Origin of the sequence: Luteimonas endophytica (assembly GCF_029887875.1) — a bacterium.
GTDB lineage: Bacteria > Pseudomonadota > Gammaproteobacteria > Xanthomonadales > Xanthomonadaceae > Luteimonas > Luteimonas endophytica.
The window spans coordinates 170,665-390,596 of record NZ_JARXRM010000045.1 but is presented as its reverse complement, the minus strand read 5'-3'; the positions used below and the strand labels follow the sequence as shown (position 1 = coordinate 390,596).

General features: G+C 71.3%; 177 protein-coding genes, 4 pseudogenes and 1 riboswitch (1 of these 182 running past the window's edge). Of the genes and pseudogenes, 80 read left to right on the top strand and 101 right to left on the bottom strand.

Annotated elements, in window-relative coordinates:
• The 4 genes from QFW77_RS17590 to xerD all read right to left on the bottom strand — a co-directional run.
• Positions 1–2,930 (bottom strand): ESPR-type extended signal peptide-containing protein (locus tag QFW77_RS17590; RefSeq protein WP_280576122.1); only part of this gene is annotated, 2,930 nt, incomplete at its 3' end.
• Between the two features lie 706 nt (positions 2,931–3,636).
• Complete coding sequence (gene purL / locus QFW77_RS17585) at positions 3,637–7,527, bottom strand: phosphoribosylformylglycinamidine synthase (protein ID WP_280576121.1); 3,891 nt, start codon at positions 7,525–7,527, stop codon at positions 3,637–3,639.
• 59 nt (positions 7,528–7,586) lie between these two features.
• Positions 7,587–8,387 (bottom strand): DsbC family protein, encoded by an 801-nt coding sequence (locus QFW77_RS17580; protein ID WP_280576120.1) that lies wholly within the window; start codon positions 8,385–8,387, stop codon positions 7,587–7,589.
• A 75-nt stretch (positions 8,388–8,462) separates the two neighbouring features.
• On the bottom strand, positions 8,463–9,434 hold the full coding sequence (gene xerD, locus QFW77_RS17575; protein WP_280576119.1) for a site-specific tyrosine recombinase XerD: 972 nt from the start codon (positions 9,432–9,434) through the stop codon (positions 8,463–8,465).
• Between the two features lie 52 nt (positions 9,435–9,486).
• Here xerD and QFW77_RS17570 point away from each other — a divergent pair, with 52 nt between their 5' ends.
• The gene (locus tag QFW77_RS17570) at positions 9,487–9,954 is read left to right on the top strand and encodes an RDD family protein (RefSeq protein WP_280576118.1); all 468 of its coding nucleotides are present in this window, start codon (positions 9,487–9,489) and stop codon (positions 9,952–9,954) included.
• Positions 9,955–10,050: 96 nt separating this feature from the next.
• Here QFW77_RS17570 and lptG read toward each other — a convergent pair whose 3' ends face one another.
• Both lptG and lptF read right to left on the bottom strand, forming a co-directional pair.
• On the bottom strand, positions 10,051–11,160 hold the full coding sequence (lptG, locus tag QFW77_RS17565) for an LPS export ABC transporter permease LptG (RefSeq protein WP_280576117.1): 1,110 nt from the start codon (positions 11,158–11,160) through the stop codon (positions 10,051–10,053).
• Positions 11,157–12,242, bottom strand: a complete 1,086-nt coding sequence (gene lptF, locus QFW77_RS17560; protein ID WP_280576116.1) for an LPS export ABC transporter permease LptF — start codon at positions 12,240–12,242, stop codon at positions 11,157–11,159. Before lptF ends, lptG begins: the two co-directional genes overlap by 4 nt.
• A 130-nt stretch (positions 12,243–12,372) precedes the next feature.
• Between lptF and QFW77_RS17555 the strand changes: the two genes are divergently transcribed.
• The 3 genes from QFW77_RS17555 to QFW77_RS17545 all read left to right on the top strand — a co-directional run bounded on the left by QFW77_RS17555 (position 12,373) and on the right by QFW77_RS17545 (position 17,430).
• Positions 12,373–13,860, top strand: coding sequence for a leucyl aminopeptidase (locus tag QFW77_RS17555; protein WP_280576115.1), 1,488 nt, complete (start codon positions 12,373–12,375; stop codon positions 13,858–13,860).
• Between the two features lie 122 nt (positions 13,861–13,982).
• Complete coding sequence (locus tag QFW77_RS17550; RefSeq protein ID WP_280576114.1) at positions 13,983–14,402, top strand: DNA polymerase III subunit chi; 420 nt, start codon at positions 13,983–13,985, stop codon at positions 14,400–14,402.
• 64 nt (positions 14,403–14,466) lie between these two features.
• Positions 14,467–17,430, top strand: a complete 2,964-nt coding sequence (locus QFW77_RS17545) for a valine--tRNA ligase (RefSeq protein WP_280576113.1) — start codon at positions 14,467–14,469, stop codon at positions 17,428–17,430.
• Between the two features lie 39 nt (positions 17,431–17,469).
• Here QFW77_RS17545 and rimI read toward each other — a convergent pair whose 3' ends face one another.
• Genes rimI through pssA form a run of 3 tightly spaced genes read right to left on the bottom strand, consistent with a single transcriptional unit; the run spans position 17,470 to position 19,000 of the window.
• Entirely contained in the window at positions 17,470–17,934 is a 465-nt protein-coding gene (gene rimI / locus QFW77_RS17540; RefSeq protein ID WP_280576137.1) for a ribosomal protein S18-alanine N-acetyltransferase, read from the bottom strand.
• Between the two features lie 17 nt (positions 17,935–17,951).
• On the bottom strand, positions 17,952–18,218 hold the full coding sequence (locus QFW77_RS17535) for a hypothetical protein (RefSeq protein WP_280576112.1): 267 nt from the start codon (positions 18,216–18,218) through the stop codon (positions 17,952–17,954).
• Positions 18,215–19,000: a CDP-diacylglycerol--serine O-phosphatidyltransferase gene (gene pssA / locus QFW77_RS17530; RefSeq protein ID WP_280576111.1), complete on the bottom strand. Its 786-nt coding sequence runs from the start codon at positions 18,998–19,000 to the stop codon at positions 18,215–18,217. Before pssA ends, QFW77_RS17535 begins: the two co-directional genes overlap by 4 nt.
• Before the next feature lie 125 nt (positions 19,001–19,125).
• Here pssA and QFW77_RS17525 point away from each other — a divergent pair, with 125 nt between their 5' ends.
• The 4 genes from QFW77_RS17525 (at position 19,126) to QFW77_RS17510 (ending at position 22,148) form a co-directional block, all read left to right on the top strand.
• The gene (locus QFW77_RS17525; protein WP_280576110.1) at positions 19,126–19,509 is read left to right on the top strand and encodes a DUF4124 domain-containing protein; all 384 of its coding nucleotides are present in this window, start codon (positions 19,126–19,128) and stop codon (positions 19,507–19,509) included.
• A gap of 3 nt (positions 19,510–19,512) precedes the next feature.
• The gene (locus QFW77_RS17520; protein WP_280576109.1) at positions 19,513–19,788 is read left to right on the top strand and encodes a DUF4124 domain-containing protein; all 276 of its coding nucleotides are present in this window, start codon (positions 19,513–19,515) and stop codon (positions 19,786–19,788) included.
• Between the two features lie 150 nt (positions 19,789–19,938).
• Positions 19,939–21,639 carry a proline--tRNA ligase gene (locus QFW77_RS17515; RefSeq protein WP_280576108.1) on the top strand — a complete coding sequence of 567 codons (1,701 nt, stop codon included), beginning with the start codon at positions 19,939–19,941 and terminating at the stop codon, positions 21,637–21,639.
• A gap of 140 nt (positions 21,640–21,779) precedes the next feature.
• Entirely contained in the window at positions 21,780–22,148 is a 369-nt protein-coding gene (locus tag QFW77_RS17510) for an H-NS histone family protein (protein ID WP_280576106.1), read from the top strand.
• A gap of 73 nt (positions 22,149–22,221) precedes the next feature.
• Here the strand turns inward: QFW77_RS17510 and QFW77_RS17505 are convergent, their stop codons facing one another.
• Positions 22,222–23,472: a threonine/serine exporter family protein gene (locus QFW77_RS17505; protein ID WP_280576105.1), complete on the bottom strand. Its 1,251-nt coding sequence runs from the start codon at positions 23,470–23,472 to the stop codon at positions 22,222–22,224.
• 137 nt (positions 23,473–23,609) lie between these two features.
• Here QFW77_RS17505 and QFW77_RS17500 point away from each other — a divergent pair, with 137 nt between their 5' ends.
• The 4 genes from QFW77_RS17500 (at position 23,610) to QFW77_RS17485 (ending at position 27,255) form a co-directional block, all read left to right on the top strand.
• Positions 23,610–24,725, top strand: a complete 1,116-nt coding sequence (locus tag QFW77_RS17500) for an ABC transporter permease (protein WP_280576103.1) — start codon at positions 23,610–23,612, stop codon at positions 24,723–24,725.
• Positions 24,726–24,814: 89 nt separating this feature from the next.
• Complete coding sequence (locus QFW77_RS17495) at positions 24,815–25,633, top strand: ABC transporter ATP-binding protein (RefSeq protein ID WP_280576101.1); 819 nt, start codon at positions 24,815–24,817, stop codon at positions 25,631–25,633.
• Positions 25,634–25,636: 3 nt separating this feature from the next.
• The gene (locus tag QFW77_RS17490; RefSeq protein ID WP_280576099.1) at positions 25,637–26,563 is read left to right on the top strand and encodes an MlaD family protein; all 927 of its coding nucleotides are present in this window, start codon (positions 25,637–25,639) and stop codon (positions 26,561–26,563) included.
• A 44-nt stretch (positions 26,564–26,607) separates the two neighbouring features.
• Positions 26,608–27,255 (top strand): ABC-type transport auxiliary lipoprotein family protein, encoded by a 648-nt coding sequence (locus tag QFW77_RS17485; protein ID WP_425603378.1) that lies wholly within the window; start codon positions 26,608–26,610, stop codon positions 27,253–27,255.
• 12 nt (positions 27,256–27,267) lie between these two features.
• Here QFW77_RS17485 and QFW77_RS17480 read toward each other — a convergent pair whose 3' ends face one another.
• From QFW77_RS17480 to QFW77_RS17445, 9 genes and pseudogenes are all read right to left on the bottom strand, one after another.
• Positions 27,268–28,623, bottom strand: a complete 1,356-nt coding sequence (locus QFW77_RS17480; protein ID WP_280576095.1) for a sensor histidine kinase — start codon at positions 28,621–28,623, stop codon at positions 27,268–27,270.
• A gap of 33 nt (positions 28,624–28,656) precedes the next feature.
• The gene (locus QFW77_RS17475; RefSeq protein WP_280576093.1) at positions 28,657–29,340 is read right to left on the bottom strand and encodes a response regulator transcription factor; all 684 of its coding nucleotides are present in this window, start codon (positions 29,338–29,340) and stop codon (positions 28,657–28,659) included.
• 282 nt (positions 29,341–29,622) lie between these two features.
• A complete protein-coding gene (gene rimK, locus QFW77_RS17470) occupies positions 29,623–30,555 on the bottom strand; it encodes a 30S ribosomal protein S6--L-glutamate ligase (RefSeq protein WP_280576092.1) in 933 nt (310 codons plus the stop codon).
• Between the two features lie 320 nt (positions 30,556–30,875).
• Positions 30,876–32,714 carry a S8 family peptidase gene (locus tag QFW77_RS17465; RefSeq protein ID WP_280576091.1) on the bottom strand — a complete coding sequence of 613 codons (1,839 nt, stop codon included), beginning with the start codon at positions 32,712–32,714 and terminating at the stop codon, positions 30,876–30,878.
• A gap of 124 nt (positions 32,715–32,838) precedes the next feature.
• A complete protein-coding gene (locus QFW77_RS17460) occupies positions 32,839–35,991 on the bottom strand; it encodes a YadA-like family protein (protein WP_280576090.1) in 3,153 nt (1,050 codons plus the stop codon).
• A gap of 63 nt (positions 35,992–36,054) precedes the next feature.
• Positions 36,055–36,234, bottom strand: a pseudogene (locus tag QFW77_RS19180) (hypothetical protein); the annotation flags it as partial.
• Between the two features lie 166 nt (positions 36,235–36,400).
• Positions 36,401–37,750, bottom strand: a pseudogene (locus tag QFW77_RS19045) (hypothetical protein); the annotation flags it as partial.
• A 293-nt stretch (positions 37,751–38,043) separates the two neighbouring features.
• On the bottom strand, positions 38,044–40,383 hold the full coding sequence (locus QFW77_RS17450) for a winged helix-turn-helix domain-containing protein (protein WP_280576089.1): 2,340 nt from the start codon (positions 40,381–40,383) through the stop codon (positions 38,044–38,046).
• Positions 40,384–40,502: 119 nt separating this feature from the next.
• Positions 40,503–41,015, bottom strand: a complete 513-nt coding sequence (locus QFW77_RS17445) for a hypothetical protein (protein ID WP_280576088.1) — start codon at positions 41,013–41,015, stop codon at positions 40,503–40,505.
• Positions 41,016–41,257: 242 nt separating this feature from the next.
• Between QFW77_RS17445 and QFW77_RS17440 the strand changes: the two genes are divergently transcribed.
• A complete protein-coding gene (locus tag QFW77_RS17440; protein WP_280576087.1) occupies positions 41,258–43,312 on the top strand; it encodes a sodium-translocating pyrophosphatase in 2,055 nt (684 codons plus the stop codon).
• A 158-nt stretch (positions 43,313–43,470) separates the two neighbouring features.
• On the opposite strand, the gene QFW77_RS17435 is transcribed toward QFW77_RS17440, so the two are convergent.
• The gene (locus tag QFW77_RS17435) at positions 43,471–44,013 is read right to left on the bottom strand and encodes a hypothetical protein (protein WP_280576086.1); all 543 of its coding nucleotides are present in this window, start codon (positions 44,011–44,013) and stop codon (positions 43,471–43,473) included.
• Between the two features lie 247 nt (positions 44,014–44,260).
• Positions 44,261–45,793 carry a M91 family zinc metallopeptidase gene (locus QFW77_RS17430; protein ID WP_280576085.1) on the bottom strand — a complete coding sequence of 511 codons (1,533 nt, stop codon included), beginning with the start codon at positions 45,791–45,793 and terminating at the stop codon, positions 44,261–44,263.
• A gap of 218 nt (positions 45,794–46,011) precedes the next feature.
• Here QFW77_RS17430 and ppa point away from each other — a divergent pair, with 218 nt between their 5' ends.
• The gene (ppa, locus tag QFW77_RS17425) at positions 46,012–46,542 is read left to right on the top strand and encodes an inorganic diphosphatase (protein WP_280576084.1); all 531 of its coding nucleotides are present in this window, start codon (positions 46,012–46,014) and stop codon (positions 46,540–46,542) included.
• Positions 46,543–46,675: 133 nt separating this feature from the next.
• Positions 46,676–47,785 (top strand): HDOD domain-containing protein, encoded by a 1,110-nt coding sequence (locus tag QFW77_RS17420; protein WP_280576083.1) that lies wholly within the window; start codon positions 46,676–46,678, stop codon positions 47,783–47,785.
• Between the two features lie 138 nt (positions 47,786–47,923).
• Here the strand turns inward: QFW77_RS17420 and QFW77_RS17415 are convergent, their stop codons facing one another.
• From QFW77_RS17415 to QFW77_RS17405, 3 genes are all read right to left on the bottom strand, one after another.
• Positions 47,924–50,785 (bottom strand): TonB-dependent receptor plug domain-containing protein, encoded by a 2,862-nt coding sequence (locus QFW77_RS17415; RefSeq protein WP_280576082.1) that lies wholly within the window; start codon positions 50,783–50,785, stop codon positions 47,924–47,926.
• Between the two features lie 131 nt (positions 50,786–50,916).
• Positions 50,917–51,801: a helix-turn-helix transcriptional regulator gene (locus QFW77_RS17410; protein WP_331487971.1), complete on the bottom strand. Its 885-nt coding sequence runs from the start codon at positions 51,799–51,801 to the stop codon at positions 50,917–50,919.
• A gap of 115 nt (positions 51,802–51,916) precedes the next feature.
• On the bottom strand, positions 51,917–54,250 hold the full coding sequence (locus QFW77_RS17405; RefSeq protein ID WP_280576081.1) for a winged helix-turn-helix domain-containing protein: 2,334 nt from the start codon (positions 54,248–54,250) through the stop codon (positions 51,917–51,919).
• Between the two features lie 169 nt (positions 54,251–54,419).
• Between QFW77_RS17405 and QFW77_RS17400 the strand changes: the two genes are divergently transcribed.
• From QFW77_RS17400 to QFW77_RS17385, 4 genes are all read left to right on the top strand, one after another.
• Entirely contained in the window at positions 54,420–55,169 is a 750-nt protein-coding gene (locus tag QFW77_RS17400) for an RNase A-like domain-containing protein (RefSeq protein WP_280576079.1), read from the top strand.
• 47 nt (positions 55,170–55,216) lie between these two features.
• Positions 55,217–55,504 carry a contact-dependent growth inhibition system immunity protein gene (locus QFW77_RS17395; protein WP_280576078.1) on the top strand — a complete coding sequence of 96 codons (288 nt, stop codon included), beginning with the start codon at positions 55,217–55,219 and terminating at the stop codon, positions 55,502–55,504.
• 105 nt (positions 55,505–55,609) lie between these two features.
• Positions 55,610–56,857, top strand: a complete 1,248-nt coding sequence (locus QFW77_RS17390) for a DNA/RNA non-specific endonuclease (RefSeq protein WP_280576077.1) — start codon at positions 55,610–55,612, stop codon at positions 56,855–56,857.
• Between the two features lie 2 nt (positions 56,858–56,859).
• Positions 56,860–57,195, top strand: coding sequence for an immunity protein YezG family protein (locus QFW77_RS17385; protein ID WP_280576076.1), 336 nt, complete (start codon positions 56,860–56,862; stop codon positions 57,193–57,195).
• A 43-nt stretch (positions 57,196–57,238) separates the two neighbouring features.
• Here the strand turns inward: QFW77_RS17385 and QFW77_RS17380 are convergent, their stop codons facing one another.
• Positions 57,239–57,832 (bottom strand): DUF4136 domain-containing protein, encoded by a 594-nt coding sequence (locus tag QFW77_RS17380; RefSeq protein WP_280576075.1) that lies wholly within the window; start codon positions 57,830–57,832, stop codon positions 57,239–57,241.
• A gap of 104 nt (positions 57,833–57,936) precedes the next feature.
• Positions 57,937–59,814 carry a phosphomethylpyrimidine synthase ThiC gene (thiC, locus tag QFW77_RS17375; RefSeq protein ID WP_280576074.1) on the bottom strand — a complete coding sequence of 626 codons (1,878 nt, stop codon included), beginning with the start codon at positions 59,812–59,814 and terminating at the stop codon, positions 57,937–57,939.
• Between the two features lie 105 nt (positions 59,815–59,919).
• Positions 59,920–60,017: riboswitch (TPP riboswitch) on the bottom strand.
• A 397-nt stretch (positions 60,018–60,414) separates the two neighbouring features.
• On the opposite strand from thiC, the gene thrA reads away from it, so the two are divergent.
• From thrA to QFW77_RS17295, 16 genes are all read left to right on the top strand, one after another.
• On the top strand, positions 60,415–63,003 hold the full coding sequence (gene thrA / locus QFW77_RS17370; protein WP_280576073.1) for a bifunctional aspartate kinase/homoserine dehydrogenase I: 2,589 nt from the start codon (positions 60,415–60,417) through the stop codon (positions 63,001–63,003).
• Between the two features lie 21 nt (positions 63,004–63,024).
• Positions 63,025–64,011: a homoserine kinase gene (locus QFW77_RS17365; protein ID WP_425603377.1), complete on the top strand. Its 987-nt coding sequence runs from the start codon at positions 63,025–63,027 to the stop codon at positions 64,009–64,011.
• Entirely contained in the window at positions 64,008–65,315 is a 1,308-nt protein-coding gene (gene thrC, locus QFW77_RS17360) for a threonine synthase (RefSeq protein ID WP_280576070.1), read from the top strand. Before QFW77_RS17365 ends, thrC begins: the two co-directional genes overlap by 4 nt.
• A 333-nt stretch (positions 65,316–65,648) precedes the next feature.
• The gene (gene ilvD, locus QFW77_RS17355) at positions 65,649–67,487 is read left to right on the top strand and encodes a dihydroxy-acid dehydratase (RefSeq protein ID WP_280576069.1); all 1,839 of its coding nucleotides are present in this window, start codon (positions 65,649–65,651) and stop codon (positions 67,485–67,487) included.
• Between the two features lie 30 nt (positions 67,488–67,517).
• Entirely contained in the window at positions 67,518–68,543 is a 1,026-nt protein-coding gene (gene ilvC, locus QFW77_RS17350; RefSeq protein WP_280576068.1) for a ketol-acid reductoisomerase, read from the top strand.
• Between the two features lie 53 nt (positions 68,544–68,596).
• Positions 68,597–70,390, top strand: a complete 1,794-nt coding sequence (ilvG, locus tag QFW77_RS17345; protein WP_280576136.1) for an acetolactate synthase 2 catalytic subunit — start codon at positions 68,597–68,599, stop codon at positions 70,388–70,390.
• The gene (locus tag QFW77_RS17340; protein ID WP_280576067.1) at positions 70,374–70,610 is read left to right on the top strand and encodes an ACT domain-containing protein; all 237 of its coding nucleotides are present in this window, start codon (positions 70,374–70,376) and stop codon (positions 70,608–70,610) included. Before ilvG ends, QFW77_RS17340 begins: the two co-directional genes overlap by 17 nt.
• A 107-nt stretch (positions 70,611–70,717) precedes the next feature.
• Positions 70,718–71,632, top strand: a complete 915-nt coding sequence (locus QFW77_RS17335; protein ID WP_280576066.1) for an aminotransferase class IV — start codon at positions 70,718–70,720, stop codon at positions 71,630–71,632.
• An 8-nt stretch (positions 71,633–71,640) separates the two neighbouring features.
• A complete protein-coding gene (locus QFW77_RS17330) occupies positions 71,641–72,765 on the top strand; it encodes a threonine dehydratase (protein ID WP_331487970.1) in 1,125 nt (374 codons plus the stop codon).
• Entirely contained in the window at positions 72,762–74,333 is a 1,572-nt protein-coding gene (locus QFW77_RS17325; RefSeq protein ID WP_280576065.1) for a 2-isopropylmalate synthase, read from the top strand. The genes QFW77_RS17330 and QFW77_RS17325 overlap by 4 nt, the downstream gene beginning before the upstream one ends.
• Positions 74,334–74,422: 89 nt before the next feature.
• Positions 74,423–75,850: a 3-isopropylmalate dehydratase large subunit gene (leuC, locus tag QFW77_RS17320; RefSeq protein ID WP_280576064.1), complete on the top strand. Its 1,428-nt coding sequence runs from the start codon at positions 74,423–74,425 to the stop codon at positions 75,848–75,850.
• A gap of 103 nt (positions 75,851–75,953) precedes the next feature.
• Positions 75,954–76,535, top strand: a complete 582-nt coding sequence (gene leuD / locus QFW77_RS17315; RefSeq protein WP_280576063.1) for a 3-isopropylmalate dehydratase small subunit — start codon at positions 75,954–75,956, stop codon at positions 76,533–76,535.
• Positions 76,525–77,613, top strand: coding sequence for a 3-isopropylmalate dehydrogenase (gene leuB / locus QFW77_RS17310; RefSeq protein WP_280576062.1), 1,089 nt, complete (start codon positions 76,525–76,527; stop codon positions 77,611–77,613). Before leuD ends, leuB begins: the two co-directional genes overlap by 11 nt.
• 418 nt (positions 77,614–78,031) lie before the next feature.
• The gene (locus QFW77_RS17305) at positions 78,032–79,939 is read left to right on the top strand and encodes a SpoIIE family protein phosphatase (RefSeq protein WP_280576060.1); all 1,908 of its coding nucleotides are present in this window, start codon (positions 78,032–78,034) and stop codon (positions 79,937–79,939) included.
• A complete protein-coding gene (locus tag QFW77_RS17300) occupies positions 79,924–80,361 on the top strand; it encodes an ATP-binding protein (RefSeq protein WP_280576059.1) in 438 nt (145 codons plus the stop codon). The genes QFW77_RS17305 and QFW77_RS17300 overlap by 16 nt, the downstream gene beginning before the upstream one ends.
• Complete coding sequence (locus tag QFW77_RS17295) at positions 80,358–80,747, top strand: STAS domain-containing protein (RefSeq protein WP_280576058.1); 390 nt, start codon at positions 80,358–80,360, stop codon at positions 80,745–80,747. The genes QFW77_RS17300 and QFW77_RS17295 overlap by 4 nt, the downstream gene beginning before the upstream one ends.
• Positions 80,748–80,900: 153 nt before the next feature.
• Here the strand turns inward: QFW77_RS17295 and QFW77_RS17290 are convergent, their stop codons facing one another.
• From QFW77_RS17290 to QFW77_RS17270, 5 genes are all read right to left on the bottom strand, one after another.
• A complete protein-coding gene (locus QFW77_RS17290) occupies positions 80,901–81,956 on the bottom strand; it encodes a 2-oxoacid:ferredoxin oxidoreductase subunit beta (RefSeq protein ID WP_280576057.1) in 1,056 nt (351 codons plus the stop codon).
• A 70-nt stretch (positions 81,957–82,026) separates the two neighbouring features.
• The gene (locus tag QFW77_RS17285) at positions 82,027–83,865 is read right to left on the bottom strand and encodes a 2-oxoacid:acceptor oxidoreductase subunit alpha (RefSeq protein WP_280576056.1); all 1,839 of its coding nucleotides are present in this window, start codon (positions 83,863–83,865) and stop codon (positions 82,027–82,029) included.
• Positions 83,862–85,685, bottom strand: a complete 1,824-nt coding sequence (locus QFW77_RS17280) for an FAD-dependent oxidoreductase (protein WP_280576055.1) — start codon at positions 85,683–85,685, stop codon at positions 83,862–83,864. The genes QFW77_RS17285 and QFW77_RS17280 overlap by 4 nt, the downstream gene beginning before the upstream one ends.
• A 118-nt stretch (positions 85,686–85,803) precedes the next feature.
• Complete coding sequence (locus QFW77_RS17275; protein WP_280576054.1) at positions 85,804–88,980, bottom strand: efflux RND transporter permease subunit; 3,177 nt, start codon at positions 88,978–88,980, stop codon at positions 85,804–85,806.
• Positions 88,977–90,092 carry an efflux RND transporter periplasmic adaptor subunit gene (locus QFW77_RS17270; protein WP_280576053.1) on the bottom strand — a complete coding sequence of 372 codons (1,116 nt, stop codon included), beginning with the start codon at positions 90,090–90,092 and terminating at the stop codon, positions 88,977–88,979. The genes QFW77_RS17275 and QFW77_RS17270 overlap by 4 nt, the downstream gene beginning before the upstream one ends.
• A gap of 83 nt (positions 90,093–90,175) precedes the next feature.
• Between QFW77_RS17270 and QFW77_RS17265 the strand changes: the two genes are divergently transcribed.
• The 3 genes from QFW77_RS17265 to QFW77_RS17255 all read left to right on the top strand — a co-directional run bounded on the left by QFW77_RS17265 (position 90,176) and on the right by QFW77_RS17255 (position 93,057).
• Positions 90,176–90,844, top strand: coding sequence for a TetR/AcrR family transcriptional regulator (locus QFW77_RS17265; protein ID WP_280576052.1), 669 nt, complete (start codon positions 90,176–90,178; stop codon positions 90,842–90,844).
• Positions 90,845–90,980: 136 nt separating this feature from the next.
• Positions 90,981–91,643 carry a protein-L-isoaspartate O-methyltransferase family protein gene (locus tag QFW77_RS17260; RefSeq protein WP_280576051.1) on the top strand — a complete coding sequence of 221 codons (663 nt, stop codon included), beginning with the start codon at positions 90,981–90,983 and terminating at the stop codon, positions 91,641–91,643.
• 52 nt (positions 91,644–91,695) lie between these two features.
• A complete protein-coding gene (locus QFW77_RS17255; protein WP_280576049.1) occupies positions 91,696–93,057 on the top strand; it encodes a TolC family outer membrane protein in 1,362 nt (453 codons plus the stop codon).
• 12 nt (positions 93,058–93,069) lie between these two features.
• Here the strand turns inward: QFW77_RS17255 and waaA are convergent, their stop codons facing one another.
• Complete coding sequence (gene waaA, locus QFW77_RS17250) at positions 93,070–94,356, bottom strand: lipid IV(A) 3-deoxy-D-manno-octulosonic acid transferase (RefSeq protein WP_280576048.1); 1,287 nt, start codon at positions 94,354–94,356, stop codon at positions 93,070–93,072.
• 63 nt (positions 94,357–94,419) lie between these two features.
• Here waaA and lpxL point away from each other — a divergent pair, with 63 nt between their 5' ends.
• On the top strand, positions 94,420–95,331 hold the full coding sequence (lpxL, locus tag QFW77_RS17245; RefSeq protein ID WP_280576047.1) for an LpxL/LpxP family Kdo(2)-lipid IV(A) lauroyl/palmitoleoyl acyltransferase: 912 nt from the start codon (positions 94,420–94,422) through the stop codon (positions 95,329–95,331).
• A gap of 27 nt (positions 95,332–95,358) precedes the next feature.
• Here lpxL and QFW77_RS17240 read toward each other — a convergent pair whose 3' ends face one another.
• The 9 genes from QFW77_RS17240 to QFW77_RS17200 all read right to left on the bottom strand — a co-directional run bounded on the left by QFW77_RS17240 (position 95,359) and on the right by QFW77_RS17200 (position 104,106).
• The gene (locus QFW77_RS17240) at positions 95,359–96,729 is read right to left on the bottom strand and encodes an O-antigen ligase family protein (protein ID WP_280576046.1); all 1,371 of its coding nucleotides are present in this window, start codon (positions 96,727–96,729) and stop codon (positions 95,359–95,361) included.
• Positions 96,707–97,834 (bottom strand): glycosyltransferase, encoded by a 1,128-nt coding sequence (locus QFW77_RS17235; protein ID WP_280576045.1) that lies wholly within the window; start codon positions 97,832–97,834, stop codon positions 96,707–96,709. Before QFW77_RS17235 ends, QFW77_RS17240 begins: the two co-directional genes overlap by 23 nt.
• Before the next feature lie 49 nt (positions 97,835–97,883).
• Positions 97,884–98,084: a zinc-finger domain-containing protein gene (locus QFW77_RS17230; RefSeq protein ID WP_280576044.1), complete on the bottom strand. Its 201-nt coding sequence runs from the start codon at positions 98,082–98,084 to the stop codon at positions 97,884–97,886.
• A 73-nt stretch (positions 98,085–98,157) separates the two neighbouring features.
• Positions 98,158–98,586, bottom strand: coding sequence for a hypothetical protein (locus tag QFW77_RS17225; RefSeq protein ID WP_280576043.1), 429 nt, complete (start codon positions 98,584–98,586; stop codon positions 98,158–98,160).
• 81 nt (positions 98,587–98,667) lie between these two features.
• Positions 98,668–99,270 carry a response regulator gene (locus QFW77_RS17220; RefSeq protein WP_280576042.1) on the bottom strand — a complete coding sequence of 201 codons (603 nt, stop codon included), beginning with the start codon at positions 99,268–99,270 and terminating at the stop codon, positions 98,668–98,670.
• Between the two features lie 94 nt (positions 99,271–99,364).
• Positions 99,365–100,468: a sensor histidine kinase gene (locus QFW77_RS17215; RefSeq protein WP_280576041.1), complete on the bottom strand. Its 1,104-nt coding sequence runs from the start codon at positions 100,466–100,468 to the stop codon at positions 99,365–99,367.
• Positions 100,469–100,551: 83 nt separating this feature from the next.
• Positions 100,552–102,384 carry a CIA30 family protein gene (locus QFW77_RS17210; RefSeq protein WP_280576040.1) on the bottom strand — a complete coding sequence of 611 codons (1,833 nt, stop codon included), beginning with the start codon at positions 102,382–102,384 and terminating at the stop codon, positions 100,552–100,554.
• A 37-nt stretch (positions 102,385–102,421) separates the two neighbouring features.
• On the bottom strand, positions 102,422–103,198 hold the full coding sequence (locus tag QFW77_RS17205) for an ABC transporter permease (protein WP_280576039.1): 777 nt from the start codon (positions 103,196–103,198) through the stop codon (positions 102,422–102,424).
• The gene (locus QFW77_RS17200; protein ID WP_280576037.1) at positions 103,198–104,106 is read right to left on the bottom strand and encodes an ABC transporter ATP-binding protein; all 909 of its coding nucleotides are present in this window, start codon (positions 104,104–104,106) and stop codon (positions 103,198–103,200) included. The genes QFW77_RS17205 and QFW77_RS17200 overlap by 1 nt, the downstream gene beginning before the upstream one ends.
• Positions 104,107–104,334: 228 nt before the next feature.
• Here QFW77_RS17200 and QFW77_RS17195 point away from each other — a divergent pair, with 228 nt between their 5' ends.
• The 5 genes from QFW77_RS17195 (at position 104,335) to QFW77_RS17175 (ending at position 109,224) form a co-directional block, all read left to right on the top strand.
• Entirely contained in the window at positions 104,335–105,564 is a 1,230-nt protein-coding gene (locus tag QFW77_RS17195; protein ID WP_280576036.1) for an efflux RND transporter periplasmic adaptor subunit, read from the top strand.
• Between the two features lie 115 nt (positions 105,565–105,679).
• Complete coding sequence (locus tag QFW77_RS17190; protein ID WP_280576035.1) at positions 105,680–106,372, top strand: ABC transporter ATP-binding protein; 693 nt, start codon at positions 105,680–105,682, stop codon at positions 106,370–106,372.
• A 15-nt stretch (positions 106,373–106,387) separates the two neighbouring features.
• On the top strand, positions 106,388–107,554 hold the full coding sequence (locus tag QFW77_RS17185; protein ID WP_280576034.1) for an ABC transporter permease: 1,167 nt from the start codon (positions 106,388–106,390) through the stop codon (positions 107,552–107,554).
• A 12-nt stretch (positions 107,555–107,566) separates the two neighbouring features.
• Positions 107,567–108,892 (top strand): ABC transporter permease, encoded by a 1,326-nt coding sequence (locus QFW77_RS17180; protein WP_280576033.1) that lies wholly within the window; start codon positions 107,567–107,569, stop codon positions 108,890–108,892.
• On the top strand, positions 108,889–109,224 hold the full coding sequence (locus QFW77_RS17175) for a hypothetical protein (protein WP_280576032.1): 336 nt from the start codon (positions 108,889–108,891) through the stop codon (positions 109,222–109,224). Before QFW77_RS17180 ends, QFW77_RS17175 begins: the two co-directional genes overlap by 4 nt.
• Positions 109,225–109,257: 33 nt before the next feature.
• Here the strand turns inward: QFW77_RS17175 and rarD are convergent, their stop codons facing one another.
• The 14 genes from rarD to QFW77_RS17105 all read right to left on the bottom strand — a co-directional run bounded on the left by rarD (position 109,258) and on the right by QFW77_RS17105 (position 125,369).
• On the bottom strand, positions 109,258–110,169 hold the full coding sequence (gene rarD, locus QFW77_RS17170) for an EamA family transporter RarD (RefSeq protein ID WP_280576030.1): 912 nt from the start codon (positions 110,167–110,169) through the stop codon (positions 109,258–109,260).
• Complete coding sequence (yedA, locus tag QFW77_RS17165; RefSeq protein WP_280576029.1) at positions 110,166–111,098, bottom strand: drug/metabolite exporter YedA; 933 nt, start codon at positions 111,096–111,098, stop codon at positions 110,166–110,168. The genes rarD and yedA overlap by 4 nt, the downstream gene beginning before the upstream one ends.
• Before the next feature lie 141 nt (positions 111,099–111,239).
• Positions 111,240–113,429, bottom strand: a complete 2,190-nt coding sequence (locus tag QFW77_RS17160) for a carboxy terminal-processing peptidase (protein WP_280576028.1) — start codon at positions 113,427–113,429, stop codon at positions 111,240–111,242.
• Positions 113,430–113,621: 192 nt separating this feature from the next.
• Complete coding sequence (lipA, locus tag QFW77_RS17155) at positions 113,622–114,641, bottom strand: lipoyl synthase (RefSeq protein ID WP_280576027.1); 1,020 nt, start codon at positions 114,639–114,641, stop codon at positions 113,622–113,624.
• Positions 114,638–115,345: a lipoyl(octanoyl) transferase LipB gene (gene lipB, locus QFW77_RS17150; RefSeq protein ID WP_280576026.1), complete on the bottom strand. Its 708-nt coding sequence runs from the start codon at positions 115,343–115,345 to the stop codon at positions 114,638–114,640. Before lipB ends, lipA begins: the two co-directional genes overlap by 4 nt.
• Positions 115,346–115,370: 25 nt before the next feature.
• Positions 115,371–115,649 (bottom strand): DUF493 family protein, encoded by a 279-nt coding sequence (locus QFW77_RS17145; RefSeq protein ID WP_280576025.1) that lies wholly within the window; start codon positions 115,647–115,649, stop codon positions 115,371–115,373.
• Between the two features lie 105 nt (positions 115,650–115,754).
• Entirely contained in the window at positions 115,755–116,978 is a 1,224-nt protein-coding gene (locus QFW77_RS17140) for a D-alanyl-D-alanine carboxypeptidase family protein (protein WP_425603372.1), read from the bottom strand.
• 67 nt (positions 116,979–117,045) lie between these two features.
• Positions 117,046–118,308, bottom strand: a complete 1,263-nt coding sequence (locus QFW77_RS17135; protein ID WP_280576024.1) for a septal ring lytic transglycosylase RlpA family protein — start codon at positions 118,306–118,308, stop codon at positions 117,046–117,048.
• On the bottom strand, positions 118,305–119,465 hold the full coding sequence (gene mltB, locus QFW77_RS17130) for a lytic murein transglycosylase B (protein ID WP_280576023.1): 1,161 nt from the start codon (positions 119,463–119,465) through the stop codon (positions 118,305–118,307). Before mltB ends, QFW77_RS17135 begins: the two co-directional genes overlap by 4 nt.
• A 142-nt stretch (positions 119,466–119,607) precedes the next feature.
• Complete coding sequence (rodA, locus tag QFW77_RS17125; protein ID WP_280576022.1) at positions 119,608–120,729, bottom strand: rod shape-determining protein RodA; 1,122 nt, start codon at positions 120,727–120,729, stop codon at positions 119,608–119,610.
• Positions 120,726–122,708 (bottom strand): penicillin-binding protein 2, encoded by a 1,983-nt coding sequence (mrdA, locus tag QFW77_RS17120; protein WP_280576021.1) that lies wholly within the window; start codon positions 122,706–122,708, stop codon positions 120,726–120,728. The genes rodA and mrdA overlap by 4 nt, the downstream gene beginning before the upstream one ends.
• Position 122,709: 1 nt before the next feature.
• Positions 122,710–123,192, bottom strand: coding sequence for a rod shape-determining protein MreD (gene mreD / locus QFW77_RS17115; protein ID WP_280576020.1), 483 nt, complete (start codon positions 123,190–123,192; stop codon positions 122,710–122,712).
• Entirely contained in the window at positions 123,189–124,175 is a 987-nt protein-coding gene (gene mreC / locus QFW77_RS17110; protein WP_425603371.1) for a rod shape-determining protein MreC, read from the bottom strand. The genes mreD and mreC overlap by 4 nt, the downstream gene beginning before the upstream one ends.
• A 150-nt stretch (positions 124,176–124,325) precedes the next feature.
• On the bottom strand, positions 124,326–125,369 hold the full coding sequence (locus QFW77_RS17105; protein ID WP_180678950.1) for a rod shape-determining protein: 1,044 nt from the start codon (positions 125,367–125,369) through the stop codon (positions 124,326–124,328).
• A gap of 394 nt (positions 125,370–125,763) precedes the next feature.
• Between QFW77_RS17105 and QFW77_RS17100 the strand changes: the two genes are divergently transcribed.
• The gene (locus QFW77_RS17100) at positions 125,764–126,696 is read left to right on the top strand and encodes a carbohydrate kinase family protein (protein WP_280576019.1); all 933 of its coding nucleotides are present in this window, start codon (positions 125,764–125,766) and stop codon (positions 126,694–126,696) included.
• A 541-nt stretch (positions 126,697–127,237) separates the two neighbouring features.
• On the opposite strand, the gene QFW77_RS17095 is transcribed toward QFW77_RS17100, so the two are convergent.
• From QFW77_RS17095 to QFW77_RS17080, 4 genes are all read right to left on the bottom strand, one after another.
• Positions 127,238–127,966: a hypothetical protein gene (locus QFW77_RS17095; RefSeq protein WP_280576018.1), complete on the bottom strand. Its 729-nt coding sequence runs from the start codon at positions 127,964–127,966 to the stop codon at positions 127,238–127,240.
• A complete protein-coding gene (locus tag QFW77_RS17090; RefSeq protein WP_280576017.1) occupies positions 127,963–128,931 on the bottom strand; it encodes an alpha/beta fold hydrolase in 969 nt (322 codons plus the stop codon). Before QFW77_RS17090 ends, QFW77_RS17095 begins: the two co-directional genes overlap by 4 nt.
• A gap of 4 nt (positions 128,932–128,935) precedes the next feature.
• Positions 128,936–130,939: a M1 family metallopeptidase gene (locus tag QFW77_RS17085; RefSeq protein WP_280576016.1), complete on the bottom strand. Its 2,004-nt coding sequence runs from the start codon at positions 130,937–130,939 to the stop codon at positions 128,936–128,938.
• A 180-nt stretch (positions 130,940–131,119) separates the two neighbouring features.
• Entirely contained in the window at positions 131,120–131,722 is a 603-nt protein-coding gene (locus tag QFW77_RS17080; protein ID WP_280576015.1) for a TetR/AcrR family transcriptional regulator, read from the bottom strand.
• A gap of 100 nt (positions 131,723–131,822) precedes the next feature.
• On the opposite strand from QFW77_RS17080, the gene QFW77_RS17075 reads away from it, so the two are divergent.
• Together QFW77_RS17075 and QFW77_RS17070 are read left to right on the top strand one after the other, a co-directional pair.
• Positions 131,823–132,563, top strand: coding sequence for a 3-oxoacyl-ACP reductase family protein (locus QFW77_RS17075; protein WP_280576013.1), 741 nt, complete (start codon positions 131,823–131,825; stop codon positions 132,561–132,563).
• Positions 132,564–132,710: 147 nt separating this feature from the next.
• Positions 132,711–133,052: a DMT family transporter gene (locus QFW77_RS17070; RefSeq protein WP_280576012.1), complete on the top strand. Its 342-nt coding sequence runs from the start codon at positions 132,711–132,713 to the stop codon at positions 133,050–133,052.
• An 11-nt stretch (positions 133,053–133,063) separates the two neighbouring features.
• Here the strand turns inward: QFW77_RS17070 and ubiE are convergent, their stop codons facing one another.
• Positions 133,064–133,822 (bottom strand): bifunctional demethylmenaquinone methyltransferase/2-methoxy-6-polyprenyl-1,4-benzoquinol methylase UbiE, encoded by a 759-nt coding sequence (gene ubiE, locus QFW77_RS17065; RefSeq protein ID WP_280576011.1) that lies wholly within the window; start codon positions 133,820–133,822, stop codon positions 133,064–133,066.
• 186 nt (positions 133,823–134,008) lie between these two features.
• Between ubiE and QFW77_RS17060 the strand changes: the two genes are divergently transcribed.
• On the top strand, positions 134,009–134,464 hold the full coding sequence (locus QFW77_RS17060; protein WP_280576010.1) for a nucleoside deaminase: 456 nt from the start codon (positions 134,009–134,011) through the stop codon (positions 134,462–134,464).
• A 66-nt stretch (positions 134,465–134,530) separates the two neighbouring features.
• On the opposite strand, the gene QFW77_RS17055 is transcribed toward QFW77_RS17060, so the two are convergent.
• The 3 genes from QFW77_RS17055 to QFW77_RS17045 form a co-directional block, all read right to left on the bottom strand.
• Positions 134,531–135,442, bottom strand: a complete 912-nt coding sequence (locus QFW77_RS17055; protein ID WP_280576009.1) for a CPBP family intramembrane glutamic endopeptidase — start codon at positions 135,440–135,442, stop codon at positions 134,531–134,533.
• A 58-nt stretch (positions 135,443–135,500) separates the two neighbouring features.
• Entirely contained in the window at positions 135,501–136,652 is a 1,152-nt protein-coding gene (locus QFW77_RS17050) for a helix-turn-helix domain-containing protein (protein ID WP_280576008.1), read from the bottom strand.
• A gap of 103 nt (positions 136,653–136,755) precedes the next feature.
• Positions 136,756–137,010, bottom strand: a complete 255-nt coding sequence (locus tag QFW77_RS17045) for a hypothetical protein (RefSeq protein ID WP_280576006.1) — start codon at positions 137,008–137,010, stop codon at positions 136,756–136,758.
• A 388-nt stretch (positions 137,011–137,398) separates the two neighbouring features.
• On the opposite strand from QFW77_RS17045, the pseudogene treA reads away from it, so the two are divergent.
• Positions 137,399–138,961: pseudogene (gene treA / locus QFW77_RS17040) on the top strand (alpha,alpha-trehalase TreA); the annotation flags it as partial.
• A gap of 152 nt (positions 138,962–139,113) precedes the next feature.
• On the opposite strand, the gene QFW77_RS17035 reads toward treA, so the two are convergent.
• On the bottom strand, positions 139,114–139,434 hold the full coding sequence (locus QFW77_RS17035; protein ID WP_280576005.1) for a hypothetical protein: 321 nt from the start codon (positions 139,432–139,434) through the stop codon (positions 139,114–139,116).
• 12 nt (positions 139,435–139,446) lie between these two features.
• Entirely contained in the window at positions 139,447–140,433 is a 987-nt protein-coding gene (locus QFW77_RS17030) for a hypothetical protein (protein ID WP_280576004.1), read from the bottom strand.
• Positions 140,434–140,859: 426 nt separating this feature from the next.
• Here QFW77_RS17030 and QFW77_RS17025 point away from each other — a divergent pair, with 426 nt between their 5' ends.
• The 3 genes from QFW77_RS17025 (at position 140,860) to QFW77_RS17015 (ending at position 142,324) form a co-directional block, all read left to right on the top strand.
• Positions 140,860–141,096 carry a helix-turn-helix domain-containing protein gene (locus QFW77_RS17025; RefSeq protein ID WP_280576003.1) on the top strand — a complete coding sequence of 79 codons (237 nt, stop codon included), beginning with the start codon at positions 140,860–140,862 and terminating at the stop codon, positions 141,094–141,096.
• 234 nt (positions 141,097–141,330) lie between these two features.
• Positions 141,331–141,675, top strand: coding sequence for a hypothetical protein (locus QFW77_RS17020; protein WP_280576002.1), 345 nt, complete (start codon positions 141,331–141,333; stop codon positions 141,673–141,675).
• Between the two features lie 145 nt (positions 141,676–141,820).
• Positions 141,821–142,324, top strand: coding sequence for a hypothetical protein (locus QFW77_RS17015; RefSeq protein WP_280576001.1), 504 nt, complete (start codon positions 141,821–141,823; stop codon positions 142,322–142,324).
• An 85-nt stretch (positions 142,325–142,409) separates the two neighbouring features.
• Here the strand turns inward: QFW77_RS17015 and QFW77_RS17010 are convergent, their stop codons facing one another.
• Together QFW77_RS17010 and QFW77_RS17005 are read right to left on the bottom strand one after the other, a co-directional pair.
• On the bottom strand, positions 142,410–143,666 hold the full coding sequence (locus tag QFW77_RS17010) for an MFS transporter (protein WP_280576000.1): 1,257 nt from the start codon (positions 143,664–143,666) through the stop codon (positions 142,410–142,412).
• A gap of 95 nt (positions 143,667–143,761) precedes the next feature.
• A complete protein-coding gene (locus tag QFW77_RS17005) occupies positions 143,762–144,643 on the bottom strand; it encodes an AraC family transcriptional regulator (RefSeq protein ID WP_280575998.1) in 882 nt (293 codons plus the stop codon).
• A 328-nt stretch (positions 144,644–144,971) separates the two neighbouring features.
• On the opposite strand from QFW77_RS17005, the gene QFW77_RS17000 reads away from it, so the two are divergent.
• Both QFW77_RS17000 and QFW77_RS16995 read left to right on the top strand, forming a co-directional pair.
• On the top strand, positions 144,972–146,096 hold the full coding sequence (locus tag QFW77_RS17000; RefSeq protein ID WP_280575997.1) for an efflux RND transporter periplasmic adaptor subunit: 1,125 nt from the start codon (positions 144,972–144,974) through the stop codon (positions 146,094–146,096).
• A gap of 3 nt (positions 146,097–146,099) precedes the next feature.
• Complete coding sequence (locus QFW77_RS16995) at positions 146,100–149,258, top strand: efflux RND transporter permease subunit (protein WP_280575996.1); 3,159 nt, start codon at positions 146,100–146,102, stop codon at positions 149,256–149,258.
• An 89-nt stretch (positions 149,259–149,347) separates the two neighbouring features.
• Here the strand turns inward: QFW77_RS16995 and QFW77_RS16990 are convergent, their stop codons facing one another.
• From QFW77_RS16990 to QFW77_RS16970, 5 genes are all read right to left on the bottom strand, one after another.
• Complete coding sequence (locus tag QFW77_RS16990) at positions 149,348–150,442, bottom strand: DNA glycosylase AlkZ-like family protein (RefSeq protein WP_280575995.1); 1,095 nt, start codon at positions 150,440–150,442, stop codon at positions 149,348–149,350.
• A gap of 615 nt (positions 150,443–151,057) precedes the next feature.
• On the bottom strand, positions 151,058–152,227 hold the full coding sequence (locus tag QFW77_RS16985) for a sensor histidine kinase (protein ID WP_280575994.1): 1,170 nt from the start codon (positions 152,225–152,227) through the stop codon (positions 151,058–151,060).
• Positions 152,228–152,405: 178 nt separating this feature from the next.
• On the bottom strand, positions 152,406–152,804 hold the full coding sequence (locus QFW77_RS16980; protein ID WP_280575993.1) for a VOC family protein: 399 nt from the start codon (positions 152,802–152,804) through the stop codon (positions 152,406–152,408).
• A gap of 33 nt (positions 152,805–152,837) precedes the next feature.
• Positions 152,838–153,275, bottom strand: a complete 438-nt coding sequence (locus tag QFW77_RS16975; protein WP_280575992.1) for a helix-turn-helix transcriptional regulator — start codon at positions 153,273–153,275, stop codon at positions 152,838–152,840.
• Between the two features lie 78 nt (positions 153,276–153,353).
• Complete coding sequence (locus QFW77_RS16970; protein ID WP_280575991.1) at positions 153,354–155,684, bottom strand: glycogen debranching protein; 2,331 nt, start codon at positions 155,682–155,684, stop codon at positions 153,354–153,356.
• 548 nt (positions 155,685–156,232) lie between these two features.
• Here QFW77_RS16970 and QFW77_RS16965 point away from each other — a divergent pair.
• From QFW77_RS16965 to QFW77_RS16955, 3 genes are all read left to right on the top strand, one after another.
• On the top strand, positions 156,233–157,003 hold the full coding sequence (locus QFW77_RS16965) for an SDR family oxidoreductase (RefSeq protein WP_280575990.1): 771 nt from the start codon (positions 156,233–156,235) through the stop codon (positions 157,001–157,003).
• Between the two features lie 54 nt (positions 157,004–157,057).
• Positions 157,058–157,750 (top strand): HAD family hydrolase, encoded by a 693-nt coding sequence (locus tag QFW77_RS16960; protein WP_280575989.1) that lies wholly within the window; start codon positions 157,058–157,060, stop codon positions 157,748–157,750.
• 259 nt (positions 157,751–158,009) lie between these two features.
• Positions 158,010–158,228 (top strand): hypothetical protein, encoded by a 219-nt coding sequence (locus QFW77_RS16955; RefSeq protein ID WP_280575988.1) that lies wholly within the window; start codon positions 158,010–158,012, stop codon positions 158,226–158,228.
• Positions 158,229–158,254: 26 nt separating this feature from the next.
• Here QFW77_RS16955 and QFW77_RS16950 read toward each other — a convergent pair whose 3' ends face one another.
• The 4 genes from QFW77_RS16950 to QFW77_RS16935 all read right to left on the bottom strand — a co-directional run bounded on the left by QFW77_RS16950 (position 158,255) and on the right by QFW77_RS16935 (position 162,612).
• Positions 158,255–158,671 (bottom strand): hypothetical protein, encoded by a 417-nt coding sequence (locus QFW77_RS16950; RefSeq protein WP_280575987.1) that lies wholly within the window; start codon positions 158,669–158,671, stop codon positions 158,255–158,257.
• A 28-nt stretch (positions 158,672–158,699) separates the two neighbouring features.
• Entirely contained in the window at positions 158,700–159,200 is a 501-nt protein-coding gene (locus tag QFW77_RS16945) for a hypothetical protein (protein WP_280575986.1), read from the bottom strand.
• 341 nt (positions 159,201–159,541) lie between these two features.
• The gene (locus QFW77_RS16940; protein WP_280575985.1) at positions 159,542–161,269 is read right to left on the bottom strand and encodes a DUF885 domain-containing protein; all 1,728 of its coding nucleotides are present in this window, start codon (positions 161,267–161,269) and stop codon (positions 159,542–159,544) included.
• A gap of 206 nt (positions 161,270–161,475) precedes the next feature.
• Positions 161,476–162,612: an MBL fold metallo-hydrolase gene (locus QFW77_RS16935; RefSeq protein WP_280575984.1), complete on the bottom strand. Its 1,137-nt coding sequence runs from the start codon at positions 162,610–162,612 to the stop codon at positions 161,476–161,478.
• A gap of 79 nt (positions 162,613–162,691) precedes the next feature.
• On the opposite strand from QFW77_RS16935, the gene QFW77_RS16930 reads away from it, so the two are divergent.
• Entirely contained in the window at positions 162,692–163,306 is a 615-nt protein-coding gene (locus QFW77_RS16930; RefSeq protein ID WP_280575983.1) for a TetR/AcrR family transcriptional regulator, read from the top strand.
• Between the two features lie 15 nt (positions 163,307–163,321).
• Here the strand turns inward: QFW77_RS16930 and QFW77_RS16925 are convergent, their stop codons facing one another.
• Both QFW77_RS16925 and QFW77_RS16920 read right to left on the bottom strand, forming a co-directional pair.
• Positions 163,322–163,915 (bottom strand): hypothetical protein, encoded by a 594-nt coding sequence (locus QFW77_RS16925; RefSeq protein ID WP_280576139.1) that lies wholly within the window; start codon positions 163,913–163,915, stop codon positions 163,322–163,324.
• Between the two features lie 13 nt (positions 163,916–163,928).
• Entirely contained in the window at positions 163,929–164,132 is a 204-nt protein-coding gene (locus QFW77_RS16920; RefSeq protein WP_280576138.1) for a hypothetical protein, read from the bottom strand.
• A gap of 93 nt (positions 164,133–164,225) precedes the next feature.
• Between QFW77_RS16920 and QFW77_RS16915 the strand changes: the two are divergent.
• Positions 164,226–164,417: pseudogene (locus tag QFW77_RS16915) on the top strand (hypothetical protein); the annotation flags it as partial.
• Between the two features lie 144 nt (positions 164,418–164,561).
• Here the strand turns inward: QFW77_RS16915 and QFW77_RS16910 are convergent.
• The 8 genes from QFW77_RS16910 to QFW77_RS16875 form a co-directional block, all read right to left on the bottom strand.
• Complete coding sequence (locus QFW77_RS16910; protein WP_280575982.1) at positions 164,562–165,035, bottom strand: Cdi1I family immunity protein; 474 nt, start codon at positions 165,033–165,035, stop codon at positions 164,562–164,564.
• Positions 165,032–165,943 (bottom strand): RHS repeat-associated core domain-containing protein, encoded by a 912-nt coding sequence (locus QFW77_RS16905; RefSeq protein ID WP_280575981.1) that lies wholly within the window; start codon positions 165,941–165,943, stop codon positions 165,032–165,034. The genes QFW77_RS16910 and QFW77_RS16905 overlap by 4 nt, the downstream gene beginning before the upstream one ends.
• Positions 165,944–165,960: 17 nt before the next feature.
• Positions 165,961–171,786 (bottom strand): RHS repeat protein, encoded by a 5,826-nt coding sequence (locus tag QFW77_RS16900; RefSeq protein ID WP_280575980.1) that lies wholly within the window; start codon positions 171,784–171,786, stop codon positions 165,961–165,963.
• Between the two features lie 602 nt (positions 171,787–172,388).
• Positions 172,389–173,123, bottom strand: coding sequence for an SDR family oxidoreductase (locus QFW77_RS16895; RefSeq protein WP_280575979.1), 735 nt, complete (start codon positions 173,121–173,123; stop codon positions 172,389–172,391).
• 421 nt (positions 173,124–173,544) lie between these two features.
• Positions 173,545–173,976, bottom strand: a complete 432-nt coding sequence (tnpA, locus tag QFW77_RS16890) for an IS200/IS605 family transposase (RefSeq protein ID WP_280575978.1) — start codon at positions 173,974–173,976, stop codon at positions 173,545–173,547.
• Positions 173,977–174,095: 119 nt separating this feature from the next.
• Complete coding sequence (locus QFW77_RS16885) at positions 174,096–174,518, bottom strand: DUF4279 domain-containing protein (RefSeq protein WP_280575977.1); 423 nt, start codon at positions 174,516–174,518, stop codon at positions 174,096–174,098.
• On the bottom strand, positions 174,508–175,389 hold the full coding sequence (locus tag QFW77_RS16880) for an RHS repeat domain-containing protein (protein WP_280575976.1): 882 nt from the start codon (positions 175,387–175,389) through the stop codon (positions 174,508–174,510). The genes QFW77_RS16885 and QFW77_RS16880 overlap by 11 nt, the downstream gene beginning before the upstream one ends.
• Positions 175,386–180,671 (bottom strand): RHS repeat protein, encoded by a 5,286-nt coding sequence (locus tag QFW77_RS16875; protein ID WP_280575975.1) that lies wholly within the window; start codon positions 180,669–180,671, stop codon positions 175,386–175,388. Before QFW77_RS16875 ends, QFW77_RS16880 begins: the two co-directional genes overlap by 4 nt.
• A 358-nt stretch (positions 180,672–181,029) precedes the next feature.
• Here QFW77_RS16875 and QFW77_RS16870 point away from each other — a divergent pair, with 358 nt between their 5' ends.
• Positions 181,030–181,329 carry a GntR family transcriptional regulator gene (locus QFW77_RS16870; RefSeq protein ID WP_280576133.1) on the top strand — a complete coding sequence of 100 codons (300 nt, stop codon included), beginning with the start codon at positions 181,030–181,032 and terminating at the stop codon, positions 181,327–181,329.
• A 656-nt stretch (positions 181,330–181,985) separates the two neighbouring features.
• Here QFW77_RS16870 and QFW77_RS16865 read toward each other — a convergent pair.
• The 3 genes from QFW77_RS16865 to QFW77_RS16855 all read right to left on the bottom strand — a co-directional run bounded on the left by QFW77_RS16865 (position 181,986) and on the right by QFW77_RS16855 (position 187,204).
• Positions 181,986–183,158: a hypothetical protein gene (locus tag QFW77_RS16865; protein ID WP_280575974.1), complete on the bottom strand. Its 1,173-nt coding sequence runs from the start codon at positions 183,156–183,158 to the stop codon at positions 181,986–181,988.
• 490 nt (positions 183,159–183,648) lie between these two features.
• Complete coding sequence (aceE, locus tag QFW77_RS16860) at positions 183,649–186,339, bottom strand: pyruvate dehydrogenase (acetyl-transferring), homodimeric type (protein ID WP_280575973.1); 2,691 nt, start codon at positions 186,337–186,339, stop codon at positions 183,649–183,651.
• A gap of 226 nt (positions 186,340–186,565) precedes the next feature.
• Complete coding sequence (locus QFW77_RS16855; protein WP_280575972.1) at positions 186,566–187,204, bottom strand: NirD/YgiW/YdeI family stress tolerance protein; 639 nt, start codon at positions 187,202–187,204, stop codon at positions 186,566–186,568.
• Positions 187,205–187,604: 400 nt separating this feature from the next.
• Here QFW77_RS16855 and QFW77_RS16850 point away from each other — a divergent pair, with 400 nt between their 5' ends.
• From QFW77_RS16850 to QFW77_RS16840, 3 genes are all read left to right on the top strand, one after another.
• Positions 187,605–189,410: a sensor histidine kinase gene (locus QFW77_RS16850; protein ID WP_280575971.1), complete on the top strand. Its 1,806-nt coding sequence runs from the start codon at positions 187,605–187,607 to the stop codon at positions 189,408–189,410.
• On the top strand, positions 189,407–189,847 hold the full coding sequence (locus tag QFW77_RS16845; RefSeq protein WP_280575970.1) for a response regulator: 441 nt from the start codon (positions 189,407–189,409) through the stop codon (positions 189,845–189,847). Before QFW77_RS16850 ends, QFW77_RS16845 begins: the two co-directional genes overlap by 4 nt.
• 169 nt (positions 189,848–190,016) lie before the next feature.
• Positions 190,017–190,361 (top strand): response regulator, encoded by a 345-nt coding sequence (locus tag QFW77_RS16840; protein ID WP_280575969.1) that lies wholly within the window; start codon positions 190,017–190,019, stop codon positions 190,359–190,361.
• 135 nt (positions 190,362–190,496) lie between these two features.
• Here QFW77_RS16840 and QFW77_RS16835 read toward each other — a convergent pair whose 3' ends face one another.
• Positions 190,497–192,806: an NADP-dependent malic enzyme gene (locus QFW77_RS16835; protein WP_280575968.1), complete on the bottom strand. Its 2,310-nt coding sequence runs from the start codon at positions 192,804–192,806 to the stop codon at positions 190,497–190,499.
• 215 nt (positions 192,807–193,021) lie between these two features.
• Between QFW77_RS16835 and dgcN the strand changes: the two genes are divergently transcribed.
• The 3 genes from dgcN (at position 193,022) to QFW77_RS16820 (ending at position 196,584) form a co-directional block, all read left to right on the top strand.
• Positions 193,022–194,158 (top strand): N-acetyltransferase DgcN, encoded by a 1,137-nt coding sequence (gene dgcN, locus QFW77_RS16830; RefSeq protein WP_280575967.1) that lies wholly within the window; start codon positions 193,022–193,024, stop codon positions 194,156–194,158.
• Positions 194,159–194,161: 3 nt separating this feature from the next.
• Positions 194,162–195,373, top strand: a complete 1,212-nt coding sequence (gene gltS / locus QFW77_RS16825) for a sodium/glutamate symporter (protein ID WP_280575966.1) — start codon at positions 194,162–194,164, stop codon at positions 195,371–195,373.
• A 299-nt stretch (positions 195,374–195,672) separates the two neighbouring features.
• Complete coding sequence (locus QFW77_RS16820; protein ID WP_280575965.1) at positions 195,673–196,584, top strand: LysR family transcriptional regulator; 912 nt, start codon at positions 195,673–195,675, stop codon at positions 196,582–196,584.
• A 73-nt stretch (positions 196,585–196,657) separates the two neighbouring features.
• Here QFW77_RS16820 and rsgA read toward each other — a convergent pair whose 3' ends face one another.
• Complete coding sequence (gene rsgA / locus QFW77_RS16815; RefSeq protein ID WP_280575964.1) at positions 196,658–197,770, bottom strand: ribosome small subunit-dependent GTPase A; 1,113 nt, start codon at positions 197,768–197,770, stop codon at positions 196,658–196,660.
• A gap of 117 nt (positions 197,771–197,887) precedes the next feature.
• Between rsgA and QFW77_RS16810 the strand changes: the two genes are divergently transcribed.
• From QFW77_RS16810 to QFW77_RS16800, 3 genes are all read left to right on the top strand, one after another.
• Positions 197,888–199,141 carry an aminotransferase class I/II-fold pyridoxal phosphate-dependent enzyme gene (locus tag QFW77_RS16810; protein ID WP_280575963.1) on the top strand — a complete coding sequence of 418 codons (1,254 nt, stop codon included), beginning with the start codon at positions 197,888–197,890 and terminating at the stop codon, positions 199,139–199,141.
• Positions 199,142–199,214: 73 nt separating this feature from the next.
• Positions 199,215–199,841 carry an SGNH/GDSL hydrolase family protein gene (locus tag QFW77_RS16805; RefSeq protein ID WP_280576132.1) on the top strand — a complete coding sequence of 209 codons (627 nt, stop codon included), beginning with the start codon at positions 199,215–199,217 and terminating at the stop codon, positions 199,839–199,841.
• A gap of 69 nt (positions 199,842–199,910) precedes the next feature.
• Positions 199,911–200,630: a methyltransferase domain-containing protein gene (locus tag QFW77_RS16800; protein ID WP_425603370.1), complete on the top strand. Its 720-nt coding sequence runs from the start codon at positions 199,911–199,913 to the stop codon at positions 200,628–200,630.
• Positions 200,631–200,636: 6 nt separating this feature from the next.
• Here the strand turns inward: QFW77_RS16800 and QFW77_RS16795 are convergent, their stop codons facing one another.
• Positions 200,637–200,855 carry a cation transporting ATPase C-terminal domain-containing protein gene (locus tag QFW77_RS16795; RefSeq protein ID WP_280575962.1) on the bottom strand — a complete coding sequence of 73 codons (219 nt, stop codon included), beginning with the start codon at positions 200,853–200,855 and terminating at the stop codon, positions 200,637–200,639.
• Positions 200,780–202,087, bottom strand: a complete 1,308-nt coding sequence (locus QFW77_RS16790) for an HAD-IC family P-type ATPase (protein WP_280575961.1) — start codon at positions 202,085–202,087, stop codon at positions 200,780–200,782. Before QFW77_RS16790 ends, QFW77_RS16795 begins: the two co-directional genes overlap by 76 nt.
• Positions 202,088–202,531: 444 nt before the next feature.
• Here QFW77_RS16790 and QFW77_RS16785 point away from each other — a divergent pair, with 444 nt between their 5' ends.
• The 4 genes from QFW77_RS16785 (at position 202,532) to QFW77_RS16770 (ending at position 206,239) form a co-directional block, all read left to right on the top strand.
• A complete protein-coding gene (locus tag QFW77_RS16785; RefSeq protein WP_280575960.1) occupies positions 202,532–203,293 on the top strand; it encodes a hypothetical protein in 762 nt (253 codons plus the stop codon).
• A gap of 128 nt (positions 203,294–203,421) precedes the next feature.
• Positions 203,422–204,861, top strand: a complete 1,440-nt coding sequence (locus QFW77_RS16780; RefSeq protein ID WP_280575959.1) for a bifunctional enoyl-CoA hydratase/phosphate acetyltransferase — start codon at positions 203,422–203,424, stop codon at positions 204,859–204,861.
• Positions 204,858–206,048 (top strand): acetate/propionate family kinase, encoded by a 1,191-nt coding sequence (locus tag QFW77_RS16775; protein WP_280575958.1) that lies wholly within the window; start codon positions 204,858–204,860, stop codon positions 206,046–206,048. Before QFW77_RS16780 ends, QFW77_RS16775 begins: the two co-directional genes overlap by 4 nt.
• Complete coding sequence (locus QFW77_RS16770; protein WP_280575957.1) at positions 206,045–206,239, top strand: hypothetical protein; 195 nt, start codon at positions 206,045–206,047, stop codon at positions 206,237–206,239. Before QFW77_RS16775 ends, QFW77_RS16770 begins: the two co-directional genes overlap by 4 nt.
• A gap of 204 nt (positions 206,240–206,443) precedes the next feature.
• Here the strand turns inward: QFW77_RS16770 and QFW77_RS16765 are convergent, their stop codons facing one another.
• Positions 206,444–207,271, bottom strand: a complete 828-nt coding sequence (locus tag QFW77_RS16765) for a polysaccharide deacetylase family protein (protein ID WP_280575956.1) — start codon at positions 207,269–207,271, stop codon at positions 206,444–206,446.
• A 55-nt stretch (positions 207,272–207,326) separates the two neighbouring features.
• Here QFW77_RS16765 and grxD point away from each other — a divergent pair, with 55 nt between their 5' ends.
• Complete coding sequence (grxD, locus tag QFW77_RS16760; protein WP_280575955.1) at positions 207,327–208,259, top strand: Grx4 family monothiol glutaredoxin; 933 nt, start codon at positions 207,327–207,329, stop codon at positions 208,257–208,259.
• 178 nt (positions 208,260–208,437) lie between these two features.
• Here the strand turns inward: grxD and QFW77_RS16755 are convergent, their stop codons facing one another.
• Positions 208,438–208,974 (bottom strand): DUF924 family protein, encoded by a 537-nt coding sequence (locus QFW77_RS16755; RefSeq protein WP_280575954.1) that lies wholly within the window; start codon positions 208,972–208,974, stop codon positions 208,438–208,440.
• Between the two features lie 119 nt (positions 208,975–209,093).
• Positions 209,094–209,864 (bottom strand): AMP nucleosidase, encoded by a 771-nt coding sequence (locus QFW77_RS16750; protein ID WP_280575953.1) that lies wholly within the window; start codon positions 209,862–209,864, stop codon positions 209,094–209,096.
• 141 nt (positions 209,865–210,005) lie between these two features.
• Here QFW77_RS16750 and QFW77_RS16745 point away from each other — a divergent pair, with 141 nt between their 5' ends.
• From QFW77_RS16745 to QFW77_RS16720, 6 genes are all read left to right on the top strand, one after another.
• Positions 210,006–211,421 (top strand): amidohydrolase, encoded by a 1,416-nt coding sequence (locus tag QFW77_RS16745; RefSeq protein ID WP_280575952.1) that lies wholly within the window; start codon positions 210,006–210,008, stop codon positions 211,419–211,421.
• Entirely contained in the window at positions 211,418–212,734 is a 1,317-nt protein-coding gene (locus tag QFW77_RS16740) for an amidohydrolase family protein (RefSeq protein WP_280575951.1), read from the top strand. The genes QFW77_RS16745 and QFW77_RS16740 overlap by 4 nt, the downstream gene beginning before the upstream one ends.
• A gap of 207 nt (positions 212,735–212,941) precedes the next feature.
• Positions 212,942–214,210, top strand: coding sequence for an NAD(P)/FAD-dependent oxidoreductase (locus tag QFW77_RS16735; protein WP_280575950.1), 1,269 nt, complete (start codon positions 212,942–212,944; stop codon positions 214,208–214,210).
• Between the two features lie 259 nt (positions 214,211–214,469).
• Positions 214,470–215,090 carry a 2-hydroxychromene-2-carboxylate isomerase gene (locus tag QFW77_RS16730; RefSeq protein ID WP_280575949.1) on the top strand — a complete coding sequence of 207 codons (621 nt, stop codon included), beginning with the start codon at positions 214,470–214,472 and terminating at the stop codon, positions 215,088–215,090.
• 190 nt (positions 215,091–215,280) lie between these two features.
• Positions 215,281–215,622, top strand: coding sequence for a hypothetical protein (locus QFW77_RS16725; RefSeq protein ID WP_280575948.1), 342 nt, complete (start codon positions 215,281–215,283; stop codon positions 215,620–215,622).
• The gene (locus QFW77_RS16720) at positions 215,615–216,319 is read left to right on the top strand and encodes a Dph6-related ATP pyrophosphatase (RefSeq protein ID WP_280575947.1); all 705 of its coding nucleotides are present in this window, start codon (positions 215,615–215,617) and stop codon (positions 216,317–216,319) included. Before QFW77_RS16725 ends, QFW77_RS16720 begins: the two co-directional genes overlap by 8 nt.
• A gap of 185 nt (positions 216,320–216,504) precedes the next feature.
• Here the strand turns inward: QFW77_RS16720 and QFW77_RS16715 are convergent, their stop codons facing one another.
• From QFW77_RS16715 to ppc, 5 genes are all read right to left on the bottom strand, one after another.
• Positions 216,505–216,837, bottom strand: a complete 333-nt coding sequence (locus QFW77_RS16715) for a putative quinol monooxygenase (RefSeq protein ID WP_280575946.1) — start codon at positions 216,835–216,837, stop codon at positions 216,505–216,507.
• 29 nt (positions 216,838–216,866) lie between these two features.
• A complete protein-coding gene (gene fghA / locus QFW77_RS16710; protein WP_280575945.1) occupies positions 216,867–217,730 on the bottom strand; it encodes an S-formylglutathione hydrolase in 864 nt (287 codons plus the stop codon).
• Between the two features lie 121 nt (positions 217,731–217,851).
• On the bottom strand, positions 217,852–218,961 hold the full coding sequence (locus QFW77_RS16705; protein WP_280575944.1) for an S-(hydroxymethyl)glutathione dehydrogenase/class III alcohol dehydrogenase: 1,110 nt from the start codon (positions 218,959–218,961) through the stop codon (positions 217,852–217,854).
• A gap of 22 nt (positions 218,962–218,983) precedes the next feature.
• On the bottom strand, positions 218,984–219,259 hold the full coding sequence (frmR, locus tag QFW77_RS16700; protein WP_280575943.1) for a formaldehyde-responsive transcriptional repressor FrmR: 276 nt from the start codon (positions 219,257–219,259) through the stop codon (positions 218,984–218,986).
• 78 nt (positions 219,260–219,337) lie between these two features.
• On the bottom strand, positions 219,338–219,932 hold the final stretch of the coding sequence (gene ppc / locus QFW77_RS16695; protein WP_280575942.1) for a phosphoenolpyruvate carboxylase. The gene runs 2,132 nt beyond the window's last position; only the last 595 of its 2,727 coding nucleotides appear in the window; its start codon lies off the right edge, out of view; its stop codon occupies positions 219,338–219,340.

Below are 219,932 nucleotides of genomic sequence, written 5' to 3'. Positions count from 1 at the left end.
CCGGTCTCCGGGTCCTCGTAGTACAGCCAGCCGCCCACCGCGGTGCTGCTGTCGCCCTCGGCCACCGCGTTGTAGCCCGATGCCGTGGCGTACTGCCCCCAGGCCTGCGCGCCGCTGCCGAACGCCGAAGAACCGGTGCCGGCCGCGTAGCTGGCCGAGCCGTTCGCCGTCGAGTAGTCGCCCTCCGCGTAGGCGTCGGAACCCGAGGCGGTCGCCTCCTCGCCGTCGGCGTAGGCCTCGCCTTCGCCGGTCGCCTGGAAGTACTGCGTGCTGGACGTCACCGCTTCCAGCTGCGCAAGGTTCACCGCATCCGTGTCTTCGGTGCCTGCCGCCACATTGGCGATCTGCCGTTCGGCACCGGCCGCCCCCACCGATACCGTGTTCTCCCGATCGGCCAGCGAGTCCGCACCCAGCGCCACGCTGTTGATCGCCGCGGCGTTGGCGAGGAAGCCGATGGCGGTCGCGTTCTCGGCCTGCGCGTAGCTGCCGCTGCCGAGAGCCGAGGAACCGTCCCCGTAGGCTGCCGCGAGCACACCGAACGAGGTCGCCTGTACGCCGGTCGCTTCGGCGATCGTGCCCACGGCCGTCGTCCCCAGCCCGGTCGCCAGCGCGCCGTTGCCCAGCGCGGTCGAAGCCACACCGCTGGCTTCGGTGGCCTGCAGGATGAAGCCCGGCAGGCCGATGATCAGGTCGCCGTAGTCGGCGATGCCGCCCACCGCCAGGCCGTAGTCGCCACTGGCGTCGCTGCCGTACCCGACCGCCGTGCCATAGGTGCCGCTGACGTTGCTGAAGGCGCCGACGGCGGTCGCATAGTCGGTGGTCACCGAGCTGCTGTAGCCGAGCGCGGTGGTCTGCAGCCCGTCGGCGACCGCCGCCGCGCCGGTAGCGGTGCTGAACGCGCCGTTGGCCTGCGCGCCCGCGCCGAACGCCGAAGCGCCCACTTCCAGCGCCGTGGTGGTCTGGTCCAGCAGCACCTCGCCGGTGGCCGGATCCTCGTAGTACAGCCAGCCGCCCACCGCGGTGCTGCTGTCGCCCTCGGCCACCGCGTTGTAGCCCGATGCCGTGGCGTACTGGCCCCAGGCCTGCGCGCCGCTGCCGAACGCCGAGGCGCCCTGGCCGACGGCGTAGCTGGCCGAGCCGTTCGCAGTCGAGTAGTCGCCCTCGGCGTAGGCGTCGGAACCGGACGCGGTCGAGTCCACCCCGTCGGCGTAGGCCTCGCCCTCGCCGGTGGCCTGGAAGTACTGGGTGCTGGAGGTCACCGCCTCGAGCTGGTCCAGGTTGACCGCGTCGGTGCCCTCGGTGCCCGCCGCCACGTTGGCGATCTGCCGCTCGGCCCCGGCATCGCCCACCGACACGGTGTTGTCGCGGTCGGCTACCGAGCCCTGGCCCAGCGCTACCGCGCCCTCCGCCGTCGCCACCGCATCCGAGCCCAGCACCACCGTGTTGTCGCCGTACGCCTCGGCGAAATTGCCCAGCACCGTGCTGTTGAAGCCGCCGGCATACGCAGCGCCGCCCACCGCGGTCGAGTAGTCGCCCGCCGCCTCGGTCGGCAGCAGCCCGAGGAAGCCGGAACCGCCCACCGCCACGCTGTTGAAGCCGCTCGCCTGGGCGCCCTGACCCACCGCGACGCTGTCGTCGCCGCCGGCCACGCTGTCCGAGCCCACCGCCAGGCTGTTGGAGCCCGAGGCCTCGCTGAAGTTGCCCAGCGCGGTGCTGTTGAAGCCGGAGGCGCTGGCGTCGCCGCCGACCGCCGTGGAGAAACTGCCGCTGGCATCGGCCGCGGCACCGAACGCGGCGGCGCCGTCGCCGCTGGCGCTGCTCTCTGCGCCGACCGCGGTGGCCAGCTCGCCCGACGCGCCGCTGTAGGCGCCCAGCGCCACCGCGCCCAGGCCCTCGGCGGTGGCGTTGAAGCCCACCGCCGTGCCGTACTCGCCGAGGACGAAAGCGCCGCTGCCGAACGCCGACGCGCCCTCAGCGATGGCCTGCGCCGCCGAACCCACCGCGGTGGCGTAGTCGCCCCCGGTGTACGCATCGGAACCGGCGGCGAGCGATTCGTCGCCGTCGACCAGCGCGCTGCCGGCGCCGCTGGCCTGGAAGTAGCTGCTGGTTTCCTCGGCGATGTCCGCGACCGCATCGAGCTGCCCGACGTTCACCGCGTCGGTGTCGTCGATGCCGTCGGCCAGGTTCACCAGGCGGCGCTCGGCCGGTGCCCCGGCCGGCCCGGCGGCTGAGCCGGTGCCGATGGACACGGTGTCGGCCTGGTCCGCGATCGAGCCGTGGCCGAGCGCGACCGCATTGAGCGCTCCGGCCTGCACCATCGCGGCGCGACCGACGGCGGTGGCGCCGTTCGCGCGGGCCTGCGCCTGCATGCCGACCGCCGTGGCCCAGTTGCTGGTCGCCTGCGCGTTGGAGCCGAGCGCGGTGCTCGCGGTCTGCATGGCCTGGGCGCCGCTGCCGAAGGCCGCGGTGTTGGTCGCCTGCGCGCGGGCGTTGCTGCCAGCGGCGGTGCTGCTCAGGCCGGTGGCGCGGGCGCCCGAGCCGAGCGCGCTGGTGCCGCTGTTGGTGGCCTGGCTGCCGAAGCCGAGCGCCACCGAACCGCTGCCGCTGGAAATGGTCTGCGCGCCGATCGCCACCGCATTGGCGCCGGAGGCGTTGGCGCTGCCGTCGATCGCGCAGGCGTCCAGTTCCGGCGGGAACCCCGGGATGACCACGCAGTCCTCGTTGCCGCCGATCTCCACGGTCTGCGCGATCGCCAGCGGCGCGGCCATGCCGAACAGCAGCACGCTCAGCGCCGCGACCAGCGCGGTCCGGCGCAGACCGGTGCCGCCCTCACCACATCGCGTTCCCGCGCTGTCGCCGGTTGCCAGTTCCGAGGCCACGACGAGCTGGCCGAGCGACTTGTTCCAGACCTTGCGGTAGATGCGGTTCATCGAGACGTTCCCTCAGTTCTTGGCGATGGATTGGCAACGAAAAAGGGGCCGCACGACGCGACGAGCGCGGTGCGGCCCCTGTTGGATTCAGGCTTGATCGACCCGGGAAAACCGAGCCCTCGACACGCGCGCGCAGCGCTCGTGCTGAATGGTGGGTAAGGACAACTTGAACGCTCCCCGAACGATCAAAGTGTGATCCGATACTCGCCCCGAGTGACGCGGTACGTCAACCCCAATGCCCCGATTTGCTAGCTGAATGCGCATTTTTGGCAGAGCCGCGCGAGGAATCGTGATGCTCCACACATCGACGCCCCGGCGAGTGACGCAACAGGGCCACAACGGGTGACGTGAAAGGCCGCGAACGGCGGCCAGGACCGCCACCGGAAGCCCGACCGCACACGGGGTTATCCGATGTTTCTCGAAACGCGGGCATGGTTGCCCGTCAACCGGTTGACCTGGCTGACCATGCGCCAGACGGCGCCGCATCGTCGGGGGAGAGGTCACCGTCACGGAACGGTGAGTTGGGGAGCGGCTGCGGCGGACGCGCCGGCGACGCCAGGCGCGGGTGTCGGATGGGCCCAACGTACCCGTCGCGGCACGATCCGGTGCCGGAGCAGGCGATCAGTGCGACGTATGCCGGGGGCCGGGAACGGGAGCGATCACCGCCGGCGATTGCACCGGCGGGCACCCAGGTACCGCGCTCGGTTCAGCCGACCCAGGCGCGGGCGTTGCGGAACAGCCGCAGCCAGGGCGACGCGTCCGGCCAGTCGGCCGGCGCCCAGCTGAAGTTGGCGCGGCGCAGGGTGCGCTCGGGGTGCGGCATCAGGATGGTGGCGCGCCCGTCGTCGCTGCATAGACCGGCCACGGCGCTGGCCGAACCGTTCGGGTCGTCCGGGTAGGCCGTCGCGGCCGCACCATCGCCGCGCACGTAGCGCAGGGCGACCCGCGCCGACGCCGGGTCCGCCGCCGCGCCGAATTCGGCCCGGCCCTCGCCATGGGCGATCGCCACCGGGATCCGCGACCCCGCCATGCCACGGAGGAACAGCGACGGCGACTCCGCCACCTCCACCAGGCCCAGCCGGGATTCGAACTGCTCGCTGCGGTTGCGCAGGAACCGCGGCCAGTGCGCGCTGCCGGGAATGATCGCGCGCAGTTCGGCGAGCATCTGGCAGCCGTTGCACACGCCCAGCGAGAAGCGGTCCCCGCGGGCGAAGAATGCGGCGAACGCCTCGCGCAGTTCGGCGTGCTCGAGGATCGAGGTGGCCCAGCCGCGCCCGGCGCCGAGCACGTCGCCGTAGCTGAAGCCGCCGCAGGCGACCAGGCCGGCGTAGCCGTCGAGACCGTCGCGACCGGCGAGCAGGTCGCTCATGTGCACGTCGACGGCGGCGAAACCGGCACGGTCGAAGGCCATCGCCATCTCCACCTGGCCGTTGACGCCCTGCTCGCGCAGGATCGCCACGCGCGGCCGGGCCCCGGCGTTGATGTAGGGCGCGGCCACGTCTTCGGCGGGATCGAAACCGAGGACGGGCCGCAGACCGGGGGCCTGGAAGCTGGAAGCGGACTCGCGTTCCTGGTCGGCGCAGTCCGGATTGTCGCGCAGCCGCTGCATCGCATGGCTCACCGACCACCAGGCGCCGAACAGCGCTTCCCAGCGCCATTCGGCCAGGACGTCCTCGCCATCGAGCACGCGGATCGCGCCGGCCGAGGTCGGCCGGGCGATGCGCTGGGCGCACTGGATCAGGCCGTGCCGGGAGACCAGATCGGCGAACTCGACGCGGTCCTCCGCGGCGATCTCCACCAGCGCTCCGAGCTCCTCGTTGAACAGGGTCCGGAACACGTCCTCGCTGCGGTCGTCCCCCCAGCCGTCCAGGTCGATGTCGAGACCGGCGTGGGTGCAGAACGCCATCTCGCACAGCGCGGCGAAGGCGCCGCCGTCGGAACGGTCGTGGTAGGCGAGCAGCAATCCGGCCGCCCGCGCATCGCGGACCAGTTCGAAGAACGCGCGCAGCCGCGCCGGATCGTCGAGGTCCGGGCAGGCGCCGCCGAAGGCGCCGTGGCACTGCGCCAGGATCGAGCCGCCCAGCCGCTGCTTGCCGGCGCCCAGACCGATCAGCCACAGCTCGGTATCGCGCCGGCCCGACAGCAACGGGGTCAGCTGGGCGCCGACATCGGCCACCGGGGCGAACGCGCTGACCACCAGCGAGACCGGCGAAACGCTCTGCTGCCCGTCCCAGCGCACCTGCATCGACAGCGAGTCCTTGCCCACCGGGATGCTGAGGTCGAGCTGCGGGCACAGCTCCAGGCCGACCGCGCGGACCGCGTCGAACAGCTTGGCGTCCTCGCCGTCGTGGCCGGCAGCCGCCATCCAGTTGGCCGACAGCTTGATCCGCTGCAGCGCCTCCACCGGCGCGGCGCAGAGATTGGTGATCGCCTCGCCGACGGCCATGCGCGCCGCCGCCGCCGCATCCAGCAGCGCGAGCGGGGTGCGCTCGCCGATCGCCATCGCCTCGCCCGCATTACCTTCGAAGTCGGACAGGGTGATCGCGCAGTCGGCCACCGGCAGCTGCCACGGGCCGACCATCTGGTCGCGCGCGGTCAGCCCGCCGACGCTGCGGTCGCCGATGGTCACCAGGAAGCTCTTCGCCGCCACGGTCGGGTGCGCCAGCACGCGCAACCCGGCCTCGTGCAGGTCCAGGCCGCGGCCGTTGATCGCAGGCCAACGGACCGGAGCCGGGCGGGCGGTATCCCGGCGCATCCTCGGCGCCTTGCCGAACAGGACGTCCATGGGCAGGTCGATGGGCAGATCGGCCCCGCCGCGGAGGGAAGGCTCCGTCGCCGCAGTGTCCAGTCCGTAGCCGGCCACCAGGCGCTGCTCCGCGGTGGCGTGCCCGACCACGGCGAACGGGCAGCGCTCGCGCGCGCACAGCGCGGCGAATTCGTCGGCCCGGTCGGCGGCGACGCCCAGCACGTAGCGCTCCTGCGACTCGTTGCACCACAGCTGCATCGGCGACAGCGACGGGTCGTCGCTGGGCACCCGGGCCAGATCGATCACGCCGCCGACGCCGGAGTCGTGCAGCAATTCTGGAATCGCGTTGGACAGGCCGCCGGCGCCGACGTCGTGGATCGACAGGATCGGGTTGTCGGCGCCCAGCGCCACGCAGCGGTCGACGACCTCCTGGCAGCGGCGCTGCATTTCCGGGTTGTCGCGCTGCACGCTGGCGAAATCGAGCGCCTCGGCGCTGCTGCCGCCGGACAGCGAACTGGCCGCGCCGCCGCCCAGGCCGATCAGCATCGCCGGCCCGCCCAGCACGATCACCGCGTCGCCCGGCGACAACCTGCGCTTGTCGACCAGCGGCCGGTCGATCGCGCCGAGGCCGCCGGCCAGCATCACCGGCTTGTCGTAGGCCCAGGCGAAGCCCGGTTCGTGCGGCAGTTCGAAGCTGCGGAAATAGCCGGCCAGGTTGGGCCGGCCGAACTCGTTGTTGAACGCGGCCGCGCCGATCGGGCCGTCGAGCATGATCTCCAGCGCCGGCGCCAGGCGCGGATTGAGCGCGCGCGACTGCTCCCACGGTTGCGGCAGCGTGGGAATGCGCAGGTGCGAGACCGAGAACCCGCACAGCCCGGCCTTGGGCCGCCCGCCGCGGCCGGTGGCGCCCTCGTCGCGGATCTCGCCGCCGGCGCCGGTGGCGGCGCCGGGGAACGGCGAGATCGCGGTCGGATGGTTGTGGGTCTCGACCTTGATGCAGAACGCGCTGCCGGCGGCCGGCTCCGCCCGGTACTCACCGGTTCGTGGATCGGGGCGGAAGCGCCGTGCCTCGTATGCCTCCACCACCGCGGCGTTGTCGCTGTAGGCCGAGAGCGTGTGCTCCGGCGTCTGCGCGTGGGTGTGGCGGATCATCCGGAACAGCGACTGCGGTTGCGGTTCGCCGTCGACGGTCCAGTCGGCATTGAAGATCTTGTGCCGGCAGTGCTCGGAATTCGCCTGCGCGAACATCATCAGCTCGACGTCCGAAGGCGCGCGTGCCAGCTCGTCGTAGCGGGCGCGCAGGTAGTCGATCTCGTCCGCGGCCAGGGCCAGGCCGAGCCGGGCGTTGGCCGACTCGAGATCGTCCAGGGCGATGCGCTCGAGTTCCCCGCGCACCGGATCGGCGAACAGCGCCGCAGCCTGGCCGTGTGCCGACAGCAGCGACTGGGTCATCGGATCGTGCAGCAGGCGCTCGAGCGCCTGCATGTCGCGCTCCCCGGCGGCCGGCGGCCAACCGGCCAGGTCGTAGCGGATCCCGCGCTCGACCCGGCGCAGGCGCAGCCCGGCGCCGCGCAGCAGCTCGGTGGCCTTGCTGGCCCACGGCGAAATGGTGCCCAGGCGCGGCGCCACCAGCCGCAACGTGTCGCCGGGCCCGGCCGCAGCGGGCGTCGCGTCGGCCTGCAGGATGCGGCGCAGCGCAGCGCCGTCGGGCACGGCCCCGGGTTCGGGTTCGATCCAGTAGACATACCGGGTAGCGGCGACGCGCAGCGCCGGCACCAGCGCCCGCAGACGGGATTCGAGCCGTTCCAGGCGGAACGGCGACAGGGCCGGCTGGCCCTCGAGGACGATCATGTCCGACAGGGGTGTGGGGCGGGGCGCTATTGTAGCGGACGCGTGCCGCCCGGGCGGGCTCAGCCCTGCGGCGCCTCGCCGGCCAGCTGGTCTAGCGTCTCGCGCAGCGCCGCCGGCGGCATGTAGCCGGGCATCTGCACGCCCTGCTCGCTGACGATCATCGGCGTGCCGGTCAGGCCGAGGCGCTGGCCGAGCGCGTAGTGCATGGCCACCGGGTTGGTGCAGTCGCGCTTGGGCACGCGCTTGCCGTTCTTGGCATCGGTCAGCGCCTGGCGCCGGTCGCTGGCGCACCACACCGAGACCATCTCGTCGAAATCCGGGCTGGCCGGGCCCATCCGCGGGAACGCCAGATACTCGATGGCGATCCCCAGGCGGTTGTATTCGTCGATCTCCTGGTGGAGCTTGCGGCAATAGCCGCACTCGGTATCGGTGAACACCGTGACCGTGTAGTCGGGGTCTTCCGGCGCGAACACGATGCGGTCGCTGGCCGGCACCGCCGCCAGAAGCTCGCGGCGCACCTCGGCCAGGCCGTCCTGACTGACGTCGCGGCCCTGCTCGACGTCGAAAAGCGCGCCCTGCAGCAGGTAGCGGCCGTCGTCGCTGACGTAGAGGACCTGGCCCGCGACCACCACCTCGCGGAAGCCCTCGATCGGCGCGGCCGCCACCCGGTCGATCTCGACCCGCGGGTTGAGCTTGCGGATCGCCGCCACCGCGCGGGCCTCGGGCGTACCCGGCTCGGCTTCCACGGCCGCGTCCGGCACCGCCGGGGCCGGCGCCGCGCCGTCGGGACCCGGCGCCGGAGACTGGGCGCAGGCCGAAAGACTGAAGGCGCCGAACAGGACGAACAGGAAGGCTTTCATGCGCTGCGGACCATCGCGGGCGTCGGGGGACGGGAACGGGATTGTCTCATGCCCCGTCCCACCGCCGGCTGAGCGTCAGGCGCGCGGGTGATGCCGGGCGTGCAGCCGCTTGAGCTGCTCGCGCGCCACCAGGGTGTAGATCTGGGTGGTCGACAGCGAGCTGTGACCGAGCAGCATCTGCAGCGCGCGCAAGTCGGCCCCGTGGTTGAGCAGATGGGTGGCGAAGCTGTGGCGCAGGGCGTGCGGGCTGACCCGCGCCGGGTCGATGCCGGCGGCTGCGGCGTGGCGCTTGACCGTGGCCCAGAACTGCTGCCGGGTCGGCGGGGCGCCGCCCGGGGCCAGGAACAGCGGCGCGTCGCCGCCGGCGCCGGCCGCGACCGGCCGTCCGCCGGCCAGCGCCGGCCGCGCCTCGCGCAGATAACGCTCCAGCCAGTGCTGCGCCTCCTCGCCCAGCGGCACCAGCCGTTCGCGGCCGCCCTTGCCGCTGACCCGCAACACGCCCTGGCGCAGGTTCACGCCGTTGGCCGGCAGCCCCACCAGCTCGCTGACCCGCAGCCCGCAGGCGTACATCAGTTCCAGCATGGCGCGGTCGCGCAGGCCCGTGGCGGTCGAGCCGTCGGGCGCCGCCAGCAGGGCACCGACCTGGCTCTCGGTCAGCGCCTTGGGCAGATTGCGTCCCTGGCGCGGCGCTTCCAGCAGCGCGGTGGGGTCGTCGGCGCGATCGCCGCGGCGCAGACGGTGAGCATAGAACGCGCGCAGCGCCGACAGCAGCCGGGCGTTGCTGCGCGCGGTATAGCCCAGTCCGGTACGCCAGCCGAGATAGTCCAGCAGGGCGCCGCGGTCGGCCCCGGCGAGCCCGCCGCCACGGCCCTCGCGCCACCGCGCCAGCCCGGCAAGATCGCGGCGGTAGCTGTCGAGGGTCTGCCGCGCCAGGCCGCGCTCGGCCCAGATCGCGTCCAGGAACGCATCGATCGCGCGCGCATCGGCCTCGGGCAGCGGCGGCAACCGCAGCGCCCGGGTGCGACGGTCGGCCGGCGTGGGAGTCATGCGGCGAGCTTACCGAAAAGAAAAACCCGCGACCGCGCCTTATCCTGTGGCGATGGAATCCCCGCTTCCGCCGGCAAGGCCGCGCGCGCTCGTAGGCTGGCGTCTGCTGGCCCTACTCTACGACCTGTGGCCCGCGGCGGCCCTGTGGTTCGCGCTGTCGTTCCTGTTCAACCTGGGCTACCTGCTGGCCGGGCACGACACGCGCGAGTTCGTGGCGCCGTTCACCGCCCTGGGCTGGCTGCTGTGGGCGGCATGCTGGCTGGTCACCGGTGTGTACGCGACAGTCAGCTGGCGGCGCGGCGGGCAGACCCTGGGCATGCGGCCGTGGCGGCTGCGGGTGCGCGATGCCGCCGGCGGGCAGCCCGGCTGGCGCGCGCTGTGGCGGCGCTATCTGGTCGGCACGCTGTCGCTGCTGGCGGGCGGGCTCGGCTTCTGGTGGGCCTGGCTCGACCGCGACCGGCTGACCTGGCACGACCGCGCCAGCGCCACGCGGGCGATCCGCGAGCCCCGGCTGCGCTGACGCCCCACGCGGCAGCGGCGCGGCCGTCACCGCGCCAATGCGATCCCCCGGGAGCGGCCTGGGCCCTGTTGGCGCGACCGGAGCGCCAAGACGGCCCTAGCCGCTCCTGCGCCGGAACAGCAGGAAGGACACCGTCAGCATCACTGCCGGCGGAACCAGGTAGGCCAGGCGGAAATCGAACTGGTAGACCCCCGCCAGGCGCACGAACTGGTTCTGCAGCAGCCAGAAACCGAGCGCGAACACCACGCCGATGAACAGCCGCCGCCCTAGCCCGCCGCTGCGCAGGCTGCCGAAGGCGAACGGAATCGCGGCCAGACACAGCGCCAGCACGTTGATCGGATAGAACCAGCGGCCCCAGTAGTGTTCCTCGTACTCGCTGGCGTCCAGTCCGTTGCGCCGCCGGTATTCGATGCCGCTGCGCAGATCGGCGGCGCGCTGGTAGCGCGGCCGCCACAGGTTGCCGGCGGTGGCCAGCGCCGCCGAATCGAGCTGCGAGGCCCATCGTTCCTGGTCCACCGAGGTCTCGGTGACCGAGCGCTCTTCGAACCAGACCCGCCGCACGTCGCGCAGCAGCCAGCCACCGCCGTCGTGCTCGGCGGTGGCGGCGCTGGCCACCGAGGCCAGGCGGCCGTCGTCGTCGAACTCGAACAGGCGCACGTCGCTCAATTCCAGCCAATGGCGGTCCTCGTCGCTGCGCTCCTGGCCGGTGCGGGCGTTGAGGAAGGTGTCGCCTTCGCGCGCCCACAGCCCGGAGTATTGCGCCACGATCAGGTCCTTCGACTTCGCCGAGGCCTTCATCCCGTCGGCGCTGCGCTGCGCCCAGGGCGCGAGGGTCTCGCCATTGAGGATCATCACCACCGTCAGCAGCAGCAGCGGCACCGCCACCGAGGCGCTGAGACGCTTGCGCGACAGGCCCAGCGCGCGCAGCGCGGTCAGCTCCGAGGTGGCGGCCAGCTGCCCCAGGCCCATCAGCGTGCCGATCACCGCGGCAGTGGGGAACATCGTGTAGGCCCGGCGCGGCACGCTGTAGAGCACGTAGGTCAGCGCCTGGAAGAATCCGTAGTTGCCCTGGCCGATGTCGTCGATCTCCGAGAACAGCCCGCTGACCACCAGGTCCATGCCGACCAGCACCGCCCAGGTCAGCATCACCGTCACCGTGACCACGCGCGCGGCGTAGAGGTCGTGGAGCCGCGGAAACGGCATCATCGCGCCGGCCTCCGCGGGCGCCCGAGGCGGCCGTCGCCGAAGTACATCCAGGCGCCCAGGGCCAGCAGCGGCAGCACCAGCCACCACAGCCCCAGGGCGATCGGGATGGTCCCCTCTGCCAGCCAGTCCTGGCCCAGCAGCATGAGGTTGACGCCGACGAAATAGCCCAGGAACGCCAGCATGGTGCGGCCGTAGCGTGTCTGCCGGGGCGGGCTGCGCGCCAGCGGCACCGCGAGCAGGCCGAATGCCAGCGCCAGCAGCGGCGGGGCGATGCGGAAATGCAGTTCGGCGCGGGCCTCGCGGCGGTCGTCTCCGAACAGGTCCAGGGTCGGCTGCAGTTCCGGGTCGCCCTCGTCGCGCCTGCCCTCGGCGTCGGGCAGGTGCAGCTCGTTGCTGGCGAAGCGCATGAGGCGGAAATCCAGGCCCTCGCGCTGCGGGCCCTCGACCCTGAAGCCGTCGTCCAGGGTGAGGAAGCGGTCGCCGCTGGCCTCGACCGTCAGCCGGCCGGTCGCGGAGGTGGTCACGTCCATCCGCTCCTCGTCCTGCTGGTACACGAACACCCGGGCCATCTGCGAGCCGTCGTTGGACATCCCGCCGACGTAGACCACGCCGCGTCCGCCGGGCAGTTCGACGAACCGGCCCGCCTCCAGCCCCGCCACCAGCATGCTGCGGCTGCCCTGCTCGATCATCCGCTGGGAGTAGTCGCGGGCCCACGGCCCCAACCACAGCGAACACAGGCCGATGAAGGCGACCATGGGCAGCAGCAGCAGCAGCACCGGCCGCAGCAGGCGCACCGGGCCGACCCCGGTGGCGGTGAGCACCGGCATCTCCGAATCGCGGTACAGCCGCCCGACCCCGAGCAGCAGGCCCAGCAGCAGCCCCAGCGGAAGGATCAGCGGCAGGTAGTTGAGCACCTGCAGGCCGAGCTGCGACAGCATCATCCCTGCCGGGACCCGGCCGCGCGCGATGTCGCCGAGCACGTCGGCGAACACGCCGCCGAGGCTGACCACCATCAGCACCACCAGCACCGCGAAGGTGGCCTGGGCGAATTCGCGGAACAGGTAACTGTCGAGCTTCGGCATCGAGAGACGGGTTGCTTTAGACTTGGGGATTGGTTTTCGGGCGCATCTGCGCCGCGACAGTACGGCCCAGCGGCCGTCACGGTCGCGACAAGACGCCCGATTGTAAGGACCCGCACACGGAATCTGGTTGATGACCCTCGAATTCACCCTGAATCGCGACACCCCCGCCAAGGCCGCTGCCGACTGCATCGTGGTAGGCGTCTACGCCGACAAGCGCCTTGGCGCTGCCGCCGAGGCGCTGGACCGGGCCTGCGGCGGCCGGCTGGCGGCCCTGCTGGGGCAGGGCGACATCGACGGCAAGGCCGGCAGTACCACGATGCTGCACGGCCTGGAGGGCGTGGCGGCGCCCCGGGTGCTGGTGGTGGGCCTGGGCGAGCGCGCCAAGTTCGGCGCCGCGCAGTACCAGCGCGCAGTGGGCGACGCGGTCCGCGCGCTGAAGACCGGGGCGGTGGCCAATGCCGTGCTCACCCTGCCCGGGCTGGAGGTGGAGGGGCGCGACGCCGCCTGGGCGGTGCGCCAGGCGGTGGTGGCCGCCGACCACGCCGCCTACCGCTACATCGCCACGCTCGGCGCCACCAGCAAGAAGCGCGAGCACACCGGGCTGCGCAGTCTGGCGCTGTCCGGCGACGACCCCCAGGCGCTGGCGCAGGGCAAGGCGATCGCCGCCGGCGTCGAGTTCGCGCGCGAACTGGGCAACCTGCCGGCCAACATCTGCAACCCGGCCTACTTGGCCGAGCAGGCGACCACCTTCGCCGCGCGCTTCGACCAGGCCGCGTGCCAGGTGCTGGACGAGGCCGAGATGGAAGCGCTCGGCATGGGGGCGCTGCTGGCGGTGGCCCGCGCCTCCTCCAACCGCCCGCGCCTGATCGTGCTGGAGTGGAACAACGGCGGCGATGCGAAGCCCTACGTGCTGGTCGGCAAGGGCATCACCTTCGACACCGGCGGCGTCAACCTGAAGACCCAGGGCGGCGTGGAGGACATGAAGTTCGACATGTGCGGCGCCGCCACGGTCATGGGCGCGTTCGTCGCCGCCGCGGGCCTGGGCCTGCCGATCAACCTGCGCGTGGTGGTGCCGGCGGTCGAGAACGCGATCGACGGCAACGCCTACCGTCCCTCCGACGTGATCACCAGCATGTCGGGCAAGACCATCGAGGTCGGCAACACCGACGCCGAGGGCCGGCTGATCCTGTGCGACGCGCTGACCTATGCGCAGCGCTTCGAGCCGCAGGCGCTGGTCGACGTGGCCACGCTCACCGGCGCCTGCATGGTGGCGCTGGGCCGCCAGGCCAGCGGCCTGATGAGCAAGCACGACGATCTGGCCGCCGAACTGCTGGGTGCGGGCGAGACCGTGTTCGACCGCGCCTGGCGGCTGCCGCTGTGGGACGAGTACCAGCCGATGCTCGACTCGGCGTTCGCCGACGTCTACAACATCGGCGGGCGCTGGGGCGGCGCGATCACCGCCGGGTGCTTTCTCTCGCGCTTCACCGAGGGCCAGCGCTGGGCCCACATCGACATCGCCGGCAGCGCCAGCGGCGAAGGCAAGATGGGCATGGCCACCGGCCGCCCGGTCGGGCTGCTTTCGCAGTGGCTGCTCGACCGCGCCTCCGGCGCGGCGTGATCGGTGTTCGGCAAATGGTGATTCGATGAACGCAGACGCACCGCGTCGTGCCGGCGCACCACAAGTGAGGCACGAACCCGCCTTCGCGAATCAATAATCACGAATCACCAATCCCCGTCCAGATGCGCGCCGACTTCTACCTGATCGCCAAGCCGCGCTTCCGCGCCGAGCCGCTGCGCCTGGTCTGCGAGCTGGCGCGCAAGGCGCACGACGCCAACCTCCCGACGCTGGTGCTGGCGCGCGACCGCGAACAGGCCGAGGCGCTCGACGATCTGCTCTGGGACATGGGCGAGGATGCCTACGTCGCCCACCAGATCGCCGGCGGCGAAGAGGACGACGACACGCCGGTGCTGATCGCCTCGCCGGAGCTCGACCCGCCGATGCGCCCGCTGGTGATCAACCTGCGCGACGCCGCGGTCGAGGGCGGCTTCGAGCGGGTGCTGGAGGTGGTTCCGGCCGACGAATCCGCGCGCGGCCCGCTGCGCGAGCGCTGGAAGCGCTACAAGGCGCTCGGCCTGGAGCTGAAGAAATACGATATGTAGGAGAGCCGTGATTGGTGACTGCCGATCACGACCTGCCAACCACGAATCACCAATCGCCGCTCCCATGCCCCTAGCCCCCAGCTATGATCCCGCCAGCTTCGAGTCCCGCCTATACGCCGAATGGGAGGTTTCGGGCGCGTTCGCGCCACGCGGCGAAGGGCCCGCCTATGTGATCCTGCTGCCGCCGCCGAACGTCACCGGCACCCTGCACATGGGCCACGCGTTCCAGCACACCCTGCAGGACGCACTGGTGCGCTACCACAGGATGCGCGGCTTCCGCACCCTGTGGCAGATGGGCAGCGACCACGCCGGCATCGCCACCGAGATGGTGGTCACCCGCAACCTGGAACGCGAAGGCAGGGGCGAGACCCGGGATACGCTGGGCCGCGAAGGATTCATCGCCAGGGTCTGGGAATGGAAGCGGCAGTCCGGCGACACCATCGAGCGGCAGATGCGCAGGCTCGGCACCTCGGGGGACTGGAGCCGCAGCGTATTCACCATGGACGCGATGCCGTCGAAGGCCGTGCTCGAGGCCTTCGTGCGCCTGTACGAGCAGGGCCTGATCTACCGCGGCAAGCGCCTGGTCAACTGGGACCCGGTGCTCGACACCGCGATCTCCGACCTGGAGGTCGAGAACCGCGAAGTCCCCGGCCACATGTGGCACTTCAAGTATCCGCTGGCCGGCGGGGAGAGCTACGAATACGTCGAGCGCGATGCCGAAGGCAACGTGACCCTGCGGGAAACCCGCGACTACATCGCCATCGCCACCACCCGCCCGGAGACCATGCTGGGCGACGGCGCAGTGGCGGTGCACCCGGACGACCCGCGCTACGCCCCGATCGTCGGCAATCTGTGCGAGATCCCGGTCGGGCCGAAGGAACACCGGCGCCTGATCCCCATCATCACCGACGAATATCCGGATCCGGCGTTCGGCTCGGGCGCGGTGAAGATCACCGGCGCGCACGACTTCAACGACTACGCCGTGGCAGCGCGCAACGGGATCCCGCTCTACGCGCTGATGGACAGCCACGCGCGCATGCGCGTCGACGGCCTGCCCTACCAGGAGAGCGCGCGGATCGCAGGCCAGATCGCCTGCGGCGAACGCCCCCCCGCCGACGTGGGCGCCCTCAACCTGGTGCCCGACGAGCTGCGCGGGCTGGACCGCTACGAAGCCCGCCAGCGGGTGGTGGCGGCGATCACCGCCGAAGGCCTGGCCGTGACCGGTGCCGACGGCGAGCCGCTGGTCGAGTCGAAGCCGATCATGCAGCCGTTCGGCGACCGCTCCGGCTCGGTGATCGAGCCGTACCTGACCGACCAGTGGTTCGTGAGCATGGACGGAATGGGCCGCCGCGGGATGGAACTCGTCCAGGACGGATCGGTGAAGTTCGTGCCGCCGAACTGGATCAACACCTACCGCCACTGGATGGAGAACATCCAGGACTGGACGATCAGCCGCCAGCTCTGGTGGGGCCACCGCATCCCGGCCTGGTACGACGAGGCCGGCAACATCCACGTCGGCCGCGACGAAGCCGACGCGCGCGCCCGCGCCGGCCTCGGCGAAGACGTGCCCCTGCGCCAGGACAGCGACGTGCTGGAGACCTGGTTCTCCTCGGCGCTGTGGCCGTTCAGCACCCTGGGCTGGCCGGACCAGGCAGCGATGCGCGAGCGCGGCTTCGACGAATTCCTGCCGAGCAGCGTGCTGGTCACCGGCTTCGACATCATCTTCTTCTGGGTGGCGCGGATGATCATGATGACCGACGCGCTCACCGGCACGATCCCGTTCCGCGACGTCTACATCACCGGGCTGGTGCGCGACAAGGACGGCCAGAAGATGTCCAAGTCGAAGGGCAACATCCTCGACCCGCTCGACATCATCGACGGAATCTCCGCCGACGCGCTGGTCGCCAAGCGCACCACCGGGCTGATGCAGCCGCAGATGGCGGCGAAGATCGAGAAGGCCACCCGCAAGGAGTTCCCCGACGGCATCGCCGCCCACGGCGCCGACCCGCTGCGCTTCACCATGGCGGCGCTGGCCGGTCCCGGCCGCGACATCAAGTTCGACCTCGGCCGCGCCGAGGGCTACAAGAACTTCTGCAACAAGCTGTGGAACGCCACCCGCTTCGTGCTGATGAACACCGAAGGCCGGGAATCGGGAGTCGGGAATCGGGAATCGCAGGCTCCCGCACCCGTTACCGATGCGGAGCGCTGGATCCTCTCCCGCCTCGCGAAGACCGCCGCAGAAGCCGAAACCCATTTCGCCGCCTATCGTTTCGACCTGCTCGCCCAGACCCTGTACGAATTCGCCTGGAACGAGTACTGCGACTGGTTCGTAGAGCTGGCCAAGCCGGCGCTGCAGGGCAGCGACGCCGCGGCCGCCGACAGCACCCGCCGCACCCTGCTGGTGGTGCTGGAGGCGCTGCTGCGGCTGCTGCACCCGCTGATGCCGTTCGTCACCGAGGCGCTGTGGCGCCAGGTCGCGCCGCGGCTCGGCATCGAGGCGGCGACGATCTCGCTGCAGCCCTACCCGCGCGCGGCCGACCACGACGTCTCCGGCCACGCGCGCGCCGCGGCCGACGTGGAATGGCTGCGCGAGATGGTCTCGGCGCTGCGCCGCATCCGCAGCGAGCTGGGGGTCGCGCCCGCGCGCCGGGTCGCCCTGCTGCTGCAGGGCGGCAGCGCCGACGATGCGGCCCGGGTCGGCCGGTTCGCCTCGCAACTGTCGTTCCTGTTGCGGCTGGAGCGGATCGACACCGTCGCCGGCGATCCGCCCCCGGCCGCGGCCGGGGTGGTCGGCGCGCTGCGGCTGTTCGTGCCGCTGGAGGGACTGGTCGATCTCGACGCCGAGCGCGCGCGCCTGGACAAGGAGCTGCGGCGCGTCGAGACCGAAATCGGCAAGTGCGAAGGCAAGCTCGGCAGCGCCACGTTCGTGCAGAACGCGCCCGCCGCCGTGGTCGAGCAGGAGCGCCAGCGCCTGGCCGACTGGAACGCCCGCCGCGAGACCCTCGCCGCGCAGCGCGCGCGCCTGTAGCGGCGTTCCCGGCGCAGCGCCGCCGCCGCGGGCGCCGACTCAGCCGCCGGGGAGCAGCTCGATCGCCATCACGATGGCGTCTTCGCGCCCGTGCATGGCGGGGTAGTAGCGCGGGCGCCGGCCGATCTCGTTGAACCCCTCGTCGTGGTAGAGCGCGATCGCATGCGGGTTGGACGGGCGCACCTCCAGGAACACCCGCGCCGCGCCCTCCGCCTGGACGATGCGCAGCAGCGCGCGCAGCAGGCGGCGGCCGTGCCCGCGTCCCTGCCGCTCGGGATCGATGCAGAGGTTGAGCACGTGGGCCTCGTCCGCGGCCACGCTGGCCACGCCGTAGCCGAGGATCCCGTCGCCGGCCCGCAGCACCCAGGCCGGGTACCGGGCCCGCAGGCAGTCGCGGAAGATCCCCGGCGTCCAGGGGAAGGGATAGGCGCGACGCTCGATCGCCATCACCGCGTCCAGGTCGCCCTCGCGCATCGGGCGCAGGCCCGGGGCAACGTCCGCCATGCCAGCGGGCAGCGCGCTCACGGCCGCGTCCGGCGACGCAGCGCGCGCAGGCGGGGCCACAACGCGCGCTTGGCGGCGGGATCGCGCAGGCGCGAAAGCGGCCCCCAGCCGCGACAGAGCGCCGCGGCGTCCGGGTGATCGCGGCGGCTGCCGGCCGCGCGCAGCAACGCATCGAGCAGCGGATCGTCCGGCAGCGCCTCGGCCGGAGCGGCCCGCTGCCACAGCGTGAAGCCGAGCGCTTCCAGCGTTTCGCGCTGCACCTCGTCCCAGACGGGTTCGCTCATGGCACACCCGCGCCCGGGCCCGCGCCGGGGCGGCGGCGCCACAGCCATTGCGCCGGCCCGGACAGCGCATACAGGCTCGCCGCCGCCAGCAGGGTCTTGGGCGGATCGATCCACAGCGCGATCAGCACCGCCAGCGCGATCAACAGGAAGAAGAACGGCACCCGGTCGGAGCGCGGTCCGCTGCCGCCGCCCTTGAAGCTGCTGTAGCGAAGCTGGCTGACCATCAGCAGCGCCGCCACCACGGTCACCGCCAGCGCGGCGTAGCGCAGCTCCCCGCCGTCCCAGCCGAGGTCGTGGCTGGTCCAAACGAAACTCGCCATCAATCCCGCCGCCGCCGGGCTGGCCAAGCCGACGAACCAGCGCTTGTCCACCTTGCTCACCTGGCTGTTGAAACGCGCCAGCCGCAGCGCCGCGCAGGCCGCGTAGAGGAACGCCGCCAGCCAGCCGATGCGGCCGATGGTCACCCCGTCGAGCTTGAGCGACATCAGCGCCCAGTGGTACATCACCAGCGCCGGCGCCATGCCGAAGCTGATCAGGTCGGCCAGCGAGTCGTACTGCACCCCGAACTCGCTCTGGGTATTGGTCAGCCGCGCCACCCGCCCGTCGATGCCGTCGAGCACCGCGGCGACGAAGATGGCGACACAGGCCGCGCCGAACCGGCCCTGGGAAGCGGCGATGATCGCGAAGAAGCCTGCGAACAGGCCGCCGGTGGTGAACAGGTTCGGCAACAGGTAGATGCCGCGGCCGCGGCTCGGTCCCGGCGGGAGGGGGGGCTGGTCCATGCACCGAGTTTACCGGCCCCGGCGCGGCGCGAAAGCCGGACCGCGGTCATGGCCCGGACTGCCGCGACTTGCGCCGCGGCCCCCGGGGTGCTGCAATCGCCGCGATCCCCCTGCAGGAGTTCTCCATGCGCCATCTGATCCTCGGCACGGCCCTGGCCCTGGCCGCCAGCACCGCCTCCGTCGCCGGCGCACAGGAGGTCTACCAGTGGAAGGACGCCAGCGGCGTGACCCACTACTCCGAGGCGCCGCCGCCCAGCGGCAGCTACCAGCAGCGGCGGATCACCAGTTCCGGCGCCAGCGCCGGCACCGACCCCACCGCCGCGGCGGCACCGGCCGCCGAGAACCCGCAGTGCACCACGGCGCGCAGCAACATCGCCCTGCTGCAGGGCGACGGCCCGGTCGCGCAGGAAGACGGCAGCGAGCTGAACGAGGACGAGCGCGCCAACCAGATGGAACTGGCCCAGGCGGCGGTGCGGGCCTACTGCGCCGACGACGCTTCCGCGGACTGATCCATGCGCCCGGTCTGGGCCGTGGGGCTGGGCCTGGCCGCCGGGTGCGCGCTGGCCTGGTGGTTGTCGCGCGACCCACCGGAGGTGGTGGAGGCGCGCCAGGCGCGTGCCGAGGCGGCCGCCGCCGCCAATGCCGAGGAGGCGCGACCGGTGCTGTACCGCTGGCGCGACGAGGCCGGCAACCTGCAGGTCACCGAACGTCCGCCCGACGGGCGCGCCTACGAAAAGGTCGATCTGTCTCCGCGCGAGGGCATCGAAATCGACGGTAGCCGCCGCTAGCCCGCGCCGCTCGCCGGCGATCGGGCCGGTCCGGCCGCACCGGCCGGGTCCGGCGGCGCGCCTCTGGTGGAATGGCCCGCGACCTTTCCGGGCGGCAGCACGGCCGAAACACTGGCAGAATCGCCGATCCTCCGCCCGTGAAACACCCCGATGCGCCTGTCGCAATTCCATCTCCGCACCACCAAGGAAACCCCGGCCGACGCCGAGATCGCCAGCCACCGGCTGATGCTGCGGGCGGGCCTGGTCCGCAAGCTGGCCGCCGGCATCTACACCTGGTCGCCGCTGGGCCTGCGCGTGCTGCGCAAGGTCGAGGCGATCGTGCGCGAGGAGATGGACGCCGCCGGCGCCATCGAGCTGCTGATGCCGTCGGTGCAGCCGCGCGAACTGTGGGAGGAGACCGGGCGCTGGGAGAAGTTCGGAGGCCAGCTGCTCAAGCTGCAGGATCGCAAGGAATCCTGGTACTGCGTCGGGCCGACCCACGAGGAGGTCATGACCGACCTCGCCCGCCACGAGCTGGCCAGCTACAGGCAACTGCCGGTGACCTTCTACCAGATCCAGACCAAGTTCCGCGACGAGATCCGGCCGCGCTTCGGGGTGATGCGCGCGCGCGAGTTCCTGATGAAGGACGCGTACTCGTTCCACCTCGACGACGCCGGCCTCGACGCCGAGTACCGCAACATGCATGCGACCTACAGCCGCATCTTCACCCGCCTGGGCCTGCGGTTCCGCGCGGTGCAGGCCGATTCGGGCGCGATCGGCGGCGACGCATCCCAGGAGTTCCACGTGCTCGCCGATTCCGGAGAGGACGCCATCGCCTTCTCCACCGGCTCGGACTACGCGGCCAACGTCGAGGCCGCGCGCGCCGCGGAGCCCGGGCCGCGCCCGGCCCCCGCCGAGGCGATGCGCAGCGTCGCGACCCCCACGCAGAAGACCTGCGCGGAGGTCGCCGCCCTGCTCGGCGTGCCGCTGGCGCGCACGGTGAAGTCCATCGCCGCGATGAGCGGCGACGGCTTCGTGCTGGCGCTGGTGCGCGGCGACCACGAGGTCAACGAAATCAAGCTCGCCAAGGTGGAAGGCATGGCCGACTACAGGCTTGCGAGCGAGGCCGAGATCGCGACGAATCTCGGCTGCGAGCCGGGTTTCCTGGGCCCGGTCGGCACGCGCGCGCCGGTACGGGTGATCGCCGACCGCGAGGTCGCGGCAATGGCCGACTTCGTCGTCGGCGCCAACCGCCCCGGCGAGCACCTGACGGGGGTCAACTGGAGCCGCGACCTGCCCGAGCCCGACGCCATCGCCGACATCCGCAACGTGGTCGAGGGCGACCGCGCCGAGGACGGCGGAGAGCTGCGCATCGTGCGCGGCATCGAGGTGGGCCACGTGTTCCAGCTCGGCCGCCGCTACGCCGAGGCGATGCGCTGCACGGTGCTGGACGAGAACGGCCGCGAGGCGGTGCCGGCGATGGGCTGCTACGGCATCGGCGTTTCGCGGGTGGTGGCGGCGGCGATCGAGCAGAACCACGACGACGCGGGGATCGTCTGGCCCGAGCCGATGGCGCCATGGCGGGTCGCCGTGTGCGTGATCAACCCGAAACAGAATCCGGCGGTGGTGGAGGCCGCCGAAGCGCTGTACCGGGAACTGCAGGCCGCCGGCGTCGAGACCGTGCTGGACGACCGCGGACTGCGCCCGGGACCGATGTTCGCGGACATGGAGCTGATCGGCATACCGCACCGGGTGGTGGTATCCGAGCGCGGCCTGTCCACCGGCACCTTCGAATATCGCGCGCGCAGCGCCGCGGCCGCGGAGAATCTCGACCGCAGCGCGCTGTTCGCGCTGCTCGGGGCCGGGCGCTGAGCACGGCGGACACCCGATTGCGCCGCGCGGATGCTCGGCGTTCGATTATCTGTCGATTTGTCAACCATTTAGTTTCTCGATTACCATCCGGCGATGGCCAGGGAATGGCTGTATCCCCTTTCCATGATTCGGAGTAATTGATGGCAATCGATCTGCAGGGCCTGTCGGCCAGAGAACTCGACTCGCTGATCAACCAGGCGAAGCAGCGCAAGACCACGCTGAAGAAGCGCAAGCCCGTCGCCACCGTGCGCCGGAAACTCGAGGCCCTGGCGCAGGCCGAGGGCTATACCGTCGCCGAGCTGTTCGGCGGGCGCGGCGCAGCGACCACCGGGGCCCGCGCGCCCGCGAAGAAGGCCGCCAAGGGCCGCAAGCTCGGCAAGGTCGCACCGAAGTACCGCAATCCGGCCAACAAGGCCGAGACCTGGACCGGCCGCGGCAAGCAGCCGCGCTGGCTGGCCGCGCAGGTCAAGAAGGGCAAGAAGGTCGAGGATTTCCTGATCAAGAAATGACCCCGGCGCCACGGCTGGTTGGAGAACGCCGGCGCTGCCGGCGTTTTTCATGCCCGCCCGGACGCAGCCGCGATCAGAGGTTCTTGCGCGCCGGCAGCAGCAGGTTGCCGAACAGCAGGCCGGCGACCAGGGCCAGGATGATGTTGAGCACCGCCAGCATCGCCTGCTGGCCCGCGGCCACATCCTGCTGCTGCATCAGCGTCATCAGGCCGCGCAGGCTGGCGCTGCCGGGCACCAGCATGATGATCCCCGGCACCCGGATCACCGCACCGGGGCGGTTGGCCCAGCGCGCGTAGCCGTTGCCGGCCGCGGTCAATACCAGCCCCGACAGGAACAGACCGATCGACGATCCCCAGACCGCCCCCGCGTAGCGCGAGATCAGGTAGCCGCCGACCGCCGCGAGCATCACCAGCGGGTAGTCCCGGCGGCCGGCGCGGAACAGGATCGCGAACGACAGCGCGGCCATGGCCAGCGCGGCCCACTCCACCCAGTCCGGCTGCGGGCGATAGGCGCGCACCTGCGGATCGATGCCCAGCAGCTGCGCGACGGTCAGCGCGATCATCGTACCCACGGTCAGCTTGAGCACGGTGGTCACCGCACCCGCGAATCGCGTGGTGCCGGACACGAGGTGCTGGCTGGTCAGCTCGTTGACCGCGTTGGTCAACGCCATGCCGGGCAGCATCACGATCAGCGAGGCGATCACCACGGTATTGAGGTTGAGCGCCCCCACGAATCCGGCCACCGCGATCGCCACCAAGCCGGCGATCATGCCCGCGATCGCATCGCCGGCCTCCTTGAGCCGCTGGCCGTCGCGGGTCGCCAGGTCGAGCAGGCCGAGCAGCAGGCCGATCGTCGCGGCGGTGGCGATGTCGAGCCAGGGCAGGCGCCACAGCCCGGCCACCCCGGCGGAGATCATCGCGAACGCAGCCACTTGCACGGTCTTGCCGCGCCAGTCGGGCCGGCGCAGATCCAGTGCGCGCAGCGCCGCGTGGCCCTCGGCCAGGTCGAGGGTGCCGGCCACCACCTGCTCGGCGATGCGGTCGGCCTCGCACAGGCTGTAGAGGTCCACTTCGCCCGGCGCCAGCCGGATCACCCGGGTAGTGTCGCTGTCGCCCGGCGGGCGCTGCGGGTCGCTGAACGACAGCACCATGCCGGTCGGATTCACCCACGGCTCGCAATCCAGATCGAGCTGCTGCGCCACCGCGATCACCGTGGCCTCCAGCCTTTGGGCGGTGGTGCCATACGCGTGCAGGTGCTCGGCCAGCTCGACCACGAAGGCGATGCGGGCCGCGTAGGCGTAGGCACGGGGCGAGAGGCGGGTCATCGCCAAAGGATCGCACGCGAACAGCGGCTCCGACAGCTCGCCGGGGCCTTCACCGTCCGTCTTCGCGATTGCGTACTCTATGCCAGGGCCGGCACCCGCCGCCGGCACCCGCAACGCGCCAGGAATCTCCGCCCCGCATGACCGCGCCGGCCAACCCGCCGAACATCGAGATCGACGCCGAAGACGGCTCGCGGCTGCGCCTGGTCGGGCAGTGGACGCTGGGCTTCGCCGACGAGGTCGGCGCCTGCCTGCGCGCCGCCCCGGAGGACGCGCGCGAGGTCGACGCCGGCTCGGTGGAGCGCATCGACTCGCTGGGCGTGCTGCAGCTGCTGCGCTTCGCGCGCAGGCGCGGGCTTGCGTTCGAGGAGTTCGGCTTCCACGACGACCATCGCACCCTGGTGGAGGCGATCGGCGACGTCGCCGACGATCGTCCCACGCACAAGCGCGAATACGGGTTCGCGGCGGCGCTGGCGCGGCTGGGCTTCGCGGTCCAGGACAACTGGCGCGAGACGATCGCCCTGGTGAGCTTCCTCGGCGAGAACCTGGCCAAGCTGGGGCGGCTGCTCAAGGAGCCGTCGCGCTTCCGGCTGACCTCCACCGTGCACCACATGGAGCAGGTGGGCCTGGACGCGGTGCCGCTGGTGATGCTGCTCTCCTACCTGGTCGGCGCGGTGATCGCGTTCCTCGGCGCCACCATCCTCGCCGACTTCGGCGCGGAGATCTTCGTGGTGGAGCTGGTCAGCGTCGCCTTCCTGCGCGAGTTCGCGGTGCTGCTGACCGCGATCATCCTGGCCGGCCGCACCGCCAGTGCGTTCACCGCGCAGATCGGCGCCATGGTCAGCCGCGAGGAGGTGGACGCGATCCGCACCCTCGGGCTCGATCCGGTGGACCTGCTGGTGCTGCCGCGGATCATCGCGCTGCTGGTGATGCTGCCGCTGCTGACCTTCCTGGCGATGATCGCCGGCCTGGCCGGCGGCCTCTCGGTGGGCGCCTTCAGCCTGGAGATCCCGCCCCAGGCCTACCTGGCGCGGATGCAGGACACCTTCCAGCTCCGGCACATGCTGGTCGGCCTGTCCAAGGCGCCGCTGTTCGCGCTGCTGATCGGCCTGATCGGCTGCCTGGAGGGCCTGCAGGTGCAGGGCACCGCGCAATCGGTGGGCGAGCGCACCACCTCGAGCGTGGTGCAGGCGATCTCGCTGGTGATCGTGATCGACGCGGCGGCGGCGATCTGGTTCATGCACATGGGATGGTGAGCGGATGGGCATCAACGGCCAGGCCTACCGGGACCGGACCGGTCCCGCCCCCCGGTTCCTCACGCGCGCGGCGCTATCCTGCCCCGGCCATGGCTGATTCCGCGACCCCAGAACCCGCCGTCCGCGTCCGCGGCGTGGACAACCGCTTCGGATCCCAGGTCGTGCACGAGGGCCTGGACCTGGAGGCGCGCCGTGGGGAAATCCTCGGCGTGGTCGGCGGCTCGGGCAGCGGCAAGTCGGTGCTGATGCGCACCATCCTGGGCCTGCGCAAGCCCGACGCCGGCGAGATCGAGGTACTGGGGGTGGACGCCCGCAGCGACGATCCGGCCGCCCGGCTGCACATCGAGCGCAACACCGGGGTGCTGTTCCAGGACGGGGCGCTGTTCTCCTCGCTGACCGTCGGCGAGAACGTCGAGGTGCCGCTCAAGGAGCACTATCCGCACCTCGCCGACTCGCTGCGCTACGAACTGGCGCTGCTCAAGATCAAGCTCGCCGGGCTCCCCGCCGATACCCTCGGCAAGCTGCCCTCGCAGCTCTCGGGGGGCATGCGCAAGCGCGCGGGTGTCGCGCGCGCGCTTGCGCTCGACCCGCCGCTGCTGTTCCTTGACGAGCCCACCGCCGGGCTCGACCCGATCGGCGCGGCGGCCTTCGACGAGCTGATCCGCACCCTGCAGCAGGCGCTCGGCCTGACCGTGTTCCTGATCACCCACGATCTGGATACCCTGTACGCGATCTGCGACCGGGTCGCGGTGCTCGCCGACCGCAGGGTGCTGGCGACCGCGCCGCTGGAAGAGATCGAACGGCTCGACCACCCGTGGGTACAGGAGTACTTCCACGGTCCCCGCGCGCGCGCCGCGCGCCGCGCGCGCGACACCGACCCTTCGCGCGGCACTGCCCTGGAAGCCTGAAGCGTGGAAACCAAAGCCAACTACGTGCTGATCGGCGCCTTCACCATCGCGGTGGCGGTATTCGGACTGCTGTTCGCGCTGTGGGCCGCCAAGTACGCTTCCGATCGCAGTTGGGAGGAATACGCGGTGGTGTTCAACGAGCCGGTGACCGGCCTGTCGGAAGGCAGCAGCGTGCAGTACAACGGCATCGCGGTGGGCTCGGTGGAGAGCCTGCAGCTGTCGCCGGACGACCCGCGCCAGGTGGTGGCGCGGCTGCGCATCGATGCCCGCACCCCGGTCAAGGTGGATACCCGCGCGCGGATGTCGATGACCAGCCTGACCGGGCCGCCGATCATCCAGCTCACCGGCGGCAGCCCGGACTCGCCGCGACTGGCGACCCAGAGCGACCGGGAAGTGCCGATCATCCTCACCGAACCTTCGGCCCTGCAGAACATCGCCGACACCGCCAATCGCCTGGTCGAGCGCCTCGACAAGCTGCTCAGCGAAGACAACATCGCCAAGGTCGACCGCACCCTGACCCATATCGAAGCGGTGACCGGCGCGCTCGGCGAGGGCAGCGAGGACATCAGCGGACTGCTGCGCTCGGCGCGCGCCGCCAGCGAACGCCTCGAGCGCACCCTCGACTCGGCCGACAGCGCGATCACGGACTTCGATCGCGGCTTCGTGCAGGAACTGCCGCAGCTGATCGACAAGCTCGACCGCACCCTGACACGGCTGGACTCGGCCGCCGACGGCGCCGACGCGATCCTCAACGAGAACCGCGCCGCCATCAGCAACTTCGCCAACGACGGCCTCGGCCAGCTCGGCCCGACCCTGAGCGAACTGCGCTCCCTGATCCGCGATCTGCGCCGGATCAGCGACCGCCTCGAGAACAATCCGGCGCGCTACCTGCTCGGCCGCGACGCTCCCAAGGAGTTCGAACCAGAATGAAGACCGCCTCCCGCGCCCGCCCCGATCCCCGTAGCGGCATCGCCGTGCTCGCACGCACCGCCCTGGCGGCCGCACTGGCCGTGTCGGTAGCCGGCTGCGGCCTGCTCGGCGGCGCCGGCGACCACGAGCGCGCGACCATCTATGCGCCCGACGTTCGGATCGAGCCCGATCCGTCCTGGCCGCGGGTTGACTGGCAGCTGGCGATCGGCAATGCCGCATCCTCACGGGTCACCGACAGCCCGCGCATCAACGTGCGCCCGGTCCCCTCGGAGCTCGAGGTCTACGCCGGCGCGGCCTGGGCCCAGCCGGCCACCGAACTGCTCGAGGACACCCTGCTGCGCGCGTTCGAGGACTCCGGCCGGATCGAAGCGGTGGCGGGCAACGATAGCGGCATCCGTTCCGACTACAAGCTGGTCCTGGACCTGCGTCGTTTCGAATCGGATTACGCTGGCGCCGCGGTGCCAAGCGCGACCATCGAGGTCGCCGCCAAGCTGCTCTACAACCGCGAGCAGCGGGTCGCAGCCTCGCGCACGTTCCTGCAGGCGGTGCCCGCCGAGGGCACCGACGTCGACGCGGTGGTCGCCGCCTTCGAGCAGGCGCTGGCGGCACTGACCGCCGAGGTGGTCGGCTGGACCCTCGCCAGCGGCAATGCCGACGCCGTCAACGTGGTACCGCCGCCGGCGCCCCGCTGAGCCTCGCCACCGCTACGCCTTCGCGGCGGCCTCCGCCGAGAACGACAGCGTCGCCACCACCCCCTGACGCTCGCCCGGCACCACCCGCACGCTCCAGCCGTACAGCGCGCACAGGCGGCGCACGATCGACAGCCCGATGCCGCCGCCCTGGGAATGCTCGGCGTGGGTGCCGCGGTAGCCGCGCTCGAACAGCCGAGCCGCATCCTCCGCGCTCAGGCCCGGGCCGGAGTCGATCACCTCGACCGCGCCGGGCAGCAGGCGCACGATGACCTCGCCGGCGCTGGTGTACTTGACCGCATTGCCCACCAGGTTGCCCAACGCCACCGAGACCGCCGCCTCCGGTGCGTCCACCACCATTCCGGTCTCGCCCTCCAGCCGCAGCTGCAGCGGCTTGTTGCCGACCTGGGTGCGGTGCGCGTCGAGCAGCTGTTCGGCCACGCGCGCCACGTCGGTGGCGCCGTGGCCGCGTTCGTTGCGCGAGAGCAGCAGCAGCGCGCTGATCAGGTCGGTGCACTGCTGCTCGGCGCGCTGGATCCGCAGCAGCCGGGCCTCGGTCTTCGCATCCAGGTCGGGCTTGGCCAGCAACAGCTCGGAGGCGCCGCGGATCACCGCCAGCGGCGTCCGCAGCTCGTGGCTGACGTCGGCGTTGAACTCGCGGTCGCGCTGGACCACCTCGGTCAGCCGCGCGGCGTAGTCGTCGAGCGCGCCGGCCAGCTGGCCGACCTCGTCGTCGGGAAAATGCGCCGCCAGCGCCTCGGGTTGCGCGCTGTCGCCGGAGTCCTGCAGGCGCCGGGCCAGCTCCGAGACCGGGCTCATCACCCGCGACGCCGCCCACCAGCCGACCAGCAGCGACAGCATCGAGACCAGCAGCACCGAGCCCAGGATGGCGCGCTGGAACTGCGCTTCTCCGCGCGCCGCCTGGGTCATGTCGTAGGCGAGAAAGAACCACTCCTCCGGCGTCTTGCGGACCGCCAGCTTGTAGGAGAAGGGTTCGCCGGTCTCGTCCACGCCGCCGAGGTTGTGGATGCCGTCGGGCAGGTCGTACCAGTCCGGCTGTTCGCTGCGCAAGGTCTCGAAGCGGTGCCTGGGCACCACCCGCGCGAGCATCTGCTGCACCGGAAGGTCCGGGCTACGGGTCGGGTCGGGATTGCTGTAGTAGCGCCGCGCGAACTCGTCGATGTTGCGATTCATCACGTCCTCGACGAGATCGTTCTCGACGCGGTTGCGGGCCTCCTGGGTCAGGAACGCGAACAGCGCGGTGAGACCGAAACCGAGCAGGACGAAGGACAGGATGATGCGGCTGCGCAGGCGCCGCCGGTAACGCCTGGCCCGGCGCACGGAGGCTGCGGGCTTGGGGTCGGTCGACATGTGCGAGGAGGACGGCGCCAACCGGGGCGTGGACTAGCTGCCGCCCTCGGGTGCGGCGATCCGGTAGCCGATGCCGTGGCGGGTCTGGATCAGCTGGGTGTCGAAGGGCTTGTCGACCACCGCCCGCAGGCCGTGGATGTGCACGCGCAACGAATCCGAATCCGGCAGCTCCTCGCCCCAGACGCGGGTTTCCAGCTCCTGGCGGGTGACCACCGCGGGGGCGGCCTCCATCAGCGCCTGCAGGATCTTCAGCGCGGTGGGGTTGAGCTGCAGCAGCTTGCCCTGGCGCCGCACCTCGAGGGTATCGAGGTTGTACTCCAGGTCGGCGGTCTCCAGCACCCGGGTCTGCACGCCGCGGCCGCGCCGCGACAGCGCGTTGAGCCGGACCTCCACCTCCTGCAGCGCGAACGGCTTGATCAGGTAGTCGTCGGCGCCCGAATCGAAACCGGAGAGCTTGTTGTCGAGCGAGTCGCGCGCGGTCAGCATCAGCACCGGGGTCTGCTTGCGCGCCTCGTTGCGCAGCTTGCGGCAGACCTCGAGTCCGTCCATGCCGGGCAGGTTGAGGTCGAGCACGATCGCGTCGAACTCGTGGACCACCGCCAGGTGCAGGCCGGTGACCCCGTCGGCGGCGAAGTCGACGGTATGGCCGCGGTCCTCCAGGTAGTCGCCGAGATTGGCGGCGATGTCCTGGTTGTCTTCGATCACGAGTATGCGCATCGCCAATGGATTCCGTTGTGGGGCGTGGGTGCCGGGGAGCGGTTCGACCGCGAGGCGGGCGCGGGGTTTCCCGACGATGCGGGGATTCTGGCACATGGCGGCGCGAAGCCCGCGTCGGCCGCGCCCCTCTTCGGGCCGATACAAAAGACCCAGGCGATGGCTCGCCTGGGTCAATGAGTACTGCCCCGATTGCCCGTCCTCTGCCGGCCGGCTGGCTGCAAAGGAACAGCGGGCCGGCGGATCGCGGACCAGCAAGCTACGCCCCGGGCGATTAAACCCGGGTTAAGTCGGTTGTTGTTTTTTGGTTAAGGCAGTCTGGGCCTTCGGTCTGCGCGGCATCGCCGCGGCGGCGGTGGCCACGAAATCGACGATCCGGCCCGCCAGATCGGCCCCGGCGACCGCTTCGATCCCCTCCAGGCCGGGGGAGGCGTTGACCTCCAGGACCAGCGGGCCACGGCGCGAACGGATCAGGTCCACCCCCGCCACCCCCAGCTCCAGCGCGCGCGCGGCCCGCACCGCCAGCGCCCGCTCGTCCGCCGACGGCACCGCGGCATGCCCGCTGCCGCCGCGGTGGAGGTTGGAGCGGAAGTCGCCCGGCGACGCTTCGCGTCGCATCGCCGCGACCACGCTGTCGCCCACCACCAGGCAGCGCAGATCGCGGCCTTCCGCCTCGGCGACGAATTCCTGGACCAGGAAGTTGGCGTACAGGCCGCGCAGCGCCTCGATCACGCTGCGCGAGGCCGAAGGCTTCTCGGTCAGCATCACCCCCGCCCCCTGCGCGCCCTCGTTGAGCTTGATCACGTGCGGCGGCGGACCGAGCATCGACAGCAGGTCGGCGGTGTCGTCGGGGTTGTCGCCGAATACCGTCGCCGGCAGGTCGATGCCCTGCGCCGCCAGCAGCTGGTGGCAGCGCAGCTTGTCGCGCGCCCGGGCGATCGCGGCCGAGGTCGCGGGGGTATAGGTGCCCATCAGCTCGAACTGGTGCAGTACCGCGTTGCCGTAGCGGGTGATGGAGGCGCCGATCCGCGGGATCACCGCGTCGTAGCCCGACACCGGCCGTCCCTTGTAGTGCATCGAGAAGCCGTCGGCGGCGATGCGCAGGTAGCAGCGCAGCGGATCGAGCACGCGCACGCTGTGGCCGCGCGCGCGCGCCGCCTCGACCAGTCGCCGGGTCGAGTACAGTCTGGTGTTGCGGGAGAGGATGGCGAGTTTCACTCGGGCGGTTCCGGCAATGCGCGGTACCGCCGGCGCATGCCGGCAGCGGACAGCCCTTATACCGGAGCCGGTGCGCATGTCGCATGACCCCGGGGTTCCGGGCGGTGTCCACCTCCCCTCCCCGCGAAGGGAAACACTCTCCGTCTGCGGCTGCCCATCGCTGAGCGACGGAAGTCGCGACATGCGCGATGCCCTGCCGGCTCCCGTGGGTCCTTCGCGGACAGGCCGGCGAGCTGCCAGGGATGGCTGACCGCAAAAAAGAACCGCCCGCCACCGGCCCCCAAAGGCTGGGGGACTGGTGGCGGACGGCCGGGAAAGCCTCAGTGGCGCACGTCCAGGGTGACCCCGCGGTAGCTCTGCGCCGCCTGCACGCGGATGAACCAGGTGCCGGCGCGCGGCCGCATCACCCGCAGAGTCTCGGCGTTGGTGCCGGGCCGGCGGCTGCGCAGTCGGGCGGTGTCGGCGTCCGGCGGGGCGCCGAAGGACACCAGCAGATCGGCATCGCCGGTGCCGCCGTGGGTGGCCAGGCTCAGCGCGCGAGTGCCGGCCGGCACCTCCAGCGCGAACAGCAGCGCGTCTCCCGCCGTGGCCTCAAGGCCGGCGGCCGGCTGCCGGTCGAACACCGGCATCGGCAACAGCGGGCGCGCGCACGGTTCCGCCGGCACGCATGGCGGATCGAGCACCGCCGACACCGCGGCGCCGGCGTCGACGATGCCCACCCCGATCGGCCACGACGGGGGGATCCGCACCGGGTACGGGAACGGCCGCGCGGTCGCCACCAGCAGGTCCTCCAGCTGCGCCGGCGTCAGCGGCGTCGCGGCCACGCTCTGGACCAGCGCGGCAACGCCGGCCACGTGCGGCGCCGCCATCGAGGTGCCCATCATCCCGGCGTAGCTGGCGCCGCCCTCGACCGGTCCCTCGAGGCTGTCGTGCGACGCCTGCCAGACGAAGCTGAAGACGTCGTAGACGATGTCGCCGCCCGGGGCGGACAGGTCGATTCCGGCGCCGACGTTGCTGTAGTAGGCGATATCTCCCTCGGGGTTGGTGGCACCCACCGCGATCACGTTGGCGCAGCCGGCCGGGGTGACCCCGGCCACGTCCTGGCGCCACGCGGAATTGCCGGCGGCGACCACCACGGCGCTGCCGTTGGCGACTGCCGCGTCGATCGCCAGTTGCATCTCCGAGCCGGGTTCGCAGGGGTGCAGCCCGGCGAGGCTGAGATTGATCACCTCGGCCGGATCCGGGTTGTCCGGCACCCCGGCCACGCTGTCGCCCGAGGCCCAGACGATGGCATCGGCGATGTCGGAGTCGTAGCCGAACCCGCAGCGGCCCAGCACCCGCATCGGCAGCACCTTCGCCCGCGGCGCGGTCCCGGCCAGGCCGATGCCGTTGCCGGTCGCCTGCGCCACGGTTCCGGCGACGTGGGTGCCGTGCCAGGAGCTGTACGACAGCTCGCACAAGGCCGGGTCGTCGTTCCAGGTGCCGAGGTCCCAGCCTCCGGGTACGCGCTCGGCGCCGTCGCGGCGCGAGAGCACCGGATCGGTGATGAAGTCGTAGCCCTCGAGCATGTTGGCGTCCAGATCCGGGTGCCGGGTGATGCCGGTGTCGAGCACCGCCACCGTGATCCCGGCGCCGTCTGCGCGGTGCCAGGCCTCGGTCGCGTGGACGCCGCCGGCGTAGCCGTGCAGGTGCCATTGCAGCTCGGCGAAGTCGGGGTCGTCGGGGGACGGCGCGGCCGCTGCTTCCACCGCGAGGCCGGCATGCGCCAGCAGCCGGTCCACGACGGCCCGCTCGACCGCCGGGTCGGCGCGCAGCTGGGCGAGGAAGCGTCCGGCTTCCACCGGGTCGAGCCCACGCGAGGCACGCAGCACGTGCGCCCCGGTCGCGGTCCTGCGCAACGGCGCGATGCGCAGCCCGCCGGCCTTGCCGGGCAGCGCCAGGCCGCTGCGCGCCAGCGCCGAGTCCACGCCACGCTGCGCCGCACGGGCGTCGCCGGCCTCGGCGCTGCCGTCGCGATAGCGCACCACGAAGCGCGCATGGCGCCGCGCGATCCCCGCCGTGGCCAGGTCGGCGATGCGTGCGGAAGGATCCTGCGCGGTGGGCGCCCCGCCGACCGCGCGCGCATCGGCAGCGGCCATCGCGCTTGCGCCCAGGGCCATGGCCGCGGCCAGAACGGGGATGGAGGGAATGCGACGACAGGACATCTGCGACTCCGAATGCTCGGCCGGCGGCGCTGCGCACCGGCGTGGAAGGTCGCCCCGCGGCACCGCCGCGGGGCCCGATTCACCAGCTGAAGCCCGCGCCGGCGGTCACGCTGTTCTCGCCGTCGGCGAAGGCGCCCCCGATCGAGATGCTGGCGCGGTCGCCGATGGCGCGCTGGTACCCGACCGCCATCGCCTCCTCGCCGCCCTGTGCGCCGAAGCCGACGCCGACCCGGTTGCGCCCGGCCAGGCCGGCGGTGTTCAACGCCATGCCCGCGTAGGCGCCGCTCATCGCACCCATGCGATCGATGCGGCGGTCCTGGTGCCGCAGGCGCTCGTCGAGCTCCCCGCGCAGCGAGGTGAAGCTGTCCTCCCAGGCCGCGAACTGCTGGTCGGTGTAGGACTTCGCGGCGTCCAGGGTGCGGGCATCGCCGGCTTCGACCTGGGCCACGTTGGCGGCATCGTGGTCGTCGACGCCGGCGGCCACATTGGTGACGCGGCGACGGTTGTCGGCGCTGCCCACCGAAACCGTGTTGGCCTGGTCCGCGACCGACCCCTGGCCCAGCGCCACCGAACCCTCGGCGGTCGCGCGCGCGCCCTGCCCGAGCGCCGTGCCGGAGGCGGCCTCGACCACGGCCCCCGACCCCACCGCCACCGCATCCGCGGCGCCGGCGGCGATCGACGCGCCGGCCCCGACCGCTGTGCCGCCTTGCGCCTCGACCACCGCTCCGGCGCCGATCGCGGTGTCGTCGTCGTCCGCGGCCACGCTGCCGGCGCCGACCGCCAGCCCCTTGCCGCTGCCGGCCGGAGCGCCACCACCCGTGCCACCGCCGGCGCCGCCACCGGCCCCACCGTTTCCGCCACCCCGCTCGAGCCGGCCGACGCGGCCGTCCAGCCCGGTCAGCGCCGCGTCGAGCGCGCCGAGCGCATCGCCGACGTTGCCGTAGTAGCTGCCCTGCACGGAGAACACCGAGCCGATCAGCCGGCCGCCGGCGTCGACCACGGTGCCGCCGCCGAACGCGGTGGCCACCGAGTCCATCGCCCGGTAGAGCTGGGCGCCGTTGACCGCTTCGCGGCTCGATGCCCGGACCGCACCGGCGGCCACATTGGCCAGTGTGGTGCCCCGCGCACCCGCCAGGGTGACGCGGCCGCGGCCGGCGTCGTCGTAGACGACGGCGTTCGCGGAGATCTCGCCGATCTCGTCGGCCACCGCGGTCAGCTGGTCCAGGTTGACCGCATCGGTGCCCCGGGTGCCGGCGGCGACATTGACGATCTGCCGTTCGGCGCCGGCGCTGCCGACCGACACCGTGTTCTCGCGATCGGCGATCGCGCCGCGGCCGAGCGCGACGCTGTTGGCGCCCATCGCCCAGGCGTCGACGCCGAGCGCCAGGCTGGACCCGCCGTCGGCCTGGCTGCGGAAACCCAGGGCCACGCTCTCGTCGCCGTAGGCGCGCGCCACCTGGCCGAGGGCGGTCGAACTCTCCCCGTACGCCCCGCTGCCGCTGCCGACCGCGAGCGTACGCACCGCCGCCGCGGTCGATCCCTCGCCGTACGCGGTGGCGAACTCGCCCGCCGCCACCGCCATCACCCCGACCGCGGTGCTGCGGTCCGCGCGGGCGCTGCCGCCCACCGCGACCGCCATCTCGCCGCCGGCATAGGCGCCGGCACCCACCGCCGTGGAGGCGTATTCCAGCGCGCGCGCGCCGGCGCCGATGGCGGTGCTCTCGCGGCCCGAGGCGATGGTGGCGAATTCCTCCATTTCCCAGGTCTCGCCGTTCATCACGTACAGGTGCCCGCCGATCGCGGTCGCCGAGTCCGCGGTCGCCTCGCTGCCGGCGCCGTAGGCGCTGGCGTAGGCGGCCGAGGCGGTGCTGTTGAATCCTCCCGCGGTGGCGTGCCTCTCGAACGCGAACGCGCCGCTGCCGAATGCCGATGCGCCGAGCTCGCCGGCGTAGGCGCCGGAGCCGGCGGCGGTGGCGAACTCGCCGTCGGCGGTGGCCGGCTGGTCGTTGTCGGCGTCGCCGGTGGCCTCGAAATAGCGGCTGTGCGCGGTCGCCCGCTCCAGCTGCGACAGGTTCACCGCGTCGGTGGCCTCGGTGCCGGCGGCGACGTGGGTGATCTGGCGGTCGATCGCCTCGACCTCGACCGGGATCACGCCGTGGTGGATGCGTGCGGGGGTGCCGACCGAGACCGAATTGGGCCGGTCCGCGAACGAATAGCTGCCGAGCGCCACCGCATTGTCGGCGCCGATGGCGACCTGCGCGTGCGGGCCCAGTGCCATCCCGGTGGCGGTCTCCGGAAAGACGATGCTGTTCCAGCCCAACGCCACGGCCTGAAGGCCCCCGACCGCGGCGTTGCCACCGAGGGCCAGGCTGCCGTCGCCCTCGGCAATGGCGCCGACGCCCAGCGCGGTGCTGCGCGGACCGCGCGCCTGCGCCCGGCTGCCCACCGCGGTGGCGAAGACCTCGTAGGCGCGCGCCTGCCCGCCGACCGCGACGCTGTGGTCGCCGCGCGCGGTGCTGGCCTGGCCGATGGCGGTGGCGCTGCTGCCGCTCGCCTCGGACACCACCCCCAGCGCGGTCGCGCCGTAGTCGGTGGCGCGGGCCGCGGTGCCGATCGCGGTGCTTTCCTGCCCCGAGGCCTCGGTGGACCAGATCTCCTCTTCCCAGGTCTCGCCGTTGATCACCACCATCTGTCCGCCCACAGCGACGGCGCTGTCGCCGGTGGCCTGGCTGCCGACGCCGTAGCTGCTGCTCCACTGCCCGGAGGCGAGGCTGTTGAACCCACCGGCGGTGGCGTAGTCGCCGAGCGCGAACGCGCCGCTGCCGAACGCCGAGGCGCCGAGTCCGGCCGCATAGGCGGCCGAACCCGCAGCGGTGGCGTAGTCGCCTTCCACCGCCGCCTCCTGGTCGTTGCCGGGGCCGCCGCTGGCGGCGAGATAGCGGGTGTCCTCGGTCGCGGCCTCGAGCTGGTCGAGGTTCACCGCGTCGTTACCCTCGGTCCCGGCGGCCACATGGGTGATCTGGCGCGTTTCGGGGAAGCCGTCGATGTTCGCACCGGCGCCCACCGACACCGCGTTGGCGCGATCGCCGACCGATCCGGCGCCGAGCGCCACGCTGCCCTCCTCGAGCGCGAAGGCGTAGAAGCCCAGCGCCGTGGCGCCGCGGCCGGCGGCGAACGAGGAGCCGCCGAGCGCGGTGGACCAGGTGGCGTTGGCGAAGGCCGAGCCGCCCACCGCGGTGGCGAAGGCCTCGGTGGCGAACGAGTCCCAGCCCAGTGCCGAGGCGTAGTCGCCGGTGGCCTGCGCGGCCGCGCCGAAGGCGGAGGCGTGATCGCCGGTGGCCGCGGTCGGGACGTGGCCGAGGATCGCGCCGCCCGGCCGGCTGCCGCCGACGGCGGTGCTCTCGACGCCACTGGCGCGCGCCGATTCGCCGAGCGCGACCGCGCTGGCGCCTTCGGCGCTGGCGCGCGATCCCAGCGCGGTCGCCCAGAGCCCCGGCGCCGAACGCGCTGGCGGCGGCGCCGTTGGCGGTGGTCACGCCCTCGAGCACGACCTCCTCGAGTGTTTCCGGATCGGTATAGCGCACGTCCAGCGGCCCGCCCACCGCGGTGGCGCTGGCGCCGCCGGCTTCGGCGCTGCCGCCAATGGCGGTGGCGTGGTCGGCGAAGGCCACGCTGTTGAAGCCGATCGCGGTGCCCTGCACGCCGTAGGCGAAGGCGCCGCTGCCGAACGCCGAGCTGCCGAGTTCGGCGGCGTAGGCGCCGGATCCGCCGGCGGTGGCGAAATCCCCCTGCGCCAGCGCGGGCTGGTCGTTGTCGGCGCCACCGCCGGCCTCGAAGAAGCGGGCGCTCGCGGTGGCCTCGCGCAGCTGGCCGAGGTTCACCGCATCGTGCTCCTGGGTGCCCGCGGCAACGTTGGCGATCTGGCGCTGGAACGCGGGCAGCGCGTTGCCGTGGCCGTCGATGCCCGGCTGCGCCCGCCCGACCGATACGGTGCCGGCACGGTCGGCATGCGATCCCGCGCCGAGGGCCACGGCATCGGCGGCGTCGGCGATCGCGCCAGAGCCCAGCGCGGTGGCGCCTTCGCCCCAGGCCCGCGCAGCGCGCCCCAACGAGGACGCGAACGCGCCGTAGGCGGCGCTGAACTGGCCGATCGCGGTGCTGGACTCGCCCCCGGCCTCGCCGCCCAGGGCCACGCTGCGGTCGGCGAAGGCCGCGGCGCTCGAACCAATGGCGATGCTGCTGTCGGACAGGACCATCGCGCCGGGCCCGATCGCCGTGCTCCAGTTGCCCAGCACGAGCGCCCCGTGGCCGACCGCGACCGACTGTTCGCCGCCGGCCTCGGCCATCGCGCCGATGGCGGTGGCGGCATAGCGGGTGGCGCGCGCCGCGGTGCCGATCGCGGTGCTCTCCTGGCCCGAGGCCACCGTTCCCCAGAGCTGGTCCTCGCCGGTCATGGCATCGTGGACCAGCATCTGGCCGCCGATGGCGGTCCCGCTGCGGCCGCTCGCCTGGCTGCCCGGGCCGTAGGCGGCGGCATACTCGCCGCCGGCGGAACTGCCATAGCCGGTCGCCGTGGCGGAGGTGCCCGAGGCGAACGCGCCCACCCCGACCGCGGTGGTGCCGGTGCCGAAGGCGGAACTGCCGGCGCCGATCGCGGTGGCGTGATCCGCATCGGCCCAGCTCCAGGCACCGTAGGCGCTGCTCTCGCGGCCCCAGGCCTGGGCCCCTGCGCCGACCGCGGTCGCGTCGCCGGCCAGCGCGGCGCTGCCGCTGCCGGCGGCCAGGGCGCCGCCGCCTTCGGCAAGCGCATCGTCGCTGCCGTCGCCGGCACCGTCGGCCTTGAAATAGCGATCCCCCTCGGCGGCGGCCGGCGCGGCCCCGGCGGCTTCGCCGTCCTCGCCGTTGCCGGTTGCCGGCGGCGAATCGGTCGCCAGCGCGGGCGCGGCGGCGATCAGGGCGGCGATGGCGAGCGCCAGTGTGCTGTGCTTCATTCGGATCTCCTCCAGGGGACAGGGCCGGGAGGTGAGGCCGCGCCGGCGCTGCTCCGCCGGCTGGCTCCCCGCCCGGGCGCCGCGGCCCTCGGGGGCGGTCCGCGGCGGTCCCCGATGCTTCGCGGCGAGCCGGCGCGCAGGCCATTCCAACTCCATGACAACCGTCTTACGCCGAGGTTTTCCCTTTGCGTATCAACCAGTTATCGAGCCGGTGGCGACCCGGCGGGGGGATGGCGAAAGCCGTCGCGCGACCGCCTTCGGCCCGGACGGCGACGCCGCGGATGCGGCGCGGCTCAGCCGCGCGCCGCGGGAGGACGCTGCAGCGGGCCGGGGATCGGGCGCTCCCCGGCCAGGCGCCGCGCGTCCTGCAGCGCCTGCTCCCAGGATTCGGCCTGGCCCAGGGCATGGAACAGCCGGAGCTGCAGCAGGGCGAGATCGAAATCGCGGCGCGCCCAGGGCGCGATCCGCCCCACCAGCGCCGTGGCCTCCGCCAGTTCGCCGCGCTCGATCAGCCAGGGAGCATAGGCGAGCACCGCCTGGGCGATGCTGCCGGGAATGCCCTGCTGCTCGGCGCGCGCCACCGCGGCCCGGTAGCCGGCCTCGGCGTCGGCATGGCGCCCATCGGCGCGGGCGACGATCGCCGCCAGCAGGTGACCGGTGACGGGATCCTCGCCGCTGTCGACCAAGTCTTGCCGCAGCGGCTGGTCGGCCTGCAGTGCGGCCTGCTGCCGCAGCCACTGCATCCGCTGCAGCCGCGAGGCCCAGGCGTCCTCCGACCAGCCGCGCAGCGCCTGGTCGACGATCGCCACGGCCCGCGCCGCATCGCCGCTGCGCAGGGCGAGCTCGGCGCGCAGGGCGTCGGCGCGATGCAGATCGCCGGGCAGCACCGGGCCGTCGCCGTGGCGGTCGAGCAGTGCGTGGGCCTGCTCGAAGCGGCCCTCGCGGATCATCACCTCGGCCAGCCCGAGCGCGATGTTGGTCGCCTGGGTCACGTCGGTGACCTGATCGCGCAGCGCCCAGGCCCGCTCGATGCTGGCACGCGCCTGCTCGGGCTGCAGCAGCCGCAGATGCGTCACCGCCAACGCGGCGTGCATCGACACCAGCTCCTGGATGGCGCCGAAGCGGCGGAATTCCGCCGCCGCCTTGCCCAGGTACTCGACCGACTGCGCCGGCCGCCCGCGCTGTTCCTCGAGATGGCCGAGGTTGGCGTCCACCCGCGCCACCGACAGCAGATCGCCGCTGCGCGCCAGCAGGATCCGCGCCCGGCCGAGGTCCTGCAGCGCGCCGGAGAAGTCGCCCAGGGCCGAGCGGGTCACGCCGCGGCCGTTGAGCGCGCCGCCCAGCAGCGGGGCCTGCGCCTCGGGATCGAGCAGCGCGATCGCCGCCGAGTAGGCGCGCTCGCCCTCCGCGTAGCGGTCGAGCCGCACGCAGATGCCGCCGCGCACCAGCAGCGCGCGGGCGCGGAACATCGGGTCGCTGCGCGCCAGCGGGGTGCGCAGCAGCCTGTCGATCTCGGCCAGGCCCTCGGCATGCTTGCCGGCGCGGAAGTCCACCTGCACCAGGCGCAGCCGCAACTGCGGTTCCGAACGCTGCAGCTCGGGCGCCTCCTGCAGGATCCTGCGCGCGGTCTCGAGCTCGTTGCTCAGCATCGCCGCCTGCGCGCGCTGCAGGCGCTCGGCCAGGCTGAGGTCGATGCCGGCACCGCTGTCGCTGCGGCCGAGCGCGGCGAGCAGACGGCCGCTGGCCTGGTCGGCCGCCTGCACCAGGTCGGCATGCTCGCCGATGGCGTGCCGCGCCGTACCCGCCGCGCCCTCGGCGGCCAGCTCCACCCGCCAGCCGCGCGCGCGGTGCCGCGCCGTGCTGCCGATGATCCAGCCGCTGCCCGCCGCGCGCCGCAGCTGCGCCAGCACCGCCTCTCGCTGCTGGCCGTGCAGCAGCGAGAGAACGCTTTCGCTCGACGCCACCGGCAGGCCGTTGCGGCGCAGCCTGTCGCCGATGAAGTCCATCAGTCCGAGCCGCGCCCAGGCCGCCGCCTGCGGCCCCGACACCTCGGTCGGCAGCACGATCACGGCCCCGGCCGGAGCGGCGGCGGCGGCGCTGCGCTCGGACGCGACAGGGCGGTCGCGCTGCAGCAGCGCCCACCACGCGCCCGCGGTGAGCAGCAGCGCCAGCACGGCCAGCGCGGCCAGGATGCGGCGCTGCCCCGGCGGCGCAAGGGCGGGAACCGGCAGTGCCCCGGCCGGTGTCGGATCGGGCGCCGGCGTCGCATCGGGCGCGGCGCCGTCCTCAGCCGCCGGCGCCTCGGCCAGGACCGCGGACGCCTCCACCGGCGCCACCCAGCGGAACCCGTACCGCGGCACGGTGCGGATCAGCCGCTGCTCCTGCCCGTCGTCGCCCACGGCGCGCCGCGCGCGCAGCACGATCTGGCTCAGCTGGGCGTCGGAAACGTTGTCGCGCGCGAAGATCGCCAGCGCCAGTTCGTCGCGCCCCACCGCCCGGTCCTGGTGCTCGATCAGGTACTGCAGGCACTCGAACACCCGCGCCGGCATCGCCACCGCCCCGCCGCGATGGCGCAGTTCGCGCGCGCGGCAATCGAGGACGTAATCATGGAAGCGGTAGGCTGCGCTCGACATCGGTCATGCGGCCGGCGCAGAACGCCCGCCGACGGCGTGGCTAACGGGAGACCGGCCGGCCGGTACCGGGCCGGGCCTGAGCCCCTAGTATGACCGAAGGCGGCAATCCGGCGGCGGCCTCAGTCGCAGGGTTCGCCCTCGACCCGCAGCTGCGCGGCATACAGTTCCGGCTGGGGGGCATCGCCGGACTCGGCCTGCGCGCGCGCCTCGTCCAGGTAGATCCGGGCGCGCCCCTGGGCATCGGTCTGCAGCGTGCCCTCCGCCGGCCGGCGCCAGATCCGCGCCACCGCGATCTGCGAGGGACAGGCCGCGCCGGGAATCCGCACCACGTCGTTGAGCACCCAGCCGTCGGCCGGGTCGGGCCGGACCTTGTCGGCATCCACGAGCCGGGCGCGCGGCCGGCAGCCGGGGCTGGTCTGCATGACCGTGAACCGGTAGGGCGGATCGGCCTGCCCGGTGAACACGCCTTCGATGCGCGCGCAGGCTTCCGGAATCTGGCGCAGCGTGTGCGCTGCGCCGACCGCCTGCGGCGGCGCGGTCTCGCGCTCGATCTCGGGCGCCTGGGCGGCGGCGGACACGGCGGCAGGCGCGGCCGGCAGGAAAACGAGGAGGGCGGCGAGGATGCGGCGCATGGCGGGGCTCCATGGATGCAGCGCAGCAGCCTGACACGCGCCGGCTGAATCGGGCGCCACGGAAGAGAGGATCCTGGAAGGCGCGGAATCGCGTTTGGCCTGCCCGCGGCCGTGTGCCATAGTCGGCGGGCTCACGCAAACGGCTTGCCGTCGCGGCTCCGACACGACCGGTCGATTGCGGGCGCAGGGGGATCCTCACCGCACCACCTGTTCGTCTTGGCATTCACTCTGGGAGGGGTTTCATGCTGGAGCAATACGGTTTGTGGCTGGCGCTCGCGTGCGCGGCCGTCGCGATTCTCTATGGCGCGATCTCCGCGCGCTGGATCAACCGGCAACCTGCCGGCAACGCGCGCATGCAGGAAATCGCCGGCGCGATCCAGGAAGGCGCGCGCGCCTACCTCAACCGCCAGTACATGACGATCTCGATCGCCGGCGCGGTGCTGTTCCTGCTGGTGGGCGTGTTTCTCAGCTGGGCCACCGCGATCGGCTTCCTGCTCGGCGCGGTGCTCTCCGGCGCCGCCGGCTATATCGGCATGAACGTCTCGGTCCGCGCCAACGTACGCACCGCCGAGGCCGCGCGCGGCGGCATCGGCCCGGCGATGGACGTGGCCTTCCGCGGCGGCGCCATCACCGGCATGCTGGTCGTCGGCCTCGGCCTGCTCGGCGTGGCCGGCTACTGGGTCGTGCTCAACGCCATGGGCATGTCCGGCGCCGACGCGCTGCATGCGCTGGTCGGCCTGGCCTTCGGTTCCTCGCTGATTTCGATCTTCGCGCGGCTGGGCGGCGGCATCTTCACCAAGGGCGCCGACGTCGGCGCCGACCTGGTCGGCAAGGTCGAGGCCGGCATCCCCGAGGACGACCCGCGCAACCCGGCGGTGATCGCCGACAACGTCGGCGACAACGTCGGCGACTGCGCCGGGATGGCCGCCGACCTGTTCGAGACCTACGCGGTCACCGTGATCGCCACCATGCTGCTCGGCTACCTGATGGTCACCGAGGTCGGCAGCAACGGTCCGCTGTACCCGCTGGTGCTGGGCGGCGCCTCGATCATCGCCTCGATCATCGGCGCGCTCTTCGTCAAGGTGAAGCCGGGCGGGTCGATCATGGGCGCGCTGTACAAGGGCGTGATCGTCTCGGGCGTGATCGCCGCGATCCTGTACTACCCGATCACCGCCGAGCTGATGGCCGACAACAGCTACGGCGCGATGAACCTCTACGTCTGCGCGCTGATCGGCCTGGTGCTGACCGGCGCCATCGTCTGGATCACCGAGTACTACACCGGCACCCAGTACAAGCCGGTGCAGCACGTCGCCGCGGCGTCCACCACCGGCCACGGCACCAACATCATCGCCGGCCTGGGCATCTCGATGAAGTCCACCGCGCTGCCGGTGATCGCGGTCTGCGTCGCGATCTGGGCCTGCTTCGCGCTGGGCGGCCTGTACGGCATCGCCATCGCCGCCACCGCGATGCTGTCGATGGCCGGAATGATCGTGGCGCTCGACGCCTATGGCCCGATCACCGACAACGCCGGCGGCATCGCCGAAATGGCCGAACTGCCGCCGGAGGTGCGCGACATCACCGACCCGCTGGACGCGGTCGGCAACACCACCAAGGCGGTGACCAAGGGCTATGCGATCGGTTCGGCGGCGCTGGCCGCGCTGGTGCTGTTCGCCGACTACACCCATGCGCTCGACACCGCCGGCACCGCCCGCGCACTGGAAACCGGCATTCCCTATGTCGCGCTGAGCTTCGACCTGTCCAACCACATGGTGATCATCGGCCTGCTGATCGGCGGTCTGATCCCGTACCTGTTCGGAGCGATGGCGATGGAGGCCGTCGGCCGGGCCGCGGGCTCGGTGGTCGAGGAAGTGCGGCGCCAGTTCCGCGAGATCCCGGGGATCATGGAAGGTACCGGCAAGCCGGACTACTCGCGCGCGGTCGACATGCTGACCAAGTCGGCGATCAAGGAAATGATCGTGCCGTCGCTGCTGCCGGTGGCGGTGCCGATCGTGGTCGGCCTGCTGCTGGGTCCGCAGGCGCTGGGCGGCCTGCTGATCGGCACCATCGTGACCGGCCTGTTCGTGGCCATCTCGATGACCACCGGCGGCGGCGCCTGGGACAACGCCAAGAAGTACATCGAGGACGGCAATTTCGGCGGCAAGGGATCGGAGGCGCACAAGGCCGCGGTCACCGGCGACACCGTCGGCGACCCCTACAAGGACACCGCGGGCCCGGCGATCAACCCGTTGATCAAGATCATCAACATCGTCGCGCTGCTGCTGGTGCCGCTGCTGTAAGCCTGAAGCCTCGTCGCATCGCGTAGCGCCCTCTCCCGCCTGGGGAGAGGGCGCTACGGTCGCGGAATGTCCTCGAAGATCGGGGGTCGGGGAGCGGTCCGGGGACGGGCCGGGGGGGCGACCGGGCAGGAGAGCGTGGCGCGAGTCGCGCGGGCGGCTCAACGCTCGGCTTCGAACGTTCCGGCGGCAACGTCGAACCAGGGCGTGCACAACAGCTGCTGGCGCTCGACGTGCGCGAACGACGCCTGCCAGACCTCGACCCCGCCGACGTCCTCCGGCGCGGTGAATTCGGACTCCTCGAAATCCGCAACGCCCAGGCACCAGCGCATGCGCCGTGCCGGTTCGGCGGTGGGTGGGGCGAACGTGAACTCGCCCTCCAGCTCGGCGCCGGCCGGCAGTCGCACCGCCAGCGGCGTCGGCGGCACCGTCGGGCTGGGACTTGGCAGCGGCAGCGCGATGTGGCTCAGGGTGACGTCGGCGCCATCCTCGCGGAACACCGGGTCGCTCACCGCGCCTGGCTGTTGGCGGCCGGTGAGGACGGCGTGGCGGTTGCCGCGATCGAATACCGCCAGCGCCGCATCGCCGGTGTTGTGCAGCCGGTAGCGGACCCGCAGCGCCTGCTGGCGCGGGTCGTACGCGAAATCGGCCTCGAGCCGCGCGCCATCGCCCTCGACGGTGGTGCTGTTGTCGGAACTTGCCATGGGGGCCTCTGCGGAAGGGATCGGATGCACTTGGCGGCCGCCCTGCGCGCAGGCCGCGAGCGGGGCCGCGAGCAGCAGTGCGCAGGCCAGGCGCTGAAGGGTCGGCAGGGATCGCGGTTGCATGCGGCATCTATCCTTGGTGTTGGCCGTCGCCGGAGCTTAAAGGAAGGCGGGCGGCCCGCGCTGAACGCGGGCCGCCCGTGGTTCCCCTGGCTGTGGCGATCGGCCCTCAGCGCTCAGCGCGCGCTCAGAGCGCGTAGCTGGGGCGGTCCGGCAGCCCAAGTTCGCGGCGCAGGCCGTTCTCGGTCAGCTCGATCGGATTGTGGGTGGTGGCCGGGGTGGCGGGGTCGCCGTCGAAGTCGTATGGGGTGGCGGAGGTCTCAAGGCCTACCGCCTGGCGCTCGGCATTGGGCACCCGTCCGGAGTCCGGGCCCTCCCCCTGGTAGGTGCCGGGCTGGAAGGTGCCGTTGACGCCGTTATAGGCGTGCGACATCTCGTGGTAGAGCACCACTACCGGCGCCGGGAAGGCGTCCATGTGGAATGAGGGGTTGTAGCTGATGTCGACGTCGCCACCGGCGCCCGGCCGGCCGTTGACGATGTCGGCGTCACGGCTGAAGGTCTGGGCGTAGCCGTTCTGCTCGTTGGCCAGCTCCTTGATGGTCACGGTGTTGCCCTTGGCCTCGGCGGCGGCATCGAACTCGGCGAGCATCCGCTGCCCGTTCGGCGAGGAGCGGAGGAACTCCATGTCGGCCTCGACGCGCTGGCGGAAGGCGTCGGAGCCGGTCACGGTGATGCCGCGGTTGCCGACGTCGGCGTCGATCACCACGTTGACCACGGTCGGGGTGGCGCCGGTGGCGGCGTTGATCAGGTCGCTGGCCTGGGCGTAGACGGTGTCGTCCGAACGGGCGCCCTGCACCGTGTCGCTGCCCTGGCCGGCGTAGATCGCGTTGTTGCCGGTACCCGAATGGATCACGTCGTCGCCCAGGCCGCCGGAGATGATGTCGTCGCCGGCCCCGGCGTGGATCTCGTCGTTGCCGGCGCCGCCCTCGAGGTAACCGTCCTGGCCGCCGCCGCGCAGCACGTCGTCCCCGTCGCCGCCATAGACCACGTTGATGCCGCTGCCCCCCTGGATCGTGTCGTTGCCGGCGCCGCCGAAGATGTCGTTGCGGCCGCCCAGGCTCTCGACCGTGTCGGCGCCGGTGCCGCCGTCGATGCGATCGTCGCCGTTGCCGCTGACGACCCGGTCGTCGCCGTCGCCGCCCTCGACCACCATGTTGACCGAGACGTTGGCCGCGGCCTCGATGACGTCGTTGCCGCCGCCGGTGCGCAGGGTCAGCTCCTGCTGCTCGGTCAGGCGGACCTCGTAGACCTCGCCGTTGACGTCGATGTCCAGGGTGCCGTCGTCGCGCTGGCTGATCTGCACGTTGTCGTCGCCCTCGCCGGTGGTGAACACCACCTGGTCGCTGCTGACGTAGGTCTGCCCGAACCCGGCCGGGGCGATGGTCTGCTCGCGGGTCACGGTGGCCTGCTCGCCCTGGTGCAGCTCGGCGTTGCGGATGGTCTTGCCATCGGGCGTCTGGCGGTCGGCCAGGCGCGAACCGGCGTCGCTGCCGTTGATGGTGACGGCGCCGTCCGTGGCACTGTCGCGGGAATCGACCGCATCGATCCGATCGCTGGCAAGCGGCGCCTCGGCGAACCGCTCCTCGTTGTGCGCGGCGTTGTCCCAGTAGGTCTGGGCCGGCTGCGACGCGGTGGGGCTGGTGGCGGAATCGAGGCTCATGGACATGGGCGGGACCTGTGCGGTAACAGTACGGTGACGTATAGATACGCAAAGGTACGGACCCCGCCAAGCTAGGGCGTACCCGAGCCCGGGCGCCCCCTACCGGCGGCAGGGCGCCGTCTCCGCCCGTGCTGCGACGCAGCACGAGTGGCGTAGAATGGCGCCATCTCTCACCTGCGGCGCGCCCTGGCGCGCCCACCCGCTGGAGCCGTACCCGCATGGGCCTGGACAATGTCGCCACCGGCAGCAATCCGCCGCACGAGATCAACGTCGTCATCGAGATCCCCAAGGACGCCGAGCCGGTCAAGTACGAGGTCGACAAGGCCAGCGGCGCGATCTTCGTGGATCGGGTGCTGTCCACTCCGATGCGCTATCCGTGCAATTACGGCTACATCCCCGGCACGATGTGCGGCGACGGCGACCCGGCCGACGTGATGGTGATCCTGCCGCTGCCGCTGATCCCCGGCTCGGTGATCCGCTGCCGCCCGGTCGGGGTGCTGCGGATGTCCGACGAGGCGGGCAGCGACGAGAAACTGCTCGCGGTGCCGGTGGAGAAGGTGTTCGCCGGCTACGCCCACGTCGACGACCTGGACAAGGTGTCGGCGCACTGGCTCGAGCGTATCGGGCACTTCTTCGAGCACTACAAGGATCTGGAGAAGGGCAAGTGGGTGAAGCTGGATGGCTGGGGCGACGCGGCCGAGGCCCGGCGCATCCTGAACGAGGCCATCGAGCGCCACCGCCAGGGCTGAGTGCCGCGGCGCCTTTGGACGGCGATCACAGTTCCACCCCCCGCACCGATGACCCGATGCGGCGGATTGGTTACATTTGCCGGAGCGACACGCCCGGCGCGCGCCTGCGCCGCCGGCACCAGGGGATACCAACTTGCATATTCTCTTCGTTGGCGACGACGCCAGCTTCCCGCCCGGGCTGATCGAGCTGGTTTCGGAGATGGACGGCGACTGGCAGGTCGTCACGGTGGCCGACGGCAGCGCCGCCTCCGAGGCGGCCGCCGCCGGCCCGCTTGACGTCGTGGTGGTGGCGCCGACCCTGCCGGACATGCCGGCAGCGACGCTGCTCGGGCAGATCCGCACGCTGCGCCCCGAGACCTCGCGCATCGCCCTGATCGCCTCCGGCCAAACGCCGCCGCCGCGGATCATCTCGCTGGCGCACCGGTTCCTGCCGCTGCCGCTGGGCCCGGAGATGCTGCTCGAAGCCGTCGGTTGCCTGGAGGAGCTGCGCGAACTGCTCCACGATCCCCGCCTGCACGCGATCATCGGCCGGGTCGAGCACCTGCCCTCCCCACCGCACGTGTACCTCGGGCTGATGCACGCTCTCGAGGAGAACGAGGACACCGGCTCGACGGAGATCGCGCAGTTGATCGCCGGCGATCCGGCGATCGCGGCCAAGGTACTGCAGCTGTGCAACTCCGCGTACTTTTCCAGCGGCCGCGCGATCACCGACCTGCGCGCCGCGGTCACCCGGCTGGGCGTATCCACGCTGCGCGACCTGGTGCTGGCCAGCGAGGTGTTCTCGATGGCCCCGGCCGGCGGCGTCGATCGCTCCACCCTGCAGCAGCGCGCCCTGCTCGCCTCGCGCCTGGCCCGCCGCATGCTGCCCGAATCGAGCGCCGAGCTGGGCGCCACCGCGGCGCTGCTGGCGGACATCGGCCTGCTGCTGCCGGGCGTGCGCAACGAACACACCGGCGAAGGCGAGGCCAACGCTCCGGGCCACGCCGAGGCCGGCGCCTACCTGCTGGGCCTGTGGGGCCTGCCGATGCCGATCATCGAGGCGGTGGCGTTCCATCGCCGTCCCGCGCGCTCGAGCGTGCGCAGCTTCTGGGTCACCGGCGCGGTACACGTGGCGATGTCCCTGGCAAGCGGCGATCCGGTCGACGAGGACTATCTGCGCCGGGTCGGCGTGATCGACCGCTTCGGCAGCTGGCGCGACCACGCCGATGCGCTCGCCAGCCAGGCGGCCGAAGCCCCCGCCTGAGCGCGCATCGCGCTCGTCGCGACTTCCGTCGCTCCCGCCGGGGGCGCCACGGATGGACACGCAACGCCCCTCGGCGTGGGCAAGAAAAAAGGGCGGGCCGAATGGCCCGCCCTTTTTGCGTTGCCGCCGATCCGGGGATCAGAAGCGCTGCTGGTACTTCATGTAGACGAAACGGCCCACGTCGAAGCCGCCGTAGTACGCGAACTGGTTGTTCGGCGAGGTGAACATCAGCGGACCGCGATGGTCGGTGACGTTGTTCGCGCCGAGCGACACGGTGGCATCCCAGGGGGCGCTCCAGCGCACCTGGGCATCGTGGAACACGTTGCTGCCCACCGTCCGCAGGGGCAGGCCCTCGGGTACGTCGGGCGCCGCGTAGTCGGGCTGGTCGCAGTAGTTCTCGTCGAACGAGTCGGTCACCACGCAGCTCTCCTTCATGCCCGAGTAGTAGCGGGCGGTCCAGGAGGCCCCGAAATCGCCCATCTGCCAGTCCAGCGTCAGATTCGAACGGGTGCGGAAGTAGCCGGCGAACGAGTTGCTCGGCGCCGGAACCGTGTCCGGGTTGTTGTCCGCGGTCAGTTCGTGCTTGCTGACGTAGGTGGTCTGCCAGTCGATCGCGAAGTTGCCGTACGCGGTCTCGGGCAGGCGGTAGCGAACACCGAGATCGTAGCCTTCGGTCTCCAGCCGGCCCTTGTTGGTCAGGCCGAAGTTCAGCATGGTGATCACGCCGGTTTCGGGGTCTCTCTCGATCCCGGCGCAGCGCGATTCGACGCCCCGCACGTAGCAGTCGGTGAGGATGTCGTCGACCGAATCCTCGGCGATCAGGTTCTCGATCTCGACCGAGTACCAGTCCAGGCTCAGGTCCAGGCCCTCGACCCACTGCGGGCTGTAGACGATGCCCGCGGTCTTCGAAGTGGCCATCTCCGGCGTCAAATTGGGATTGGAGCCGGTCAGGAACTGGTACGGGGTCTGGCACGGGAAGCTGTCGCAAGGGTCCAGGCCCTGGCCCAGCTGCACGTAGTCCGGGGAGACGCCGGCGGCGGTGCAGGCGGCGTTGCCCGCCACGTTGCCGGGGCCGTTGCCGCACGGGTCCACGTAGCGCTCGAACGAGCCGCCGACGCCGCCGTACAGGTTGTCGATCGACGGGGCGCGGAAGCCCTCGGCCCAGGTGCCGCGGACCAGCAGGTCGCCGGTCGGGCGCCAGGTCAGCCCGAACTTGTTGTTGAGCGTGTCGCCGAAGGTGTCGTAGTCCGAATAGCGGGTCGCCAGGCTGAGCGAGAGCTCCTCGGCTCCGGCCACGCCGGACAGCAGCGGCACGTTGAGCTCCAGGTACATTTCGTCGAGCGAGTACTGGCCCGCCGTGGTGGTGGCGGGCAGGCCGGTGCTGAGGGCCGCCTGGTTGAAGGCGTCGGGGACGAAGCGGCCTTCCTCCTTGCGGTGCTCGTAGCCGACGGCGACGCCGAGATCGCCGGCCGGGAGCGTGAACAGCGTGCCGGAGAGGTTGGCGGTGTAGATCGTCGACTCGGTCAGGCCGGTGTCGTGGTACTCGGGGAACAGGAACGCCTGGACATTGGGATCCTCCAGACCGTTGGGCCCGTTCGCGCCATAGGGCTGCAGCGGGTTCCACGGGGTGCATTCGTCGGCGCCGTAGTTGGTGCCCAGCGCGATCGGATCGTCCACGGTGCCGCACTGCGCCACGCCGTCCTCGTTGATGAAGGACGGACCGAGCGCGGCCCTGGCCGCCACGAGCGAGGCGTCGCCACGACCGTTCTTCAGCATCTCGTTGCGGTTCCAGGAGCCGCCGACGTCCCAGTCCCAGAAACGCTCGCCGATCTCGAACGCGCCCTGCAGGCCGGCCGTGACGCGGTAGGTCTTGAGCTCGTTCTCGGTAATGCGCGGCCGCTCCCACAGGCGGCGGCGGAACTCGAGGTCGGTCCCCGGATACGGGTTGAACGCGCTGTCGCCGCTGAGCGGAGTCTCGAAGGAGCCCGACTGGTAGGGGTAGCCGGCCACCTGCTGGGTGGTGGTGCGGCTGTTGTAGAGCGCGTCGCTGACGAAGCGGATGTCGTCGGTCAGGTCGAACTCGCCGGCGACGTAGATCGAGCGGCGCTCGATGCCGGTCCGCGCCATCATCTGTTCGTTGGAGTTGGCGTACTGGTCGGGCGTCAGCGGGGTGTAGCTGTCCGGATCGGTCGGATCGGCGCCCGGCGTGAGGGTCAGCCACTCCTCGCTCACCGGGTCGAAGAAGGAACCATTCTGCGAAACCGGGCTCCACCCCGCGCCGGGGAAGTCGGGACCGCGCGATCCGTCGCGGGCGTACCACATGTCGCGCGCCCACAGCGGCTCTTCCTTGCCGTAGTCGATGCTCAGGCTGACGCCGCCGCGATCGCTGGTGCTGCCGACGGTGAAATCGAAGGTCTGGATGTCGCCGCCGCCGTCGTCGTATTGGCCGAAGTAGGCATTGGCCTCGGCGCCGTCGAAACGGGTGCGGGTGATGATGTTGACCACGCCGGCGATCGCGTCGGAACCGTAGATCGAGGACGCGCCGTCCTTGAGGACGTCGATGCGCTCGATGGCGGAGGACGGGATCTGGCCGAGATCCTGCAGGCCGGTGGTATTTGCGCCCAGGCGCTTGCCGTTGACCAGGATCAGGGTGCGCGAGGCGCCCAGGTTGCGCAGGTCGACGTAGTAGCCGCCGACGTTCTCGCCGGAAGCGAGCACGTCGCCGCGGCTGATCGCCGGGCTGCCGGCGGAAGTCAGGTTCTGCAGGATGTCGGCGACGGTGGTGAAGCCCTGCTTCTCGATTTCCTCGCGCCCGATCATCAGCACCGGCTGGGCGGTTTCGATGCTCGCCTGGCGGATGCGCGAACCGGTGACCTCGATGCGATCCAGCGTGGTCGCGTCGGAGGCCTGTTCCTGGGCCGCAGCGATCGCCGGTGAAAGCGCCGTCACGATGGCGGCAGGCAACAGGCCCCGCCGCATCGCGGGAATGCGAAGTTTCATCAATTCTCTCTCCAGAATGTGCAACGTTAGTGATGCGTTAAGACGCATCGGGCACGTTACGTAGGTGCGGGCACCGCTGCTTTGCGGCGCGGGCCCGAAGGCTTTGCCGAGTCTGCCGGTCCGCGCCTGCATCAGGAGGCGATCCGACCGCCATGGCGCGAGGGCGGCGGCGCGATACGGCCCGCCTGCACTTGCTCCCGATAGCGGGTCGCAGGCATCCCGAAACGCGCCCGGAACGCGCGCGCGAAACTGCAGCAGTTGTCGAAACCGCTCGCGGCGGCGACCTCTCCGATCATCATGCCGGTATCGCGCAGCAACCGGGCGGCGCGTTCCAGCCGCAGCCGGGCGGAAAGCGCCTGGGGGCTCTCGTCGTAGAGGCTCTGGAACGCCTTGGAGAAGTACCAGCTCGAAAAGTTGGTGAGATCGGCGAGCTCGCCGATGCGGACCACGCGGTCGCTGTTGCCTTCCAGATAGAGCCGCGCGCGCTGCATGCGCCCGAACACCTGGCGCTTGCGGCTGCGCGAGCGGCCGGGGCAGCGACGCACGGCGGCCGCGAGCTCGCGTTGCAGGGCCACCATGTGCAGCAGGAGCGGTCGCACCGCCTCCCCGCCTGCATCGCCCGCGGCCCGCCACAGTCGCAGCGCGACGCGCGCATCGCGCCGCGACAGGCGGCCGCGGCCGGCGTACAGGGTGCTGTCGGCCAGCCGCTCCAGGCCCGCGAGCGTGCCCTCGGCGATGTCCAGGCCGATGCACAGCCCCCTCGCATCCATCTGCAGCGACGGTGCGGATTCACGCTCGAATGCCATCCACTCCCCGGTACCGAGCCAGAACCGGCCCTCCCGCGATTCGACCCAGCCGCCGCCGCGCAGCTGGATCCAGATCGACAGGCTGCCCGCGGGCGCCCTCGCGCCGCCCAGGCTGGAGAGCCCGATGCGCCTGGTGGGAGCCGACGAGGCACCCGCCTCGGGGGTGAGCGAAATCAGCTGGCCGCGGTCGGCCCAGAACGTGCTGTGCATGATCGAATCCATCGGTTGACCGGAACTGACCGATGGATTTGCCCGCATCGAGAATGCGAGTCCGGAACTTGCGCCGAAGTTTCGGCGAATTCGTCGCGAAGCCGCGACGACGCCGCTACGAAACTGATTTACCCAATGAATACAGCCAGTTGGCGAACCTGGAGAGGATCGGATCGGGAGCTTCCTGGAGCCTCATGAAGGCGATGTCGCTGCCGTCCTCCACGCCCAGCGACACATAGACCGCACCGGTGCGCGGGTCGGTGCTGAAGCCGTTGGTGCTGGCGAGCCGGTCCGTATCCAGGCAGCTGGCCTTCCGCGAGCCGTCGCCGGCCTGGCGCATCAACCGCGATCGGCAGCCGTAGGTGTGATCGAGGTAGTCGATGCCGCCGTCGCCGGTCACCGCCCAGGTCCGGTAGCGCGCGCGCGTCGGGACGCCGGCCCCGATCTGGCGGATGCTGCGTGGCGCCAGGTCGGGCGCGGCTTCCCACAGCCCGTTGCCCGCCAGGCTGGAGAACAGCACCCGCCCGCGCGCCGGATCGAAGCGCGCCTGCGAGACCCCCTCCACCGCCTGCAGCTCCCGCCACGGCATCGTGCCGCGGTCGAACAGAACCAGCCGCGTGTGCCCGCTGCCGCCCTCGGTGGCGACAAGCAGATGCGCCGGGTCGGCGACATAGAGTGCCTGCAACGGGTGTTCCGCCGGCACCGGCAGCCGAACCGCACGGCCCGTCGCCGGCTCGACCTCGAAGATCGCCGGCGCGCCGGCACGGTCGCGCCCGGCCACCAGCAGGGTCGTGCTGTCGGCGGACCACGCCGCAGGCTGGCGCGTATCCGGCCGCAGCCCCAGGATCGGCCGGAGCGATTCTGGGCGGGACAGCTCCGCATGCCAAAGCTCGAACCTGCCGGACCGGTCCGAGGTGAACACCAGTTGCCGACCGTCGGGCGAGACCATGGGCTGGGTATCGCGGCCGCTGGACTCGAACAGCCGCTCGCGGAACACCGGGCCGTCCGGCAACGCCACCGGGTCGATCCGGTGGATGGCGAAACGCGCCCGCCGATGCACGAACGCCAGCGCCGGAACGCGCGCGGCCACCGCCGGCCCCTGCGCGTCGTCGAGCCCGAGATCGCTGACCGCACCGCTGTCCAGATCGAGCCGGTAGAGCCGCGCCTGGCTGTCCACGCGCTGGGAGAACACGATGGCGCGGCCGTCCGGCAGCCAGTTCCAGCCGCGCAGCTCGGCGCCCAGCGAGGTCAGCCGCTGCGGCTGGCCACCCGCGGCGGGGACCCGCCAGAGGTCGCCGAGTTGCGGGTTGCGGATGAATCCGATCCAGGCGCCGTCGGGCGAATAGCGTGGCGCATAGTCGAAGTCGTCGGGCGCGACCGGGTAGCGGAGCCGGCTCCAGGTGCCGGACGCGAGGTCCAGCAGGCGGATCCCCGGGGCGTCCGACTCGCCGTTGCTGCCGAACACCAGCCCGCCACCGTCCGGGGTCCAGCTGAAGCTCAGCAGATCGATCCCATCGCATCGCGCCGCCTCCCGGGGCGATCCGGAGCCGCTGGCGGCCACCACGAGCACCGCGCAGCGTCCATCGCGCCAGGTGCGCGCGAACGCGACCTCGCGACCATCGGGCGACCAGGTCGGCAAGCCGTCGTAGGCATCGGGGCCGGGGTCGCTCAGCAGCCGCGGCACCGCACTGCTGGTGGTCTGCACCAGCACCACCGTGCCGGGACGGTCCGGCCGGGTGGCGGTGTAGGCCACCATCGAGGCGTCCGGCGACAAGGTCGGTGCCAGCTCGAAGCCCGGCCTCGAAGTGATCAGCCGGTACGGCAGATCCGGGGCGGTGCCGGGCACCGTCGGAAATGGCGCAGCGGCATGGGCCGGCACCCCGTCGGGCAGCAGAACCAGCGTCGCCGCCAGGATCAGCACCAGAGCGGCGCCGATCACGGCGAACATGCCCGCCATTGGCACGCGCGGCCGCCGACGGGCGGCGGCCACCACCACCGGTAGCGGCGGCGTGTCCGGCATCGGCTCCCGGGTCTTGCCGTCCCCGGCAGGGTCCGGCGGAGGCGCGGCGGCTATCGGCGCGCTCTCCCGCAGCCATTCGACATCGGCCACCAGCCGGTAGCCGCTCTTGGCGATGGTCTCGATGTAGCTCCGGCCGGCCTCGCCAGCGTCGGCGGCGAAGGCCTTGCGCAACTGGGTCACCGCCTGGGTGAGCACGTCGTCCGTGGGGAGGGTCCCGGGCCAGACCCTGTCGAGCAGTTCGGCGCGGCTCACCACCCGCCCCGGCTGCTCGGCGAGTACCCGCAGCACCGCCAGGGCCTTCGGCGCCACGCGCCGGGGCCGGCGCGCGCCGGGCATGGTGATCTCGCGGACGGAAAAACACACCAGCCCCTCGCCGACGCGCGCGCGATCCGCGGGCGCGGGCTCGGGTGGATCCGGAAACTCGGACATCGCGTAGCTCGGTGAAGCGCCGGAAACCGTACATGATCCGATACGTGCGCTGAACAACAGGTACCCGGTAGTCGCATCGCGACGCGGCGACCTAGGGACGCCACCAGCTGTTCCGCGCCGGCGCGCATGCCTACCCTGCGGCCTGCCTGCACTCTTGGAGAACCCGCCCTTGGACGCCGCCAGCCCGACCGCGTTCCATGCCCTCCCCGCCGCAGCGCCGCCGCCATGCATCGGCGCGACCCCGTCGCCGCTGCAGCTGGTCGCGGAGGGCGACCTGCAGCGCGAACTCGAAGACATCGTCGCCCGTGGCGGCCTGGGCGATTTCCTCGCGCAGACCGGCGACGCCATCGACCTGGCATCGCAGGCGCCCCTGTTCGCCGAAGAGCTGGATCCGCTGCTGGGGCGGATCCGCGAGGCGCTCGGGCAACTGCCGACCGAAGCGCTGAGCGCGGTGGAACGGGAGGCGCTGGACGCTACGTTGGCGCGGCTCGACGACCACCTGGGCCCGGCCCAATCGCCACTGCCGGGAAGCGAAGTGCCCGGCGGCGGCCTGCAGGCCCACGAGGACGCCGGGGGCCATCTGATCGAACGCCATGTCGGCAAGACCGAGCAGTCGTTGCTAGAGCGCGTGCGCAACGAGAACATCAGCGCCGCCTCCAGCTTCCGCGACCTGCCCGAGGCCGAGCACTTCGTGGCCCAGACCCTGGACGAGCACCAGGATCGCATCGAGGCCTGGCGCGACGGCGCCGGCGGCAACCGCCTGGTGGTCGACGCCCGCTTCGACGCCAGCACCGGGATTTCGGTGGCCCGCGGCGCCAGCGAGGCGGTCGACGTGTTCTCGGTGCGGCTGGTGCTGGAGCGCTCCGACCGGCTGGACATCGGCTATAGGATCGTCACCGGGTATCCTTCCGCTCCCTGAGCGCACGCGCCCGAGCGGCGCCCGCCCCCGATGAGCGCCCGCTGCCGATGAACGATTTCCCCGCCCTCGAGAACTTCTTCGCCGCCTATTTCCACCAGGACTGGGCGCAGGAGCACGCCACCGCCGACGCGGTGGTCGACTACTACCGCGACGGGGAGAGCGACGAGACCGTGGCCCGCACCCGCGACGAACTCGACCGCCTGCTCGCCCGCGATCTCGACGGACTGGCGCTGGCCGCACAGCTGCGCGCACTCGGCTGCGAATACGATCCGACCCGCGAGGGCGGCAACTGGCAGGCGTGGCTGCTCGAGGTACGGCAGCGGCTTGCCGGCTGACGGCATCCCGCCAAGCGCACCGGAAGGGGCCCTAGGGTCGGCCCCGGATTTCCGGCCGCACGGTGCCCGGCCACACTTGCCGGCGTCCCCCGCCGGAATGCCGCCATGGTCGATCCCCTGCGCGTCGATGTCCCCAGCAGCCCCTTGCCGCCGCCGGAGGTGGTCGGCGCCGCCACGGCCTCGCAGATCCGCCAGCAGCTCGACCAGGCCAGTGCCGCGGCGCGCCCGCAGCTGGCGAGCGACCTGCTCGGCGGCCTCGACGACACCGCCCTTGCGGCGATGGCCGGGGGCGAGGATGGCCGCGCCGCGCTGCAGGCTTTGGATGAAGCGCTGGCCGAGGCGCCGCCGGCGCAACGGGGCGTCGAGGCAGACCGCGCCCGCCTGGCCGCGGCCCAGGCCGACGGCACACCGCCCTCCGGGGACCGCGCCGCGCTGCTGCTCGACCTGGGACAGACCGCGCTGGACATCGTCGGCATCTTCGAGCCGACCCCGTTTGCCGACCTGACCAACACCGGGATTTCGATCGGCAGGGGCAACTGGCTCGACGCCGGCCTGTCCGCGCTCGGAGTGATCCCGTACCTGGGCGACCTCGGCAAGCTCGGCAAGCTGCCGCGCCTGGCCGGCACCATCGACAACGCGATCGCGATCGCGCGCAACGATCCAGGCTTCGCCCAGCAGGTGCGACCGCTGCTGCAGCGGATCGACGGTGCCCTGGACAACGTGCCGCTCGACTCCCTGCCCGCCTCTGCACGCGAGACCGTGGAGTCGATGCAGCGCAGGCTGGACGAATTCCTCGGGGGCGCCGGGCGCTTCCCGGAGTTCGTCGACGGCGCGCGCCACGTCGACCCGGTCACCGGCCGGACCGTGATCGACGCGAAGCCCGGCGCCACCGGCGGCTGGAACGCATCCATCAACGCCGACCGTCTCGAGCCCGATGCGCTGTACCGCACCGACACCGGCTATCTCTACCACACCGACGCCGGCGGCCGGGTGGTGCGGGTGGAGGGCAACCTGCAGCTGGGCGACGGCCCCCGGAACACCTATCAACAGCAGGTCTCGGGCCGCGAGGACCGCCTGCCCGACGACCAGGGCGGGCACCTGATCGCGTCGATCTTCGACGGCCCCGGCGAGCAGATGAACCTGGTGCCGCAGAACGGCAACCTCAACATGGGCGCCTGGAAGCGGATGGAAAACGCCTGGGCCGAGGCGCTGAAGGCGGACCTCGATGTGCAGGTTAGAATCGACCCGGTCTACGGCGGCGACAGCCTGCGGCCGACGCGATTCGACGTCAGCTACCAGATCGAGGGTCAGCCGCCCACCACCCGAACCTTCCAGAACCGCCCCGGAGGCTGAGCATGATTCCAGGACAGGACACCGATCTCTACCAGCGCATCGGTGAACTCCTGGCCGCGGTGATGCCGGCCCGGGCGCAGCGGATCAGCGCCCTGGCGACGGTGGGCGACGACTGGTCCGAGGTGTCGTTCGAATTCGCCGGCGAGGACGGCAAGCCGGCCCATTTCGGCTTCGACGAGCACCCCGCGCAGGCCGCCGGCGACATCGGCGAGGCGCTGATCGAACTGCGCAAGCGGATGTCCGCGGACGGCAGCGCCCCCTGGGGTCACTGCCGCTTCGACATGGACCGCGGCGGGAAGTTCGATCTCGACTTCGACTACACGCCGGTCGAGGTCTGAGGCGCGGCACCGGGGACATCCGGCCCGGCGCCCTCCCGCCCGCTCACATCGGCGGGGCGGCGCTCCCGGCGCGGTGCGGATAATGCGCGAAGATCTCGGCGATCGTGGCGTCGATGCGGCCGGCGCGCTCCTCCGGGGAGAGGTTCGATACCCGGCCCACGGCCACGCCTTCCCACACCAGGCGGTTCTCGTCCACATCGACCAGGTCCACGTTCATCGTACCTTCGGTATAGCGGTACACGTGGGTGCGCTCGCCCCAGTACGGGACCGCGAAATACGCCTGCGAGCGGTAGCTGTAGTAGTAGCCGTAGTCGACCGTCGGCACGCTGCTGACGTCGGTGCGACGCTCCATGTAGGCATTGATGTTGACCCACAGGTCCGGATTCTCGGCGTCGTAGACATAGCCGCGCGCCTCCATCTGCCGGCGCACCGCCGCCTTCGCGGCTTCGCTGGTGGCGGTGGCGTAGCCATGCTTCTCGATGGCCAGCGGCGAATAGAAGGCGAAGCTGCGATAGGCGGAAAAATCGGCGCGCGGATCTGCTTCGGTGGTGATGCGCGGGCTGCTGGCGCAGCCGGCGAGCAGCGCCACCGCGAACAGGCCGAGCAACCAGGCGGCGTAACGGCGTGGAGCGTTCATCGGATTCTCCCTGGTGATCGGGCGGACGCTAGGCGTGCGCCCCGGTACGTCGCCTGAATATACGAGGGCCGCCGTCGAGCGGGCGCGACGGCCGGCTGAACGGTTTATTCCGGCTTGTAGACCTCCGCCCCGGCCTCGCGGAATTCCCGCGACTTCTCGGCCATCCCCGCCTCCAGCGCGGCCTCGGCGTCCAGCCCCTGGCCGGCCGCATAGTCGCGCACGTCCTGGGTGATCCTCATCGAGCAGAAGTGCGGGCCGCACATCGAGCAGAAGTGGGCCAGCTTGTGCGCGTCCTTGGGCATGGTCTCGTCGTGGTACTCCCGGGCCCGCTCCGGGTCCAGGCCCAGATTGAACTGGTCCTGCCAGCGGAACTCGAAGCGCGCCTTGGACAGCGCGTTGTCGCGCACCTGCGCGCCGGGATGGCCCTTGGCGAGGTCGGCGGCGTGCGCGGCGATCCGGTAGGCCATGATCCCCTCGCGCACGTCCTCGCGGTTCGGCAGGCCGAGGTGCTCCTTGGGGGTGACGTAGCAGAGCATCGCGGTGCCGTACCAGCCGATCATCGCCGCGCCGATCGCGCTGGTGATGTGGTCGTAGCCGGGCGCGATGTCGGTGGTCAGCGGCCCGAGCGTGTAGAACGGCGCCTCCCCGCACTCGGCCAGCTGCTTGTCCATGTTCTCCTTGATCAGCTGCATCGGCACGTGGCCGGGGCCTTCGATCATGGTCTGGACATCGTGCTTCCAGGCGATCCTGGTCAACTCGCCCAGGGTTTCCAGTTCGCCGAACTGGGCGGCGTCGTTGGCGTCGGCGATGCAGCCCGGGCGCAGCCCGTCGCCGAGCGAGAAGGCCACGTCGTAGGCCTTCATGATCTCGCAGATGTCCTCGAAGTGCTCATAGAGAAAGCTTTCGCGATGGTGCGCCAGGCACCACTTGGCCATGATCGAGCCGCCGCGGGAAACGATGCCGGTGACCCGCTTGGCGGTCAGCGGCACGTAGCGCAGCAGCACCCCGGCGTGGATCGTGAAGTAGTCCACGCCCTGCTCGGCCTGCTCGACGAGGGTGTCGCGGAAGATCTCCCAGGTCAGCTCCTCGGCACGGCCATCGACCTTCTCCAGGGCCTGGTAGATCGGCACGGTGCCGATCGGCACCGGCGAATTGCGCACGATCCACTCGCGGGTCTCGTGGATGTGCTTGCCGGTGGACAGGTCCATCACCGTGTCTCCGCCCCAGCGGATCGCCCAGACCAGCTTCTCGACCTCCTCGGCGATCCCCGAGCTGACCGCGCTGTTGCCGATGTTGGCGTTGATCTTGGTGAGGAAGTTGCGGCCGATGATCATCGGCTCGCTCTCGGGATGATTGACGTTGTTGGGCAGGATCGCGCGGCCGCGGGCGATCTCGTCGCGCACGAACTCGGGGGTGATCGAGGCCTGGATGCTGGCGCCGAAGGACTGTCCGGGATGCTGGCTGCGCAGCATCGCGTCGCGCACCAGTTCCAGGCGCTGGTTCTCGCGGATCGCCACGAACTCCATTTCCGGAGTGACGATGCCGCGCCGGGCGTAGTGCATCTGGGTGACGTTGGCGCCGGCGGCGGCGCGGCGCGGCAGCCGCCGCGCGGGGAAGCGCACCGCATCGAGTTTCGGATCGGTCTCGCGGGCGCGGCCGAAGCTGGAGCTGAGCCCGGCGAGCGCCTCGGTGTCGCCGCGCTCCTCGATCCAGCGCGCGCGCAGCGGCGCCAGGCCGGCGGCCAGGTCGATCGCGGCGTCGGGGTCGGTGTACGGGCCGGAGGGATCGTAGACGGTGACCGGGGCATTGTCCTCGCCGCCGAACAGGGTCGGGGTCCGGGTCAGCACCACCTCGCGCATCGGCACCTGCAGGTCGGGGCGCGAGCCCTGCACGTAGATCCGGCGCGAGCCGGGGATCGGCCGGGTCACCGATTCGGAGAGCTGCCCGGTCTGTTGCAGCAGGCTGGAAGGCAGGGCGTTCATCGGCGTCGTCCTCTGGGGTGGCGGGACGAAGCGGCGGCGCATGGAGGGCGCTCGCGGTGCCGGGCCCGGCCCGACGGCCGTGCGGCCGGGCTGGCCCGGTCCGCAAGCGCATCCTGCGAAGCTTCCCTACGCCGGTGTGAGCCGGATCAGGTTCGAAGGGTCTGTCTCAATCGCCGCTGCCGGCGATACCCCCGCTTCGGCCGGCATTACAACACAGGCCCGCGACCTTGCCCAACGCCGACCACCAGCGCTCGGCGTGGCAGCGGCGGCGCCACCTGCCCGGATCGCGGCCACGCGCCCCCGCCGGCTTTATTTCAAAGCCGCGCCGGCGGCCCAGCCTCGGCCTTGACGCGGTGCACCATCTCGGCTATTGCTGTCGCCATGCCTGCACTGCCCGTCCGTCCCGCGCCTGTCCTGCCGCCCCGCCGCGGCACGGCCGCGCGCGCGACGATTACCAGCACCGGTACCGGTCGCACCGGCACCGGAGTGCGGACGCGCGTGTCCATCGCCTGACCTGAAGACCACGCCGCTCCGCACCCGATCCGGGTGCGGCCTGCCGGCCACGCCCGATCGGCAAGGGGCCCCAACCGGAGCCTGCCGATGTCATCCGCAACCTTTTCGAACGAAGCCGCCAACGCCGCCGCGGCCGCTGCCTGCACGGTCGCGGAAGCGCCGGCCGGGCCATCGCCGGGCGCGCGCCCGGCGGAGCAGGAGGCGCATCGGACGGGCTTTCCCATCCACGTGCACAAGTTCGGCGGCAGCAGCCTGGCCGACGCCGGCCGCTTCCGCCAGGTCCGCGCGCTGCTCGAGGCCGACCACGGCGGCCGGCGCGTGGTGGTGGTCTCGGCGATGCAGGGCACCACCGACGCGCTGCTGGCGCTCGCCGCCAATGCCGTGCACGGCCGCGACTGGGCGCCGGCCTGGGCGGCACTGCGCAGCCGCCACCTGGCGGCCGCCGACGCGCTGTCGACCGGGGCGGTGGTCCACGACGCCCTGCTGGAAGGCTTCGATACGTTGCGCGAGCAGCTGGCCGGGCTCTCCGGCGGCGAGGCCGAGCGGATCGAGGGGCTGGCCGCCGCCATCCAGGGCCATGGCGAGCTGTGGTCCTCGCTGCTGCTGCAGGCCCTGCTCGGCGGCACCGCCGCAGGCTGGGAGCGGCTGGATGCGCGCGAGGTGCTGGTGGTGCATCCCGGCGAGATGGGCGTTGCGGTCGACCGCGAACAGAGCCGCGCCCGGCTGCAGGCCTGGCTCGGGCGCCATCCCGGCCGCGACCTGGTGATCACCGGTTTCATCGCCCGCGACGCCGCCGGCGCGCCCACCACCCTCGGCCGCAACGGCAGTGACTACTCGGCGGCGATCTTCGCCGAGCTGTTCGACGCCGATGCGCTGACCATCTGGACCGACGTCGACGGCGTGCTCTCGGCCGACCCCCGGCTGGTGCCGGACGCGGTCTGCCTGAAGTCGATCTCGTACGCCGAGGCCTGCGAGCTGGCCTACTTCGGCGCCAAGGTGCTGCACCCGCAGACCTTGGCGCCGGTGCAGGCGCGCGGCATCCCGGTGCGGATCCGCAACACCCTGCGCCCGCAGGCGCCCGGCACCCTGATCCACCCGGGGCGCGGGGACGCAGAAGCCAATGGCCATGGTCCGGTCAAGGGGTTGAGCCTGGTCGACGGTCTGGCGGTGCTGGAGCTGGCCGGCAACGGCCTGGTCGGCGTGCCGGGCATCGCCGAGCGGCTGTTCGCCGCGCTGCACCGCTCCGGGGTGTCGGTGACGATGATCTCGCAGGGTTCCTCCGAGCATTCGATCTGCTGCGTGGTGCGGGCCGACCAGGCCGGGCGCGGCGAGGCCGCGATCCGCGCCGAATTCTCCGAGGCCATCGCCGAGGGCCAGGCCCAGGGCGTGCAGGTCACCGGCGACATCTGCGTGCTGGCGGCGGTCGGCGACGGCATGGTCGGCCACCACGGCGTGGCGGCACGGCTGTTCGGCGGCTTGGCGCAGGCGCGGGTGAACATCCGCGCGATCGCCCAGGGCGCCAGTGAGCGCAATCTGTCGGTGGCGGTGGCGCGCGCCGACGCCACCCGCGCGCTGCGCGCGGCGCACGCGGCGTTCTGGCTGTCGCCGCAGACCGTGTCGGTGGGGCTGGTCGGGCCCGGCAACGTCGGCCGCACCCTGCTGCAGCAGCTGGCCGAGGCGGTGCCGGGGCTGCGCGCGCGCGGCATCGACCTGCGCCTGCGCGCGCTCGCCAACAGCCGGCGCATGGTGCTCGACCATGCCGCGATCGCCCCGGCCGAGGCGCTGGACCGCCTCGGCGCCGATGCCGCCACCGCGCTCGACCTCGAGGCGTTCGCCGCGCACGTGCGCGCCGGGCACCTGCCGCACGCGATGATCGTCGACTGCAGCGCCAGCGAGGCGGTGGCGGCGAGGTACCCGGAATGGCTCGCGGCCGGCATCCACGTGGTCACCCCCAACAAGCACGCCGGCAGCGGCGAATGGGACCGCTATGCCGCGATCGTCGCGGCGCAACGCAGCGGCGGCGGGCGGTTCCTGTACGAGGCCACCGTCGGCGCCGGGCTGCCGGTGATCCTGACCCTGCGCAACCTGCTCGACACCGGCGACGTGCTGCACGCCATCGACGGCATGCTCTCCGGCACCCTGGCCTGGCTGTTCAACAGCTACGACGGCAGCCGGCCGTTCTCGGCGCTGGTGCGCGAGGCGCGCGCGCTGGGCTACACCGAACCCGACCCCCGGGACGACCTCTCCGGCCTCGACGTGGCGCGCAAGCTGGTGATCCTGGCGCGCGAGGCCGGCCGCGGACTGTCGCTGGCCGACGTCGAGGTCGAGAGCCTGGTGCCGGCGGAGCTGCAGCAGGTCGGGCTGGAGGAGTTCCTCGGGCGCCTCGAGGAACTGGACGCGCCGATGCGGGCGCGGCTCGAGGCCGCGCACGCGCGGGGCTGCAGGCTCCGCCACCTCGCCCGGCTGGACGACGGCGGCCGCGCCAGCGTCGGGGTGGTGGCGCTGCCGGCCGAGCACGCCTGCTGCCACACCCGCCTGACCGACAACCTGGTGCAGTTCCGCAGCGCGCGCTATGCGGACAACCCGCTGGTGGTGCAGGGCCCCGGGGCCGGCCCGGAGGTCACCGCCGCCGGGGTGTTCGCCGACGTGCTGGCGATCGCCCAGGCGCTGCGCTGAGCGCTGCCACCGATGGCCGCCATCGCGCACACTGGCCTTTCCCATCCACGCCGCCCGGAGCATCGCTTGTCGCCCGATTCCAATTCCGCTTGCGCCTTCGCCCCCGCCAGCGTCGGCAACATCGGGGTCGGCTTCGACCTGCTCGGCCACGCCATCGACGGCCCGCGCGACCTGGCGCGGGTGCGCAGGATCGACGCCGCGCAGGTGCGCGTCGACGCGGTACGCGGCGCGGTCGCGGGCACGGATGCGATCCCCCTGGACCCGCAGCGCAATACCGCCGGCCGCGCCCTGCAGGCGCTGCGGGAATCCTTGGGGCTGCCGTGGGGCTTCGCGCTGGAACTGGAGAAGGGCATCCCGCTCGGCTCCGGGCTGGGCGGCTCGGCGGCCTCCTGCGTGGCGGCGCTGGTGGCGGCCAACGCGCTGCTCGAGCGGCCGCTGCCGCGCGAGGCGCTGTATCCGTTCGCACTGGACGGCGAGGCCGCGGCCAGCGGCAGCCGGCACGGCGACAACGTCGCGCCGATGCTGCTCGGCGGCGTGGCGATGGCGACGCCGGAACGCCTGCTCGCGTTGCCGGTACCGGAATGGCTGCACTGCGTGGTGGTGCATCCGGACCAGGTGCTCGAGACCCGGCGCTCGCGCGCGGCACTGGCCGATCCGTTTCCGCTCGAGGTCGTGGTCGCCCATCACACGCACCTGGCGCTGTTCCTCACCGGCCTTGCGCGCGGCGATGCGGCGCTGATCGCCGCCGGCCTGCGCGACGTGCTGGTGGAGCCACGCCGCGCCCCGCTGATCCCCGGCTTCGCCGCGGTCAAGGCCGCGGCCCTGAAGCACGGCGCACTCGGCTCCAGCATTTCCGGCGGTGGCCCCAGCGTGTTCGCCTGGTTCGCATCGCGCGCCCAGGCCGAGGCAGCGGCAGCGCCGATGCGCGCCGGCTTCGCCGCGGCCGGATTCGAGGCCCGCAGCCACGTTTCACCGGTCGCGGGCCCGCGCGCGGAGCTGCTGCCATGAAGTTCGTCAGCACCCGCGGCGGCGCACCCGCCTGCACGATCGACGCCGCGCTCGCCGCCGGCCTCGCGCCGGACGGTGGTCTCTACGTGCCCGAGCGGATCCCCGTCCTTCGCTTCGACACCCCGGCGGCCAACCTGGCGGGCACCGCGCGCACGCTGCTGGCGCCGTACTTCGCCGGCTCGCCTCTGCAGGCGCGCCTGCCGGAACTGTGCGCGCACGCCTACGACTTCGACGCCCCGCTGCGGCCGCTGGCCGGCCCGGCCGACTTCATGCTGGAGCTGTTCCACGGCCCGACCGCGGCGTTCAAGGATTACGCCGCGCGTTTCCTCGCCGAGGCGCTGGCGGCGCTGCGCGATCCGGCGGCGCGGATCACGACGACGATCCTGGTGGCGACCTCGGGCGACACCGGCGCGGCGGTGGCCGCCGCTTTCGATGGGAGGCCCGGCTTCGAGGTGGTGATCCTGTATCCCGACGGCCGGGTCTCGCCGCGCCAGGCGCACGGACTGGCGTGCTGGAGCGACAACGTGCGGACCTTTCGCGTCCCGGCGCATTTCGACGACTGCCAGCACCTGGCGCGACAGGCGCTGGCGGACAGCGAGTTGCGCGCCGGCCGCGTGCTGACCTCGGCCAACAGCATCAGCCTGGGCCGGCTGTTGCCGCAGGCGGCCTACTACGCGCACGTGGCCGTGCAGCACCGGGCCGCACACGGCGTCGCGCTCAACTTCGTCATTCCTACCGGCAACCTCGGCAACGCCAGCGCCGCGGTGCTGGCGCGGCGCATGGGCGCGCCGGTGGGCGACATCGTGCTGGCCTGCAACGCCAACGACGCCCTGCCGCGCTACTTCGCCGGCGGCGGCTTCGCGCCCCGGCCGGCGGTGGCCACGCTGGCCAACGCCATGGACGTGGGCGCGCCGAGCAACTTCGAGCGGCTGCGCCACTGGCACCGCGACGACGCCGAACTGCGCGACGCGCTGGCCGCGCGCGGCGTCGACGACGCCACCATCGCCGCGACCATCCGCTCCGCACCAGCGCGGCACGGCGTGGTCCCCTGCCCGCACACCGCCACCGCGCTGCACCTGCTCGAGCGCATCCGCGACGCCGGCGATGCGCGCGCGTGGGCGGTCGTTGCCACCGCCCACCCGGCCAAGTTCGAAAGCATCGTCGAACCGCTGGTGGGCCACGCCGTGCCCCCGCCCGCGGCACTGGCCGAGTGCCTGCGGCGCCCGGCACGAGCACGGGTGCTGGCGAACGAATACCCGGCGCTGCGCGAAGCGCTGGCCAGCGCTCATGCCGAAAGGTTCTAAATGAAACTGTTGACAGCCACAAAACCCCCGTGTTTATCTCGATCCCCATGACGCATCGCAACAGCCACCTGCCGGCCGCCAGCGCCGCCCTCCCGGGCCGCACGGTCGCGCTCGCGTCCGCGGTCCTCCTTCTCGTCGTCGTCCTTATTACCTGGCCCACCGGCGCGGGAATCGGGGTTGTGTAGCTAGAAGCAAACCCGAAGGTCTAAAGAACCTGAACCCCGCGCCCGAAACGGCGCGGGGTTTTTCGTTTCGGGCCCCGGAATTCCATCGACCCGCGCAGGACGCGCGGAACACGCGGACGGATCCGCACCACGGCAGGACAACAGGCGAGTGCGAAGCGACGCGATCAAGCAGGGCCCCGAACACGCACCGGCGCGCGCCATGCTGCGCGCCACCGGCATGGACGACGCCGCGATCGCCCGGCCGCTGGTGGCGGTGGTGCACACCTGGTCGAACGTCTCGCCCTGCAACCTCGGCCTGCGCGACCTGGCCGCGTATGCCGCCGAGGGCATCCGCGACGGCGGCGGTACGCCGGTGGAGTTCAACACCATCGCGGTCACCGACGGCATCGCCATGGGCAGCAGCGGCATGCGCGCCTCGCTGGCCTCCCGCGAGGTGATCGCCGACTCGATCGAACTGGCGGTGAGCGGCCACTGCCTGGACGCGATGGTGCTGCTGTGCGGCTGCGACAAGACCATCCCCGCGGCGGCGATGGCGGCGGCGCGCCTGGATATCCCCACCGTGATCCTCTACGGCGGCACGATCATGCAGGGCCGCTGCCACGGCCGCTCGATCACCGTGCAGGACGTCTTCGAGGCGGTCGGCCAGCACGCCGCCGGCCGCCTGGACGACGCCGGCCTGGCCGAGATCGAGAAGGCCGCCTGCCCCGGCGCGGGCGCCTGCGGCGGGCAGTTCACCGCCAACACCATGGCGATGGTGCTGACCTTCCTCGGGCTTTCGCCGCTGGGCCTCAACGACATCCCGGCCGTGCATCCGGGCAAGCCCGGCGCCGCGCGCCGCTGCGGCGAGCTGGTGATGCAGGCGCTGTTTTCCGGCGGCCCGACCCCGCGGCAGATTCTCTCTCCGGTCGCGCTGCGCAACGCCGCGCGGGCGGTGTCGGCCACCGCCGGCTCTACCAATGCGGCGCTGCACCTGCTGGCGATCGCGCACGAGGCCGGGGTGCCGTTCGATCTGGAGGAATTCCACGCCGCGGCCGCGACCCCGGTGATCGCCGACCTCAAGCCCGGCGGGCGCTACACCGCCGGGGAGATGTTCGAGATGGGCGGCACCGCGCTGGTGGCGCGCGAACTGCGCAGCGCCGGGCTGATCGACGACATCGACACCGTCGCCGGTCGCACGCTGTTCGCGGAACTGGATGCGCAGCCGATGCCGGAGGCGCCGCAGGACGTGGTACGCAGCGTCGCCGACCCGGTCAAGCCGCAGGGCGGCTACGCGATCCTCTACGGCAACCTCGCGCCGGAGGGCTGCATCCTCAAGCTGGCCGGGCACGGCCGCACCCGTCACAGCGGCCCGGCCCGGGTGTTCGATTCCGAGGAAGAGTGTTTCGCCGCGGTGCAGCGGCGCGAAATCCGCGTCGGCGACGTGGTGGTGATCCGCTTCGAGGGCCCGGTCGGCGGGCCCGGCATGCGCGAGATGCTGGCGGTGACCGCGGCGCTGGTCGGCCAGGGGCTGGGCGACGACGTGGCGCTGGTCACCGACGGCCGCTTCTCCGGCGCCACCCGCGGCTTCATGGTCGGCCACGTCGCCCCGGAAGCGGCCTGCGAGGGGCCGCTGGCGCGGCTGCGCGAGGGCGACACCGTGACCATCGACGTGGCCTCGCGCACCTTCTCCACCGATGCGGACCTCGACCGGCGCCAGCCGGCGCGGATCGCCCCGCGCGTGACCACCGGCGCGCTGGCCAAGTTCGCGCGGCTGGTCGGCTCCGCTTCGCGCGGCGCGGTCACCGCACCGGGGCCGCTGCAGGCAGGCTCGGGCGCGAGCGCCCCGGGCACGCCGCGGGCGCAAGCCGCCGCTGCCGCCCCCGCGCTTTCCGCCGGTCCCACGGCCGTTGGAGAAAGCGTCGCGACCGCCGCCGCTGCCGGATCGCCCCCCTCCGGCAGCGGCGCGCGGGCACGCCCGCCGATCGGCGCAACCCTCACCGACGACTGACCTTCCCTCCACTGCGCAACGGATCCAGCCATGACCAGCGACACCAGCAAGCCCACCATCGCCATCCTCGGCTACGGCAGCCAGGGCCGCGCCCACGCGCTCAACCTGCGCGACTCAGGCTTCGACGTGCGCGTCGGCCTGCGCCCGGGCGGCCCGACCTCGATCAAGGCGGCCGCCGACGGTTTCGCGGTGCAGACGCCCGCGGAGGCCGCGGCCGGCGCCGACATCGTCGCGGTCCTGACCCCGGACATGGTGCAGCCGCAGCTGTACCGCGAGGTGATCGCCCCGGCGATGCGCGAGGGCGCCTGCCTGCTGTTCGCGCACGGCTTCAACGTGCACTACGGCCAGATCGAGCCGCGCGCCGACCTCGACGTGGTGCTGGTGGCGCCGAAGGGCCCGGGCGCACTGGTCCGGCGCGAGTACGAGATCGGCCGCGGCGTGCCCGCGGTGTATGCCGTGCACCAGGACACCAGCGGCCGCGCCGAGCAGCTCGCGCTGACCTACTGCGCCGGGATCGGCGGCGCGCGCCAGAACGCGATCCGCACCACCTTCAAGGAGGAGACCGAGACCGACCTGTTCGGCGAGCAGGCGGTGCTGTGCGGTGGCGCCACCAAGCTGGTGCAGGCCGGCTGGGAAACCCTGGTCGAGGCCGGCTACCAGCCCGAGGTGGCGTACTACGAGTGCCTGCACGAGCTGAAGCTGATCGTCGACCTGCTGTACGAGGGCGGCATCACCCGCATGCACGAGTTCATCAGCGAGACCGCGCAGTACGGCGATCTCACCCGCGGCCCCTACGTGATCGACGATCACGCCCGCGCGCAGATGAAGAAGATCCTGACCGAGATCCAGGACGGCACCTTCGCGCGGCAGTGGATCGCCGAGTACGCCGCCGGCAACGGCAACTACAAGGCGCTCAAGCAGGCCGATCTCGAGCACCCGATCGAAGAAGTCGGCAAGCGCCTGCGCGGGGCGATGAAGTGGCTGGAACAGCCGGCGCCGCAGCCGGCGGCCGCACCCGCCGCGCCGGCCCCGGCCGCCCGGTCCGAGGCGGCGTGATGAGCGCGCGCGCAGCGGCGGCGCGCGCCGCGGCAGAAGAGGCGGGCGCGGCCATGGCCGCGCCCGCACCGGCTCCGGCGGCCGCGCCCGTCAACGGCGCGCGCTGGCTGGTGCAGGCGCTGGCGGCGGAGGGCGTGGACACCCTGTTCGGCTACCCCGGCGGGGCGATCATGCCGTTCTACGACGCCCTGCACGGCGCCGCGCTGCGCCATGTGCTGGTCCGCCACGAGCAGGGCGCGGCGTTCGCCGCCAACGGCTACGCGCGCGCCAGCGGCCGGGTCGGGGTGTGCGTGGCCACCTCCGGCCCCGGCGCCTCCAACCTGGTCACCGGGATCGCCGACGCGATGCTGGACTCGGTGCCGATGGTGGTCATCACCGGCCAGGTGGCGACGCCGCTGATGGGCACCGACGCCTTCCAGGAGCTGGACGTCTTCGGCATGACCATGCCGATCGTCAAGCACAGCTTCCTGCCGCGCAGCGTCGACGCCCTGCCCGCGATGCTGGCCGAGGCGTTCCGTATCGCCCGCTCCGGGCGCCCGGGGCCGGTCCTGATCGACCTGCCCAAGGACGTGCAGATCGGCGACGCCTCCCACCTGCCCGCGCACGTACCGCTGGCGGCGACTCCGGTGGAGACCGCCGCGGAGGCCTCGCTGCACGCCGCCGCGGCGCTGATCGCGCAGGCCCAGCGCCCGGTGCTGTACGGCGGCGGCGGCATCGCCCTGGCCGGCGCGGTGGAGGCGTTTCGCGAGTTCGTCGACCGGACCCGCATTCCCGCCGTGCTGACCCTGAAGGCGCTGGGCGCGCTGCCCGCGGCCCACCCGTGCAACCTCGGCATGCTGGGCATGCACGGCGGCCGCGCCGCCAACCACGCGGTGCAGGAGAGCGATCTGCTGATCGTGGTCGGCGCCCGCTTCGACGACCGCGCCACCGGCAAGCTGGCCGAGTTCGCCCCCGAGGCGCGGGTGCTGCACCTGGATGCCGACGGCTGCGAGATCGGCAAGCTGCGCGCGGTCGACGTCGCCGTGCACGGCGATGTCGCCGCCGCGCTGGAGCGACTCACCGCGCCCTGCGCCGCGCAGGCGCGAGAGGGGCGCCACGCCGACGCGCGCCGCGCCTGGGGCGACCTGTGCGAACGCCGCAGCCGCCGCTTCGCGGCGCGCTACGACGCCCCCGGCGAGGGCGTGTACGCGCCGAAGCTGCTGCGGCGCCTGTCTGAGCTGGCCCCGGAGGCGATCGTCAGCTGCGACGTCGGCCAGCACCAGATGTGGGTGGCGCAACATTGCCGTTTCGCCCATCCGCGCCGGCACCTGACCAGCGGCGCGCTCGGGGCGATGGGCTTCGGCCTGCCGGCGGCGATCGGCGCACAGCTGCAGGACCCGGCCGCGCAGGTGGTGTGCGTCAGCGGCGACGGCTCCTTCCTGATGAACGTGCAGGAGCTGGCGACCGTGGCGCGCTACCGCCTGCCGGTGAAGATCGTGGTGCTCGACAACCAGGCGCTGGGCATGGTGCGGCAGTGGCAGGAGCTGTTCTTCGAGCGCCGCTACTCGGAGATCGACCTGTCCGACAACCCCGACTTCGCGGTGGTCGCGCGGGCGTTCGGCATCGAGGCGATCTCGCTGTCGCGCGGCGACGGCATCGATGCCGCGCTGCAACGCCTGCTGGCGGTGCCGGGCCCGGCGCTGCTGCACGTGGCCATCGATCCGACCGCCAACGTCTGGCCGTTGGTGCCGCCCAACCACAACAACGCGCAGATGCTCGACGCCGACGAAGTCTCGTCGCTGCCGACCGGCGCAACCGCTCCCGCCCGCACCGCCCCCGAGGACCCCACCCATGCGCTACCGGCTTGATCTGACCCTGCGCAGCGCCGAGGGCGCGCTGGTGCGCGTGCTCGGCGCCGCCGAGCGCCGCGGTTTCCGCCCGCTGTCGGTCGACGGCGAGACCCGCCCGGATGGCGACCGCTGGTACCTGCGCATGACCGTCGAGGGCGAGCGCAGCGACGAGGCCCTGCGCGGGCAGCTGGCGAAGCTGCACGACTGCCTGTCGGTGGAGGTGTCGCCATGCGCCTGAATCCGCGCAGCCCGGCCCCGGCCGCCGCGCGTCCGCCAGCACTCGCTGCTGCGAGCCGATCCTGACCGCCCCATCCCGCACTGCGAACGCCACCACGGAACCCACCGATGTCCGCTACCAGTACCGCCACCGTCACGCCGATCACCGATGCCGGCCACGCTCCTCGACCCCAGCTCTGGTTCGACGGCGCCCTGGCCGACGTCGAGACCCTGCAGGCCGACCTGACCACCCACGCGATGCACTACGGCAGCGGCGTGTTCGAAGGGATCCGCGCCTACGCCACCGCCGAGGGCGCTGCGGTGTTCCGCCTGCCCGAGCACATGGAGCGGATGCGCCGCGGCGCCGAACTGTTGGGCATGGACTTCGACCTCGACGCGGCGATCGAGGCGGTGCTGGCGACGCTGCGCGCCAACCGCCACCGCGACGCCTATATCCGCCCGCTGGCGTGGTTCGGCGCCGGCGGCTTCGGCCTCGATGTGGAGGGCCACCCGCAACACATGATGGTGTCGACCACCGCCACCCGCGTGCACCTGAACGGTGCCCGCGCCACCGTGGGCGTTTCCAGCTGGCGGCGCAACCCGGCCGATTCGCTGCCGCCGCTGAAACTGTGCGGCGCCTACGTCAACTCGATCCTGGCCAAGCGCGAGAGCAAGGCGCGCGGCTTCGACGAAGCCCTGTTCGTCGACCGCGACGGCTACGTGGTCGAGTGCACCGGCGCCAACCTGTTCGTGGTCGACGGCGGGCGGGTGACCGCGGTCGCGCACCGCGACGCCTTGCCCGGCATCACCCGCGACACCCTGATCGCCCTGACCGGCGCCGAGGTTCGCCCGCTGAGCCTGGAGGAACTGCTCGCCGCCGACGAGGTGTTCGCCTGCGGCACCGCCGCCGAGGTGGCACCGATCGCCCGCATCGAGGACCGCGATTACGGCGACAACCCGGTCAGCCGCGAACTGGCAGCGTTGTATGGCAGGGTGATCCGCGGCCAGGAGTCCGCCTCCGCCGCCTGGCTGACGCCGGTCTGAGCGCGACCATGGAGCCCGACGTCGCCCGCACCGGATCCGTCACCGCCGCCGACGTGCTGGCCGCACAGGCGCGGCTGCGCCGCTATCTCGACGTCACCCCGCTGCACCACGCCGAACGCTTCGGCTGCTGGCTGAAGCTGGAGAACCTGCAGCGCACCGGCTCCTACAAGGTGCGCGGCGCGCTCAACGCGCTGCTGGCGGCGCGCGAGCGCGGCGACCACCGCCCGGTGATCGCCGCCTCCGCCGGCAACCACGCCCAGGGCCTGGCCTGGGCCGCGTACCGGCTCGGGGTGCAGGCGATCACGGTGATGCCCAAATGCGCGCCGCAGACCAAGGTGGCGGGCGTGGCGCACTGGGGCGCCACCGTGCGCCTGCACGGCGACGGCTACGATCAGGCGCGCGCCTTCGCCGTCGAGCTGGCCGCGCAGAACGGCTACCGGCTGCTGTCGGCCTTCGACGATCCGGACGTGATCGCCGGCCAGGGGACCGTCGGCCTGGAGATCGCCGCGGCGATGAATCCGGACGTGGTGCTGGTCCCGATCGGCGGCGGCGGGCTGGCGGCCGGCGTCGCCCTGGCGCTGAAATCTGCGTGTCTGTCCGGGGCGCAAGCGTCCCGGCGCGTGCGCATCGTCGGCGCGCAGGTCGAAGGCGTCGACGCGATGGCGCGCGCGCTGCGCGGCGAGCCCACCGGTGCAGAGCCGGCCGCCTCGCTGGCCGATGGCGTGCGGGTCAGGGAGCCCGGCCGGCTCACCCGCATGCTGCTGGCGGAGCTGCTCGACGACGTGGTGATCGTGCGCGAGGCCGAGCTGCGCGAGACCCTGGTGCGGCTGGCGCTGGAGGAACACGTGATCGCCGAGGGCGCCGGCGCGCTGGCGCTCGCGGCCGGCCGCCGCGTCGCCGGCCGGCGCAAGTGCGCGGTGGTCTCCGGCGGCAATCTCGACGCCGCGGTGCTCTCGCGGCTGCTCGCCGAGGTGCGGCCGCGGCCGCCACGGCGACCGCGGCGGCGGCGCCGCGAAGCGGTCGCCGCGCCCGCACCCGGCCTGCCCCGAATCCTCGACGCCGGGCGCCGCCCCGGCGCCGTCCCGCCCCCGCCGCGCACCGTCCACCGCTGCGAAGAGGTACTCCCCGCATGAACGACACCAAGCCCGCGCCCGGCAACGCGGCCACGCCGGCCCAGGTCCGGATCTTCGACACCACCCTGCGCGACGGCGAGCAGTCGCCCGGCTGCAGCATGACCCCGCGGCAGAAGGTGGTGATGGCACGTGCGCTCGCCGGGCTCGGCGTGGACGTGATCGAGACCGGTTTCCCGGCCAGCTCGGAATCCGACCGCGAGGCGGCGCGGCTGATCGCCCGCGAAGTGCGCACCCCGGTGCTGGCGGTGCTCTCGCGCTGCCTGCCGGCCGACATCGAGGCCTCGGCGCGGGCGCTGGACGGCGCGGCCCGGCCGCGGCTGCACGTGTTCATCTCCACCAGCGCGCTGCACCGTGAGCACAAGCTACGAATGTCGAAGGCGCAGGTGCTCGACACCGCCGCTGCCTGCGTGGCCCAGGCCCGCGGCTTCGTCGACGACGTCGAGTTCTCCACCGAGGACGGCACCCGTACCGAGCGCGAGTTCCTGGCGGAGGTGGTCGGGGCGGCGATCGCCGCCGGCGCCACTACCATCAACGTGCCCGACACCCTGGGCTACACCACCCCCGAGGAGATGCGGGCGCTGTTCGCGCATCTGATCGCCACCGTGCCCGGCGCCCGCGAGGTGGTGTTCAGCGCGCACTGCCACGACGACCTGGGCATGGCGGTGGCCAACTCGCTGGCGGCGATCGAGGGCGGCGCGCGCCAGGTGGAATGCACCATCAACGGGATCGGCGAGCGCGCCGGCAACTGCGCCATGGAGGAGCTGGTGATGGCGCTGAAGGTGCGCGGCGCCTGGTACAACGCCGACACCGGCATCGATACCCGCCAGCTGGTGCCCGCCTCCAAGCTGCTGTCGCGGCTGGTGGGGATGCCGGTGCAGCGCAACAAGGCGGTGGTCGGCGCCAACGCCTTCGCCCACGAGTCCGGCATCCACCAGCACGGCATGCTGCGCCACCGCGGCACCTACGAGATCATGAATCCCGAGGATGTCGGCTGGCCCGCTTCGAAGATGGTGCTGGGCCGGCACAGCGGCCGCGCCGCGGTCTCGCACCGGCTGCGCGCGCTCGGCTACACCCTCGGCGAAGGACAGCTGGACCAGGCCTTCGCCGGGTTCAAGGCGCTGTGCGAGCGCCAACGGGTGGTCGAGGACCGCGACCTGGAGGCGCTGATGCACGGCGACATCCGCGGCGACGGCTTCCGGCTGGCGTCGATGACGGTCAGCGATCGCGGCCAGCGCGCCAGCGCCGAGATCGAGCTGTCCGACCCCGACGGCCGCAGCATCGGCAAGCGCGCGCTCGGCGACGGCCCGGTCGACGCGCTGTTCTCCGCCCTGGCGGCGGCGACCGGGGTCGATCTGCAGCTGGAAAGCTACCAGGTGCACAGCGTCGGCATCGGCGCCGACGCGCGCGGCGAGGCCAACCTCAGCGTGCGCTGCGGAGACGACGCCTGGGAGGGCACCGGCACCAGCACCGACGTCATCGAGGCCAGCGCCCTGGCCTGGCTGGACATCGCCAACCGGGTGCTGCGGGCGCGCCAGCTGCAGCCGCAGCGCCAGGCCGCGCACGCGTGAGCGCCCCTCGCCAGACCGCTTCGCCCCCACTTCCCGGCCCCGGACCACGGGGAAACGGGGCGCCCGACCAGACCGGACACCCTTCCGACATGACTGCCACCACCCTGTTCGACAAACTGTGGGACGCGCACGTCGTGGTCCCCGAAACCGACGCCGCGCCCGCGGTGCTGTACGTCGATCTGCACCTGATCCACGAGGTGACCTCGCCGCAGGCGTTCTCGGAGCTGCGCGCGCGCGGGCTGGCGCCGCGTCGCCCCGACCTGACCAAGGCGACGATGGACCACTCCACGCCGACCCTGCCGCGCGGCGCCGACGGCCGTCTGCCCTACTACACCCCGGCCTCCGAGAGCCAGGTCGAGATGCTGGCGCGCAACTGCGCCGCGGCGGGCATCGAACTGTTCGATTTCGGCTCCGACCAGCGCGGCATCGTCCACGTGTTCGCACCGGAGATGGGCTTCACCCAGCCCGGCATGACCATCGTCTGCGGCGACAGCCACACCTCAACCCACGGCGCCTTCGGCGCGTTGGCGTTCGGCATCGGCACCAGCGAGGTCGGCCACGTGCTGGCCACCCAGTGCCTGCTGCAGCGCCGCCCGAAAACGATGGCGGTCAACGTGGAAGGCGAGCTGGCGCCGGGCGTCGGCGCCAAGGACGTGATCCTCCACGTCATCGGCGCGATCGGCGTCAACGGCGGCACCGGCCACGTGATCGAGTACCGCGGCTCGACCATCCGCGCGATGGACATGGAAGAGCGCATGACCCTGTGCAACATGTCGATCGAGGCCGGCGCCCGCGCCGGGATGGTGGCACCGGACGAGACCACGTTCGCCTGGCTCGCAAAGGCCCCCCGGGCCCCCAGGGGCGCGGCGTTCGACGCCGCACGGGCGCGCTGGCGCGAGCTGCGGAGCGACCCCGGCGCGCAGTTCGACGCCGAGGTGACGCTCGACGCGCGCGACATCCGCCCCACCCTGACCTGGGGCACGCATCCGGGCACCGCGATCGCCGTCGATCGGGCGATCCCGGAGGCCGCCGACGCGGCCGCGCAGAAGGGCCTGGACTACATGCAACTCGCCCCGGGGCGGCCGCTGCAGGGCACCCCGGTCGACGTGGTGTTCGTCGGCTCCTGCACCAACGGCCGCCTGCGCGACCTGCGCGAGGTGGCGCAGGTGCTGCGCGGGCGCAGGATCGCCCCGCGCGTGCGCATGCTGGTGGTGCCCGGCTCCGAGCAGGTCAAGCGCGAGGCCGAGGCCGAAGGCATTCCCGAGATCGTGCGTGCGGCCGGCGCGGAGTGGCGCGAGCCGGGCTGCTCGATGTGCATCGCCATGAACGGCGACCTGGTGGCGCCCGGCCAACTCGCGGTGAGCACCAGCAACCGCAACTTCGAGGGCCGGCAGGGGCCCGGCTCGCGCACCCTGCTCGCCTCGCCGCTGACCGCCGCCTGGGCCGCGGTGCACGGCTGCGTGTCCGACCCGCGCGAGCTGTTCGCGGCACCGCAGGCGCGGCGGGAGGTGGCGTGAGCCGCGACCGCGCCGTCCATGCCCGCCGCCTGCGGCGGGCGCCGCCCGGATCGTCTGCTGCCTTCCCCGACACCCGACTCACGACCCCACCAGGATCGCCCCCATGACCGCATCGACCCGCATCGTCTCGCGCAGCGTGGTGCTCGCGCAGACCAACATCGATACCGACCAGATCATCCCCGCGCGGTTCCTGTCCACGACGGAGCGCGAGGGCCTGGGCCAGCATGCCTTCAACGACTGGCGCCGGCGCGCCGACGGCAGCGCCGATCCGGGCTTCCCCTTCAACCGGCCCGACAGCACCGGCCGCAGCATCCTGCTGGCCGGCCGCAACTTCGGCTGCGGCTCCTCGCGCGAACACGCGCCCTGGGCGCTGCGCGACCTCGGCCTGCGCGCCATCGTCAGCAGCCAGATCGCCGACATCTTCCGCAGCAACGCGCTCAAGAACGGGCTGCTGCCGGTGGTGCTGCCGGAGGCGGCGGTACAGGCGCTGATGCAGCGGCCCGACGACGAGCTGGAGATCGACGTCGCCACCCGCGAGCTGCGCACGCCCGGCAACGACGTGTACCGCTTTCCGCTGGACGCGTTTGCGCGGACCTGCCTGCTCGAGGGCGTCGACGAGCTCGGCTACCTGCTCTCGCGCCGCAGCGAGATCGAACTCTACGAGGAACGCTTCCATGCGCGCTGAGATCGTCATCCTGCCCGGCGACGGGATCGGGCCCGAGGTGACCGCGGCCGCGGTCGCGGTGCTGCGGGCCGTCGCCCGTCGCTTCGGCCATGCCCTGAACTTCGCCGAACACGACATCGGTGGCATCGCCATCGACCGCCACGGCGATCCGCTGCCGCCGGCGACGCTCGACGCATGCAACCGCGCCGACGCGGTGCTGCTGGGCGCCGTCGGCGGACCGAAGTGGTCCGACCCGAATGCCAGGGTTCGCCCCGAGCAGGGCTTGCTGGCGTTGCGCAGGGCGCTCGGGTTGTACGCCAACCTGCGCCCGGTGCAGCCGCATCCTGCGACCCTGGGCGCCGCGCCGATCAAGCCGCACCTGCTCTCCGGCGTGGACCTGCTGGTGGTCCGCGAGCTGACCGGCGGCATCTACTTCGGCGACAAGACCCGCACCGCCGATTCCGCCTCCGACCTGTGTAGCTACAGCGTCGCCGAGATCGAACGCGTGGTGCGCCGCGCCTGCCGCCTGGCGCAGGGACGCCGCTGCCACGTCACCTCGGTCGACAAGGCCAACGTGCTGGAGACCTCGCGGCTATGGCGCGACGTGGCCACGCGCATCGCCCGCGACGAGTTCCCCGACATCCTCCTCGAGCACCAACTGGTCGATTCCATGGCAATGCACCTGCTGTCCAGGCCGAGGGCGTACGACGTCGTCGTCACCGAGAACATGTTCGGCGACATCCTCACCGACGAGGCGTCGATGCTGGCCGGCTCGATGGGCCTGCTGCCGTCGGCCTCGCTGGGCGACGGCAAGGCCGGCCTGTACGAGCCGATCCACGGCTCCGCGCCCGACATCGCCGGCCGCGGCATCGCCAACCCCTATGGCGCGATCCTCAGCGCCGCGCTGCTGCTGCGCCATTCGCTGGGGCTCGTGGACGAGGCCGCCTGTGTCGAGCAGGCGGTCGACTCGGCGCTGGAGGCCGGCGTGCTCAGCGCCGACCTGGCCGCGGGCGGCGACGCCGTCGGCACCCACGGCGTCGCCGCCGCCGTCGTCGAACGCATCGAAACGCCCAGTCACGTCGCCGAACTGCGCGACTGAGCCGGCCCGGCTGCGCCGCGCTCAGGCGCGCTCGACGAATGGGGGCTGCTGCGGCGCTCGTCCGCGATCTCGCGCGCGAGCGTTGCACGCCGAAGCCGGTGCTGTCGCTGGACCGCCGCGTGTCGATCAGGCCGCCCTCCATGCGGGTTCCCCCCTCGCACCAGGCGCTCCTGCGGGCGCCCCCCCCCCGGGATCGGGGCCGATGGGGAGGTGCGGCCGCCGGTACCGGCCGCGCCCCGAGAAATGAGACCGGTGCATCCTTCGACCCGACCCGGCGCGACTATGATCGCCCGAAGGGGAAGCTCGGGAGTTACCGGCCATGTCCGGCAGCGGCGAAGCAATCGAACCGGAGGTTTCGCTCGTTACTGTCCATTGGAGCCGTAGCCTGCGCACGCGCATCGCGCTGTGGTCCGGGACGATGACGGTATCGCTGCTGTTGCTGATCGCCATCGTCACGGCCTGGCTGGTGCGCGAGCGCATCATCGAAAGCGCGCAGCTCGACACCCGCGCCAGCGCGTACGAAGCGGCCGAGCGGCTCGAGGGCGGATTGCGCATGACGGCGGTCGCCGCCGGCGCCCTGGCCGAGCTGGTCGCCACCGCCCACATGGACCCGGCGCAGCTGAGCGCCGCCCTGCAGGCGACGATCGGCGCCACCCCCGGGGTCAGTGGCGGCCTGCTCGCGCTGGAGCCCGAGCATCCCGGCGATCCCGGCCACGCGCGCTACTTCGGCGCCGACGGCATGCAGCGCGACTTCGTCGCCGATGGCTACGACTACCGCGCCCAGGCCTGGTACCGGCGCAGCCTGTCGGCGCGCGATGGCTGGTGGTCCGAGCCCTACCTCAACCGCACCGCCGGGCACGTCTGGATGGTCACCTACAACCTGGCGCTGCCCGCGCGCGAGGACGGATCCACGCGCGGCATGGTCAGCCTGGACCTGCCGTTGGAAGAACTGGTGGCGCCGATCGAGTCGCTCGCCTACCTGCCGGGCTGGCAAGCCATCCTGGTGGCCCCGGCCGGCACCATCGCCATGAGTACGGTCCCCGGCGTGGCCCTGCACCAAACCCTGGATGGCTACATCGCGGGCCATGCCCGCCCCGACCTGGAGCCGGCGGCGCGGGCGGTCCGAGCGCGCCAGGAAACCCACTACGTGCACCAGGACATCCTCACCGGCGAAAAGCGCCATACGGTCGTAAAACCGGCTGGCGACAGCGGCTGGACGTTGCTCGTCGGCCAGTCCTACGCGCTGATCGTCGCGCGGCTGAACCGGGCGCTGTCCCTGCTGCTGGCGGCGAGCGTGCTGCTGGCCCTGGTCAGCACGTTGCTGGTGCGCCGGTTCGCCAGGAAGATCAGCCGGCCGGTGGAGCAGCTGGCGGCATCGGCCAGCCGGCTGGGCCTGGGCGAATACGGCACCCCGGTGGAGCACGTCGCGCGGCACGACGAGGTGGGCCAGCTGGCGCGCACCCTTGAAAGCGCCCGCGGCTCCATCCGGCGGCAGCTGGCGGAGATCGAGGAAATGGGCGCAGCCAGGCAGAAGCTGGAAAGCGAGCTGGATATCGCCCGCGACATCCAGCGGGCCATGCTGCCGCTGGGACGGGTGATCGACTGCGGCCGCTCGCATCTGGATGCGCAGGCGGTGCTGGAGCCCGCCAAGGCCGTCGGCGGCGACTTCTACAACTTCATCGAGCGCGGCGACGGCGAGCTATGGTTCGTCATCGGCGACGTCTCCGACAAAGGCGTGCCGGCGGCGCTGTTCATGGCACGCACGGTGACGATACTGGAAGTGGCCGCGCAGACCGCCGCCTCGCCGGCACAGGTGCTGGCGGAAGGCTCGCGGCGGCTGGTGCAGGGCAACGACACCTGCATGTTCGCTACCGTGTTGTGCGGGCGCATCGACGTGCGCACCGGCGCCTGCACGCTGGCGAGCGCGGGGCACGATCCGCCGGTGCTGCTGCGCGCCGGCGGACGCGCCGAACTGCTGGCGCTGGACAACGCCCCTCCGCTGGGCTTCGAGGTCTGCGAGCAATACTCGCTGTGGGAGGGTCGACTTGCTCCCGGCGACTGCCTGCTGGCCTATACCGACGGCGTAACGGAAGCCTTCAACCCCGACAACGAGGCGTACGGCAGCGACCGCCTGCTGGCCCTGGTGCGCCCCGACTACGGCGCGCTGGACCACTGCCGTCGGCTGATCGCCGAGGTGCACGGTTTCGCCAGCGGCGCGCCGCAACACGACGACATCGCGGTACTGGCGATCCGCATGACCGAGGACGCGGCCGGGCACAACGCGGAACGGTCCCCAGCCGGAGCCGAACAATGCTCATCAGACTGATCGTGCCGGGCGAACACGCGCGGGTCGAGGACCTCAACGCCTCGCTGGAGGCGGTACTGGCCCGCCACGGCGTTGAGCAGGGGGTGCGCGACGACGTGCGCCTGATCGTGGAGGAACTGGCCTGCAACGCCATCGAGCACGGCGGTCCCGACGACCCCGACATCGGGCAGCACGAGCTGTCCGTCGACATCGCCATCCGCGACGATCTGCTCGTCCTGCAGTTCCGCGACGACGGTGCGCCGTTCAACCCGACCGATGTCTCCACCCCCGATCTGGATGCCGACATCGAAGCCCGCCCCCTCGGCGGACTCGGCCTGTACCTGATCAGGCAGCTGGCGGAAGAAATCACCTATCGCCGCAACGGCGACCTCAACCTGCTGAAGGTGGTCCTGCGCGTCAATACACCGGAGAAGCAAGCATGAGCCTGGACATCCAGATGCACCCGCCCGCCGACGGCAGCCAGCGCGTGAGCCTCGCCGGGCGCCTGGACACGCAGAGCTACGCCCAGCTGGACGCGCAGCTGGCGCCGCTGCTGCAGGCCCCGCCGAAAGGTTGCGTGCTGGTGCTGGAGCTCGGCGGGCTGAACTACATCAGCAGCGCGGGCATCCGCTCCATCTTCAAGGCCCGGAAGGCGCTGTCGCCGCACGGCGGCAAGGTCCTGGTGGTCGATCCGCAGCCGCAGATCCAGAAGGTCTTCGATCTCGTCAAGGCCGTACCGATGAACGAGATCTTCTCGTCCACCGCGGAGGCGGATGCCTACCTGGAGGCCATGCAGCGCAAGGTGCTGGAAGGCCACGACGAGGACTGACCCCCGCCCCAGGGTGGAGCCGGCGGTCGCTGGACGATACGGGCGCCGCGGCGCGCCGCCACGGCAACCCGCGGCCCTCGCCCGCCGCCCGCCGGTCGTGTTCGCCCGGCGCCTCGCCACCGGGCCGCGCCCGCGGGTGCCGCGCCGATGCGCTTATCGCAGCGATGCGTTGATCCGTTCCAGGGTCGAGGCTCCGGGGGAGAGGACATCGGAACCGAGCGCGTTGAGCGGCACGGCGACGGTACCCAGGTGCGCATGCAGGTCGCGTGCCTCGGGATCGACGTACAGCAGGCCGGTGACGATCTCGCCGCGGGCATGGCGCTGCTGGACCAGGTTCAGCGCCGCGATCCGGTCGCGCGGGTCCCAGGCCTCGTCGAGCTTGTGCAGCCGCAGCACCGCGCCGTCGTGCCCGGTCACGTCGATGCTCTCGCCGGGACCGTAGTCGACCACGATCTCGGCCCGGGGCGGGATCACGTCGAGCCGGTTCACCGCCTGGTTGTGCGCGCGCACGTAGTCGTAGCTGCGGGTGCTGCCGGCGTGGTTGTTGAAGGCGACGCAGGGGCTGACGATGTCGATGAAGGCCGCGCCGCGGTGCGACAGCGCGCCCTTGATCAGCGGCACCAGCTGGCGCTTGTCGCCGGAGAAGCCGCGCGCGACGTAGCTCGCGCCGAGCTGCAGCGCCATCGTCACCATGTCCAGGGCGCTGTCGCTGTTGGCCACGCCGCGCTTGGACACAGAGCCCTGGTCTGCGGTGGCCGAGAACTGCCCCTTGGTCAGGCCGTACACGCCGTTGTTCTCGACGATGTACGCCATGTCCACCCCGCGGCGGATCGCGTGGACGAACTGGCCGATGCCGATCGAGGCCGAGTCGCCGTCCCCGGACACGCCCAGGTAGATCAGCGAACGGTTCGCCAGGTTGGCGCCGGTGAGCACCGAGGGCATGCGCCCGTGCACGGTGTTGAAGCCGTGCGACTGGCCGAGAAAATAGTCCGGGGTCTTGGAGCTGCAACCGATGCCCGACAGCTTGGCGACGCGATGCGGCTGGATGTCGAGTTCCCAGCAGGCCTGGATGATCGCCGCCGAGATCGAATCGTGGCCGCAGCCGGCGCACAGGGTGCTGATCTTGCCCTCGTAGTCGCGGCGGGTGAAGCCGATGGCGTTGCAGGCCAGGGTCGGGTGATGCAGCTTCGGCTTGGCGATGTAGGTCATGTGCCCTCCGTCCTCCACACCAGCGCAACGCTCGCCGCCCTCCCGTAGAAGCGGAGAGCACGATTCGACATCAGGCCACGCTGTGCCGTTGCACGGCCGGCCGCAGCTGGGCGGCGATCGCGTCGGCGATGAAGCGCGCGGTGATCGGGGTGCCGTCGTAGTGCAGGACCGGGACCAGCCGCGCCGGGTCGATGTCGAAGGCATCGATGATCAACAGCCTGAGCTGGGCATCGCGGTTCTGCTCGACGACGAAGACCCGTTCGTGGGCGCCGATGAAGTCGCGCACCGCGTCCGCGAACGGGAACGCGCGTACCCGGAGGGTGTCGAGCCCGATGCCGTCCGCGCCCAGGCGATCGATCGCCTCGGCCATCGCCGGGCTGGTGGAACCGTAGAAGATCGCGCCGTGCCGCGCCGGTACCTCTGCGCATTCCAGAACCGGCTGCGGCACCAGCGCCTTGGCGCTCTCGAACTTCCTCAGCAGCCGCTGCATGTTGTAGACGTAGTCCTCGCCCCGCTCCGAATAACGCGCGGACGGATCCCGCGAGGTGCCTCGGGTGAAGTACGCGCCCTTGTCCGGGTGTGTCCCCGGCCAGGTGCGCCAGGGGATGCCGTCGCCGTCGACGTCGCGGTAGCGGGCGAACTCGCTCCCGGCTTCCAGCTGCTCCGCGGTCATCACCTTGCCGCGGTCGTAGGCGCGGGCGTCGTCCCATTCGAACGGCGCGCACAGGCGCTGGTTCATGCCGATGTCCAGGTCGCTCATCACGAACACCGGCGTCTGCAGGCAGTCGGCCAGGTCCAGCGCGCGCGCGGCGAAGTCGAAGCACTCGTGCGGATCCTCGGGGAACAGCAGCACGTGCCGGGTATCCCCGTGCGAGGCGTAGGCGCAGGCCAGCACGTCCGACTGCTGGGTGCGGGTGGGCATGCCGGTGGAGGGGCCGCCGCGCTGCACGTCGATGATGGTCACCGGGATCTCGGCGAAATAGGCCAGGCCGATGAACTCGGCCATCAGCGAGATGCCCGGGCCGGCGGTGGCGGTGAACGCACGCGCGCCGTTCCAGCCGGCGCCCACCACCATGCCGATCGAGGCGATCTCGTCCTCGGCCTGGATCACCGCGTGGCGCGCGCGTCCTTCGGCGTCGACACGGTACTTGCGGCAGTACCCCTGGAACGCCTCGGCCAGCGACGAGGACGGGGTGATCGGATACCAGGCGCAGACCGTGGCGCCGCCGTAGACGCAGCCCAGCGCGGCGGCGGCGTTGCCCTCGACGAAGACGCGCTCCCCCACCGCGTCGGCCCGGCGAACCCGCAGGCCGAGCGGGTACGGCAGGTGCTCTCGCACCCAGTCGCGGCCCAGGTGCAGGGCCGCGACATTGGCCCCGAGCAGCTTCTCCTTGCCCCGGTACTGCTCGCCGATCAGGGTCTCGATGACCTCCGGATCGATCTCCAGCAGCGCACTGAGCGCGCCGACGTACATGATGTTCTTGAACAGCTGGCGCTGGCGCGGATCCTGGTAGTTGGCATTGCAGATCGCCGTCAGCGGCACCCCGATCACGGTGACATCGTCGCGGATCCGCGCGCGCGGCAGCGGCCGGGTGCTGTCGTGGAGCAGGTAGCCGCCCGGCTCGGTCGCGGCCAGGTCCTCGTCCCAGGTCTGCGGGTTCATCGCCACCATCAGGTCGACCCCACCGCGCCGCCCGAGCCAGCCGCGTTCGCAGACCCGAACCTCGTACCAGGTCGGCAGCCCCTGGATGTTGGACGGAAAGATGTTGCGCGGGCTCACCGGCACGCCCATGCGCAGGATCGCCTTGGCGAACAGCTCGTTGGCCGAGGCGGAACCCGAGCCGTTGACGTTGGCGAACTTGACGACGAAATCGTTGACCGCCTGCAGCGGTGCGTGGGCGGGCGTCATGCCGCCGCCTCGGCCTTCGCGCCGCGCCGGTCGCCGCCGGCATGGACCTCGCGCAGCAGGAACTTCTGCATGTCCCAGGCGCCGGTCGGGCAGCGCTCCGCGCACAGCCCGCAGTGCAGGCAGACGTCCTCGTCCTTGACCATGACCCGCGCGGTCTTCAGCGGCGCAGACACGTACAGGTCCTGTTCGCGGTTCATCGCCGGCGCGGTCAGGCGCGTGCGCAGCTCGTCCTCCTCGCCGTTGGCGGTGAAGGTGATGCAGTCGGTCGGGCAGATGTCGACGCAGGCATCGCATTCGATGCACTTGTCGCGAACGAACACCGTCTGCACGTCGCAGTTGAGGCAGCGCTGGGTCTCCTTCCAGGCGGTGGCGGCATCGAAGCCCAGCTCCACCTCCACGTGCATGCTGTCCAGCTTGCGGGCCGCCTCCGACCACGGCACCGGGTAGCGCTCGTCCGGCGAGACCGCGTTGTCGTAGCTCCATTCGTGGATGCCCATCTTCTGCGACGAGAGCACCACATCGGGGCCCGGGCGCAGCTGCGGATCCTCGCCGCGCAGCAGGCGGTCGACCGAGATCGCCGCGGCATGGCCGTGCGCCACCGCCCAGATGATGTTCTTCGGCCCGAAAGCGGCGTCGCCGCCGAACAGCACGTGCGGCAGCGTCGACTGATGGGTGGCCTCGTCCACCACCGGCATGCCCCATTCGTCGAAATCGATGCCGAGGTCGCGTTCGATCCACGGGAACGCGTTCTCCTGGCCCACCGCGATCAGCACCTCGTCGCAGGGATGGAACTCGTCGGCCTCGCCGGTGGGGACCAGCCGGCGGCGGCCGTCTTCGCCGTATTCCACCCGCACCCTGGCGAAGGTCATGCCGGTCAGCTTGCCGCTGGCATGGACGAAGGACTTCGGCACCCTGCAGTCGAGGATCGGGATGCCCTCGTGCATCGCATCCTCCTTCTCCCAGGGGCTGGCCTTCATCTGCTCGAAACCCGAGCGCACGATCACCTTGACGTCCCCGCCGCCGAGGCGGCGCGCGCTGCGGCAGCAGTCCATCGCGGTGTTGCCGCCGCCCAGCACCAGCACCCGGCGCCCGACCGCGGTGACATGGCCGAAATGCACGCCGGCCAGCCAGTCCAGGCCGACGTGGATCTGCGCATCGGCCTCGCGCCGGCCCGGCAGGTCCAGGTCGCGCCCGCGGGGGGCGCCGCTGCCGACGAAGATCGCGTCGTAGCCCTCGGCCAGCAGGGCCTTCATCGAGTCGATCCGGCGCCCGCCGACGAACTCCACGCCGAGGTCGAGGATGTAGCCGGTCTCCTCGTCGATCACCGATTCGGGCAGGCGGAAGCGCGGCACCTGGGTGCGCATGAAGCCGCCGGCCTTGGGGTCGGCGTCGAACACGGCGACGTGGTAGCCGAGCGGCGCCAGGTCGCGCGCCAGGGTCAGCGAGGCCGGGCCGGCGCCGACGCAGGCCACGCGTCGGCCATTCGGTCGCGCCGCAGGCTCCGGCATCCGCGCGCGTACGTCGCCCTTGAGATCCGCGGCGACGCGCTTGAGCCGGCAGATCGCCACCGGTTCCGGCTTGCCGGCGTTGTTCTCCTCCACCCGGCCGCGGCGGCAGGCCGGCTCGCAGGGCCGGTCGCAGGTGCGGCCGAGGATCCCGGGGAACACGTTGCTGTGCCAGTTGACCATGTACGCATCGGCGTAGCGGCCGGCGGCGATCAGACGGATGTACTCGGGCACCGGGGTATGCGCCGGACAGGCCCACTGGCAGTCCACCACCTTGTGGAAGACGTCCGGGCGGCCGATATCGGTCGGTTGCACGGTCGTGCACCCCCGCGCTGGCAAGGCCGGGAGCGCCGGCCGTCGCTTGCGCGCCCGAGTCTAGCGCCGAAACCGCGGCGCGGCATGCTGCATGGCAACCGGTGCCGCCGCCCGGCGGCTAGCCGGCCCGGCCCGTGGCGCGCTCGTCCGGCCGCACCCGGAACCAGGCCGCGTACAGCGCCGGCAGGAAGATCAGGGTCAGCACCGTGGCCACGGTCAGCCCGCCCATGATCGCCACCGCCATCGGCCCGAAGAACACGCTGCGCGACAGCGGCACCATCGCCAGGATCGCCGCCGCCGCGGTCAGCACGATCGGGCGGAAGCGGCGCACCGTGGCCTCGACGATGGCATTCCAGCGGTCCACCCCCGCGGCCACGTCCTGCTCGATCTGGTCCACCAGGATCACCGAGTTGCGCATGATCATGCCGGCCAGCGCGATCGTGCCGAGCATCGCCACGAAGCCGAACGGGACCCGGAACAGCAGCAGGAACAGGGTCACCCCGATCAGCCCCAGCGGCGCGGTCAGCAGCACCAGGCCGGCGCGCGACAGGCTGCGCAGCTGCAGCATCAGCAGGGTCACCACCACGAACAGGAACAGCGGCATGCCCGCGGCGATCGAGCGCTGGCCGCGGGCCGAATCCTCGACCGTGCCGCCGGTCTCGAGCAGGTAGCCCTGCGGCAGCCCTGCGCGGATGTCCTCCAGAGTCGGCAGGATCCGGCCGACCACGGTGGGCGCGGTGTCGGCGTTGCGGATGTCGGCGCGCACGGTGACGGTGGGCAGGCGGTCGCGGTGCCAGATGATGCCGTCCTCGAATGCGTACTCGAGGGTCGCGATCTGCGAGACCGGCACCGCCTGCCCGGCTTCGGTCGGCACCGCGAGGCTGCCCAGCATGTCCAGGCGTGCTCGCTCGTCGCCGGTGCCGCGCATCAGCATCTCGACCAGTTCGTCGCCCTCCCGGTACACGCTCACCCGCAGCCCCGACAGCGAACCGGACAGGAACTGCGCGAGGTGCTGCGAACTCACCCCGAGGGCGCGGGCGCGGGCCTGGTCGATGTGCAGGCGCACCACCTTGCTCGGCTCGTCCCAGTCGAGGTTGACGTTGGTGGTGGCCGGGTCGGCCCGCACCCGCTCGGCTACCTGCCGGGCGATCGCGCGCACCCGTTCGACGTGCTCGCCCGACACCCGCAGCTGCACCGGATAGCCGACCGGCGGGCCGGTCTCTAGGCGGGTGACGCGCAGCTGCAGCTCGGGGAACTTGGGCGCCACCTCGTCGATCAGCCACTGGCGGATGCGCTCGCGGGCCTCGACGTCGCGGGTCATCACCACGAACTGGGCGAAATTGGCCTGCGGCAGCTGCTGGTCGAGCGGGAGGTAGAAACGCGGCGAACCGGTCCCGATGTAGGCGACGTGGTTCTCGATGCCTTCGCGGTCCTCCAGCAGGCGCTCCAAGCGGTACGCCTGTTGCTCGGTGGCGCGCAGCGAGCTGCCTTCGGCGAGCTCCAGATCGACCATAAGCTCGAGCCGGGTCGAATCCGGGAAGAACTGCTGCGGCACGAAGCGGAACAGCAGCACCGCGCCGACGAACAGCGCGGCGGTCGCGCCGATCACCAGCCAGCGGTGCGCCAGCGCCCAGTGCAGCCAGCCGCGGAAGCGCCGGTAGAACGGCCGCTGGTACGGGTCGTGGGGCCGGTGGTCGAGGGGCCGCGGCGCCAGCGCGAACGCGAACGCGGGCCAGCGCCCGGCCAGGCGCTCGCGCCAGCCGCGCAGCCGCCCCGCCGGTGAGCCCGGGGCCGGCGCTCGCGGGTGGCCCAGGTCCGGCAGCATCCGGTCGCCGAGCCAGGGAATGAACAGCACCGCCGCGATCCACGACACCACCAGGGCGATGGTCACCACCTGGAACAGCGAGCGGGTGTACTCGCCCGTCGAGGAGGCCGCGGTGGCGATCGGCAGGAACCCGGCCGCGGTGATCAGGGTACCGGTGAGCATCGGGAAAGCGGTGTGGTTCCAGGCGTAGCTGGCCGCCCTGAGCCGGCTGTCGCCCTGCTCCATCCTGACCGCCATCATCTCCACCGCGATGATCGCGTCGTCCACCAGCAGGCCGAGCGCCAGCACCAGCGCGCCCAGCGAGATCTTGTGCAGGCCGATGCCGAAGTAGTCCATGGTCGCGAAGGTCATCGCCAGCACCAGCGGGATCGACACCGCCACCACCAGCCCGGTGCGGAAGCCCAGCGAGAAGAAGCTCACCAGCAGCACGATCGCCACCGCCTCGGCCAGCACCTTGACGAACTCGCCCACCGAATCCTCCACCGCGCGCGGCTGGTCGGCGACGCGGCGCAGCTCCATGCCCACCGGCAGGGTCTCCTGCAGGCGTGCGAACTCGCGTTCCAGGCGCTCGCCCAGGCGCAGGATGTCGCCGCCCTCGTGCATCGACACGGCGATGCCGATCGCGTCCTGGCCCATGAAGCGCATCCGCGGCGCGGCGGGATCGGCGAAGCCGCGGCTGACGGTGGCGATGTCGTCCAGGCGGATGGTGCGGCCGCCGGCACGGATCGGGAACGCGCGGATCGCCTCGACCGAGTCGAAGGCGCCGTCCACCCGCAGCCGCACGCGTTCGCCGGGGGTCTCGAAGAACCCCGCGGGCACCACCGCGTTCTGCTCGGCCAGCGCCTGCTGCACCGCCTGCAGCGGAATGCCCAGGGTGGCCAGGCGGGCGTTGTCGACCTCGATCCAGATCTTCTCGTCCTGCAGCCCGACCAGTTCGACCTTGCCGACGTCGTCCAGGCGCTGCAGCTGCAGCTGCAGGCGGTCGGCGTAGTCCTTCATCACCGCGTAGTCGTAGCCTTCGCCGGTCAGCGCATAGATGTTGCCGAAGGTGTCGCCGAATTCGTCGTTGAAGAACGGCCCCACCACGCCCTCGGGCAGGGTCGCGCGGACGTCGCCGACCTTCTTGCGCACCTGGTACCACAGCTCCGGGATCTCGCCAGAACGCATCGAGTCGCGCGCCATGAAGATGATCTGCGACTCGCCGGGGCGCGAATACGAGCGGATGAACTCGTAGTCGCCGGTCTCCATCAGCTTCTTCTCGATCCGCTCGGTGACCTGGCTGGCCACCTCCTCGGCGGAGGCGCCCGGCCACAGCGTGCGCACCACCATCGCCTTGAACGTGAAGGGCGGATCCTCGGACTGGCCCAGCCGCGTATAGGACCAGGCGCCGGCGATCGCCACCACCAGCATCGCGTACAGCACCAGCCCGCGGTTGCCGAGCGCCCACTCCGACAGGTTGAAGCGGCTCATTCGGATTCCGGGTCCGCCGGCGCCAATGGCCGGTTGTCGCGGTCGACCGGCACCACCGCCTGGCCCTCGCGCAGCAGGTGGGCGCCGGCCGCCACCACCAGCGCTCCGGGTGCGAGCCCGGCCAGCACCGGCACCCGTTCGGCACCGAACTCGCCCAGTTCCACTGGCACCCGCCCGGCCGTGCCGGTGCGCCGGTCCACCACCCAGACCGCGGTGCTGCCGTCCTCGCCGCGCTGAACCGCCGTGAGCGGCACGCTGGCGACCGGCGCTTCGCCGTCAGCGGCCAGGTACACCCGTGCGCTCTGGCCGAGCGCCACCGCGCCGGCGGCGGCGTCGCCCAGGGCGACCCGGGCGGCGTAGGTGCGCGCGCTGGGGTCCGCGGCGGGCGAGATCTCGCGAATCCGGCCCGGCCAGCGCCGCTCGGGCGCGCTCCACAGCTCGACCGCGACGTCCTGCCCGACCCGGAAGGCGCCGAGCCGCGATTCCGGCAGCGCGATCAGCACCTCGCGGGCGCCGTCGGCGGCCAGGGTGTACACGGTCTGTCCCGCCGCCAGCACCTGCCCGGCTTCGGCCTGGCGGTCGGTGATCACGCCATCGGCGGGGGCGCGCAGCTCGGTGTAGCCGGCCTGGTTGCGGGCGACCTCCAGCTGCGCGCGGGCGGCGCGGGCCTGCTCCTGGGCGGCGCGCAGCGCGGTGGTCTGGGCGTCGAGGGCCGAGCGGCTGACCAGCTGCTCGGCGGCCAGGCGCCGGTAGCGCTCGTGATCGGCACGGGCGCGCTCGAGTTCGGCCTCGGCCGCCGCCGCCTGCGCGCCGGCCGACTGCGCCTGCAGCCGCTGGTCGCCCGGATCGAGCTCCGCGAGCAGGTCGCCGCGCCGCACCCGGGCCCCGACGTCGACGTGGCGCCGCACCAGCTTGCCGCCGACGCGGAACGAGAGCGCGCTCTCCTCGCGGGCGCGGACCTCCCCCGCGAGCGCCATCGCGGCCGCGCCGGCCCGGGCGCCGGCCGGCTCGACCAGGACCGGCCGCGCGGGTGCCGCGGGCACGGTTTCGCCGCCGCAGCCGGCCAGGAGCAGCGCCGCCCAGAGGATCGCGGCGATGGCCTTCCGATGCATTGCGGATCTCCGTGCCGAGCCGGCAAATTAATGAACCGGCCCGTATAGTATAAATAACAAACTCATTGGTCTAGTATTGACGGATGTCGCGAAAAAGCACGCCCAGGATCGCCGCCAGCCCCGGGCGGCCCAAGGATCTGACCAAGCGCGCGGCGATCCTCGACGCCGCCGAGCGGATGTTCCTGCAGCACGGCTACGAGGGCGTGAGCATGGACCAGATCGCCGCCGAGGCCGGCGTCTCCAAGCTCACCGTGTACAGCCATTTCGGCGACAAGGACGCCCTGTTCGCCGAAGCCGCCAGGGCCTACTGCGAACAGCAGATGCCGGCCTCGGTGTTCGCCCCGGCGCCGGCCACGCCGCTGCGCGAACGCCTGCTGGAGATCGCCCGCGCCTTCTTCGCCATGGTCTTCTCGGCCGAGGCGGTCGCTGGCCACCGCCTGCTCTGCACCCCGCAGATGGTCGAGCGAGGCCTGGCGCGGGCGTTCTGGGAGGGCGGCCCGATGCGGGTGCAAAGCGCATTCGCGGGTCTGCTGCGCCAGCGCGTGGCCGCCGGCGAGCTCGAGATCGCCGACATCCCGCGCGCTTCGGCGCAGTTCTTCACCCTGCTCAAGGGCGACTTGCACGCGCGGCTGGTGTTCCAGTGCTGCGACGACGAGCAGCTGTGCGAAGCCCACCGGGAGGCGCACATCCAGGCGTCCGTGGACATGTTCCTGCGCGCCTACGCGCCTGCCCGGCAGGCGCGCAGGGCCTGACCATGACCGCGGTCGCGATGACTTATGGCACTCAGTGGCCGGGGCGCGGCGCGGCGATCCTGTCCGCCGACGCCGCAGCAGGCCCGGCGCCGGCAATGCCCGCTAAACTTGCGCCTCCCGTGCACGAGACCCGCAGATGACGACCGACTACGCCCAAGCCCGCGACGCCATGGTCGAACAGCAGATCCGTCCCTGGGACGTGCTGGACCCGCGGGTACTGGCGGTGCTGGCGGAGCTGCCGCGCGAGCGCTTCGTGCCCGAGCCCTACCGCGCACTCTCCTATACCGACATCGAGATCCCGCTGGGCCACGGCGAGCGCATGCTCAAGCCTGTGGTGGCCGGCCGCATCCTCCAGTCGCTGCTGCCCGCCGCCGGCGAGGACGTGCTGGAGATCGGCACCGGCAGCGGTTACCTGAGTGCCTGCCTGGGCCGGCTGGCCCGCGACGTGCTCAGCCTCGAGCGCCACGCCGATCTGGCCCAGGCGGCGCGCGACCGTCTGCTGGCCGAAGGCATCGCCAACGTCTCGGTCGAGACCGCGGACGCCTTCGCCTGGGACAGCGAGCGCCGCTTCGACGCGATCTGCGTCAACGGCGCGGTCGACCGCATCCCGTCACGTTTCCTCGGCTGGCTGCGTCCCGGTGGCAGGATGTTCGTCGTCCACGGCCGCGCGCCGGCGATGGAGGCGGTGCTGGTGCGTCCCCAGGGCGGCGAAGTCAACGCGCCGCACATCGAATCGTTGTTCGAGACCGACCTTGGCTATCTTGCCGGCGCCGCGCCGGTCCCCGAATTCCAGCTCTGACCCGGGCACCGCAGGCGTCTCGCCTGCGCGCCTGCAACGCAAAGGACTCCCCATGCTCCGCCGCCCCCTCGCGCTCGCCCTGACCCTCGCCCTGCTGCCGACCGCGGCCTTCGCCGAGGACCTGCTGCAGACCTACGAGCTGGCCCGCCTCGGCGACCCGCAGCTGTCGATCGCCGAGTCCAACCGCGACATCGCCCGCGAGGACCGCGTGCAGGCGCGCGCCGAGCTGCTGCCCCAGATCAGCGGCAGCGCCTCGCTCAGCCGCAACTACGTCGCGGGTACCCGGGGCGACCTGCGCCGCCGCAGCGTCGGGGTCGACGTCAGCCAAACCGTGTTCGACCTCGGACAGATCTCCAATCTTCGCGCACAGTCCAAGCTCGACACCGCGGCCGGCTACGACCTCGACGCAGCGAACGACGAGCTGATCACCCGCACCTCGGCGGCCTACTTCAACGTGCTGGTGGCGATCGAGACCCTCGCCGCCGCAGAGGCCGCCGAGGCGGCGCTGCAGAAGCAGTACGACTTCGCCGACAAGCGCCTGGAGGTGGGCCTGGCGCCGATCACCGACGTGCACGAGGCGCGCGCCCAGTACGATGGCGCCCGCGCCAACGTGATCCTTGCCCGCAACCAGCTCGAGGACGCCTACCAGGCGCTGGCCGAGATCACCGGCCAGCAGGTGCGCGACCTGCGCGGCCTGCCCGAGGACTTCCAGCCGGAGGTTCCGGCCCAGGGCGGGGTCGAGGACTGGGTGGCGATGGCGATCGAGCAGAATCCGTCGTTGCGCGCGGCCGAGTACGCCTATCAGGCGGCCGAGCACAACGTCACCACCGCCAAGTCCGGCCATCTGCCTCGGCTCACGCTGGGTGCCGGCTACGACAATGGCGCCACCTGGGGCAGCCGCGCCATCGATCCGGACGACATCGGCGGCGTGCAGCCGACAAGCGAGGGGCACAGCATCGGCCTCACCCTCACCGTGCCGATCTTCAGCGGCGGGGCCACCCAGTCCGGCGTGCGCGAGGCGATCGCCCGGCGCGACATCTCGCTGGACCAGGTGGAGCAGACGCGGCGCGCGCTCGAGCGCAACACCCGCAACGCCTACCAGACCGTGGTGGCCGGGGTGTCCGAGATCGAGGCCCGGCGCCAGGCGGTGATCGCGGCGCGCAGCGCCTACGACGCCTCGCAGGTCGGCCTGGAGGTCGGCACCCGCACCGTGGTCGACGTGCTGATCAACCAGCAGACCCTGTTCAACGCCGAACAGGAATACGCCCTGGCCCGCTACAACTACCTGCAGAACCGGCTGCTGCTGGCCGAGGCCGCGGGCATCCTCGACATCGACCAGGTGCGCCAGATCAACCTGCTGCTGACCGCCGACGCCGACTCGCGCCTGGGCAACCCGCCGCAGCAACAGGAGTAGGCCGCCGCCCGCTCAGGGCAGGTCGGCGTACACCACCGTCATGGTGCGGTCCACCGCGCCGCGGCCTTCCTCGACCAGGGCGGCGGCGGCGGCGGCCATCCCGGCGCGGCGCTGCGGATCGCCCAGCAGCGCCGCCAGGGCCGCGCCCACCGCGTCCGCGTCCGCGCCGATGCACAGGCCGCCGGCGCGCTCCAGGCGGCGCGCGATCTCGCTGAAGTTGTGCAGGTGCGGCCCGGTCACCATCGCCGTGCCCACCGCCGCCGGCTCGAGCAGGTTGTGCCCGCCGATCTCCTGCAGGCTGCCGCCGACGAACGCGACGTCGGCACAGCCGTAGAAGCTCATCAGCTCGCCCAGGGTGTCGATCACGAACACCGCATCGCCGGTGTCCGGGGCGCGGGTTAGCCGGCGCGTGGCGGTGCGCCAGCCGGCGTCCACGGCCTGCTGCGCCACCGCGCGGAAGCGCTCGGGGTGGCGCGGCGCCCACAGCAGCAGCAGATCCGGCCAGCGCCGGCGCAGGCGCCGGTGGATCCCCAGCACCGCCGCTTCCTCCTGTTCGTGGGTGCTCGCCGCGATCCACACCGGGCGCGGGCCGATCCCTTCGCGGAACGTGCGCGCGAACGCCGGCAGCTGCGGATCCACGGCGATGTCGTACTTGAGATTGCCGGTGACCACGACCTGCCCGCTCGAAGCGCCGAGCCGCTGGAAGCGCCTGCCGTCGTCCGCGGACTGCGCCGCGATCACGCGCACGGTGCGCAGCGCACGGCCGACCAGCGGCCGCAGCAACCGGTAGCCGCGCAGCGAACGCGCCGAAAGGCGCGCATTGACGATGTAGACCGGCACGCCGCGGTCTCGGCAGCAGAACAACAGGTTCGGCCACAGCTCGGTCTCGACGATCAGCCCGAGGCGCGGCCGGTAGTGGTCGAGGAACCGGCGCACCGCACCGGAGAGATCGTAGGGAAGATAGACGTGCTCGACCCGCTCGCCCCACAGTTTGGTCACCCGCGCCGAACCGGTCGGGGTGATCGTGGTCACCAGCAGGCGCAGGTCGGGCCGCTGCTGCAGCAGGGTGTCGATCAGCGGCGCCGCGGCGTTGACCTCGCCCACCGACACCGCGTGCAGCCAGACCGTCGACGGCTGCGGCGCGTCGGCGTAGGAGGCGTAGCGCTCGCTCCAGCGCTGGAAGTACTCGGCCTGGCGGAAGCCGCGCCAGATCAGATGGTAGACCGTCACCGGCACCAGCACGTACAGCACGGCCGAGTACAGGCCGCGCAGCAGGCGTTCGACGAGGGGCTCTGGCATCGGCGAAGGATACCGGGTGCGCCGTGAGCGGCGGCGGTGCCAGGCTGCCCCTACAATTCGCGCATGATCGGCAAGGACACCATGGGCCGCGCGCCGCTCGCTCCGCGCCACTGGCCCGCCTGGATCGGGATCGGCCTGATGGCGGGGCTGGCGCGCCTGCCATGGCCGTGGCAGCGCGGGCTGGGCCGGGGGCTCGGCGCCGCGCTGCGCGTGCTGCTCGCCTCGCGCCGGCGGGTGGCCGAACGCAATCTGGCGCTGTGCTTCCCGGAACTCGACGGCGCCGCGCGCGAGGCGCTGCTGCGCGCGCACTTCGGCGCGCTGGGCATCGGCGTGTTCGAGTTCGCCCGCGCCTGGTGGGGATCGGTGGCGCCGCTGCGCCGGGGACTGGTGGTGGAGGGGCTGCAGCACCTCGCGGCCGCGCGCGCCGGCGGCCGCGGGGTGATCGTGGTCTCCGGCCACTTCACCACCCTGGAGGTCTGCGGCCGGCTGATGTGCGGGCACGCGCCGCTGGCCGGCATGTACCGGCCGCACTCGCAGCCGGCGATGGAATGGGCGGTGCGCCGCGGCCGCGCCCGCTACGCCGCGGCCATGTTCCCCAAGCAGGACGTGCGCGGCACGGTGCGCCACCTCAAGCGCGGCGGACTGCTCTGGTACGCGCCCGACCAGGACCCGAGCCGTGGCGAGGCCGTCTACGTGCCGTTCTTCGGCCAGCCGGCCTACAGCCTCACTTCCACCCACCAGCTGGCGCGGCTGTCGGGCGCGGCGGTGGTGCTGTTCCAGCACGAGCGCCGCGCCGACGGCGGCTACACCCTGCGGCTGCTGCCCGCGCTGGCGGATTTCCCCTCGTCCGATGCCGCGGCCGACACCGCGCGGGTGATGGCCGGGATCGAGTCGATGGCGCGCGCGGCGCCGGCGCAGTACCTGTGGATCCACCGGCGCTTCAAGCGGCGCCCGGACGGGGACTCGGTGTACTGACGGCCGGAAATAGGCAATCGACTTGCCCTACCCCGCAGCGTGATCGCCGGGGTCTTCCGCTGCCGATTCTCCGTTCCCGTTGTCCGATTCCCCAGCATCGCGCGCCAGCAGACTGCCGGCATAGAGCGCGGCGAGCATCAGGGTGAGCCCACCCCAGAAGGTGGAGTAGAACGCCAGGTGGGTGTTGAACGGGAACACCGTGACCGCCAAGGCCAGCATCGCCGGGCGCGCGCGTTCGCGGGCGGCAGTGTCCGCATAGCGCCAGGCGCGCCAGGCCAGGGCGGCGCCGGCCAGCCACAGCAGCAGCCCGAGCACCCCGGTCTCGCTCAGGACCTCCAGCACGATCTGGTGCGCGTGCAGCGCCGGGCCCTCGCCCCACGCCGCGGTCTTGCCGGCGTACGGATCGCAGCCCGGGAAGGCCTCGCGGAAGCCGCGCGCGCCGACCCCGTTGACCGGGCGCTCGCCGACCATGCACAGCGCCGCGCTCCAGATCCGCATGCGGCCCGAGAGGGCCATGTCCACCCCGGATTCGTCGGCGGCGACCATGTGCGCGGTGCGCTCGATCCGCTCGCGCACCTGGGGCGATGCGAGGGTCAGCAGCCCCACGGTGACCACGCCGAACAGGAACACGCCGGCCAGCCGCTTCCAGCCGAGCAGGCGCCAGCCGGAGAACAGCAGCACCAGCGTGAAGGTCAGCCACGAGGCCCGCGCGCCGGCCAGCAGGATCACCAGCCCCAGCGCCACCGCGGCCAGGATCCAGCCGCCGCTGCCGAAGCGGCGTCCGGCGAAGTACAGCGCGAACGGCGACAGGCTCGCCAGCACCAGGCCGATCTTGAGATTGCATGGCCCGAGCACGCCGCTGAGGCGATCGACGACGGCCACGTCCTCGGCCGAGCACATCGGCCGGCCGCTGATCAGCTGCTTGGCCGCATCGATGCCGAAGAACAGCGGGCTGCTGCCGAAGAACGCCTCGGCCAGGCCGTCCAGCGTCCAGACCGCGACGATCACCGCCAGGCCGCCGAAGGTGATGCGCCGGCCGCGCGCGGTCGCCACCGCCGAGGCCACCAGCCACAGGAACGGCAGGTAGCGCAGGTCGACCACCGACTCGCGCAGCGCCCGCCCACCGTCGACCGCGCCGATCGAGGACAACACCTCCGGCAGCCAGTAGGCGCAGAACAGCACGCTGGTCAGCGCCCAGGCCTGCACGCTGAGCAGCGCGGTGCCGTTGGAAAAACGCGCCAGCAACAACCGTACGATCGCCACCAGCGCGCCGAGCACCATCACCGCCTCGGCATATCCGGGCGCCGGCCACAACGCGACGAAGGCGAGCACCCAGTGCGGCGCCCAGCGCCAGCCGGGAGCGGATGCGGAGCGGTCAGCGGCGGTCGAATTCTGCATAGACGGCGAGGGTGGCGGCCTGCATGGCGGCGAGGGTGTAGGGCATCGTAGCGGGAAGGGCCGGGGCCTGCCCGAGCAGCCTGCGCGCGGCCGCGGCCAGCCGGTCCCGGTCGAACGGCGCCACCGCACCGGAAGGCTGCAGCTCCCGCAGCAGTTCGCCCACCCCGCCCTGGTCCCAGCCGAGCACCGGCCGTCCGACCGCCAGCGCCTCGATCACCGTGCGCCCGAACGCCTCGGGCTTGCGCGAGAGCTGCAGCACCAGGTCGCTGGCGGCATAGGCCTCGGCGATGGCGGCGGTCGGCGGGGTCATCGCCACCGCCCCCGCGATGCCGAGCGCCGCGGCGCCGCGCTCGAGCTCGGCCAGGTAGCGCTCCCGGCCCGGCTCGCGCGCGCCCGGCATCCACAGCCGCGCGTCGCGCCCGTCGCCGCGCAGCCGCGCCAGCAGCGCCAGGGCGTCGGCATGGCCCTTCAGCCGGGTGCCGCGCCCGGGCAGCAGCAACAGCGGGCCTTCCCCCGCCAGCTGCGGATGGGAGGCGGCGAGGCCTGCGCGCGCGCGCGGGTCGGGCAGCGCCCGCCGCGGGAAAGCGGCGGGATCGATGCCGCGCGGAATCACCCGCAGCCGCTCCCCGGGGGTGCCTGGATAGTGCCGCAGCAGATGCGCCCGCACCGTCGCCGAGACGCAGATCACCCGTTCGCCCCGCGCCATGATCGCGCTGTAGCGCGAGGGCGAATTGAGTCCGTGCGCGGTGGTGACGAAGCGCGGCCGCGCGCCGGCCGGCATGCCGCGCAGCGCGCGCCAGCCGAGCCAGGCCGGCAGCCGCGAGCGTGCGTGGACGATGTCGGCTTCGAGCTCGGCGAACAGCCGCCGCAACCGGCGGACGTGGCGCAGCGCGAGCGGCGACTTGCGGCCGATGTCGAGGGCCACGTGCTCGGCGCCGGTCGCCTGCAGCGCCGGCAGCAGGCGCCCGCCAGCGGAGACCACCACGGCCCGGTGCCCGGCCCGGACCAGGGCCGCGGCGATTTCCAGGGTGGAGCGTTCCACCCCGCCGGATTCCAGCGCGGGCAGCAGCTGGACCACGGTCATTCGGCGAGCGGCGAGCGGCATCGGCGGGCCGGTACGGCGGCCGGCGGCGGCGGGCGCCGCCGCGCCCCGGTCAGTCGACCAGCACGAAATGGGCGCCGCAATACGGGCAATCGGACTGGCCGCCCTCGGCCTCGATCGGCAGGTACACGCGCGGGTGCGAATTCCACAGCGCCATCGCCGGCAGCGGGCAGCTCAGCGGCAGTTCGGCGCGGCGGACCTCGTAGCGCTGGCGCGCGTTGGCTTGCTCTGAGCTGGGGGCGGCTGCGGACATGATCGGGAAACCGGGCGGGACAGGCCGCCAGTTTACCGCCCCCCGGCCCTGGCCGTGATGTCGAGGCGCGCGGTCAGCGTAGCCAGCCGCGCGCGGCGGCCCGGCGCGCGTACCAGAGCAGGAAGCCGGCGAGGGCCAGGACCAGCAGCGCCATCGGCAGCCCTGCCGCACCGGAGACCTCCCAGGCAGGGGTGAGCGCATAGACGCCCGCCATCTGCACCAGCACCGCCAGCAGCGAGACGGCGAACATGGCCACCGCCCAGCGCCGTCGCAGCAGCAGGGCGATCGAGCCCAGCACCCCGCCGAACACCGCGATCCCATACGGGATATCCAGCCAGGCCGGCATCGCCGCGTAGACCTGCTGCTGTTCCGGCGGCAGGGCCGCAATCCCTTCCGGGCCGAGGTTGGTCTGCAGGAAGAACATGGCCACGCCGATCAGGTTCCAGACCAGCGCGGCCGCGGCGACCATCCACAACGTGGCCGGCGGTTTCGTCGTGTCCATACTCCCTCCCCGGGTGCGGCAGGCGACGCAGCCGAGCCTACTCCGGGTCCACGGCGCCATCCAGTGCCGCGGCGGCGCTGCCTACAGCCACCCCTTCTGCCGCGCCAGCCGGTAGGCCTCGATGCGGTTGGCCACCCCGAGTTTTCCGATCGCCTCGGACAGGTAGTTGCGGACGGTGCCCTGCGACAGCCGCAGCTGGCCGGCGATCTCGCCCGCCGACCGCCCCTCGCCGGCCAGGCGAAGCACCTGGCGCTCACGATCGCTGAGCGGGTCCGCTTCCGACCACGCTTCGAGCGCCAGTTGCGGATCCAGCGCACGACCACCGCGGTGGACCTTGCGCAGCGCCTCGGCCAGCTCCTCGGCCGGGGCGTCCTTGAGCAGGTAGCCCAGGACCCCGGCATCGAGCGCGCGGCGCAGGAAGCCCGGCCGGGCGAACGTGGTCACGATCACCACCTTCACCGGCAGCTCGTGGCGGTGGATGCGCTGCGCGAGTTCCAGCCCGCTCAGTCCCGGCATCTCGATGTCGGTCACCAGCACGTCCGGCTGCAGCCGCTGCAGCTCGCGCCAGGCGTTCTCGCCGTCGGCGCAGGCGCCGACCACCTCGATGTCCTGCTCCAGTCCCAGCAGTGCTGACAGCGCACCCCGCACCAGCGCCTGGTCCTCGGCGAGCAGCACGCGAATCATGGACGTTGCGGGCACGGGCGGCGCATCGGCGCAACATAGCAGAGCGCAGCCGGCACGCGTCGCCGCCCACCCGCGCGGCACGGCCGGCCCTCGTTCAAGCGGTCCCGGGAGCGCGCGCGCCGAGCGGCACGCGCGCCTCGATCCGGGTGCCGCCGCCCGGCGCCGCCTCTATCCGCAGGCGTCCGTGCTCCGCCTCGAGCCGCTCGCGCATCCCCGCCAGGCCGTTGCCCGGGACGATGGCGCCGCCGCGGCCGTCGTCGACGATGTGCAGCACCGCCTCGCCGTCCTCCAGCGCCAGGCGCACCTCGGCGTGGCTGGCGCGCGCGTGACGCTGGATGTTGGTGACCGCTTCGCGCACGGTCAGCGCCAGCGCCGTCTCGACTCCGTGCGGCAGCGTCGCACCGCCGGCGTCGCCGTCGAGGCGGTAGCCGAACGCCACCCCGTCGGTCTCCAGCAGCAGCCGCGCCGACGCCAGCTCCGCGGCGATGCCGGCGGCGCGGATGCCGCTGACCGCGCGCCGCACCTGCGCCAGCGCGTCGCGGGCGCCGCGCGCGACCTGTTCGATCTCGGCGCGCGCCGCATCCGGGTCGCGGGCCACCAGACGGGCGGCGAGATCCGATTTCAGCGCCACCATCGACAGGGTATGGCCCAGCAGGTCGTGCAGGTCGCGGCCGATGCGCTCGCGCTCGGCGGTGGCGGCCAGCCGCCGCACCTCGTCGTGGGACAGCTTGAGCGCGCGGTCCTTGCGCTGCCCGATGCGTTCGACATGGATGATGACGCCGACGATCCCCGTGACCAGCGGCATCCACAGCAGCATCCGCCACGGGTAGCCGAGCCACAGCGCCCAGCCGATCAGGATGGCATTGAGCGCCAGCACCATCCCGAGATACGCCAGCAGCGCGCGCATCCGCTGCGGCTGCAGCAGCACGCAGCCGAACACGAAATAGCTCAGGCTGGCCGGATACCAGGGCAGCAACGCCAGGCTCATGACGACCATCGCCAGCGCGTAGCGGTGCGCGCTGCGCGCCGGCGCCAGCAGGACCCGCGCATAAAGCAGCAGGAACATCGGGTACGACGTCAGGGTCAGCAGCAGCCAGCGCAGGTCGTAGCCGTACGGGGCGAATGCCGGGGTGATGAAGATCCAGGCCGACCAGAGCACGTGGACCGCGTCGATCCACGGCGACTTGCCCAGGCGCATGGCTTCTCCGACCGCCGAATCGGGGGCCGGACGCAGCCATCGCGGGAGCCGGACGTGGTTCATTCCGGCATCATGCCACCGCTTCAACGCAGCTCGACGTCGTCGAGCAGGAACCCGAATTCACCGGCGGGATCCCCGGCGGTGAACGCGATCCCGCGCAGCAGCGAGAGATCGGCGCCGGCGAAATCCTCCAGTCGCAGGCGGACCTCGCTCCACTCCTCGCCGGCACGAAACCCCAGCATCGCCGGCATCCCCTGCATCGAGGGACCCGAGAACAGCATCGCGCGGTAGTGGCGCCCATCGCCGCGGACGCGGAATACCAGCTCGCTCCTTCCAGACAGGTCGACCGCCTGCATCGGCTCGCCGCCAGGCCAGAACATCACCCCGGCCCAGGGAAACGCGAATCCCGGGCGAACCTCGCCGGTGACCGCCAGCGCGCCGCGCGAATCGCCGGCCCCGCCCGCGACGATCCTGTGTTCGGCTACCGAGGCCCCTCCGGCGATCCGGTCCGTGGTCGGCTCCCAGCCGCCGAACGCCGCCGCGATCTCGCCGCCGTCGAAGTCGCTGACCAGCGATGCCGACGGCACGGCAACCCCCTGCGCGCTCGCGGCGCGGGGATCGCGCTGGATCGCGTAACCGTTCTTCCACACCTCCACGATTGCGCGGGTCGCCGTGATTTCCGCCTGCGGATTCCCCTCGACCAGCACCAGGTCGGCACGCATGCCCGGCGCGATCCGGCCGCGGTCGCCCAGTCCGAAGTGGTGCGCCGGCCGCGAGGTGGCCGCCGCCAGCGCTTGGCGCGGCGACAGGCCGGCGCGCACCAGAAGCTCCAGTTCGCCATGCATGCTGATGCCGTGCGCAGTGCCCGGGTTGGGTGCGTCGGTGCCGGCAAGGATCGGCACGCCGGCGGCGTGCAGCCTGCGCACGCTTTCCATGGCACGCTCGATCCGCGCGCCATCGCCGGACGCCCGGGGAATCCCGGCGTCGAGGCTGGCGCGCTGTTCCGCCGTCAGCCCCAGGCTCAATGCCCGATCGGCGGCCAGCCCGGCGCCGATGCCCTCGCCGGCGAACGACGCCAGCACCGACAGTGTCGGCGCCACGAAGGCGCCGCGTGCCCGGGCGCTGGCGACGAAGTCGGGATCGGCGACGGCGTCGATGAACACGTGCACCAGGCCGTCGGCGCCGGCGTCGATGGCGCGGCGGGCGTCCTCCTGCGCGGAAACGTGCACCACCGCCTTCCTGTTCGCCGCGTGCGCGGCGGCGATCACCGCCTCCACCTGATCAGGCGCGAGCGTGTCCAGGCGGCGCTCGCCGCCGTGCGCGCCGAGATCCTCGACGATCAGCTTGATGTAGTCGGCGCCTTCGGCGATGCGTGCGGCGACGAACGCCTCGGCATCGGTCTGCGGACCGAACGTGGGCACCGGAAATCCGTACTGGGTACCGTGCCCTTCCGGAGCGGTGACCGCGTAGCCGGCCGCCCACAGGTCGGCCTGGCCGACGTCGCCCAGCGATTCGCGCTGGGCGCGCAGGCCCGGCAGGCGATCGGCCATGCCGTGCATGTCCAGCATGGTCGTGACGCCGTAGCGCGCGGCGTCGCGCCGCGCTTCGCCCCAGGCGTGCACGTGCGCGTCGATCAGCCCGGGCAGCAGGGTCCGGCCGCCGCCGTCGATCTCGGCCAGGCCATCGGGCACGATCGCGTCGGTCGCCACCTGGCGGATCACCCCGTCGCGTACCACCACGGTGACGACCCCCAGATCGCGCGTGCCGTCGAACACGCGCACGTCCCGGACCGCGAAGCTGTTGCCGCCTGGCTCCAGCGGCGCAGCACTGCCGCCGGCGTGCCCCTGCACGACGGCGAGGACGATGACCGCCACCAGGGCGGCGACGGCGCTGAATTCGATCAGTCGGTTGGTCATGTCGTTTCCCTCATGGCGCCAAGCGCCTCGCGATGGGTCAGCCCGCGACGGCCAGGCGCCGGCGCGCGAGCAGGAAGAACGCGAGCGCGACCAGCGCCAGCACCGCCAGGTGCAGCCACAGGCTGCCGCCGGCATCGCCGCCGACGACCTTCAGCGCCACCTGGCCGAGGTGGTAGGCGGGCCAGGCCGGCGCCATCGTCGCCAGCGCAGCGGGCAGCACCGCCAGCGGCAGCAGCAGGCCGGACAGAAACGCCATCGGCAGGAACAGCAGGTTGATCAGCGCCGGCGCCGCGTTGCCACCGACCAGCGCTCCGAGGTACATCCCCAGGGCGCAGAACGGCAGCACGCCGGCCACGTTCACCGCCAGCAGCAGCAGCCAGTCGCCGGCCGGCAACCCCACCCCCGCGACCAGGGCCGCCAGCGCCATCAGCAGCAGCGAGACCATCGCCGCGAACAGCATCGCCATCGCCATCCTCGCTATCAGCCAGGCGCCGGGCGGCACCGGCAGCGCGCGCTTGAGCTGGAGAAAGCCCTGCTGCCGGTCGATCGCGGTGGTGACCCCGAAGCCGAACAGCCCGGCGCCGATCACGCCGAACGCGCCGTAGTTGGCGAGCAGCTGTGCGCCGGCGGGGCCGCGGCCGCCACCCAGCAGCACCGCGAACAGCAGATAGAACAGCGCCGGGAACAGCAGCGTCGGCAGCACGTACATCGGCTCGCGCAGCAGGCGCAGGAACTCGCAGCGCGCCTCCAGGGCGTAGCTGCGCCAGCGCGGCGCAGCCACGGCCCGGCGCATGGAGCGGGCATGGGCGTTCATCAGGCGGCCTCCGGCAAGGGTTCGCGACCGAGTGCCAGGAAGGCCTCGGCGAGACCGGCGCGGCGCACCTCGAGCCCATCCAGCCGCGGGTCCTCGTCGAGCAGCCGCCGAACCACCGCCTCGGCCGCCGCGGTCACGATCTCGAGGGTGTCGCCCTTGCGCTCCGCGCTGCGCACTTCGGGCCAGCGTGCGACAACGCCCGCATCGAGCGCGGTGACGCAGCGGATCCGCTGCTGCACCACCCGCGCGCGAATCTGCGCCACGCTGCCCTCCGCGGCGACGCGGCCGGCATCGAGCATCACCACGCGGTCGGCCAGGGCCTCGGCTTCCTCGAGATAATGGGTGGTCAGCAGGACCGCGCTGCCCTCCCCTACCAGCTCGCGCACCGCGCGCCAGACCCGTTCGCGCGCCTGGATGTCCAGCCCGGTGGTCGGCTCGTCGAGGAACAGCAGCCGCGGCCGCCCGCAGATCGCCAGCGCGAACTGCACGCGCCGCTGCTGGCCGCCGGAGAGCGTGCCGTACCTGCGCCCGAGCAGTCCGTCCAGGCCGGCCAGGGCGACGCAATCGGCGATGCTGCGCGGTGCCGGATAGTAGCTCCGGGTCAGCTGCAGCAGTTCGCCGACGCGCAGCGTGGCCGGAATGCCCGCCGCCTGCAGCATCACCCCGGCGCCGCGGCGTGCCGCCAGCGCTGCAGGCGGCATCCCGAACAGGCGCGCCGCGCCGGCGTCGGGCTGCAGCAGCCCCAGCAGCAGGCCGACCGCCGTGCTCTTGCCCGCGCCGTTGGCGCCGAGCAGTGCCACCACCTCCCCGGCGCGCAGCGAGAGGTCGGCGCCGTCGAGCGCGCAGGTTCCGCCATAGCGTTTCACGGCCGCGCTCAGCTGCGCCAGCATCGGATCATGGTCCGTCATCGTTGCTTGCCCTCGTGCCCGAATGCGGCCATCCTCGGCTCCGGGGGCTGGCGCCGGCAGTGGCCGGGATCAGCAAAAGCCGGTGACATCCGTCAGGTGACCGCGGCCGGTATTCGGGTCAGCCTGTGCCGGTGCCGCCAGCCGCTTCCGTCGAATCGATGACTTCCGGCCGCTGACCGCGGCATCGCCCGCAGTCACACTCGCACCGCCTCCTCCGTCACGAATGCCATGAACAGCCAAGCCGATCTGCTCAAGGAACTGCGCATCGACCGCAAGCCCGGCCCGCCGCCTTCGCGGCGTGGCCTGTGGATCGCGATCGCCGCGGTCGTGGCGCTGCTGGTGGTGGCCCTGGCCGCGTGGGCGCTGTTCGCCCGCGACCGCGGCGTCGAGGTGCGCACCGCGCCGGTGGTCGCCAGCGGCGGCGGCGCGGGCACCTCGGTGCTCGATGCCAGCGGCTACGTGGTGGCCCGGCGCATGGCCACGGTTTCCGCCAAGATCACCGGACGGGTGCGCGAGGTGCTGATCGAGGAAGGCATGGAGGTCGAGGAGGGGCAGGTGATGGCCACCCTGGACCCGGTCGATGCCGACGCCCAGCGCAGCCTGACCGCGGCCCAGCTCGCCGCGGCGCGCACCCAGGTCGGCAACGTGCAGGCGCAGCTGACCGAGGCCGAAGCCAACGCCCGCCGGCTGGCGGCGCTGGTGGAGCAGCAGCTGGTGTCGCGCTCGCAGTACGAGCAGGCGGTGGCGCAGCGCGATTCGCTGCGCGCGCAGCTGGCGTCGGCGCAACGCAACGTCGAGGTCGCCGGCGACCAGCTGAAGATCGCCGACATCGGGGTCGACAACACCGTGGTGCGCGCGCCGTTCGACGGCGTGGTGGTGGCGAAGGCGGCGCAGCCGGGCGAGATCGTCTCGCCGCTGTCGGCCGGCGGCGGCTTCACCCGCACCGGCATCGGCACCGTGGTGGACATGGATTCGCTGGAGATCGAGGTCGACGTGGGCGAGGCATACATCGGCCGGGTGAAGCCGGGGATGGCGGTCGAAGCGACGCTCAACGCCTACCCGGACTGGAAGATCCCCGCCGAGGTGATCGCCATCGTCCCCACCGCCGACCGCGGCAAGGCGACGGTGAAGGTGCGCGTCGCGCTGAAGGAGAAGGACCCGCGCATCGTGCCGGACATGGGTGCCTCGGTGAGCTTCCTGGAGCAGGCGCGCCCCGAGGGCGAGGCGCAGCGCCGCACCCTGCGGGTTCCGGCCGCGGCGGTGGTGGAGCGCGACGGCGACACGGTCGCGTTCGCGCTGGCCGGCGAGGACCGGGTGGAGCGGCGCGTGCTGCAGGTCGCGGGCGGCGCCGGCGCGCAGCGCGAGGTGCTCTCGGGGCTGGCGCCCGGCGACGAGGTGGTGCTCGACCCGCCCGCCGACCTGGCCGACGGCGACAGGATCCGCATCGCACCGCAGTAGGGCCGGCGGCGCGGCGTTGCGCCACGGCCGTGACATTCCAACCGCCTGCGCGAACCATGCACAGGCAACTGCAGGCCGGGCGACGGCCGCTCCCGCAGACCACGAGGCAATGCCAATGACATCCCTGGTTTCGATCCGCAACCTGACCAAGACCTACCAGCGCGGCCCCGAGAAGATCGAGGTCCTGCACGGCATCGACCTGGAGATCGGGGCCGGCGACTTCGTCGCGTTGATGGGCCCGTCCGGCTCCGGCAAGACCACCCTGCTGAACCTGATCGGGGGACTGGACACGCCCACTGCCGGCGAGATCGAGGTCGCCGGCGAACGCATCGACCGGATGGGCGCCGGGCAGCTGTCCGCCTGGCGTAGCGGCAACGTCGGCTACGTGTTCCAGTTCTACAATCTGATGCCGGCGCTGACCGCGCAGAAGAACGTCGAACTGCCGCTGCTGCTCACCAAGCTGGGCGGTGCGCAGCGCAAGCGCAACGCCGAGATCGCCCTGACCCTGGTCGGCCTGGCCGATCGCACCCGGCACAAGCCGATGGAACTTTCGGGCGGCCAGCAGCAGCGCGTGGCGATCGCCCGCGCGATCGTCTCCGATCCCACCCTGCTGATCTGCGACGAGCCAACCGGCGACCTCGACCGCCAGTCGGCCGAAGAGATCCTCGGCCTGCTGCAGACCCTCAACCGCGAGCACGGCAAGACCATCGTCATGGTCACCCACGACCCAAAGGCCGCCGAACACGCCTCCCGCACCCTGCACCTGGACAAGGGCACCCTGGTCCAGGCCCCGGCCCAGGCCGCCTGACCCGGAGATGCCGGCATGAAATACCTGCACCTGGTCTGGGCGGCGCTGTTCCGGCGCAAGACCCGCACCTTCCTCACCCTGGCCTCGATCGTGGCGGCGTTCCTGCTGTTCGGCATGCTCGACGGCATCCGCACCAGCTTCGCCCAGCTCGGCCAGAACGCCGACGGCGCCCAGCGCTTGCAGACCAGCTCGCGGCTCTCGTTCATCGAGACCCTGCCGCTGTCGCTGGGCCCGCGCATCGCCCAGGTCGAGAACATCGAAGCGGTGACCTACGCCAACTGGTTCGGCGGCGCCTACCAGGATCCCCGCAACCAGATCTTCAGCTTCGCGGTCGCCGAGAACTATCTCGACCTCTACCCCGAGATCGAGGTGAGCGCAGAGGAGCGCCAGGCGTTCGCGAACACCCGCACCGGCATCCTGGTCGGCCAGGACCTGGCCCGGCGCTTCGACTGGAAGGTGGGCGACCGCATCCCGCTGCAGTCGACCATCTTTCCCAACAGCGACGGCAGCCTGAACTGGGAGTTCGACATCGTCGGCATCCTGCGTTCGCGCGACGAGAAGAGCGCCGGGTTCAACGACAGCCTGCTGCTGCTGCGCTGGGACTATTTCGAGGAATCGACCCCCTACGTGGACGGCGACGTCGGCTGGTACGTCAGCCGCGTCGGCGACGTTCGCCAGGCCGACCGCGCCGCCAGGGCGATCGACGCGCTGTCGGCCAACTCGCCCGACGAGACCAAGACCATGACCGAGCAGGCGGCGTTCGCCTCGCAGCTCAAGCAGATGGCGGACATCGGCCTGATCGTGGGCTCGATCATGGGCGCGGTGTTCTTCACCCTGCTGCTGCTGACCGGCAACACCATGGCGCAGGCGGTGCGCGAACGGACCTCGGAACTGGCGGTGCTCAAGACCATCGGTTTTTCCAGCACCAGCGTGCTGGCGATGGTGCTGGCCGAGTCGGTGCTGCTGGTGCTGATCGGCGGCGTGCTCGGCCTGGGTCTGGCCGCCGTGCTGAGCCCGATCGTCACCTCCGCCAGCGGCGGGGTGATCAGCCTGCCGCCGATCGGCCTGCAGAGCTGGCTGCTGGGGCTCGGCCTGATGGTGGCGATCGGGCTGCTGGTGGGCGCGCTGCCGGCCCTGCGCGGGATGCGCCTGAACATCGTCGACGCACTGGCCGGCCGCTGAGAGGACACGCACATGGGCAAGTTCAAATCCTTCCTGTTCGGCTGCGCGATGGCCCTGGTGGTGCTGGCGGGGCTGGCGGTCTGGTCGTTCCTGCCGTGGCCGGGCCTGCTAGCGCTCGGCGCGGCGCTGGCGCTGTGGATGCTGCTGACCCGCAGCGGCCGCCAGGCCGGCTCGGTCACCAACGTCGGCATCAGCACCCTGCCGCAGCGCCTGGCCGCCTCCTCCGTGATCGTGATCGGCATCGCCGGGGTGGTGGCGGTGCTGGTGGCGCTGCTGGCGATGGCCGAGGGCTATCGCGAAACGCTGAGCAGCACCGGCAACGAGGAGACCGCGATGGTGTTGCGCGGCGGCTCCGCCGCCGAGGTGATGTCGGTGCTCGAGCGCGAGGCGGTGCTGGCGGTGATGCAGGCGCCGGAGATCGCGCGCGACGCCGAAGGCCGGCCGCTGGCATCGGCCGAGATCGTGGTCGCCGCGAACCTGCCGATCCGTGGCGGCGCATCCGGTGAGGACGGCAGCGTGCAGCTGCGCGGCGTCGGCCCCGAAGCCTGGAAGGTGCGGCCGGCGATGCGCATCGTCGAGGGCCGCGACTTCGAACCGGGCCGCCGCGAGCTGGTGGTCGGTACCGGCGCGCGCCGGCAGTTCCTGGGCCTCGACCCCGGCAGCGAGGTGCGCCTGGGCAGCGACGTGTGGACCGTGGCCGGGGTGTTCGAGTCCGGCGATGCGATGGACTCGGAAATGTGGGCCGATGCCGAGATCGTGGCGGCGACCTACCGCCGCGGCAGCAGCCGCAATTCGATCACCGCGCAGTTGACCGATCCGGGCGCCTTCAGCGCGTTCAAGGCGACCCTGGCGGCCGATCCGCGCCTGCAGGTGGAGGCCACCACCACCGCCGAGTACTTCGCCAAGCAGTCCGAGGGCATGACCAAGGTGCTGCGCATCATCGGCATCGTGGTCGGCTCGATCATGGGGATCGGCGCGGTGTTCGGCGCGCTCAACACCATGTTCGCCAGCGTCGCCTCGCGTGCGCGCGAGATCGCCACGCTGCGCGCGATCGGTTTCCGCGGCATGCCGGTGGTGGTGGCGGTGATGCTGGAAACCATGCTGCTGGCAGCGGTGGGCGGCGTGATCGGCGGCCTGATCGCCTGGCTGGTGTTCAACGGCTATACCGCCTCGACGCTCGCCGGCGGGGTGGGCCAGCTGACCTTCGAGTTCCGGGTCACCCCGGGGCTGCTGTGGAACGGCCTGAAGTGGGCGCTGGCGATCGGTTTCGTCGGCGGCCTGTTCCCGGCGGTGCGCGCGGCGCGGCTGCCGGTGACCACCGCGCTCCGGGCGGCGTGACCGCCGGCGCGCCCGCCGGCCCCGGCGCCGCCGAGCGCCTGCGGAGCCTGTCGGCGCGCGAGCTCGAGGCTCTCTACGCCGACCTGCACCGGCGCGTGTTCGAGTGCTACGAGGACGGCGAGCTGGCGGCTGACTCGGGCCGGATGGACCGCGCCACCGCGACCGCCCGCGCGCAGGCGCGGGCCGGCCCGCTGATCGAGCAGGCCCGCGCGGTGCACGCGGAGCGGGTGGCGCGCCTGCGCCGCCGCGCCAGGCGCTGGTGGATCGCCACCGTCGCCGTCGCCACCGGCGGAAGCGGTGCGTTGCTGTGGCTGCTGGCGCGCTCCGGCTAGCGCCCGGCGGGGACGGCCGGGGCGTGCCGGCGGTCAGGCGACCGGGGCCAGCGCGCGGCGCCGCGACCGCCGCCAGCCATCGAACGCGAACACCGCGAGCGCAGCCCAGATGAAGGCGAAGCCGATCGCGCGCTCGCGGTCGAACGTCTCCAGGAAAAAGAACACCCCGAGCAGGAACTGCAGGGTCGGGGCGATGTACTGCATCACCCCGACCACCGACAGCGGGACCCGCCGCACCGCGTAGGCGAATCCGATCAGCGGCAGCGCGGTCAGCGCGCCGCCGAACACCAGCAGCGCGACCAGCACCGCACCCCAGCCGTCGAGGAACCCGCCCTGCCCGTGGGTTTCGCCCCACAGCAGCAGCGCCAGGCCCGGCAGCAGCAGGTACAGGCTTTCCACCCCGAGCCCGGGGATCGACTCCACCGCCGCCAGCTTGCGCACCAGCCCATACATCGCGAACGACAGCGCGAGCCCCAGCGCGATCCACGGGAAGTTGCCGTAGTTGAAGGTCAGCCACAGCACCCCCGCCGCGGCCATCGCCACCGAGACCCACTGCGGCGCCGACAGGCGCTCGCGCAGGAACAGCACCCCGATCACCACGTTGAGCAGCGGGTTGATGAAATAGCCCAGGCTGGTCTCGATCACGTGGCCCGCGTTGACCGCCCAGATGTACAGCGCCCAGTTGCAGCCGATCAGCATCGCGCTCAGGGCCAGCATCCACGCCAGCCGCGGCTGCGCGAGGGTCGCGCGCAGCCAGCCGCCGCCACGCTTCCAGGCCAGCCAGGCGACCAACAACAGCGTGCTCCAGAGGATCCGGTGGGCGACGATCTGCAACGACGGCACCGCCTTGAGCAGGTGCCAGTACAGCGGCATCAGCCCCCACAGCACGAACGCGCCGGCCGCGGTCCAGAGCCCGGCGCGCGTTTCGCCCGCCGCGTCCCTCATGCGGCGGGGTCCGGCTCGGGGGCCGCCGGCCTCGGCGGCCGCGTCCGCGCCAGGGTGATCGCCACCACCCCGCACAGGATCACCGCCATCGCGCCGATGTCGTGCGCGGTGAAGCGCTCGCCTGCAAGCCACGCGCCGAGCACCACCGCGATCACCGGATTGACGTACGCATAGCTGCCGGCGAGCGTGGGACGCACGTGGTGCAGCAGCCAGACGTACGCGGTGAAGGCGACGATCGAGCCGAATCCGATCAGGTACAGGACCCACAGTGTCCCGTGCAGCGTCGGCATGGCGGCGAAGCGCTCGCCCAGCAGCGGCCCGAGCAGCAGCATCGCGCCGCCGCCGCAGAGCATCTGCGCCGCCGCGGTCATGAACGGCGAAGGCAGGTCGCGGCCGCGGCTCCACACCGAGCCGAACGCCCAGGCCACCGGCGCCACCAGCAGCGCGACCAGGCCCACCGGCGTCGCGGTCAGCGAGCTGCCGGCATTGAGCCACAGCACCCCAACGAAACCGATCGCAAGACCGGTCCATTCCAGCCTGCCGGGGCGCTGCCCGCGCAGGGTCACGAACAGGCCGATCCACAGCGGCGCCGAGGCGACCGCGATCGCGGCCATGCCCGAGGACACGGTCTGCTCGGCGATGCAGACCAGGCCGTTGCCGCCACCGAGCAGCAGCACTCCCATGATCGTGCAGTTGCGCCACTGCGCGGCGCTGGGCGCGGGCAGCCCGCGCAGCCGCAGCGCCGTGTACATCAGCGTCCCGGCGGCGACGAAGCGCAACCCCGCCATCAGCAGCGGCGGGAAACCGCCCTCCAGGGCGAAACGGATCCCGAGGTAGGTGGAACCCCAGATCACGTAGACCAGGGCGAGCGCACCCGCCACCGCCAGCGCGGTAGCAGGGCGAGACACGAGCGACGGCGCGGCACTCATGGAGAAGCGTCCGATGGGGGCGGGGGGCGGGGTGACGCTCTACGGGCGCGTCATCTTACCCTCGCCGTGCGCCGTGTCATGCCCCGCCGCACGCGACACTGCGTGCCGCCGGCGGCCGCCGATGGGCGGCCGCCGCCGTCTTCAGCGCGCCCAGCTGCCGGGCTGGGTCGACTCCGGCAGCACCTGCGCCGACAGCTGCCGGTTGCCCTCGAGCAGGCGCATGGCATCGGCCAGGATCGCCGCCGACTCCTGCAGCAGCGGATCCGGGCGCTCCTCGGCGGCCTTTTCGCGCGCGGTATCCAGGGCCACGTCGCGCTCGTTGGCCTGCAGCCCGTCGTCGCTGCCGTCCTCGGCCAGCGGGTCGAGCGGCAGGCCCAGCTCGCGTCGCTGCGCCTGGCGCTCGCGGCGCTTGGCGTCCTCGCGCTCGCGCTCGGCGCGGCGCTCGGCCTCGTTGAGCGAAACGTACTTCTTGTCGCGCTCGGCCCGGAACTGCTCCACGTCCTCGACCCACCACTTGAACTCCGGGTCCTCGGCGATGCGCGCCTCGTGGAGCACGTCGAGCTGCGGCAGCAGCGGCTTGAAATCGCCGTAGCGGGTGTGCGGCACCGCGGCGATCCGGGTCCACGGCAGCGCGTTGTCGTGGGTGCTCTCGCCGAACTCGCTGGCGTCGACGGTGACCGGGAAACGGATGTCCGGAACCACGCCGCGGTTCTGGGTGCTGCTGCCGCCGGGCAGGAAGAATTGCGCCACCGTCAGCTTGACCGAGCCGAAGCGCTTCTCCTCGCCGCCGGGCCAGCGGTCGAGGTCGACCAGGTTCTGCACCGTGCCCTTGCCGAAGGTGGTCTCGCCGATCACCAGGCCGCGGCCGTAGTCCTGGATGGCGCCGGCGACGATCTCCGAGGCCGAGGCGGAACCGCGGTTGATCAGCACCGCGAGCGGGCCATCCCAGGCGACGCCGGAAGTGCGGTCGCCCTCGACGCTCACGCGGCCGCCGGATTCGCGCACCTGCACCACCGGGCCGGTATCGATGAACAGCCCAGTCAGTTCCACCGCCTCGTTGAGCGATCCGCCGCCGTTGTTGCGCAGGTCCAGGACCACGCCGTCAATGTCCTGCTCGGCGAATTCGCCGAGGATGCGGGCCACGTCGCGGGTGGCCGAAGCGTAGTCGCCGTCGCGATTGCGGCGGCCCTGGAAATCCTGGTAGAACGCCGGCAGCTTGATCACGCCGACGCGCTTGTCGACGCCTTCGCCGCCGCCGTCGGGCACGGTGATGACCTCGGACTTGGCGGCCTGCTCCTCGAGTCGCACGCGCGCCCGGGTCAGCACGATGCGCACCGGCTCGCTGTCGAGGTTGGCCGATCCGGGCACCACGTCGAGCTGCACCTGGGTACCCTTCGGGCCCTTGATCTTCTCGACCACGTCGTCGATGCGCCAGCCGACCACGTCCTCGATCGGCCCGTTCCGGCCCTGGCCGACACCGACGATGCGGTCGCCCGGCTTGAACTTGCCGCTGATCGCGGCCGGCCCGCCGGCGATCAGCTCGCGGATCACCACCACGTCGTCCTGCTTCTGCAACTGCGCGCCGATGCCCTCCAGCGACAGCGACATGCTCTGGTTAAACAGTTCGGTGCTGCGGGGGTTGAAGTAGTCGGTATGCGGATCGATCGCCGCGGTATAGGCGTTGAGGAAGCTCTGGAACGCATCCTCGCCGTCCAGCTGGGCGACGTTGGTGCCGAGGTTGACGTAGCGACGGTCCAGGGTCTCGCGGATCTCGTCCGGCTCGCGTCCGGCCAGCTTCAGGCGCAGCCAGTCGTTGCGTACCTGCTGGCGCCACAGGGCGTCCAGCTCGGCCTGGTCCGCGGCCCAGGGCGCGTCTTCGCGGTCGTATTCCCAGCGGTCCTCGCCCTCGAAGTCGAAGATGTCGCGCTCCAGCAGCCAGCGCACGTGCTCCACCCGTTCGGCCACCCGCTCCTTGTAGACGGCGAACATCGCATGGGCGGGCTCGAGTTCGCCCTCCCTGATGGCGGCGCCGATCCGCGGGCGATAACGCTCGAAACGCGCCACGTCGGCGGCGGTCAGGAACATCTTGGTGGGGTCCAGGGCCTCGAGGTAGCGGTCGAAGATGTCCGCCGACATCGCCGGGTCGAGTTTGCGCGGCCGGTAGGCGTAACGGCTGTCGGACAGCAGCCCGTGCACCAGCTTCGAGGTGCGCGCCTGGTCGGCGTCGGGGGACGTGGGGATGCCGTCCCCGTCGGCCCGCGCCATCAGCCCCAGGGGCACCGACAGGGCCAGGGCGATCAGGGCGGTGGAAATCAGGCGTGGGGCTTTCATGCGTTGCTGGACCCTCGGGACCGGCCCGTTGGGACCGGCCGGCAATGTGTGGACACGGTATGGACGGCAAACAGTGCCGAAAGTTGCACTCCGGCGCCGGAGACCGCGATTTCCACTCTAACCGGCCGCCGCGGCCCCGACGTGAACGGGACTTGGCCGGGGAAACGGCCGCGGCACGCGCCGACCACCGGCTCAGGCGGCCACACCGGCCTCCATCGCCTGGCGGTCGGCGTGATAGGAGGAGCGCACCAGCGGCCCCGAGGCCACGTGGTCGAAACCCAGTTCCAGGCCGAAGGTCTCCAGCGCCTTGAACTCGTCGGGGGTCCAGTAGCGCAGCACCGGATGGTGGTGCGGGCTGGGCTGCAGGTACTGGCCGATGGTGATCATGTCGACGTCGTGCGCGCGCAGGTCGCGCAGCGTGCCCTGCACCTGGTCCAGGTTCTCGCCCAGCCCCAGCATGATCCCCGACTTGGTGGGCAGTCCAGGGTGCTGTGCCTTGAACTTGCGCAGCAGAGTCAGCGACCACTGGTAGTCGGCGCCCGGGCGCACGTTGCGGTACAGCTCCGGCACCGTCTCGACGTTGTGGTTGAACACATCCGGGGGGTTGGCGGCGAGGATCTCCAGCGCGCGGTCCATGCGCCCCTTGCCGCGAAAATCCGGGGTGAGGATCTCGACCCTGGTGCCCGGCGCGTGCGCGCGGATGGCGGCGATGCAGTCGACGAAGTGCTGCGCCCCGCCGTCGCGCAGGTCGTCGCGGTCCACGCTGGTCACCACCACGTACTTCAGCCCCATGTCGGCCACCGTCTCGGCCAGCCGCCGTGGCTCGTCGGGATCGGGCGGCTTCGGGCGCCCGTGGGCGACGTCGCAGAAGCTGCAGCGGCGGGTGCACACGTCGCCGAGGATCATGAAGGTGGCGGTGCCGTGGCCGAAGCACTCGTGGATATTGGGGCAGCTGGCGTCCTCGCAGACGGTGACCAGGCGGTTGGCGCGCAGCTTGGACTTCAGCGCCGCGACCGCGCCGTTGGAGGGGATCCGCACCCGGATCCACGACGGCTTGCGCAGCACCGGGGCGTCGGCGAACTGCACCGGCGAGCGTGCGATCTTGTCGCCGGCAACCTGGCGCACCCCCGGCTGCAGGGACTCGCGCCCCGGCTGGGCGGTGGCCGGCTGCACCACCTGCAACGGAATGGATCGGTCGGCGGGGGAGGTCATGGCCGTTCGCTGAGCGCGGGTGAGGACCCATTGTAGGACCCCGCGCCGGCACTGTCCCGGGGCGGGCCGGAGGCGCTCCGCAGGTCCAGCCCGAACTGGCGCGCCAGGCGGTCCAGCAACACCGGCTTGACCAGCTCCGGGCCGGACGGGCCGCCCAGGTCGGCCACCGCGGTCACCTGCAGGCCCTCGTAGCCGCAGGGGTTGATGCGGCGGAACGGTTCGAGGTCCATCGCCACGTTGAAGGCGAGCCCGTGGAACGTGCAGCCGCGCCGCACCCGGATGCCGAGCGCGGCGACCTTGGCCCCGGCCACGTACACCCCCGGCGCGCCGCTGCGGCGTTCGGCGGCGATGTTCCATTCGTCCAGAGTGTCGATGACCGCCTGCTCGATGCGATCGACGTACTCGCGCACGCCGAGCTTCAGCCTGCGCAGGTCCAGCAGCGGATAGGCCACGATCTGGCCCGGGCCGTGGTAGGTCACCTGGCCGCCGCGGTCGACGTGCAGCACCGGGATCGTCCCGGGCAGAAGCACGTGCTCCGGTCTGCCGGCCTGGCCGAGGGTGAACACCGGTTCGTGCTCGACCAGCCATAGTTCATCGGTGGTGTCGGCGTCGCGCGCGTCGGTGAAGCGCTGCATCGCCCGCCACACCGGCTCGTACGGCCGGCGGCCGAGGTCGCGGACCAGGGCGGGCGTGCTCACCGGCAACCCCGCGCTCCGCGCGGAGCCGGGCTCACAGGGTCCACTTCACTTCCGGATGTTCGCGCAGCGCCGCGTGCGCGGTCTCGTATTCCTCGCGCGACCCGGCGCGGAAGCTCAGCCGCACCGAGACGTAGCGGCCGCCGCTGGACTCGCGGGTGGCGACGCTCTCGTGCAGCACGGTGATCCCGGCCGCGGCCAGCAGGCTCGGGATCTCCGTCTCGAGCCCGGCGCTGGCCGGCCCCATCGCGGTGATCTCGAACTCGCCGGGGAACTGGAAGCCGTGCTCGGGGTTGTCGGAATGGATGACCATGGAACGATTATGGGCGCGCCGCGGCGCTTTCCCAAGCCGCCGCCGGCACGGCACGGTCGGGCCGAATGCTGGCGCCGCCCCAGGGTGCGCAGCGGCTGGCCGCATTCAGTCCGCGTCGGAATTCCACCACATCAGGAACTCGTGCCAGAGCCGCTTGAAGAAGCCGGCCTCCTCCACCGCGTCCAGCGCCACCAGCGGACGCTCGGCGATCACCTCGCCGTCGAGGGCGACGCGCACGGTGCCGATCTGCTGGCCCTGCTCGATCGGCGCCACCAGCGTGCGCGGCACGTCCATGGTCGGCCTGAGCTGCTGGTACTTGCCGCGCGGCATGCTGACCAGCAACGGTTCGGCCAGGCCCAGGCGCAGCTCGTTGGCCTGGCCCTTCCACAGCTTCTGGGTGGTGATGGCCTGGCCGGCGTCGTAGAGCTTGTGGGTCTCGAAGAAGCGGAACCCCCAGTTCAGCAGCGCCAGCGAATCGGTGGCTCGCTGGGCCTCGCCGGTCGAGCCCATCACCACCGCGATCAGGCGCTGGTCGCCGCGCTTGGCCGAGGAAAGCAGGCAGTATCCGGCCTTGGAATGGTGACCGGTCTTGATCCCGTCGACGCTGTCGTCGCGCCACAGCAGCAGGTTGCGGTTGCGCTGGGTGATCGGGCCCACGGTGAATTGCTTCACCTTGTTGTGGGCGTATTCCTCGGGGAAGTCGCGGATCATGGCGCGGCCTAGCAACGCCAGGTCGCGCGCGGTGGAATAGTGGTTCTCCTCGGACAGGCCGTGCGAATTGACGAAGTTGCTGCCGGTCAGCCCGATGCGCTTGGCGTAGGCGTTCATCAGCGCGGCGAAGGACGCCTCGCTGCCGGCGACGTGCTCGGCCAGGGCGATCGCGGCGTCGTTGCCCGACTGCACCGCCATGCCTTTCTCCATGTCCAGCAGGCTGGCGGTCTGGTTGACCGGAAAGCCGCTGTAGCTGCCGTCGGTCATCGCCCCGCCCTTGCGCCAGGCGTTCTCGCTCATCATCACCTGATCGTCCGGCGAGACCTTGCCGGCGGCGATCTCCGCGGCCACCACGTAGCTGGTCATGACCTTGGTGATGCTGGCCGGCTCGACCCGCTCGTCGACGTTCTCGCCGGCCAGGATCTGCCCGGTCTCGTAGTCCATCAATAGCCAGGCCGTGCCGACCACCGGCGGCGGCGGCGGGGTCGGCAGGGCGTCGCTGAGCGCCTCCGGCGGGTCCTGCGAAGGGGCCGGCGCCTGGGCGAGGGCCAGCCCGAGCATGGAGACGGCCAAGGCGAGGACGGCGGCGAGGACGGGACGGGCGGCGGAACGTTTCATCGACAGCGGAACTCCGTTGGCGCGGCACTCCCTGGCCGCGGCATGTGTTTGGGGACGGGCGAAGAGTCTACTCGCGCACCACGTGCGGCTGGCCGAAGCCGAGCCCGGCGAACCGCGCGCTCAGCTCGGCGACACGGCCTGCATCGACCGGACCGACGCGCACCCGCCACAGCGGCTTGCCGCCGGCGGCGCCATCGACCAGCTGCGCCTCGGCGATGCCGGCGCCCCGCAACATCGACAGCGCGCGCTCGGCATTGGAACGGGCGCCGAAGGCGGCGACCTGCAGGGTGACCCCGCCGGTACCGCGCTGGCCCGGCGCTGGGACCTCGGCCGCAGCGGTGGCGGCGGCCCGGGCCGGATCGACCACCGCGGCCTCGGCGGGCACGGCCGGCGATGGGGTGCCGGGGCGGCCGGTCGCCACCCGCACCCGGCGTTCGACCATCCAGGCATCGAACTCGTCCGCGGTCATGACCCGGCCGTCGCGCATCATGTCGAAGCGCCATTCGCCGGCGGGGGCCGGCTCGACCCCGGCGGCCGGGGCAGGCGCCGGCCGATCGCCGGCGCTGGCGGCCGCGATCGGCAGCGCCTCCACCAGCCGGTCGATCGCCGTGGGCGGCGCGGCCGCCGCCGTGGGCGCGCTGCTGGCCACTGCCTCCTGGCCGCGGCTGACGTTCTCGCCGGGGCTCAGCGCGCGCACCTCCACCTGTGCGGTGCCGGCCCGGTGCATGTCGAGCTTGACCGCGGCCGCCCAGCTCAGGTCCACCACCCGGCCTTCGTGGAAGGGGCCGCGGTCGTTGACCCGCACCACCACCGATCGCCCGTTCTCCAGGTTGGTCACCCGGGCGAAGCTGGGCAGCGGCAGCGACTTGTGCGCGGCGGTGAAGGCGTACATGTCGTAGACCTCGAGATTCGAGGTGCGGCGGCCGTGGAACTTGTTGCCGTAGTACGAGGCGCGGCCGCGCTCGACGAAGCCGTCGGGGCGATCCAGCACCCGGTAACTCCGCCCCAGGACCCGGTAGGGCGAGCGGTTGCCGTAGGGCGAGCGCGGCTCGTCGACCACTTCCGGTTCGGGAATGGCGTCGACATCGGGGATGTAGTCGGGGGCGCTGTCGCTGATGTGCGGTGCGTACAGGCCGCCGGCGGTGTAGTCGCCGCGCTTGGAGGGATCCTCCTGCGCGGGCGCGTACGGCGAGCGTCTCGGCTGGTCGCGGGGGCCGGTGGCCGGCTCGGGCGGCGCACGGACGGCATCGCCGGGTGGCGGGGACCTGGTCGGGGCGCCGCTGCAGGCGGCGAAGACGATCGCGAGCGCGAGCGCCGCCGCCTTCCTCACTGCCCGGCCCCGGCCCCTGCGCGGATCGACTGCGCCAGCTGGTGCACCGCCAGCGAGTACATCGGCGAGCGGTTGTAGCGGGTGATCACATAGAAATTGCGATAGCCGAGCCAGTACTCGGGACCGGCCTCGCCCTCGAGGGAGACCAGGGTGGCGCCGTCGGCCACCGGCTCGCCGGGCTGCGGGCGATAGCCGCGCGCGGCCAGGACGGTGAGCGGATGCACCGGATCGAACCCGTCGGGCACGAAATCCTCGGCCGCCGGATCGCGGGTCGCGCGCGCCACCACCGGGCCGCCGCGCTCCCAGCCGTGGACCACGAAATAGTTGGCGATCGAGGCGAACACGTCCGGCAGGTGGGTGAGCAGGTCGCGGCGCCCGTCGCCATCGCCGTCGGCGGCCCACAGCCGGTAGCTCGACGGCATGAACTGGCCCATGCCCATGGCACCGGCATAGCTGCCCTTGAGTGCGGGAATGTCCAGTTGCGGTTCCTCGTCCGCCAGGGCGAACAGCTGTGCCAGCTCGCCGGCGAAGAACGGCGCCCGCCTGGGGAAATCGAACGCCAGGGTGTACAGCGCATCGAGCACGCGATAGTTGCCGGTGATGCGGCCGTAGCTGGTCTCCACGCCGATGATCGCGACGATGTACTCGGCCGGCACGCCGGTCTGCTCGCTCACCCGCTCGAGCGCCTCGCGGTGCTGGGCGTAGAAGGCGCGACCGCCGGAGATGCGCGCGTCGTTGACGAAGATCGGCCGGTACTCGGCCCACGTGCGGGTTTTCTCGGCCGGGCGCGACATCGCCTCGAGGATGCTCTGCCGGACCTGCGCGCCGGCAAGGGTGGCGCGCACCGCGGCGGCGTCGACACCGTAGGTGCTCGCGGCGTAGTCGATGAAGTTCTCGATCCGCTGCGCCCGCGGGATCGCCGGATCGGTCACCGGTTCCGGCGCCACCGGGCGCTCCGGCGGCTGCGGGACCGGCGCCAGCAGGCGCGGCGACGCGGTCGCGTCCGGCGCGGCGCTTTCGCTTGCGGGCGGCCGCTCCGCAGCGGGCTGCGCCGGTGCCGCGGATTGGGCGGGCGGCGGACTAGCCTGGGTCGCGCAGGCGGCGAAGGCGATCGGGAGCAGGCACGAAGCCAGCGGAAGCACGGCGCGTCGGTTCATCGGCCGGGAGGTTAGCACGGCGAAATCGGCCCGCGCCCCGGCAACGGCGCCGGCGTTCAGCCGACGCTCGCTCTGTCGCGCAGCCCGGCGCGCGCGCGGACGGCCGCATCGGTGGACCGGAGCAGACCGCCCCCGGCAGGCCCTAGATCAGGCCGCCGGCCTTCACCGGCCGGTGCGCATGGACCGACATCACCACGCCCATCCCGGCCAGCAGCGAGACCGCCGCGGTGCCGCCGTAGCTGAGCAGCGGCATCGGCACCCCCACCACCGGCAGCAGGCCGGAGATCATGCCGCCGTTGACGATCACGTAGACGAACATCGCCAGCCCCAGGCTGCCCGCCAGCAGCCGCGCGTACCCGTCGCGCGCCTCGCTGGCGATCCACAGGCAGCGGCCGACGATGAACAGGTACAGCGACAGCGTCGCCACCACGCCCAGCCAGCCGAATTCCTCGCTGAGCACCGCGAAGATGAAGTCGGTGGTGTGCTCGGGCACGTAGTTGAGGTGCGACTGCGTCCCCTGCCCCCAGCCCTGGCCCGAGAAGCCGCCGGCGCCGATCGCGATCTTCGACTGGATGATGTTCCAGCCCGCGCCGAGCGGATCGGTCTCGGGGTCGAGGAAGGTCAGCAGGCGGTCCTTCTGGTAGGGCATCAGCAGCCAGAACCAGGCCGCCGGCGCCGCCACCGCCAGCCCGCCGGCCGCCGCCGCGAACCACCACCACGACAGCCCCGCCAGGTACAGCGCGAACGCCCCGCTGGCCGCCACCAGCATCGCCGTGCCCAGGTCCGGCTGCAGCATCACCAGCCCGGTCGGCAGCATGATCAGCGCGCCGCAGGCGAGCACGTCGCGGATCCGCGGCGGCGTGCCGAAATGGTTGAGATACCAGGCCACCATCATCGGCAGGCTCAGCTTCATCAGCTCGGCCGGCTGGAAATAGAACACCCCCAGGTCGATCCAGTGCTGGCCGTGCCGGCCGGTGCCGATGAACAGCACCAACAGCAGCGGCAGCAGCGACACCGCGTAGACCGCGGGGGTGACGCCGCGCAGGCGCAACGGCGGCAGCCGCGACAGCAGCCACATCACCCCCAGCCCGGCGCCATAGCGCGCGGCCTGCGCCGCCACCATCGCCGCGCTCTGGCCGCTGGCGCTGTAGAGCACCGCCAGGCCGATCCCCATCAGCGCCAGCAGGGCCGCCAGCAGCGGCCAGTCCAGGGTGCGGACGAAGCGCAGGAACAGATCCAGGAGCCAGCGCAGGATCACGTTCAAAGGCCCGCCTCCCGCACCGCTGCCGCGACGCTTCCGGCCCGGCCGGCGGCGCCCTGGCTCTCGCCTGCAGGCACCGCGCCGTGGGCCCGGGCAGCTCCGCCGCTCGCGGCCACGGCGTCGCCCCGTTCCTGCTCGGGTTCCGGCGCTTCGCCCAGGATCCAGGCATCGAAGATCTTGCGGGCGATCGGTGCGGCGGCGACGCCCCCGTAGCCGCCGTGTTCCACCACGACCGCGACCGCGATCGTCGGCGCTTCGGCCGGGGCGTAGCCGATGAACAGCGCCTGGTGGCGCAGGTGATAGGGCAGCGAGCGCGGGTCGACGCGGGCGTTGCCGCGCCGACCGACCCGCTGCGCGGTGCCGGTCTTGCCGGCCATGGTGTAGTCGGCATCCCGCGCCATGGCCGTGGCGGTGCCGCGGCCGTGGATGGTGGCCACCATGCCCTCCTGCACCGCCGCCAGGTGCGCGGGGTTGTCGGTGATCCGCGGCGGCGATGGCGAGCGGACCGCGCTCCAGGGCTGGTCGTAACCCTTGCGCACGCCGGCGACCAGGCGCAGCGGATGCAGCTCGCCGCCGTTGGCGATCGCCGCGGTGCCGCGCGCCAGCTGCAGCGCGGTGGCGATCCAGTAGCCCTGGCCGATCCCGGCGATCACGGTCTCTCCCGGATACCACGGCTCCGGGCTGCGTCCTGCCTTCCACTGCGGCGAGGGCACCACGCCGGCGTTCTCGCCGACCAGGTCGATGCCGGTCGGCTGGCCGAAGCCGTAGCGCTCCATGTACTCGGCGAAGCGCGCGATCCCCATCTCGTAGGCGAGCTTGTAGTAGTAGAAGTTGATCGAGCGCGAGATCGAGTCGCGCAGGTCCACGCGGCCGGCGCCGCCGCCGGCGTCGCGGTAGCCCCGGCTTTGGCCGGGAATGAAGAACTCGCCGGTCGAGAACACCGTGTCCTCCGGCCGGCGCATGCCGCTGTCGACCCCGGCCAGCGCCACGAACGGCTTGATCGTCGACCCGGGGGGGCCGCCGCCGAGCACGTTGCGGTTGAACAACGGCTTGGCCGGATCGTCCATCAGCCGCCGGTAATCGGCATGCGAGATGCCGTTGACGAAGAGGTTGGGGTCGAACGCGGGCAGGCTCACCATTCCCAGCACCTGGCCGGTCGCCGGCTCCACCGCCACCGCCGAACCGTGCAGCTCGCCGAAGGCGCGGACCATGGCCTGTTGCAGGTCCAGGTCGATGCTCAGGCGCAGGTCGGCGCCCGCCGTGGCCGGCTGGCGGTCGAGAATCCCCAGCGCCCGTCCCTCGACGTTGGTCTCGACCTGCTCGTAGCCGATCGCGCCGCGCAGCAGGTCCTCGTAGGAGCGCTCCAGCCCGGTGCGGCCGGTGTGCGGGAACAGCACGTGATCGCGGCCGTAGCGGTCGACGTCGCCTTCGTCGGTACGGCCGACGTAGCCGACCACGTGCGCGAACAGATCGCCGTAGGGATAGCGGCGGTTGAGGTAGGGCACCACCTCGACGCCGGGAAAGCGCCAGCGGTCGACCGCGAAGCGCGCCGCCTCGTGCTCCTCGACCCGCAGCTTCAGGGTGATCGGCCGGAAGCCGCGGTTCACCCGCCGTTCCTCGCGGAACCTGGCCACGTCGGTCGGATCGAGCGCGACGATCCGCGACAGTCCCTCGATCAGGGCATCGGTGTCGCCGGCTTCCTCCGGGGTGACCTCGAGCCGGTAGGCGGGCACGTTGTCGGCCAGGATCCTGCCCTTGCGGTCGTAGATCAGCCCGCGCCCGGGCACCACCGGCCGCGGCTTGACGCGGTTGGCCTCGGACTGGCGCGCATAGTCGCTGTACTCGAGCACCTGGAGGCGGAAATACCAGGCCGCCAGCCCGCCCAGCGCGAGCACCACCACCACGAAGCCGATCAACGCGCGTGCGCGGAACCGCGCCGCCTCGGCCTTCGGGTTGCGCAACCTGCGCGGAGAGCGGATCACGTCAGCGGGCCCGCCGCGAGCGCGACAGCGCGTCCAGCAGCAGGTACAGCGGCGCCCACAGCAGCATCCCCAGCACCGGCGCCAGCCAGAACATCCACGGCAGCTGCGGCTCGCCCAGGGCGATGTGGATCGCCGCGGCCACCACCCGGTCGTTGAGCAGCAACCCGCCGATCGCCAGCGCCTGCTGGGCCAGGGGGAAGAAACGCAGCTGGTTGCGGAACCGCTGCAGGATGAAGGCCATCACCGTCAGCCGCAGGGCCTGCTCGCCGAGCAGCCCGCCGAAGGCGAGGTCGCCGATCAGGCCGACGCTGAACGCCAGGCCCAGTCCAGCGCGGTCGTTGTCCTCGATCACCCAGTACGCCACCACCAGCGCCAGCCAATAGGGCCGGAACGGCTGCAGCGCCTCCGGCAGAGGCAGCAGGCCCAGCAGCAGCGCGACCAGCACGCTGAGCGGCAGCAGCCAGGCGCGGGCCGGGCGCCTCATGGCCTGTCCTCCCCCGGGGGCGGTTCCGGCGGTACGCCGGGGGTGCCAGGCGGGGGCGGCTCCACCACCGCGGCGCGCGGCGCACCGGCGCCGGGCTCCGCAGCGTCGGGCGGCCGCATCGACGCCCGGTCGCCAAGGCCCGGCGCGAGGTTCTCGTGCAGCAACAGCACGTCGCGGCCGCGGTCCAGGCGCGCCGCCGGCACGACGTCGCCGACCAGGAAGGCGCGGCTGTCGTCCGGCTCGAGCGCGGCGATGCGGCCGACCGGAAACCCCGGGGGAAAGCGCCCGCCCAGACCCGAGGTCACCAGCTCGTCGCCGATTTCGACGTCGCTCGACAGCGGCACGTTGGGCACCCGCAGGCGGTCGCTGCGGCCCTGGCCATAGACAACCAGCCGCACCCCGGTGCGCGCCACCACCACCGGGATCGCGTGGTCCGGGTCGGTCAGCAGCAGCACCGTGGCGGTGGTAGGGGTGGTCTCGATGATCTGCCCCACCACGCCGCCGGCGTCGATCACGCACTGCCCTGCGACCACGCCCTGCCGGGTGCCGGCGCTGAGCATCAGGCGCTGGCGGGTAGGATCGAGGTCGACGTCCAGGATCGGGGCCAGGCGAACGTCGAGGCCGCCCCGCTCGGCCGATCCGAGCAGCCCGCGCAGGCGGGCGTTCTCGGCGGCCGCCACCTGCAGCCGCGCCAGGCGGGCCCGGCTGATCAACAGCTCGTTGCGCAGGCGGCGGTTGTCCTCGGCCAGCAGCGAGCGGGTCACCGCGTCCTCGCGCACGTTGCGGCCCAGCCGCGAGGGCAGCCCGGCCAGCCACCAGATCGGCTGCATCGCCACCGAAGCGTAGCCGCGCGCCCGGTCCAGCCAGTCGCCGCGGTGGTCGGCGACGATCAGGGCGATGGCGATCGCCAGGTAGGCCAGCAGCCGCAGGGTGCCGGCGACATCGCCGGGGCGGGACGCGGCGGGACTGGCGTAGGAGGGCACGTCAGGGGATCGGAAAGAAGAGTGATGTCGGATGGGCGCGCGGCACGCCACAGTGTGGCCGATGTTCGCGCCGGCGCAAACCGCCGCCGTGGTGCCGTATTCCCCGCCGCGGCCGCCCCCTGCGCGACCGCACCGGCGTCATGTTGCCCGCTATTCGGCGGTGAAGAACTCGTTGCCGTGCATGTCGAGCAGTTCCAGCGCGCGCCCGCCGCCCCGGGCCACGCAGGTCAGTGGGTCCTCGGCGACCTGCACGTGGAGGCCGGTCTCTTCGCTGATCAGGCGGTCCAGATCGCGCAGCAGCGCGCCGCCGCCGGTCAGCACGATGCCGCGTTCGGCCACGTCGGCGCACAGCTCCGGTGGGGTCTGCTCCAGCGCCTGCTTGATCGCCTCGACGATGCCGGCCAGCGGCTCGCGCAGCGCGTCCAGCACCTCGGTGGAGCCGATCTTGATCATCTTCGGAACGCCCTCGGCCAGGTGCCGGCCGGAGACCTCCATCTCGACGTTGCGCTCCTGCGGGTAGGCGCAGCCGATCTCCAGCTTGATCCGCTCCGCGGTGGACTCGCCGATCAGCATGCCGTGGTTGCGGCGCACGTAGTTGATGATCGACTCGTCGAAGCGGTCGCCGCCGATGCGCACCGACTGCGAGTAGACGATGCCGTTGAGCGCGATCACCGCGACCTCGGTGGTGCCGCCGCCGATGTCCACCACCATCGAGCCGCGCGCTTCGGTGACCGGCATGCCGGCGCCGATCGCCGCGGCCATCGGCTCCTCGATCAGCGAGACGTCGCGGGCGCCAGCCTCCATCGCCGAGTCCTTGATCGCGCGCTTCTCCACCTGGGTCGAGCCGCATGGCACGCAGATCAGCACCCGCGGGCTGGGCCGGAGGAAGCGCGACTTGTGGACCTTGCGGATGAAGTGCTTGAGCATCTCCTCGGTGTAGGTGAAGTCGGCGATCACCCCGTCCTTCATCGGCCGGTGGGTGGTGATGTTGCCGGGGGTCCGGCCGAGCATCTGCTTGGCCTCGCTGCCGACCGCCGCCACCGCCTTGTGGCCGCCGGCGCGGTCCTGGCGTACCGCCACCACCGAGGGCTCGTTGAGCACGATCCCCTGGCCGCGGACGAAGATGAGGGTGTTGGCCGTGCCCAGGTCGATGGACAGGTCGTTGGAGAACAGGCCGCGGAACTTCTTGAACATCGGGGATCGGGGTCCGTCAGGGGGCGGGCGCGGAGCGCGCCATGCAGGGGGCAAAGGGGGCGACAAGCCTAGCAAAAAGGGGCTGGGCGTGGTGGCCGAAGCGGCGGGTCCGGCAGGCACCCGGCCGCAGGTGGGCGGGACGGCGACGGGCGGGATCCGCGGGGAGCTCGGGCCGCCACCCGGCGTAGGCGCAACCGTGGAAGCGGCGGAGGTCGCGGCTTCCGCCGCTCCCAGCACGCGAGCGGCTTCGCATCGCATGCCCCGCCGCGGTTCCGCGGGCCGCCCCCGGCGCGGCTGCCGGCCAGCGCCCCGTTCCGCCCCGGGAGGGTCGTCTGGCCTCCTCCGCCCCCGGCCGCTACCCTAGCGGTCTTTTGTGCAGACCGAGCCCTTGCCGATGTCCGTCCTGATCTGCGGTTCCCTGGCCTACGACACCATCATGGTGTTCCCCGACCAGTTCAAGAACCACATCCTCCCGGACAAGGTGCACATCCTGAACGTGTCGTTCCTGGTGCCGCGGATGCGCCGCGAGTTCGGCGGCTGCGCGGGCAACATCGCCTACAACCTCAAGCTGCTGGGGGGCGAACCGGTACCGATGGCCACCGTCGGCCAGGATTTCGGGCCCTACCGGGAATGGTTCGAGGAGATGGAGATCCGCTTGGACCAGGTGAAGGTGATCGACGAGCTGTTCACCCCGCAGGCGTTCATCACCACCGACCACGACAACAACCAGATCACCGCTTTCCACCCGGGAGCGATGATGCGCAGCTACGAGAACCACGTGAAGCAGGTCGAGGGCGTCGAGTTCGGCATCGTCAGCCCCGACGGCCGCGAGGGCATGCTGCAGAATGCGGAAGAGTTCGCCGAGGCGGGCATTCCCTTCATCTTCGACCCGGGCCAGGCGATGCCGCTGTTCAACGGCCAGGAGCTGCGGGCCTTCATCGACAGGGCCGACTACGTCACCGTCAACGACTACGAATCCAACCTGCTGCAGGAGCGCACCGGCTGGAGCGAGGAACAGATCGCCGGACGGGTGAAGGCCTACATCGCCACCCGCGGGCCCAAGGGCGCGATCATCCGCACCGGCGACAAGGTCTACGACATCCCCCCCGCGCACGAGCGCCGCGTCACCGACCCCACCGGCTGCGGCGACGCGTTTCGCGCCGGCTTGATCTTCGGCATCACCGGCGGCTACGACTGGATGACCACCGGCCGGATCGGCAACCTGATGGGCGCACTGAAGGTCGAGCACCCCGGCACCCAGAACCAGCGCTTCGACTACGACGACTTCGCCAGCCAGTTCCGCCAGCAGTTCGGCTATGCGCTGTAGCAATGCCTGATAGCGCCGCACAACCGTCAGCGCGGATACTCCGCTCCAGCCAGACTGTGACGATCGTCCAGACCAACCCTCCAGCTTCCCGTTACTGTCTTCTCGCCTCTAGATGGAGGCGCGCTGAAGAGAGGAAAAGGAAGATGAAACTGAACGCGAAGAAGATCGTTTCCGGCGTGATTTTCGGTCTCGTGCTGTCCTCGTCAGTCTATGCCGCATGCTCGGAAGAAGATCGGTATTGGTGCAACTACTATTATCAGCAATGCGTGGCCAACGGAGATTGGGGCCAATGCGAGTCGGAGAGGATTGCCTGCCTGGTTAGCATTGGCTGCACTCCTCCCTAAGGCACCGACTGCCCTCCGGCAACGGCAGGGAAGGGCGACAGCCCTCGCTTGAGTGCTGTCTTCCGATCGGGCCGTCGCGGGTGGACGGCCCGATGCCTTCTGCTCCCCCGATCCGCCGAGCTACCGCACCCTTGGCAGGCTCAGCGCGGCGGCTCGGACATCGATCGCGTCGTGGTCGTGGCCACGGCGTCCCGACCTCAATCCCAGCCGGGCATGCGCGCGCGGTCCAGGCCGGCGACCTCGAACACCGCGGTACGGGTGCCGCCGGCCTCGACCGGGAACTCGATCGCCAGGGTCTTCGCGCCTGCGGTCATCGCCCACAGCGCGGCCTCGTCCTCGATGAACATGGCGATCGCCTCGTCGGTGTCGGGGCGGTTGGCGGCCATCCGCCGCGGCTCGCCGTCGTCCACGCTCACCGGCACGCGGCAGGCGCGGCCGCAGGCGAAGTCCCCGGCCTGCAGCACCAGGTAGGCGCTGCGGCCCCAGGACGGGTGGTCGCGGAAGATCAGCCGCACCTGCCTGGCGCCGCTGCCGTCGGTGTCGACGTCCTCCCGGGCGTAGATCGCCGCCGAGCGCTGCTGTCCGCCCTCCACTTCCTGCACGTTGTACTGCCACAGCGCGGCGGCGCGCGCGTCCTCGCGGATCGCATCCGCCTTCGCCTTCACCGCGCCGAACTCGCCGCGCACCCGGGCGGCGACCTCGGTGTCGGGCCAGCGCGCCAGCAGCACGTCGGCCTGGGCCTTGGCCAGAGCCCAGTTCTGCTCCGCCACCGCCGCGTCGAAACCGGCGGCGGCCTCGCCGGCCTCCCGTTCGGCGGCGGCGGCCTGGGCCGCGGCGCGTGCCTGCGCCTCGGCTTCGGGATCGCCGCAGGCGCCCAGCGCCAGCGTCGACAGCATGAGGGCAAGGACCAGGTTGCGGGGAATCATGCGGGTGCCTCCTCGATCAGGGCCGTCACCGCGGCGGCGACGGCGTCGGGTTGTTCCATCAGGGCCATGTGGCCGCTGCCGTCGAGCAGCAGCCGGCGGGCATGGGGGATGCGCGCGCCGAACATCTCCAGCGCGCTCGGGTCGATCACCCGGTCGTGCGCGCCCCAGACCAGCAGCGTGGGCTGCCGGATCCGCGCCGCCTCCTCGCCGGGCAGGAAGCGTTCGGGTCCGCGGCCGATCCGGTCGAGGACCGACTGTTCGAATCCGGCCTGGCGGCGACGGAAGGCGATCACCGCGTGGGCGGCCGGCCACGGGATCGGCGGCCGCGCCGAACGCTGGTGGAACAGCAGGGTCAGGTAGCGCTCCAGCGATGCGGCGTCGTCGACCCGGAACGGGTTGCCCCCGTCGAGCACCTCCAGCCCGAAGCGGTTCTCGCCGAATTCCACGCCCGAGGCGTCCAGCAGCACCAGCCGCGCGACCAGCTCCGGGTGACGCGCCGCCAGCACCGCGGCGATCCCGCCGCCCATGGAATGCCCCAGCAGCACCACCGGCCCAGCCGTCACGGCGCGCGCGAAGCCCGCCACCATCGCCGCCTCGGCCGCATAGCCGTGGTCGCCGTCGGCGCGGCGCTGGCTGTCGCCCCACCCGGGCAGGTCGGGGATCAGCAGCCGGTAGCGGCCGCGCAGCCGCGCGGCCAGCCGGTACCAGTTCTCCTTGCTGCCGGTGTAGCCGTGCAGCATCAGCAGGGTGGGCGCGCCCGCCTGCGCCGGATCGCCCTCCGCCCAGGTCCAGCGCAGGCCGTCGATGACGCGGCTGCGGCGGCGCAGGCCGAGCGCGCGGCGCTGGCGCGCGTACTCGGCGCGCACCAGCCGCCACGGATCGCGCCACAGCGCGATCCCGATCGCGACGGCGCCCGCCGCGGCCAGTGCGGCGCCCGCGACGGCGCTCGCGACCGGCACCCGCACCGGATCAGCCGGCCGGCGGGGCGTCGTCGGGCGCTCGCGCGTCGGGAGACTCGGCCGCATCGCCATCCTCGGGTTCGGCCACGGGCGCGGCGGGCGTGGCCCGCGACCCGGGGGCCGGCCTGGCCTCGTCCAGGGTCTTCTCCACCGAGGCGGTGGTGATCGGGTGGTAGCCCGGCCGCGCCACCCGCAGCGCGCTGCGCGCCAGCGCCAGCCCTTCCTCGGTCTGCGCCAGCGCCTCGTACACCGGCATGACCAGCTTGCGCCGGCCGATCCTGCGCAGGAACTCGTTCATCGGTTCGAACGCGATCGCGTACCCGCTGCGCACCGCCAGCGGGTACCAGCGCATCGCCAGTTCGCCGTTGGCGGTGCCGGTGAACGCGTAGGCGGTATCGAGCTGCGACATCTGCTCCTGGGTCAGCGTCTCGGGCATCCCCTCGAGGAAGTGGATCCACTCCTGGGTGGTCCAGGCCGAGGTCATCGCCTCCGGCGGCAGTTGCGCACTCCCCAGCCAGGCCAGCCGTGCCGAGTCCACCAGCCCCAGCCGCGGCGAGAGCACCATCGGCGCCGAAGCCGGGATGCCGGGTTCGTACAGCCATTCCTCGATCTCGGCCATGGTCGCCGCATCCGGCTTCTTCGGCAGCAGCTCCGCCTTCAGATACTCGACGAAGGTGGCGGTGGAAATGCTCTGGAACGCGAACGTGTCGAAGTAGCCGCGCAGGAACGCATCGAGCGTTTCGCGGCCGAACCGCTCTTCGAGGAACTGCAGGAACCAGGCGCCCTTGTCGTAGGCCACCGCGCCGAAGGTATCGTCGGGGTCGCGCGCATCGCCCGGGCGCACCGCCAGCACCTGCAGCTCCGCGGGCGTGTCGGCCAGGGCCTCCTGCAGCCCCTCGCGCGCGATCACGAACTCCATGTCGGCGAACTCCTGGCCGTACAGCGCCTCGACGATGCGGTTCTCGACGTACGAGGTGAATCCCTCGTTGAGCCACATGTCCTTCCAGCTCGCATTGGTGACCAGGTTGCCCGACCAGCTGTGCGCCAGCTCGTGGGCGATCAACGAGACCAGCGACTTGTCGCCGACGATGACCGTGGGGGTGATGAACGACAGCCGCGGGTTCTCCATGCCGCCGAACGGGAACGAAGGCGGCAGGATCAGCAGGTCGTAGCGCTCCCAGCGGTAAGGCCCGTACAGCTGCTCGGTGGTGCGGATCATTTCCTCGGTGTCGGCGAACTCCTCCACCGCGGCGTCCACGGTGGCGGGCTCGGCCCACACCCCGGCGCGTCCGGAGATCGGCTTGAACACCAGGTCGCCGGCGGCGATCGCCATCAGGTAGGACGGGATCTTCTGCGGCATGCTGAAGCTGTACTCTCCGTCGCGCGCCGCCGCCGGATCGTTGTCGGCGCTCATCAGCACCATCACGTCGGGCCGCGAGCGCACCGTGGCGCTGTAGGTGTAGCGCACCGACGGCGTGTCCTGCAGCGGCACCCAGCTGCGCGCGTGGATCGCCTGCGACTGGCTGAACATGAAGGGCAGCTCGCCGCCCTCGGTCATCGACGGCTCCAGCCACTGCAGTCCGGAGGCCTGCGGCGAGGTGCGGTAGGTCACGCGCACCCGGGCGTTGCGCTCCGGCGTCTCGATCACCAGGCGGCTGCCGAGCAGTTCGTCGGCGGGCTCGAGGGTGTGCTGCAGGGGCTGCCAGGCACCGCCGGTTTCGCCTTCGACCCGTTCGATCGCGAGGTCGCGCGTGTCCAGCACCAGCTGGCCCGCATCCTCGGCCTTCCACTCCAGCGTGTAGGTGGCGGTACCGGCCAGGGTGCGGCTGTCGAAATCGAGGTCGAGATCCAGCGCCAGATCGGCGACGACCACCTTGTCGGGCTCGGCGTAGGAATGCTCGTCGCGGTCGGCGGCTGCCACGGCGGCCTCCTTGCTGGGAATCGGGGTGGACGCTTCGGGCGTCGGCTCGCGCTGGCAGCCAACCGCCAGCAACGCCAGCAGCGGCAGCGCCATGAGGAGGGTCGGGCGGCCTGCTCGGATCGGGGGAAAGCGCATGACAGGACAAATCCTCGGCGGATCGGGCCTGCGAGTTTAACGTTCCCCGGGAAACCCGGGGTGCCGGTCCGGAAAAGCGCCGCTGCGCGGAACCGCCCCATCTCGGCCGCGGCGATGCCGCGCCCACGCCGCCTGCGGCTACGGGCCCGCAACGGCGTCCCAGGCGTGCATCGCATGATCGACGATCCGCTGCAGGCGCCGGCGCGAGGCGCCGGCGCGCGCCTGCAGGGACAGGCCCTGCAGCAGGGCATCGTAGTAGCCGGCCAGCGCGGCGACATCGACCCCGGCCGGCAGCTCGCCGGTCTCGACCGCGCGCCGCAGGCGGCGCGACAGCGCCTCGGACACCGCCCGCTGGCTGGCGGCCAGGCGCGCCCGCACCGCCGCGCGCTCGGGCGCACAGCCGACCGCGGAGGTCACCACCAGGCATCCGCGCGGCGTGGCCGGATCGCAGTAGGCGTCGGCGTTGTCTCGCAGCATCGCCTCCACCGCCGCGCGCGCCGTCGGCTGCTCGCGCAGCGCCCGTGCGGTGGCGTTCTCTTCCCCTTCGTACCGCGCCACCGCTTCGGCGAACAGCGCTTCCTTGTCGCCGAAGGCCGCATACAGGCTCGGGCGGTTGATGCCCATCGCGGCGCAAAGCTCTGCGATCGAGGCGCCCTCGTAGCCGCGCTCCCAGAAAACGTGCACCGCGGCGCGCAGTGCGGCGTCGCGGTCGAAACCGCGGGGGCGGCCCCGCGGGCTCATGGAACGCTCAATTTCATACCGATTCGAACATAAACATCTTGACCGGCACGATCAAGCCGGCATCATTTACCTACCATTCGGTACACAAAGGAGAGGAACGATGACGAACCTGGCCGGCAAGGTGGCCCTGGTCACGGGCGGCAGCCGCGGCATCGGCGCGGCGATCGCCAGGCGGCTGGCACGCGACGGAGCCGACGTGGCGCTCACCTACGTCACTTCGGCGCGGCAGGCCGGCGACGTGGTGGCCGCGATCGAGGCGGCCGGGCGCAGGGGGCTGGCGATCGCCGCCGACAGCGCCGACCCACGGGCGGTCGCCGAGGCCGTCGAGCGCACCGTGGCCGTGCTCGGACGGATCGATGTCCTGGTGAACAATGCCGGCATCTTTCCCTATCAGGCGCTGGACGAGGTGTCGCTGGAGGACTTCGACCGCACCATGGCGATCCACGTCCGCGCCTCCTTCGTCGCCGCGCAGGCGGCCGCGCGCCACATGCACGCCGGCGGACGCATCATCAACATCGGCAGCTGCCTGGCCGAACGCACCGGCGGCCCCAACATGACCGTCTACGCGGCTAGCAAGGCGGCGCTGACGGGGTTGAGCAAGGGGCTGGCGCAGGATCTCGGGCCGCGCGGCATCACCGCGAACGTGGTGCACCCCGGCCCGGTGGACACCGACATGAATCCTGCCGATTCGGAGCTGGCCGACCTGCAGCGCAAGGCGCTGCCGCTCGGCCACTACGGCCATGCGGACGACGTCGCCGCCACCGTGGCGCACCTGGCCGGCGAGGGTGGGCGCTTCATCACCGGCGCGGCGATCGCGGTGGACGGGGGGTTCGCGGCCTGAGTCCGGACGCAGCCCCGGCATCGCCTTCGGCGGACCGGATTCACGGCAATGGCGTCGTGCCCAGCAATGGCGCCCACGTGGCGCCATTACACTGCGATCGACGCGCTCGGCGACGACCACCCCCTTCCCCGACCGATCGGACCGCCCATGCACACGCCATCGACCACCGCCCTCGCCTGGACCCTGCTGATCGCCGCCGGGCTGCTGGAGATCGTGTGGGCGATCGCGCTCAAGCAGAGCGAAGGATTCACCCGCCTCTGGCCCGCCACGATCGGGCTGACCACCGCGGCGATCAGCTTCGTCATGCTGACCCTGGCACTCAGGGACCTGCCCGCCGGCACCGCCTACGCGATCTGGGTCGGCATCGGCGCACTGGGGGTGGCGGTGGTGGGCATCGTCGCGCTCGGCGAGAGCGCCTCGCCGGCGCGGCTGGCCTGCCTGGCGCTGATCCTGCTCGGCGTGATCGGCCTGAAGGTGGTCGACGGCTGAGCCCGGACGGCTCAGACCTTGTAGCCGTCGTGGATCGCGACGATGCCGCCGGTGAGGTTGCGGTAGCCGCAGCGCGCGAAGCCGGCGGCCTCCATCATCGCCTTCAGCTCGTCCTGCGGCGGATGCCTGCGGATCGACTCGGCCAGGTAGCGGTAGCTGTCGGCATCCCTGGCGAACAGCGCGCCCAGCCGCGGCAGCACCTGGAAGGAGTGGAAGTCGTACAGCGGCCGGAACCAGTCCGCGCGCACCCGCGAGAATTCGAGCACCCGCGCCTGTCCGCCCACCTTCAGCACCCGCAGCATCTCGCGCAGCGCCGCCTCCTTGTCGGTGACGTTGCGCAGGCCGAAGGCGATGGTGACCAGATCGAAACTGGCATCGGGAAACGGCAGGCCCTCGGCGTTGCACTGCACGTAGCGGAAGCCGCGCACCAGCCCACGGTCGGTCATGCGGTCGCGACCGGTGCGCAGCATGGCGCCGTTGATGTCGCCCAGCACGAGTTCGCCGCCCTCGCCGACCCGCTCGTGCAGCAGCGCGGCGATGTCGCCGGTACCGCCGGCCAGGTCGAGCACACGATCGCCGCGCTTGACCTGGGCGGTGGCGACGAAATACCGCTTCCAGACCCGATGGATGCCCAGGCTCATCAGGTCGTTCATCAGGTCGTAGCTGCCGGCCACCGAGGAGAACACCTCCCCGACCAGCTTCTGCTTGTCGATCGACGGCACCTCGCGGTAGCCGAAATGGGTAGTGCCGGACTTGTCGGATGCGCTCATGCGTCGATTATCGCACCGCGCCGTCCACGGTGCCGTGGGGGCGCACGCACCCCGACGGCGCGGTGGCCGGCCGGCCACCCGCAACCGGCCCCGTCCCTGGGTTGGTGAGGACCCGGCCGCCTACTGCGACCTCGACCCTTGCGGGGCTTTGCCGCACACTGCCCGAGCCCCGCCCACGCGATCGCCATGCCTTCCAGACCCGACTACCGCGCCATGCTCGACACCGCCATCGAAGAAGCCCGCATCGGCCTGGCCGAAGGCGGCATCCCGATCGGCGCGGCGCTGTTCCACCGCGACGGCCGGCTGCTCGGCCGCGGCCACAACCGCCGCGTCCAGGAAGGCGACCCTTCCGTGCACGGCGAGACCGACGCGTTCCGCAAGGCCGGCCGCCAGCGCGGCTACCGCGACACGATCATGGTCACCACCCTGGCGCCATGCTGGTACTGCAGCGGCCTGGTGCGGCAGTTCGGCATCGGTGCCGTGGTGATGGGGGAATCCGTGAACTTCCAGGGCGGCGCCGAGTGGCTGCGCGAGCACGGCATCGAGGTGGTCGACCTCAACGACGACACCTGCATCCGCATGCTGGGCGACTGGATCGCCGCGAACCCCGAGGTATGGAACGAGGACATCGGCGAGGAATAGCAGCGGCGGCGCGCACGCGAGAACCCGCGCGATCGGCCATCCGCGGGAAAGCCGTGATGCCGGGGCTCACCGCCCGCTAGGGCGAGCGCGCCTGCGCTCTTCGCGACTCCGGGCCGCACCTACGGAAGCGGGCTCCGACCCGGGGGAGGGGCGGCGGCGAGGACGGGGCTCGGCGGCACGCCACAGCCAGTCGCGCCCGCGGACCGCGCGGCCGCCGCGGCGGCGCGCGGTCGCCAGGGTGACCGCCACCGAAAGCGCCACCACCGTCAGGCGCAGCAGCGTCGCCGCCAGCGGCCCGAGCGCGTCGTCGGCGACGCCGAACAGCGCCCAGTACAGGTTCATCAGCACGTGGAAGACCACCGGCACCCACAGGTCGTAGTCCCATTCCACGTACAGCCAGGCGAACCAGAGCGCACCGAAGCCGGTCAGCGCGGCGATCGCGGCCGCTTCGCTCCAGCCGTGGCCCTGGGAGAGATGCGCCGCGCCGAAGAACAAGGCGCCGACCAGCGCCGCCGGCAGGAAGCCCCAGCCTGCGAACCGGAACAGGAAGCCGAACAGAAAGGCCCGATACAGCACTTCCTCCCCGATGCCAGGCACCAGCGCGACGCGCATCGCTTCGAGGACGGGCCGCTCCGGCGGCGCGAACCCGGCGATCGCCGCGTAGCCGAGGGGCAGCACCAGGGTGCACGCCAGCGCCAGCGCCAGCGCGCGCAGGGGCGAACGGTGCAGGCCGAGCGCGGCCAGCGCCCGCCCCGGGCCGGCCAGCAGCGCGGCCAGGCCGAGCGGCACCAGCAGCTGCGGGCCGTAGCCCAGCACCGCCAGCGCACCCAGGCGCGGCCAACCCCGCCATGCGCCGGCCAGCTGGCGGAACAGGTCGAGATGAAAGGTGTCCAGCCACACGAACACGGCGATGGCGAGCAGCGCCACCATCCATCGCGCAGCGGCGGGCAAAGCGGGTCCGGCGGAAGATGCGTCCATCGCCGCATTGTGGCGTAGGCGGCGCCGCCCGGCTGCTCAAAAGCCGCAGGATCGCTGCTCAGAACCCGGTTTCGAGGCGCGATCCGGCGCTGCCGTCGCGGTTCTGCGCAGTGTCCGGCACCGGCCGGCCGGTCCGCTCCAGGGCGGCGGCGCGATACTCGCTCGGGGCGATCCCTTCGGCGTGCTTGAACGCGCGGTTGAACGAGGCCAGCGAGGCGAAGCCGGCATCGAAGGCGATCGCCACCATTTTCTCGCCGGCGCGCGCCGGGTCGGCCAGAGCCCTCCGCGCCTCCGCCACGCGCCAGCGGTTGAGGAAGCTGCGGAAGTGGCGGGCGCCGAGACGGTGGTTGACCAGGCGCCGGACCTCGGCCTCGGGGGCGCCCATCCGCGCCGCGAAGGCGGCGAAGCTGAGCCCGGGATCGCGGTGGACGCGCTCGACCTCCATCAGCACGTCGAGCCGCGCCAGCAGCCGGTCGTCGACAGCGGCCTGGCCGTCGGCGGGCGGCCGCGACGGCACGGGCGCCGCCGGCACCGGCGCGGCGGTGAACCCGGCACCGCCGCGGAACGCCAGCGGTGCGGCATCGCCCTGCAGCAGGCGATGCGCCAGCCAGGCGGCCAGCGCCAGGATCGCGGCGTTCTGCAACAGCGTGAACCACAGCGGCTTCCAGGCGAAGCCGAGCAGCAGGTCCACGCCCAGGTCCACCAGCAGCAGCAGGGCGAGGGCCGCAGACAGCCGCATGCGCGCGCACCGGCGCCGCTCGACCAGATCGCCCTCGAGGTCGCGCCACAGGCGGAAGCCGACCTGCGCGACCATCCCCGCGCCCAGCGTCACCAGGACCCAGCTCAGTCCCTCCACGGCCTGGCCCGGGAGCAGCAGGCCCCGGTCGACGAAGGCGATCAGTACCCAGGCCGCGCCGCCGCCGGCCTCGATCGGCCCAAAACGGAAGTCGTCGTCGAACACCGCCAGGCAGAACCACCACAGCGGCACCGCCGCGGTGCCGCTGAACGCGCTGGCCACGGCCGCGGCGGCACCGGACAGCTTCAGGCCGGCGTCCGGCGTGTTGCCGGCGAGGAAGCCGCACAGCCCCAGCGCCAGCGCCAGGAAGATCCAGGCGATCCGTTCCCGCCCGGCGTCGCGCACCAGCAGCGCCGCCACGGTGAGCAACAGGGTCGCCCCGGCCACCCGCAGCACGACGTCGAATTCCTGCACCGGTTCCCTCCCCCGCCGGGCCCATGACGCGCAACACGTTAGCATTGCGGGCCGGGGAACCCGCGGCGACGGAAACGGTGCGGTGCGCCCGTGCCGGCCGCTGCTAGCGAAGCCGCTCCACGCTCAACACCGGCGTCTGCACCAGGCGCGAACCGAACCATTGCAGGGTCTCGACCTCCTCCATCGCGTACCACGGCGCCTGGGTGCGGAGGTGCAGGTAGGTCCTGCCCGCCGGCCCCACGTGCTCCGGGTCGACGCGCAGGAAGACCTTGCAGTCGGCCTGTCCGCCGCCGCCGCTGAGGACCACGCTCGCGCCCTCCGGGATGAGGGCGGTCTCTTCGTTCCTCGCGATAGCCACGATTGCCTCGATCATTTCGTTCTCCCTGTCCTCGGCAAGAGCGCAGGCCGCGCGCCTGCACAGACAAGGACGCGTCGGACCAGCACTTGTGAACCAGCGGCGACCGGGTTCGCGCCGATCGTACGCGACGTTCGCGCCGCCTCACATTGACCGTGGTCACAATCGCTGGCCGACCGCCGCGCACGCCTGCACGGCCAAGCGAAACGCGGTACAACCGCAGGCCTGCCTGGACGCCAGAAGGAGACGGTCGATGCGCTACCGGACCAGTCCGTTGACAGACCCGCCGGCCATGCCGCGCCGCTGCGCCGGCTGGCTGCTGCCGCTGGCGCTGCTGTGCGGCGCGTGCGCGCCGCAGCAGCGGTCAGCCGCAGAATCCGAGACGGCCGGGATGCTCCCGGCCGCGGGTGCGGCCGCGCAGGACTCGCGGGGACCCGGCTCGTCGCCACCGGTGCCGCCGGATGCCGCCTACCCGGAGCTGTTCGCAGCGGTGCAGTCCGCCTGGCTGTTCGACGACCAGAAGCTGTTCGCCGATGCGGTGCCGCGGCGCGAACCTGCGCAGATCGAGGCGGCCTATCTCGCGGGCCGCGCCCGGCCGGGCTTCCGGCTGCGGCGCTTCGTCGAGGAGAACTTCTCGCTGCCGCGGCCGGCGGAAGCCACCGCGGTGGCGCGGCACGAGCGCCTGCGCGCCCACATCGACGCGCTGTGGCCGCTGCTCACCCGCCGCACCCCGCAGCCGGCGGAGCACGACAGCCTGCTGCCGCTGCCGCAGCCGTACGTCGTACCGGGCGGGCGGTTCCGCGAGGTGTACTACTGGGATTCCTACTTCACGATGCTGGGGCTGGTGGAGAGCGGCCAGGATGCGCTCTCGCGGCAGATGCTCGACAACTTCGCCCACCTGATCGATACCTGGGGGCACGTTCCCAACGGCAACCGCAGCTACTACCTCAGCCGCTCGCAACCGCCGTTCTTCTCGCACATGGTGGCGCTGGAAGCGCGCGACGACGCCGGGGTGCTGGTCCGCTACCTGCCGCAGCTCCGGCGCGAGCACGCATTCTGGATGGACGGTGCCGGTCACGTGGCCCCCGGGCGGGCCGGGCGCCGCGTGGTGCGGCTGGACGACGGCAGCCTGCTGAACCGCTACTGGGACGACCGGCAGGTACCGCGGCCGGAGTCCTTCATGCAGGATCGCGAGACCGCCGCCGAATCGGAACGCCCCGCGGCGCAGGTGTACCGCGATCTGCGCGCCGGGGCCGAGAGCGGCTGGGATTATTCCAGCCGCTGGCTCGGCGACGGCACCCATCTGCACACCATTCGCACCACGGACATCGTGCCGGTGGACCTCAACAGCCTGCTCCATCACCTGGAAGCCACCATCGCCGAAGCCTGCGCGCGGGCCGGCGATGATGCCTGCGCGCGCGACTACAGGGCGCTGGCGGTGCAGCGTGCGGCGGCGATCGCCGCGTACCTGTGGCACCCGGACGGCTACTACGCGGACTACGACTGGCGGCAGCGCCGACCGCGCGATGCGCTCACCGCCGCTGCGCTGTTCCCGCTGCATGCCGGCGTCGCCTCGCCGGAGCGTGCGCGCAGCACCGCCGCCGCGGTGCGCGCACAACTGCTGCGGCCGGGCGGCCTGGTCACCACCACCGTCGACACCGGCCAGCAGTGGGACGCCCCCAACGTCTGGGCGCCGCTGCAGTGGATCGCCGTCGACGGCCTGCGCCGGCACGGCGAGGACGCGCTTGCCCGGGAAATCGCCGGCCGCTTCCTGGCCAACGTGCGGACCGTCTTCGAGCGCGACCGCAAGCTGGTGGAAAAATACGATGCCGACGGCGCCCTGGAGGGCGGCGGCGGCGGCGAATATCCGCTGCAGGACGGCTTCGGCTGGACCAACGGCGTGGTGCTGAAGCTGTTCGCGACCTATCCCGCGCTCGAGCGCCACGGATCGCCTCCAGCGGACGGTCATCTGCCGAATCAGCGATCTCCGGACGCGGTGCCGGTGTCGCTCCATCGAGTAGAACAGTCAATCGAAGCTGCCTGCCACGGCCTTCAGCGGAAGGAGCCAGCGCGCAGCCGTAGCGCGCGCTGATCCATTCGCATTGGCTAGAAGCCGCCCCAAATCGGTGAAAACAGGGCCGCAACGAACAGGCCGATCACGGAAAGTGCCAGGCCGCTGAAACCAAGGCCGCGAGAAACGCCCGTTTCCCAGCCAGAAGATGTCTCGACCCGCTTGAGGGCAGATCGGGTGAGCCACCCCACCACCAGAGTCATGACGGCGACCGGAACGATGGCCACCACCGCCCGGGATGGGTCCGTTTCAAGTCCGTTCAAGGTCTCGGCCACCCTGACAGGCAAGTAGATACTCGCCATCCCCCAGGACAATGCCGCCCATCCGAGTAGAAACGACCAAATCGCGGAAGTCATTTTGCTTGCCCCCTAGTACTGGTTGCAGGTGACGTAGACGCGCCCATCCGAAGTCGTGCCGCCGCTACACTTCCACGGCATGCTCCCGCTGAAGCTCACGGTGCCGCCGAAACCGCCGATATATCCGGAAAAGATCTCCCGGCTATAGCTGCTCCTGATCCTGAATTGCGCGCCGTCGATGTCCTCTTTCTTCTCGGGAACGGTATTTCCTTCGCAATCCTCGATCGTCTTGTCGATGTGCTCCAGCCTGCGCGAGTTCCAGTTGTATCGATAGGCGATGGTCCCCCCGTCCAGAAACCGGTAGTCGAATACCAATGGTACGTCGTAGGCATCGTGGTACGGACTCTTGAAGATCCTGATCGCCGCAAGTACCTCCCACAGATACTGGCCGAGCACGTGATTGGTTTCGATGTGGTCCGTGAGGTAGTCGCGGATGTCGTTTCTGACCGCGCTCGACACGGCCGCGTCATACGCGTTTGGGGTGCCGCGAACCTCCCAGCATCCACCACCATCGTTCGATGGAGCCGACACCGCCGGCGGCGCCGGGACCCTCCACTCCCTGGCACCGTGCGCACCCGAACCACCCTCGGAGAAGTTCAGGATCAGCGATCTTCCGTTCTGTACGTAGATGGAGTGGAGTTTCGAGAACGCGCTGGCCACGGCGCTCGGCGTGGTGGCCGCCGACACTTGCCATTTGTATCGCGATGGTTCGCCCGGCGCCCCGCTCACCGACTCGTACCAACCGACCCAATAGGTCGCTATCTTATTGACGCCGAGATCGTAGACGGTGACGTAGTCGCCATCTCCCGGGCGCGGGCTGGGATACTTCGTCCTGACCACCGAGCGCGCTACGTTTTGCATTCCGCTGGCGCTGCAGCCGGGACACTCGTAGATGGGGGCCGGAGCGGCGGCCTGGGCCAAGGCGGAAGCGGCGGCCAGGCCCAGGCCAAGAAGCACTCGAACGCCGTTTTTCGTGAAGCGTCGGTTCCAAAGTTGCATGGCGACATCCTCTAGTTTCCATTCGCTGTCGGGTTGACCCCACCATGGCCGTGGGGAACCAGGGGCAGTAGGTCCTTTCCTCCTTGCGGGATTCATTTGCGGGGTGCCGGCAGGGGTCTTGTCCTTGACCACGCGGGTTGGACGGCCGCGATGGCCCCGCGCCCGGCAAAGAAAGAGCACCGTGTCGCCACGCCACGGGGTGCGGGGTCGGCGCGACGCGTGGAAATCCGGCGCGATGTCGGGGATCGGTGCGAAGTGATCGCCATGGCCAGCCTCCATTCCCTGGAACTGTCGTCCCCGCGCCGGTCCGAACCCGGATTCCGCAGGGAGCGGGGCGGACTTCCCCGCAGCCAAACATCATGAGATGTATAAACAGTAGATATTTAATCTGTAGATTGTCAAGCAGTGGCGTCCGACTCTGGCGCCATGTCCGCACCGCCAGCAGATCCGGCGCCCGGCGACGCCCGGCGCCGGATCGCCGCCAATGTCAGGCGCTATCGCGCCGAGCACGGCCTGAGCCAGGAAAAGCTCGCCGAGTTGGCGTCGTTCCACCGCACCTACGTCTCGCAACTGGAGCGGTGCGTCACCAACATCACCATCGACGGACTCGAGCGCCTGGCCCTGGCGCTTGAGGTGGACATCGCCGAACTGCTCGCGCCCTAGGTCCGGTGCGCTCCGGGGCCCGGCCTTCCCGCGCCACCCCTCCGGGTCGCGCCATCGCCGAGCCGCACGCTGACCGCACGGCGGCCGAAGGGCCGCTAGCGCGCTCCTGGCGTCCGCTCGGCAGGGGGGGGGCTCGCCCTCCGGCTCCGGGCCGTAACGCAGCCAGAGCACCCCCGCCCGTTCGCTGACGAAAACCCGCGCCTGCAGGCCGGCCTCGAGCGCGAAGATCTCGCAGTGCTCGACCCGTTCGAGGCCATGGGGCTTCACGTGGGCGATCCGGACGCCCTCCAGTGCCGTTCCCGACATCGCGCGCACCAAGGCCTGCCATTCCGCCGCCGCCAGCGGCGGACCCGTCAGCTCGTCGACCAGCAGCAGGCACGCGGCCGGGCGCCGCGCCAGCTCGGCGGCGATCGCCCGCCAGTACTCGACGGTGCTGGCATAGCCGGCATCGCCACGCACGTGGGCGCGCAGCAGGCCGCCGGGCTCACGCTGCAGGTCGATCGAGAAGCTTCCGCCCATCGTCGCTCCCGGGTGCGCTGCGAACGCCGCTCGCCGCCTGCGCACCGCTTCTGCCATTAACGGCAGCGACGCCGCGCGCTGGACGCCGCCCCGCCCCGGGGCCGGAGGCGGGCGCCGGGATGGCTCCCTCCGATGCGGCCGGAGTGGCCCTGTCGTCCGTCGCGCCCGTCGGCTGTACTGCTGCATCCGCCATCCGGAGGCACCAATGGCCACCCTGCAACCCGCCCTCGCATTCCGCCGCCTGCGCCACGGGCCGCTCCTGCTCGGCGGTGCCGTTGCGGGGTTGCTCGACCTGATCTGGGCCTGCAGCCTGTGGGCGTTCGCAGGCGCGACCCCGAAGCTGATCCTGCAGGCCATCGGCTCGGGATGGGTCGGGCGCGAGGCGGCGGTGGCCGGAGGCTGGGCCACCGCCCTGCTCGGGCTGCTCTCGCACTTCGGCATCACCATCGCGATGGCCTACGTCTACGCAGGCGCGGCGCGGCTGCTGCCGGCACTGCTTCGGCGACCGGTGGCCTACGGGGCGCTCTACGGCATCGTGGCGTGGGCGGCGATGGTCCATGTGGTGGTGCCGCTGTCGGCGGCGCCGGCGAACCAGTCGCCGCCCTGGGCCTGGGCCCTGTGGGCCAACATCGCCGTGCACATGTTCGCCGTGGGCGTGCCTTGCGCGCTGGCCGCGCGGGCGGCGCTGGCCGCCCGCGAACCCTACTAGGACGGCTGTCGGGACGGGTGCGCGCGGACCGCGGCCACCGAGGCGCTGCGCGTGGCGGGACTGGAGCCTTGGCCGGCGAAGGCCGCTACCGCGCCGGGGGCGGTTGGGAGCCGTACGCGCCGTCGGCGCCCGGCGCGCTGGAACCGCCACGCCGAAGGTCGCGGCGCGCCAGCGCGTACACCAGCAGGCCCGCCACCGCTGTGGCGGCACCCACGTAGCCGGTCGAGGTCCAACCCCAACCGGCGGTGATCGCCATTCCGCCCAGCCACGGGCCGAGCGCGTTGGCAGCGTTGAAGGCGGAATGGTTGGAGGCGGCGGCCAGGGTCTGCGCGTCGCGCGCGATGTCCATCAGGTGCGACTGGAGCACGGGCGCCAGCGCGCCCATCGTACCGACCGCTACCACCGCGGGCAGCACGCTCCACGCCGAGCGCGCCGCCAGCGGGAACGCCAGCAGCAGCAGCGCCGACCAGGCGAGCACGAACGCCACCGCGCGAAAACCGTAGCGGTCGAACAGCCAGCCGCCGGCAAGCGTGCCGAGGATGCCGCCGGCGCCGAACGCCACCAGCCCCAGCGGCACGAACCCGGCACCCACACCGGTTACCTGCACCAGCGTCGGCGAGAGGTAGCTGAAGACGCAGAACATCCCGGCGAAGCCGATCGCGCCGATTCCCAGCGCCAGCCACACCGGGCGACGGTTGAAATCGCGCAGTTCGCGCCGCGCATCGGTCCGCGGCGCGCCCAGCCCCGGCGGCAGCACCACGGCGGTCATCGCCACCGTGGCCAGCGCGATCACCGAGACCAGGGCGAAGGCATGGCGCCATTCCAGCGTCTGCCCCAGCCAGGTGGCCAGCGGGTTGCCGACCAGCAGCGCCACCGAAAGGCCCAGCATCACCCGGCCCACCGCCCGCCCGCGCTGCGCCGGCGGGCTGATGTGCGCCGCGACCAGCGCGGCCACCCCGAAGTAGGCGCCGTGCGGCAGACCGGCAACGAAACGGAACAGCAGCATCAGGCGATAGTCCGGCGACAGCGCGCTTGCCAGGTTGCCCAGCGCATAGAAACCCATCAGCGCCAGCAGCAGGGTGCGCCGCGGCAGGCGCGCGCCCAGGATCGCCAGCGACGGCGCACCCACGACCACGCCCAGCGCGTATGCGCTGATCACGTGGCCCACCTGCGGTTCGGTGACGCCGAGGCCGCGCGCGATCTCCATGATCAGCCCCATCACCACGAACTCGCTGGTGCCGATCGCGAAACCGCCCATCGCCAGCGCGAACAGAATCAGTCCCACCTGCCGCGACGACAGGCGCAGGACGGCGGCGGGTAACGGAGCGGACGGGAGCGGCATCCGCCATTATTGCTGCGACGCAACATCGATGTCGACGGCGCCGCGGAAACGCTGCGTCGCGGGCGCCGGGATGCCGGAAGCGGGGCCGAGGCGGCTCAGAGCGCCGCGGCACTCGCGTCGCGGCGGGGCGGCGCGCCGAACATGCGCCGGTACTCGCGGGTGAACTGCGGAACGCTCGCGTAGCCCACCTCCGTCGCGACCCGGGTGGCGGTCCACCCCTCGGCCAGCATCAGCCGGCGGGCCTCGATGAGGCGCAGCTGTTTCTGGAACTGCAGCGGTGCCAGCGAGGTCGTCGCCCTGAAATGGCGCCGGAACGCCGAGGGGCTCATGTTCGCAGCCGCGGCCAGCCGCTCGACACGCAGCGGCTGGCGGAACTCCTGGCGGACCAGCTCGACCGCCGCGGCGATCCGCCGGGCATGCCCGGTCGGCTGGGCGAGCCGGCGCAACTCGGGGCCGTGCCGGCTGGCGAGCAACCAGCAGTGCAGCTGCTGCAGCGCAGCGGGCCGTACCACCGATCCGGCGGCGGGATGGTCGAGCACGTACATCAACTGCATCGCGCAGCCGAGCAGGGCATCGTCGAGATCGCCGGAGAAGAAGCGCGCGCTGGCCGGGGGCCTGGCGCGCGTCCCGACCTCGGTGCGCAGCGTCACCTCGTGCAGGACCCCCATGTCGAGCTCGATCGCCACCGCCATGTAGGGCGCATCGCGGCTGGCCTCGACGATCTGGCCGATCACCGGCACATCGACGCCGATGATGGCCGACTGCCCGGCGCGGACCGACCGCCGCTCCCCGCCGACCGTCAACTGCTTGGCCCCCTGCAGGATCAGGCAGACCAGCGGCCGATAGACCGAACGCATCGGTCCGGTCGGCGCGTGCACCCGCATCATCCGCAGCCCCGGCACCGGCGTGCGGACGATGCCGTCGGCGTCCGCGTGCCCGTCGGCATAGCGCAACACGGCCTGCTTGAGCGCTTCCACGTGGTTGCCTCCTGTCCGCCCAGTCTAGACGCCAGCCCGGCCAGACCGCGGCGAAGCGGTCGGATCAGGCAAGGATCGGGTCGCAGCGGTCAAGTCCGCGGCAGCCCGAGCGTCTTTACTGGTGAGCCGCGCAGGACAGCCCCGCGAGCTGGCATCCGCGATCCGAGCCGGCGCACGCCCGTTCCCGCTTCGCCACCCGAGAGGTTCCTCATGCCCCTGCACCCCGACGACTCCGCTCTCCGGCGCCGGTGGGAGACCGGCCGAACCGCATCGCCCGTCCGGTGGGAGCGATGAAGAAGGCCGGTCGGGGTCATGCTAGGTTTTCGCCGTGACCACGCCGACCGGTGCCATGGCCGCCACGATCCGACTGTTCCTGCCCGCGCTCCTGCTGCTGGCCGCCTGCGGCGCGCCCGAGGAGACCGGCGACGACGCGGCACCGGCCCGGGTCGAGGTGGCGGTGGTCGAGCCGGCCGGGTTCGGCGAGCGATTCGTCCTCACCGGCACCTTGACCGCCGAGCGCCATGCGCAGCTGTCCCCCCGGGTCGACGGGCTGGTGGCACGCGTGCACGTGGACGCCGGCGACCGCGTCGAGACCGGGCAGGCCCTGGTCGAACTCGACCCCGCCGTTGGCCGGCAGGCGCTCGCACGCGCCCGCGCGCAGGTGACGCAGGCGGAGGCCGCGGCGCGCGAGGCGGAACGCCTGTTCGCCGAGGCGCGGCGGCTGAGCGAAGGGCAGTACATCGCCGCCAGCCAGGTCGATGCGCGCGAGTCGGAACTGGGCCTGGCGCGGGCGGCGCTGCAGTCGGCGCGCGCCGGCGCCCGCGAACAGGCCGAGCTGGTCGAGCGACACGTGCTGCCGGCGCCGTTCGACGGCGTGGTGGCCGAGAAGCTCACCGAGGCCGGCGAGTGGGTCCAGCGCGGTACGCCGGTGCTGTCGCTGGTCGCCACCGACCGGGTCCGCCTGGACCTGCGCGTGCCGCAGGAACGCTTCGCCCAGCTCGACGACGATGCCGAAGTGCGGGTCTACGCCGACACGCTAGGCGATGAACCGCTGCCGGCGAGGATCGGCGCGCGGGTCCCGGTCACCGATCCCGCCGCGCGTACCTTCCTGCTGCGCCTGCTGGTCGAGCAGCCCGGGGGGCGCCTGCTGCCGGGCGCCTCGGCGCGCGCCGAGATCGACCTGCCGGCCGATGCGCCGGCGCTGGCGGTCAGCCGCGACGCGCTGCTGCGCCAGCCCGACGGCGGCCACAGCCTGTTCGTGGTCGAAGCCGGCGCGGGCGGGGACGATGCCGGCGCCGCCGGCCCGGTGGTTCGCCAGCGCAGCGTGCGGGTGCTGCGCGAGCGCGGCGACCTGGTCGCGGTCTCCGGCGACCTGCAGCCCGGCGAGCGGGTGGTGGTGCGCGGCAACGAGGCGCTGGAAGACGGCCAGCCGGTGGCCGTGGCCGGGCCCTGACCGGTGGGGTTCGACCACGTCCTCCGCCACGGGACCCTGATCGCGGTCGCGGTGCTGATCCTGTGCGTGCTCGGCATCGCCGCCGCGCTGCGGGTGCCGGTGCAGATGATCCCCGACCTGGAGGTGCGCACCATCAGCGTCGAGACGCGCTGGCCCGGCGCCACCCCGCAGGATGTCGAGAAGGAGATCCTGATCGAGCAGGAGCAGTACCTGCGTACCCTGCCCGACCTGCGCCGGATGGTCTCGACCGCCAGCACCGGGCGCGCCAGCATCGAACTGGAGTTCCCGTTCGGCGTCGACGTCAACGAGGCGCTGATCCGCACCAACAACGCGCTCAGCCAGGTCTCCGACTACCCGGAGAACGTCGACGAACCGGCGCTGACCACCAGCTCGTTCTCCGAGAACGCGTTCATGTACTTCCGGATCGGCGCCCGCGAGGACAGCGCGCTGGACCTCGACCTGGACATGATGCGCGACTACGTCGAGGACCAGGTGCGCCCGCGGCTGGAACGGGTGACCGGCGTGTCGCTGGTGCAGGTGGGCGGCGCCGCCCAGCGCCAGGTCCGCATCGAGGTGGACCCGGACCGCCTGGCCGAGCGCGGGCTGGCCATGCGCGACGTGCGCGATGCGCTGCGGGCGCGCAACGTCGACAGCTCCGGCGGCGACCTCGACAGCGGCAAGCGGCGTTTCCTGGTGCGCACGGTGGGCCGCTTCCGCGAGGCCGGGGACATCGGCGGCCTGATCGTCGCCGAACGCGACGGCGCGCTGGTGCGGCTGTCCGACCTGGCGGAGATCCGCCTCGACCACTTCGAGCGCCGCGACCTGTCGTTCAACAACGGCAAGCCCGCGCTCAGCCTGTCGCTGCGGCGCGAGCCGGGTTCCAACGTCATCCAGATCAAGTACGCGGTATTGCCCGAGATCGAGGCGATCAATGCCGAGCTGCTGGCGCCGCTCGGGCTGGAGATGACGCTCACCACCGACGACGTGCGCTATGTGGAGGAATCGATCGGCAACGTCTGGCGCAACCTCGTCCTGGGCGCACTGCTCGCGACGTTGGTCATGTTCGCCTTCCTGCGCTCGGTGCGCACCACCCTGACCGGCGTGGTCGCGATCCCGATCTGCACCATCGCCGCCTTCGTCGGGCTGCTGCTGGCCGGGCGCACGCTCAACGTGATCTCGATGGCCGGGGTGGCGTTCGCGATCGGCATGACCGTGGACAACACCATCGTGGTGCTGGAAAGCATCGACCAGGCGCGCCGGCGCGGGCTGCAGCGGCTCGAGGCCGCGGTGGCGGGCGTGAGCCGGGTGTGGCCGGCCGTGCTGGCCTCCACCCTGACCACGGTGCTGGTGTTCGCGCCGATCCTGTTCGTGCGGGAAGAAGCCGGACAGCTGTACTCGGACGTCGCGATCGCCATCTCAGCCTCGATCCTCGCCTCGATGGCGGTGGCGGTGACGGTGGTCCCCGCCCTGAGCGCGCGCCTGGCGCCCGCGTACGACAGCCGCCAGCACACGCCCGGCGAGGACGCGTTCGGCCGCATCGGCGACCGCATCGGCTGGCTCAGCCGCGGGCCGCGGCGCCGGGCGCTGGTGCTGGGCGGCACGGTGACGGCGGCGGTACTCGCGCTGGCGCTGCTCACGCCGCCGGCCGAGTACCTGCCCGAAGGCGAGGAGGCGAAGACCTTCTCGCGCATGATCGCGCCGCCCGGCTACAACCTCACCGAGATGGCGTCGATCGCGCGCGAGCTGACCGAGGGCCTGTTGCCGCACCTGGACGACCCGCCCGAGCGCTTCGCCGGCGGCGACACCGACATGCCGGCGCTGGCTTACTTCAACCTCTCGGTGGATCCGCAGGGGCTGCGGATCATCGCCGAGCCGAAGGCGCCGGGCGACATCGACGCGCTGATGGACGCGCTGGACGCGCGCTTCCTCGCCTACCCCGGCATGCGCGCGTTCTCCTCGCGCGGCTCGATCATCTCCAGCAACGACGGCGGCACCCGCAGCATCAACCTCGACATCTCCGGTGTCGAACTCGCCGCGATCTACCAGGTCGCCGGGCGCGCCTTCGCACGCGCCGAGGCGCTGTTCGACGGCGCCCGCATCGGCTCCGACCCCTCCACGCTCAGCCTGGACCAGCCGCTGCTGGAGCTGCGGCCGCGCTGGGAGCGCCTGGCCGAGGTGGGCCTGGACGCGGAAGGGTTCGGCTATTCGGTGGCGGCGCTCAGCGACGGCGCGTTCGCCGACGAGATGATCCTGGGCGACCGCAAGGTCGACATCTTCCTGTTCAGCAGCGCCGGCAGCGAACAGCGCCTCGACCGCCTGCGCGACCTGCCGGTCGCCACCCCCTCCGGCGCGGTACTGCCGGTCTCGGCGCTGGCTGAACTGCGCGAATCCGCGGGCACCGACAGCATCCGCCGGCTCGACGGCCGCCGCACGGTCACCCTCAACATCATCCCGCCGCGCTCGGTCGCGCTGGAGACCGGCGTGGCGCGCGTGCGCGAGGAACTGATCGCGGCGATGCGCACCGCCGGCGAGATCCCGGCGGACGTCTCGGTCGACATCTCCGGCGCCAGCGACCAGCTCGACGCCACCCGCGAAGCGGTGGCGGGCAATTTCGCGATCGCGCTGCTGCTGTCGTACCTGCTGCTGGTGGCGATCTTCCGCCACTGGGGCCGGCCGCTGTTCGTCATGGCGACGGTGCCGCTTGGCATCGCCGGCGGCATCGTCGGCCTGGCGCTGCTCAACGGGCTGGGCGCCTTGCTCGGCGCGCTCGGCCTGGGGCGGATCACGCAGTCGTTCGACATGATCACCCTGCTGGGCTTCCTGGTGCTGCTCGGCACCGTGGTCAACAACCCGATCCTGATCGTGCTGGAGACCTACAAGCGGCTGGAGGAAGGCGCGACATCGACGGTGGCGGCCGTGAACGACGCGGTGCGCACCCGCCTGCGGCCGATCCTGATGTCCACCTGCACCACCATCTTCGGGCTCGCGCCGCTGGTCCTGATCCCGGGCGCCGGCACCGAGCTCTACCGCGGCCTCGGCGCGATCGTGCTGTTCGGCATCGCCACCTCGGCGGTGGTCACGCTCACCTTCCTGCCCTGCCTGCTGATCGCGGTGCTGGCGCTGCGCGATCGCGCGGCCGCACTGCTGCGCGGCCGCGCCTGAGCCGGGCCCCCGGCACCGCGCTGCAGTGAGCGCAGCTTCCGGGGGCGGCGAGGGCCGGCGAAGCAACGACGGCGCCGGCCTTCGCGCGCTCAGTCGCCGAGCCCGAGAAACCCGCGCATCCGCGAGAGTTCGGCTTCCAGCCCGCGGCGGAACGCGGCATCGCGCGGCGCGCTGCCGTCGACGTAGCGGATCTCGCTCGCCAGTGCGCCCGCGACCACCGCCAGGTTGCCCCAGCCGACGATCCGGTCATGCCAGAGCAGCGGCAGCGCGTAGTAGCCCAGCCTGCGCCGGGGTGCGGGCGTATAGGCCTCGAAACGATAGCGCCAGCCCCAGAACAGCTCGAAGCGGCGCCGATCCCAGGCGACCGGGTCGAACGGCGCGAGCAGGCGCACCGAGGCATCGGGTGTCCAGCGGCGGCCGGCGGGGTCCTCGCCCACCGGCCAGAACCAGTCGACGCCGGCCACCCGCGCCTGCGCCAGGCGCTGCCTGGCGCGCGCCAGCGCCGGCACGCGCGCCCGGTCCCACTGCGGCACGGCGCTGCGCAGATGCAGCATCAGCTGCCGCAGGGTGGGCAGCGGCAGCGGTGCGTACTTGCGCACCACCAGGTCCACCAGCGCATCCATGCGCGCGTCGACGGCCGCGGCGTCCGGCGGCGCTGCATCGGCATCGCGCAGCGCGTAGACCCGGGTGCCGGCGTCGCGACGCGCGACCCGCAGCAGCCCGCGATAGTGCATCCCGTCGAGCAGCTGGGTGCTGGCGTTGGACGAGCCGCCGAACCAGTTGGTCGTCTTGCCGTGCCGGAAATGGGCGTCGACCTCGCGCGGATGCGCAGTGCCGCGCGCGGCGATGAACTCGCGCACCGCGTGCGCCTGCTTCCAGCGCGCCGCGCCCCATGCCTGGCGCGCCGCGCGCGGGTGCATCAGCCGCTGGTGGGCACGCGGCAGGAAGCCGTAGTTGACGAAAAAGTCCTCCTCCAGCGCCAGCCGCGGGTAGCGCCGTTCCAGATCGCCGGCGCGATAGTCGCGGACCCGGTGGCGCAGGGTGAGGTCCTGCGCGCGCGCCGGCGCACGGATCGGATCGGCCTGCACGAACCCCAGCCGCTCGATCGCGCGCATGAGCGTGGTCGGCCGGAACAGGGTGCGCGCCACCGCGTAGCGGCGCAGGTGGTCCAGGGTGAGGGGCATGGCGCGATGATGCCAGTCCGCGGGGCGCTTCGGCCCTGCTGAGCGCGCGTCGACGCGACCGGCATCGGTACCGCGGTCGCAGAGATGACCGCCCACCCGGCGTTCGAGCACCGTCTCGGCGATCGGCACGCTCAGCAGGTTGTGCTCGCGCGGCTTGAAGCTGCCGAACTGCTCGTGAAGACGCGGAAAGCGCGCTCGATCGGCGCCTCCACCACTATCTGCAGCCGCACGGGTGTCTCCGCTGCCTGTGTGTTCACGATTGCTCCTCTTCGGGTTGTTCCGCGATCCGCTTGTATGCCGCCAGCGAACTGTTCCAGAAGCGCTCCAGGGCGGCCCGAAGCGCGCCCACGCCGACCGTCAAGCCCATGCGACTCGGCCGCTCCGTCACCACGGGACCGGGCCGGCTTCATCGTCCGGGCAGCGGCCAGCCGCTGGCGAACCGGCGCTCGCCGACCGCTCCGCGCCCATCGTTCGAGACTCCCGTTGACTCCCTCGCCCGCGTGGCGGCTCGACCCCGCCAGCGGTGGCCTCGCGACAGGCTCCGGGAGCTGGTCCCCTGCCGCATGCCCCCCGGATCGGCCCGGCCCGTTCGCGCAGGCCGCCGGGCGTGCTGGATCAGGCGGTCTCCGCCGCGGGCTGCGCTCCCGGCAGGAAATGGCGTGGAAGATCGATGGTGAACACGCAACCGGAACCGGGCACGTCGCGCACGCTGAGTACGCCGTTGTTGGCCTCCACGCTGCGGCGCGAGATCGACAGGCCCAACCCCAGGCCGCTGCGATCTTCCGCACCCTGTTTGAACGGACTGAACATCTCCTCCATCACGTTCGGCGCCAGCCCGCCGCAGTGGTCCTGCACGTCGATGAGAATGCGATCGGCCTGCGCGTAGGCATTGAGCGTCACTTCGCTGTGCGGATGGGTGAACTTGAAGGCGTTCTGCAGCAGGTTGCCGGTCGCGGCCAACAGCAGGTCGCGATCTCCATCGACCGCCAGCAGCGGATCGACGTCGGACACGGTCAACGGGCATTCCTTGACCTGGGCCTCCAACGTCGCCGACAACCTGATCTCGGCGATGAACTCGGCGAGCGAGAACAGCTGGTGCTGGACCTCGAGCCCGGCGTCCATGCGCACCTCGGCCAGGGAACGGTCGATCAGGTTGCCCAGCCCCACCAGCGCCCGGTCCAGCACGCCGCCGGTGGCACCGTTCAAACCGACGTTGCCCTGCCTGATGACCGAAAGCGCCAATGTCGCGGTGCACAGCTGGTTGCGCAGCTCATGGGCGAAGAACCCGAGGCGCTCGTTGAGCGCGACGGCCTGCCTGCCGGCGATGACCGAATCGCGCTGGTAGCCGAACTCGGTCACGGCGCTGGCGATGGCGTTGTCCAGGCAGCGGTTGAGGGTGCGGAACTCCTCGGTTTCGATGTCCGCGCCGGTCTCGGAGGCAAGGTCGGAAATCGACTGGCACAGGTCACCGTAGTCGTGGACCACCTCCTCGACGGTGAACCCGTGTTCCAGCAGCTCCTTGCCGTGCCGGGTGGCCGACTCGCTCATCTCGGAGAGCGCGGGCCTGCCGCCACCGGCCGGCCCGGACACCTTGTAGCTTTGCAGGGGCGCACCGGTCCGCTCCATCGCCAGTGTCTTGATCAGCTGGTCGAGGAAGATGCTGACCCCATGGTCCAGCTCTGCGACGGGCGCACCGGGCGGCGCGCGCTGGGCGACCTTCGCCCGGCAGCGGGCGATCAGCTCGGCCCGGTTCGCTGTGAGGAACTCGTGCATCATCCTTTCCATGATGCGCCTTATCGCCTGTACCGCGGCAATCGCCGACCAACGGTAGCGCCGGCGATGCCGTGCGGGCCCACGGGGCGACCAACGGCATCAGGGCAAGCGGCAGTGCGGCCGAACGCGCCTGCGCAAACTGCCGGCAGCGCGTTTCATCGCCCCGTGCGCGGACCCAGCCGCGCGGCGATCACCCGGCTTCGCCGGCCGGCGGCTGGTAGATCTGGAGGAGGTTGCCGCAGGTATCTGCGAACACCGCGATCGCCACCGGGCCGGCTTCGGTGGGCGGCATGGTGAACTGCACGCCGCGCTGGCGCAGCCGCGCGTGCTCGGCGCGCACGTCGTCCACTTCGAACGCCGTGATCGGGATGCCCTGCTCGAACAGCGCCTCCTGGTAGGTCCGGGCGGCGGGGTTGGCGTTAGGCTCCAGGGTGACCTCGGCATCCCCGCCCTCCGCAGAGCGCACCGTGATCCAGCGGTACTCCCCCACCGGCACGTCCTGGCCGGGCAGGAAGCCCAGCACCTGGGTGTAGAACTCCAGCGCCTTCTGCTGGTCGTCGACGATCACGCTGGTCAGCTTGATTCTCATCGGGGTGCCTCGCTTCGAAGTCGCCGCCGATTGTCACCGCGCCGTCGCCGGACCGCTTCTCCGAAATTGCTGCGGCGGCTGCCAGGCCCGCGCCATCAGGGTCAGGCAGCCGGGCTGGTGCCGGGCCGGATCGCCGCCGGACGCCAGCCCCCGCAATCGCGACGGCGACACGCCGAACCGCCGGCGAAACAGGCTGCTGAAGCTGCCCAGGCTGGAGAAGCCGACCGCCAGGCAGATCTCGGTGACCGGGAGGCTGCCGAGCAGCAGCATTTCGCGGGCGCGCTCCAGCCGGTGCCGCTGCCGCAGGTGGTGGGGCGTTTCCCCGAAGACGGCGGCGAAACCACGGATGAACTGGTACTGCGACAGGCCGGCTTCGGCGGCGATTTCCGCCACGGTTCCGGCCTGCGGGTCGGTGTCCTGCAGCCGGCGCCGCGCATGGCACAGGGCTCGATGTCGTGCGGGTGAGAGCATGCGGGGCGAACGAAGGTGGGAAGCGACCGGGGCGGGTTCACCGGGCGGCGCCCGATGAACCGGCCCATTCTGGATCGCTCACTTCGCGATCAGCAACAGCAGCGAGCGCGCCTGCAGCCCGTAGACGGTGCCCTCCCCGCCGATCGACGCCTCCGCGCCGGGCAGCGCCACGGCATCGGGGCCTTCGTTCCAGGTGGCGGTGTCGGTCACCCGGTACCACTGCTTGCCGGCGCCGGGCCAGGGCAGGTGGAAATCGACATTGCCGGCCCAGCCGTTGTAAGCGACATAGATCGCGCTGGCCGGATCGCCGAACTCGCTGCCGTCGATGCGCCAGGCGATGGCGTGGTTGTTCGCATCGGCGAAATAGCCGGCGTCGGCCTGGGCGCCGTCGGGCTTGAACCAGCGCAACTGTTCCATCACGTTGCCGTTGTGGTCGGCGCCGGAATAGAAGCCGGCCGGGCGCAGCGCCGGGTGCGCCTTGCGGAACGCGATCAGGCGCCGGGTGAAGGTCTCGTGGTTCGCCTCGGTGGCGTCGCGGGTCCACGGCAGCCAGTTGGCCGGGGAATCGAGGTTGTAGGTGTTGTTGTTGCCGAACTGGGTGCGCAGCGCTTCATCGCCGCCGGTGATCATCGGCACGCCGGCGCTCAGCATCAGGAACGCCAGCCCGGTGCGCGCGGCGCGGGTCTGGTGGGCGCCGATGCCGCCCTGGTCCCAGCTGTGGTTGTGGTCGTCGCCGCCGTCGGACGGACCGTACGGCCAGGGCTGGTCGTTCTGCTTGCTGTCGTAGGCGTACAGGTCGGCCAGGGTGAAACCGTCGTGCGCGACCATGAAATTGATCGAATGCCAGGGCCTGCGGCCGTCGTCCTGGTACAGGTCCGAGGAGCCGGCGAAGCGGGTCGCCAGCTCGCCGGGCGGCACCGCCGCTACACCGAGCTGGTTCTGCTTCTTGCGCAGCGTGTCGCGATAGATTCCGTTCCACTCCGCCCAGCCCGCCGGGAAGCCGCCGACCTGGTAGGAATTGCCGCCGATCGCCCACGGCTCGGCGATCAGGTCGACCCCGCTGCCGCCGGCCGCCGGCCGCGGCGGCAGTTCCGCGACGATGCGGTTGAGCGCGTTGCCCGGGTCCATCTTGTCGAAATGGAAGCAGCCGTGCTGGCAGGTGTTGCCGAGCACCGAGGCCAGGTCGAAACGGTAGCCATCCACGCCCAGCTCGTCGCGCCAGTAGGCCAGCGAATCGACGATCAGGTCCTGCGCCAGCGGGTTGCGGGTGTTGTAGTTGCCGCCCACGCCGGTGTTGTCCCAGGCGTGCTGGCGATCGGCGGTGAGCGAATAGTAGGTGGGGTTGTCGAGCCCGCGCCAGGACTGCAGGTTGTAGACGGTCAGCCCGTCGCTTCCGCCCCAGGCGCCGCCCTCGCCGGTGTGGTTGTAGACCACGTCGACGTAGACCTTGATGCCGGCGTCGTGGAACGCCTTCACCATCGCCTTCCACTCGCGCGTGGGGCCGCCCGGCGACTTGTCGGCGGCATAGCGGCGGTCGGGCGCGAAGTAGTTCAGGGTCATGTAGCCCCAGTAGTTGTCGCCGGCGGTGGAGGACGGATCGACGTCGTTGGTGCCGTTCTGGGTTTCCTGCACCGGCAGGAACTCGACCGCGGTGATCCCGAGACCGGCCAGGTAGCCGGCCTGGAGCGCGGCGCCGGCATAGGTGCCGCGCAGCGCGGCCGGCACGCCGGTGTCGTTCATCGTCAGGCCGCGCACGTGCACCTCGTAGATCACCTCGTCCTTCAGCGCACGCGTGGGCCTGCTGCCGGTGGAGGTGGCGTCGGGCGCCAGCACGATGCCCTTGCTGGCGCAGGGGCCGCTGTCCTTGTGGCGGTGCGCCGCACCGCTGGCGTAGACGGTGCCGTCGGTGCAGGCGGGAGTGAGCGGGTCGTGGCTGATCTCGCGCGCGTACGGATCGATCAGCAGCTTGTTGGGGTTGAAGCGGTTGCCGGCGGCGTCGACATCGGCGACGAAGCCGACGGTGCTGCCTGCCGTCCAGCCACCGGCGTGCGGCCAGTTCGGCCCCCAGGCGCGGTAGCCGTAGTACACGGTATCGGCCACGCCGTGGGTATCGCGCAACTCGGCGACCGGGACGGTGCGCGACCAGATGCCGCTGGCCGGATCCTTCGTCAGCACGTAGCGCGCTGCCTCGGGCGCGCCGATGGGCGTGTCGTAGACCCACACCTCGATGCGGGTGGCGCGCGCCGAGTACACCCGGAAGGCGATGTTGGTCTGCGAGGCGTCGTAGCGGGCGCCGAGCGCATTGGCGTCGATCGCGGCCCAGGCGGCCGGCATCGAGATGGCCACCAGCAGGCACGCGAACAGCAAGAATGCGGCCAGGCCGCGGAACGGGCGTGTCGGGACTTGCATCGCAGCACCTCCTGAAAAAAGCCGAAGCGGGCACCCGGCGGCCGCGCTCCCAGCATTCTGTGCCGGTGTGCAACCGCACAATGCGATGAACGCGCGCGATGCATTCGTATTCATTGCGGCAAAGCGTGAACCGGGTCCGGCTTCAGCCGCCGGTTGCGGCCAACCCCCGCATGGCCCGGTACGGCGGCCGGGCGCGGCGGCGCGATCAGCCGTGCCCCGCGAGCGGTGACGACGAACGTCGCTGCGTTTGCCGGGACCATCGTTCCAGCCCTCGCGCGTATGGCGCGCTTCTACGACGCGCCCCGACCCGGGAGCGTGCCGTGCACGCGAAAGCGCCGGGCCTCACCATTGGGCTCGACGGCGATCCCGAGCATGCGACGCCACCGCCACCGACGGCATGGCGTCGTCCGCAACATCGGGTTGGTGCTTTCAAGCCGATGGCCCCACCCGACTTCCGCCCCCACCAGCATGCCACGGCCGAATCCGGCCAGTATCGGCCCAGCCCTGCACCCACACTGCCGGCTCCCCCCATACAAGGAGCGACAGGCATGACTGGACAGGCACTGGCCGGCAAGGCGGCGATCGTCACCGGCGCGAGCTCGGGAATCGGCAGGGCGGCGGCGTTGCGGTTCGCGCGCGAAGGCGCGCGGCTGATCCTCGGCGGGCGCCGTACGGACGCGCTCGCGCAGCTGGTCGGAGAGATCGAGCGCGCCGGCGGCGAGGCGATCGCCTGCGCCGGCGACGTGCGCGAGGAGGCCCACCACGATGCCCTGGTCGATACCGCGCTGGCGCGCTTCGGCCGCCTCGATGTCGCCTTCAACAACGCCGGCGGCTCCGGCGCGATGGGCCCGGCCGTGGAAATGACGCTGGCGGTCTGGCGCGACACTCTCGACACCAACCTCACCGCCGCATTCCTCGGCGCGCGGCGGCAGCTGGCGGCGATGCTCGAGGCCGGGCGCGGTTCGATCGTCTTCACCTCCAGCTTCGTCGGCCACACCGTGGGCATGCCCGGCATGGCCGCCTACGCCGCGGCCAAGGCCGGCGTGATCGGCCTGACCCAGGTCCTCGCCGCCGAGGGCGGCCCGCGCGGCGTGCGGGTCAACGCGCTGCTGCCAGGCGGCACCGACACCCCCGGCGCGCGCGATTTCACCGCGGACCCCGAATCGCGGGCGTTCGTCGAGGGCATGCACGCGCTCAAGCGCATCGCCGATCCGGCGGAGATCGCCGAGGCGGCGCTGTTCCTCGCCTCGGATGCCTCCAGCTTCGTCACCGGCAGCGCGATGCGGGTGGATGGCGGGGTGTCGATCAACCGGACCTAGGCAGGCGCCGGGCGGGCGCCGGCATTCGTTGCGCGCGCGTGCTTTACTTCGCCCATGCCGCACCCGCCCCGCTCCACTACCGCCTTCCTGTTCGACCTCGACGGCACCCTGGTCGACAGCGTCTACCAGCACGTGCTCGCCTGGAAGGAGGCGCTGGACGCCGAGGGCGTGGAGCTCTCGGTCTGGCGCATCCACCGCAAGATCGGCATGAGCGGCGGGCTGTTCACCAACATCCTGCTGCGCGAGACCGGGCTGGAGATCACCGAGGAGCGGCTGGCGCGGCTGCGCCGGCGCCATGCCGATGCGTACAACCGCCAGGCCGCACAGGGCGCGATCCGGCCCCTGCCCGGCGCGCGCGCCCTGCTCGACTACCTGCAGGACAGCGGCATCGCCTGGGCCATCGCCACCAGCGGCCGCATGGCCACCGCCGCCGCCAACCTGGACGCGCTCGGCGTCGACCCGGCCAAGGTGCCGGTGGTCACCCGCGACCAGGTCCGCCACGCCAAGCCCGACCCGGACCTGTTCATCGCCGCGGCGGAGCGGCTCGGCGTGGAGATCGGTCATTCGCTGGTGATCGGCGACAGCGTCTGGGACATGCTGGCGGCCCAGCGCGCCCGCGCGCTCGGGGTCGGGCTGCTGTCAGGCGGCTACGGCCCGGAGGAACTGGAACGCTCCGGCGCGTTCCGCGTCTACGAGGACCCCGCCGACCTGCTGCGCCACGTCGACGAAGTGGCGGCGCGCGGATAGCCCCTGGGTGGAGCGGGTCGTCCCCGTAGGAGCGGCCCATGGCCGCGAAGACCGGCGCCGTGGCGGGCACCCGGCATCGCCCCGGCCCCCCCCGCGGCGTTCATCCCGAATCACCGCCAATCCGGCCGGCGCCTCCCGCGGTTTTCGCGGCCATGGGCCGCGCCTACCGGCGACCGGCCCGGTACGCCGGGGGTCACGGCAGGATCACCATGGGCCTTTCATCCTGCACCCCCGGTCCAGACACAGAAGGAGATCCCAGATGGGTGTACTCAGAACGTTCGCCTTGGGCGCGATCGGCTATTTCGCGTACCGCGCATGGCAGCGGCGCCAGACCGGCGCCGAGCCGCAGTCCCTGCAGAACGACGAAGGCGACCGCACCCCGCCGCACGGCGACCCGGTGCTCGCCGGCGCGGCGCGCGGCGCACCGCCCGAGCCGCGCGCGGCGTCGCATTCGAGCCGGGGCTTCGGCGAGGCCTGAACCCGGCGCGCAACCGCGCCGGCGCATCAGTCCTTGCCGTCGCCCTCCACCCACGCGCCGCCCGCGCCCTCGCAGCCGGGCCGCGATTGCGCCAGCTGGGCCGGCGTGCGCCGGTAGTGGTGGACGACGATGCGGGTGCCGCCGATGCCCTCGCATCGCGCCTGCGCCGGGGCCGGGCACGCGACCAGCCAGGTCACCCGGGGCGGCGGCGCGCCGACCGCCTCCGCCATCCGCACCGGGCCTTCGCAGGCGCCGGCCAGGCGCGCGTGCGACTCGCCGTTGCCCTGCAGGCAGTCCACCAGCGGCTGCACCTCGCCGTCGTGCATGAAGCTGCCTTCCACCAGGCAGGCCCTGGCGCCCGCCTTCGGCTGCGGGTCCGGTGCCGGTTCCGCGACCGCGGCACCGGCGAAGCAGCACAACGCCACGCAGAGCCATCGCCGCATGGTGACAGCGGTTCCGCTCCGCGCGCCCTCAGCCACCGTAGTTCCAGGTCTGCGCCTGGCCGCCGTGACTGCGGACGCGCCACAGCGACCGCGACAGCGAATCCTTCGACCGGCTGCGCGACAAGAGCCGCCCGCCGACCTTGGCGGTGCTAGTCGCGTCCACCAGCGCCCGGCGCCCGTCCGGCGATATCTCGATCCCGGTGATCTGGTAACCGAACTCGATCACGAGCAGACCGCCGGTCTGCTCGGACAGCGTCCGCAATAGCGCGATCGCGTCTTCCATCTGGCGGCAGGCGGCGGCGCGGTCCAGGGTGGATGGATGGACCTCCCCGGCCGCATGCTGGACATCCTCGAGCCGGAAGTCCGCGGCCATCGCCGCGCAGATCGCTTCGCTGTCGAACGTCTGCAGCGCGTCCATCTGCTCCCGGTAGTGGGCGCGGACGTCCGCCTCGGAGATGCGCCTGCCCTGGTCGTGCGCCACCAGCGCCACGACCGCCAACGCCAGTATCGCCAGTAGTTTCTTGAGCATGTGTCCCCCTGAACGACGTCCCGTTGTCGATGCCGACTAGGCTCCTGTTGCGCACGCGAGCGGCTTCCCCCCCACCCCGCCAGGTGCGCGGCACCATCATAGCGCCACGACGGTCGCTTTCTTGCTCGCACGACGTGTGGGCGAACCGATCCCACCCGGATTGCCCGTCGCTCCGCCGCGCGGCCTGCGGACTGGGGTTCGACCCCCCTTCAGGCGCTCGCCGGCTGAGGCACGGCAAGCTCGGGGCATTGCGCATCGCGCTGCACCCCGCCTCCACCGGTGCAGCGCGCGGGCTCGTTCCAGGCGCCGCCGTCGCCTTGCGGCCATCGCGGGCGCCGCGCTCACTCCCGCGCGGCGGCCTCCTGCGCGATCCACTGCTCGACGTTGCGACGCAACGTCTGCAAGGGGATCGCGCCCTGCTCCAGCACCACGCGATGAAAATCGCGCAGGTCGAAATGCTCGCCCAGGGCCTGCTCGGCCTCGCGCCGTAGCGCGACGATCTCCAGACCGCCCGAATCGTAGGCGGTCAGCTGGCCGGGCAGCACCGCCATGCGGTCGACCAGCGCTTCGGTCTCGTCGGCGCCGAAGCGGCCGCTCTCTAGCAGGTAGTCGATGGTCTGCTGGCGGCTCCACCCCAGCACGTGCAGGCCGGGGTCGGCGACCATGCCCCGCGCCGGCCAGGTGCGGCGCTGGATCCTGGCGTAGTCGTTGCTGTAGATCCCCGCTTCCTCGGCCAGCCGCTCCGCGTAGCGCCCCCAGCCTTCGGCATAGGCCGAGTTGAAGCTCATTCGCGAGAGCGGGGTCTTTTCCAGGGTGAGGGAGAAAGCGAACTGCATGTGGTGGCCCGGGTAGCTCTCGTGCACGGCGGTGATTTCCGCGGCGCCGCGCGTTTCGTCGGCCCAGCCTTCGCTGTCGATGCGGTAGTAGGCCGGCCGACCGGGATCGCCCGAGGGCTCGTAGTGGGCACTGGTGCCGGAGCCGCGCATGTAGTCGAGGAACGGCTCGGCGCGCAGTTCCTGTTCCGGCATCGCCAGGAACAGCGCGGCACTGGCCTCGCGGGCGCGGGCCACGATGCTGCGCGTGTAGTCGATCAACGCGTCCTCGCTCTCGAAGCGGTTGTCCGGCGCCTCACGCAGGTGCTGCAGGATCCGCGGCAGCTCGCGCGTACCGAAGACGCGCTCGCCCATCTCGCCGATCTCCGCCACGTTGGCGGCCACGGCCGCGGCGCCGATATCGTGGACCTCGCGCGCGCCGCGGTCGAGCGTGGTGTACATGCGCAGCGAGGCGCGGTAGCAGGCCTCCCCGTCGGGATTGGCCGACACCGCCAGCGTCTCGCGCGCATGCGGCAGGTAGTCGTCTTCCAGGTAGCGGCCGAAACGCGCCAGCGCGGGATTGACCTCCCCGGCGACGATGGCGCGGAACGCCTCGCCGAACGCGGCGTCGTCGCTGTTCCGCGCCGGTTCGGCCAGGGGGGAATCGCCCGGCGCGGCCGCGGCCAGCCCCGACACCTGGTCGATCACCCGCCGCACCACGCTGCGCGGCGCCGTGTAGCCGGCCTCCAGGCCGCGGCGCAGATTGGCGATCTCGCGGTCCACCAGGGCCGGTACCGCCGACCAGCGCCGCAGCGCCTGCGCGCGCGCTTCCGGCGTGTCCACCGGTTGCTCCCTGGCCACCGGCGGCAGCGCGAGATGCCAACCGGCCATGTGGTTCACGTCCCACAGCTCGCTGCGGCACACGCGCCCCTGGACGCTGGATTCCAGGCGCTCGGTCAGCAGCGCGTGGTCGAGCCGCGCGGCCGGGTCGGCCAGGGTCTCGGGATCGAGCGCGCGCAGCTCGGCCAGCAGCGCGTCCTCGGCGGCGAGCTGTCGCGCGCGCGCCTCCGGGCTGCGGTCCGCCCAGCTGCCGTGATCCTGGAGCGGCAGCCCGGTGAAATAGGCCAGCGTCGGATCCTGCTCCAGCGCCAGCGCCACGGCGCGTTCGGCCAACCCGCGCATCCGCGCGTCCGACGCCATGCCGGGCGCCGCGCCTGCCAGGGCCAGCACCAGGCCCGCAACGATCATCCGCTGCATTCGGTCACTCCCTCGGAACGGAACCCGGACGTTAGCGGCGGGCCCGTGCACGCGGCAATGCCGAAAGGCACGGTTTCGAAGAGCACGCGTGCGCGCGTCGCGCAATGGCCGCCAACGGGGCCGGCCACTGCGGGCGCTGCTCTCCAGCCGAGGGCGCTCGCCCGGTCCGCGTCAGCCCGTGTACGGCGCCTTGCGGCCTTGCAGCCTCATTCCCGCCACCAGGCCGCGGTCGGCTCCGGCGCGGCCAGGTCGAAGCGCTCGCCCATGCGCGGCGTGGCCAGCGCGATGCCGCGGTCGGCGGCCAGTGCGGCGACGCGTACGAAAGGGTCGTCCCAGGCGTGCATCGCCAGATCGAAGGTGCCGTTGTGGATCGGCAGCAGCACCCGGCCGCGCAGGTCGGCATGCGCCTGCACGGTCTGCTCCGGCAGCATGTGCACGTAGGCCCAGCGCGCGTCGTAGGCGCCGGTTTCGAGCATGGCCACGTCGAACGGGCCGAAGCGGCGGCCGATCTCGCTGAAACCGTCGAAGTAACCGGTGTCGCCGCTGAAGAACAGCCGCAGCCCATCGCCGCCCGCGCCCGCCGGCGGATCGATGATCACCCAGGACGTCCACAGCGTGCGATCGCCATCGAACAGGCCGCGCCCCGAGAAGTGCTGCGCGGGCGTGGCGACGATACGCAGCCCGTCCAGCTCGGTCTCCTGCCACCAGTCGAACTGCCGAACCTTCGCCGCCGGCACCCCCCAGGCCACCAACCGGTCGCCGACGCCCAGCGGCGCCAGGAACACCTCGGCCTTGCCGGCGAGCGCCACCACCGCGGTGCGGTCCAGATGGTCGTAGTGGTCGTGCGAGAGCAGCACCCCGCGCAGCGGCGGCAACGCCTCCAGCGCGATCGGCGGGGCATGGAAACGCTTCGGTCCCATCCACTGCAGCGGCGAGGCGCGTTCGGCGAACACCGGATCGGTGAGCCAGAACCCGCCGCGCAGCTTGATCAGCAGGGTCGAGTGCCCCAGCCGGAACAAGCTGCGGTCCGGCGCGGCCTCCAGGGCGGCGCGGGTCAGCGGCAGCACCACCGGCGGCGCGTCCGGCACCGTGGTGGCGGGCTTGTGGAAGGCGAAGTCCCACAGCAGCCGCGCCATGAAGCCGATGCCCTGGGGCGGGCGCGGCGCAACGTTGCGGAACTTGCCCTCGGCGGCCTGCGGCGAGGCCGGGTAGCCGGCAAGGGGGCGATTGGTACGGACCAGGGACAGGGTGCAGGCACTCACGGCAATGACTCCGAAGGCGAGGGTGAGGGCGATCAGGCGCCGCCTGAAGGAGCGGCGGCGGCGGGACGGCGGTGCGGTCATGGCGGGCATCCAGAAACTACACGGTGCAGTGTAGTTAGCCGATCCCAGAAAGTAAACTCACCGGTGTAAACTTGCCCGCATGGCCCGCCCCGCCCCCCCGACCCGGCTTACCGACCGCAAGCGCGCGGCAATCGTCGACGCCGCCGTGGCCGAGTTCCGCGCTGCCGGCTTCGAGACCACCAGCATGGACCGCATCGCCGCCACCGCCGGGGTGTCCAAGCGCACCGTCTACAACCACTTCCCCAGCAAGGAAGCGCTGTTCGTCCACATCGTCGATGCACTGATGGCCCGCGGCAGCGACGAGCGCGCCACCCCCTACCGCGCCGGCACGCCCCTGCGCGGGCAGCTGCTGGAACTGGTGCAGCGCAAGCTGCGCCTGTTGCACGAGCCCGACTTCGCCGACCTGGCGCGCGTGGCCATCGTGGCCAGCCTGCATTCGCCCGAGCTGGCCCGCCAGCTGATGGAACTGCTGGGACGGCGCGAACACGCCATGACCACCTGGGTGCGCGCCGCCGCCGCCGACGGCCGGCTCAGGACCGAGGACCCCGCCTTCGCCGCCCAGCAGCTCGAATCGCTGGTCAAGGGCGCGGCGTTCTGGCCGCAGATCGCGATGGGGCAGGCGCCGCTGACCGATGCGCAACAGGACGCGGTGGCCGAATCGGCGGTGGAGATGTTCCTGGCGCGCTACGGCTGAGGGCGCGCGCCCGGCTCAGGGCCCGCACTGCCAGCGGCCCTCGAAGGTGCGGCTGGCGCCATCGGCGCGCTGGTAGGTCAGCGTGGCCGGGCGTGGCGGCGACTCGCCGCCGCCGATCGCGGCGCCGGTCTCGACGATGCGGATGGTCTTGCCCTGCCCGGTGAACGTGGGGTCGCGGGTCATGCCGTCGAACCCGCCCGGCGCGCGCACCGGCTCCACGTAGCCGGCGACCTTCACGATGCCCCGGGCCGGCTCCTCCGACGCCACGATCCCCATGGCGTGCAGCAGCGGCTGCCCGTCGGCGGAGAAACTGCAGCCGAGTTCGCCCCCCAGGTCCGCACCTTCCAGGTCGCTCGCGCTCAGCGCCTCCAGCCGGATCTCCGAGCCATCGCCGCCCACCGTGCCGCCCGTGGCGGCCGCGGGCGTGGCGTCTTGCTGCGTGCCGTCGTCGGGCGTGGGGTCCTGTTGCATGGCGGCGTCGCCCGCGGGCGCCGGCGCCGCATTGGAGGCTGGCGCCGGTGATTCGCCAGCCGGCTGCGCGGCGTCGTCGCCGGGCGCGCACGCGGCCAGCAAGCCGAAAGCGACCAGCGCGATTGCGGCCGCCTTCACGATGGCCCTGGATTCAGGAGCGACGGAGCTGCAGACGAACATGGAAAACCTCATGCGTGGCGACCGCCTCGGATGGTCGGCGGTCCGAACGGCCATGATGGTGAAGGGCGCCTTTCAACGCCGTGAAATGGGCGGCGGCGCCACCGGGTGCCGGCACCCGGATCCGTGCCTCGTCGATCTTGATCACCTTGCCCAGGGTAGGCGTAGACTCGTTCATGGTGGTGGTCCTCGTTGGTTGGAACGTCGCAGTCCCAATTCCATCGGGGGCCACCGCCTCCGTCAAATGTGCGGAACAAACGTTACGTCATCGCAGCAGTTCCGCCACATCAAGGTGCGCTACCGCGGCTTGATGAAGAATACCGGCCAGATGCTGACGTTGTTCGCGTTGTCGAATCTCTGGATGGCGCGCCGGCACTTGCTGCCGGCGACGGGAGAGGTGTGTCCCCCGGGCGGGGAACCCCGCCCAAATTCGCCGAAAACGGCGCAACGAGCGTCGCGATGAGAGCTTGTTGACCCCAAACACTGGAATCACTGCGTCAAGCCACGTTGTTCAGATGATCCCTAGGTCTACTGGCCGAAGAACCGAGGCCATTCCACTCCGCCCCCTTGAGGCTTGTCCTCTCTAGTTTCTTGTCACGCTGGCCTGCTACCAAAAATCGACTATAGGGCCGGCGCTGCTATTAGTGAAGAACCTCGTCTTCTCATCATGCGCTGGCTCATACCCACAATATACATTCTCGCCACCAGATAACCCTAAAAACTCAACTGCGCTCAAGCGAAGCGATTCAATCGGCCCAATGCAACCCTTACGGGAAATATCCTCCGGGATGAAAGACAATGCCACGTCATACGCTCCATCGTACTTGATGATTTGAAGAAGCGGCCTTAGGATTGATATCTGTGGCCAGTCCACCCTATCTAAACTCAGGGAGATCGTGGCAGAAGTAGACGGCGTAGCGTTCAGAATCTTTGCAACATCACCATCCCAATCCAAAGAATCTCTGTCAGCCTCACTCACATCCGTCGACAAAACGCAAGAACCTTCAATCAGTGTGCCTATAAAATCGTTCAATCGCGCATCTAGAACGTTCTCAAAAACTAGTTCAACGAGATTGCTCATTTGTCGATGAATCCCTTGAAAGTGCCATCCATATTCAGCCGAACCCCCCTTCCGTCCCTTAAAGTTTTCTCAAGGAACTTTGTGCCATCCTTGTTCGTAACTTCTTGGAACCTACCTGGCCCCCTGACGATCTCGCGAAAATGCCTCATTGCTTGAGTATTCCAAGTCCTCATGGAACCAGACATTCTTCCCCATACGCCAGGATTTCTCCCAGCATGCTTGGAAAGCGCATGTCCGATTAAGGTGCTTCCTTTATACGCTTGCTGCGCGGATGTCGCTGCTGTTCTAAGACGTGAAAAATTAGCTAGTCGTTCCGTATGGATTGCTGCTCTTGCTATCCGCGTCAGCTTGATTACACCACCCGCAATCGCCCCGGCCGGAACGAATGTTGTTGCATCATTAAAAGCAGCCTGTGCGAACCCATCACCTTCACCATCGTACCCATCCTTCAACGCTCCGATCACCGTATCGCCGTCGAATCCACGGCCGTTGAGTGCGTTCCAACTTTCAGTAATCACACCGCCAACAAAGGTGACACCGTCTCTTCCATCAGGATCGGTGAAATTGTATGGGCTGTTGAAAGCGTAGGCGTAGCGGTTGAAGTTCGTCATCGGCTTCTCGTAAGCCGTAACGGGATCAACCGAGAGGAACCTCCCGATCCCCGGATCGTAATAGCGCTGCTGCATATACACCAGCCCGGTGGCAGCGTCCTGCACATGCCCCGTGTACCCCGGCCCGTCCTGCACCACCGGCGTCAGCTGGGCGCCGTAGGGCTCGTACTCGCGCCGTTCGATCACGTTCCGGTCCTGGTCGGTGATCGCCACGACCGAGCCCAACGCGTCGGTGTGGATGTAGGACACCTTCTGCGCATGGGCCGGTTGCCAGAACACCGCGAGCAGGCCGATCACCCATAGCTTCCGCCAGTTCATAGCTGCTCTCCCGTCTCCGGCACGCTCAGCGGATCCTGACACGTCGGCTCTCCCGGCCTGCAGCCGCCCATGTTTTCCACGGAAACCGTCTTCACTGAAGAGAAGGAGCCGCATCCTCCGGCATTGCAGGCGCGGATGCGATAGCTCCAGAAGCCCACCACTGAGGCAAACGTGGAGCTGGTCCCGCCAGCGTTGTAGGCAACGCTCCAACTCCCGCTACCGGGATGGCGCTGCAGTTCATAGCGGGTGGCGGTGGCGACGGTGGACCAGGACACGGAGTAGCTGGTTTGCAGATAGCTGTTGACGTGACCAGGTGCATTCAGCGTGGGCACGCCCGATGGCGGGAACGTGACCAGCGTAGTCTTGATCCCGGAGTAGCCGCCGCAGCCGCCGGCATTGCAGGCTCGTGCCCGGTAAGCGTAGCTGCCGTTGCCCAGCCCGGAAACGGCCTTGCTGCGGCTGGCGCCGCTGTAGATCTCCGTCCAGCTACCACTGTTCCTGCTCTGTTCGAGACGGTAGCTGGTGCTCGTGCTAACGCTCGTCCAGCTGACGGTGAAGGCGCCGTTGCTATTGGATCCCGGTGCAGTGACGGTAGGTGCACTGCCAGGCGGGTGGGTCACCACGGTGACCTTTATCGCCGAGCCGCTGCCGCAACCTCCGGTGTTGCAGGCTTTGGCCTGGTACTCGTAGCGGCCGTTGGCCAGGCCCGACATCGCCTTGCTCAAGGAGGCGCCGCTGTAGACCAGTTGCCAGGGGTCCTCGACGCCGCTCCCGTCCTTGCGTTGCCACAGGTCGTAACTCGTCGCACCGCTCACGCCGGTCCAACTGATCGTGAACGCCCCATTGTTGTCGGTCGCCGGCGCGGTCACGGTCGGGGCGCCCCCCGGCGGGTGGGTGACCACGGTGGTCTTGATCCCCGAGAATGCCCCGCACCCGCCCGCGTTGCAGGCCTGGACCCGATAGTCGTAGTTGCCGTTGTTCAGGCCCGAGACGGCCTTGCTGCGCGTTGCGCCGCTGTAGATCTCGCCCCACGACCCACCGTTCCTGCGTTGCTGCAGGATGTAGCTCGTCGCTGTAGTCACACTGTTCCAGCTGACGGTGAATGCACCGTTGTTGTCCGTAGCCGGCGCCGTCAGGGTCGGCGCTCCGCTTGGCGGGAAGACCACCTCCGTCGTTGCGATATTGGAATACGCCGTACACCCGCCCACGTTGCAGGCCCGGACTTGGTAGTCCCAGGTGCCCACGCTCAAGCCGAGCATCATCTTGCTGAAGCCTGGGCCTGTATAGACGGTGGTATAGCTGCCGCCATCCTTGCTCTGCTTCAGTCGATACTCGGTCGCGCCGCTGCGGCTGGTCCAGGAAACAGTGAACGTTCCGTCGCTATCGATCGCAGGCGCGGTCAATGTAGGCGCTCCTCCGCTTGGCGGAAACGTCACCGTTGTCGTCGCAATCGGCGAGAAGCCCGCGCAACCGACCTCGTTGCACGCCTGCGCGCGATAGTCATAGCTACCATTGTTCAACCCGGTAATCGCTTTGCTCAGCGCCGTGCCGCTGTAGATCTCGCTCCAGGCGCCGCCGTCCTTGCGCTGTTCCAGCCGATAGCTGGCAGCCCCTGCGACCGCCGTCCAGCTGACGGCAAAGGCACCGTCATTGTCGTGGACCGGAGCAGTCACGACGGGAGCGCCGCCGGGCAGCAGCGCGACTGCCGTCGACTCGATGTCCGAGTATCCCGCGCAGCCAGCGGCATTGCAGGCACGTATGCGGTGCTCGTAGCTACCATTGCTCAGGCCACTGATCACGGTGCTCAGGCTGGGGCCGCTGTAGACCTGGCCCCAGGCGCCGCCGCCCTTGCGCTGTTCCAGTTCGTAGCGCTCAGCGGTGGCAACCGCGGTCCAGCTGGCGGTGAAGGAGCTGGTATTGTTGGTGGCCGGAACACTCAAGGTGGGCACGCCGCTGGGCGGCACCCTGGAGCGGTCGACCTGGGCCACCAGCCTGTCGCCAAGATAGAGGTAGACGGTATCGAGCTCCTTGCGCCGATCGGAAGTGAACATCAGCTGCCCGGCCTGGCTGTACAGGCTGTAACGGCTGCTCCCGGTAATGTCCCGCACCCGTCGGCCCAGGCCGTCGTAGACATAGGTGGTATTGCCGGCGCTGGTGCTGCGCAGGCGGTTGCCGTAATCGAAGCCAAAATTCACGCCACCCCGGCTGCTCAGGTTGCCCTGCTCGTCGTAGCCGAGAGCCGTCACGGTACTGCCGCTGCAGCTTCCATTCCGGATGCTGGCCAGGCGCCAGCTGCCGTCGTAACAGTAGTGATGGTCACGCGCGGCATTGCCGCCACTCAACTTGGTGCGAGTCAGATTGTCGAGCACGTCATAGGCATAGGTCGCAGTGCCGAACATCGCTGAAGTGGTGCGGGTGAGCCGATCCAGCCCGTCATACTCCATGTCGCGGTTGCCGCGCTGGTTGCGACCGGTGGCGCCGTCGGTAATGGCCGCGACGTTGCCGTTGGGGTCGTAGTCGTACTGGTCCTGCAGGAACCTGGTGTCTTCGTACGCATCCATACGGGTCTCTGGCAGCCCCCGATCGTTCTGCGTCAAGGTGTGGACGATGCCGTTGTCATAAGCAAACTGCTTCGGTGTTCCATTGGGGTGGTATGTCACTCCGGTGACGACGTTACCCACCCGCGTCGGCTGACCCAACGCGTTGGGTGCGTAGCTGACGGCACCTTCGGCCGGATAGCTGTGCGAGCTGACATGCCCGTTGGCGTTGTAGCCGGTGCCCAGCGTCCAGGCGATCGTGCCCCACTCCATCCGTTCGCTGGTCAGCAAGCGACGCCGGTTGTAGCTGTACGCCGTGGTCACGACGTTGCCGCCGCCGTTGTTGGCTTCGATGGTCCTCGGCAGGCCGTCGGGCGTATAGGTATGCGCCGTGTTGCCGCGGTTGTCGGGGAAGCTGAGGAACGTGATCCGGTTGCGTTCGTCGTAGCTGCGGAGCGCGCGCCGGGCGCTGATCGCAGCCGTATCTCCGGTCGCGTGGCATGCGGTGCTGATCGGCAGCCCCCCTGCCGACCACGCCAGGTTCCCTGCCCCGTCGTATCCCATCAGGGTGGCGCCGGTCTCCGGTTCCACCATGCGGCACAGTTCGTGGTTGGCATTGTAGCTATAGGAGCGATTGACGACGGTGGTGCCGCCGGTTGCACTGCTGCTGTTGCTGCGCCGGATCCTCGTCGGCTTGCCGAACACGTCGCGGGTGATGTGGGTGTACGCCCCCTCCGGATGCCAGATGGAGATCGGGGTGTCGTAGCTCGGCTCGTCGAACGCCTGGAACCAGGTCCGGGTCTGGTTGCCCTTGGGGTCCGTTACCCGCGTGTAGTAGCCGTCGTCGTTGCTGAGATAGCTGTACGCCGAGACAAGGTCGCCCAGCTCAGAGTTCTGGCGCACCGAGGTGGTCCGGCCGAGCGCATCGTAGCTGGTGTGGACACCCTGGGTGACGGCAGACAGCGACGACACAGAGGGCACCGGGTACGAGGTGAAGGTCGTCCGCCCGTCGTGGTCGTAAGCGTAGCGAGTGAAACGATTGGTCGCCGCCGCGTCGGCGGTGTCGTACTCCTGCACCAGCACCGGCCGCCACAACGCGTCGAAATAGGTGAGCTTGCGGCCGTTGCCGGTGCTGATGACCTGCCGCCAGTGGCCTCCGGACAACCCATAGGCGCTCCCCGCCCGTTGCTCGAAGACGAACGTCGTCGCATTCCAGGCCGTGCTGTCGCCGGCCGGATAGGTAATCTTGCTCAGCCGCCCCATCGGGTCGTATGCGTAGTTGGTGGCGAAGCCGTTCTCGTCCGTGACCCGGGTAATCCATCCCGCATCGTTCACCACCGCCGATTGCGTCGTCCCGTCGGCATGGGCGATCGATTGTGGAACTCCACGCTTCCAGTTGCTCAGCGTGGTGACGTTGTTGTTGCCGTCCTTGACGGTCTTGACCGTACCCATCTGACCGGCGATGGTCACATCGTGGGTCCGCGTCCACTGGAGTTTGCCGAACGACCTGTACGTCAGCGGCTGGGCGTAGCTGCTGTAGCTGGTCTCGGAGACGACGACCCCGTTCACGGTAAGCCGTGACGGTTGGCCGAGCACCCATCTGGCCAGGTTGTCGTGGTAGGCAACGGTCTCCGTTCTATCAAAGCCAGAAGAGTTCCAGCGCCTCGTCCGGAGAGGCCTAGCCAGACTATCGAACTCGAGCACTCGTCTAGCGAATGAAGCGCCGCTAGCATCGGTGACAACTCTCTCGCTCTCCTCGACCCGGTATTTCGCCCAGTGCTGCGGCGCCTGCTCAGATATGCCGACAGGTACGCCGATCGGATCAAACTGCTGGTACTTGTAAGTTTCCGTCCTTCTGATGCTGTCCGGCCCCGCGCCAATCTCCAGCTTCAGAAGCAGACCATCGTCCACTTCTGCCCGGTTCCCGAACGTATATCGAGCGAAACTGTATCCGGGCCGTGTAACCGAGACCGTTCGTGTGCGGGGCGAACTCGATGTGCACTCGTTACCACGAACAGAAAATCCGACGAAGCAGTCGTTCGGGGCACCGTAGTCGAACAATGTCGTCATCGTAGACAGCCCCGGGCCGCTTACCGTCTTCGAAACCAGCGCGATCCCCTGAATCAGGTTCTGCACCGCGAGCCGCTCACCATTGTGGAAGTCATCCATGCACCTGTACTGCGTATCGGAGTAACCCCTGTTGCGCGGCTCGAATCTAAAAGTGCCTTTCGCCCCTGAACGCAAGGTTATTGTTACCGTCGCGGACCCGCTGTACCTCGCACCGAGATGGACTCCCCCGTCGCAACCTTGATAGGAATGATCATTCCTGATGATTCCGTTGTCGACTTCGAGCTTCCACTGGCTCAGATCAGGATATGTGATCGTCAGGTTCTGCCCGTCCCTGTCATAGATCCACTGCCTTCCTGCACTGCTATAGACAGTTCGCGTTCCATTTGACTCAGAAGTGACCGCTCTTCCATCGCTAGTCGCGCCTCCCTCCACCCAGTTCCCGAACCTATCTTCGTGTCTGGTCGCGGTGATCCTGACCTCCGCTACATCAAGCCTCGTGTCGCCGAGATCGTTGTACTTCTTGAGCTGCGGATAGGGAAACGATTGTGAAACCCGGTCGAAACGATACCGCTCGCCCTCCGGCGTTACCCCGACAAATCCTTCCTCACCCGAAGGCAGCGTAATACAAGAAAAGAACCATCCGTTGTTCGTCGACCACCTATAAGGACCACCTGTCGTCGGCATGCTCGGCATCGACACCCCATCCCATACGGCGTTGAGGTGCATCGACTTTCCGTCAATATTCAGCGTTATGCCTTTCCAGTATTCCTCTGGCTCCCATATGCCGGCCTTTCCCGAGGTACTTTCAACAATCGGCGCCGACGCGCTTGCATTCGGTCGGGAGCACCTCTTGAAACGATCGGCCCCATCCGCATCGGTCACCCACCCGGTCTCCTTGCTGTATGTTCCTGACAGATACGGCCCGGCCGATACCCACTTGAACGAGTAGTTGCGGCCGTCGTCGTAGCCTTGGAACATGCGCGGCCGCATCAAAGGCAAGTCGTTATTTCCAGGTACCGATGGCCCCTGAACGTAGAATGTGGTCTCGCCTGAGTAATAATTTATGGCTTCACCGAAATCCGAGCCTGCGTTACCTTCGATACCGGCCGCCCGCGACAGGTTGGTATCGAAGTTGGCGGGGACCGTTCGCTCTGCATGCAGGCTTGCGGGCAAGCCAAGGACCATGGCCATCGCAACAGTTGCTAGACGCCTCATCAGCTCGCTCCTCTCGACTGGGCGCATAGCTCCGTAGCTCCGCCACCCCCTATTGGGCCAAAGAATCTCTGACAGAAGGGCCCCAGCGAGCCCGGGCGCGAGTTGGTGACGAGGCGACCCTGCGGGCGCGCGGCAGGACCGGTCGCCCAGATCGGCTTCGAGTCGAATGCTTTCATCCATGCCCCTTCCATCGCCACCCGTTGCGGGCGGCACTCCATGAGTGTCCTGTTCCTTTCCCCAGTCCGCCGGCCTCTTCCCCGATCCTGGCCACGGCGGTTTCCGTCTTATACCCCCACTCTTGGCCGCGGGCAACAGTCTCGTTCTCCCTTGCTTGGTCATCGATTCGATCGGGCGGCGGAACGCGCTCGCGCTTCGATGGAGTACGCCCTGGCGCCGGACATCCCGCCCCTCGGTCCGCGCTACGGAACTACCCGAGCGGCGCAAGCGGCTGGTCCCGTACATCGTAGTACCGCGGACTCCATAGCAGTGCCGTGAAACGGGCTAGGGCACCACGTGGCCTAGGAAGCAGTGCCGCAACGCTGTGGGGGGCCGCACTCGGCCGCCGGCTGTCCGGCCGCTCACGCGATCACCCGGCCGCGTGGTCACCAGGGAAGCCCACCCTGCGCATCACCGAAGCGGCCGCTCCGTGCGTCGCCGACCAGCGCGGCCTGCACCGGTGCCTTGGCCCCCTCGGCCGGCGAACGATCGCCGGCATGGCCGTTGAGGTCCGTCGCGGTGAGCCCGGGGCAGATCGACTGCACCACGATGCCGCTGTCGCGCAGCTCCGCGGCCAGCTGCACCGTCAGCATGTTCAGCGCGGTCTTCGACGCGTTGTAGCCGATCAGCTTCACGTCGTAGGCCTCCCAGGACGGATCACCGTTCAACTTCAGCGAGGCCAGGCTGCTCGACACGTTGACGATCCGCCCGGCGCGGGAACGGCGCAGCAGCGGCAGCATCGCCTGGGTCACCGCCAGCGCGCCGAAGAAGTTGGTCTCGAACACCTGGCGCACCGCGTCCAACGAGGCCTTGCCGGGCGAGCCATCCTCGGCCACGGCGATGCCGGCGTTGTTCACCAGGATGTCGAGCCGGCCGTGCTCGTTCGCGATCAGGGACGCCGCGCGCTCGATGGCCTGCGCATCCGTGACGTCCAGTGGCAGCCAGGAAACCGCGAGCCCCTCGTCGGCCAGCGCATGCGCGGCGGCCTGGCCGCGCTCCGGGTTCCGAGCGCCGAGCAGCACCACCGCGCCGGCCTGGCCGAGCTGCCGCGCCACCTCGTAGCCGATGCCCTTGTTGGCGCCGGTCACCAGGGCGATCGTTGGGTTTTCTCGGGTGCTCATGACGTGGGCTCCTGTGGTCGTGTCGGTCCAACGGCTGTCGATATGGAGACTCGGCTGACGGATCAAAAGCATTGGGTACGTGCGCGCCTGAGAGGCAGGATGGACGGCGAAGCGACCGGCTGGCGCCGATCCGCAGGGCCAAGCAGGGGCTGATCGAAAACGCCGCCGAGGAGCTCGCGGAACTGGAGCGTCATTGGCGGGGCGCGGGAGATTCCCGCGCTGCGATCCGCGCTGGGCGGCTACCACGAGCGCCGCAAGCGGCTGGTCCCATGCATCGTGGCGGTGCTGAACGAAGGGCGCGAACAGTTTCAGTAAGTAGCCCCCGGCAAAGCCGGGGGCTTTGAGATGTGTGAGCTGCTCAAAGCGGCTGGCGGGGGCGCTGCGCGCTCCCCTTGGAATGGCCGCCTGAAGGCGGCCCCCGTCACCTCAACAACTGCAACTGGTCCAACCGGCGGTCTTCTGCCTCCTGGTTCCTGATGTACGCCCGAATCACCGCTTCGTACCGACCTACCGTCGAGACGAAGTAGCCTCGGGCCCAGAAGCTCTGACCCACGAAGCTCCGCTTCCGCTCTCCGTACACCCGTGCCATATGTATCGCGCTCTTGCCCTTGATGTATCCCACCACTTGCGACACCGCATACTTCGGCGGAATCTTCAATAGCATATGGACATGGTCGGGCATCAGATGCCCCTCCTCCACCCGGCTCCGCTTCTGCTCGGCCAAGCGCCGGAACACTTCGCCCAGATACTGCCGAAGCTGCCTGTACAGCGTCTTACGACGGCACTTCGGGATGAACACCGCGTTGTAAAGACACTCCCACTGGGTGTGATTTAAGCTCTCGTACTCATCCATCTCGGATTCTCCGTCTCGTGTGCTTGGCGGGTCACGATTCGGGGTCTCCGGAATGGACTGCCGGAGATGTCAAACGACTACTGCCTCCCCGGCAGAGCCGGGGACTCTTATAGGTTGGTCTAGCGTGAGGTAACCACCACGTCAAAACCCAGCTTAGACAATCTCGCGAGAAAGCCAGACGGCATCTCCATGCTGAATCCGCTCTCGCTATCCCCTGACTCAAGTGGTACAAAGATATCCAACTCCGCCTTTTCAATGCCAGCTTGACCAAGAAGGCTATCGCACTTAACAAGGTCCATAAGTTCGAACAAAGAAGACGATGCTTGATCGACATTGACTTTTACTCTGTACTCCCAGAAGCCAATCTTTTGGACTACCTCAGATCCGGAAGAGGTTACTCGCACATCACCGCGATTGCGAGATCGAGTAGGGGTTAATCCGAGCAGCGCCGAGACGGATTCCAGCGAGATCGAATTGCCGTACAGGTAGATCGCAATAGAGCAAAAATTGTCGCTCGTAAGATGCGGCTCGCTACTCATCATTAAGATTCCCAACTGGCTCACCATTCTGATCAACAACCTCGCCCGTTTCCGGGTTCACGCCAAAATCATGGTCGCCTCTTGCCCCAGGAGTATGTTCTTTCACTCCCCTATGGAATCTGTCTTTCCCTTCTTTCGCGCCTACCCCGTTTCTCCTTCCCCACTCTGCTGCACCAGAATCACCAGGCCAGAATCCCGGCGGAAACAAACCAGACATCATCGTGCCACAAAGTGGTCCGCCTGGCATTTCACACGGAGAAGCGCCCATCGGCGATGGCCAAAACAGTGATGCAGGGCCCACAAGACGACTGCCGAGACGGCCCGCAACACCTATCCATGGAGTTGGTGTTGAAACTGGTCCTGGCGCTGGACGAACACCAATTACGACGACTGAAGCTAAGTTAGTTGGCTCAGGCTTCTCCTCTTGTGGCGTCGGTTCAGGTGAAGGCGGCTCTTCCTTGTCCCTTGCGAGTCGTCCATTCGGATCAGTGAACCTGTAGGGATTGTTGTTCGCATATCTGTAGCGGTGGAACTGGGAGACCAGGCTACCGTAGGCCTTTACCGGATCAACACTGAGAAACACCCCCAGCATCGGATCGTAGTAGCGTTGCTGCATATACACCAGCCCGGTGGCAGCGTCTTGCACGTGCCCGGTATACCCCGGTCCGTCCTGCGCCGCCGGCGTCAGCTGCACGCCGTAGGGCTCGTACTCGCGGCGTTCGATCACGTTGCGGTTGGCATCGGTGACTGCTACCACACTGCCGAGCGCGTCGGTATGAATGTACTTGATGGCCGTCTGCGCGAGTGCCTGGGGCCCGATGCAGAGCAAGGCCAGAAAGGCCCAACGCCGCATCATCGACATCCTGGGGCTCATGCGCCTTCTCCTTGGACATCCTGTTCGCCAAGCGGAACTCCCGGCCCTCCGGGGTCGCCCACCTCGATGAGTCCTTGAGGATAAGGGGGTGTTGACCATGAAGAGCATCCGGCCGAGTTGCACGCTCGCACCACGTGGCTATTCGCGCAGTAGGTCGCGGTGTTATAGGCTCCCCTCACATTGGTAAGCGGGCCGCTGTACTGCACGACGCCGTTGTAGGCCCGCAACTCGTACGTCTGGGCTGTTGCCGTGGCCGTCCAGGCAACCTCGCACTGGATCTTGGTCATGGACCCCACATACGTTTGGACCTTGATCGACTTGGTGATCGCCGGAGCCGCCGGCGGACGTGTCACCGCCACCGCCTTCACGCTCGACCAACTCCCGCAGCCGGCCGCGTTGCAGCCCTGCACCCGATAGCTCCAGCTGCCCGTCGCCCTGCCCGAGACCGCCTTGCTGGCCGCGGCCGCCTCGTGGATCCTGCTCCAGCTCCCGCTTCCCAGCCGCTCCTCCAGCTGGTACTTGGTGACCGGAGACACCGAGGTCCAGCTGATCGTATAGTTGCCGCTGGTGCTGGTGCCCTGCGGCACGATCAGCGTCGGGGCCGAGGTCGGCGGGCGGGTCACTGCTGTGGTCTTGACTGGGGAGTAGGCGCCACAGCCGGCCTCGTTGCAGGCGCGTACCTGGTAGCCCCAGGTTCCGGTGGTCCTTCCCGTGACCGAGATGGACCGGCTGGCCGCTTCATGGATGGCGCTCCAGCTTCCGCTGTTCAGGCGCTCCTGCAACTCGTAGCGGGTGCTCGTCTCGACACTGGTCCAGCTGATCGCGTAGCTGCCGGTGAGGTTCGTGGCCGGCACCGTCAATGTCGGGGCGCTGGCCGGCTTCATGATCGACTGCACCGTTCCCTGCGGCGAGTAAGAACCGCAGCCGGCATCGTTGCAAGCGGCCACTTGGTAGCTCCAGTTACCGGCGACCTTGCCCGAGAACGCTTTGCTGGTGCCCGTTACTTCGGGCAGGGCGACCCAGCCGCCGCCGCCCTGGCGCTCCTGCAACTTGTAGCGGTCGGCTGCGGCGATAGCGTTCCAACTGATCGTGTAACTGCCATTGAGTCCCTTCGGTGGCACCATCAGTGTCGGCGCACTGATCGGTGCCAGCTGCACGGTCACCGTGGCGACCTCGCTCCAGCTGCCACAGGCGCTCGCATGGCAGGCGCGGATGCGGTAGCCGTAGCTGCCCGCCGGCTTGCTGGAGACCGCCTTGCTGGTGCCGGCAGCATTGTGGATATTGCTCCAGCTTCCGCCGCTGGCCTGCTCTTCCAGCTGGTACTTGGTCGCCAGGGCCGACGGGGTCCAGCCCACGGTATAGCTGCCCGTGCTGCTGTACCCGGGGACGGTGAGCGTGGGTGTCGCCAGCGGGATGGGATCATCAAGCTGCGCCACCAGGCTGCCACCCAGGTACACGTACTCGGTGGTCTTGCCGGTGCGTTCGTCGCGCTGGTGCCGCAGTACGCCGTCCTGCCCGTAGACCGAATAGATGCTGGCGCCGTTGCGGGTCGCCTGCACCCGCCGCCCGTGGCCATCGTAGCGGTAGCTTTCCACCCCGGGGACGTCGCGCAGCCGGTTGCCCTGGTCGAACTGGTAGGTCTGTCCGTTCCTGCTGGCAAGGTTGCCCCTGGCGTCGTAGCCCAGCGTTGCCACCGTCGCTCCGCCCGAGGTGTTGGTCACCAGGTTCAGTCGATGATTGGCGTCGTAGACATAGGTGTGGTCGCGTGCCTTGGTGCCAGCGCTCAGGCGAACGGCTTTCAAGTTGTCGAGCACGTCATAGGCATAGCTGGCGGTGCCGAACATCGGCGAGACGGTCTCGGTCAGCCGGTCCAGCCCGTCGTACTCCATCGTGCGATCGCCGCGGTTGCCCGGCAGCCCGTCGCTGATCGCCGCGACGTTGCCGTGGAGGTCGTAATCCATGCTGTCGTCGTGGAACGCCGTGCTGCCGTAGGCGTCCCGGCTGCGCTCCGGCAGGCCCCTGGCGTTCTGGCCCAGCGTGTGGGTGATGCCGTTGCCGTAGGCGAACTGCTTGATCGCCCCATTGGGAAAGTAGCTCACGCCCGTAGCGTAGCTGCCGGCCTGGGTCGGCTGACCGAGCGCATTGGGGGCGTAGTTCACCGTCAACCCGCCGGGCAGCGTATGGGTGCTCAGGTGGCCGTTGGCGTTGTAGCCGTAGCCGATGCCCCACTGGTGCGAGCCCACTGCCACCGCCTCGCCGACCGGCAGGCGCCGTTTGTTGTAACTGTAGGCGGTGGTGACCGATGCCCCGGTTCCATTGCTCACCGAGACCTGGTCGAGCTTGCCGTCGCGGGTGTAACCGTAGGTGGTGTCGCCCAGGCTGTCGGGGAACGTCAGCGACTGGATGCGGTTGCGGCCGTCGTAGGTCCGCCAGACCTTGGCCGATGCCGGCACGCTGCCGTAGCTGCAGTTCGCCGTCGAGGTCAGATCGAGACCGCTGGCGGTCCACAGCAGGTTGCCGGCGCCGTCGTGGTCCTGCACGGTCACGCCCGCCTCCGGCTCGATGATCTTGCACAGGGTCTGGTAGTCGGGCCTGTAGACGTAGCGCCGGGTCAGGGAGACGCTGCCGTTCGCGTTGCGGCGGGTGATGTAGGTCGGCTTGCCGAAATCGTCTCGCCCGAAGTAGGTATAGGCCCCTTCTGGCTGGATGATCCGTTCGATGAAGTCGGTGGTGGGCTGATCCCACGCCAGATAGCGATAGTGGGTTTGCTCGTTCTTCGGCGAAGTTACCCTCGTCTGGAAGCCGCTCAGGTACTCTGTGATCGTAGTGAGCGCGCCAAACTCACTGTCCTGGGTGATCGAGATAGGCCGGCCCAGGGCGTCGTACTCGGTCCAGGTACCGGTGGTCGGAGTGCCGCTGGCGCTCGGATAGGAAGCGAAGGTGGTGCGCCCCGCGTGGTCGAAGGACTGCCTGCTAAACCGTTGCGTGCCGCTGAAATTGGCGGTGTCGTACTCATGCACCAGCACCGGCCGCCACAGCGCATCCAGGTAGGTCACCTTGCGGCCGTTGCCGGTGGCGGCCACGTGCTGCCAATGGCCGGCCGGGATGCTGTAGGCGCCGCTACCTGCCTTGGTGAAGGTGAAGGTGGTCGGGTTCCAGCTCACCGAGTCGCTGGCCGGGTACTTGATCCTGCTGAGCCGGCCCATGAGGTCGTACTCGTAGTCGGTAACGAACCCGACCTCATCAGTGACCTGGGTGATCCAACCGTGGTCGTTGACCACCGCCGACTGCGTGGCTCCGGCCGTCGCCTCGGGCGTCGCTGGATAGCGGATCGCCTGTGGAATGCCCCGCTTCCAACTCGAGAGCGTGGTGGTGTTGTCGTTGCCGTCCTTTACGGTGGCCACGGTACCGTCGGCACTGTAGGTCAGGGTCTGCACGGTCTTGCCGAACTGCTTGAAGCCCGTGGGGAGCGCATAGGTGCTGTGGTAGCTCGTTTCCGAGGCCACCACGCCATTGACCGTGAGCCGCGCCTGCTGCCCGAGTACCCATTTGGCCAGGTTGTCGTGGTAAGCGATGACTTCGCTCTTGCTAGGGGAATTGGCTACGGTGCTCGACTTGCTCACGTTTACCGGACGGCCGAACACGTCGAAAGAGTTGACGTGCCAAGTGAAGTCCGTGCCCTGGCGGCTGATTATTCGCGTGCGTAGTGGGCGGATGCGATTGGTCGCAGGCCCGCTGCCGCCGTACATGAAGCCATAGAGGTCGGGGAAGGGCTGGCTCCCGGCTTCAGCCTCCGAGACGTACACAAACTGCTGGGATTCGAGCACCGAGCCCGTGTCAGTGACAATCTGCGAGCCAAGGAGGCGCCCCTCGTTGAGGTCGTAGCGGACACCGTAGTGTTCACGGCTTTCGCTGCCGTCCGGCTGAGTGACAGTGACAGTCTTGCTCAGCGCCGTGGATCCATAAGGATAGTTCTGCCCATCATCGGTGTACGTCCATTGCAAGGCAGGAGAAATGCCCGTCCCAGACACCGTCTTTGAAGTTAGATGGAAGCCATCGTAATGGCGCGGGACCGCCATGTAGTAGGTCGCGGGCTGCCCGTCGCTTTGCGGCGTGTCCACGACACAAGTACTCTGGGCGATTCCGCTGCGATAGCGCCGCCCGTGCGCGAACTGGAACGTCCCGACGGCACCGGATGGGTGCATGATAGCTAAACCGAACTGGCCTGCGTCTACTGGCGGCGAAGCGCAGGTGGGGCCCATGGGGACATCCCAGGTGCCATAGTTGATCTCCAGTGATCCCTGGTAAGCGAAGCCCCACTGGGACTGATCCGGCAGGGTGACGCCGCTCAGCCGGTCACCCGAGTAATGGTAGGACCACTGGCGGCCATGGGCGGCGGCGGTGGATAACTGGCCATGGCTGTAGGTCAGGTCTATTCGACGGCCATCGCTTGCCTCGATCCGGGTGGGGTGGCCATCGCCGTTATAAGAATAGGTCACCCAGTTGCCGAAACGGTCTTCCACGCGACTGGCCAGCAGAAACACCTGGACGCGGGTGCGCCGGCTCGCCGTGCCGCTTCGACCCATGGAGCCAGCCAAGCGCGTGGTACCCACGTCGAAGGTGTATTCGACGCCTTCACGCGTCCGCATTACGAAGCCTTCTCCTGGGTAGCCGGAAGCCATCGGCGTGCAACCGAAGGAATCCAACTCGCGCGTAGTCCACAAGTGCGTTTTACCATCCGGCGGATAGTGAGCGGCATCGGGGTAGGCCAGGATCTCATTCGTGCCCCGCCCTGGGATATGCACCGAGTTTCCGGACCAGATATCCGCGATACGAAAAGGCGAGTTGGTCCGTGGGCCGAAGTTGCTGGAACAGCGCGGCCGTTCGCCCGAGGTACCGATGTTCCACCCATAGGCTCCGTCGAAGGTGCCGCTAATGTGGGGTACGTCAATGTCCCAATCGCCAGCACCGCCGTAGGGCCGAGGATTGCTCGCATACATGTGCTTGGGCCGTACGCTGAAGCTTCGCCGCAGCTCGACTCGCAAGCTATTGTTGCCAGGAAGGTCGATGTCGGTCTGGCCGAACGACGTCTGCTGATCGAACATGTTGATCTGCTCGCCGAACAGGCTCGAGTCCAATGCGCCGACTTGTTCCGCGGCTCGAATGCGCTTGTCATACTCCTGGTATGGCAATAAGGATTGTTCCTGCGCCAGCCCCCGCGCAGGAATCATGGCCAAGCCGCACAGCGCGACGATCGCCAAGATGGCGAGCGGTCTGATCATCGAGTCCCCCTGACTGTTGTTGTGCCTACGCCCTTGGCTGCGATGTGACGGACGTCGCGGATCGTTGCGATCCAACGGCCAGCAACAGGCATCCACGGTTCAAGCTTATCGAAAGGCGCGTCGTTCCGCCGTAGGAAAATTCCTACGGTCGACGTCAACCTCGGCCCTTCGATGGCATCCGCGGCGACGCCACACAGGTTGCCGCGTCGGACCGCAGGATTCCCTGTACTATCCATCCCAGGAAGGCCGCCAAGCAGACATGGAGTCCGCCATGGACGCGACCCACTCCAAGAGTGCATTCGTGCACGGACAGCTCAGGCGTGAGCTGTAGTCCGGCCGCTACCGGCCCGGGCAGCGCATCGATCCGGCCAGGCTCGCCACGCAGTACCGCACCAGCGCCACGCCGGTCAGGGCCGCGCTGTATCGGCTGGTCGGCGAAGGCCTGCTCGAAGACCGCGCGCGAAGGGCTGCACGTCCCGCTGCCCACCGAGATCGTGCTGCGCGACCTCTACGACTGGATGCTGCGGCTGCTGCTGATGGCGTGCGACATCGGCAGCTCGCAGATCGCCCGGCAGGACGCGAACTCGGGCCCTGCTCCTCCTGGTCAGGCAGGCGGCCTACGAAAGCGGAATCGAGGCGCGCTGAAGCCCGAAAGTGACAACACCGGCTTTCGCCGGTGCTGCGGCCCCAAGGATGGGGCGAATCGAATCGCGGATCCGAGGGGTATCTGCGGCATTGAACGCTCCTGTCAGCCTGGATGTCGGCAGTTCAGCCTTTGCTTCACCGGCTTGTCCGGAATTTGCCGGATAACCGGCGGGCACGCCGGAACATGGACTCGGCCGATAGCAGGTCGCGACTGCGGTCGCTCCGACAAGGTGGGAAAGGCAGGGGGATCGACAGCGGCTACCGCGCCAACGGAGTGCGAATCGCGCCAGAATCACGCCAAATCGCGGGAATCGCGCCAGAACTCGGTATGCCGGGGGCGTCTGCAACGCTAGGGCGACATCGGCTTTCCGCGACGCGACATCCAGTGCCGTGTGATGGCCGTCGTGCCGGTCAAGCCCGCCGGCCGGGCGGAGTTGGGTGATTCGGGCTTTGCCGTTCGCTTCGCCTGGCTGCCGGGGCGCCGCTTGGCCGGCGGCTCGCCGGAATCCGTCCGCCGCACGCCGAGCGCGTATCACCTTGAGCACGGTGCCGAAGGTCTGGGATAGCCATCGGCCGACAGGGCCAGGCGCGCAGGACCCACGGCCTCATCCAGGTCGAGCTGTTCGGCCGGCACGTGGGCGAGGCATCCAGTCGCGACTGCCGTCGCTGCTACGGGAACGGCCGCGCTGGAGGGTTCGCCGCCGGCCGGCCGGTCGCGCGCCTGGGAACCTGGCTTGCCGCGCGGGGGCTGCTGCCGTCTGCCGGCGTTCCATAGAGGTACGCGGCCGCGGCTTCGCTCATCCGCTTCGGGTCGTGGCCGACGCCCGGCACCACGGTCAGCGCCCAGTTGAACTCGGTCTCCATGCTGGCGGCCAGCTTGGCGGCCCGGGCGTAGAAGTGCCTGCCGCGAGCCAGCCGGTGCAGGCCCTGGCGGTCGGTCTCGGGGCTGCGGACCAGGTCGCCGCGGGTTTCGCCGGCGTCGTCGGCGCCGCCCAGGAACACCACCAGCCGCCGGGCGAAGGCCGCGGCGAGCTGGCGGGGTTCGATCGGCGCGTCGGCCAGGCCGTAGGGGAAGCGCGCCTCGGCATCGGGCACGGTGTACCAGCCGGCGTTGGACGCCAGGATCCGCTCGGCGCGGGTGTCGCCAGCGGCGAACAGCGCGAACCGGTGCAGGAACTGGCCGCCGGCGGAATGCCCGAACAGGTCGTAGCGCGGCGTCTTCAGCCCGGTCGCGCGCAAGGTCTGGTCGAAGATGCGGTCCATGTCGTCGAACAGCCACTGCTGCCGGTCGGTCGCGATCCGGTAATCGATCATCGCCCGCGCCTCCTGGTCGATGACCACGTCTCCGATCATGCCTGCGAGGTTGTAGTTCCAGAAGCGCGGGTAGCGGCTTTCCGGGTAGTGCGGCGAGAGCACCAGCACGCCGAAGCGCTCGGCCGCGTCGATCCAGTGGTCGCGGTAGTCCCAGGCGTTGCGCCCCGCCCCCGGCAGCACGATCAGCACCGGCGAACGTTCGCCCAGGCCGCGCGGGCGGTAGTAGTACACGTCCACTTCGCGCGTGCCCCTGGGGCCGGCGTGGATGGTGAACGTACCCGGCCCGGCGTGCAGCGCGGCGGGCGATGCCCCCGGCCGCAGCGGGCGTTCGACCAGCGTCATGCCGCAGACCGGGCAGGTGCCCGGGCCGTGGTGGGGATGCGCATCGCGCACGTCGGCCACGTGCGGGCACGGCGGGCAGACGTACACGGGCGTGCGGCTGCCCGGCAGCAGGGGCAGCGGCGTCGCGGCCGCCACCGAGAGCGGAAGTGCCAGGGAGGCCAGCAGGAGGGCTTTGCCCAGGATCATGCGTATCGCTCCGGTGGAATGGGTGCGGCCGTCCGCTCCGCCGGTTCGCTTTCGGCGAAGCGGGCCCGCCACTCCGATGGGCGCAGGCCGGTCCGCCGCCGGAACGCGCGGAAGAACGCGTCGGTATCGGCATAGCCGCAGCCGGCCGCGATCCTGCAACGGTGGAACGACCGCTCGCAGGGCGGGGCGACTGGCAGGCACCAGAGAATACCGGTCGGGACGACGACTAAAAGGACATGTCCCCGGCAGATCGCGCCATGGGAAGAACGGGCCGGGCCCGCGCCGGCCACCCGTGTCGGGCGGCATGGCCCGCTGGCGCCGGCGACGCGCCCGGTGGGCCAGCCGCTGGAAACGACGACACCGGCTTTCGCCGGTGTCGTGGTCCCAAGCCTCGAGCGAACCGCAGCGCGCGGCCGATGGGTGAGTGGCGAATGGTCCGGACCGCACGGCCCGTCGCGGCAACGGAGCACGGACCGCCCGGAACCCGGCCTCAGGCGTTCACCGGGTCGGGCTTCTCCACGTCGATCTTGTACAGCTTGATCGCCCGCGAGACGTCCTTGGGGGTCATCTTGCCGTCCTTGGCCAGCGCGTCGATGGCGGCGTGGGCGATGTAGTAGCGGTCCACCTCGAAGTGGCGGCGCAGGTTGGCGCGGGTGTCGCTGCGGCCGAAGCCGTCGGTGCCCAGCACGGTGTAGTCCATCGGCACGAAGGCGCGGACCTGGTCGGCGAACGCGTACACGTAGTCGGTCGCGGCGATGGCCGGGCCCTGGCGGCCCTCCAGCAGGCCGGCGATGTAGGGCTTGCGCTTGTGCTTGGCTTCGGGGTTGAGGCGGTTGTGGCGGCTGGCGGCCAGGCCGTCGCGGCGCAGCTCCGTGAAGCTGGGGCAGGACCAGATGTCCGCCGTCACCCCGAAGTCCTTGTCCAGCAGCTCGGCCGCGGCGATCGCCTCGCGCAGGATGGTGCCGCTACCCAGCAGCTGCACGCGCATCTCGCCCTTCTTCGGCTTGCCGGCCTCCTTGAGCAGGTACATGCCCTTGATGATCCCCTCCGCGGCGCCCTCGGGCATGTCCGGGTGGGTGTAGTTCTCGTTCATCAGGGTGATGTAGTAGTACTCGTCGATCTGCTCTTCCAGCATGCGCTGCATGCCGTGCTGCAGGATCACCGTGACCTCGAAGCCGAAGGTGGGGTCGTAGGCGCGGCAGTTGGGGATGGCGCCGGCCAGCAGGTGGCTGTGGCCGTCCTCGTGCTGCAGGCCCTCGCCGTTGAGGGTGGTGCGGCCGGCGGTGGCGCCCAGCAGGAACCCGCGCGCGCGCATGTCGGCCGCCTGCCAGGCGGCGTCGCCGATGCGCTGGAAGCCGAACATCGAGTAGTAGATGTAGAACGGCAGCATCTGCAGGTCGTTGGTGCTGTAGCTGGTGGCGGCGGCCATCCAGCTGGCGAAGGCGCCGGCCTCGGTGATGCCCTCCTCCAGCACCTGCCCGGCGGCGTCCTCGCGGTAGTACATCAGCTGGTCGCGGTCGACCGGCTTGTACTTCTGGCCCTGCGGGGCGTAGATGCCGAGCTGGCGGAACATGCCCTCCATGCCGAACGTGCGCGCCTCGTCGGCCACGATCGGCACCACCCGCGGCGCCACCTGCTTGTCGCGCAGCACGATGCCCAGCGCCTGCACGAACGCCATGGTGGTGCTGATGGTGCGCTCGCCGCTGCTCTTGAGCAGGCGGTCGAAGGCTTCGAGCTTAGGGGCCTTGAGCGATTCGCTGGCCTTGCGGCGGCGCTGCGGCAGGTAGCCGCCGAGCTTGCTGCGGCGTTCCTTGAGGTAGTTCACCTCGTCGGAGTCATCGCCCGGGTGGTAGAACGGCACCTGGCCGTCCTTCAGCTGGTCGTCGGAGACCGGGATCTTGAAGCGGTCCCGGAACGCGCGCACCGCCTCGTCGTCCAGCTTCTTGGTCTGGTGGGTGGGGTTGAGCGCCTCGCCGGCGCTGCCCATGCCGTAGCCCTTGACCGTCTTGGCCAGGATCACCGTGGGCTGGCCCTTGGTGTTCATGGCGCGGTCGTAGGCGGCGAACACCTTGTGCGGGTCGTGGCCGCCGCGGTTCAGGCGCCAGATGTCCTCGTCGGACAGGTTGGCCACCAGGTTGGCGGTCTCGGGATACTTGCCGAAGAAATTCTCACGGGTGTAGGCGCCGCCGAAGGCCTTGCAGTTCTGGTACTCGCCGTCGACGGTCTCCATCATCAGCTTGCGCAGCATGCCGTCCTTGTCCTTGGCCAGCAGCGGGTCCCAGTAGCTGCCCCAGACCAGCTTGATCACGTTCCAGCCGGCGCCGCGGAAGCCGCCCTCCAGCTCCTGGATGATCTTGCCGTTGCCGCGCACCGGGCCGTCCAGGCGCTGCAGGTTGCAGTTGATCACGAACACCAGGTTGTCCAGGCCCTCGCGGCCGGCAACGCTGATCGCGCCCAGGCTCTCCGGCTCGTCGGTCTCGCCGTCGCCCAGGAAGCACCACACCTTGCGGTCGGTCTTGGGGATCAGGCCGCGCGCTTCGAGGTACTTCCAGTTGCGCGCCTGGTAGATCGCGGCGATCGGGCCCAGGCCCATGCTCACCGTCGGCGTCTGCCAGTAGTCGGGCATCAGCCAGGGGTGCGGGTAGCTGCTGATGCCGCGGCCGTCCACCTCCATGCGGAAGTGGTCGAGCTGGGATTCGTTGAAGCGGCCCTCCAGGAACGAGCGCGCGTAGATGCCGGGGGAGCTGTGGCCCTGCACGTACAGCAGGTCGCCGGGGTGATCCTTGCCCGGGGCGCGCCAGAAGTGGTTGAAGCCCACGTCGTACAGGGTGGCGGAGCTGGCGAAGCTGGCGATGTGGCCGCCCAGGTCGCCGGGCTTGCGGTTGGCGCGCACCACCATCGCCATCGCGTTCCAGCGAATGATCGAGCGGATCCGCCATTCCAGCTGCGCGTCGCCGGGCATGCGCGGCTCGAGGTGGGTCGGGATGGTGTTGACGTACTCGGTGGTCGGCGCGAACGGCATGTGCGCGCCGCTGCGGCGGGTCAGCTCCACCATGTTCTGCAGCAGCTGGTGGGCGCGCTCCGGGCCGTCGGCGTCGAGGACGGCCTTCAGCGATTCGACCCACTCGCGGGTCTCGGTGGGATCGGGGTCGTTCTGGAGGACGTCGTTGAGCCAGTTCATGTGGGGGAAGCGCTCCGCCGCGGCCCGCCGGCCGCCGATTGGTCTGGGGTAATGAGTGCTTCGATTCTATCAGGCGGGGCGCGGCCAGGGCCCGCGCGCGGGGGTGTCCCGGGACAGGGTGGGCGGCCCCGGGCTGGGCGCGCACCTGGGGCGGATGCGGCCGACCCGGCGGCGCGTGCCACCGGGTCGGCAGGTTCGTGCAGTGCCCTGGGGCGCCGTGCGGCGGTTAGTCGGAAAGCACCACCACGGATTCGGCGGACAGCTGGGTCTGGTCGGAGAAGAAGTCCACTTCCATGTCGCCGGCCACGCTCACCCGGTCGCCCACGTCGACCTGCTGGAGACCGGTGTCGTCGATCGGGTCGTAGGCCATGTCGTCGACCTCGACGCGGATGTCGTTGGCGCCGGTGTCGATCACGAAGTGGCTGTTGGCCGGGTCGACCGCACTGACCACGCCCTGCAGGTAGGTCTGCGCATCGACCACCGGAAGCACGGTGGTGACGAACCTGTCCTCCTCGTCGGTGGCGCTGGAGAAGAAGTAGGTCCCGGCGTTCTCGACGTAGACGCTGCTGGCCTCGATCTTGGTGGTCTCGAACATGTCGTCGTCGACCAGGCCGGTGACGCGGACCTTGTCGCCGGTCTTGAGCAGGTAGGCGTCCGCGTCGAAGTCGCCGTCGTCCATCTCCACCGTCACCACCGCCGGGCCGTAGTCCAGCACGAACGCATCGGCCGTCACCGAGGTGATGGTGCCATCGAGACTGATCCAGGTGTCGTCCGCCTGCCGGTAGGGACTGGCCTGCTCTGCGAAGGCCGGCGACGCCGCGAACGCCGAGCCGGCAAGAATGAGCGCTGTCATCAGCTTGTTCATCGTTGCCTCCTTTGATTCGTTGCGGAAGGAATGCGGCGGTACGCCGCGTGACGCGTTGGCAATGATCGCAATGGAGCCGTGATCGCGAAGTCGTATCGCGGGGCTTGGCGCAACCTCGTTGCGCGGGAGTCAGGTCGCGGGCCGGCCTCCGCGGTCCGGCCGTCGCAGCGAGGGCCGTTGCTTCCGCGGATGCCCTGCGCCGGGTGCGGCCCGCGGTATTCTTCGCGCGGCCTTAACGCGAGGGCCCGATCATGCGCAGCGCGACCGGCACTGCCGGCGCGGCGGGCCGGGCTCGGGTAATGGTTTACCCGGTCGTGCGGTCCGGCAACGATCACCGCAGGGGGACAGCGGGGCCGGCAGGGCGCCAACGCCCTGAACGAACAGGCAGCCCGGTCCAGCGATGCATCCAGAACTTTCCGCAAACCCGCTCGCGCACTGGCGGCTCGCCGTGCTCGGCCTGGCCGTGGTGGCGATCGTGGTGGCGCCGTTCCTGCTGCTGCGCGCTGCCGCCGAGGACAGCCGCGCGGCCTGGGAACGGGTGATGCACGCGCGCGAGGTGGAGGCCACCGTGCACGCGCTGTCCTCGGGGGTGCGCAACCTGGAAGCCACCGCGCTGGCGATGGCCGCCGGCATCGACGACCCGGTGGTGCACGAACGCATCGCCCTGGCCCGTGCCAACATCCCGGCCAGCCTGCAGCGGCTGCAGCGCCTGACCCGAGACAATCCGCAGCAGCAGCTGCGCGCCGGCGCACTGCAGTCGACCATCGCCCTGCGCACCGAGCGGCTGGAGCAGATCCTCGCCGCCGGCGCCGGCTCGGTGCACGAGGACATGGCGATCGCGGTGGCGCGCTACCCGATCCACGACGCCATCGAGGAGCTGATCGCCGAGGAGCAGGCGTTGGCGGACGCGCGCCAGGCCCGCGCCGAGCGCCTCAGCGCGCGCGCCGGCCAGGCGGCCTGGGCGGCGATGGCCGCGCAGCTGGTGTTGCTGGGCGCACTGCTGTTCCTGGCCGGCCGCCAGATCGCCAGCCGGCTGAGCGCCGAGCGCGATGCGCGCAGCGCCAGCGGCCGCGCCGCCGCTGTGCTGGACACGGTGCGCGAGCCGATCGTGCTGGTGGGCAACCGGCTGGAAGTGGTGATGCACAACGCCGCCTTCGCAGAGCTGTACGGCGTCGAGGAGGACATGCGCGGGCAGCCGCTGGCCGAGCTCGGCGGCGGCGCCTGGCGCCACGAGGAAACCCTGCGCCGGTTGCGCGACGTGCTGTCCCGCAACCGCGAACTGTGGGACCACGAGCAGGTGCAGAAGACCGCGGACGGCATCGAGCGCACCATGCTGATCAACGCCCGCCGCATGCCGCTGCCCGACAGCGAGGGCATGGTGGCGCTGGTCACCGCCAGCGACGTGAGCGCGCAGAAGGCCAGCGAGCGCCAGATCCGCGAGCTCAACCGCCAGCTGCAGGGCAAGGTGGAACAGATCTCCGACGTCAACCGCGAGCTGGAGGCGTTCAGCTATTCGGTCTCGCACGACCTGCGTGCGCCGCTGCGGCACATCGCCGGTTTCGGCGACAAGCTGGCGCGGCACCTGGGCGATTCGATCGACGACAAGGGCAGCCACTACCTGGGCGTGATCGTGGACTCGGCCAAGCGCATGTCCTCGCTGATCGACGACCTGCTGGTGTACTCGCGCCTGGGCCGCAGCGCGCTGCGCCTGCAGCTGGTGGACATGCAGTCGCTGGTGGCCGAGACCCGCTCGATGCTCGACGCCAACAACGCCGCCGACACGCCGCAGCACCGCATCGTCTGGAAGGTCGGCGACCTGCCGGTGGTGGTGGGCGACGAGAACATGCTGCGCCAGGTATGGCTGAACCTGCTCGGCAACGCGGTCAAGTACAGCCGCCACAGCGAGCCGGCGCAGATCGAGGTGAGCTGTTCGCCCAGCGACGACGGCGGCCAGCACTTCCGGATCGCCGACAACGGCGCCGGCTTCGACATGAAGTACGCGGGCAAGCTGTTCGGTGTGTTCCAGCGCCTGCACGCGGCCAGCGAGTTCCAGGGTACCGGCATCGGCCTGGCCAGCGTGCGCCGGGTGATCGGCCGCCACGGCGGCCGGGTCTGGGCCGAGGCCGAGCCCGGCAACGGTGCTACCTTCCATTTCATCCTGCCTGCCGCGGGCGACCTGCCCGCCACCACCGAGAAAGCCACATGACCGAGCTGCGCACCATCCTGCTGGCCGAGGACAGCCCGCACGACGCCGAGATGGCGATCGACGCCCTGCGCGAGGCGCACCTGGCCAACCCCATCGTCCACGTCGAGGACGGCGTGGAGGCGCTCGACTACCTGCTGCGCCGCGGCAAGTACACCGACCGCGAGGAAGGCATGCCGGCGGTGCTGCTGCTGGACATCAAGATGCCGCGCATGGACGGCCTGGAAGTGCTGAACGAGCTGCGCCGCGACGGCGGCTTCAAGAAGCTGCCGGTGGTGATCCTGTCCTCCTCGCGCGAGGAGAGCGACCTGGCTCGCAGCTGGGACCTGGGCGTGAACGCCTACGTGGTCAAGCCGGTGGACGTGGACCAGTTCTTCGAGGCGGTGCGCACCCTGGGCAAGTTCTGGGCCGTGCTGAACGAGCCGCCGACGGGAGTCTGACCGCTTGGCCGCCAACAGGGAGGAAGGTCGCCGTGCCGGCGCCAACGGACGCCCGGAGACCGAGCGCGCGCCCGCCGCGGCGGGTAGCGTCTTGGGCGCGGGCGCGAACGAGGCTCGCCGGGCCGGCACGAGCGGCGGCCCGGAGCCGGCCGCTGGCTCCGCCTGGCGCGTGCTGCTGGTCGACGATTCGAGGGACGACGCGGAGCTGGCCGAGCTGGCGCTGCGCGACGGCGGCCTGGCGGTGGAGTGCCGCCGCGTCTACACCGAGCGGGCGCTGCGCGAGGCGCTGGCGGAATTCGCGCCGGACGTGGTGCTGTCCGACGTCAACATCCCCGGTTTCGACGGCACCGAGGCCCAGGCGGTGGTGCGCGAACTGCGGCCGTCGCTGCCGTTCGTGTTCCTGACCGGCTCGCTGTACGTCCCCGACCCGGCCCCGCCGGGCGCCGACGCGCTGTTGCTCAAGGACGACCTGCGGCGCCTGCCGGACCTGCTGCGAGAACTGCTGGCGCGGTAGAGGGGATTCCGCTACCGCGGCGGTCGCTCCCTTGGGAGCTGGCCATGGCCGCGAAGGCCGCGGCAGGCTCCGGCCGGGCGGGCGGTGATTCCCGGCGTGGCCGGCCGCGCCGGCTTTCGCGTGCATGGCACGCTCCTACGGGGCGCGCTGGGCCTTGCGGATCTGGGCCTCGACCGCGGCGATGGCGGTCATGTTGACCACCCGCCGCGGGGTGGCGGTGGAGGTCATGATGTGGGCCGGGCGGCTGATGCCCATCAGGATCGGGCCCAGCGCCACGCCGTCGGTCATCACCCGCACCATGTTGTAGGTGATGTTGGCCGCGTCCAGGTTCGGCAGCACGAACAGGTTGGGGCGTCCGGCGAGCGTGGTGTTGGGGAAGATGCGCCGGCGCAGGATCTCGTCCCAGGCGGTGTCGGCCATCATCTCGCCGTCCACTTCCAGGTCCGGCTTGCGCTGGGCGAGGATCTCGCGCACCCGGCGCATCTTGGCGGCGCTGGGGTTGTCGTGGCTGCCGAAGTTGGAATGCGACAGCAGCGCCACCTTGGGTTCGATGCCGAACAGCTTCAGCCGGTAGCTGGCCTGCAGGGTGCTCTCGGCGATCTGCTCGGCGCAGGGGTCCAGCTGCACGTGGGTGTCGAGGAAGAACCACAGCCCGCGGTCGTTGACCACGCCGGTCATCGCCGAGGTGCTCTGCACGCCCGGATCGAGCGCGAACACGCTGCGGATGTAGCCGAGCTTCTTGTGGAAGCGCCCGACCAGCCCGCAGATCATCGCGTCGGCCTCGCCGCGTTCCACCATCAGCGCGGCGATCAGCGAGGGCCGCGAACGCAGCAGGTTCTTGGCCGAGTCGGGAGTCACGCCGCGGCGCTCGGTGATGGCGTGGTACTGCTGCCAGTATTCGTTGAAGCGCGGGTCGTCGTTGATGTTGGTGAGCTCGAAGTCGCGCCCCGCCTGCAGCCGCAGGCCCATCCGCTCGATGCGCGTCTCGATCACGTCGGGGCGGCCGATCAGGATCGGGTGGGCCAGCTTCTCGTCGACCACGGTCTGCACCGCGCGCAGCACCTGCTCCTCCTCGCCCTCGGCATAGACCACGCGCTGGCGGTCGCTGCGGGCGCGGTCGTACACCGGCTTCATCACCAGCCCGGTGCGGTAGAGGAACTGGCCGAGCTTCTCGCGGTAGACGTCCAGGTCCGCGATCGGCCGCAGGGCGATGCCCGAGGCCATCGCCGCCTCCGCCACCGCCGGCGCCAGCATGGTCAGCAGGCGCTGGTCGAACGGCCGCGGGATGATGTAGTCCGGGCCGAAGCTCGGCAGGTCGCCGCCGTAGGCGCTGCCCAGGTCGGTCGCCTCCACCTTCGCCAGTTCGGCGATGGCGTGCACGCAGGCCAGCTTCATCGCCTCGTTGATGCCGGTGGCGCCGACGTCGAGCGCGCCGCGGAAGATGTAGGGGAAGCACAGCGCGTTGTTGACCTGGTTCGGGTAGTCGCTGCGGCCGGTGGCGATGATGCAGTCCGGGCGCACCTTCTTGGCCGCCTCGGGCAGGATCTCCGGGTACGGGTTGGCCAGCGCCAGGATGATCGGCCGCTCGGCCATGGTGGCGACCATCTCCGGCTCGAGCACGCCGCCCGCCGACAGGCCGAGGAAGACGTCGGCGCCGGCGACGATGTCGGCCAGGGTGCGCTTGTCGGTGTCGCGCGCGTAGCGCTGCTTGTCGGGGTCCAGATTGGGGCGGCCGGTGTAGAGCACGCCGTCGCGGTCCACGGCGAGGATGTTCTCCGGCTTCAGCCCCAGCGCCACCAGCATGTCCAGGCAGGCGATGCCGGCGGCGCCGGCGCCGGAGGTGGCCAGTTTCACCTGGTCGATCCGCTTGCCGGCGATCTCCAGGGCGTTGATCACCGCGGCGCCGACGATGATCGCGGTGCCGTGCTGGTCGTCGTGGAACACCGGGATGCTGAGCCGCTCGCGCAGCTTGCGCTCGACGATGAAGCACTCGGGGGCCTTGATGTCCTCGAGGTTGATGCCGCCGAAAGTGGGCTCGAGGCTGGCGATGATGTCGACCAGCCTGTCCGGGTCGCGCTCGTCCACCTCGATGTCGAACACGTCGATGCCGGCGAACTTCTGGAACAGCACGCCCTTGCCTTCCATCACCGGCTTGCCGGCGAGCGGGCCGATGTCGCCCAGGCCGAGCACCGCGGTGCCGTTGCTGATCACCGCCACCAGGTTCCCGCGCGCGGTCAGCTCGCTGGCGGTGTTGGGGTTGGCGACGATCTCCTCGCAGGCGTGCGCCACGCCGGGCGAATAGGCCAGCGCCAGGTCGCGCTGGGTGAGCATGGGCTTGGTGGCGTTGACCCGGATCTTGCCGTGCGGAGCGAGCCGGTGGTACTCGAGCGCGGCGTTGCGGAAATCCTCCGCGGATTCGGTGCTGCTGGGCTTGTTTTCGGACATCGGCTCGCCACCGGTTGCGGGGGCCACGATTCTAGCGGCTTTCGCCGGCGCCCCGGCCCGGGGCGCCGCGCCGCCGCATAACCTGCGGTTATGCGCGACGGGCGCCTTTTCAATGGTGCGCGCGCGGCGCAGTGCCTATCGTGACCGGAGGGAGCGCCGGCGCTGGCGGCGCTCGTCCCCGCCGCCTCCACGCCGCTGCCAGGAATGCCGACCCGATGTCCCGACCCGACGAAGCCCGCGCCCATTTCGACCCCGCGGCGGGCTGGCCGCCGCCGTTCCTGCTGTACCTGGGCAACGCCCACGACGACCTCGCGGCCAAGACCGCGCGCGGCCTGGCGTTCTGGCGGCCGGAGTGGTGCATCGGCCAGTTCCGCGATGCCGACTGCCGCACCACGCTCGGGCTGGCCGATCTCGATTTCGCGCAGGCGCGCGCCGCAGGCGCCAGGACCATGATCGTCGGCGTGGCGAACGCCGGGGGCCGGATGGATCCGCGCACGGTCGCGCACGTGGTGGCGGCGCTGGACGCCGGCATGAACGTGGCCTCGGGCCTGCACGAGCGGCTCGGCGCCCACCCCGGGATCGCCGCGGCGGCGCAGCGCAACGGGCGGGTGCTGTTCGACGCGCGCGAGCCGCCGAGGACGCCCGTCGGCACCGGCGCGCGCCGTGCCGGCCGCCGGCTGCTGACGGTCGGCACCGACTGCTCGGTGGGCAAGATGTACACCGCGCTGGCGCTGGAGCGGGAACTGCGCCGGCGCGGAATGCGCGCGGATTTCCGCGCCACCGGCCAGACCGGGATCTTCATCGCCGGGCGCGGCGTGCCGATCGATGCGGTGGTGGCCGACTTCATCTCCGGCGGTATCGAGTGGGTCTCGCCGGCCCGGACCGACGACGGCTGGGATCTGATCGAGGGCCAGGGGTCGCTGTACCACCCGTCCTATGCCGGGGTCTCGCTCGGCCTGCTGCATGGCGCCCAGCCCGACGCCCTGGTGCTGTGCCACGAACCGGGCCGGGCCCATATGCGCGCGCTGCCGCACTACCCGCTGCCGGACCTGCGCGAATGCCTGGCGGCCAACCTGGCCGCGGCGCGGCTGACCAACCCCGGCGTGCAGGCGGTGGGCGTGGCATTGAACACCGCGCGGCTGTCGCCGGCGGCGGCCGGGCAGGCCTGCCGCGAAGTGGAGGACCTGCTGGGCCTGCCCGTGCAGGATCCGGTGACCATGGGCACGGAGCGCATCGCCGACCGGCTGCTGTCATGCTTCGCCGGCCAGGCGCCCGCCAGCGGGGCCGGGCGCACGGCGCAGCGCGAACCCGCTCCGCGCCCTTCGATCCAGCCTGGAGCCCCGGAACCATGACGCATGCTTGAACTGGACGCGATACAGACCCTGGCCCTCGCCGGCCTGACCCTGTTCCTCGGCTACGCGCTGTGCCGCGCGATCCCGGTGCTGTCGCGCTACAACCTGCCCGCGCCGGTGGTCGGCGGGCTGGTGGTGGCGCTGGCGGTGCTGGTGGCGCACGGCCAGGGCACCACGCTGTTCACGCTGGACACCAGCCTGCAGACGCCGCTGATGATCGCGTTCTTCACCACCATCGGCTTCAACGCCAGTGTGGCGCTGCTGCGGATCAGCGGCCGCCAGGTGCTGCTGTTCCTCGGGCTGGCGAGCGCCTTCGCGGTGGCGCAGAACCTGCTGGGGATCCTGGTGGCGACCGGGTTCGGCCTGCACCCGCTGTTCGGCGTGCTGGCCGGCTCGGCCACGCTGACCGGCGGGCCGGCCACCGGGCTGGCGTTCGCGCCGCTGTTCGAGGAGGCGGGCGTGACCGGCGCCGAATCTGTAGCGCTGGCCTCGGCGATGGCCGGCATCGTCTGCGGCGGCCTGGCCGGTGGGCCGCTGGCGACGCTGCTGATCCGGCGCTTCGGCCTGCGCACGCCGGGCGCGGCGCCCGGCGACGCGGCGGCGCTGGTGGCCGGGGGCCCGGATGGCGGCGACGCGCCGCCCCAGGACGAGGCCGCGCGCGAGTTCGGCGCGCTCAAGAGCATCGTGGTGATCCTGGTGGCGATGTGGCTGGGCGCGTGGGTCAGCACCGGCATCTCGGCGACCGGGCTCACCCTGCCGGCCTACGTGGGCGCGATGCTGGTCGGCGCGCTGATCCGCAACCTCGACGACCGCACCGGCTGGATCGGGCTGTCGGTGCCGACCATCGAGCTGATCGGCAACATCTGCCTGGCGCTGTTCCTGGCGGTGGCACTGATGAACCTCAGGCTGTGGGAGCTGGCCGGCCTGGCCACCCCGCTGCTGGTCAACCTGGTGCTGCAGGTGGGGCTGGTGGCGCTGTTCTGCGGCGTGGTGTTCCGCGTGATGGGCCGCGATTACGACGCCGCGGTGATGGGCGGCGGCTTCGTCGGCTTCATGCTCGGCACCACCGCCAACGCGATGGCGGTGATGCGCACCCTGGTCGAGCGCTACGGCATGGCGCCGCGCGCGTTCCTGGTGGCGCCGCTGGTGGGCGCGTTCTTCATCGACTTCACCAATGCGCTGATCATCACCGGGTTCATCAACTTCTGGCATTGAGGCGACGGACGCGCCGGGCACGCCCAGGGGCGGCGCCGACCCCCGGAGCCTCCCGCGGCGTTCGCGGCCATGGGCCGCTCCTACAGGGTAGGCCGGTGGCCCACCGTAGGAGCGTGCCATGCACGCGAAGGCCGGCGCCTTCGGCCGAAGCCGGGAATCGCGCCGATCCCACCGGACACGCCCACGGCGTTCGCGGCCATGGGGCGCTCCTACGGGGTGAGGGTTGGGCGGGTGGTGCATCGCAGGAGGCGTGCCATGGGATGCTGGCCGCGGCCCGGGCGGCGGCCTAAGATCGATCGATGCGCTTTCGCCAGATCGAAGTCTTCCACGCCGTCTATACCACCGGCTCGATCAGCGCCGCGGCGCGCGCGCTGCACGTTTCGCAACCCTCCGTCAGCAAGGTGCTGCGCCATACCCAGACGCAACTGGGGCTGACGCTGTTCACCCTGGTCCGCGGCCGCCTGGTCGCCACCGACGAGGCGCATGCGCTGTTCATCGAGGTGGCCGAGATCTTCAAGCGGCTGACCTCGTTGCAGAAGACGGTCGGCAACATCAGGAATTTCGGCGGCGGCCACATCCGCCTGGCGGTGGTGCCCTCGCTCGGCCTGCACGTGGCGCCCATGGCCATCGCCCGCTTCAGGCGCCAGCACCCGGAGGTGACGTTCGACGTACAGACCCTGCACCACGACGACCTGTTCGAGGCCCTCTACGAGCGCACCTGCGACATCGCGGTGGCGTACGATCCGCCGCTGCACCCGCGCATGCAGCGGCGCCAGCTGGGCACCGGCGAACTGATGCTGCTGTTCCAGCGCGAGGGCCTGCCGGACGTGGGCGCGAGCGTGCCGCTACGGTCGCTGGACGGCCGGGACATGGTGGGGGTGGCCACCAGCGGCCCGGTCGGCGACCTGTTCGCGGCGGAGCTGCAGCGGCACGAGGTCGCGATCCGCGAGGTGGTCTCGAACCAGACCTTCTACATCGCCGCCGCGCTCACCCGCTGCGGCGCGGGCATGGCGGTGGTGGACGAGTTCACCGCGCGCGCCGGCGTGGACGGCTCCACCGCGTTCCGCCCGTTCGATCCGCCGATCCGGTTCAAGGTCGAGTGCGTGTACCTGGAGGATCGCCCGCCGTCCAGGGCGGCAGGGGAGTTCGTGGCGACGCTCGGCGCCGCCCTGCAGGAGATGCGGGCAGCCCCGCCGCCGGCGGACCGCTAGCGGCGCGCCCGGCCGCGGCCCGCACGCCGCGCGACGCTTCGCGCCTGCAGCCGCGCGCGGCCGGATGCCGGCCTCAGCGCTTGCCGTACCTGTCGTCCAGCCGCTTGTTCGGCGCCTTGCCGAGCGCCTTCTCGTCGCGCTTGCTGCCGCGCCGGCCGGCGAGCTTGCCGGCGGCGGCGCCGACCTCGTCGCGGAGCTTCAGGTAGCTGGCATAGCGCGCGGGGTCGAGCGCACCCGATTCGATCGCCGCGCGCACCGCGCAGCCGGGTTCCTGCTCGTGCCGGCAGTCGCGGAAGCGACACTGTTGGGCCAGCGCCTCGACCTCGGCGAAGCCGCCCTCGGCCAGGTCCTCCTCGCCGGTGGGCTTGAGCTCGCGCATCCCCGGCGTGTCGATCAGGCAGGCGCCGGACGGCAGCGGGATCAGCGCACGGTGGGTGGTGGTATGGCGGCCGCGCTCGTCGCTGCTGCGTACCTCGCCGGTCTTCATCCGCTCGCTGCCGAGCAGGCTGTTGGTGAGGGTGGACTTGCCGGCGCCGGAGCTGCCCACCAGCACCGCGCTGACCCCGGGCCGCAGCCAGGTCTCCAGCACGGCGACGCTGTCGCGGTCGCGGGCGTCGACCGCCAGCACCGGCACGTCGGCCCCGGCGACGCCGGCCAGCGCCGCCAGCGCCGCGTCCACGTCGGCGTCCGCGCGGTCGGCCTTGGTCAGCACCACCACCGGCTGCGCGCCGCCGCCACGCACCAGCAGCAGGTAGCGTTCGATCCGGCGCGGGTTGAAGTCGGCGTCCAGGCCGCACACCACCAGCACCACGTCGACGTTGGCGGCGATCACCTGCTGGCGGTAGTGCTCGCCGGCGGCGCCGCGCTTGATCACGCTGCGCCGCGGCAGCAGCGCGACGATGCTCGCCTCCTCGACCAGCACCCAGTCGCCGACCGCGGGGCGCTGCTCGGGCGGGAACTTCGGCCGCTGCCACTCCGGCAGCGACTCCACCGCCCCCCCCTCCACCGGGCCCTCGGCCACCAGGTAACCGGAGCGGTGCTGGGCCATGACCCGTGCCGGGCGCGCTTGCGGATGCGCCGCCATGGCCGCGGCCCAGGCCGGGTCGCCGGCCTCTTCTGGCACGCCGGGGAACGGCCAGCCGATCGCGCGCAGCGCGGCGCCGCCGTCGGGGGGAGCGGAGTTCAAGCGCGCGGGCCGGTGGGCGTCATGGGCCGATTCTAGCCCGCGGCTGGAGCGCGAAGAGGCTGTTTCCGCGCCGGACTTTGGGTAGGCTGGGCGGAATTCCGCCAGCCCCGCGCCGCCATGCCCACCCTCAAGACCCGCGAACGCCTGTCCGAAGTGCGCTACGAGATCCGCGGGGAGCTGGCCCGGCGCGCCCGCGAGCTGGAGGCGCAGGGGCGCGAGCTGATCAAGCTCAACATCGGCAACCCCGGCGCGTTCGGCTTTCGCGCCCCGGAACACCTGCAGCGCGCGATCGCCGACCACATCCACGACACCGACCCCTACACCCACCAGCAGGGCCTGCCCGAGGCGCGCGAGGCGATCGCCGCGCACCACCGCGGCCGCGGCACCCCGAACGCGTCGCCGGAGCGGGTATTCATCGGCAACGGCGTCAGCGAGCTGATCGACATCTCGCTGCGGGCGCTGCTCAACCACGGCGACGAGGTGCTGCTGCCCTCGCCCGACTATCCGCTGTGGTCGGCGGCGACGATCCTCAACGACGGCCGCCCGGTGTACTACCGCTGCGCGGCGGAGCACGGGTTCCTGCCGGATCCGGACGAGATCGAGGCGCTGGTGTCGCCGCGGACCCGCGCGCTGGTGCTGATCAACCCCAACAACCCGGCCGGCGCGGTGTATCCGCGCGCGCTGCTCGAACGCCTCGTCGCGGTGGCGGCGAAGCACCGGCTGCTGCTGATGGTCGACGAGATCTACGACGGGGTGCTGTACGACGGCGCGCGCTTCGAGCCGCTGGCGCCGCTGGCCGGCGACCTGCCGTGCCTGTCGTTCGGCGGCCTGTCCAAGGTGCACCGCGCCTGCGGCTGGCGGGTGGGCTGGGCGATGCTGTCGGGCGATCCGACCGCCTGCGGCGATTTCCACCACGCCATGGACCTGCTCGGCGCGCTGCGGCTGTGCGCCAACGTGCCCGGCCAGTTCGCGATCCAGGCGGCGCTGGACGGCACCGACACCATCGGCCCCCTGTGCGCCCCCGGCGGGCGCCTGTACGAGGCGCGGCGCGCGGTGATCGAGAGCTGCGCGACCAGCGAGCACCTGCAACTGATGGCGCCGGCCGGCGCGCTGTATGCGTTCCCCGGCGTCACCGGCGCCGCCGCCGAGGGCTTCGACGACCACGCCTTTGCGCTGGAGGTGCTGGAAACCGAGGACGTGCTGATCGTGCCCGGCTCCAGCTTCAACGTGCCCTACCGCAACCACTTTCGCGTCACCCTGCTGCCCGAGCCCGAGCAGCTGCGCGAGGTGTTCCGGCGCCTCGAACGGGTACTGCAGCGCCGCGCCGAGGCCGCGCGCAACCGCGGCGACGCCCGTGCCGCGGTGGCTTGAGGCGCTGGCGGCGGTGGCGCTGGCCGGCGTGGCCGCCACCTCCGCCGCAGGCGAGAGCGAAGGCGAAGGCGCGATCGCCTATCTCGCACTCGGCGACAGCTACACCATCGGCGAATCGGTGCCGGAGGACGGCCGCTGGCCGGTGCAGCTGGCACGCGCGCTGCGCGCCGAAGGCATCCCGCTGCAGGATCCGCGCATCGTCGCCACCACCGGCTGGACCACCGACGAGCTGGACGCGGCGATCGATGCCGCCGCGCCGCCGACCGATCACGGCTTCGTCAGCCTGCTGATCGGCGTCAACAACCAGTACCGCGGTCGCCCGCTTGACGAGTACCGCACCCAGTTCGCCGCGCTGCTGGAGCGCGCCATCGACTTCGCGGGCGGCCGGCCGGAGCGGGTGATGGTGCTGTCGATCCCGGACTGGGGGGTGACCCCGTTCGCCGCCGCCGCTGGCCGGGACGTCGCGGCGATCGCGGCGGAGCTCGACGCCTACAACGCCGCGGCCGCGACCATCTGCGGCGCGCGCGGCGTGGCCTTCGTCGACATCGCCCCGGTGAGCCGCGCGCGCGGCGCCGAACCGGGGATGCTGGCCGACGATGGGCTGCATCCCTCAACGGCGATGTACGCCGAGTGGACCGCGCTGGCGCTGCCGGTGGCGCGGCGGCGGCTTGCCGCGCCGCCCGGCGCGGATCCGCGCTAGCCGCCGGCCCGTGCTAGCGTTCGGCCTCCCCGGCCGCCTCGCCCGCCCAACCGCATGCACGACCCGACCATGATGGAATCCGCCGAGGCCGACAGCCCCACCGCGGGCCGCCCGTTCGACCGCGCCCACGCCCGGAGCGTCGCCCGCGCGTTCCTGCCCGCGCACCCGCTCGGCAACCGCCACGACTACTACTACACCCTGTTCAAGCTGCGCAGCGATCCGCTGTACCCGGGCGTGCTGGCGGCGCTGCGCGGCAGCCGGGCGCCGCTGCTGGACCTGGGCTGCGGGCTCGGCCTGCTGGCGCACGCGCTGCGCCGGGACGGGCAGGCGCTGCCCTACCGCGGGGTCGACATCGATGCCGCCAAGATCGCGCGCGCGCAGCGGGTGGCCGCGCGCAGCGGGCTGGCAGAGACCCATTTCGAAGTGGTCGACCTGGCGCGGACCACGCCGGCGCACCGCGGCAGCGTGGCGATCCTCGACGTGCTGCAGTACCTCTCGCACCAGGCGCAGCACGAGCTGCTTTCGACCATGGCGGCGATGCTCACCCCCGGCGCGCGGCTGGTGATCCGCACCGGCCTGGGCGACGACAGCCCCCGCGGCCGCACCACCCGCGTCACCGACCGGCTCGCCAACCTGATCGGCTGGATGCAGGAGCGGCCGCGCTGCTACCCCACCGCCGCCGGCCTGCGCGCGGCCCTGGAAGCGGCCGGGCTGGAACCGCGGTTCGCGCCGCTGTACGGCAACACCCCGTTCAACAACTGGCTGGTGGTGGCGGCGCGAGAGCGCTGAACCCGCTCAGGCGCCGGCCGCCTCGGCCACGCCCAGCCGCCGCAGCACCAGTTTCTCGACCTCCAGCACCAGCATCAGCGCCGCGCCGATCGCCACCACCACCAGCCCCTCCAGCGCGCCCACCGGGCGGGTGGCGAACAGCGCCTGCATCACCGGCAGGTAGGTGAAGGCGAGCTGCGCGAGCACCACCGCGCCCACCGCCCCCAGCACCACCGGTGTGCCCATCGCGCCGCGCCAGGTGAACGATGCCTGGCGCAGGTAGCGGACGCCTCACGCTGCACGGCACACATCTCCAGCAGCCGCTCCGGCGCGCCCTTCACGAACACCACGCGGCGGCCCTCGGCGGTCCGGTGCAGGGTCGCCATGAAGCGGTGCTGGGCGTCGAACGGGATCGCGTCGACGCGCGGCCACTGCGCGCGCAGCGTCTCCGGCGCCAACCCCGCCTTCATCGCCAGCGCGAGGTGGCGCCGAGCGTCTCCACCGCAGGCAGCCTGCGGATCACCGCGTTGCGCGCGGCCATGCGCTGCACCCCGATCGCCAGGGTGATGGTGATCACCGCCGGCAGCCCTTCCGGGATCACACCCCACCGCCAGCGCCACCACCGCCATCAGCGCCTCGTCCCAGCGGAACCCGCGCACCAGCACCGCGAACCCGAACAGCGCCGCGGCGCCGGCCAGCGCCACCCAGGTGAAGCGGCGGCCGAAATCGTCGATCTGCCGAAGCAGCGGCGTGGTGAGCGCCTGTACCCCGCCGATCAGGGTGCTGATCCTGCCGATCTCGGTGTCGCGACCGGTGGCCACGACCACGCCCACGCCCTGGCCGGCGGCGACCAGGGTGCCGGACCAGGCCATGCAGGCGCGATCGCCGAGCGCCGCCGCCGCGTCCACCGGGGCCTCGCGCTTGTCCGCCGCGACCGATTCGCCGGTGAGCACCGCCTCGTCGATCAACAGCGAACGCGCACCGAGCAGGCGCAGGTCGGCCGGCACGCGGTCGCCCGGATCGAGCAGGACCACGTCGCCCGGCACCAGCGCGGCCACCGCGACGGTCTGGCGCTGGCCGCACCGCAGCACCGTGGCCTGCGGCGAGACCATCCGCCGGATCGCGTCCAGCGCGCGTTCGGCCTTGCCCTCCTGCACGTAGCCGACGACGGCGTTGACCACCACCACCGCGGCGATCACCGCCGCGTCGACCGCATGGCCGAGCAATGCCGCGGCGCAGGCGGCGGCGATCAGGAAATAGATCAGCGCGTTGTTGAACTGCGACAGGAATCGCAGCCAGGCCGGCCGCCCCGCGGTCGCCGGCAGCTGGTTGGCCCCGTGCAGTGCCAGTCTGCGCGCCGCTTCCTCGGCCTGCAGCCCCCCGCGATCGGCCTGCAGCCGCGCCAGCGCGTCCGCGGCGGTGCAGGCATGCCAGGGGACGTCGGGCACCGGGGTGGCGGAGGGAAACTGGGGAGGCATGCTGGGTCCTGTCCGGAGGAGAGTGCGCCATGCGAAGCCGGGGGGACTGGCCGCGCTGGCCGACCGCGGCCGCGACGGCAATCGCGACGCCGCCGCTGCCCGCCCTGTCGAAGGATCCGACACGCGCGCACCGTGCTGGTCGGCGGGCCTGTCGACCGCCCGTCCTGCACGCGGCGCGACCGCCTTCGTTCCCGCCGCTTGCTGGCGTTGCACTCCGTTAACGCGGGACCTGCAGACTACGGGTGGTATCGAGGTCGAGGTGTGATCCAGATCAATGCCCGGCCGGCGCAGCCGCGCGAGGCTGCGGACGCGATGATGCATCCGTGCGCAGCGTCGGCCCACGGCCCCGCCGTCCGCACGCCGGCTGCCGCCGCTCCCGCCGCAGCGCCCGCTCCACTTCGCCCCCTTCGTTCCGGCCTTCCCCCGCTCCCCGAGGATCCCCCGATGACCGACTCCGACCTGCCGCTGGCCCTGTACAAGGCCAACCTCGACCTCTGGCTGCGCCTCGGCGAACTGCTGCAGGACAGCCGCGAACAGTGGATGCAGCTGCTGGCGCGCGAGGTGCGCGACGGCATGCTCGAGGTACGCACCGAGACCGCACAGGCCCAGCAGGCCGAGGGTTGGCAATCGCTCTCGGTGCTGCCCGGCAGTGCGCTGTGGCGGATCGCCGAGCAGCAAATGGGCGACCTGCAGGCGCTGGTGCAGACCGCCGTGGGCAACCAGGTGACCTTCGCCAACGGCTTCCAGCACGCACTGGCCGAGTGGCAGGAAGCCACCGCCGGCGCGATCGGCGGCGCCGCCAACGGGCCGCCGGCCGGTGATCTGCTGGAGCGCACCCTGCAGGCGCTCTCGGCGCTCGCGCCAGGCGCGGCCGGCGTTGCAGGCGGCGCACCCGGAGCGGTCGCGGCGCGCAGCGGCAGCGCCAGGCCGGCGGCGAAGGCGGCAGCGGGCGGGGCCGGCTCCGGCGATTCCGGCCGCGCCGCCCGGGCACGCAAGCGCGCCGCCGGGGCCAGGGAGTCCTCGCCGGCCGGGCGGGCAAAGACGGCAAAGACGGCAAAGACGGCAAAGACGGCAAAGAAGACTGCCCGGAAGGCCGCGAAGAAGACAGCGGCGAAGAAGACCGCCAGCAAGGCCGCGAAGGCGACCACGAAGCCGCCGGCGAAGCGGGCAGCGGGCAAGCGCGCCGCGAAGAAGTCGCGGAAGTAGCCGCTTCTGGTCGGGCGGCCGGCACCTGCCCCTCGCCGGGACGGGTTGGACCCGCCGTGCCCGATGGGGCATGGTCGGATACGCGGCGCGGCCGCGCCGATGACTGACAGCAGCAGGACGGAGCACCCATGCACGAACAAGCGCCCGCCGGGACGCCCTCTTCCGACGCGGCGCTCGCGCCGCCGCACAACCGCACCTTCGACGAACTCGAGGTCGGCGACCGCGCCACCCTGCAGCGCATGCTCGGCGTGGAGGACATCCGCCTGTTCGCGGTGCTGTCCGGCGATGCCGAGCCGCAGACCGCGGAACGCCCCAGCGGCGACGGCCAGGGCGACGGCGGCGTGATCGCCCACGGCATGTGGGCCGCGTCGCTGGTGGCGGCGCTGCTGGGCACCCGGCTGCCCGGGCCGGGCACCCGCTACGTCTCGCAGGCGCTGCGCTTCCTGGCGCCGGTGCGGGTGGGCGACACCCTGACCGTGGAGGTCGCGGTGACCGCGCGCGATCCGGCCCAGCGCCGGGTGCGGCTGTCGTGCCGCGCGCTCAACCAGGCCCAGGCGGCGGTGTTCGAGGGCGAAGCCGAGGTGGTCGCGCCGGAGCGCCGCATCGCGCGCTCGCGCGCCACCCTGCCGGAGGTGCGCGTGCACGGCGCCAGCGACGGCGCGCAGCGGCTGCTCGACCACGTGCGGCCGCTGGGGCCGGTACGGATGGCGGTGGTGCACCCATGCGACGCATTGAGCCTGCGCGCGGCGCTGGAGGCGCGCGCCGCGGGGCTGATCGATCCGGTGCTGGTGGCGCCGCGCGCGCGCCTGGAGGCGGCGGCGGACGACGCCGGGCTGGACCTGGCGGGGATCGAGATCGAGGACGTGGCGCACAGCCACGCCGCCGCCGTGCGCGCCGCCGAACTGGCGGCCGCCGGCGAGGTCGAGGCGCTGATGAAGGGCAGCCTGCACACCGACGAACTGCTGGCCGCGGTGCTGCCCAGCGCCGCGGGGCTGCGCACCAAGCGCCGCGTCAGCCACTGCTTCCTGATCGAGACACCGGCCTACCCCAGGCCGTTCGTCATCACCGACGCGGCGATCAACATCGCCCCGACCCTGGAGGAAAAGGCCGACATCGTGCGCAACGCGATCGACCTGGCGCACGCGATCGGCGTGGACGACCCGCGGGTGGCGATCCTGGCCGCGGTCGAGACGGTGAACCCGCGCATGGTGGCGACGCTGGACGCCGCGGCGCTGTGCAAGATGGCCGAGCGCGGGCAGATCACCGGCGGCGTGCTCGACGGCCCGCTGGCCTTCGACAACGCGGTCTCGGCGGCGGCGGCGCGTATCAAGGGCATCGAGTCGGCGGTCGCCGGCCGCGCCGACATCCTGGTGGTGCCGGACCTGGAGAGCGGCAACATGCTGGCCAAGCAGCTCGAATTCATGGGCGATGCGATCAGCGCCGGCATCGTCCTCGGCGCCCGGGTGCCGATCGTGCTGACCAGCCGCGCCGATCCGCACGAGGCGCGGATGGCCGCCTGCGCGCTGGCCGTGCTGCTGGCGCATCGCTACCGCAACGCGCCGCCATGAGCCAGGCGCTGGTGCTGGTGCTCAACTGCGGCTCGTCGAGCATCAAGGTCGCCCTCTTCGACGCCGCCAGCCGGCCGCTGCCGCGGCAGCCGGCGTGGCGCGGCAAGGTGCAGGGGATCGGCGGCGGCAACCCGCGCTTCGACGAGGGCGGCGAGCCCGAGGCCGTGGCGCTGGACCCCGCACGGCCCTATCCGGCGGCGCTGGCGCTGATCCGCGAGCGCGTGCGGGCGCGGCTGGGCGAGCGCCATATCGTCGCCGTGGCGCACCGGGTGGTGCACGGCGGCAGCTGCTACCTCGCGCCGGTGCGGATCGACGCCGGCGTGCTCGCCGACCTGAAGGGCTACATTCCGCTGGCGCCGCTGCACCAGCCGTTCGCGCTGGAGGCGATCGAGACGTTGCTGCACGCCGCCCCGGAGCTGCCGCAGGTGGCCTGCTTCGACACCGCCTTCCACCACACCCTGCCCGAGGTGGAGCGGATGCTGCCGCTGTCCTGGGACGCCTGGGAACGCGGCCTGCGCCGCTACGGGTTCCACGGCTTGTCCTACGAATACCTGTCGGTGACGCTGCCGGAGCGCCATGGCGAACTGGCGCGCGGTCGCGTGGTGGCCGCCCATCTCGGCAGCGGTGCCAGCCTGTGCGCGATGCGCGGGCTGCGCAGCGAGGCCACAACGATGGGGTTCTCCGCGCTCGACGGGCTGATGATGGGCACCCGCTGCGGCGCGCTCGATCCGGGCGCGCTGCTGTACCTGATGGAGGTGGAGAAGCTGTCCGTGGAGGACGTGGCGCGGGTGCTTTACCACGGGTCGGGATTGCTCGGCGTGTCCGGAGTCTCGCCGGACCCGCGCGAGCTGCTGCCGCGCGAGGCCGACGACCCGCGGGTGGCCGCGGCGCTGGCGCTGTACGTGCGCCGGATCGTGCGCGAGATCGGCGCGCTGGCGGCGGTGCTCGGCGGCCTCGACCTGCTGGTGTTCACCGCCGGCATCGGCGAGCACAACGCCGAACTGCGCCGGCGCATCTGCGCCGGGCTCGAATGGCTGGGGCTGGCGCTGGACGGGGCCGCGAACGCGGCGCACGCCGCGGTGATCAGCGCGCCGGGGAGCAGGATCGTGGCGGCGGTGGAACCGACCAACGAGGAATGGATCGCCGCACGGGCCGCCGCCGGCCTCTGTGGCGGGGCTCCGGGATGACCATGGGCGGCGAGCGCGCGCTGTGGGTGCTGGTGCTGGTGCTGCTGGTGCTGCCGACGGTGGCGATCGCCCTGCTCAGGCTCGGTTTCCGCAAGCGCGGCGGCATCGATCGCGGCTGGGGCGGGGTGCTGGTGCTGGCCCTGGCGCTGCTGGCGGCGCTGGCGATCATCGCCCTCAAGGTCAGGACTTGAGGGGCGGTTTCGATCGATTGGCGGCGATCCGGGGAGTGGCCACCACGCCGGCTTTCGCTTGCTTGGCACGCGCCTACAGGGGCGCAGCGAGGTGCTCCCCCCGTAGGAGCGGCCCACGGCCGCGAAGCCGCGGGCGGCTCCGGCGAAGTTTGCGGTGACACCGGCGTGGCCGAGCGCGTCGGCTTTCGCGCGCATGGCGCGCTCCTACGGGAACGTGGCCGCTGCCGGCGACGAGGTCGTGTCGGCGGCGGCCGGATCCTCGGGAAGCACGGTGCGGTAGCCGGCCGCCTGCAGGCGTTCCAGCACCCGGGCGACGATCTCGACGCTGCGGCCGTGCGGCGCGCCTTCGTGCAGCAGCACGATCGCGCCGGGCGCCAGATCGCGCGCGATCCGCGCCGCCACCGCGTCCGGGTCCGCGCGCACCGCATCGAAGCCGCGCGCGCTCCACGCCACCCGCGCCAGGCCGTGGCGGCGCAACGGCGCGGCGACGAACGGGTTGGTCATTCCCACCACCGAGCGGAACCAGCGCGGCGGCGCCCCCGCGAGCGCGGCCAGCGTCGCCTGGGCCTGGCCGATCTCGCGCGCCATGCGTCGCGGCCCCAGCGCCCAGAACCAGGCCTGCGGGTGGCCATGGCTGTGGTTGCCGATGCCGTGGCCGCGGCGCAGGATCTCGCGCACCAGCTGCGGCCGCGCGGCCGCGCGCTCGCCGACCAGGAAGAAGGTGGCGCGCGCGCGGTGGCGGTCCAGCAGGTCGAGCAGCGCGGTGGTGTCGTCGGAGGGGCCGTCGTCGATCGTCAGCCAGGCCACGCGCTCGCCGGTGGGCAGGCGCGACAGCACCGGCGCGTACAGCGCCGCGCGCGGCAGCAGCGCCGAGAGCACGAACGGCGCATGGCTGAGCAGCATCGCCGGCAGCCCGACCCGCCAGCCGGCCCACCACCACAGCGCCGCCACCAGCGCCTGCGAGGCCAGCAGCCAGCCCAGCCACGCGTGCGGATGGCGCGGAACGCGATGCAGTGTTCGGCCGTGGCTCATCCGCGCATGATGCCACGCGGGTAAAATGCCCGGTTCAATCGCACCCGGCACCGCCATGACCCTCGATCCAGCCCTGCGCCAACGCATCGAAACGCTGCTCGCCGACCATCGCGTGGTCCTGTTCATGAAGGGCAGCCCGGACATGCCGCAGTGCGGCTTCTCGGCCAAGGCCGCGGGCCTGCTCGGCGGCCTGGGGGTGGAGTACGCGCACGTGAACGTGCTGGCCGACCCGGAGATCCGCGAGGGCATCAAGGCCTACGGCAACTGGCCGACGATCCCGCAGCTGTACATCGGCGGCGAACTGGTGGGCGGCAGCGACATCATCGACGAGATGGCCAATTCCGGCGAGCTGAACCAGGCGCTGGGGCTTCCCCCCGTCGACCGCACCCCGCCGCGCGACGTCACCGTCACCCCGGCCGCGGCGGAGATGCTGCGCGGCGCCTTGGCCGATGCCGGCGCCGACGCCGCGCTGGCGCTGGCGATCGATGTGCGCTTCCAGCCGCGCTTCCAGATCGCCGCCGCCGACCCCAAGGCCATCGCGGTGGAGTGCGAGGGCCTGCGCATCCAGTTCGACCCGGCCAGCGCGCGCCGCGCCGACGGCATCACCATCGACTGGGTGGACGACCTGCGCGGCAAGGGCCTGGCCATCGACAACCCCAACGCGCCGAAGGCGGTCGGTGCGCTGAGCCCCGCCGAGGCCGCCGCGCGCGTGCGCGACGGCGCGCTGACCCTGGTCGACGTGCGCCCGCCGGACGAGCGCGCGGCGGCCTCGGTGACGGTTCCGTTCGAGGTGCTGGACGGCGACGCGCGGCGCACCCTCGAGGCCCTGCCGAAGGGCACCGCATTGGCGTTCCTGTGCCACAGCGGCCAGCGCAGCCGCCAGGCGGCGGAGCATTTCCGCGGCCTGGGCTTCACCGAGGTCTACAACGTCGAGGGCGGCATCGACGCCTGGTCGACCGAGGTCGACGGGAGCATTCCAAGGTATTGATCGCGACGCGGTCCGCAGCCGCACCGCGCCCTCGTAGGAGCGTCCCATGCCCGCGAAAGCCGGCGCGGTCGCCCAGACCCGGAATCGCCGCCACTCCCAATGGGGCCTCGCGCGGCCTTCGCGTCCATGGGACGCTCCTACGGATGACAGGCGTGCCGCTCGGGGACATCCGCGGCCGCTAGAACCCGCCGCCGGCATCGAGCCAGGCCTGCTCCTCGGGCGTGCTCTCGCGCCCCAGCGCGCGGTTGCGGTGCGGGAAGCGGCCGAAGCGCTCGATGACTTCCAGGTGGGCCACGGCGTAGCGGTCGTAGTCGGCGTCGCCGATGCCGCGGAACAGTTCCACCGATCGGCGCTGGTCCTCGAGCGATTCGGAATGCTCGAACGGCAGGTAGACGAACGCGCGCAGCTGCGGCTCGATCGCCCGGTCGAGGCCAGCATCGACCGCCCGCCGCGCGCAATGCAGCGCCAGGCCGTCGGTGGCGAAGGCATGGCCGCTGCCGCGGAACACGTTGCGCGGGATCTGGTCGAGCAGGATCAGCAGCGCCAGGGCGCCTTCCGCGTCCTCCAGCCAGTGCTCGTATTCGCCGCGCGCCGCGGCCAGGTGCGCGCCGAGGAAACGCGCCTCGCACTCGCGGTCGAATGCCTCGCCGCCCATGAACCATTTGCGGTAGCCGGCCTCGCGCCAGAAACTGGTGACGTCGTTCGGAGTCGTCATTGCGGACATCCAGTCGGATTGGCGGTCAGGATAGCCGGTGCGCGGGATCGCCGAGAACGGGTTTCCAGGCCGCCTCGAAGCGTAGCTGCGGCCTCCCCGGGCGCACGCGCCTGCGCTGTTCAGAACCGCAGGTGGCGCACCGACTTGCCGTGGCGGCGGATCAGGCGCAGCGCCTCGATGCCGACCTGGATGTGGCTCTCGACGAACTCCGAGCTCACCCGCGCGTCGCTGGCCTCGGTCTTCACTCCTTCGGGAATCATCGGCTGGTCAGAGACCAGCAGCAGCGCACCGCTGGGGATCCGGTTGGCGAACCCGGCGGCGAAGATCGTCGCCGTCTCCATGTCGATCGCCATGCAGCGCAGCCTGCGCAGGTAGCGCTTGAAGGTCTCGTCGTGCTCCCAGACCCGGCGGTTGGTGGTGAACACGGTACCGGTCCAGTAGTCGTGGCCGAGATCGCGGATCATCGTCGAGACCGCGCGCTGCAGCGCGAACGCCGGCAGCGCCGGCACCTCCGGCGGCAGGTAGTCGTTGCTGGTGCCGTCGCCGCGGATCGCCGCGATCGGCAGGATCAGATCGCCGAGCCGGTTCTTGCGCTTCAGTCCGCCGCACTTGCCCAGGAACAGCACCGCCTTGGGGTGGATGGCCGAGAGCAGGTCCATCATCGTCGCGGCATTGGGGCTGCCCATGCCGAAGTTGATCATGGTGATGCCGTCGGCGGTGGCGCTGGGCATCGGCCGGTCGATGCCGACCACCTCGGCGCCGGTGAGCTTGCTGAAATGGCCGAGGTAGCCGCCGAAATTGGTCAGCAGGATGTGCTCGCCGAACGCGTCCAGGGGGAGGCCGGTGTAGCGCGGCAGCCAGTTGCCGACGATCTGGTCTTTTTCCTTCATGGCCCCGGATGTTAACCGAGGCCGCGGCCGATCCGGACCAAGAGCGCCGGCGGGCGCCGGTTCCCCCATGACTTCCGTCGGGTTGGCAGCGACGCGCGCGCAGGCTAGGTTCGGGGTTTGGCACGCTGCCGGGGACCCTCGATGCTTCGACCCTTGACCACCGCGCTGGCCGCGGTGCTGCTGTTCGCCCCTGCGTACGCGCAGGACCCGCGCCCCTCGCGTTTCGCCGAGGACCCGTACGCCAGCACCTACGTGCCGATCGCCGCGCCGCCGGTGGTGATCACCGGGGCCACGGTCCTCACCGGGACCGGCGAACGCCTCGACGGCGCCGACGTGCTGTTCGCCGATGGCCGCATCGTCGCGGTCGGCCCCGGCCTGGAGGCGCCGGAGGGCGCCACCCGCGTCGACGGCACCGGCAAGTGGGTCACGCCCGGGCTGATCGACGTGCATTCGCACCTGGGCGTCTACCCGAGCCCCGGGGTGGGCGCGCACAGCGACGGCAACGAGATGACCGCCCCGGTCACCGCCCAGGTCTGGGCCGAGCACTCGGTCTGGCCGCAGGACCCGGGCTTCGGCGCGGCGCTGGCCGGCGGCATCACCTCGCTGCAGATCCTGCCCGGCTCGGCCAACCTGGTCGGCGGCCGCGGCGTGACCCTGAAGAACGTCGCCGCCACCACCGTGCAGGGGATGAAGTTCCCCGGCGCCCCGCACGGGTTGAAGATGGCCTGCGGCGAGAACCCGAAGCGGGTGTACGGCGAGAAGGGCGGGCCGGCCACGCGCATGGGCAACGTCGCCGGCTACCGGGCGGCCTTCATCGAGGCCACCGAGTACCTGGCCAAGCACACGCCCGACGAGGCGCCGCGCAGCCGCTGGGGGCGCCGCGCCGCCGACGAGGGCGAGGACGACAACGGCGGCAAGCGCGATCTCAAGCTCGACACCCTGGCCGGCGCGATCAACGGCGACATCCTGGTGCACATCCACTGCTACCGCGCCGACGAAATGGCGGTGATGATGGACCTGGCCGAGGAGTTCGATTTCCGGATCGCCGCCTTCCACCACGGCGTGGAGGCCTACAAGCTGTCCGACCAGCTGGCCGAAGCGGGCATCTGCGGGGCGCTGTGGGCCGACTGGTGGGGCTTCAAGATGGAGGCGCTGGACGGCATCCAGGAGAACATCGCCCTGGTCGACCGGCCCGCCAACGGCTGCGCGATCGTGCATTCCGATTCCAGCGAAGGCATTCAGCGGCTCAACCAGGAGGCCGCCAAGGTGATGGCGAACGCGGGCCGCGCCGGCATGGAGATCGCGCCGGAGCGCGCGATCCGCTGGCTCACCCGCAACCCGGCCCAGTCGATGGGCATCCTCGAGCAGACCGGCACCCTGGAGCCGGGCAAGATGGCCGACGTGGTGCTGTGGAACGGCAATCCCTTCAGCGTGTACGCGCACGCCGAGCAGGTCTGGATCGACGGCGCCCGGCTCTACGATCGCGGCGATCGCTCGCGACAGCCGGTCTCGGACTTCATGCTCGGCCAGGGCGCGGTGCACGGAGGTGCGCGATGACCCGCCGCTCCGCAGCGCTGTTCGCGGCCGCGCTGGCGCTCGGCCTGGCCCTGCCCGCCTTCGCCCAGCAGCCGGCGCCGGCCGCCGGCCAGGCGCTGCTGATCCGCAACGCCAAGGTCCATACCGCCGGTGCGCGCGGCACCCTGCCGAACGCCGACGTGCTGGTGCGCGGCGGCCGCATCGCCGAAGTCGGCAGCGGCCTGGCCGCGGCCGGCGCGCAGGTGGTGGACGCCGGCGGCCGGCCGCTCACCCCGGCGCTGTTCGGCGGCATCACCGGGATCGGCATCGAGGAAGTCTCCGGCGAGGACAGCACCACCGACGGCGAGCTGGCCCTGGGCGCGGATGCCAAGCACATGGTGGTGCGCCCGGAGTTCGACGTCACCCTGGCCTACAACCCGGACTCGATGCTGATCCCGGTGGCGGCGGTGGAGGGCATCGGCTTCACCCTGCTCAGCGCCGGCAGCGGCGCCGGCGGCTCGATCGTCGGCGGCCAGGGCGCGGTGATGCGCCTGGACGGCGACCCGGAACCGGCCGGGCCGAAGCTGCTGTTCCTGCAGCTCGGCTCGCGCGGTGCCAGCCTCACCGGTAGCTCGCGCGCGGCGCAGTGGATGCTGCTCGACCAGCTGGTCGACGAGGCGCGCGGCCGGATCGGCGCCGACTCGCACGCGGCCCTGCTCACTCCCGCGGGGCGCAGCGTGCTGGCGCGCTACCTGGACGGCAACGGCCGGATCGTGGTGAACGTCGACCGCGCCGCCGACATCCGCCAGCTGCTGCGCTGGTCGGCGCGCCACGGCGTGCGGATCGCCATCAGCGGCGGCGCCGAGGCCTGGAAGCTGGCGCCGCAGCTGTCGGCGGCGGACGTGCCGGTGTTCGTCGATCCGCTGGTCAACCTGCCCTCGGGCTTCGACCAGATCGGCGCCACCCTGGAGAACGCCGCCAGGCTGCGTGCCGCCGGCGCGACGGTGGGCTTCACCCAGTCCGGCGACGCCTCGCACAACGCCCGCAAGGTACGGCAGCTGGCCGGCAACGCGGTCGCCAACGGCCTGCCCTGGGAAGCCGGCCTGGCCGGGCTGACCCGGGTTCCGGCCGAGACCTTCGGCGTGGCCGACCGCATCGGCAGCATCGCTCCGGGAATGCGCGCCGATCTGGTGCTGTGGAGCGGCGATCCGCTGGACGTGGCCAGCGTCGCCGACCAGGTCTGGTTCGACGGCCGCGCGATCCCGATGCGCTCGCGCCAGACCGAGCTGCGCGACCGCTACCTGCGCACGCCGGCGCCTGCGGCCGAAGGCGGGCTGCCGCGCGCCTATCCCTGACCGGCCTCGGGTGCCCCCGGGAGGCGCGGCCCATGGCCGCGAAGGCCGCGGGCGGCGCCGGCCGGGGTGGCGGTTATCGCCGGCGTGGCCACCCGCGCCGGTTTTCGCGCGCATGGCGCGATCCTACAGGGGCGGCGCCTTCCGTAGGCGCGGGACGCGGCGCTGCGCCGGCGGGAACGGCGCGCGGTTCGGGCATCATGGGCGGCGATGACCGCCCACGACCCCTCTTCGCCGGCCCGCCTTCCCCATGTCGTGGTGGTCGGCGGCGGGTTCGCGGGCCTGTGGACGGTGCGCGGCCTGGCCCGTGCCGCGGTGCGCATCACCCTGGTCGACCGCGGCAACCACCACCTGTTCCAGCCGCTGCTCTACCAGGTCGCCACCGCCGGGCTGTCGGCGCCGGACATCGCCGCGCCGCTGCGGCACATCTTGCGCGACCAGGGCAACGTCGAGGTGCGCATGGCCGCGGTGCGCGCGATCGACCCGGCGCACCGCCGGGTGCTGCTCGACGACGGCGCCGAGCTGGTCTACGACCAGCTGGTCCTGGCCGCCGGCGCGACCCACGCCTACTTCGGCAACGACCACTGGGCCGAGCACGCGCCCGGGCTCAAGACCCTGGACGACGCGCTGCAGCTGCGCCGGCGCCTGCTGCTGGCGTTCGAGCGGGCCGAGGCCGAGCCGGATCCCGAACGCCGCGCCGCCTGGCTCAGCTTCGCGATCGTCGGTGGCGGACCGACCGGGGTGGAGCTGGCCGGCACGCTGGCCGAGATCGCGCGCCACACCCTGAAGCGCGAGTTCCGCAACATCGACCCGGCCGCCGCGCGGGTGCGGCTGGTCGAGGCCGGGCCGCGGGTCCTGGCGGGCTTTCCGGAGTCGCTGTCGGAGCAGGCGCGCCGCCAGCTGCAGCGGCTCGGCGTCGAGGTTTCGACCGGCCAGCCGGTCACCGCCATCGACGCCGCGGGCTATCGCCTCGGCGACACCTTCGTGCCGGCGCGTACCGTGGTCTGGGCCGCCGGCGTCGCCGCGTCGCCGCTGGCCGCCACCCTGGGCGTCCCGCTGGATCGCGCCGGCCGCGTGCCGGTACAGCCGGACCTGCAGGTGCCGGGGCACCCGGAGATCTTCGTGGCCGGCGACCTGGCCGCGCTCCGGCAGGACGGCAAGCCGGTGCCCGGCATCGCGCCGGCCGCCAAGCAGATGGGCCGGCACGTGGCGCAGGCGATCCGCGCGCGCCTGGCCGGAACGGCGGTCGCGCCGTTCCGCTACCGCGACTACGGCAACCTGGCCACCATCGGGCGCATGGCCGCGGTGGTGCACCTGGGGCGGCTCAAACTCTCGGGCGTGCTGGCCTGGTGGTTCTGGCTGCTCGCGCACGTGTTCTTCCTGATCGGCTTCCGCAACCGCCTGGTGGTGCTGCTCAACTGGACCTGGGCGTACTGGACCTACCAGCGCGCGGCGCGGATCATCCTCGGCCGCGATTGACCGGCCGCAGCCGCGTGCCACCCTCGTAGGGGCGTGCCGTGCACGCGAAAGCCGGCGCGGTTGGACACATCCGCGATCGCCGCCGACCCGACCGGAGCGACCCACGGTCTTCGCGGCCATGGGCCGGCCCTACCGAAGGATGCCCGCCCACCCCGCAAGAGGGTGCCATGCCCGCGGAAAGCCGCGCGGCCTGCAATCCCGGCATTGCCGCCAAGCCTCGGCGACGGGCGATAATGATTCGGTGCAATCGGAGCCGACCATGACCCCGCGCTGGTATTTCGACTTCATCTCGCCCTATTCCTACCTGCAGTGGCGGCGGCTGCGCGACGGGCTGGAGGAATACGGCATCGAGCCGGTCCCGATCCTGTTCGCCGCGATCCTGGGCGAGCTGGGGATCCGCGGGCCGGCGGAGATCCCGGGCAAGCGCGAGTTCGCCTACCGCCACGTCCTGTGGCGCGCCCGCCGCGCGCACGTGCCGCTGCGGTTCCCGCCGGCGCATCCGTTCAACCCGCTGGCGGCGCTGCGGCTGGCGATCGCCGCGGGCACGACCCGCGCGGCGATCGACGCGGTGTTCGACTGGATCTGGGCGCAGGGCAACCCCGGCGACGGCGTCGAGGCGTTGACGCCGGTCCTGGAACGGCTCGAGCTGACGCCTGCCGCGCTGGCGGCGCCGGAGGTCAAGACCGCGCTGCGCGCGAACACGGACGCGGCGATCGCCGCCGGGGTCTTCGGCGTGCCGACGCTGGCGCTGGGCGAAAACCTGTTCTGGGGCGACGACGCTCACGACTTCGCGATGGCCGCGCTGCAGGACCCGGAGCTGCTGGACGACCCGGAAATGCGGCGGCTGGCGCGGCTGCCGGTCGGGATCCGGCGCGGCTGAGCGGCCGATGCCCGCACCGCTCTGGTAGCGGCGTGCCATGCACGCGAAAGCCGACGCTGCGGGTGACGCCCGGACTTGCCGCCCGGCTTGCAGACGACACGCGGCCCGGCCCGAAGCAGCGAAGGCGATGACGGCGGACTCACGCCGCAGGCCGCACGCTGGCCGCGACCAGCACACCACGAGCATCGACATGAGCACACGCTACTTCATCCGCCTGCCGTCGCCCGAAACCACCCGCGCCAGTGGCGAATACGCATTCCGCTCGCAGGGTGCCGCCGGGTTCGCCGAGGAGCTGCAGGAGGCGCTGCGCGGCGACGCGCTGTTCGCGCGCTGGCGCGACGCGCAGGAGGACCCGGACGGGGTCGACCCGGCGCTCGGGGTCACCGATCCGCAGGCGAAGGTCGACGGCGAGCAGAACGACCTGCACATCGACCTGGTCGCCAACACCTCGATCCCGGGCAACGTGCTCAAGCACCGGCTGCGCCTGCTGGCCGGCGGCACCTGGCAGCTGCGCGACGTCAGGGGTGGCTGAGATCGCTCCACGGGACGGTGCGCGCCCTGGAGTGCTGCTGTCGTGGAGCGGCGGCAAGGACTCGGCCTGGACGCTGCAGCAGCTGCGCCGGCGCGACGACCTGGAAGTGACCGGGCTGCTGACCACCATCACCGAGGGCTACGGGCGCGCGTCGATGCAGGGCGTACGCGTGGAAGTGCTGCGGGCGCAGGCCGAGGCCGCCGGCCTGCCGCTGCTCGAAGCCGAGATCCCGAAGGAGTGCGACAACACCGCCTACCAAGCCGTCTTCGCCGCGGCCCTGGAACGGGCGCGTGCGCGCTGGCCCGGACTGGAGCGGATCGCGTTCGGCGACCTGTTCCTGGCCGACATCCGCGCCTGGCGCGAGGCGCTGTGCGCGCGCCTGGGCTGGACCGCGCTGTTCCCGCTGTTCGGCGCAGACACCGCGACGCTGGCGCGGGCGATGATCGCCGCCGGGCTGCGCACGCACCTGTGCTGCGTGGATACGCGGCAGCTCGACGCCGGGTTCGCCGGGCACGCGTTCGACGCGTCGCTGCTCGATGCGCTGCCGGCGGGCGTGGACCCGTGCGGGGAGAACGGCGAGTTCCACAGCTGCGTCGAGGCCGGGCCGATGTTCTCGCGCGCGCTGGCGCTGCGCCGCGGCGAGACGGTGCTGCGCGACGGGCGTTTCGCCTATACCGACTTCCTGGCGCCGGGGTGAGCGCGAGTCCGGGCCACGGCTGGCCCCTGTAGGAGCGGTCCATGGCCGCGAACGCCGCAAAGTTCCGGTCGCGTGGCGGTGATTCCGGGCGCCGGCGCCTGCCTCGGCTTTCGCGTGCATGGCACGTTCTTACGGGAGCCGCGTCGGTATCTGGTGGGGCGCGGGAAAGAGGACGCGCGGCGTGCTCAGTCGTGCTGTGCGGAGCGGTGCCAGGCGCCCAGCGGCTCGAGCACCTGCGGCTCGCGCGGGCCCTGCAGCAGCTCGGGCAGCAGCGCCTCGTATTCGCGCCGGTACGGCGTGTCCTGGTGCTTCAGGAACGCCTCGACCGAGGGTTCGGCCCAGCGCTCGTAGAGGGTGAACAGCGTCGGATCCTGCAGATCGCGGTGCAGCTGGCAGGACACGAACGCCTCTTCCTGCGACATGCGCTCGATGATGCCGTGGACCGCCCGCAGCCAGTCCTCGGCGCGTTCCGGCTTGACCCGGCATTTGACGTAGAACACGAGATCGCGATCGGACACTTCGCCTCCATGGGTCGGGGAGAGGGCGCTCAGGCCCTCAGCGCCGCCGCATGGTACGCGATGTGCTCGCCGATGAAGCTGGAGATGAAGTAGTAGCTGTGATCGTAGCCGGCGCGCATGCGCAGCTGCAGCGGGTGCCCGGCCCGCTCGCAGGCGGCCTGCAGCAGCTGCGGGCGCAATTGCGCGTCGAGGAACTCGTCGCCGCCGCCCTGGTCGACCAGCAGCGGCAGCCGCTCCCTGACGGACCCGACCAGCTCCACGGCGTCGTACGCCTTCCAGGCCTCGCGGTCGCCGCCGAGGTAGGCGCCGAAGGCCTTCTCGCCCCACCCCACCCGCGACGGCGCCACGATCGGCGCGAACGCCGACACGCTGCGATAGCGCCCGGGGTTCTTCAGCGCGATGATCAGCGCGCCGTGGCCGCCCATCGAATGGCCGCTGATCGCGCGCGCATCGCTGGCGGCCGGGTCGCTCTCCACCCAGGCGGGCAGTTCTTCGACCACGTAGTCGTACATCCGGTAGTGGCGCGACCACGGCTCGCGGGTGGCGTTGACGTAGAACCCCGCTCCCTGGCCGAGGTCGTAGCCCTCGGCGTCGGCCACGCCTTCGCCGCGCGGGCTGGTGTCCGGCGCCACCAGGATGATCCCTTGCTCGGCGGCATAGCGCTGCGCGCCGGCCTTGCCGATGAAGTTCTGCTCGGTGCAGGTCAGCCCCGACAGCCAGTACAGCACCGGGCAGGGCGCATGCCGCGGATGCGAGGGATCGGCCTGCGGCGGGAAGTACACCCCCACCGTCATCTGGCAATCCAGCACCTCGGAGCGATGCCGGTAGACGTCCTGCCAGCCGCCGAAGCAGGCGTGGCGTTCGAGGCGTTCGGTGGAATCGTGATCGGTCATGGGGGGAAGTGATTGGCGATTGGTGATGGCGATTGGCAAGAGCGCAGCGGCGTGTCTCGGCCCCGGAGATTCGTGCCTGGCTTCGATCGATCGCCAATCGCGAATCACCGATTCCGGCTCCTCAATAGTGAATCACCGCCCGGATCGACTTGCCCTCGTGCATCAGGTCGAAGGCCTCGTTGATCCGCTCCAGCGGCAGGGTGTGGGTGACGAAGGGTGCCAGGTCGATGTCGCCGCGCATCGCATCCTCCACCATGCCCGGCAGCTGGCTGCGGCCCTTCACCCCGCCGAAGGCGGTGCCCATCCACCTGCGGCCGGTGACCAGCTGGAACGGCCGGGTGCTGATTTCCTGCCCGGCGCCGGCCACGCCGATGATCACGCTCTGGCCCCAGCCGCGATGGGCGCATTCCAGCGCTGCGCGCATCACCTGGACGTTGCCGATGCACTCGAAGCTGTGGTCCACGCCCCACTCCGTCATCTCCACGATCACCTGCTGGATGGGCCTGTCGTGGTCCTTCGGGTTCACGCAGTCGGTGGCGCCCATCCGCGTGGCCAGCGCGAACTTGGACGGGTTGGTGTCGATGGCGATGATCCGGCCGGCCCTGGCCTGCACGGCGCCCTGGATCACCGCCAGGCCGATCGCGCCCAGGCCGAACACGGCCACGCTGTCGCCCGCCTGCACTCTGGCGGTGTTGTGCACCGCGCCGATGCCGGTGGTGACGCCGCAGCCGAGCAGGCACACGTGCTCCGGGTTGGACTCGGGGTTCACCTTGGCCAGCGAGACCTCGGCCACCACCGTGTACTCGCTGAAGGTCGAGCAGCCCATGTAGTGGTGGACGGGCCGGCCCTCGTAGCTGAAACGGGTGGTGCCGTCGGGCATCACGCCCTTGCCCTGGGTGGCGCGCACCGCCACGCACAAATTGGTCTTGCCGCTCCTGCAGAACAGGCACTCGCCGCATTCGGCGGTGTACAGCGGGATCACGTGGTCGCCAGGCGCGACGCTGGTCACGCCCTCGCCGACCTCGACCACGACGCCGGCGCCCTCGTGGCCGAGCACCGCCGGGAACACGCCCTCCGGGTCCTCGCCCGAGAGCGTGAACGCGTCGGTGTGACACAGCGCGGTGTGGGTGATCCTGACCAGCACCTCGCCCTTCCGGGGCGGCGCGACGTCGAGCTCGACGATCTGCAGCGGCTTGCCGGCTTCGAACGCGACGGCGGCTCTTGACTTCATGGGGTGTCCTCCAGGATCCGGATCATTTGAGATAGGAGCGCACCAGCGCGACGGCGTCGTCGATGCTGGCCTGGCTGCGCGGCGACGGCGCGGCGAGCTGGCCGAGCTCCTCGCGCAGGTGGCTCTGCAGCACTTCCGACATCAGCCCGTTGACCGCGCCGCGGATGGCGGCGATCTGCTGCAGTACCGCGCCGCACTCCGCCCCCGCCTCGAGCGCACGCTCGAGGGCGTCGGCCTGGCCGCGAATGCGGCGCAGGCGGGTGAGGACGCGCTTCTTTTCGGCTGGGGAATGCGGCATCGTGGCGGGTGTCGAATACTGGAGGGGAGTATACACTCCGGGCGCCCCGCGCAGGTGCGCGCCATGCGCGAACGCCGATCACCCGGTGTTCTGGATCCCCGCGGCGATCCCGTTGACCGTGGCGATCAGCGCGCGCAGGGTGGGGTCGTCGGCACTGCCGCCGGCGCGCCAGCGCCGCAGCAGCTCCACCTGCAGCAGGCTGATCGGGTCGACGTAGGGGTTGCGCAGCCGGATCGACAGGCGCAGGCGGTAGTCGTCGGCGAGGATCTGGTCGCGCCGCTTGATCGCCAGGATCGCGTCGCGGGTGCGCGCGAACTCGCCGGCGATGTCGGCGAAGAACGCCGCGTGCGCCTCGCCGGCGAGCAGCGAGTAGCGCTCGAAGATCGCCAGGTCGGACTTGGCCAGCAGCATCTCCACGTCGTCGATGGCCGAGGCGAAGAACGGCCAGTCGCGCGCCAGGGCCACCATTTCGTCCAGGCCGTTGCGCTCGATGCCCTCCGCCAGCGCGGTGCCCACGCCGTACCAGCCGGTCAGGCCGGAGCGGTTCTGCGACCAGGCGAACACCCACGGGATCGCGCGCAGGTTGCCGACCCCGCCGTCGCGCCGCCGCGACGGCCGGGAGCCGATCTGCAACCGCTCGATCACGTCGATCGGGGTGGCGGCACGGAAATAG

Coding starts and splice junctions, on each gene's coding strand:
- QFW77_RS17555 (WP_280576115.1), top strand. CDS start 12,373: ATGACCCTCGAATTCACCCTGAATCGCGACACCCCCGCCAAGGCCGCT.
- QFW77_RS17055 (WP_280576009.1), bottom strand. CDS start 135,442: ATGGACGCATCTTCCGCCGGACCCGCTTTGCCCGCCGCTGCGCGATGG.
- QFW77_RS16990 (WP_280575995.1), bottom strand. CDS start 150,442: ATGCCCCTCACCCTGGACCACCTGCGCCGCTACGCGGTGGCGCGCACC.
- QFW77_RS17285 (WP_280576056.1), bottom strand. CDS start 83,865: ATGACGCCCGCCCACGCACCGCTGCAGGCGGTCAACGATTTCGTCGTC.
- QFW77_RS17105 (WP_180678950.1), bottom strand. CDS start 125,369: ATGTTCAAGAAGTTCCGCGGCCTGTTCTCCAACGACCTGTCCATCGAC.
- QFW77_RS17235 (WP_280576045.1), bottom strand. CDS start 97,834: ATGCCGCTCGCCGCTCGCCGAATGACCGTGGTCCAGCTGCTGCCCGCG.
- QFW77_RS16735 (WP_280575950.1), top strand. CDS start 212,942: ATGACCGCCCACGACCCCTCTTCGCCGGCCCGCCTTCCCCATGTCGTG.
- QFW77_RS17330 (WP_331487970.1), top strand. CDS start 71,641: ATGGAGCCCGACGTCGCCCGCACCGGATCCGTCACCGCCGCCGACGTG.
- grxD (WP_280575955.1), top strand. CDS start 207,327: ATGACCCTCGATCCAGCCCTGCGCCAACGCATCGAAACGCTGCTCGCC.
- QFW77_RS17200 (WP_280576037.1), bottom strand. CDS start 104,106: ATGACGGACCATGATCCGATGCTGGCGCAGCTGAGCGCGGCCGTGAAA.
- QFW77_RS17465 (WP_280576091.1), bottom strand. CDS start 32,714: ATGGCCCTGGGCGCAAGCGCGATGGCCGCTGCCGATGCGCGCGCGGTC.
- lptG (WP_280576117.1), bottom strand. CDS start 11,160: ATGATGCCGTTTCCGCGGCTCCACGACCTCTACGCCGCGCGCGTGGTC.
- QFW77_RS17570 (WP_280576118.1), top strand. CDS start 9,487: ATGGAATCCCCGCTTCCGCCGGCAAGGCCGCGCGCGCTCGTAGGCTGG.
- QFW77_RS17180 (WP_280576033.1), top strand. CDS start 107,567: ATGGGCAAGTTCAAATCCTTCCTGTTCGGCTGCGCGATGGCCCTGGTG.
- QFW77_RS17430 (WP_280576085.1), bottom strand. CDS start 45,793: ATGAGCCTCGATTCCGCCACCAGCCCCACCGCGTCGCAGCCGGCCCAG.
- ilvG (WP_280576136.1), top strand. CDS start 68,597: ATGGCCGCGCCCGCACCGGCTCCGGCGGCCGCGCCCGTCAACGGCGCG.
- QFW77_RS16880 (WP_280575976.1), bottom strand. CDS start 175,389: ATGAGCCCCAGGATGTCGATGATGCGGCGTTGGGCCTTTCTGGCCTTG.
- xerD (WP_280576119.1), bottom strand. CDS start 9,434: ATGACTCCCACGCCGGCCGACCGTCGCACCCGGGCGCTGCGGTTGCCG.
- QFW77_RS16820 (WP_280575965.1), top strand. CDS start 195,673: ATGCGCTTTCGCCAGATCGAAGTCTTCCACGCCGTCTATACCACCGGC.
- QFW77_RS17340 (WP_280576067.1), top strand. CDS start 70,374: ATGCGCTACCGGCTTGATCTGACCCTGCGCAGCGCCGAGGGCGCGCTG.
- lpxL (WP_280576047.1), top strand. CDS start 94,420: ATGATCGGCAAGGACACCATGGGCCGCGCGCCGCTCGCTCCGCGCCAC.
- QFW77_RS17220 (WP_280576042.1), bottom strand. CDS start 99,270: ATGATTCGCGTGCTGCTCGCCGAGGACCAGGCGCTGGTGCGGGGTGCG.
- QFW77_RS17445 (WP_280576088.1), bottom strand. CDS start 41,015: ATGCGCCGCATCCTCGCCGCCCTCCTCGTTTTCCTGCCGGCCGCGCCT.
- QFW77_RS16935 (WP_280575984.1), bottom strand. CDS start 162,612: ATGACCGCACCGCCGTCCCGCCGCCGCCGCTCCTTCAGGCGGCGCCTG.
- QFW77_RS16750 (WP_280575953.1), bottom strand. CDS start 209,864: ATGAAGGAAAAAGACCAGATCGTCGGCAACTGGCTGCCGCGCTACACC.
- thrC (WP_280576070.1), top strand. CDS start 64,008: ATGAAGTTCGTCAGCACCCGCGGCGGCGCACCCGCCTGCACGATCGAC.
- QFW77_RS16875 (WP_280575975.1), bottom strand. CDS start 180,671: ATGATCAGACCGCTCGCCATCTTGGCGATCGTCGCGCTGTGCGGCTTG.
- QFW77_RS17240 (WP_280576046.1), bottom strand. CDS start 96,729: ATGCAGAATTCGACCGCCGCTGACCGCTCCGCATCCGCTCCCGGCTGG.
- QFW77_RS16975 (WP_280575992.1), bottom strand. CDS start 153,275: ATGCTCTCACCCGCACGACATCGAGCCCTGTGCCATGCGCGGCGCCGG.
- QFW77_RS17080 (WP_280576015.1), bottom strand. CDS start 131,722: ATGAGCCCGCGGGGCCGCCCCCGCGGTTTCGACCGCGACGCCGCACTG.
- QFW77_RS17300 (WP_280576059.1), top strand. CDS start 79,924: ATGCTCATCAGACTGATCGTGCCGGGCGAACACGCGCGGGTCGAGGAC.
- QFW77_RS17085 (WP_280576016.1), bottom strand. CDS start 130,939: ATGGCGCTGCCGCTGCTGGCGTTGCTGGCGGTTGGCTGCCAGCGCGAG.
- QFW77_RS17515 (WP_280576108.1), top strand. CDS start 19,939: ATGCGCCTGTCGCAATTCCATCTCCGCACCACCAAGGAAACCCCGGCC.
- QFW77_RS17325 (WP_280576065.1), top strand. CDS start 72,762: ATGAACGACACCAAGCCCGCGCCCGGCAACGCGGCCACGCCGGCCCAG.
- QFW77_RS16780 (WP_280575959.1), top strand. CDS start 203,422: ATGCACGAACAAGCGCCCGCCGGGACGCCCTCTTCCGACGCGGCGCTC.
- ubiE (WP_280576011.1), bottom strand. CDS start 133,822: ATGAGCGCATCCGACAAGTCCGGCACTACCCATTTCGGCTACCGCGAG.
- QFW77_RS17260 (WP_280576051.1), top strand. CDS start 90,981: ATGACGACCGACTACGCCCAAGCCCGCGACGCCATGGTCGAACAGCAG.
- rimI (WP_280576137.1), bottom strand. CDS start 17,934: ATGGCGGACGTTGCCCCGGGCCTGCGCCCGATGCGCGAGGGCGACCTG.
- QFW77_RS17025 (WP_280576003.1), top strand. CDS start 140,860: ATGTCCGCACCGCCAGCAGATCCGGCGCCCGGCGACGCCCGGCGCCGG.
- QFW77_RS16895 (WP_280575979.1), bottom strand. CDS start 173,123: ATGAGCACCCGAGAAAACCCAACGATCGCCCTGGTGACCGGCGCCAAC.
- QFW77_RS17140 (WP_425603372.1), bottom strand. CDS start 116,978: ATGAAACGTTCCGCCGCCCGTCCCGTCCTCGCCGCCGTCCTCGCCTTG.
- ppa (WP_280576084.1), top strand. CDS start 46,012: ATGGGCCTGGACAATGTCGCCACCGGCAGCAATCCGCCGCACGAGATC.
- QFW77_RS17380 (WP_280576075.1), bottom strand. CDS start 57,832: ATGAACGCTCCACGCCGTTACGCCGCCTGGTTGCTCGGCCTGTTCGCG.
- QFW77_RS17550 (WP_280576114.1), top strand. CDS start 13,983: ATGCGCGCCGACTTCTACCTGATCGCCAAGCCGCGCTTCCGCGCCGAG.
- QFW77_RS17545 (WP_280576113.1), top strand. CDS start 14,467: ATGCCCCTAGCCCCCAGCTATGATCCCGCCAGCTTCGAGTCCCGCCTA.
- frmR (WP_280575943.1), bottom strand. CDS start 219,259: ATGCCGCATTCCCCAGCCGAAAAGAAGCGCGTCCTCACCCGCCTGCGC.
- QFW77_RS17500 (WP_280576103.1), top strand. CDS start 23,610: ATGACCGCGCCGGCCAACCCGCCGAACATCGAGATCGACGCCGAAGAC.
- QFW77_RS16755 (WP_280575954.1), bottom strand. CDS start 208,974: ATGACGACTCCGAACGACGTCACCAGTTTCTGGCGCGAGGCCGGCTAC.
- QFW77_RS16810 (WP_280575963.1), top strand. CDS start 197,888: ATGCCCACCCTCAAGACCCGCGAACGCCTGTCCGAAGTGCGCTACGAG.
- QFW77_RS16970 (WP_280575991.1), bottom strand. CDS start 155,684: ATGCAAGTCCCGACACGCCCGTTCCGCGGCCTGGCCGCATTCTTGCTG.
- QFW77_RS16725 (WP_280575948.1), top strand. CDS start 215,281: ATGAGCACACGCTACTTCATCCGCCTGCCGTCGCCCGAAACCACCCGC.
- QFW77_RS17095 (WP_280576018.1), bottom strand. CDS start 127,966: ATGATTCCCCGCAACCTGGTCCTTGCCCTCATGCTGTCGACGCTGGCG.
- QFW77_RS17225 (WP_280576043.1), bottom strand. CDS start 98,586: ATGGACACGACGAAACCGCCGGCCACGTTGTGGATGGTCGCCGCGGCC.
- QFW77_RS16795 (WP_280575962.1), bottom strand. CDS start 200,855: ATGGGCACACCGGTGGTGCTGGGGGCGGTGGGCGCGGTGGTGCTCGCG.
- QFW77_RS17480 (WP_280576095.1), bottom strand. CDS start 28,623: ATGTCGACCGACCCCAAGCCCGCAGCCTCCGTGCGCCGGGCCAGGCGT.
- QFW77_RS16940 (WP_280575985.1), bottom strand. CDS start 161,269: ATGCAGCGGATGATCGTTGCGGGCCTGGTGCTGGCCCTGGCAGGCGCG.
- QFW77_RS17100 (WP_280576019.1), top strand. CDS start 125,764: ATGTCCGTCCTGATCTGCGGTTCCCTGGCCTACGACACCATCATGGTG.
- QFW77_RS17195 (WP_280576036.1), top strand. CDS start 104,335: ATGAACAGCCAAGCCGATCTGCTCAAGGAACTGCGCATCGACCGCAAG.
- QFW77_RS16705 (WP_280575944.1), bottom strand. CDS start 218,961: ATGAAGTCAAGAGCCGCCGTCGCGTTCGAAGCCGGCAAGCCGCTGCAG.
- QFW77_RS16945 (WP_280575986.1), bottom strand. CDS start 159,200: ATGCTCAAGAAACTACTGGCGATACTGGCGTTGGCGGTCGTGGCGCTG.
- leuB (WP_280576062.1), top strand. CDS start 76,525: ATGCGCGCTGAGATCGTCATCCTGCCCGGCGACGGGATCGGGCCCGAG.
- purL (WP_280576121.1), bottom strand. CDS start 7,527: ATGATCGTCCTCGAGGGCCAGCCGGCCCTGTCGCCGTTCCGCCTGGAA.
- QFW77_RS16865 (WP_280575974.1), bottom strand. CDS start 183,158: ATGATCCTGGGCAAAGCCCTCCTGCTGGCCTCCCTGGCACTTCCGCTC.
- QFW77_RS17415 (WP_280576082.1), bottom strand. CDS start 50,785: ATGAAACTTCGCATTCCCGCGATGCGGCGGGGCCTGTTGCCTGCCGCC.
- QFW77_RS17265 (WP_280576052.1), top strand. CDS start 90,176: ATGTCGCGAAAAAGCACGCCCAGGATCGCCGCCAGCCCCGGGCGGCCC.
- QFW77_RS17390 (WP_280576077.1), top strand. CDS start 55,610: ATGGTCGATCCCCTGCGCGTCGATGTCCCCAGCAGCCCCTTGCCGCCG.
- QFW77_RS16885 (WP_280575977.1), bottom strand. CDS start 174,518: ATGATGAGTAGCGAGCCGCATCTTACGAGCGACAATTTTTGCTCTATT.
- QFW77_RS17395 (WP_280576078.1), top strand. CDS start 55,217: ATGAACGATTTCCCCGCCCTCGAGAACTTCTTCGCCGCCTATTTCCAC.
- QFW77_RS17275 (WP_280576054.1), bottom strand. CDS start 88,980: ATGAGCCGCTTCAACCTGTCGGAGTGGGCGCTCGGCAACCGCGGGCTG.
- QFW77_RS16855 (WP_280575972.1), bottom strand. CDS start 187,204: ATGAACAAGCTGATGACAGCGCTCATTCTTGCCGGCTCGGCGTTCGCG.
- QFW77_RS17440 (WP_280576087.1), top strand. CDS start 41,258: ATGCTGGAGCAATACGGTTTGTGGCTGGCGCTCGCGTGCGCGGCCGTC.
- QFW77_RS16920 (WP_280576138.1), bottom strand. CDS start 164,132: ATGAACGAGTCTACGCCTACCCTGGGCAAGGTGATCAAGATCGACGAG.
- rarD (WP_280576030.1), bottom strand. CDS start 110,169: ATGAGGGACGCGGCGGGCGAAACGCGCGCCGGGCTCTGGACCGCGGCC.
- QFW77_RS17160 (WP_280576028.1), bottom strand. CDS start 113,429: ATGAAAGCCCCACGCCTGATTTCCACCGCCCTGATCGCCCTGGCCCTG.
- fghA (WP_280575945.1), bottom strand. CDS start 217,730: ATGACCGATCACGATTCCACCGAACGCCTCGAACGCCACGCCTGCTTC.
- QFW77_RS17510 (WP_280576106.1), top strand. CDS start 21,780: ATGGCAATCGATCTGCAGGGCCTGTCGGCCAGAGAACTCGACTCGCTG.
- QFW77_RS16835 (WP_280575968.1), bottom strand. CDS start 192,806: ATGTCCGAAAACAAGCCCAGCAGCACCGAATCCGCGGAGGATTTCCGC.
- QFW77_RS17295 (WP_280576058.1), top strand. CDS start 80,358: ATGAGCCTGGACATCCAGATGCACCCGCCCGCCGACGGCAGCCAGCGC.
- QFW77_RS17015 (WP_280576001.1), top strand. CDS start 141,821: ATGGCCACCCTGCAACCCGCCCTCGCATTCCGCCGCCTGCGCCACGGG.
- aceE (WP_280575973.1), bottom strand. CDS start 186,339: ATGAACTGGCTCAACGACGTCCTCCAGAACGACCCCGATCCCACCGAG.
- QFW77_RS17210 (WP_280576040.1), bottom strand. CDS start 102,384: ATGACCAACCGACTGATCGAATTCAGCGCCGTCGCCGCCCTGGTGGCG.
- QFW77_RS16910 (WP_280575982.1), bottom strand. CDS start 165,035: ATGAGCAATCTCGTTGAACTAGTTTTTGAGAACGTTCTAGATGCGCGA.
- QFW77_RS16950 (WP_280575987.1), bottom strand. CDS start 158,671: ATGCGGCGATGGCTCTGCGTGGCGTTGTGCTGCTTCGCCGGTGCCGCG.
- QFW77_RS17070 (WP_280576012.1), top strand. CDS start 132,711: ATGCACACGCCATCGACCACCGCCCTCGCCTGGACCCTGCTGATCGCC.
- QFW77_RS16730 (WP_280575949.1), top strand. CDS start 214,470: ATGACCCCGCGCTGGTATTTCGACTTCATCTCGCCCTATTCCTACCTG.
- QFW77_RS17450 (WP_280576089.1), bottom strand. CDS start 40,383: ATGTCGAGCGCAGCCTACCGCTTCCATGATTACGTCCTCGATTGCCGC.
- QFW77_RS17385 (WP_280576076.1), top strand. CDS start 56,860: ATGATTCCAGGACAGGACACCGATCTCTACCAGCGCATCGGTGAACTC.
- leuD (WP_280576063.1), top strand. CDS start 75,954: ATGACCGCATCGACCCGCATCGTCTCGCGCAGCGTGGTGCTCGCGCAG.
- mltB (WP_280576023.1), bottom strand. CDS start 119,465: ATGAACCGACGCGCCGTGCTTCCGCTGGCTTCGTGCCTGCTCCCGATC.
- QFW77_RS16785 (WP_280575960.1), top strand. CDS start 202,532: ATGACCGACTCCGACCTGCCGCTGGCCCTGTACAAGGCCAACCTCGAC.
- QFW77_RS17010 (WP_280576000.1), bottom strand. CDS start 143,666: ATGCCGCTCCCGTCCGCTCCGTTACCCGCCGCCGTCCTGCGCCTGTCG.
- QFW77_RS17520 (WP_280576109.1), top strand. CDS start 19,513: ATGCGCCCGGTCTGGGCCGTGGGGCTGGGCCTGGCCGCCGGGTGCGCG.
- QFW77_RS17255 (WP_280576049.1), top strand. CDS start 91,696: ATGCTCCGCCGCCCCCTCGCGCTCGCCCTGACCCTCGCCCTGCTGCCG.
- QFW77_RS16965 (WP_280575990.1), top strand. CDS start 156,233: ATGACTGGACAGGCACTGGCCGGCAAGGCGGCGATCGTCACCGGCGCG.
- QFW77_RS17035 (WP_280576005.1), bottom strand. CDS start 139,434: ATGACTTCCGCGATTTGGTCGTTTCTACTCGGATGGGCGGCATTGTCC.
- thrA (WP_280576073.1), top strand. CDS start 60,415: ATGTCATCCGCAACCTTTTCGAACGAAGCCGCCAACGCCGCCGCGGCC.
- QFW77_RS16980 (WP_280575993.1), bottom strand. CDS start 152,804: ATGAGAATCAAGCTGACCAGCGTGATCGTCGACGACCAGCAGAAGGCG.
- thiC (WP_280576074.1), bottom strand. CDS start 59,814: ATGAACGCCCTGCCTTCCAGCCTGCTGCAACAGACCGGGCAGCTCTCC.
- lipA (WP_280576027.1), bottom strand. CDS start 114,641: ATGACCTCCCCCGCCGACCGATCCATTCCGTTGCAGGTGGTGCAGCCG.
- QFW77_RS17290 (WP_280576057.1), bottom strand. CDS start 81,956: ATGACCTACATCGCCAAGCCGAAGCTGCATCACCCGACCCTGGCCTGC.
- waaA (WP_280576048.1), bottom strand. CDS start 94,356: ATGCCAGAGCCCCTCGTCGAACGCCTGCTGCGCGGCCTGTACTCGGCC.
- QFW77_RS17305 (WP_280576060.1), top strand. CDS start 78,032: ATGACGGTATCGCTGCTGTTGCTGATCGCCATCGTCACGGCCTGGCTG.
- QFW77_RS16955 (WP_280575988.1), top strand. CDS start 158,010: ATGGGTGTACTCAGAACGTTCGCCTTGGGCGCGATCGGCTATTTCGCG.
- QFW77_RS16850 (WP_280575971.1), top strand. CDS start 187,605: ATGCATCCAGAACTTTCCGCAAACCCGCTCGCGCACTGGCGGCTCGCC.
- QFW77_RS16765 (WP_280575956.1), bottom strand. CDS start 207,271: ATGAGCCACGGCCGAACACTGCATCGCGTTCCGCGCCATCCGCACGCG.
- QFW77_RS17405 (WP_280576081.1), bottom strand. CDS start 54,250: ATGTCCGAGTTTCCGGATCCACCCGAGCCCGCGCCCGCGGATCGCGCG.
- QFW77_RS17030 (WP_280576004.1), bottom strand. CDS start 140,433: ATGCAACTTTGGAACCGACGCTTCACGAAAAACGGCGTTCGAGTGCTT.
- QFW77_RS17525 (WP_280576110.1), top strand. CDS start 19,126: ATGCGCCATCTGATCCTCGGCACGGCCCTGGCCCTGGCCGCCAGCACC.
- QFW77_RS17145 (WP_280576025.1), bottom strand. CDS start 115,649: ATGGTCATCCATTCCGACAACCCCGAGCACGGCTTCCAGTTCCCCGGC.
- leuC (WP_280576064.1), top strand. CDS start 74,423: ATGACTGCCACCACCCTGTTCGACAAACTGTGGGACGCGCACGTCGTG.
- QFW77_RS17410 (WP_331487971.1), bottom strand. CDS start 51,801: ATGCACAGCACGTTCTGGGCCGACCGCGGCCAGCTGATTTCGCTCACC.
- pssA (WP_280576111.1), bottom strand. CDS start 19,000: ATGGACCAGCCCCCCCTCCCGCCGGGACCGAGCCGCGGCCGCGGCATC.
- QFW77_RS16790 (WP_280575961.1), bottom strand. CDS start 202,087: ATGCCTCCCCAGTTTCCCTCCGCCACCCCGGTGCCCGACGTCCCCTGG.
- QFW77_RS16900 (WP_280575980.1), bottom strand. CDS start 171,786: ATGAGGCGTCTAGCAACTGTTGCGATGGCCATGGTCCTTGGCTTGCCC.
- QFW77_RS16745 (WP_280575952.1), top strand. CDS start 210,006: ATGCTTCGACCCTTGACCACCGCGCTGGCCGCGGTGCTGCTGTTCGCC.
- ilvC (WP_280576068.1), top strand. CDS start 67,518: ATGACCAGCGACACCAGCAAGCCCACCATCGCCATCCTCGGCTACGGC.
- yedA (WP_280576029.1), bottom strand. CDS start 111,098: ATGAGTGCCGCGCCGTCGCTCGTGTCTCGCCCTGCTACCGCGCTGGCG.
- dgcN (WP_280575967.1), top strand. CDS start 193,022: ATGTCCCGACCCGACGAAGCCCGCGCCCATTTCGACCCCGCGGCGGGC.
- QFW77_RS17335 (WP_280576066.1), top strand. CDS start 70,718: ATGTCCGCTACCAGTACCGCCACCGTCACGCCGATCACCGATGCCGGC.
- QFW77_RS16930 (WP_280575983.1), top strand. CDS start 162,692: ATGGCCCGCCCCGCCCCCCCGACCCGGCTTACCGACCGCAAGCGCGCG.
- QFW77_RS17495 (WP_280576101.1), top strand. CDS start 24,815: ATGGCTGATTCCGCGACCCCAGAACCCGCCGTCCGCGTCCGCGGCGTG.
- QFW77_RS17190 (WP_280576035.1), top strand. CDS start 105,680: ATGACATCCCTGGTTTCGATCCGCAACCTGACCAAGACCTACCAGCGC.
- QFW77_RS16770 (WP_280575957.1), top strand. CDS start 206,045: ATGACCATGGGCGGCGAGCGCGCGCTGTGGGTGCTGGTGCTGGTGCTG.
- tnpA (WP_280575978.1), bottom strand. CDS start 173,976: ATGGATGAGTACGAGAGCTTAAATCACACCCAGTGGGAGTGTCTTTAC.
- QFW77_RS17505 (WP_280576105.1), bottom strand. CDS start 23,472: ATGACCCGCCTCTCGCCCCGTGCCTACGCCTACGCGGCCCGCATCGCC.
- QFW77_RS16800 (WP_425603370.1), top strand. CDS start 199,911: ATGATGGAATCCGCCGAGGCCGACAGCCCCACCGCGGGCCGCCCGTTC.
- mreD (WP_280576020.1), bottom strand. CDS start 123,192: ATGAGGCGCCCGGCCCGCGCCTGGCTGCTGCCGCTCAGCGTGCTGGTC.
- QFW77_RS17270 (WP_280576053.1), bottom strand. CDS start 90,092: ATGCATCGGAAGGCCATCGCCGCGATCCTCTGGGCGGCGCTGCTCCTG.
- QFW77_RS17475 (WP_280576093.1), bottom strand. CDS start 29,340: ATGCGCATACTCGTGATCGAAGACAACCAGGACATCGCCGCCAATCTC.
- QFW77_RS17185 (WP_280576034.1), top strand. CDS start 106,388: ATGAAATACCTGCACCTGGTCTGGGCGGCGCTGTTCCGGCGCAAGACC.
- QFW77_RS16775 (WP_280575958.1), top strand. CDS start 204,858: ATGAGCCAGGCGCTGGTGCTGGTGCTCAACTGCGGCTCGTCGAGCATC.
- QFW77_RS17535 (WP_280576112.1), bottom strand. CDS start 18,218: ATGAGCGAACCCGTCTGGGACGAGGTGCAGCGCGAAACGCTGGAAGCG.
- gltS (WP_280575966.1), top strand. CDS start 194,162: ATGCTTGAACTGGACGCGATACAGACCCTGGCCCTCGCCGGCCTGACC.
- QFW77_RS17060 (WP_280576010.1), top strand. CDS start 134,009: ATGCCTTCCAGACCCGACTACCGCGCCATGCTCGACACCGCCATCGAA.
- QFW77_RS16740 (WP_280575951.1), top strand. CDS start 211,418: ATGACCCGCCGCTCCGCAGCGCTGTTCGCGGCCGCGCTGGCGCTCGGC.
- QFW77_RS17205 (WP_280576039.1), bottom strand. CDS start 103,198: ATGAACGCCCATGCCCGCTCCATGCGCCGGGCCGTGGCTGCGCCGCGC.
- QFW77_RS17075 (WP_280576013.1), top strand. CDS start 131,823: ATGACGAACCTGGCCGGCAAGGTGGCCCTGGTCACGGGCGGCAGCCGC.
- QFW77_RS17230 (WP_280576044.1), bottom strand. CDS start 98,084: ATGTCCGCAGCCGCCCCCAGCTCAGAGCAAGCCAACGCGCGCCAGCGC.
- QFW77_RS16985 (WP_280575994.1), bottom strand. CDS start 152,227: ATGGAAAGGATGATGCACGAGTTCCTCACAGCGAACCGGGCCGAGCTG.
- QFW77_RS16960 (WP_280575989.1), top strand. CDS start 157,058: ATGCCGCACCCGCCCCGCTCCACTACCGCCTTCCTGTTCGACCTCGAC.
- QFW77_RS17580 (WP_280576120.1), bottom strand. CDS start 8,387: ATGAAAGCCTTCCTGTTCGTCCTGTTCGGCGCCTTCAGTCTTTCGGCC.
- lptF (WP_280576116.1), bottom strand. CDS start 12,242: ATGCCGAAGCTCGACAGTTACCTGTTCCGCGAATTCGCCCAGGCCACC.
- QFW77_RS17215 (WP_280576041.1), bottom strand. CDS start 100,468: ATGCGCCTGGGCAAGTCGCCGTGGATCGACGCGGTCCACGTGCTCTGG.
- QFW77_RS17435 (WP_280576086.1), bottom strand. CDS start 44,013: ATGGCAAGTTCCGACAACAGCACCACCGTCGAGGGCGATGGCGCGCGG.
- QFW77_RS16845 (WP_280575970.1), top strand. CDS start 189,407: ATGACCGAGCTGCGCACCATCCTGCTGGCCGAGGACAGCCCGCACGAC.